Source organism: Candidatus Rickettsia kotlanii (genome assembly GCA_030295365.1).
Taxonomy (GTDB): Bacteria; Pseudomonadota; Alphaproteobacteria; order Rickettsiales; family Rickettsiaceae; genus Rickettsia; species Rickettsia kotlanii.
Genome location: AP027062.1, coordinates 249973 through 480658, shown reverse-complemented (window position 1 = coordinate 480658; position 230686 = coordinate 249973). Strand labels below are relative to the sequence as shown.

The following is a 230686-nucleotide window of genomic DNA, read 5'->3' as shown; positions in this document are numbered from 1 at the left end:
AACTATAGCTTTAATTCTAGCAATTAATTCCTCTCTTACAAACGGCTTGGTTAGATAATCATCGGCTCCAGAAGAGAAACCAGTAATCTTTTGATACGTATCAGTTAAGCTAGATAAAATTAAGATTGGGGTTTTTATTTTTGCAGCACGCAATCTTAGTAATATCTCAAAACCATTAATATCCGGTAACATAAGGTCTAAGATTACTAGATCATAACCACCAACTTTACCAAGTCTTAAACCTTCTACACCAACTGAAGCTTTATCGCAAACTATCCCTTCTGAAGCTAAAGTCAGCTCAATTAAGTTAGCCATTTCCGGCTCGCCTTCAATTAACAAAACTCTCATTATTTTTCTCCATAAAATTCAATTTTTATATTGCGCTATAATTTACAGTTAATTATTGTTAACTAAACTATAATTTTTTATCTAATGCCTTATACGTTCATTAATAACATAAGTAAAGAATATTTAATCAAATTGATAAAACTTTTACTATTAAGCTTTATCTTAAGCTTTATCTGTGATTTAAAAACCATGGTACTTAAAACAAGATTTATTATAATTTTCTTAGTTTTGGTGCTCCGACATTTTCTTATGATATAAGGCGCCAAAATCTATAGGATCAATCATTAAAGGCTGGAATCCTGCATCTTGAGTACAGCTAGCTATAATTTTTCTGGCAAATGGAAATATCATTGCCGGACAATGAACAGATAATAAAACCGGATGTTGTTCAGAATCAATATTAATTAAATTAAATACTCCAGCATATTTTAATTCTATTTGAAATAATTTATATTTCTCATTTCTTGCAATTGCCTCGATATTTAACTCTACTTCATAGAAATTTTCTTCCGATAAATTAGTAATATTTATATCTAGAGATAGATCAATTTGAGGGCGTTGATCCAAAGCCGCAAGAGAAGACGGGGCAGAAGGATTCTCAAGAGATAAATCTTTTATATATTGTGCATTAACAGAAATATGCGGCATTGTCTCATTAGTATTGGTGTTTATTGTACTCATAAAAATCCTTATTAAAAATTTAATATAATTTCTACATAAAAAAGTTATGTTAGCGGTAAAGTTATGCCTACTTGTTTCATATATTTTCCTTGGCGATCGGCATATGAAGTATCACAAATTTGATCACTCTTTAAAAATAAAAACTGACAAGCTCCTTCATTTGCATATATTTTAGCAGGTAATGGAGTAGTATTAGAAAACTCTAAAGTTACATGTCCTTCCCACTCCGGTTCTAAAGGAGTTACATTTACTATTATACCGCATCTTGCATAAGTGGACTTGCCGACACAAATAACTAATATATCACGCGGTATTTTAAAATATTCTATAGTTCTGCCAAGGGCAAAGCTATTAGGTGGGATAATACACACATCTACTTCTCTATCAACTAAATTATATTCACTGAAATTTTTTGGATCAACCGTAGTAGAATTTATATTGGTGAATATTTTAAATTCATTAGATACTCTAGCATCATAGCCGTAAGAGGATAAGCCGTAAGAAATAATCTTTTCGTTATTATGCACTCTTACCTGCTTTTCTGCAAAAGGCCTTACCATACTTTGATTTATAACAGCTTCTTTTATCCACTTATCTGACATTATAGCCATAATCAAAACTTGATTTAATTAATATAAACTAATGATTATAACTCATAATTATTTACAATACAAAATTTTTCTTTAAAACTATAAGTCTGAGACTACTTGAATAATGATAGTGATAATAATACAACATTATATACTTGAAAATTAAATTATTATAAATTAAAATAGTTTTTTATTGTCAACCCTGAAAAATATTATTATATTGTAGTGTAGTTGATTTATATTTATTAATACTAAAAATTTATTTAAGTTGATAGGAGTTTTATTAAAGTGAAAAAATTATTATTAGCTACAAGTATTATTTGCCTTGCATCGGCTGGTCTTGCCAAAGAAAATCTAACACCTGTTATTTCTAATTCTGATACTGAAATAAAATTACAAGGATTCTATTTATTTGAAAGCGGTTATATTAAACAGGATCATTTAATTTTATTTGATAAAAATGTAACTGATAACAGGAAAAAGCTAGGGTTTTACACAGAAGCAGCATTTGCGGCCACTATTGCTAAAACTATCAATGATGTAATAGCAGGTGCTAAAATAGTGCTTCAGCCTACTACAAAAGCAAAAACCTCTGCAAGTTATAATGGATCACATATCTTTATTAAAACTAATTACGGTAAAGTAGAACTTGGCTCTCCTGCTGATGCAAGCTCTAAGTTGCGTATTACCGGTAATCAAGTAACTGCAGGCACCGGAGGATGGTCTAGATATGCTCTACTTGACGGTCAATATATGCGATATAACGGTTTAAAATTGGATTTTGATACTAACGCTAGCTTTTATCTTGCGTCATACTCTAATTCTTTTAATCAAATCAATGATAAAGCTGAGAGAGCTAGAAGATTGAATTTTTTCACGCCTAAAATGAAAGGCTTCCAAGCCGGAGTTTCTTATACTCCCGATACTGCTAATACAGGTGGTAATGGAGATATAAATAATTTAACGCTTGAAAAAAGCTCATGCAGAAACGGAGTTAGTGTTTCTAAAACCGGGATAAAGACGGTTAAATTAGAGAATAACGAAACCATGACTATTAATCAGAATGTTAGGGATGCTTTTTCTGCCGGCCTAACTTATGAACATGAAATTAGCGAAGATGCAGACTTAAGATTATCTGTCACCGGAGAATACGGTAAACCTGCTCGTCGTCTTATTCATGCTAAAATGGATGGAAATACAATTCAAGTGCTTAATACCCATAAGCTTTCTAATTTAAAAGCATATAATCTTGGGGCTGTATTTACTTACGGTAATTTCTCTTGTGGCGCTTCTTACGGTAATTTAGGTAAAAGCTTAACCGCTAAGGAATATTATAAAGTCGGTCGTGATACCTATTATTACAATGGAGCAGTTGCTTATGGACAAGGACCTATAAAAACAAGTCTTGAATATCTTAAAACTTCAAGATATAAAAACACCGTTGATGCTGTAAGCCTCGCTACTGAATATAAGGTCATGCCTGGTTTATTACCATATGCTGAAATTTCCCATTTCCAAGCTAAAGGTAAACCTATATATTACCCTGAAGCACCTAGTAAAACAACACGAGGTACTGTTGGTCTTATAGGTACAAAACTTAAATTTTAATTATTTACAAATTAATTGTCATTACTATTATAGTCAAGGCTTAGAGCAATCTTATGCCATGATTATTCCATTTTTTTAATTGAACTATGCTTAGCTTTTGTACTTCAAGTACAGGCGAACCTTGAAAAATTTATGCTATACTGCCTTTTAATTAAATAAAATTATACATTTTACTTTGTTTTTAGATATTGATTTTCTCTGATTACCGTATATTGTGACGCAATCATAATATATGATTTTTACTTTGTAAATGGATTAAAAGCATTTACAAGATATGCAACTGCCCCTAAACAAAAGACAGGGATTTTGAGGCAGAATTGAAGTTTTTTAATATGCAACAGGATAATTCTCTAAAGATATGTAACTCAGAACATCGAAAAACCAGCATCAGATGACAATGAAAATCTTTTCTCTATAAAATATGCTATTTTATACTCAATCTTTATTATAATTATGATGAAAATCTATTATTTTTTGGGAAGCCCATGGGAGGTAATTTACCGATACTACCTCTTTTGCCTAAAAATGCAACAATGTTTTTCTCAAGTTTTACTTTTCCATTGTTATTCCAACCTAAGCCATCTTCTTTATTGAATATTTTAATATCGAGAAGCTTAGCATTCTTAAATTTTTGCAGCGTTACACCTTGCCCTTTTTTCATTTCAGGTATTTCACCTATATTAAATACCAGTAATTTACGACTTTCACCGATACAAGCAACACTATCCCCGTTTACAGGTAAACAAGCTATACATACATGACCACTCGGTACATTCATAATTTGCTTTCCTGTTTTTGTTTGAGCCATTACTTCATTTGAATTAACTAAAAACCCCTTACCTACACTACTTGCAAGTAATAAAAGCTGATCAGGTTTATAGACTAAAATATTCGTAATATCGTTATTACCTATATCCACAAGTAGCTTTATAGATTCCCCTGTTCCTTTACCTTTGGAAATATTATCGGCAAGCAAAGTAAAAAATCTGCCTTCTGAACTAACTATTAATATTTTATCAGTCGTGTAAGCTTCTAAAATAAATTTTTCTGCATCACCTTCTTTATATTTGATAGTCGATAAATCGGTGTTATGACCTTTTAACGAACGCACCCACCCCATTTTTGAGCAGATAATAGTAATCGGCTCTCTAGTAATGAAAGCTGTTATATCAACTACTTGATTCGTAAGTGTTACTTCCTCAAAGCTTGTACGCCTTACTCCTATTACCGTATTTAATCCAAATTTCGTTTGTACTGTTTTGATTTCCTTTTTAACTATTTTCCATAGTTCTTTAGGATTATTTAGAATTTCTTCTAATATAGCTTGTTGCTTGTGCAAATTACTATGCTCATTAATAATTTCCTGTTCTTCAAGCTTGCGAAGCGAGCGAAGACGGGTATTTAATATCGCTTCGACTTGTATTTCGGTTAGTTTAAACCGCTCCATCATTATCGCTTTTGGCTCATCTTCTTCACGAATAATTTTAATTATCTCATCAAGATTTAGATAAGCTATCCTAAGGCCTTTTAGAATTTCTAAACGATGCTTGATTTTGTTTAAAAGATAAGTTGATCTGCGAGTAACAATATTTTGTCTATGATCTAGAAACTCTTGTAAAATCTCTAAAATATTCATTACTCTCGGCACGTTATTACTGCCGATCACATTCATATTTAACTGAATGCGGCTTTCTAAATTCGTTAGCTTGAATAGAGATTCCATAACTATTTGCGGATCACATCCCCGATCTCTCGGCTCTATAACCAACCTTATAATGTCTGTTGATTCATCTCTAATATTGCTAACAAGGGGAATTTTTTTACCCTTTAGTAATATTGCTATTTGTTCTATAAGTTTTGATTTCTGAACCTGATAAGGTATCTCGGTTACAACTATCTGATATGTACCGTAACTTAGCTCCTCTTTTTCCCATCTGCTTCTCACTCTAAGACTACCGCGTCCAGTAATATATGCAGCATTAATAACTTCAGCTTTATCAATAATTATGCCGCCGGTTGGGAAATCAGGACCTTTGATAAAATTCATTATATCGTTAATTTCAGCTTTCGGATGGTCGATTAAATGTATTAGAGCATCACAAAGCTCATGTAAATTATGCGGCGGTATATTGGTTGCCATACCGACTGCTATCCCTTCAGAACCATTAGCTAGTAAATTCGGAAAACTTGCCGGCATTATTACCGGTTCTAAATCGGAATCATCATAAGTAGGGCGAAAATCTACCGTATCTTTATCGATGTCCTCCATTAATAACATACATATGTCTGTCATACGTGATTCGGTATAACGCATAGCTGCTGCATTATCACCGTCGATAGAACCGAAATTACCCTGCCCATCGATTAAAGGATAACGCAACGAAAAATGCTGAGCAAGGCGTACTAAGGTATCATACACTGCCACATCACCGTGCGGGTGGTATTTACCTATTACATCACCGACCACCCTTGCACATTTCTTATAGCCAGCATTCGGCTCGAGCCTTAACTGTAGCATTGCGTATAATAACCTACGATGTACAGGCTTGAGTCCGTCACGTACGTCAGGAAGTGAACGTGACATAATTGTTGATAACGCATAAGCAAGATAACGCTCTGATAATGCATTACCAAAGTCAATATTTTCTATTTTAGCTTCTTTCATAAGTTATTTAGTTTTTATTTATCATCATTGCAAGCAGTCGTTGTTGCTTGGTTCTCTATGTCATTCCTGCGAAAACAGGAATCCAGAAAAAAAGTATAAGCACAGCAAATTCTTAAAATTAAAAGCTCGATTTATCTCATTTTATGATGAATTTCTGCTTTCACAGGAATGACATAAGAGTATACAAATATCACTTCAACACACAACTCTGCTTATTATAAGCTAATTTCTTACAAACCGCTTTAGCTTGACTAAGACTACCATAATCACCGGCTAAGATTAAATAGAAAAATTTGCCGTCATCACATTTAACTTTTTTGGTTGTGATAACAACATTTTTAAGAATTTTTGGGAATTGCTTTTTTATTCTTTCCCCTTCTTTCGTTGCTTCTGCTTCAGATTTTACCGAACCTAGTTGTACTTTATAACTTTCATTATTTTTACAATTTTTAGCATTACTAACCTTATCTTTACTTCCTTTTTCAAGCTTTATTATATTTAAATCCGTTTTATTTTCGGAGTTATTATTTGACTCTATTAATGCAACAAGGTTAGATATTTCATCAAAAGATTCATCGCTTTGACTTTGGTTACGAGAATCTATACTCATAGGTTTCTCAGGGTCAGGAAGTAATTTTACGGTTTTAATATTTGTATCTTTAGCAATAAGATTTTCATATATCGTACTATGTACTGCTGCTATTTGGTTATTTTCTATTATAGACGGTTTTATTTTTGTAGGCAGCTCATTAGGATAAATAGTAATTACCGGCTTGCTATCCTGATAATATTGATAACCAAAATAAATAGTGGATATACATACTAAAAATACTAGAAATATTTTAATAAAAATATTATTGATCATATTTAGTAATTTGATAATAGAAAAACGTCATTACGAGGGAAAATTGTAAGTTTTGACGAAGCACTCTCAGGAGTATTATTTCATGAGATTGCTACGCAGCCTACGGCTGCTCGCAATGCCGACTCGGCATCCACATAAGCAATACCTCCTTGCAATGACGATGAAAACCTAACTACATTTTGTTCATTGGTGCTACACCTATCACTTCGAGACCGCTAGCTATAACTTTCTGTATGGCACTTGCAAGAGCAAGGCGCGCTAGAGTTAATTCTTTATTGCTCTCAATTACAAATCTATAATCGCTATTTTCTTTACCGAAATTCCACATAGAATGAAATTTTGAGGCTAAATTTATTAAATAAAATGCGATGCGATGCGGTTCAAAATATTTTGCAGATGCTTCTAATGTTTTTGTCCAGCTAGCCAAAAGTTTTATAATCTCAATTTCTTCTTCAGAGGATAATAAAGATAAATCATACTTACCTGCTTCAAAGTTATCATAAGATTCAGGCATTAATTCTCTAGCTTTTGATAAAATAGATATCGTTCTCACATGTGCATATTGTACATAAAAGATAGGATTTTCTCTTGATTGTTCTTTCACTTTTACCAAATCAAAATCAAGTGGCTTATCATTTTGTCTAGTCAACATCATAAATCTTATGATATCTTTCCCCACCTCATGATTTACGTCTTGTACACTAGCAAAGCTCCCAAGACGTTTTGACATTTTAACCGGCACACCGTTTTCAACGAAATTGACCAATTGACAGATTTTAACGTCCACTTTAACCTGCTCCTTACCTAAAGCTTTAACTATTGCCTCAATTCTTTTAACATATCCACTATGATCGGCACCAAGTACATAAATTAAGTGATTCGCTCCCCGCTCTATTTTATCCTTAGCATATGCAAGATCAGAAGCAAAATAAGACCAACTTCCATCAGTTTTTTTTATAGGACGATCTTGACTATCACCGTACTGAGTAGATTTAAATAATTTTTGAACTCTATTATCCCACTCTTCATGAATTTTACCTTTAGGGGCAGGTAACGTACCTTCATAAATTAGCCCCATATGCTCCAGTAGTTTAACTGTTTCCTCTATCTTACCTTTATCATGCAATGATTGCTCAGAGAAAAATATATCATGCTTAATCCCTAAATCTGCTAAATCTTTTCTATTTAAATCAAGCATTTTTTCTACGGCAAAACTTTTGATTATTTTGAACCTTTCAGCACCGTTCATTTTTAATAATTTATTGCCGTATTCTTTCGCTAAAATTTGCCCAAGTGGAATTAAATACTCTCCCGGATATAACCCGGCAGGGATAGTAATTTGCTCACCTAAAATCTCTTTATAACGTAATAATACCGTACTAACTAAATCATTTATTTGTGAGCCTGCATCATTAACATAATATTCTTTTGTAACGGAATAACCTACCTTTTGCAAAATCCTTGCTAACACATCACCATATACCGCACCCCTAGCATGCCCTATATGCATTGGACCGGTGGGATTTGCCGAAACATATTCGATGTTAATATTTCTGCTTTTATCTATATCAATTTCAAAAAACTTTTCTTTATACTGTAAAATATCCTTTATTGATGCCTGCCAACTATCAGCTTTTATAGTAAAATTAATAAAACCCGGTCCTGCTATTTCTATACTTGCAATATAAGGTAATGTTATAAGGACTTCTTTAAATTTTAAAGCTACTTCCCGAGGAGCAATACTTTCTTTAGCTGCAATAATCATTGCAATATTACTTGATAAATCACCATTAAAACTATCTTTCGGTGTTTCAATAGTAGCAGTATTTGCTATTTCTTGATTATTATATAATTGCCTGCTTGCCACAATTATGTCTTGTTTCAATTGATTAAATATATTCATAATTATTAAATGTTATTAAAATTCAGCGAATAGAATTCTTACAAATGCTCGCTAATAAGGAGAAATTTGTAGGAGACACAGAACGCAGCACCGCAGCATACACTTTAGTACGTGAGGATGCGAGTACCAGAGCGACGCACAAATTACCCTGAGAAGCAAGTTATGTAGGAAGTCGAACAGAGCTGATTATATTCCTGAATGGCAAAACGGTCAGTCATCCCTGCTATATAATCAGCAACAACTCTAGCTTTACTATATGTTTCACTAGAGTCTATTAGCATTTTCCAATTAACCGGCAATAAATTAATATCATCCATATAAACCTTAAATAGACCTTGTACGATTTTAGTACATTTAAGGCTGATGGCCGTAATTTTATTACTTTTATAAACTCGCTCATGAAGAAACTTCTTAGTTTCCTTAATATTTTCATTAGTTTTTTCTGTAAAATCCACTATCTGATAATCCAAGTTACGTATCTCATCTATGTTAGTAATTTTTTCTTTATTTAAATTTTCTTTTGTTTGCCATAATAAATCGGTAATTAACTCATGTATTAGCTTACGTACTACCTCATAAATCAGACATGAGGAACTAATACCTTTAAATTTTGACTTGAGTTCAAAAACATGTTGATCAATATATTTAAGTTCAGCAAGACTATTAAAATCGATAATTTTAGCACCGATACTATCTTCCAAATCATGCGAAATATAGCTAATATCATCGGCAAGAGTTGCTATTTGAGCCTCTGCTGATGCATAGGTACTAAGTTCTAAATCATTTTGCTTATTATACTCTGCTATATATTCATTTATTTCGCCTAGTATAGGACCGTTATGTTTTACTATTCCTTCTAAAACTTCCCATGTTAAATTTACTCCATTATAAGCCGCATATCTTTTTTCAAGTAATGTTAGTATCTTTAAAGATTGAGCATTATGAGAAAAGCCGTTATACTCTCTCATACATTCATTTAAAGCCCGCTCTCCCGCATGACCGAAAGGCGTATGCCCAAGATCATGAGCAAGTGCTATTGTCTCAGCTAAATCATTTGATAAATTTAAAGTATTAGCGACCGAACGTGCAACAGTTGAAACCTCCAGAGAATGAGTTAGCCTATTTCTGTAATGATCTCCCTCGTGATTAATAAAAACTTGAGTTTTATATTGCAAACGCCTAAATGCATTAGTATGTATAATGCGATCACGATCACATTCAAACTCGTTTCTATAAGAGGTCGGGATTTCCTTATATAATCTTCCCCTACTTTTAAGAGGATTAGAAGCGTATGAAGCAAGCATCGTTATCCTTTATTTTGAAAGACATTGTTGTGTGATTCTAACTTTAGCGTCATTGTGAGGAAATTGCATAGCAATTGATGAAGCAATTTCAGGAGTTTGTTATTATTCCATGAGATTGCCACGCAGTAGCCTATAGCTGCTCGCAATGCCGATTGAGTATCCACATAACAAAGCCCACTTGAAAAATATCAAGATATACTATATAACTTATGAGACTTTTACAAGGTAATTTTAAGTGATGATAACAATTACGGATAGAGCTTTTGAACGGGTTTGCGAGTTAGTAAAGCTAGAAAAAGATAAGAATTTAGTACTGCGAGTTTCGGTTGATAGCGGCGGTTGCTCAGGACTTATGTATAATTACGAACTAGTCTCACAAGATAATATAGAGCAAGATGATTATGTCATTACTAAACATAATACTACAATTATTATTGACCCTATCTCTCAAAAATTTATGCTAGATTGCACTCTTGATTTTATAGAAGAGTTAGGCAGTTCATATTTCAACGTTAGTAATCCGCAAGCTAAAACAAAATGCGGCTGCGGCCATTCTTTCTCGGTGTAAATGCAAGTATTGCGAGTGGGCATTGTTATTACATCGCAACGTCAAACTTTTAATGTTAATCATTAGATTGCATAGTTGCTCCACCTACCTCAATTTCGTCCTTATTATCATAAGGAGGACGTTCTACTTCATTATTATTAACGTTATTATCTTTGTATTCTTCGTTATCTGAAGAATTACTATCTATGTTAATATAAACATGTTGTTCTTGGGCTTGTTGAGAGCTATTAAATTTTGTTTTAATGTTTCAGCTTGAGATTTTCTTAAATTTAGTTCTTGTCCTTTACATTGCTCCGTAGAGAGAATTTTAAGGCCTTGAGATTGTCTTATTAAATCATCACATACCAAAACTCCGCAGTCCGAAGTATTTCCTTATCTTTACTAATCACACCATACTTACCCAATGCCCATGTCCTGTATTAATCGGCATTTGTTTACTTCTTGTTGATCATTAGTCAATTGCTCATTTTTATTTTGTTGTACTTCTGGCCATTCCTTGGCTTGTGGCTCCGGCAATGAAACAAAATCATTTATTATAGTCTGTGTATCACTTAAAAATTTTGTTCTGTCAGCCTCTTTAGTAACTATACTCAGATCTTCCATCTTACCTTTATCAAGTATTGAGTGTATAAAAGCAGTATTGTCCTCCATCTCCGTACTATATGAACTTTTAACAATAATTTTTGTTCTTCTTGAGGGCTAGCTATACTTGCAGCCTTTAAATATTCAAAAGCCGCTAGAGGTAAAATTTGAAGTTATTTTTCTTTTGTAATTTTATCATATTTTTTTAGTTTGATAAGAATGGACTCTAGATTATCCAACTTTATCATACATGGACCGTCGCTTGGAGCGTTATCGGGGTCTTGATGTACTTCCATATACATACCGGCGATACCTACAGAAGTTGCTGCCTTTGCAAGTAACTCTACATATTTTCTTTCTCCGCCGGTACTGCTTCCTAGCCCACCCGGTTGCTGAACGGAATGTGTGGCATCAAAAACTACAGGTACATTTAACTCTGCCATTATTGCAAGACTACGCATATCAGACACCAAGTTATTATAGCCAAAACATGCTCCTCGCTCTGTAAATAATATATCCTTTACTCCAAAAGCTTCTAGTTTTGTTTGTACATTTTTCATATCCCACGGAGCTAGAAACTGTCCTTTTTTTACTTTTACTATTTTACCTGTTTTTGCTGCAGCTTGAAGTAAGTCGGTTTGTCTACATAAAAATGCCGGAATTTGTAAAATATCTGCTACTTCGGCTGTTTCAGTACATTGACTCTTTGAATGAACATCAGTAACAATAGGGCAATTGAATTCAGATTTTACTTTTGATAAAATTTCTAAACCTTTCTCAATACCAAGTCCTCTAATCCCATGTACGGAAGTTCTATTAGCTTTATCAAAAGAAGATTTATAAATAAATGGAATCTCAAGCTTGCTAGTTAATTTAACAAGTTTTTCTGCCATAAACAACGCATGATCTTTTCCTTCAATCTGACAAGGCCCTGTAATTAGAACAAACGGTAAATCATTTCCTATTTTGATATTGTTAAGTTTTACTACTTTTTGCATAATTCTTAGATTTAATTAATTGAATGAGGTACGGATTAGTGTTTCTCTGTTATATCAGGTACTGGTTCATTTTCTATTAATTATTAGTGTATAATATTTTTCTTTTATTGTCGTTAAATCATAACTACCATGATAACAACCTTCTAGGTTAATAATTTTTTTTAAATAAAAATTTATCTGCTCTGTTTCTAACGGTTCATCTATATTTTTTACAATAGACGACTTAATATTAATTAAATACGCTTTTATTTTTTTTAATTCTTTAATAATTATAAAAATATCATGCGGTTTTGTTACCAATATTCCTACAAACAAAATTAATAATATTTGCGTTAAAGACATATTTATATTAATTTCTTATGTTTATATTTTGGATTTAAAATACTTTCCCTGTTAGTACTTAGCATATATTCATGATAATCTTGATAATTTCCTTCAAACCATGTAGCATTATTTTCTTTATCATATGATATAATATGAGTGGTTATTCTATCTAAAAACCACCTATCATGACTAATCACTAATACACAACCTGCAAAATCTAAAATAGCATCTTCAAGTGCTCTTAACGTATCAATATCTAAATCATTAGACGGCTCATCTAATAATATAACATTTGTTCCTTCTTTTAGTAATTTTGCCAAATGTACTCTGTTACGTTCTCCACCTGAAAGTTGTCCAACTTTTTTTTGTTGATTACCACCTCTAAAATTAAAAGCTGCACAATAAGCTCTACTTTTAATTATTCTATTACCAATTTGTAATTCATCTAGACCTTCTGAAATTTCTTCCCATACAGTCTTATTATCATCTAAATGATCCCGTGATTGATCGACATAACCCAATTTTACCGTTTGACCAATTTTAATAGAACCACTATCTGGAATTATTTTACCTGTAATCATATTAAACAAAGTAGACTTACCTGCTCCATTCGGTCCAATAATTCCTACAATAGCTCCACGTGGAACTTTAAAACTAAAATCTGATAATAATATTTTATTATTAAATTTTTTAGCTATATGTTCTGCTTCAATAATAAAATCACCTAAACGAGGTCCGTTAGGTATAATTATTTGAGTAGGATCAGTTTTTTGTTCTTGTTGTTTATTTAATAACTCTTGATATGCTGTAATACGTGCTTTATTTTTTGATTGTCTAGCTTTTGGAGTTTGACGAATCCATTCAAGTTCACGATTCAATTGTTTTTTTCTATCATCGTCTTCTTTACTTTCTAAAGCTAATTTTTTTTGCTTCTGCTCAAGCCAAGAACTATAATTTGATTCCCACGGTATACAATTTCCACGATCCATTTCTAATATCCATTCTGTAACATTATCTAAAAAATAACGATCATGGGTAATTACTATTACAGTACCTTCATAATGCTTTAAATAATCCTCAAGCCACGAAACTGATTCTGCATCTAAATGATTTGTAGGTTCATCAAGTAACAACATATCAGGTTTCTCTAAAAGCAATTTACATAAAGCTACTCTTCTTTTTTCTCCACCGGAAATTTTTGTAATATCTGCTTCTTTTGGTGGGCAACGTAAAGCAAGCATTGCGATCTCTATTTCACGTTCTAGATTCCATCCATCACAATTGTCTATTTTTTCTTGCAATTCTGCTTGTTTATCAAAAAGCTTTTGCATTTCTTCATCAGTGATTTCAGCAGCAAATTTGTTACTTATATAATTAAATTCATCAATAAGTTTTTTCTTTTCATGAAGACCTTTTATGATATTATCAAAAACATTTTTACTAGCATCAAGATACGGTTCTTGAGGTAAATATCCTATTTTTATACCCATTTTAGCCGTTGCTTTACCTTCAAACTCTTTATCAATACCTGCCATTATTTTTAATAAAGTCGATTTGCCTGCTCCATTTGGACCTATTATACCGATTTTAGCTTTTGGTAAAAATGATAAATTTGTTTCTTTTAAAATTTGTTTACCATTTATAATTTTGCTTAAACCAACCATTTCATAAACATATTGATATGACATAAATTACTTATTTCCTTATATTATTATTTTACACCGATATATATTTACTACTGTATTGTATGAATTTATTGCTCTATGATCATATAATTCAAAATCAGACATTGTAATTTGTAATTTCTATCATTGTTTTTCTCGCTTAGATATTTATCTTAAGAAATAAAATACTGTATATATACTTTAATTTTAGCAGCTTAAGGATTGTGTATACTTTTATACTTATAATTTTTCCATATACATTTTAATTTAATTTTAATAATATCAAGTCTAATTCTTCCAAATCTTTATAATGAAATATTAATTTTCCACCTAGTGGATAATTTTCTATTGTTATTTTTATACCAAATTTTTCTGATAAAACTTTTACTAATAATTCTAGATCATTATCCGTAGCGTTGTCCTTTAAAAAACGCTTTCCTATTTTGTTATTATTTTTAGGGGATTTTGTATACTTATACCATTGTCTTACTAGTTCTTCTGTTTGACGTACATTTAAATCATTATTTATAATATGGTCGGCTATTACTTCTGCATGTTCATGATTTATTAAACACCGAGCTTGCCCCATACTTAGTATATTTTTATTTACTTTATCTTGAATAGACTGCGGCAAATTATTAAGCCTTAATAAATTAGCTATATGACTACGACTTTTACCAAGCCTTTCAGCTAATTTTTCTGCCGTGTAATTAAAATTTTCTATTAAATATTTAAAGCCACGAGCTTCTTCCATCACTGTTAAATCAGTTCTTTGTATGTTCTCAATTAATGCTATTTCTATACTCTCTCTAGCATCTAAATTTTTTATAATTACCGGTATCTCTAAAACTTGTGCTAATTTACATGCACGCCAACGTCGCTCTCCTGCTATAATTTGGAAATTATTATCAACAATAATAGGCTGTAATAAACCATTATTCAATATAGAATCTGCTAATTCTTTTATTTTATCATATTCAAAGTTTTTTCTAGGCTGATTCTCGTTTGGTCTTATTTTATCAATATTTATTATTTGTACTATTTCTGATTCTATAGAAATCACTTCTTCTCCAAGTAATGAAGATAATCCTCTTCCTAGTCCTTTATTTTTCGCCATATCTTTCTAAGATTTCTTTTGTAAGTTCTATATATGCAACTGCTCCCGAACATTTATAATCATATACAATAGCCGGCTTCCCATATGAAGGAGCTTCAGATAGTTTAATATTTCTTGGAATAACGGTTTTAAATACTAATTCTCCTAAGCATTTTCTAACATCATCTTCTACTTGTTCAGTTAAACGATTACGCTTATCATACATTGTAAATAATATACCTGCAATCTTTATCTTAGGATTTAATTTTTTCTCTACAATTTCAATTGTTTTTAGCAAATGACTTAATCCTTCTAAAGAATAAAAATCACATTGCATTGGAATCAGTACTTCATCGCTTGCAACTAAAGCGTTTACCGTTAATAAATTTAATGAAGGAGGGCAATCAATAATTATATAATCATATAATATTTTTATTTCTGCCAATAGCTTCATTAAAATATATTCTCGGTCTTTTAATTTTGTTAAGTCTAATTCAGCTGCAGATAGATTAGTGTTTGAAGTAATTATTTCTAAATTTGGTATATCTGTAGAAATTATTGCATCTTGTAATTCTATTAAATTTATTAATACTTGATATATAGTATTTTTGCGTTGTTGCTGACTAATTCCAAAACCGGTACTACTATTCCCTTGAGGATCAAGATCTATAACTAAAATTTTTTTATTTACAGCAGCAAAGGCTGTAGCTAAATTTACAGTAGTTGTAGTTTTAGCTACCCCTCCTTTTTGATTAACAATAGCAATTACTTTCATATCATTTTTGCTAAATTACTAACTTCTAGAATTTTCCCTTCTTCACAAGTAATACTTTGATGTATTAAATAATCAAATAACCATCTCTCTTTAGCTTCTACTATTTCATTTAAATAATTTTTTCCTTTTAATAACAAAAATTTTTCTCGTACTGAAATATTTTTTATGCAATTAAATATTGTATTGAAGTTAGAGAAAGCCCTACAAGTTAATATACTACAATCTATTTCTACTTTTTCTATTCTTTGATTGATTATTTGTATGTTATTATTTGATATCTTTGATGCTTTTTCTAAAAATATACATTTACGTAAATCAGCTTCTATTAAACTTACTTGCGCTACCCCCGCTATAGATAATACTATACCAGGCAAACCGGAACCGCTTCCTATATCAACCAAATGTATTTCTTTATTATCAATATATTGTATTAATTGTAATGAGTCTAATATATGACGTTGCCAAAAATTATGTATAGTATTATCCGATACAAGATTGATTGATTTATTCCATTTTTTAACTAACTTTTGAAAAATTTCTAACTTTTCAATTATTTCACGTGGAACTTCCATCACTATATTTAGTTTTTAAATAAATTATAATAGCCGTAATTGCTGCAGGTGTAATCCCTGAAATTCGACGTGCTACACCAATAGTAGTAGGTTTATGGGAAGAAAGTTTTTCCTGTATCTCTAATGATATACTTGGTATTTTAAAATAGTCAATATCTCTAGGTATGAACTGCGCCTCTTCACTTTGAAATAAATTAATATCTGCGTGTTGTCTAGTTAAATATGAAGCATATTTTGCTTCAATATAGAGTAATTGCAAAATGTTATTATTTTGTATTTCTTTAAGCATAGGAAAAATTTTAATAGCTTGTTCAACATTAAAATTAGGTATTTTAAATAAGTCTAATACTGTTTTATATGTACCATCCTGTGCAACCTGTATACCCATTTTAGCAAGTTTACTAGTAGTTAAAGACAAGGTATTTAATAATGATTTTATTTTTTCTATATCTTCACATTTTTTTGTGAATATTTTTTTACGTTTTTCTGATACGACTCCAATTTTCATCCCTAATTCCGTTAAACGTAAATCAGAGTTATCTACCCTTAAAGATAATCTATATTCTGAGCGAGAAGTAAACATACGATAAGGTTCTATAGTACCAAATGTTGTTAAATCGTCAATCATTACTCCAATATAACTATTTGCTCTTGTTAATATAAACGGCGCTTGATCTTTTACTGCTAAAGCAGCATTTATACCGGCTACTATACCTTGCCCTGCGGCTTCCTCATACCCTGTAGTACCGTTAATTTGCCCGGCCAAATACAATCCAGCTATTTTTTTTGTCTCTAGCGTAACACTTATTTCACGTGGATCAACATAATCATATTCTATAGCATAACCTGGACGTAAAACTTTTACATTTTCTAATCCTGGTATTGTTTTCATTAATTTATGTTGTACATCTTCAGGTAAAGAAGTAGAAATACCGTTTGGATAAATCGTATAATCATCTAACCCTTCAGGTTCTAAAAATATACGATGTTCTGATTTTGTACTAAATTTGACTATTTTATCTTCAATAGAAGGACAATATCGCGGTCCTATTCCTTCTATTTGCCCTGAATACATTGCAGATTTATCAAGATTCTCACGTATAATATCATGAGTTTCTGAGGTTGTTTTTGTGATAAAACAATTTATCTGAGAAACATTAACAATATTTGTTAATTCAGAAAAAGGACGAGGAATTTTATCGCCGGGTTGTACAATTGTTTTACTATAATCAATAGTACGTCCATCAATTCGAGGCGGTGTACCTGTTTTTAAACGAGCCAGTTTAAAACCTATTTGTTTTAATGTATTTGATAATCCATACGAAGGCTCTTCATCTACTCTACCGGCAGGGATTTTTTTTTGTCCAATATGAATAAGACCTGATAGGAAAGTACCTGTAGTTAATATAATTTTTTGACAAAGAATTTTGCTACCATTATTTAAAATAACCGCTTCAATTTTAGAAGATTTAATTTCTATACCTTCCACTTTTCCATATAATATATCTAGATTAGGATAATTTGTTAATATTTGATACATCGCTTTTTTATAAAGCTTTCGATCAGCTTGAGCTCTAGGTCCCCAAACTGCGGGTCCTCTAGTCTCATTCAGTATTTTATAATGTATACCGGCTTGGTCTATAACATAACCCATTAACCCATCAAGTGCATCGATTTCTTTAACTAATGTGCCTTTCGCAATGCCACCAATTGCTGGATTGCAAGACATCTCGCCTAAATTTTCCGGTTTTAACGTAATTAAGAGAGTAGGAACTCCAAGACGTGCAGAAGCGGCAGCTGCTTCTACGCCTGCATGTCCACCGCCTATAACTATTACGTCATATTTTAGCATTAATTATTCTATAATTTCAGATTTATTAAAGAAAAATTCGATTTCTCTTTTCGCACTATTTTCACTATCTGAGCCATGAATACTATTAGCCTCAATTGATTCGCCTAAATCTTTTCTAATAGTGCCTGCTTCAGCTTCAGCAGGATTAGTTGCACCCATAACGGTGCGGTTTAAAGTTATAGCATCCTCCCCCTTAAGCACTTGAAGTACTACCGCTCCTGAAGTAATATATTCAACTAAGCTATTAAAAAACGGTCTTGCTCTATGCTCATCATAAAAACATGCAGCTTCATATTTAGTTAAAAATTTCATTTTCTGAGCTACTATTTTTAAACCGGCATTTTCTAAGTAAGTATTAACTTGCCCTATTTTATTCCTTTTGATAGCATCAGGCTTAATCATTGAAAAAGTATATTGTATTGTCATTTTGTAACCTATTATTATAATTATTAAATTTATTTTTTAGCTGAACGATTCCATATTAAAGTAAATAATCCTCCTCCTAAAAGAGCAGAAATACTGAAAAATATAAATACCCCATTCCAACCATAATTATCACTAATCCATCCTACGCCAACTCCCGCAATAGCCGCTCCTAAATAACCAAATAACCCTGATAATCCATTAGCCGTACCGACAGCCTGACGGGTACTAAAATCAGCAGCTGCTATACCTACAAGGAGCTGAGGTCCTGAAACAAAAAAGCCTATTAAAGAAAGAATTACTATACTTAATAATTCACTATGAATAGGAAGTTTCCAAAACAAGACTAACAATAAGCTAAGCAATACCATACATATGGATGCAACAGGACCTCGACGACCTTGAAATAGTTTATCAGATAAAACACCTGCTATTAATGCCCCTGGGATACCTATCATTTCATATAAACCGATTTGTAAGCCTGCATTTGCAAGACTTATATTACGTAAATCTTTTAAAAATGTTGGAGCCCAATAAATTACTCCGGAACGTATTATATAAACAAACATGTTTGCTAAACAAACATACCATATTAGCTTATTACAAAAGACCATTTTAAATAATTGTGGAGTTAATAGCTTCTCATAATCTCCTATAGCTTCAGGCGGATATTCTTTATATTCCTCTACGGTAGATAAACCTACTTCTCTTGGAGAATTACGAAGCCTATTATATAAAAAAAGCGATACTACACAAGCAACTACGCCTGGAATAAAAAAGGCAGCTCTCCAATCAAATTTATCGATTAAATAACCGCAGCTTATCATAGCAAGGGCCCCACCTATTTGATTAGAAGTTGCACCCATAGCCCATTTAGTTCCAAGTTCTTTTGAAACGAACCAGTGAGTAAGCATCTTTGTTGCAGGAGGCCAGCCCATAGATTGAAACCAGTTACTGGCTATCCATAAAATTCCTATAAGCCATAAAGAATCTGAAAAACCTATTAGCATAGTAATGATCCCAACAAATAAAAGACCCAAAACCATAAATATCCGAGCATTAACTTTATCGCTAATAAACCCGTTACACGCTTTACCAACTCCATACATAATAGATGAAGCAGTTAATATCCAGCCAATTTGTGTTTTAGTAACCCCAAAATATCCTCTTATAGCAGGAGTTGCTATATTAAAATTCTGACGACAAAAATAAAAAGTTGCGTAACCTATAATAATAGAATACAAAATCCTTACTCGCCAACTATTATATTTTTTTATATATGGCGATCTTGGAGTTTTAATTTTGGATCTTGTATTTGTCATATTATAAACTCTCCGACTATAAAAAAAGCAAGTTTCTAAGTCTAGCAGTAAATAAATTTTCATTAATAATTAAAGAGCTTTTTTGCTACAAATTATAAGATTTTTGAAGGAATATTATTCATATTTCACAAAAATCTTATAATTTGTAGCAAAAAAGCTCTTTAATTATTAATGAAAATTTATTTACTGCTAGACTTAGAAACTTATTTTTTTTACAATATTAAATTTTAACAAGTTCTATTTTTCAGTTTTATTTACCAAAACTTTATACTCTTTATTTAAACCTTTAACGGCATATATCCATAATATTACTATTACAAAGAATATAGAAGCAAAATAAGGAGTTGCCTCTACAAAACCAAATGCAGGGAATAAAATAAAGAATGTAGATTGAATAATAGCACCGCCTGATTTACCAAATCTTCCTCCGATAACTTCAACAGCCGCTTGCCCTTTTACTCGTAAATCCTTATCAAGCGGAATATACGCCATGTTTTTAGTGGCATCAAATAAAGAATATTTTACACCTTTACTTAAAACATTTTGAACCATACCGATCATAACAGCAAGTACTAAAGGACCTGAAGCAAGAATACCTGTTAAATGCATAGCAATAACACTATCAAAAAAGATAAATGCAAAAAATGCTGTACCGGTAACTAACATCATTAATGGGGTTATCATAGCTGCAGTTAGCCATGATACTTTCCTTAAAATATTACTACCTATAAGCATGAAAGCAATTGCAACCCAACCCTGATAAAATTGGAACTGACCCATATATATAGTATAAGCCTCTTTCGTCGGATATAATTCTTTTACTTTAGATTTCCAAACACCTTCAACTAAATTTACTGAAACACCGTAAGCAATAAGCAACAATGCAATATAACCTATATACTTAGAAGTAAAGATCATTTTAAAACTGTCTATTAATGACATTTTAGCTTTAGCTTTCTTTTCTTTTACTAATGCCGGGTCATAAAGTCTAGGATCGGTTAGAACGTTTTTATTCATCCATCTATATGTTAATATTACCAAAAAGCTACTTGTTATCATTATAACAAATAAAGGCACAAATTTTAGATGTTCTGCAACTATTTGAGTTTTTTCATGCAAGCAATATCCAATAATTACGGATGTTACAGGCAATGCTAAATTAGCAAGTAAACCAAACATTGAGTAAAAACGTTTAGCTTCATCGGTTTTAGTAATTTGGTTAGCAAATTGCCAAAATAATAAACTAAGCATCATTGTTCCCCAAAGTTCTGCCATAGTATAAAAAGATGCAAAACTCCATTTCCCAACTATTCTTATAAACCATTTAAAATTAGGATAAGCTAAACTCCAAGATTCTATGGTTTCAGGATCAGGATGAACTAAATCAGGGTAGGGATAAAGAACAAACGCAAATAATGCAAAATACCCTAAGAAAAATGAAGTAATAACATAAAACACGTTTTCTTGCTTTAAAATATCGCAGAGCTTAACATAAATTACCATAGCGATTACGGCAGAAGGTAGTACTATATATGTTTTTAAGAAACTTATTGCTTCTGCCCCTATATCCGTTACTACAAACCCATCTTTAATTGAACGAAGCGTTGAGTAGTTCAATAAAATACAGAACATCATAAACGCCATAGGAAGAAACTTCTTATTTTCATATCTTTCTATAGGCCAAATTACCTTGCTTAGTTCCGAGAGATAATTTTCACTTTTGGGAGTACTCATAAATTAAATTTTCCATTTATTTTGAAGATAAATATTATACTAGAATATGCTAGAAAAGTCAAACCTATTGATTTTTTCTCAAAAGAAATTAAATAAAATTTATTAACTCATAGGATGCGTAAAAGAAATATAACAATTTATTTATTTGATTTTAGTTTCTATCTATAATTTTCTATTTATAAATTATTATAATAAAATATATGTCCAAATTAAAAACAGCTCTATTATTAACTGCTATAATTTCTACAATAGGTTGTAAAAGTAATATGAAAAATGAAAACAATATTTCATTACCGCAATATGTAACTTTGAACATTCAAACCTTAAATAGTTCAGAGGATAAAACTATTAGAATAAAGGCAAAAACTTTAAATTTTCTGTTATCTTCAGAAGATTTACGTGATATATCTATATTAGAAAAGAAATATGATCAAGAAGAAAATTGTGCAGGACTTGCTGCACCGCAAATAGGCATATCAAAATGTATAATGTATAATAATATTTGCAGTACATGAAGATGCAGAGTTAAAAAAATGGCGTCCTGACCTTAAGGATACAATGCCTAAAACTATTTGGATTAATCCCTCATATAAACCGATAGGTATTGATAAACATGAAGATTACTAGGGATGCTTTTCTGTTGAAAATGCTACAGGACCTGTAGCAAGATTCAAGAAAATTCATTATCACACATATGATATAAATGGAAATCAAATTCAAGGTATCGCAGAAGGATTTTTAGCAAGAGTTATCCAGCATGAAATCAATTATCTAAACGGAAAAGTATTTTTTAGATTATATAGCTCCAAAAAAAATAATGACTAAAGGAGAATATTTAGAAATACGTAAAAAAGCAACTGAGCAGGAAAATGTAAAATCTTAGGGTTTTCTCAATCTTAAATATCACTCTAGCTAAAATTTGAGTATGTCATTCCCGCGGAAGCGGGAATCTAGAAAAAAGCGACATTATCCAAACTTTTAATATGAAAAATTAAATTACGGGACGCACGAGATGTTCGCCTAAAGCTTCATCTTCATTACCTGTTACATTATTTATAATTTTTCCGCCCATGAATAATGTAGAAGAACCGCCACCGTCTAAATTGATTGCCGATTCATATCCAAGGCTTAACATATAATCTGCAAGTTCTGTTTTAGTTAATCCTATCACAGTATCATTAACAAGGTGTTTTTCTAAAATTTTAAAAGCTTCAGGGATTGTTAATTTATCAACATTTCTCTTTCCGTAATATTGATCTTACTTGCACAAGCTTAAGGTCTTTTACATGTTGCTTATAAATATGCTCGACTACAACTAGTAGTACCGTCATTACACACTCCTAAGGCAGTACAAACATGAGCCGGATCATCTTGCTTTTGGATTACCTACAACATTTTTACCGTTTTAAAGCAGTGTTACTTAAATTTATAAGCTTACTGTCTTTATCGATAACTTCCAAATTTAACTTTACAGAATCATTTATATTTACTACCAGCCAACTTGTTTCTTGTGAAAAGGACAATATAAAGCCTTTCTGTGGAATTTGATTATCACCATGCTTACTTATTGCCGTAACAATAAAATTAGACCTATTCTGATCAATCAAAATTTCTTTGTTATAGTATACAGCGTTAATGTGGTAGACACCCAAACATCATTATAGAAAGTAATTCTTTTAGGTTTGAAAAATAATTAACTTGATTTGGAATAACAGATTTATTGCCTATTTCTACTAAAATTTTTGCACTAGCCTTGGTAATTTGAATATTGCCCTGATTCTATAATTAACAAATTTTGTAGTTATTTTCTAAGACTAAATAGCTTACCGTCAATCATTAAAGTAAGGCTTGGTCTGCCGTCATCACTACCGGCAATTTCAAAGAATCCAGCATTAATAGCAGCAGCTGCATTAGTGCGGTGTGCCATAACGTTTATTGTTTCTCTAGCCTATAACCTGATTATGAGTTTTAACTAGTTTTAACCCAAAATTCTTAGGATCAATAGTTAACACATGAATCACATGCTTATCTTTTTCATAACGATTATATGTTAAGCCTTTATATTCCTTTGCGTATATTTTAAAACTGATATTAAAGCAAGAAATAAGTAAACTAATCTAATCATATTGTTTTACTTTTTTTAACAATAAAATTTAACCATAATGCCTCTTTACTTGGAGAGAATTTCTTACTCTTTTCCGTCCATATTTTAACTATTTCAAAAATAAAATAAGGTTTTATTATATTTTTATGCATATTGTAAAAATCACAATCATCACGTTGTATAATAGAACTGTATCCGTAAGAAGCATAAAAAATGCCTTCTAGCTTTAATGCAGCATGAATTTTTTTACACATTGATTGTTTCATTATAGGGCACATGAAGGAGAGTTGCTTGAGCCCAAACACCATCAAACGACTCCTTAAAATCGATATCTTAAAAAGTGAAGTGCAGTACATCTATTCCGGTTACTTTTGTAGCTAATTTAACCATCTCGGTTGAACCGTCAAAAGCAGTAACTTGATATCTTTGACTTAAAAAATATTTTATATCACAACCAACTCTGCAACCTGCATCTAAAATATGAGCTTGTTCAGGTAAATAGCTAATAAATGCTTTATAGTTATCAGACAAATCTGCATTGATTGTTCTGTTATAAAACTCTTGAACGTTATTATTATAATATTGTATATTTTGCATAATTTTATATTTTTCCTAACTATTAGTGTATTTATACTCACCAAACAATAAAATACAAACAGCAAATACATATAATTTCTATTATATTATTAGACTTCTTTTCGAACTCGCTTATAGGGAGAAATTTCAAGGAAACACGGAACACAGCACCGCAGCGTATAAAAAAGTACGTGAGGATGCGAGTACTGGATTAACGTACCCCTAGAAGTAGAGTTCCAAAAGAAGTCTATTGACTATTAGACTTAAAAATGGTCTACTTATCCAGAATAAGACTTAAGGTTTTAATATGATAAAAAAAATAATATTTGGAATAGCGATTTTACTTAGTACAAGCTGCTTTGCCAATAGTACAACTTCTGACGACTCAAAAAAAGATACAGCAAAAACTAACGATGTTACAACACAAAAAATTATAGATGATTTTTCTGCTTACGCCGGTACTATAAAACCGGAAGTACGGGAGGAAATACAAAAATATAGAGTAGCAATAGTCAAGATTAATAAGAAGAAACGTGAACTATATAACAGCCTTTCCAAAGAGGCTCAAAATTTTTTAGCAGAGCAACAAAAATATAAACAAAAACTATCTATCTCTAAACTACCGGCAGAAAACGACCAAAAGAATAATACTACTGATTCTAATGATAATGAGAGCAAAGATATAAAATAAATTACTTTTCTTAGTCGTTATTGTACGGGTCAAAAATCGTCATTGCGAACAGCCGTAGGCTATGCAGCAATCTCATGAAATAATAACAAACTCCTGAGATTGCTACGCAATTTCCTCGCAATGATGGATAAACCTATCCATAAAACAACTCTGCTTTTAGTTAGGCATTTCATAAATCTGCTCTACTACACCATCAAGGCCCATTAAAAAAGTATAAACTTTTAATTGGGGGAATTTTTCTTTTATTATATCACGGGCCTTGTTTAAAATTGCTGCGTGTGCTGCCGTTTCTTTTTCCTTGGTATTTAGCTGTTCCTGACCTATAAGTGTTTTATAAGCTCCACATTCTCTATGATCAAGAAAAACAATTTGTTTTATGTTATGTAATTCTTGCAAAAGCTCAATAGTATCTTCTATTGTTTTTCCCCAATAAGTATATTTGTCGTTAACAAGAGCAAGCGATGCACCGGGCAGTGATACTTTATCAAAATTATCTTCTAATCCTAATTCCTTCATTAATTTATCTGTTTCGTCTATTAATCTAAAATCTACACAACTAATTAAAAGAGTAGAAGCTTCATTTAATGTTTTGAAATGTTCATTACTTACTTCTACCTTTACAACTTTCTTATTGGCAATTATATCATTGTTAGCAGCGTAAAGATTTAAACTAGACACCATAATAAACCCTAAAATTATATATTTTACATGTATCATAAAATTCTCCTATTTAAAAATATTTCTTACAGGCTTTAAAATAAGAATAACCTGTAATGATTGTTAAAAAAGCAGCAATCCATAAAATTATTTCCCCTACTATATTTAAATAAATAATTCCTGAACCTTTGGAGCCTAGTATCAATATCGATAAAGCAAACATTTGTAAAAACGTTTTTACCTTAGCGAGTCTCGATACAGGTACACTAACCTTTACTAGAGCTAAAAATTCCCGAAGACCGCTAACTAAAAATTCTCGTGCTAAAATTAATAAGCAAGGTATCTCATCTATATTATCTTTTTTTAGTAGCATGATAATAACGCAACCTACAAGTAGCTTATCTGCTATAGGGTCAAACATCTTGCCAAAACTTGTAACTAAATTATATTTTCTTGCAATATAACCGTCAAAAAAATCCGTAATACTAGCTAAAACAAATAATAATGCCCCAAGTTTACGTGCAAGTGAATTATTTATATAAAATACCAGTATAATAACTGGAATTACCATTATTCGAGCAATAGTTAGATAATTAGGTAAATTTTTATCTATTCTCATTAATTAAATTTATTAATATAATATTGTTGAATGATGGATAGAATATTATTCCAAGACCAATATATTAAAAGTCCCACAGGAAAACTACTAAACATAAATAAAAAAACTAGCGGCATAAATTTCATTACTTGAGCTTGCATCGGATCCGCAGGTTCAGGACTCATTTTTTGCTGTAAGAACATAGTAATAGCCATTAAAATAGGCCATGCTCCAATCATTAAAAATGATGGCGGCGAGAACGGTAATAAGCCGAATAAATTAAAAATAGTAGTAGGGTCAGGTGCAGATAAGTCTTTAATCCAACCGTAAAACGGTGCTTGCCGCATTTCAATAGTTACATACAATACTTTATAGATGGAGAAAAATACTGGAATTTGAACAAGTATAGGTAAACAACCAGCTACCGGATTTACTTTTTCTTTTTTATATAAAGCCATAATTTCTTGATTTAAACGTGCTTTATCATTACTGCATAAAATTTTTATCCTATCGATTTCCGGCTGTAAATTTTTCATTTTTTTCATCGAACGATAAGACTTATTGGCTAAAGTAAACATTAATAGCTTAATTATAACCGTAACAATTAATATACTAACACCGAAATTACCGACATAGCCATAGAAAAAATTCATGGCGTAGAAAACCGGCTTGGTAATTATATAGAACCAGCCAAAATCAATAGCTCTATCAAATAATTTAATATCATATTGCTTTTCATATTTATCAAGCAAGTCTACTTTTTTTGCTCCAGCAAAAATTCTGCTTTTAATTGAAAAATTTTCGCCGGGCTTTATTATTTGTATCGGTGAAATAAAATCTACCTGATATCTTTCAGCCCCTTGCGTAAGAGCATAATTAAAATTCGAGCTGTAATTACTTGATTTATCCGGAATCAAGGAAGATAACCAATATTTATCGGTAATTCCTATCCAGTCAACCTTACTTGCTGCAAATTTTTCACTTTTCTTATCTTTAATATCATCATAAGAATATTCTTTAAGATTCCCGTCTATACACCCGATAGGTCCTTGATGTAATATATTCACCGCTTTCTCTACAGCAATATATTTACGATTTATTAAACCGTAAGATCGCACAGGCAGTTCTTTATCACTATAATTAACGATAGTTTGCTCTATAGTAAACAAATAGTTTTCATCGATAGTAATAGTAACTAAAAATTTAACTCCGTCTTCATTAACCCAAAATAAATGAACAGGTTTTTCAGGGCTTAATATTTCACTATCACTATTCCATATAGTATCATTGTTAGGGAGTTTTACACTAGATAAATTACTAACTAAACCAACTTCAGCAAAATATGCATTTTCTGTATTAGCCGGTGAAAACAATCTCACTTCAGGACTATTTTTAGATAAATCTTGTTTATATTTCTTTAATATTAAATCATCAAACCTCAGTCCTTTTAATGAAATAGAACCGGTAAGTGATTCAGATTCTATTTTAATACGCTGTACTTGACTTTCTTCTTGAACAACAATACCAGTTGCAGGTGCGACTAAAGCTTTTAACTGTTGTTTCTTTAAATTTGCTGCTTTCTGCACTGCTATTTGTATTTGCTGTTGCTGTTTTTTTTGTTCAGGTTTTACAACAAAATACTGCCAACCAAAAATTATACTTAAAGACAGTATAATAGCGGCTATTAAATTAACTATATTATTATTCATTCCTAGGTCTTAAATTTTAATATTTTTAAAGCTTTAAGTTTTAAAGTATTTAGAGAAAATAATCAAGTAGTATATATACTTCTTTGCTTTCAAAAGTAGTGAATATCCAAGATGAAAAACAACTTTCATCTTGGATACAAATTTAATTTATTTTTACTACTTTTCATTTTACTTCAGATATATTATACCATTCCTACATTCTGAAATATTTTTAATTTAAATTCAGGAAGTATAGAAATGAAATGTTCAGAAATACTGTCCTGTATATTTTCATAACCTACTAAATTTACTTCTTTAACAAAGATATATATTTCTATAGGCAACCCAGTAATCGTAGGTTCAAGCTGTCTTACTAGAAAAGTAAACCCTTCGGTATAAACTGCCGGATTATTTTTTAGATATTCCTGAATATATAATTTGAATAGTTTAATGTTAGTTAAATCTTTCTCTTCTTTATCAAGAGTAATTTTATCTATTACATCCTTTGATATATAAGGAGATTTTTTTAGTGCTTTTAAAATAGTAGCATCACAGAAATTAATAGTTGCCATATTAATATTAAATACTCTCTTTACCCTTCTTGCTCCTGATTCACTAATACCTCTATAATTAGTTACGTTAGAATTTAAAATGCTGTAGGTAGGAACTGTGGAAATAGATTGGTCAAAATTCCTAATTGTTACTATGGAAATAGTAATTTTTTCAACTGTTCCTTCAATTTCGCCTATACGTACCCAGTCTCCAATATTAATAATTTCTTGAGTAGTTAGTTGCAAGCTTGCAAGTAATCCTAAAACGGTATCTTTGAAAACCAATGTTAAAAGAGCTGCGGCTGCACCTAAGCTTGTTAAGAATGTACTAAGCGAAATATTTAATATATATGAAATAGTTACCATTGCTGCAATAACTATGACAATAATTTTTAATATTTGAAAATATAAGCTAAGCGGTGCATTTTTTGTAACGGCTTTGATTCTATTGTGATACAGATCTGCAAAAGCATCTATAAGCGTTAATAATAACATCGTCACAGATATACCAGTATATAAGATTACTATAGTATCTTTGATTCCCAGTAATATATGTGCTTTAAAAGAAGTAGAATGAAAAATCTTTCCCCAACATACAAAGTAAAGTGCTAATAAAGTATGTAATAAATAACGAAATATAGGATATTTTTTTATCCTTTCATAATCATCATAATGATGTCTAGTTAAATAATTTTTTACAGGAATAAAAATTAATCTTTTAATTAGAAATATCACCGGTATAAGAAATACTAACATAACAAACAATAATACTAACTCAGTACTTGAGGTGTGATATAGATCCATTAAATATTGCATATTTTACCTATCATTATTATTATAAATATAAGTCTTTTTTATTCTTACTAAGAATTTTATTTTTATCAATAATTTTAACTCAAAAGAATTTGGTATTGCTAAGCAAATATAGATACTGTCATTGCGAAGCCACGAAGCAACTGCAGCAACCCATAAAAATAATAAAAAACTGAATTGCCTAGTCAATTACTTACGTAATTTTACTCAGACGTTAAATGAATTAAATAACTTATTTATCTATGACATTTCCTAATATTAATCCAATTATTTTCTCTATAGGTCCACTTGCTATCTCTTGGTATTCTCTTTCATATGTAATAGGAATTTTGCTAGGCTGGTTCTATGCAAATAAAATTATAGAAAAATTTAAGCCTCAAATTACCAAAAAAAATCTAGAAGATTTCATTACTTATGCCGTTATAGGCATAATAGTCGGAGGCAGACTAGGATTTGTTTTATTATATAACCCTTCTAGATATTTTTCAAATCCAATAGATATCTTAAAAACTTATGAAGGCGGGATGTCTTTCCATGGCGGAGCTTTAGGGGTGATTATTGCTGCTTATTTGTTTTGCCGAAAATATAAAATTAATTTTTTAAGTCTCACGGATATAATAGCCCCTGTAGTACCTATCGGATTATTTTTAGGTAGAATCGCTAATTTTATTAACGGCGAACTATACGGACGTATTACAAATTCTTCTTTTGGTATGATTTTTCCGAATAGCGATTTGATGCCAAGACATCCTAGTCAATTATATGAAGCTTTTTTTGAAGGTTTAGTATTATTTAGTATCTTAGCATATGTAACATTTAAGCACAAAACTTTTAAAAAGTGCGGTTTAAACTTAGGAATATTTTTAACATTTTACGGTCTGTTCCGAATCACTATTGAAATATTTAGAGAACCCGACATACAAATCGGGTTTATTTTAGATAGCTTGACTATGGGACAAATTTTATCTGTACCTATGTTACTTTTAGGAAGTTATTTAATATGTCAATCGAATCCAAAATAAGACAATTAATTGATCAAAACGGTTATATTACTTGCGATGTCCTCATGCAGGAGGTATTAAACTTAAATCCTACTTCCTATTATAAGCAAGTAAAATCATTGGCTAGCGAAGGTGACTTTGTTACAGCTCCTGAAATTTCACAGCTATTCGGTGAAATTATCGGCTTATGGTGTATCAGAGAGTGGCAAAGAATTGGCTGCCCAAAAAGTCTTAGTTTAGTAGAGCTTGGTCCTGGTCGAGGTCTATTAATGCGTGATTTACTACGTACTGCAAAACTAGTACCAGAATTTTATAAAGCTTTATCAATTGAACTAATAGAAATTAATAAAAATTTTATTGCTCATCAAAAGGCTAATTTACAAGATATTAATTTACCGATTAATCATCAATCATTTGTAGAAGATATACCAAAAAAGCCTACTATAATAATAGCTAACGAATTCTTTGATGCTATACCAATAAAGCAATATATTAAAGTCAAGGAATTATGGTATGAAAGAATATTTGTAGTGCAGCCGGTAGACAAAAGAATTAAATACGATAAAATAAGCGTTAATAAGCAATTACAAGAATATCTGCTGCATACTCATATTGAAGCAAAAGACGGGGCAGTACTTGAAGAATCTTATAAATCGATAGAAATTATAAAATTTATAGCGCAGCATCTAAAAAGACTAAGCGGCAGTAGTTTAATAATAGATTACGGCTATGATATAGCTCCGAATGGTAGAACTAGATATCAATATAATCAAACATTACAAGCGGTTAAAAACCATAAATATTGTCCCATCCTTGAAAATCTTGGAGAAGCTGATTTATCGGCACATGTGGATTTTTATGCATTAAAGACGGTAGCTAAAAACAGCAAAATAAACGTAATAGATACAATATCGCAACGAGATTTTTTAATAGAAAATGGAATCTTATTACGCAAACAAACATTGCAAGACAAGCTTAATGATAGACATCTTTCCAAATTCACTTATAGAGAGGAATTTAAAGGAGACACGAAACGCAGCACTGCAGCTTACACTTTAGTACATAAGGACGCGAATATCGGATCGACGTATAAATTACCTCTAGAAGTAGAGTTTAGAAATATGTCTGAGCAGGCACAAATAATAGAAAGACAGGTAGAAAGACTAATATCACCGAAAAAGATGGGAGAATTATTTAAAGTATTACAAATTATGAATTAATTTAGGTTTTGTGGATACTTCTAAAAAGATTTAATTTTGGCTATTTTTTGCTGCAAATTATAAGATTTTTTTGAAATATGAATAACTATTCCGGCAAAAATCTTATTAATTTTCGCTATAAAATACCTCAAAATAGCAAATCAATTAGAAATGTCCACAAAACCTAGGTTCTGAGTCTTGATTATAAATGGACAACTTAAGTCTCCTTCTTCACATTTCAGCATGGCTGCAAATTCTTTTATACGCTCTTCGGTTTTTCCTGTAAGACACATAAGCAGTATCATTGGATATACGGAATCGCCATAAACCCCAAAACTTTGAAATTCACAATCAGCATCTCGGTACTTAATCCATAAATTTTGGGATTTTTTAAGTAAATTAACTTGTTCTTGTTTGTCTGAAATATGTTCTAATATTTCTTGGTATATTTGATTTAGTTTCTTATCAACTTTCTTATATTTTCTACAGCGACACAATAATTCATGTCACCTTGCGTCATGGTATTATTACAATCAACAGAAAATAATTGCTTTTTTCATTATTTTATCATTTTTAAAAATTAATTAAGAATCACACACCGTGACGTTCTGCAATTAAACTTTTTATTTTACCGATAGCTTTAGCAGGATTTAAGCCTTTCGGGCAGGTCTTAGTACAGTTCATAATCGTATGACAACGGTAAAGCTTAAATGGGTCTTCTAAAGCTTCAAGACGTTCACCGGCACTATCATCCCTTGAATCGGCAATCCATCTATATGCTTGTAGTAAAATTGCAGGACCCAAATATTTATCACCATTCCACCAATAGCTAGGACAAGCAGTAGAACAGCAAGCACATAATATACACTCATATAAACCGTCAAGCTTTTCTCGGTCTTTAATCGACTGTAACCTTTCAAAGTTTGAAGGGGTAGGGCTATCAGTTTTGAGCCAAGGTTCTATAGATTCGTATTGTGCATAAAAATGCGACATATCAGGTACTAAATCTTTCACTACTTTCATATGAGGAAGCGGATAGATTTTGATATCGCCTGATATATCTTCTATTGGTTTTATGCATGCTAAAGTATTTGTACCATCAATATTCATTGCACAACTACCGCAAATTCCTTCCCGACAAGAACGCCTAAAAGTTAAAGTAGAATCGATTTCGTTTTTGATTTTAATTAAAGCATCTAAAACCATCGGTCCGGTTTTGCTTAAATCTATCTCAAAACTATCGATAGTAGGATTCTCATCAAGATCAGGGTCATACCTATAAATTTTTATCTTTCTAGGTTTAAGCATTTTCTCTTGTTCTTTATGCTCTCTACCTTTTTTTACTACTGAACTTGGCGGTAACCTTAACTCTGCCATTTAAGTACTCTCTTAAAATTTGTTTTTAGAACTATACAAAATAATTAGCTAATTAACAATCTTGCATACCTGTTACGTGGATGACATTAATGTCTCTAGGTTGCCATGCTACTTACAGTTACTTATAAGATATTGCCAGCGTGGATACCGATGTCATTCCCATAGAAGCAGAAATCCAGAAAAAATAGTCTTAGTATTAACAAAATAAACCTAAAAAACAAGTTTTTTGTAGGTTTTACTGCTTCCGCGGGAATGACATCAAGAGTATTTACTGGTCCACGCAACAATGCCTACTCACAATGACGATATTTATAGTTAGTAATCCATTATACGAAGATCAACTTCAAAAAGAGCTAAGAGTTCACAAGACGAGGAACATAGCGTATACTTCAATACGTGAGTACCGCAATACTTGTAGAACGACGTAGCCAATTTTTGAAGTTGATCGAGTATATTCCATTAAACATTAATATATACGTTTTTATCAACATCCTGTTAAAATATCATTAAGCAAAATCCTTTCATAAGACTCTTCTGGTTTTACATATTTGAGTGTATATTCACTGCTAAAATCTTTTCATACACAAACAAAAAATAAACCCTTTTTCTTCGTTTGCAGTACTCCAAACAATGAAACATTTAACACATTTCTATATACTTTATAGCCAACCTCATTTAATTTTTGGTCTATAGTTTCAATTACGCTGCCATTATTAATATTCAGAATATTTTTAACATTCTTAAGCAATAATACATATAGGGTTTATGATATTGTGCTATTCTGATCATTTCATACAAGAGTCTACATCTCCTATACCAAGCCTCTTATCTGAAATACTAAAAGATTGGCAAGGAAAACCGGCACATAAAATATCATGTTTAGAGATTTTGGTTTCTGATATTTCTGTAATATCACCGTATGGCTTATCACCGAAATGTCTTTTATATGCTTCTTGTACGTCTTTGTCTATATCAGAAAAAAAAAACACATTCAAGACCCTTTAAAGGGTTTTCTAAAACCACCAATACCACAAAATAAATCTATAAATTATACTACTAAACTTAGGAAGCGGAATTTTCTTTTTTAGCTTTAGTTGTTTTTGTTTTCTCAGGTGATTTTTCTTTATCTATTTTTATAGTAGATGAATCATTAAAAGGAAATTTATTCTCCTCTTCTGAATCTAAAGCTCTACCACTAAGTAAATTTTTAATTTGCTGACCGGACAATGTCTCATATTCAATTAAAGCATTTGCTAAGGTATGAAGTTGATCTATATGTTTTGTTAAAATATCTTTTGCAAATTCATATCCTTGCGTAATAATTCTTTTAACTTCAGCATCAATTAACTCTGCAGTAGCTTCCGAGGTTTCATTATTAGGTTGTCTACCATACATATCGTCACCACTTGAACCGTGAAATATCGGGCCTATTAAATCACTTAAACCTGCTTTTGTAACCATCGCTCTTGCAATATTAGTTGCACCTTTTATATCCGACGAAGCTCCTGAGGTAACTTTATTTCTACCAAAAATAATTTCCTCCGCTACTCTTCCTGCCATATAAACTGCTATAGATGATTCCATCTGTTCACGATTTTGAGAATATTCATCAGTTTCAGGAAGTCTTTGCACCATCCCAAGAGCATTACCACGCGGTATAATCGTAGCCTTATGAATAGGTGATGCTGCAGGACAATACAGTCCTACTAATGCATGTCCGCCTTCATGATATGCAGTCAACCTTTTTTCTTTCTCCGACATTGCAATAGAGCGACGTGCAACTCCCATCAGCACCTTATCTTTTGCCTCTTCCATGTCGTGCATATCTACTTCTTTCTTACCAAGCCTTGCAGCAATAAGAGCAGCTTCATTAACTAAGTTAGCAAGTTCAGCACCGGAAAAGCCCGGGGTACCGCGAGCAATAATTCGTGCTAGTACCGTACTATTATATTTAATTTTCTTTAAATGTACTTTTAGAATTTGCTCACGACCGTTTATATCAGGGTTTGCAACGGCAATTTGACGATCAAACCTACCGGGACGCAGTAATGCACGATCAAGAACATCAGGACGGTTTGTAGCTGCAATGATCACAACTCCCTCGTTTGCTTCAAATCCATCCATTTCGACTAACATTTGGTTTAAGGTTTGCTCACGTTCATCATTGCCGCCACCCATACCGATACCTCTATGACGACCTACCGCATCAATTTCATCGATAAAGATAATACAAGGAGCATTACGTTTACCCTGTTCAAACATATCACGCACACGGCTTGCACCGACACCTACAAACATTTCAACAAAATCAGAGCCGGATATGCTAAAAAACGGAACATTAGCCTCACCTGCAATTGCTTTAGCAAGAAGTGTCTTACCGGTTCCGGGAGGGCCTATAAGTAAGCAGCCTTTCGGTATTTTACCACCAAGCTTTTGGAACTTGCTTGGATCTCTTAAAAAATCTACTATTTCAGTTAATTCTTCTTTTGCTTCATCGATACCGGCTACATCTTTAAAGGTAATTTTTGGTCCTTTATCTGATAGCAACCTAGCTTTAGATTTTCCAAACCCCATGGCTTTCCCACCTCCATGCATTTGACGCATAAAAAAAACCCAAACACCTATCAATAAAAGCATAGGAAACCAAGAAATTAAAAAGCCTAAAAAGGTATTCATTCTTGTTTCAAGAGGCACTACTTCAATATTAATGTCATTGCTAGTAAGACGATTTACTAAATCAGGATAATCAGGAGCATAAGTGTGAAAAGTAGAGCCGTCATTTGAAGTACCTTCAATTACTCTACCCTGAATTTTTACCGAATTAACGGTCTTTTCATCAACTCGTGTTAAAAAATCCGAGAAAGTTATATTATTTCTTCCGCCAAGTAAACCGTCAGATTGGAACACATTAAAAAGTAATATTACAAAAATAAAAAGTGCTGCCCAAGCTAAAATACTTCTACCTTGATTATTCATCGATATAAAACCTAATAAAAATTTTTATTGGTATAAGAGAGGTCTGTAAATAAATTTTAATTAGTAGTTAAAATTTATTTACAGATAACCTCTTAAATACCGGTGTTAGCAAAAATGGGTGAAACGAGATACAAAATTTGGAGAAAAAGATACTTCAAAGTTCCACATGTCATTATCATAATATGATATATGTGGTATTGCTATAACTTTTTCAAGTATTTTAATGATAGGTAAGGTCAATAAAACTGCATTGTGGTTTTTGCAGGATAGATTTTTCAAAGGTTCTAAATCTAATTGTTTCTTTATTATTTTATAATCTTCTAACGATAGATGAGTTACAAAACAATTTGGAGTTTCTTGATTTTTTGTGATACAAAATCTATTATCCCAAATAACAGATTTATCTAGTAATATTTTACTCTCAGGTAATTTTTTGCCGAATTCCCTGTATATAAGTAACTCGTTTTGTATACGCTTAATTATACAGCCATGAAGTGTATTCTTAAAGTTTACGTCTTGAGTAATTAATTTCAAAATAGGTTCTACCGAATAAAAACGAGCTGCTCTAGATTGTCCACTAATTATTATCAGTAAAAAATTAATTATTTGTACTTTCACCTCATTTGAAAACTTATCAAATTTAACTAAATCAAGAAAAGCAAAGCCATATTCAAAAATCTTGACCGCTTCAGCTATCGCCGATATTAATTCAGGCTTAAACTCGTTTTCTATAAGTTTGTTGATTTTAAGTTGTTGTGAGATTATTGCGGCTTTAGACATCTTTCCAAACTTCACTGTTAGAGGTAATTTAGACACCGTTCCGGTACTTGCATCCTCACATGGCATTGTTGCGTGGATCAATTTTACCTCTGTCAAGCCACGGCGGGGTGACACAGTGAGTTTTACCAGTCCACGCAACAATGCCTCCTCACCTACGCTTATGTACGCTGCGGTGCTGTGTTCCGTGTCTCCTTTAAATTCCTCTCTATAAGCTGGTTTGGAAAGATGTCTAATATAATCTGTACCTTTAGCTAATTTTTGCCTAATAACATTTCGTCTATATTTATCAGATGAATTTGACTCATCTTCAAACCATTTTATATTATGACTGACTAAATATTCTACTAATTCACTTTTTGGAATATTATATAGCGGTCTAATTATTTGTATATTATTATACCAATTGATATTACTGCTACTAAGTCCAAATATACCGCTATTACGTTCTAATCTTAAACAAAAATTTTCTACGTAATCATCTTCATGGTGAGCAGTTAAAAGTACTAATATATCGAGTTCTAGACATAGATTTGTCATCAAATCATAGCGTCCTTCTCTTGCTCTTTCTTGTAAATTGGAAAAATTATTTTGATGGTCAAAAGATAAACTATAATGCTTGCGATTTAGACTATTACTGATACTTTGGATATAATGGGTCTCTTGCTTCGACTGTTCCCGTAAGTTATGATCAACCGATATAACAAATAATTCTATATTATTTTTTTCTGCCCAAATATTAGCAAGATAAAGAAGTGCTACCGAATCGCTCCCACCAGATACTGCAATCGATATTTTAGATAAGCCAAAATTACCTATTAGATTATTGATATTATACTCAAATTTTTCATATAGCATGGTTGAAAAATGTTAGTATTGTAAAGTGTTTGGATATTGTGGTCAAACGTAGTAGTATGTCATTTCCCCACGTAGGTGGGACGTTGTTGCATGGCTCCTATGTCATTCCTGCGAAAGCAGGGATTTAGAAGAAAGTATAAATACAGCAAATTTTTAAAATTAAAAGTTCGCTTTATGCTGGATACCCGCCTACGCGGGAATAACATCGAGCAAATTTCTCAATCCATACAATAATGCCCTGCTTTTGCAATGGTAACAAAAAACCATACAATTAGATGAGAAAGAAAATTTATGCTGACTCAGCTAAATCCTCTGAAGTTTCAGTCTTTTGTTCACGTAAATAATCTTGGGCTTCTGATTCTGATCTTGCAACAACAACTGTAACTACAGCATTAAGCTCTGCATGGAGTCTTATTTCAACTGTATAAACTCCGGTAGATTTAATTTGTTTATCAAGAATAATATTTGAATGAGAAATACTATAAGATACATTTTCAGATAATTTATCGGCTATTTCTTTATTAGTAACCGAACCGAAAAGTTTACCGTCATCTAATGTTTGACGGATAAAAACTAATTTTTGATCCTTAATAAGAGCATTAATTTTTTCTACTTTTTCTCTTATTTGCTTATCTTTTGCTTCAAATTCGTGTTTTTGTTTAACTATTAGCTCTTTATTAGGCTCAGTAGCTCTAATAGCTAATCTTTGCGGTAAAAGATAATTACGACCAAACCCGTCTGCTACTTTGAGTATGTCGCCAATTTTACCTAATTTTCTTACGGGCTTTATTAATATAATTTCCATGTATTATGCCTTTATTTAGCTTGAAATACAAAAGGTAACAACGCTAAAATTCTTGCAATTTTAATAGCATTATTTAGCTTTCTTTGTTTCTTTGCACAAACATTTGTGATCCTGCTTGGTAACATTCTACCACCTTCAGAGACAAATTTTATTAAAAGCTCAGGATTTTTATAATCAATAACAGGTGCATTAGGCACAGAAAGAGGGCATCCTTTACGTCTTCTAAAAAATACTTTTTTAGCAGTTTTATCTCCCACCTTACGAGCAGCTGTTTCACCAGCATTATTACTTTTTAACATTCTTTAACCTTAATGCTTACAAATTTAATTATTAATCGTTACGTCAATTACCGGAGTATCCTCTCTACCTTGATTTCTTAATATCGGTGAAGGTTCACTACTAATTGAAGCTGCTTGAATTGTAAGAAATCTAATAACATTTTCGTTAAGCTTCATTTTTCTTTCTAGCTCTTCTTTTACATTACCAGTAATATCTAGACCTAAAAAATAATAATGTCCTTTTTTGTTATTACCGATTTTGTAAGCTAAAGTTCTTAACCCCCAATATTCTTTTTTTACGATAGTGCCATTATTATCTTTAATAATTTTAGCAAAATCATCAACAATTTTATCTATATCGTTTAATGATACGTCTTGGCGTAGAATAAAAACTGATTCATAAAAGCTCATGATATATAAGAATCTCCAACAAACAAACTTTAAAATAAAGCTATTTATAGCAACTAAAACTATTAAATTCAAGTATTATCTTTAAAAAATTATTATTTCTTTGTTTCTTTTTATAAAAAGTTTGCTATAAACCCTAATAAATTAGAAATTATTACAAAAATTTTTAATTATTTACTAAAAATTAATGAAGATTAATTCAGTATTTGATAAGCTATTACCTGAAGTTTTAATTATAGAAGCAAAAAATAAAAAAGTGTTAATATTTCTTTAAGGAATGATATAGAGCAGGATTTAATATAATGAGGGCTGCAACTCTAGAAAAAGCATTAACTTATTTTTTTAGTCAGCCGCTTGCTATCATGATTATTAGTGCAGAATTACAAAAAAATCCTTTAATAACAATAAATAAAATAACGTTTAATAGAACATAGACGATAACGTGCTTTTATAAGCCCTTCTTATCTGAGCAAACAGTAGGTACTTTAAAGAGCTTATTGAGACGTTCTAAGTCAGTTATATAAGATAATATTATTAAATTTAAGAATCTAAATATTGATTTAAATACTGAAGTATACAAAGACGGACTGAATATTCGTCTAGGTCCTACTGAGTTTAAAATTGTACGACTTTTTTTCAGGTTCCAAATGAAGTATTTTCGTGTCAAGAAATAATAAAATGTTTATGGGAAAGCGAAGAGATCTTTAATGAATGTCTCATAGATGTTCATATCAAATAGGATTAGAGAGACCTTAGGAAAAGACAATTTAATTATTACAACCGTTCATTTTATCGATTATTGTCTAAATAAGGATAACTAGAATTTTATTGTCAAAATTTTCTTTGTATTTATGCATTAAGTATGTTAATATATTAATGTATAATATGATTAAGATTTTATTCGTTGCTAATTATATATATTTATATTTTATAACTAAAAACTGTAAATTTTATGTTAAGTAAACTAAATAAGCCCGCTTTATTTGCTTTAATATTTTATCCTATTTTTATTATATCTCTTGTAGTTAAATATTCGTTTGATTATGGAATAGGGCTAACTGAAGTTATTTTTATAATTGCTAGTTATTATGTTAATAATATTACCGTTGGGATCGGTTTACATAGGTTATGGTCTCATAATGCCTATAAAATAAATAAATATGCCGAGTTTGTCTTAATTATGCTGTCTGCAGGAACATTACAAGGACCAGCTTTATCTTGGGCATCGAATCATTATAAACATCATAGATATACGGATCAAGACCAAGATCCACATACTCCTTTAAAATTTGATAATAAATTTTTAGGCTTTATTTGGTCTCATATAGGATGGATGCTGGTCGGGAGCGGTAGCTATAAGTCTATTGATCGCATTACTTGGGCTAAGCACGGGAAAAACAATTTATTAAAATGGCAGCTAAGATATTATTGGCAAATAGCAGCTTTTATGAATATTGTCGTGCCTTTATTTATCGGTTACTTAGTCGGCGGTACTATACAATCGGCATATGCAGGGTTTTTATTTATGGGGCTCGGTAGATTCCTACAACAGCAAGCAACCTTCTGCGTTAATTCTTTATGCCACTTTGCCGGTAGTAAAAAATATTATAAAGGCACTGCCGGAGACATTTGGTGGATGGCATTATTCTTACTCGGTGAAAATTGGCATAATTACCATCATGCTTTTCCTTCAGATTATCGTAACGGTACAAAATGGTATCATTTTGATGTTCACAAATGGATAATATTTCTAATGAGTAAAATCGGTTTAGCTTCAGAACTTGAACGTACTACAAAAATACGTATACAGGCAAAAATGCAAGAAACTTTAAGCTATCTTAGTGAACAAGAAAAGCAAAAATTGACTTTAATGCAAACTAAAATAGATCATTTATTAGAAAATCTATGCTTAAAAATTAAAGAGCTTGAAGAATCATCTATTACTATTAAAGAACAATTTAAAAAATCTTTTGTAGAAATACAAGAATCACTTAAAAAGTTAGCGGAGCAAGTAAGTTCTGCAACGCAAATAACAGAAAAACCTTCGGAAAAACTATTAAAAATAGTTAATAAAAAAATTATTGATGCCGAACAATCTATTTATAAGCTGTATAATCAATTAAATACCTTAAAGGTATCTCATTAGACTTTATTAAATAAAGATAGGTATCGTAATTGCAGTCAGGTTTTGGTGTTGCTCACAATGACGCAAACTATCATTTTTTACTTAACAACACCTCTAATTAGTTTCAATTTGAATGATAAAAATTTTAGGTATAGAATCAAGCTGTGATGATACAGCTGTTTCTATAATCACCGAAAATCGAGAAATCTTATCTAATATAATCATTTCACAACATACAGAACATGCAGCTTTTGGAGGGGTAGTACCTGAAATTGCTGCACGTTCTCACTTATCCCATCTAGATAAAGCATTAAAAAATGTTTTAAAAGAAAGCAACACTAAATTAACGGACATTAGTACAATTGCTGCAACTTCTGGTCCAGGTTTAATTGGTGGTGTTATAGTTGGCTCAATGTTTGCAAGATCACTAAGCAGTGCTTTTAAAAAACCCTTTATTGCAATTAATCATTTAGAAGGTCATGCTTTAACTGCAAGACTAACCGATAATATTCCTTATCCTTATTTACTCTTGTTAGCTTCGGGCGGACATTGCCAATTTGTAGCAGTTTTAGGTCTTGGAAAATATAAAATACTAGGATCTACTATAGATGATGCCGTAGGCGAAGCCTTTGACAAGATAGCCACAATGCTAAACTTAGCTTTTCCCGGAGGACCCGAAATTGAGAAAAGAGCAAAACTTGGTGATCCTCATAAATATAAATTTCCAAAACCTATAATTAACAGTGGTAATTGCAATATGTCCTTTTCAGGGCTTAAAACTGCCGTGCGTACTTTAATAATGAATTTAAAGGAAATTAATGATACTATAATCAATGATATAGCGGCAAGTTTTCAATTTACTATAGGAGAAATTCTAAGTAGTAAGGTACAAGATGCTATTAGAGCATATGAACAAATAACAAATAATTTTGATAAGAAGAATATAGTTATTGCCGGCGGTGTCGCTGCTAATAAATATTTACAAGAAATATTAAGTAGTTGTGCTAAAACATATGGTTATCGGCTTATTTATCCACCTATCCACTTATGCACCGATAATGCTGCAATGATTGCATATGCAGGACTTGAGCGTTACAATAATAAGTTATTTACTCCTTTGAATTTCTGTCCAAAAGCTAGGTGGAGTTTAGAGGATATTAGTAATTAAAATTTATTTACTGATATCCTCTAAGAAGAAATATAATTTTTTAATATTGACACTTCTTAATTTAGTAGTATGATATGTAGTTACCATAAAATATGGCAATCACATATATAAAAAAGAGGTAAGTTTATGAGGAATAGCAATTATGGAAACATATACAAAGCATTTAATTGTTTTTCAGAAGCAACCAATTCTGCCTATTCAGCCGTAAATACTTTTTTAGCACTACCTAATGTATTTAATAAGTATTCTACTGTTATTTCTTTAATTTTTTCTAAAACAGCAAAATTAGACTCTAATATAACCAATATAATTAAAAACGGTGTTATTATATATGAGATATCAACAACTTTAATAGGGGCCGTAAATACTTTTTATAAAGATAAAAAACTAGTCGATAAAATATTAAAAGATGGACAGAATGCCATTGATAAGCTTATTGAAACAACAACCTATTTATCACCAATAGTTACAGATATTACAAATTCTTACTTAGTTGATCCGTATAAAGAAGAAAAAATACTATTATTTGACTTACAAGTTCCTAACTCTACTAGTACTGATGATTATAAATTATCAGGTGCTGAAAGTATAACATTAGCTGAAATTGAATGTTATTAATACTAATTAATAGAATTTTTTTATTACTTTTTCTAGATGACCATACTCCTTTTAGTTGTGGTCTTGTTGCATTGCTCGTTTTATGTCATGCCCACTTCTGCAGGAATGACATCAAACGCATTTTTTGAGCCATGCAACAAATCTTTTAATAGCCCGCAATGATAAAATCAATAATTATTAGACAGTGTCTTTAACAAGAATAGTGGATTATGCGATAATTCGTTATTCAGAAAAAATTAATTAACTCATTGTTATCTTCAACTCTTTATCCTTTGCATTTATTTTAACCGTTTTACCGCTACTTATTTCGCCTGCTAAAATCATTTTGGCTAAATTATTTTGTATTTCCCGCTGGATAAGACGTTTTAAGGGTCTTGCTCCAAAGCTTGGATCATAACCTTTTGCGGCTAAATAATTTAAGGCAGATTCGTCAAATTCAAGAATAATATTTTGTACTAGTAAAATTTTCTTTAAGCTTTCAAGCTGTATCTTAACTATATCATGAATATTATTACGATTTAGGCGATGGAATAATATAATCTCGTCTAGTCTGTTTAAAAACTCAGGTTTAAATACTGCTTTTACATATTCCATAACCTCATCCTTTACTTTATATGTATCTTCATCCTCTTTCTGATTAACGAGTATCTCAGCACCTAAATTAGACGTTAAAACTATTATAGTATTCTTAAAATCAACCGTTATACCTTGACTATCTGTTAATCTTCCCTCATCAAGTATTTGCAGCATAATATTAAATATGTCGGGATGGGCTTTTTCAACCTCATCAAATAATATTACCTGATAAGGACGGCGTCTTACTGCCTCCGTCAACACCCCGCCTTGATCATATCCAATATAGCCGGGAGGAGCTCCTATCAGGCGAGAAATAGCGTGCTTTTCCATATATTCCGACATATCTATACGAAGTATTGCATTACGGTCATCAAAAAGAAAACCAGCTAAGGCTTTGGTAAGCTCGGTTTTACCGACTCCAGTCGGTCCTAAGAATAAGAACGAACCAAGTGGGCGGTTAATATCTTGAATCCCTGCACGTGATCTTCTTACCGCATCACTAACACCTTTAATTGCCTTATCCTGCCCTATTACCGATTCTCGTAATTTCTGCTCCATCACAAGGAGACGCTCACGTTCACTTGATAGCATCGTATCAATTGGAATACCAGTAATACGAGAGATAATACTTGCTATATCGCTTTCCGATACAACTTCTTTTAACAGCCCTTTATTATCCTTACTTTCGGCTTCCTGAATCTTTTTCATAATCTCAGGTATAATTCCGTATTTTAGCTCACTAGCTTTAGCGAGATTAGCATCACGTTCGGCACGTTCAAGCTCGTTTCGGCTACGGTCTAGTTCTTCTTTGAGCTTTTGTGTTTGCTGTAGTTTAGACTTTTCAGCTTGCCATTTAGCTCCCACATCATAGGATTTAGACTCTAATTTTTCTAATTCTGTAGTTAAATGCTCTATTTTCTTTTTAGAATGCTCGTCATTTTCTTTTTTAAGTGCTGCAAGCTCTATTTTTATCTGAATAATACGACGGTCCAGCTCATCAAGCTCTTCTGGTTTACTTGATAGCTCTATTTTCATACGGCTACAAGCTTCATCAATTAAATCAATAGCTTTATCAGGTAAATAACGATCGGTAACATAACGGTTTGATAACGTCGCTGCTGCAACTATTGCACTATCGGAAATTCGCACTGCATGATGCAGCTCATATTTTTCTTTAATTCCTCTAAGTATTGATATAGTATCCTCAATCGTCGGCTCACTCACGTAAACAGGCTGAAAACGACGAGCAAGTGCCGCATCTTTCTCGATATATTTACGATATTCATCTAGAGTAGTAGCACCAATACAATGCAGCTCACCACGAGCAAGCATCGGCTTTAGTAAATTCGAGGCATCCATAGCACCGTCAGTTTTTCCCGTACCGACTAATAGATGCAATTCATCGATAAATAAAATAATTTCACCGCTTGATTCTTTGATTTCGCTAAGCACTGCTTTAAGACGCTCTTCAAATTCACCTCGATATTTAGCTCCCGCTATTAAAGCTCCCATATCAAGCTCAATAATACGGCAATTAATAAGCGATTCAGGTACATCCTTACTAAATATTCGTTGTGCAAGCCCCTCTATTATAGCAGTTTTACCGACTCCAGGTTCACCGATCAATACAGGATTATTTTTCATACGTCGTGATAGTACCTGCACCGTTCTTCTTATTTCTTCATCACGCCCGATTATCGGGTCAAGCTTACCGCTTTCGGCAAGCTCTGTTACGTCTCTGCCATATTTCTTTAAAGCATCGTAACTATTTTCTGCTGATTCGGTATCTGCTTTTCTGCCTTTACGAAGCTGTAAAATAGCTGTTGCTATTTTTTTATTATTAATTCCATTATTCGTTAAAATTTTACCGGCTATAGTATTATCATAAGTTAATGCTTCAAACATACGCTCTATGGTTACAAAGCTATCCCCACTGTTTTTAGCAATGCTACTAGCTTTTTCTAAAACTTTAAGGGCTTCAGCAGAAGAATAAACTTGTCCCCCTCCCTCAACCTGAACTTTTGGGATTTTATTTAGTTCTAGCTGAACTTGATTTTTTAATAAGTTTATATTACCACCGGTATTATTAATAAGGGTTTGAATTATACCTGTTTCTTCACTTAAAAAACTAGATAATAAATGCAAAGGTAATATTTGCTGATGATCATTTTTAGCAGCAAGTGATTGGCTACTAGCTATCACTGATTTAGCATGTGCAGTAAATTTATCAATATTCATATAAATAACATATTTTAATTAATAAAGTTAAATATTTTTAACTAGATTATTTTTATATAATAATTTTTAATTAAAATAACAAGAGATGCACAACTATCATATATTATAATGCTTTCATCATTAAAAAAACAATTTGATAATGATAAAGAGCTTTTATTAAATTATACAAAAGAATTTTTAACCACACCCCAGAGTAGGCGTTCCTTTAGAAACAAATAGAGCTAAAATTGAAGGGAAAAACGGTGAAACTCTAATATTAATACGTAACGGTCGTAACAATCCCAATGAAAAAATTGTTTTAGGCACTAAAGCTTTTGAAATGCAATATTTTGCTATCAGAGGAGTGATAGACACAGCAAAGGGCGAAAATAAACCTGAGCTTGTGCTGAAATTAAATAAAGAAGCAGTAAAATCTATAGTTTTACATCTCAAAAAATATGCAAGCTGAAATTGACAGTGTTGCCGAATTGCTAGGAAAAAATGGTATTAAAAATGCTCATAAAAAATAAATGTTGCTAAAGATTTTCAAAATTTCAATGATGAGCATTGTAATATAGTAACTTTGTCAAAAGTCATCAATGATGAGGGGAAAAAGCATATTGTAGTCAAAACGGAAGTAGCTTTTAAAGGTCTGATAGAAGAACAAAAGCAAGAATATCAAAATAGAGATGGTAAAAACTGGTATAATGTAATGCCTGAATGGGAGAGGAAGCTTGTTGATCAATTATACTGATACAATTTAAAACGGTAGACATGTTATCCCAACCCAGTTACGACAAATTGTTGGCATGAAAAACGCCTTTGAAAAAATTGGGGCAATAACCGACAAAGACGGTAAAAATTTTGAAATATTGCTTACATCTAAACATGCAGGTACATTAGCCTCGATTTCAAATGATAATGTTTTAATATATGACTTTACACAATGTATGTATTGCTGCTAGTGCTGTAAGTAGCGGCCTAGTAGTTCCTGATGCAAGGTATTTAACATGTGAGTACCTCTTCTCTTATAAAATGGGTTTGTTATCTTGGCAACATAACAGCGTCCGGTTTTTAAATTCTATTGCCACTGCTCTAATAGCAGTTCTGCATGATGCCAGTGATAATATGTTTAACTCTAAGGAAGAAAAAAAGCTAGTAGATGTACTTACTAAATTTTGTAAAATGATTAATAAACAATCTGATATAACCGTACCTGTAGGACAATATCTACAGAGATTAGCTTTACTTTTTGCTAATTTCAGGAGTGTAGAAATCAAAAAAAATAATGAGAAAGATTTCAGTAATTTCTTTACGACTAAATTGCCAATGCAAAATAAATTTTTTGTTATGATACCAATAATACCAAAGAAATGAATAGTAAATCCTATGGAAAAATTAGCGTTTCAAGATGCTATTTCTTTGATTAGTTATATGTATCATCATGCAGATATTAAAGAGTTCTAAATCGTTGTTAAATCAAATTTTAACTACTACAAAAAAAGGATTAAGCACATCATGGGATGATATAAAGAAAATTACTCCCGGCAATGTAGAGTACGATTTATGGCAAATGGAAAAGCAAGTATCTGAACCTGAAATAATAACTGAGAAAGCAAAAAGCAGACAGCTGCGAAGTATAAAGATATCTTGTGCTTTTCAGTTGATTGCTCAAAACCATTTTTGAAAAAAATAGCGATTTCTTCAACCGACATCAGAAGAGGAGTTGAAAATTTACTTAATCAAAAATATTTTGCTGATAAATTTACTGAAGAAGAACAAGGTTGTTTTGTCTTATTCTTAGCATATAAAATATTTAGATATGGTAATAAGGTATGTCTCGAATATTTTAGCGAGCAACAGCCGGGGCTAATTACAAAAATTTTCGATGATTATCCTCATTTATTTTTTAGGAGAGAGGCAATTAACATATGTATTAAAAATAAAGATGGTAGAAAAAAAGCATTAGATGCAATAAAGTTAAAATCGTCAGATAACTTTTTTAAAGATTGCTTTGATAGAGTATTCCCTAAGGTAGATGTTGTTGTAAACCTCATATTTGAAGAAAAACTTAAACCGAAGCACGTACCTAATGAACCTGAGCTTGTATTTAACTGAGAGCTCATGCCTTTAAATATAGACGAAAATGATGATGTACTACCCAACAGGTAATGTAGAAAATAACCACTAAATTTTTAAAATGACTAGCATATATCACATTCTTGACCATGTTCCTGCTATTTATAAGCAGGACATGGAAATAGAGTATGAGCATTTGGCTATGCAATTGATTAAGTCCGGTAAATTACGGATAGATGCCGATGGTTGCTGCAATTTTGCAAGGTTTACCGAACCTGCTCTTAATATAAGCTTAATGGTTAGTCAAGAAGAGCTAACAAGCCCGCATTTAATCCCTAAAACTACCAAGCTTTTTCAAAATTTATACAGAAATTCCGCTTCAGATCAAAAAATAAAATCAATTTTCGATAATTTAAAAAAGCAAATACAAAAGCTACAGCCAGTTAAGAAAGAAGTAACCGAAATGCTAACACGTATTTTTGTTCAGTCGGCTCATCCAATCGTAATAAGGTGGCTTCTTCTTAATAAGACAGAAGTATTTCTTACCTACTCACATAATATCGGCGATATGATGGATATGGTTAGCTGGCAACGAGTAGGCGGTAATAGCGGTATGCAAAGCACTAACGGCAAGGACGTAGCTATTTTTGTTTCATGCGGCGGTAATCCTTTTGCTGAAAACAATAAAGACCATCCGACTTATGGCAACGGCTTTGCTGCGGCAGCAAGACTTCAGATTATCGCAGCCCAAGAGCTTGGGCATTTTGCCGATATAAAAAGAGATGATAAAGGTAGGCCAATAACTCGCCATTCGGCTAATTTTTCTGGTACTAAAGCTAACGATAAAGTACGAATTGCTAGAAAAAATGACATAATACATTGTCATAATTTGCTGAGTAAGCTCCTTAAAGCAGGTATGAAAAAGCAATTAGATTATGAAACGAAACTTAAATTTTATAATGCAAATAAAGTTAGCGGCTTAAAAGTTTATGCTATAAAATTCATGATTTTTATATATAAATTTCGGCTTTTAAATTATAGCAGTAGGAATAATCTAATATTTGTAAGAAAATTTAAAACCGATGAATATATGGCATTAATGATTGATGCTATGTTTAAAGATATGCAAGCTAATTTATCACCGGCAGCTGACGTGTATAAAAATAAAAACCCTGAAATTAAAGAAGCAATAGCTTGCATTGAAGCCTTAGCAAGAGTACCACAACAAGCCATAAAATGGGGATATTTAACTACCAAAGAAACTATGCATGACCTTTATAAAATATATTATAACGAGGTTATACCTTCTTTAATTACTAGCTATAATGCTGTCACCGGTGAAAATTATCAACGTGATTTTAAAAAGCCAAAAAGTAATTTCTTTTCTAAAATCAATATCTTTAGTAACAAAAAGTTAGTACTAAAACCGGTTAGGGAATTATGAGTATACTGATGTGAAATGAAGAATAGTAGACGAAGATTAACTTCAAAAAGAGTAAGGAATTCGCAAGGCGATGAGGCATTGCTGCGTAGATATTGTTTTTCCCTCATTGCGAGGAAAAGTACAAAGTAATTTGATGAAGCAATCTCAGGAATTTGTTATTATTTCATGAGATTGCCACGCAGCCTACGGCTGCTCGCAATGACGATTTGATATCCCGCACAGAGATGATATTTTTAGAATAATATCTTTAACTTTAATGAACCTCTTGGTGGCTAGTATATTTGCTGCGTAAATTACAGTTATATGTTACAAATAGCTCAATATTCTTATGAGCAGTAAGTAAACTTGCACCTACATTATAGCCGACTTTCGGTGTGCTGCTACTTGTAGTGTTCTCAAAGTAATTATCTGCCCAAATAAATCTACACCTTAGGTCGCTTATCGCTAAAGCTATTTTTTACGGAAGCATGTAGTCCTGGTACTATTTGAGTATCGTTTGATAATCTCTTAGGAGCGGTTAATTTTATGCCTGCAATCTCTGTAGTTACGTTACCGGACTTACCAGAGACATACATATTATTCACACCTGTAGCACCGGTTTGGGTATAAGCATTATCTTTATATGTATTATATCTAATACCGATATTAGGCATTAAATTTATACCGTCCATGGCAGAGAATTGATAACCAACATTACCCTCAAAACCATAAGCTTTGCTTGTATATTTACCGCTAGCCGTTTTATAGCTATGAAGTCCGACCGGGCTTAAGTCCTTTTTGTTGATTTTACTGTTACTTGCTGAAAATATTTCTTGTAATATAAAGCCATTACTAAATTATTGTTGACCGTATAGAGAAATAATATCGCTTTCTGCTGATAATTTATCACCAGTGCTTGAACTTTTAAACTTAAAGTCAGAGTTCATACGGCTATATACAATACCGACAAGGCTATTTTCCCCGATGTAAAGCTCACCGCCAATCGTACCCTGGATACCGTGCCTTTTTATAGCTAGGATTACCTTTACATGCATCTTGATTACTTGAACCGAAAGTACCGGCAACCCATAATCCTTTTTTAGTAATTATAGGGTTTGCTTCATCACCTGCTGCAACGACTATCATAGTACCACCTGATAAGTAATTATTAATACTAGTAGTTACTGCTTTAGCTGTAACTACACTAACCGATCTTGTTTTTTGCTCGGTTAAATGCTCTACTACTTTTTTGCATTATCAGGTGCAACTTGAGCTAAGTTTGCTACGAATAATAAGGATTGTTCTTGTTTTACTCACTACAACAGTATCATCATTAGCTACTTTAGCTACTTCTTTAAGCTCAGCTTGATTATTTACTCATTCCTTAGCAAGCTCTACAGCATGTTTTTCAGGATTTTGCATAACAAGTGCAGATTTTTCTCTAATCACTTCTTTTTGTGCTTCCACTACAAAAGTATTTTCCGTATGAACAACGATAGTATTATTGATTGCCTCAGCTAATTTTTGTGACTCAGGTTTTTTAACATATTCCTCTGCTACTCTTATTTCGTTAGCTTTTGACGTTGCTGATACTCCACTTGCAGTCTTTGCTGTTCAGCTCTTTCGTTCACGCTGAGCTTGTGCTTGTACATCTTGCCGGTACTACTAAACCGGCTAGGTTAGCTTGTGTCTCTGCATCAGCTTGATCTTGTCTAGCTTGAACCAGTTCTAGAGCTACATTATCAATTGGTTATTGTATCTCTCTTTGTCTAGCTTGTCCATCTGGCTGCAGTACTGCAATTTGTGCCAGTACTTCTCTTTGTGCATTTGTTAAGTCCAACTGTGCTACAAACGGAACATTACGAATATCAAATAAAGCTTGCTGTGCTCGATTTTGTTCCCCTATATCGGCTCCTGCATGTGCAGCATTTAATCATTGCTGTGCATCTGCTAATTGTTGCGGATTCTCGGCTTGTATTCATGCTAGTGCATTCTGTGCTTGCCTTAACCTTAAGTTTTCTCTGTCTACTTGTCGCTGTCCCCTTACCAGAATCGCTACCATATCTTGTTATAGTCGTGCTTGTCTCTGTCCTAACATATCTAATGTTTCTTTTGCTACTGTTACGTTTCCTACTATCGCTGCTTCCGCTCTTGCTTGAGCATGTGCCAGTTGTGCCACTTGCTTGCACTCCTACTTGTTGTACTTGTAATCCTTGCGGTAAAGCAACGGTTCCGGTAACTGCAGTATAAGTATATTCATTAGGAACAAATGCATCTCCATTACTCATCCTCAAAATTGATAGGATAGCTACATCATTCACCGTATGAGCCCTATTAATATTAATCACAATATTTGTACCGAATGCCGTAGGGAGATTTTGAAACACTATACCGCTTTCTCCTAAGGCATTTAATTTATAGTAATATTGCCTTCAAGTACTACATCACTGGTAAGAATTACGTTATGTCTAAGATCGAATGCCGAGCCGTTAATGTTAGCATTACCGCTAACATTACCGCTAATTGTAATGTCCTGCGTGCGAATATTATAAGTCCCCGAATCAAAATTAGTTTGTCTAGAATGAATATCATTATGCAATTTGTATTCATGATTACCTTCAAACATCACTTTAGAAACTTGTTTGGTTTGTGAGCCGATTTCATAATATCAGGAATCTTTACGAAAGTTACCTCTCCTCTCATAGTTTTAGTAGTAGTAATATTACCGGTAATGGTTAGCTCAGAACCTGTTCCATTACCGCTTGTTAGCTTTAGCTTTGCTTTTGCATTATTATTGGCTCCATATGCAAGAGGTGCTCCTAAAGCATTTTGAACTGCCCTTTGAGGTTGCAGGTAGGGGTTATGGTGTTTGTTTGGTAGGTAATCGTCATTGCAAGCAGGCATTGCCCACGTGGATCAGTGTTCCGTTGTCATCCTGTGGTCAAGCCACGGGATGACACTGAGTACGTTTTTCGATCCGCACAACAATGTCGTAATTTCCTCGCAATGACGTCAAAATAACATCCTATTCATCATCTATATTAGAAAGCTCATCTTGTAATTCTCGAGAAAATACATCCTCATCATCGTTAGAATCATTCGATTTCTTAAGAGAATTTTTGAAATTATTTAGGTCTTTATTTTCAAATATTTCAATAGATTTTAAAGTCTCGTTTGGAATTATAACTATAATATTTTTACTTAATTCATCTAAATAATCAGTAGTAACGGAAACTTTCAGTACTCCTCCATATTTGCCCTGTTTGCTACTTACTACAAAATCTTTTAAAGATTTACTTTTAAAATAGTTTTCAGAAGTAAAGATCATTGTTATAAAAAATAGTACTAACGAGATAGTAATACCTACGGCCAATCCTGCTAATAGCCCTAAGAATCTTTCAATAAAACCGTTTCTCATAAATGAAATTATAGCAAGAAATTTATAAACTATAAAAACACATAAAATTAAAGCAATAACATAAGATATAACACCGGCAATAATTATTCTTATAACCTCATTATCCATATATTTCCCGATTAGGTCAGAAATATATGGATATAAAAAATATCCTAACATTATAGAAGTAATAAAACCGAGTATTCTAGTTACAAACCCGATTATGCCTTGATATAAGCCGAAAAAGGAGAAAAGAGTAATAATAGCAAAAATAGTAATATCAAAAAATGTGATCATTATTGTTAACTTCTATTGAATAATTAGACTTAAATCTTATATATTAATTTATGGGTGATAAAATTTTTCATAACTTATCCGGTAAAACACTAGTTGCTACACCGTATGTAATTACAAAAGGCATTTACCATAAATCCTTAATTTATATGTTATCACACACGGAAGAAGGAGCAATAGGATTAATATTTAACCGCTTAGTAAATCATATAGATTTAAAATCGTTTTTTAAAATAAAAAATGATGAAATAACAACCCCGATTATGGTTCCTATATATCTTGGCGGACCCATAGAACATGAAAAAGGATTTTTTCTTCATTCTAGCGATTATAATAAAAATTTGTTATTGGATTTCCATAATGATTTAGCAGTAAGCTCTAATTTAGAAATTTCAGAAGATATAGCTTCCGGTAAAGGACCTAAAAATAGCTTATTTATTGTCGGTTATACAGCATGGAAACCAGGGCAGCTTGAAGAAGAATTAGAGAAAAATCTATGGCTGGTTATGGATTGTAATAAAGAATTTATTTTTGCCGATAATCCTGAAAGTAAATGGCATAATGCATTAAAACACTTAGGCATTGATGAAATACATTTCTCATCACAAATAGGAAATGCTTAGAGATTATCTGTTAACCATTTTTCGGTAAGCCTAAGCAATAATGCTTTAAAAATTTTAATAATATATTAGGTGTAACTATAAATAATAGCATTAGTAATTTAGAAAAACTAATAGGCTCAGTCAGCAAGCAAGAAGCTAAATCTCTTAAGTATATTACCGTCTCTAAATCTATTACAGAAATATCTCAAAATCTTGATAAAGTAATATATGATAAGCTTTTATCAGCCTGTGTGTTACCTGATCAAGCGCTACCTATTTATAATTTATTAGAAAAATTACTAAAAGAAACTCATAAATCTATTAATGATTGTTATAAAAACGAAAACTTATATAAACATCAATTAGCAGAAATTTATTGTCAACAAGCACAAATCTGTACACCTAATAATGGCTCAACAAAACTATCTAAAGACTCAATAGGATTGTATGAAAACGCTGCTAACCTTGGTTCTGAAGAAGTAAATATAAAACTTGGGAGAATTGATTTAAGAGCAGAAATTATGTAAAAGCTTTAGAATATTTTAAAAATACTACTCATACATCTTATGCAAAAGAAGCTTTTAATAAATTATTATATCTCAAAGAATCAGCACTAAAAAAGAAAATACAGCAAAAGAATCCGCAAAATATAGCTAAATTAGCATCAGAAATAATTGAATTATATTCAAGCCAAGGTGATTTTTATAACCAATATAATCTAGATATATCAGAAGTCTGCAAACTTCACTAAAAGTATTTTGTCTTAATACGAAAGCTCTCATAGAAGAACAAGGCAGACCTAAACTTTATGGAATATTATTTGTCTAAAGAGTTAACATCAATAATTTCTTCACCGTGTAGTCAACTCAAATTTATACAAAAAACTGAAAAATATAAAAATTTAGCAGAAAAATTTAAAGAAGAAAAACTAGAAACTGATTATATGAATATTACAACAAGCCGGTCACATGATTCATACTTTAAAGAACCTTTACTTAAGTTCGATGATTTAAACCTTAATTCTTCATTTAGACCATATTATGATAATAATGAAGATTCTAGCAATATGTTAGGTGCCTGTTATAATTCCTCAGAGTATCCTCAATGAGAAAAATCTAACATCTCTTAATACAATTTTTATAGACAAGCAGAAATGTGGTGCTAGTATAAAAATAGCTATATTTAACGATGAATTAGATTATGACAAATAATCAATTTTCCGAAGATACCAAAAAAATTGCTGATCAAATAAAAGATGCATTAATGGGTATTAGTGACGATCTTGTACTTGAAAGTAAAGAGGTAGAGGAAATTTTTGAAGAATTAAGCCAAAATGAAGAATTTGAGTATGAGATGGAACGAATGCTTGCTATCTTAAATGAACAAACTATGGATTTAACTCAACTGCAAAGTCGGATTATCTTATTAATCCGTAAGTATTTAGGTAAAACTAAAAACTTAAAGCTTAAAATGCTTACAATAGATGAGAAGCTCATTAACAAGAATGTTGCCGAAGTCAGTAATTATTTAATGCATCAGCATTCTAAAATAGTTAGAGATGCTAATAAAAACCTTGCAAACCCAAAAGACAAATTACAAGGTTTAACTCAACAAGCTAGGATAGACTTAAAACGTTTATTAAAAAGCTTTGCCGTTTACCAAATTTATATGTTTATGAACCCAAAAAGAATAGCAGGCGAAACGAAGTTAATGAACTTCGCCTATAATATGATCAAAGGGGGCATGAAACTCGCTAAAAAATATGAAGGTGGCAAGGAAAAAAACATTAAATCATATTCACCTAGACTTATTAAAAAACTTGAAAGAGCTCATGCCGACTTTAAAAAACGTGGCGGCATATCAATTTAACTATTGTACCTTTTTATAAAGAGCTTATACTAAACTAACATTAATATTATGATAGGTATCAAACTTTCAACTTTCATGTAAACTTAATATTTCGGAACTAATAATTTGGGTACACCTTGGCTACAGTACTCAAGAAAAACACCACGCTCAACCTGTAAAAATTAACATAAAACTTTTTCTCTCAACTCCTCCCCTTGCTACTGTAACGGATAATATAAACGATACTGTTTGTTATGCAGAAATCGTACGGCTAGTACAAAAACTTTCTCAAGAAAATCACTTTAATCTTATCGAGTATACTTAGCTGCACAAATATATGATATTCTTTATCAAAATTTTATCGAATCTAAATTAGAAAAGATTTTTCTAAACGTAACCGTTACTAAATTAAAATCACCGATTTCAGGAGTGCATGGCAGAGTTTCTTTTTATTCAAGAAAGGAGACACTATGATTTATATTTCTATAGACAGTAATTTAGGTAATAGACTTTTAAATATTAAAAAAGATCTAAATATTTACTAAAAAGTTGTGATTTTATATTGCTTAAGCAAGCTATTCTACCACCTAATGCAGATAAAGCTTGGGATAAATCATATTTAAATATGGTGGTACAGGGCAAAAGTACTTTAACGCCTAGTACACTTCTAATTGAGCTTAAAAAGATTGAAAAACAACTAGGTCGAGCAAACTCTTACGATAAATGGTCTCCAAGAGTTATTGACTTAGATATCCTACTTTGGAATAATTGCCATATAGATTTACCTGATTTAAAGATACCGCATCCTGAATTATTAAACAGACCGTTTCTTATTCATCTAATTGCAGGTTTAAGCTTGGAATGTCGTGATTCATGTCCGATCAATAATTTTTACAACAATAAAATCTTTGCAGAAATAGCACATTTAATTGAAAATCAAGGAGTTATACACTCTCTTGTTTTAAATCCTCAATTTGTCGGTATTTTAAACATTACTCCTGATTCTTTTTCTGATGGAGGATTGAGTTTTTATAAAGAAGATGCCGTTAGAAATTTTGTATGCTTGATAAATGAAGGGACTACAATAATTAAGTTTGAATCACAATCAACACGTCCTTCTGCTTTAATTATTAATGAAGATGAAGAATATGCAAGACTTAATAATGTTCTTGAAGAGCTTAAGGAAGTTATAGTCAGTATTGATAGTTTTACTCCTGAAGTAATTAAACGTATTTAAAAAAATACCCTATTTCCTGTATCAACTTGGTTAAAAATAATCTAGATGGTTATACATTACAATTAATTGCCGATTATAATTGTAAAATTATTACTATGCATTCATTAACCGTTCCACTGCAAAAACAAAAATGTCTTGATTTCGATAAATCTCCGCTTGCTAGCTTAAATATATGGACAGAGCAAGAAATAACAAAATTAGAAAAATGTGGATTTGATAGACAAAATATCATGCTTGATCCTGAAATTGGTTTTGGAAAATCCATTTATCAAAATTTATATATATTACAACATATTAAAGAATTTAAAAATCTAGGAGGTGAGATATTGATAGGACACTCACGAAAATCTTATATTTCTGCTTTTTATAATTCCAAAGCATCGGAAATAGACTTAGAAACAATAGCAATATCAAAATATTTAATGGAAAACGTAGTTGATTATTTACAAGTGCATAATGTTACATCAAAGACTTTTTGTAGCAGACCATATGATTAAATATGTATAGTTAAATGCATTAAATTATGTGAGATGCCTTGGTCTTATACTAAGGAGTTTAAATATTTTTATCAGACGGTAAAAATAATATTATAGTCATGGGACAAAAAACCTTTTACTGATAACCTCTAAAAGGAGGTAAGATAAAATTTTTATAACAGCTTAATATAAAAAGAGCAATATAACCTCTTAAATCATCCATTTTATCAATTATGGAATATGGGAAAACTTGCTCATTCTACTTTACAAATTTACACAAAAGAATATTATTATCACGTTACAGCTTTCCCACGTTATAGAAGTGCAATACATTCCAAGTGTAGTGATATACAAGCTAAACAAATATTACTTGGTAATCTTATAGAAGAAGAACAAGGTAAAGAAAATCACCCGGAACTATGGAAACGTTTTGCTGAAGGACTTGGATGTTAAGAAACCAACTCACTTCAGAACCTAAATTAAACTTAACTCAAAAACTTGTTCAAGGTTATTTTAAATTAACAGAGAAATCTTTTTCTATAGGTCTTGGAGCACCTTATGCTCATGAGCGTCAGACTCCTAAAGGATCTGACTTTAAAATTCAAGGATTACAAAAATTTTATGGAATTTCAGATTACAGAACTTTACAATTTTTCATTGTTCAGAGTAAAGTTGATCAATGGCATACACAAGAATATGCAAGTTTGATTAATAATTTAAGTTCAAAAGAACAAAAATGAGCATATCAAGGAGCAAAACTACTATGGCAATTTCTAGACGGTATAAATGCAACGTATTAATAATTTAACTATTATTCTTTCATAAGATGAAAAATATCTTCCTACATTCCTTAAGTCTTGAAAATTATCGTAATTTTAAAAATCTTGAACTAAAAACAGATAATACACCAATAATTTTAATAGGTGAAAACGGTAGCGGTAAAACTAATATTTTAGAAGCTATATCGCTATTTTATCCAGGAAGAGGGCTGAGATCAGCAAAACTTGCCGATATATGCAAAACTTCAGAAGATCATTGTCTAGTTAAAGCTCTATTGCAAAGTAAGCTAGGACTTGCAGAATTTACCACCCAATTTAAACGTAGTTCTAATAGAAGGATAACTGAGTATAACGAAAGTAAAATAGCCAATAATGAGTTAAGTAAATTCACTAGCATGGTATGGCTGACTCCGCACATGGAAGGAATCTTTACAAGCGGTAGCAGTGCTAGAAGAAAATTTCTTGATAGAATAGTTTATAATTTTGATCCAAAGCATGCAGAACTAGTTAGTAAATACGAATATTACATGCATGAGAGAAATAAAATTCTAGTAGAAGATATAAGAGATGATAATTGGCTTAAAATTATTGAAGAAAAGATGGCTGATATTTCTAACCATATTGCTAATAATCGCTTAAAAACCTTAGAATTTATGCAGCAAGCAATAGATAACCTTGAAAATGAATTTCCAAAAGCCGATTTATCGATTGATGGCATTGTTGAACAAAAAATATTAAACGGCAAAGAAAATATTGTTAGTTTTATTACTGCAGAACTTTATCAAACAAGAAGCAAAGATAAACTACTTGGTCGCACTAGTTTTGGAGTTCATAAAAGTGACTTTTTAGTAAAGCATCAAAAGAAAAATATCTTAGCCAAATTCTGTTCTACCGGTGAACAAAAAGCTATATTAATTGCAATAATCCTTGCTGAAATGAATTATGCTATAAAGCTAACTAAAATAGCACCGATTTTACTTTTAGATGAGGTCTTTGTACATTTAGACGACAAAAGACGTCAATATTTAATCGAATTTTTTATCGGCTTAACCATACAACTATGGGTTACCACTACCAATCTAGAGGGAATAGAAAATTTTGCAACTAAAGCACAATTGATTAAGTTATAGTTTGTGTAATAATGTCATTCCTGCTTTCGCAGAAATGACATCAAGAGTATTTTCTGATCCATACAATAAAGCACTATCCCAATCAGATTCACAAGAAAAATTTATAACATCCTTCTTGATTTTTATTGCACCTCTTAAAAAACCAAAATAACTATTATTATTTTTCATAAAATTACACTTCACTTACATATTATATGAGCATTAGTTAAAAATTTTTTGTATATAAATATATTGCTTAATCTTTTGAAACTGCTTAAAATTAATTTTTAATTTATGTAAATACTATGACAAAACAAGCTAATAAAATATCCTATGATGAAGTACCTTATTCTCCATTTACTTTCAGTTATACCTCCCCACCTTATTTAAGAACTATCGGCAAACTATTCGGACTAAACCCTCCCCCTCTTGAAACTGCTAAAATACTTGAACTCGGTTGTGGAATCGGCGTTAATCTGCTTAACTTTGCTGAAACATATCCTAAATCACAATCTCTAGGTGTTGACTTATCTAAAACACAAATAGAATTAGGTAAAAAAATTATCAGTGATTTGAAAATAAAAAATACCGAACTAAAGGCATTATCTATATTGGACATTGATGAGTCATACGGTAAGTTTGATTATATAGTTTGTCACGGCGTATATTCATGGGTACCTGAAGAAGTACAAAATAAAATACTCGAAGTCTGTAATAAACTGCTAAATCCGAACGGCATAGCTTTTGTAAGCTATAATACGCTCCCGGGCTGGAATATGCAGGGAACAATACGTGAAATGATTATGTTCCATTCAGAGCTATTTAATACTAGCCATGATAAATTACAGCAAGCTAAATTACTTTTAAAGTTCATCAATGACTCATTAGAAAACTCCACAACGCCTTATTCTAATTTCTTACGAGATGAAACAAAATTATTATCTACATATACGGACTCATATGTATTACATGAATATTTAGGCGAAATTAATACAGGTACATACTTTCACCAATTCATAGAAAAAGCTCAAAAAAATCATCTAAATTACTTAGGTGATACGTCGCTTACTGCAATGTTTATCGGTAATTTACCTACTCAGGCAGCAGAAAAGCTACAAGCCATTAATGATATTGTTCGTACTGAGCAATATATGGATTTTATCACTAATAGAAAGTTCCGCTCAACATTATTATGTCATCAAAACATACCTATAAACAGAAAAATTGAATTTAATAATTTAAAAGAGTTTTTTACTAGCCTTAATATTAAACCGGTAATTCTAGAAAAAGCTGTTGATTTAACTAACGAACAGGAAAATGTTAGCTTCTATTACGAAAATTTACCTGAGCCTTTTATTTCAACCACTTCGCCAATCATGAAAGCTATTTTATATGTATATGCCGAAAATATTAGCAATCCGATAAGCTTAGAACAAGTAGCAAAAGAAGCTTTTAAAAAGCTTGGTAAATATCAATTACAAGATTTCTTAGCAGCATTAGAACAGCATTTTATCATATTCATTTTTCAAGGTTATCTCAAAATATTTGAGACCAAACCTCATGCTATAGCAACTATCACCGAAAAACCTAAAACTAGCGAATTTGCAAGACATCAAGCAAAACAAGCACATTTTAATAATGTAACTAGCGTGTTTAGCGTCACTAATAGACTTAACGATATGGTAGGTATACCAATACATGAAAAATATATTTTAGAAATGTTAGACGGTACGCACAATATTGATGATATTAAGAAAGGCATTCTTGAAAAAATTAATTCAAAACTTTTAACTGCTCGTGACGATAAAGGACAGGAAGTAACAGATCCAAAATTATTAAAAGAATTTGTTGACTATGTAGTTAATACATCCCTTGAGAAATTCCGGATAAATTATCTGTTAGTAGAGTAATTAAAATGTTCGTGGTCAAGTCTGCTTTGTTATATAGATCAGCTTTTCCGTTATTGCGGGTAGTCATAGACTACAGCCAATCCATAAAAATGTAATCCGAGTAAATGAAGAGTAGCTATACGAAGTTCAACTTGGAAAAGAGCAAGGAGCCTGTAAGCCGAGGACCGGAGTATACACTTAATACGTGAGCACCCGAGGACTTACAAAAACGACACAGCCAGTTTTTCAAGTTAAACGAATATAACTATGCTACTAATTTTTCACGCAATACTTCAACTAACTTATTAATTGCTTCGGTTGGGTGGATGTTTTCAAGGATAGCAAGCTCGCCTGCAAGTCTATTTAAAGCTGATTCGTAGAGTGTTCTTTCACTGTAAGAACGATCGTTATCAACATTTTTATGTAAGTCCCGTAATACTTCGGCTATGGATACAATATTACCTGAGTTAATTTTACCTTCATATTCTTGGGCTCTTCTACTCCACATTCTATTTCCTGGTTTTGGTTTACCTTGAAGAGTTGAATATATGACATCTAAATCTTTTCTGCTTACAACCGCTCTAAGACCAACAACCGCAGCTCTACTAACAGGCACTTTTAATGTCATTTTATCCTGCGAAAAGGAAATTACATATACTTTAATTTCAGTACCTGCAATAGTATGATATTCTATATTTGTTATTTCACCAACCCCATGTGCAGGATAGACAATTCTCTGCCCTATTTTAAACTCGGATTTTTGTTCGGATTGTGTTGTATTTGCCATTATTAATTCCTCCGTAGTGTTTTAATGCCTTAAGAACTTAATGTTTAGACTATTATTTTCTACAGCATAGCACATTTTGCTTTTATTATAAAGTAGAGATTTTTATTGAAATAAAATTGATACGATCTTATTGTAGATAATATTAATATAATAAGTTATAAGGAATAAACATGCGAAGTATTTTTATTGTACTAATATTTTTATTATTTTTGAGTAGCTGTTCAGAAGAAAAAGCACAGGATAAGAACCATGAGGAAAAACAAATAATAGAGCACGGAACTCTACAAAATAACGAAACTTCTAAAGAAACAAATCAGGAAGCCGTAAATTCTAAAAATACGGCTGAATCAATAGTTCCTGCCAATGATAATAATCAGACTGATGAAGTATCAATGCCGGCTTCACAAGAACAAAAAAATCCTACAATAAAACCTGTTAAAGTCACTTTTAAAGTTGATGATAATGATATAGTTCTCGGTAACAAAAAATCAAATGTTATAGTAGTCGAGTATTTTTCTCCTACCTGTCCGCATTGTGCTTATTATCATCAAACAATTTTTCCGGAACTTAAGAAAAAATATATTGATACTAACAAAATTGCATATGTGGTTCGTGAATTTATTGCTACTAAACAAGATTTAGATGCTGCAATTTTAGCCCGCTGCAAGGGGGATACAAATAGCTTTACACAACTTCATAATATCATGTTAAGACAACAAGATAAGTGGGCATATAACAATAAATACAGAGAATTATTAACTGATATAGGACAACTTGGCGGTATTTCTCCGGAAGAATATAAACAATGTTTAAATAATGATAAAATTACTGCAATACTAATTGCTAATACCAATTTTGTAGCAAAAGCACCCCAATTTATAGGTACTCCTTCTTTCTTCGTTAACGGAGTACAAACAGGAAGTTATAGCATAGATACTATTTCCACAGCAGTTGATAAAGCTTTAGAGGAGCAGAAAGAAAAAGCAAAAAATGAAATGAGCTTGTAATTTAGATTGTCATTGCGAGCAGTCGTAGACTGTGCGGCAATCTCATTAAATATCCTGAGATTGCTTCGTCGACGCCTATGGCGTCTTCTTACAATGACGGAGATAAACTAATGAATACGGAAAAACTAAAAGATATCAAAGCAAGAATTAAAGACTTAAAAACTCCTAAGTTTTCTAATCCTAAAATTCGACAAGAAATTAGTCCGTTCACTATCGCTGTAGATTTAGTTTCAGGTACAATGGTAGGTATCGTAATTGGAATATTTACGGATAAATTTTTTAATTCTAAACCTTTATTTCTTATTATATTTACAATAATAGGAATGATTGCCGGCTTTAATATTATAAGGCAAAAAGTAAATAATAAAAAGTAAGGAAATGACTCATAGCCCTTTAGCACAATTTGATATCAAAAAATTAATAGACATCAAAATGTTCGGTTTTGACGTCAGCTTTACTAATTCGAGTATCTATATGTTACTTGCTAGCATCTTAGCTCTAACTTATTTTTACTTAGCTTTTTATAACCGGAAATTAGTACCTTCTAGATTACAAGTGAGTGCTGAAATAGTTTATAATCTTGTAGCTGATATGTTAAATCAGAATATAGGAGTAAAAGGACGTAAATTGATTCCGTTAGTTTTTAGTTTATTTATTTTCATTTTATTCTGTAATTTACTTGGTATGACACCTTATAGCTTTACTACTACTAGTCATATTATCGTTACTTTTACCTTGGCAATTCTAGTATTTTTAATGGTAACTATAGTCGGTTTTGTAAAACACGGCTTACATTTTTTAACCCTTTTTTTACCACACGGTACTCCTTTATGGTTAGCACCGTTGATGATAGTAATTGAATTATTTACATATTTAGCAAGACCGGTTAGTTTATCATTGCGACTTGCCGCTAATATGATGGCGGGACATGTTTTATTAAAAGTAATAGCCGGTTTTACCGTTTCATTAATGATTTACTTGAAATTTCTGCCAATACCTCTTATGGTGATACTCATTGGGTTTGAAATTTTTGTTGCAATACTTCAAGCTTATATTTTTACTATTTTATCTTGTATTTATCTTAATGATGCTATCAATTTACACTAGGCTTTTTGCACAACTTGCTTCTAAAGGTAATTTGTACGTCAATCCGATGCTCGAATCCTCAAGTACTTTTTTGTACGCTGCAGTTCTGTGCTTTGTGTTTCCTGCAAATTCCTCTTTATTAGCTTCGTTGTGCAAAAAGCCTATTATACAGATAATTAGATAAAATTTTTTGATTAATTAAAAGTGAGGTTTTTTATGGACATGGTTTCTTTAAAATTTATTGGTACAGGACTTATGGCTATCGGCATATACGGTGCAGCTTTAGGCGTTAGTAATATATTTAGCTCTCTACTTAGTTCAATAGCACGAAACCCTTCGGCTACAGAAAACTTACAAAGAATGGCTCTGATCGGTGCAGGTCTTGCTGAAGCAATGGGACTTTTTTCCTTTGTAATTGCTATGTTACTTATTTTTTCTTAAAATTCATTTTTAAATAAGATGCCTCAATTTGATATTGCTACCTATTATTCACAAATTTTTTGGCTTATCGTTACTTTCGGCTTGTTGTATATCTTTGTTTATAAATTTATAACTCCAAAAGCTGAAGAAATTTTTAATAATAGACAGACAAATATTCAAGATAATATTACGCAAGCTAATACATTGACCATAGAAGTAGAAAAGCTAAATAAATATTATAACGAAGAAATAGACAAAACAAAGGCTGAAATAGATAGGCTAAAAAAAGAAAAAATGGACTCTTTAGAATCAGAATTTTTAATTAAAAAAAAGAATCTAGAGCAAGATTTAAAAAACGCTATAAATCAAAACATTGAAGATATAAATTTAGCTGCTAAGCAATTTAGAACTAATAAAAATGCAGCAATCATAAAGCTTGCAGTTAATATTATTGAAAAAATAGCTGGTACTAAAGCAGATATGAATTTACTACAAAATATAAAAGTAAAATAATGAATTTCCTAGATGAGAGCTTCTGGCTTGCCATTAGTTTTGTAATTTTTGTATATTTAGTTTATAGACCAGTAAAAAAAGTCATTTTAAATTCTTTAGATGCTAAGATTTTAGAAGTCCAAGAAAAAGTTCTAAAAGCTGAAAAGTTAAAAGAAGATGCTACTTTGCTCTTTAAACACACCAACGCACAAATAAAGAAATTAGAAACTTTATGCTCTCAAATGATAGAAGAAAGTAATGAAGTTACAACAAAAATCATTCAAAAAAAAACTAAAGAGATTGAAGAATTTTTAGAGCATAAAAAATCTGATGCTATACAGTTAATGCAAAACCAAAAATTAACCGTAAGTAAAGAGCTACAAGATGAATTTTGTGATGAAGTGATAAAACTTGTATCCGAATATTTTCAATCAGTTAAACTTTCAGAAAGCAACATTGCTAAAAATTTAATGGATAAATCTGACTTTCCTCAGGATGAGGGTAAAGCTACATAGCTACACTAACCACTAGCTAGCAATTTATTTAAAATTGCTTTGTTATAAATTGCATTAATCTATGTAATTGTAAGCCAGCTTATCTATTTTGGTATGTTAGATTCATTATCGATAATGCTTCTAACGTTTTTATAGGTTCTTGTAGCTTTTCTTCATCTATTAAAAATAATTCTTTGAAAATCTCTATACTGATAAAATCATGGTCTAAATCTGCAGAATATTGTAACATCTGCCAAGCTAAAGGTGACTTTTCTAATAATTGTAGTAATAAAATGATTTCTATATGATCATCTTTGCTATTTTTAAAATAATTAATGTAATCATTTACTTTAAGTAATTTATTTGCTTTTAAATATGCTACTGCTTTAGATAGCCTATAAGGATGCAGCATCGTTACTACCAAAGTCTTCTACCAATTTATCAATATCTTTCTTGTTTAATCTATTTTTTAGAGATTTTTTTAAATATAATGTCGCTTCTTTTTTACTAAAAAACTCTAATATAATATTTTCTATATCATCACTTAAATTATTATTTTTAGTAGTAATTATCGTTTGTGCCTTATCATTAAATATATTAATTATACTGTTAAGATAAGGCTCTATATCTTTATGATCTTCAACATTATCAAAAATAAATAATATAGCTGAATTTAAATTAGCAATCCTCTCATGGACTAATCTTATTATGTTTTTATTACGTAAATAGTAAAAATTCTTTAGCAAGTTGTCTATATGCTTCAAGGACTTTGTCTGCAGAATCTGCGTTAATAAAACATACTATTTTCTTTTTCGCTTGTGTTTGTCTATCTCCATATTTTATAGCTAGAGCGGTTTTACCGGCTCCAGCGAGAACACTAACTGTTACAAATCGTTTTTCGTTTAAAGTTTCTTCTATTTGTTGTATAATTTCATTATGGACAATCAGATTATAAGTTGATAAAGGAAGTAAATTGCTAATTATATTTTCTGTAACTTTAATTGTATTCACTAAGAGTATAAATAAGCATTACATCTTCTAATACTTCCTTTGCTTCCCTACTTACTTCAATTAACCTTAAAATTTGCTCTCTTAAGTCATCTACTTTAACTTTAGGTAAGTTTGTAAATATATAATATGCCATATTGGGGTTTTATTTCATATAGTTCTTTTATTACTTTTAACTGTTGTTTTATTAAATTTGGTATTTCTTTTTTATCTATACTCAATTTGCTCAACTGTGCTAGATACCAATTGCTACTGCCCTTATTATTTATATTTGCTATATCTACAGACAAATTTACTTCTTTTATACGATAAGGACCTTTGTAAGAAAGTTCAAATGTTCCATCAGGGGTTATGATCTCTTTTAATGGGCAACCTTGTGCGGCATTATTTTCTAAATGCTTATAAACCTCTAAAAATTGTCCGGTTGCAATATTACCACTTATAAGCTGATCGATTACCTCTAAGAAGCTTCCAAATGTCGTTGCAGTAGCATTTTTATATATTAGATTGCTTGCTAAAGGTAAAAATATCAAGTGACTTATTTATTAGCGTATTATCTTTAGGATTATATTCTATGCGAGGCCAATCTAGTACTTCCTCATACTTTATAGGTTTAACGCTTTTTGGATCAAAAGCATCTAGCATTGGATCAAATAAATAACCGGATAATGATAATACGCCTTCTAACAAGGGAACATAGTTTTTAATTAGCGGTGTTTTATTTAATATATTTATTATCTTGCCTATAAACTTTGGAGTAATTTTAGGAAATAATCTATATGCTTTATTAATATGCGGATTACAGACATTAACAAAATTCAGAGCTGATAAATTAAGTTGTTATATTTAAATTTTTTACGTCAAAGGTAGTTTCATGGCTATATATCTGCGGCTGAAGATTTTCTGTAGCTAAACCCAGGCTATCGAATGTGATTGCCTTTGCTTTTGGATAATGAAAATCTCTATGAGCAAAATATAAACTAAGCTCTGCGAACCATACACCTAAAGAATAACCTGTGAAAGATAAATTATAATTATTCTCTTTAGCATATTTGGTAATCTCCTTTGTAGCGTCGGCCACTTGCTGTGCCACACTATCTGTCCACCTAAAATACTTTTAAAATAAGCTTTAAACGGTGAATTAGTTTTAAACAAATCTAATTTTTCAAATGTAGTACCTCGGATAGGTAAGCACCATTTGTTTTACTTTTTCATTTACATATGCTACTGCGTAATATCTACCTATTTCAGGCTTGTTAAATATTTTCCAGTCTTCTAATTGTTCATTTCAGGTTTTGACCTTTTCATTATTTTCTTTTTCTACAGCAAACTCTACAATATCATTTTCCGTAGAATCCATATAAGCATGTAAACTAAATAAACCATAGACAAAGTTGGTAGGGTGGTGCTTATAGTTTTGATTATTTAAGATAATTTTACTTTCAATCTTTTATACAAACTCACTAGAAGCATTAGGCATCTTGCCCTAGCTTACATTACCGATAAAATTATTATTTTGGATTTTAGCAGCTATTTCCTCTAGCTGCGGAAGCGTTAAATGTAGATTGCTAAAATCTAAATGAACAAATGAAGGGGCATGTTTTCTAGATACACTATAATTGTTTGATAGTCACTTATAGTTTAAGAATAGTTAACTAGATTTTTTGAAGAAAATACATCTGCTTTCATAAATATAGTTCATAAAATTTTATTAGTTGCATTGTATAATATTAATTGAACTAAACTTCGCATCTTCAACTATTATTTTTATTCTGAATTTAAAATTAGATTATTTAAGATCTTATATTATAGGAAAACATAGAATGGTGACCCCTACGGGACTTGAACCCGTGTTCCCACCGTGAAAGGGTGGTGTCCTAACCGCTAGACGAAGGGGCCTTAATTTTAAAGTAGGCAATATAGATATATTAGTCATGGCTATGACCACGGTATGACAGTAAGTTAGAAGCCTTATACAACACCTTTGCAAATATTGCAAGTATAAAAATTATAGGTTTACCTTAAGCTTAACACTACCTTGATGACTTCTATAATGTTTATTTAGATAATAATTATAATCCAACGAAACAGTAGTATTTTTGATACTGCCTATAATACCCGTTCCTAAATTATAGGATGTTTTCGGTTGCTTCGGTATTAGATAATCATGTTTGAATGTATTATCAAATATTTTAACAACTCTATTTATTCTTTGGGTTTTCTCTTTAAAATTATGTTCTACCGCTCCTTGGAATGTTAGACCTAAATCATTAAATTTTAGAGCATCTTTTAAAGGTACTGTGACTTTAGTACCGACAATTCCAGACAATATATTATTCTCTTTCATTGTAAGAGCTATTTCTTGTACGTTAACACCGATTTCATTATATACCCCGTCTCGTGACTTCCCGTATCTTAAACCGATATTTGGGGTAATAACGAGCTTGCTCCGCAAAAGATAATTATAATTCAGTAATGCTTCCGCATTATAACTATGATTACGATGTTTTATATTACTTCTAATTTTAGTATCACCATATGAATAAGTTGTTTTATCTTTAATAAAGTTTTTAGAAGCAGATACTAAAGCTTGTAGTGCAAAATTCTTCGGTAATTCCTTTTGTCCGTAAATAGAAACCACATGACTATTAATAAGTTCTTTATCATTATTTTTACTATTTTTAAATTTAAATACTGAATGAATATTACTATAAGCTATACCTACTATATTATTGTCGATTTCAACATCGAACCCGATAGTGGCACCTTTGTTAGTACCTCTATAGCCGGTCATATTCTCAACGCGTCCATGATTATTAGTGCCGTACATACCACGCATCCACAAACCTCTTTTTACATGAGACTCTTCTTCATCACCGGCTCCCACTGCTACCGTATTATTAGACATATTCATAGATGCATCTAATCTGTTACGAATCATATTATTTACAATAGTATTAACAACTTTCGCTTGATTTAAAGTAGGTGGGTTTTCTAAAATTTGCATTTGCATTTCTTTTTTTGCTTCCTGTTCAAGAGGGATAGCTGTATCAACTTCCGTTATTTTAAGATTACCCCCATCGGAATCAGATACTTGCCCTATTGTTTCTTCTTCCTCTTCAACCCCTGAATCATAACTTTCTTCATCTTCGCTACCATTGCCTAATGCTAAACGTTCCTTTTCTCTATCGTCACTTAATGCTAATGCACACTCATTACTTGATGCAAGTGCAGGTAATGAAGATAATTGTCTACTTACTTCTGTGTCTTCTTGTTCTTCATCTCCTGCAGGTAAGGTAGATTCTGATTTACCATCCGACACTAACATTTCTTGTAACAATGACTGAGCAAGAATATCTGTAGCTTCTTCGCCTGTATACTTCTCTAGAAGTAATGAAGAAATTTTTTCATCATGTTCTTGTAATCTTGCATTTATTGCTAAAAGCATTTTTTCATCTAATTCCTCTACATCCTGTATACGATTACTTATATAAGCTATTGCTTCTTTAATATGATTAAGTTCCTCACTTCTAGAACTTGAGTCAGGCAATTCTTCTATTTTTTGTATTTTATTGCTTAATACTCTTATATAGGTATCAATTTCTATAGCTAGAGTATCTACATCACGACTACTCAAATCATCACCATTAGAGAAGCTGTTTATGCTACCAACTGAAGATGAACATAAAAATACCGGCTTACTCTCAGTTACCTTAGGTTTAGATTCAGTATCTAGATGCTTTATCTCCCCTTCTAACCAAATCTTTTCTTTCGATATCTCAAATACTTCAAGCTTTAACTTCTTAAATTTTGGATCATCGTGACTTAAAGTATCTAACTCCAATTCCTTAGCTTTACAATCATTGGCTATTTTTTCATGTTTAGATTTTAATTCCCCTAATTTCATAACATTAGAATTGTTTAAATCCTCTAAGTCACTAACCGAAGGTGAACGAGATAGATTTGATTCTGCATCACTAAGTACACTGCTTATATCATCAATTAAATAGGAACGTGATATTGATACATCTGTGCTTGAATCTTCATTTAAAGAAAATGCTGCTTCTATGACTTGCCTTTTTTCTTTTAATTGTGATTCTTTTGAAGATAAGTCTCGTGCTTCTATAGCTAACTGCTTAAATTCTAGGTTTTCTGGATCTTGATATTGATTCAATTTGGCAATAGCTTGCGTTTCCTTAATTATTCTAGCTTCCTCTACTTTTAATAGTTTATCTTCTAAATCCAAATACTCTAATTTCTTGTCAAGCTCGGCACTTCTGAATAATGGTATAGGTAATTTTCGTTTACTAGTATTCTCGTAACTTATAGATGGCTTAGGTTGCTCTGTCTTATATATTGCTTCTGATGCTAAATTCTCATAACTAACCGACTCATGTATAGTAGATAATGGCTGTGTACCTTTTTTAATAGTACTATCAACCAAATTTAGTCTACTTTGTGATCTATCAAGTAAAGCTTCAGCTTCTTTTAGTACCTCAGGGGGAGCAGTATTATATATTGAAGCATCTACGTCTGTAAGTTCTCTTACTTCTGATACTCCTAGTTGTTTAAGTTTATTTAATAAATAACCGCGTGTATTTATATCACGAACTTTATTAACCCTTAATACTACTTCTTGATATTGATCATTATCTAAATAAGGTAAAGATTTGGTTATTGTTGGATCTATTGATTCCTTAGGTACTCCTGAAGAGCTTATGGAATTTATAGCATTTATTATAATATTTTTATGATCTTCTCGAAATTGTTGAGCTTGCGGAGAGTTATATAGTGACCCTACATTTATAGGTGGGGTTACAGCTAAATTTTTTAGTAAGCTATTCATATTAGCAGTCGGCAGAGGATGGCTATTTCCCCCATTTGGATTAAATCCAACATCTGTATCTGTTTCTTTACCTAAAGTGCCGCTTGATAAGCTCTCCAAGCCTGAATCCATACTTTTAGAGTCCTCTATTTCTTGACTCGGCAACATTTGCTGCTGAAGTTTTATTGGCACTAAGTACCCTTCTTCATCCTCTGGTTGTTCACCTAAAATTCTCTGAACCCCATGACTTAATGGTATGGTTGGCTTTGCTTTTTGCGGCTGCTTATAAGTAGAACCGGTAACAACAGGAGTTAATAACTCTAGACTTTCCTCTATCTTATTTAATTCATTCATTTCATCTTGCATGGCTCGTAATGCCGTTCTACTTGTTTCTTTTTTCGCACTAGCAGCTACTTCTTTAGCTTTATCTGCTGCCGTTTTTATAGCTTTTTCTTGTTTCTTTATTTCTGATAACTGTTTTTGTGCTTCTTGTTTTTTCTTTTCTCTTTCTATTCCAGCACGACTTTTTCTTACTTTATCTCCGCTTGATTTATTTTTATTAAATATACCTTGCCGAGCCTCATTAATTCTTGCTTGCTGTGCTTGAAACGCACTAACTTTGGTTGACGCCATTATAACCGGAACTGTTTCCTGTGATTTTATCGAAACTTTATTTGCTGGGATATCTATTTTTTCTATTTTCTGAAATAATCTATCTGCTTCATTGTTTTTATTTGTTAACTCTTTTTCAAGCTTCTTTATTTTATTTTTATTTTCACTTATTTTGATTTTTGTTTCTATCGCTTCAGCTCTTGACTTGAGTGCTTCTGTTGTTTTTTGTGCTGAAGTTAGCTGCGTATACAACTTCTCCAATGGTTTTTTATTTTTTTTACCTGTGGTATCTTTAATAGCCTGTGTTACTTCAGCTAACTTGATTCCTATCATCTCATTAATTCGTGATATATTACTTACCATTCCTACTGCAATTTCAGTACTGCTTTTTTTTATAGGCAACGGTACAAACGTCGGCTTCGTTGAAACTTCTGGTTTAACCTGTGAGCTAGATTGCGCTGCCTGTTGTTGCGGGTCGCTACTGCTAAACGATAATCTTCGTGCTACCTTTGAGTGTGTGTTTATGTTTGGTGGTGTATTAGCTCCTAAACTATCATTTGGTTTAGAATCTGGAGTAGGCTGATACGGGGTCGCCAGTATTGATGATGGAGTACTACCAGGTGCCGTAGTATAATGTTCAGGTGATGTCAGGGTAGTATTTGATGTATTAGGTGCAGTGACAAAACTATTTGAAGTTGGGCTAACAGTAGGCGAAGACGCTGTTATTATAATCTCTGATTTTTGAGGCACTTGTTCTGTCGATTCAGGAGTATAAGTATTTTGACTTTGTTCCGTTTTTTCAGTGCCTACAAATGTTTTGCGTTTAGTAATTGGTCGTACTTTTCTTGCTTTCCCGACATTAGACTTACTACGCGCTACCACTTTATAATGATCCTCTACAGGAACATCTTTTAATAGATTAGATGCCTTAGGTTTGTTAGATATTTTTATTTCTCTTATTTCAGATGGAGTATATGTGTTTATTTCTGGTTCCGGTACAATTACTGTTCCTATCTGCTGCGGGGTATTTGTCGTATCTTTGTTTCCGTTTAATTGTGACGAGTTATTTAACAATTTATTACTGAGGTCGATACAAAATGCTTCTTTACTCATCGCTATACCCTCAAAAGGTATTGCTATTATTGCTCCTACTGAAATAGAGGCAAACAGAGAATATTTTAAAAATCTTGATCTTTTTAGTAAATGTTGTTCTGTTAACTTATTCATTACAAATATCTCAAATTAAATTTTGTATACATAAACTAAACGTTGTAACAAATAAGTTAATAAAAAGCAATATATAAGTTAATTTAACTTATAATTACAATTACAAGAGAATTTTATTCTAATTATTGAAAATATAACAGATATGATGTTAATGAAAACATTACAATATTTTAAAATAACTTTGGAAACAGAGTATAATAATTTAAATATTTGGTATTTTGTTAGTTTTATTTACGGTATTATAGTTTTTGCTTGATTTTGAGCTTTCATTTATAACAATTTTTCATTTTTTGTGTTTGTTTAATATTAACCTTTACTAGAAATTCTAATATATTTTTACAGTTTACTTACTGAATGATTATTGCTTTTATTTTTGGCATATTCATCTCTAAATATCGTGTAACAAATTTACATAGCGAAATGCTTTATAAAGCTATCATTACTAAAATTAGCGGTAAAATAGAATCGATAAAACCAACTATTATAGGAGGATAAGTAGTATTAAGTCGCATAAAGATAGAAAAAATTAATCGTAACTTACAAAAAGTTAAAATTAGTATACCGAAAAAATATACAAGAAATTAGGGTAAATAACCGAATTACTTTGTTTGCTAAGCTCTATAAGCCGCAAAATAGTATACTACCCGGAGGTTATGATCTTGGTTTTTACGCTTATCTATCGGATATTGGAGCAAACGGCTATGCGATGTCTGAGCCGCAAATTATAGAACGTAATGACATAAATTTTAATAGTTTTATTTATAGAGTGCGTTCCTATATTTATAATAATTTAATAGAAAAGCTAGGAAAAGATAAAGGGAATTTTGCAGCTGCAATATTACTTGGCAAGACGAAAGGTTTAAACAGGCAAATAATGCAGGATATGAGGCAAAGCAGTATATATCACACGTGCTTTGTGTTTCAGGATTGCATCTATCTTTAGTCGTGATGATTACTTTCCTTACTACAAGGTTTTTATTAAATTTTTCAAATTATTTTGCATATAATTTCAATATAAAATTAATCTCTGCTTATTGTTTGCTAATAGGAAGCTTTGGTTATTTATAGAACTAAGTGGTATGCAAAATAGCAGTGACTAGAGCTTTTATTACTGCTGCAATTTTTACTTACGGTATTATTGGATGCTCTTGCTTTCCCCTTCGTTCACTTGCAATTGCGGCTTTTATACTTTTATATTTTATAATATTATCGTTAGATCCCGAATATATTTTTCATCCAAGTTTCCAATTATCTTTTATCGCCGTATTATCGCTTGTTGCCGGTTATGAATTTTACTTAAAGAATTCATGGTTACTTGAAGAAAAGAAAGGCATTTTTGGAGCAGTAAAATTTTATACAGCCTCAAATATTTATTCAAGCTTCTTAGCAAGCATCATAACGGCACCTGTAGTAATTAATCAATTCTTTATATTTGCTACTTACTCAGTACCAGCTAACCTCATTGTCATTCCGATAACGTCATTTTTTCTTATACTGCTTGCTTTGTTATCTCTGCCTTTTACCATGATCGAGTTTGATAACTATATCCTAAAGCTTATGGGATTCTTTATTGATATAATAATAAAATCAGCCACCTATTTTAATAGTGTACCGGCTGCTGTATGGTATTTCGGTTTATTACCAATTTCAACATATTACTCTTTTTATTCGGCTTTTTTGGATTTGTATATGGAAAACTGCTTGGCGTTTGCTTGGTCTCGCAATCATGGCAATATCTTTTATATTTATGTTCTACTCCCCAAAGCCGGAATTAATATTTGATGCAAATCATATGGCGGTAGGCGTTAAAGATAGAGAAAATAAACTAGTAATACATGCTAATAAAATACCTGCTTTCAATAGAACTTACTGAGCTAATTGGTTTGGACAAAAAGATAGTATGGTATTACCTTTAGAGAATAATATTTTTTAACCAACTACGGACAAAAAATTGTCATTAATAAGATAATCATTGTGAGAAAGCTGAAATTCATATTAATCTCAATTATAAATCTAAATGCCGCGGGAGCTTAATAACAATTAATAAAGATTTTGTTAAAAAAGCCCTGTTATACTTATCTTTTGCAATAAAAAGGAATATACGGTAAAATCTTAGTACCGGATTGTTTTTGTTCTATATCATTCCCGCTTGGCATTGTTGCGTGGATAGGTTTATCCGTCATTGCGGGGAAAAACTATAAGTTTTGACGAAGCAATCCAGTAAAAAATGCTAGTTTTTAACATTGATGACATCAAAGTCTTTTTAAAAACTATCCGATACTTTAGGTAAAATCGAGTAATGCAAGTTACACACAAAATACTAAAAATCCCCTCAAAAGGATATAGAAAAATCTTACGTCTCTTAAATGAAAAAGGACAAGCAAGACTTATAGGCGGCTGCGTACGTGATGCGTTACTAGATCTCTTGCATAACAAAGCTAATAAAGAGGAATTTGAAGGAAACACGGAACATAGAATCGCAATGTACATAAACGTACGTGAGGATTCGAGTACCGGATCGATGTACAAATTACCTTTAGAAGCAAGTTATCCAAGAGATCGACTTGGGAAAGGTAGCTACGATATAGATATAGCTACTAATTTGACACCTAGTGAAGTAACAAATATTTTATCTGAAGCTAAAATAAAAACTATTCCGACCGGTTTAAAATTCGGCATGATTACGGCTATTTTAAATAATGAAAAATTTGAGATTACAACTCTTAGGAAAGATATTGAATGTAACGGCAGACATGCCAAAGTAATATTCACAAACGATTTTGCTGAAGATGCCGTAAGACGAGATTTTACTATTAATGCTTTAAGCTATTGTCCCTTTAAGAACGAGATATATGATTATTTTGAAGGGTTTAAGGATTTGCAGCAGGAAAAGGTTGTATTTATAGGGAAAACTCTAGATAGAATTAAAGAAGATTATTTGCGAATTCTACGCTTTTTTCGGTTTTCTAGCTATTATGCGAATCAGCTTGATGATAGCAGTTTTAAAGCATGTAAAGCTTTAAAAGACGGCTTAAAAACTTTATCACGAGAGCGAATTAAAAGCGAAATGGATAAAATTATTGTTTCAAAAAGAGCAGCACAAATTTTAAAAGCTATGTTTGAAATAGGAATATTAGAACTAATATTCTCTATCCAAAATTATGAAATAAAAATTTTTAAGCAGGCAAATGATTTTAAATTAGAATTAGTTACTCGATATGCACTCTTATTATATTGTCAAAAAGATTTAAATTTAAAGGTCTTTCTAGATTGGAAATTCTCAAAACATGAAGCAATGCAAATATTATCAATAACGAACTTTCTGAATGACGCTAAATTTAACATGAAAAAAATTTGGTTTGAAAAAAAGAATTATAAGGAATATTTATTAGCAGCTAGCATAATTGGTAAATTAAATCATTCACAAGTAAAAGAATTTATCCTTAAATATGATGTGTTATTACGTCCTAAATTCCAAGTAAACGGTAATGACTTGTTAAATATGAATATAGAAAAAAAAGAGATAGGAGCAAAACTAGAATATCTAAAAAATTTTTGGATAGAGCAGGATTTTAAACCTAGTAAATTAGAGTTGTTGGCGAAATTATGAGAGCTAGTATGTCAAACCCTCATTGCGAGGAAAAATTGAAAATTTTGACGAAGCAATCTCGTGCCAAAATCCTGAGATTGCCACGCTCCTTTCAGTCGCTTGCAATGATGATCTGGTATCAACACAAGCAAGCCTTCGCAGAGATGACATACCTAGCATTACTATTCCTTACATTCCTCAGCCTTACTAGCTATGCTAAGCCTAAAATAGTTGTAAGTATTACGCCAATCGGCAGTATTGTTTCGATGCTTGTTAAGGATAAAGCGGATATCGAGAGCTTAGCTATTAGTAGTGACTGCCCACATCATTATAATTTAAAACCTAGTGATTTAGTAAAAGTCAAAAATTCTGATATAGCAATTTATATTAATGAACAATTTGATGGTTTTGCCGAGAAATTAATTGATAATCATAGCAAAAACATTATAAAAATCAGTGATATTAAATCTTTAACCACTATAAAAGATAATTGGCATATTTGGCTTGATCTTAATAATGCTGTGATTTTACTACAGGAATTTGCACGAATATTTAGTGAAAACTTTCCTGAACTACAAGAAGATATTAATAATAACCTTTCAACAGCACTTAAAGAATTAAATAAACTACAAGAGATTAAAAATAATGAGCTTGCAACGATAAAAGACGTAATTTTATTAAGTGACAGTAGCGAGTATTTTTTTCTTAATACTAATAAAACTGCAAAATTATATAGCGAAAGTCAAAAAAGCCTCCGATATATAAGCAAGCTAGAAGATTTAATTAAAGAATCTAATAACAAATGTCTTGTTTTAAGTAATGAACAAAATTCACGGTTATACGACAAATTAAACGCTAAAATAATAATATTAAATAGCGAAAACTGGAATGTGCAGAATATAGGTTCCAACACTTTTCAGAATCAATATTTACAAATGATTTATCAGGTTAAAAAATGCATACACTAAATAGCGAAGAAGAGACAAAGAAGCTTGCAAAGCTTTTAGCACAAAGCTTAAAACCAAATGATATAGTTTTACTTAACAGTGACCTTGGAGCAGGTAAAACATTTTTTTGTCGTGAAATTATTAAATATTTTTGCGGTGAAAATACAAGCATTATAAGCCCGACTTTTAACTTACTGCAAACGTATAAAGCATCTAACTTCACTATATATCACTATGACCTGTATCGTCTTAAATCACCTGAAGAAATTTATGAACTTGGATTTGAAGAGGCATTAAACGGCAATTTAATTTTAATAGAATGGTCTGAAATTATTAAGCATTTACTTACTCCGCCTTTAATCGAAATAAATCTAGAAGTATTAGATAATAATAAACGTTTATGTAGTATAATACATAAAGAAAATTCACAAGAATCTTCCCTTATTGATTTTTTACAAGATTCTCCGCTATTCGATACAAAACTTGATATTCAAAGAGATAAAAGCCCTACTAGAAAAGTTAAGTTATAATTATGAACTATTTAATTTTTCTTTTAAATAATTTATAAACTTCTCCATCATTCCTTTTTCCTATAAGAAAGATATTTAATATCTTATTTAAAAAATCCTTACTCTCTTCCTTTGATAAAAAACCACTTTTACTCGCCTTTTTTGCTTGCATTGCCTAATACATATCTTCAAGCTGATTAAATTTCTCATATTCTTCATGTGATATAAGAACAACTATGGGTTACCGTATTATTAATATCTAACTAATCAATTGTCATGTAATAAAAACACCTTTTCAATAGGAAGTAATTTTAATTCCGGTAACATCTGCATAATTAAATCTATTCCGGCTTTTTCGTTACTATTTTACCGTGTACCAATATAAAAGAACCATTTTGAACTTTTTCACCTTTAGCAAGCCATGCATTACTCCCAAGCAGAATAAATCCCAAATCTTTTAGTTCTTCTATTAATGTTTGATCAGAAACTAATCCAGAAAAACGAAAGAAAGGTGACAGAGCAATATTATAACTTACTAATATTTTCCCTGTTTCTAATATGCTTCTAATACTTCATTTTCAAAATCATCTTTATTGGAAAGAAGGAAATTATCTTCAAGAGGTTTATCTTTAAAATAAGGATGACTAAATGAATGACTAACCCATGTTATTTGTAAATAACTGTTTTCTTGTTGTTTTAATAACCACAAGAATTCTTCTGTATACTTATTAATCCATAATCCTGAAACACATATAATAGGTTTATTTAGTTTGATCGATAATTCTACGAGCTTTTTAAAAAAATCTTCTTCAAAGCTTTTGGAAGAGGTAAAATTACCAGCTATTGTAGAGCTATTTCAGTTTTAAAAGAATTCGGATCTACTAAAATGAAATATGATTTTTCATTATTTAAATAAGAACGAACAGCAATTCTTATTTTTTTATTTTCAGCAATTAAAGACAAAAACACCGGTTTATAATCAGTTATAATTACTGCTTTTTCACTTGCATAGCTTAAACTAAAAAACAATATTACAAAAATAAAACTTAAAATTCTTTTAATTTATTCGTCTCCATAACGCTCGTATAAAATTCCGCAATTTTCTCTTTTACAGCTAGAGGATTGTTCATTAAATTAACAGTACCTCTAAACTCTGCTGAATTCGGTAAACCGCTACTATACCAGCCAATATGCTTACGTGCAATAGGTATGCCCACAGATTCACCATAATAATCAAGTATTGCCTCATAATGCTCGGTTACAATATCTAGCTGCTCTGCTATAGAGGGAGCAGATTTTTCTTCACCTGTTTTAAGATAATGATCAATTTGCGAAATAAGCCAAGGTTTGCCATATGCTCCTCTACCGACCATAATACCGTCTGCACCGGATTTTTGTAGGGCTTCTTTTGCCTTAGCAAAATTAGTAATATCACCGTTAGCAATAACCGGAATCTTTACCGATTCTTTAACTGATCGTATAAAATCCCAATCGGCATTACCGGAATAAAACTGACATCTAGTTCTACCGTGAACGGTAACCATCTGAACACCTGAGCTTTCAGCAATTTTGGCTAAAGTTGGAGCGTTTTTCGTATTATCATCCCAACCCATACGCATTTTAACGGTTACCGGCAGCTTAACCGCTTCAACGGTAGCTTCAAAAATTTTAGCTGCCAGCTGCTCATCCCTCATTAAAGCTGAGCCTGAATAACCGCCTACTACTTTTTTCGCCGGACAGCCAAAATTAAGATCGATAATTTTTACCCCCATACCCTCATTCATTTTAGCAGCTTCTGCTATCACATTCGGCTCACAACCTGCTAACTGTACGCAAGCACTTGTTGCATCATCACCACGCATAATGGCACTTTTTTTTAGTGACTGCCTAGATTCCACAATCATTGCTCTACTTGCTACCATTTCAGAAACTACAAGCCCTGCACCAAATCTTTTCACCAATCTTCTAAATTCTAAATCCGTAACACCCGACATTGGAGCTAGTATAATATTTGAAGAAAGCTCAATATTGCCGATTTTGATCATAAAAACCGTTATAAAATAAACACTCATAATATCATAATTAAGTATTTTTGTCTAATATTACTAATTAAGAATAGACAAAAACCGATTAATCTATTATAAATTATAAGCTTAAGTTATATTTCTTCATCCTAATAAATAAAATAATAGTATAGACGAATATCAACTTAGAAAAGAGCAAGGAGTCTATAAGCCGAGGAGCAGAGCACTAATACATGAGTATCTGAGGACTTACAAAGACAACGAAGCCAATTTTTCAAGTTCATCGAGTATATACGGCCACGTAGCTCAGTCGGTAGAGCAAAGGACTGAAAATCCTTGTGTCGTTGGTTCAATTCCAACCGTGGCCACCACCACTCCTTACTTTAAACCCCGTTGTTTTATATCTTCAATTAAATTTCTATTTCATCTGTAAACTTATTTTTGTAATTTTAATTAACTTTAGGTTAATAAGGATAAATTACGTTTACACGTATAAAAAACTTTTGGAATACATAAAGAATCAACACCTGAAGAATTATTATATAATCAACTAATATCTTTACTAGAAAAATTAACACATATATACACGCAAAAGATGAAGATAAAAAAGAAGTTGAAAAATTAATTGATAAAATAAAAAATACTAATTTAATCAATCCGATGAGAATGGTAGTAATACAGACTTAATTTTAGCTGCTGATACAAGTTTAGAAGAAGCTTGTTTAAAACTTATTCCTAAGATGTCGAGGCTATTAATACGATCGAGAATATATGTGGTAAGCCTGCATTAACAAAGGCTACGTGGCGTGATTTAGATAATGTTCGTATAGAGCTTATTCCAAGAATATTTGAGGAAAATATTAACGCTATTGATAAATTCAGAAGGACATTGTTAATGCTTGCAGCCAAAAAAGGCATGATAGCAGTTTCTCTAGAGTTTACTAAGCTGCTGTTACCTGAGATGATTATTCGTGCTGATAATAATGGGAATACGGCTGCAAAAGCATTTGCTGAGGTAAGGGAATTATTGCAAGAAAAACAACAAAACTTATTAAAAAATTTAGCTTCATTTCTAAATAAAACTTTTTTAAATAACAATGGCTTAGATAATTTTTTTAAAATTGCATATGCTACAAAATTCTATAAAAAAGTGAAAGTAAATAAGGAACTATATCATTCTCATCATAGATAAAAATTTTAACTAAGTTTAGATACAATACAGCGCCAAGAATAATTAAACGAAATAAACCAAGCAATGCTTTTAAAAGTTGTTTATCAATTATAAGTATAATTTTCGGTATGATAAATTGAATAAATTTCTAATTAATTAATAGCTATTTCTACTGTTCTAGTGTTCATAACGGCTTAGTTCTTCTTAGTTAAACTTAAATGATTCAAGTTTGATCACCAAGAAGCTAAGTTAAAGCCCGATTGGTGATCAGGGAGTTAGAAACACCGTCAACAAGAACAGCTAAGTAGTTTTTAGGCTTAAAGTTAATACTCTAAGCCCTGAACATGACTACTACCTCCCCGACCGTAAAATATCGAGGAATAAATCAATTTAACAGTGATTTTACCGCCTGTTGATGGAGGTTTCTATACCCCAGAACAACCTTAGCTGTTCCAAGGTGATCCTAAGCAAAATTTTAAATAAGTCAATATGATTATTGATTTCAAAAATTGGTATTGCTCACATGACTCGTTCTATGTCATTCCCGCTTTCGCGGAAATGATATCGAGCAGGTTTTCCGAGCCATGCAATAAAGCTTATAGTCGTTTGTAATGACGATACCAATCTTTATTTGCAATACCTTTTATGCTATCTGTAAAACAAGATTAAAGCGAATAGCGGGTTATCCACTCGCGTTGTTATAATACAAGGCTATCATTAGAATCATTTACTCCTAGTCCTGCAAGCATTATATTCTCCATTCTCGTCACATAGTCACAAATTGCAGAATAATCTGAATTTATTAATGCTTCTTTTTGTTCAGCTGTGATATCAAAACTTAAAGCTGACATATTATGATCATCAATAAAAACTGTTCTATCATGATTCTGAAAACAACTTATCAAGTCAGAGCTTGTGAGAACTTCAGCTAATGTATATAGTTGATCCACAACAGTAGTATTATCCACAAACGGTTTAGATTCTGTACCATTCTGATAAGCTTCTAATATTTCTTTATTGATTGGTTTAAACACAAGAGTTTTATAATTTTTATTATCTGTTTGAGGGAGACTTCGTGCTACAGTTTCATCATCAAACGCCTCAACCGGATAATTATTCGTAACTCCACCATCCACATATTGAAACTACTTCTTGAACAGTTTTTGTACGGGCTAAAAATATATAAGAAAAGCCCCCGAAGCGTATACACGAATTTTACGACTTTCTCATCAGGAGCATTTTCATAAGATAGAATTTCCGGAAATTGAGTACTGAGATTAGTACACACTACGTATAAATCTATATTTGTTTTTTGACTGTCATGTAGCTTTAAAAGTAATATCGGGGTCAAATCCCTTGTCTTTTAATATTGCCCTAAAAATTCTTCCAGATATTTCTCAGAATTTAACCCTCAATTTTCTTAAGTATATCCTCAATTTCTTCCGGTTGATATCCTAGCGTTATGGAGAAAGCAGCTATTGCACCACCGGAAGCTCCAACTACTTTCTGGATATTTTTTTAAACAATCTTTGTCTTTTAATGCCTTTAGGGCCCCTGCATACGCGATGACTTTTACTCCACCACCTGCAAAGGCTAAGTTGTTTATTTCTAACATTTTCAATACCTTGATTTAGTTAATAATAATTTAGGCTTTATTAAAAGAAATTAGATTATTAATATTTAAAAATTGATAATATTTGTACTAAAACAGCTACTTTTATTTCAAAAAAACTTTATAATTCAGTAACAAAAAATAGCTACAATATATTCTACTTAATTCTTCTTAATAAAACGTAAATTAATATTTGTGACTTTTTATCTATTTTTTTCCTAAATCTTACAATCAAGTAGACGTTGTTGCGTGGATCAGTTTTTCCGTCATTGCGAGGAAATTGCATAGCAATTGACGAAGCAATCTCAGGAGTTTGTTATTATTTCATGAGACTGCCACGCAGCCTACGGCTGCTCGCAATGACGATATCATTCTTTACTTAGCAATACCTTTTATGCCACCTATAAATTTTGTTGCATAATAAAACTATCACTTATATACTATCGCTAATGATTAATTTGCTTAAAGTTATATGGTAAGTAGTAATTTTTATAAAAATCTAGGGCCACGAAAACTAACGGCAATTATAGATTTTTTACACGATATTATAGAACCTCCTAAGATTCATGAAGATATAGCTATTTATGATATTAAAATTCTGCAGGAAGCATCACCAAATGATATTAGCTTTTTAAGCAATCCTAAATACTCCGAATTTTTAAAAACTACCAAAGCTGCTGCTTGTATAGTGCCGAAAAATTTTACGGGAGAAGCAAATCCAAATACTGTTTTATTACACGCCCAGAACTCATATTTTGCTTATGGCAAATTAATAGATTTTTTTTATGCTCCTATTAAATCACACCCTGCTAAAATAATGAAATCCGCTATTGTTGCAGATTCGGCGACTATCGGAAAAAATTGTTATATAGGTCACAATGTAGTTATTGAAGACGATGTTATTATAGGTGATAATAGTATTATAGAAGCTGGAAGTTTTATAGGTAGAGGCGTAAATATCGGCAGAAACGCTAGAATAGAACAACATGTTTCAATAAATTATGCAATTATAGGCGACGACGTCGTAATACTTGCAGGTGCAAAAATTGGACAAGACGGGTTTGGATTTTCTACCGAAAAAGGCATACATCACAAAATATTTCATACAGGGATAGTTAAAATTGGCAATAATGTTGAAATCGGTGCAAACACTACTATTGATAGAGGATCACTTCAAGATACAATTATAAAAGATTTATGCCGCATAGATAATTTAGTACAAATAGGACATGGCGTCAAAATAGGTAAAGGTTCTATTATCGTAGCACAGACAGGTATAGCAGGAAGTAGCACGATCGGTAAATATTGTGCTCTTGGAGGGCAAGTAGGAATCGCCGGACATCTAAATATAGGCGACGGGGCACAGGTAGCGGCACAAGGCGGTGTAGCACAAAATATAGAAGCAGGTAAAATTGTCGGCGGCAGCCCTGCAATTCCTATCATGGATTGGCATAGACAATCTATTATTATGAAACAATTACTAAAGACCTCTAATAGCAAATTGAAAAAGTAGCTTGCTATTAAAAAGAGCTGTGTTGTTTCATGAATACCTGAGTCGTCATTATGAGCAACCATAGGCTATATGGCAATCCAAAAAAATTAGCAAAAAGTGCTGATTTTAGTACTTTATTTCATAATTTTCTCACAATGACGGAAATTTTACATTAAAGAAGAGACCTAAATAAATGATCATAGATATTACCGAAATCATGGATTGGATACCTCATCGCTATCCATTTTTATTAGTAGATAGAGTACTTAAAATCGACCCTAACAAATCAATAACAGGTATTAAAAACGTTACTGCTAACGAACCGCAATTTACAGGACATTTTCCAACAAGGCCTGTTATGCCCGGTGTTCTAATAGTTGAGGCTATGGCACAATTAGCTGCTATATTAGTTGCTAAATCTTTAGGTTCTACTAAGAATAAAGAAGTGTTTTTAATGGCTATCGAAAATGCAAAATTTCGTAGAATTGTTCAGCCGGGGGATACTATGCATATCCACGCTGTTATTGATCAGCAAAGAGCTAACGTATGGAAATTTTCAAGTACGGTTACGGTCGAAAGTGAAATAGCTGCAGAAAGTAAGTTTACCGCAATGATTAAAGATAAAACATAGGGACATATAGTGTCAAATTCTAATATCCATACTACAGCTGTAATTGCAGAAGGTGCAAAGTTTGGTAAAAACATAAAAATCGGACCGTATTGTATTATAGGTCCTGAAGTTGTGCTTCATGATAATGTCGAGCTAAAATCCCATGTAGTAATTGAAGGGATTACCGAAATCGGCGAAAATACCGTAATCTATCCTTTTGCATCAATAGGTCAACCTCCACAAATCTTAAAATATGCTAATGAGCGATCCAGCACGATAATCGGCTCTAATAATACTATTAGAGAATATGTTACGGTACAAGCAGGAAGCCAAGACGGCGGAATGGTGACAAGGATAGGAAATAATAATTTATTTATGGTCGGCGTCCATATAGGTCATGATTGTAAAATCGGCAATAATGTAGTATTTGCTAATTATGTAAGCCTAGCAGGTCATATTGGGGTAGGTGATTATGCAATAATCGGCGGACTGTCTGCCATACATCAATATGCTAGAATTGGTGAATATTCGATGATCGGTGGGCTATCGCCGGTCGGAGCAGATGTAATACCATTTGGGCTTGTAAGTAGCAAACGTGCGGTGCTTGAGGGCTTAAATCTAATCGGTATGAATAGAAAAGGGTTTGATAAAGTAAAGTCTTTAAGTGCTTTAAAAGCTATTGAAGAAATCTTCTCAGGTGAAAGTAATTTTGCTGAGCGTATAAAACAAGTTGCCGAGAAATATAACAATAATTCTATAGTAATACAAATTATTGATTTTCTTAATCAAGATAGTAGTAGAGCATTTTGTCGTTTTGAGAAGTAAATTTATTTAACTAGCGATATGTAACATTTTGTGTTACAATTAAATATTATAGTATATATTTTAAACAACTAGAAAATTCAGACCTAACCAAAGAAGCTAAACGTCAATGCTTATTAGCTAGTAAAGAAAACAATCCTGATGCCGACTTATGGTTAAAACACAATGAAGAAATTTGGTTAGATGAATGGAAATAATAGAAATAAAAAAATATTGTTGCTTGGTGTAATATCTAGAGATTATGGTAAACCTCACCCCGCTGTTGTTGTTCAATCTAGTTTATATAAAAATCATCCTAGTATAACAGTTTGCCCTCTAACAACGGATTTAATAGATGCCCAAACTTTTCGCCTGTTATTGACTCCTACAGAGTTAAATGATCTTAATTTAGAATCTCATATTATGGTTGATAAAATTCAAAAAAAATTGGTGAATTATCACCTGAACAACTAGAAGAGTTAATTGAAGCTATTAAATCATGGATGAATTAGCCACTAATTTTTTTTCTTGCAAAGAGTTTTGGCGTAAACGAGTTTTCAAGCTCTTAAAATCAACTATTTCTGCATTTTGATTTTGCTGGCTACATGCAAAAATATATTTCTGCTCTCCTTTAACTTTTTGAATACATTGTCCGCAAATTCCTTTCATCATACATTGCATCGATGAATTAACACTAACTATTATTTTTGTATTTTCACTGAATATTTCATTTTTTAGACTTTGCAATTCTTCTATTATTTCAGGAGAAGCATTAATTATTACTATATCCACTGAAACTAATTTACGGATTTTTATATCAGGATAGGTAACAAATATAACTTCATTATTATTTTCTTTTAGAACTTTTAATAAGCCTATATTACCGGCTTCAAAATCAACAATAACTATTTTTTTATTTTGAGGTATTTCTAGCGGCGAACCTGTCGGTCCCATTAAAACTACTTTCTCATTTTCAGATAATGTTTTACATAAGCTAGTAGATTTACCGACTTCAAAAACTATAAAGCTAATTAAGCCTTTTTCTACATCAATATCGATAGGGCTTAAGGCTACAGGCTCTATTAACTTAGCAGCATCTTCAGAATAATTTTGTAAGCGAAAAAACTGTCCGAACTTAAAATTTTTAGCAGCAAGCGGCGAATGAATTATCAACTCAAAAGTTTTATCATCTAAAATATTTATTTTATTAACCCTAGAAGTCAGCAAATAATCAAGCTGCGTACAAAAATCTTTATAACTACCTTTAAAGCTAGGATTATTATTTATAAGCCTTTTGTTAATAGCGTCGTACCCTTCTTTGGTACTAGCAAGAGCCTTCACTACACTACCCGAATATTTAGGATTACAATCACCAAAATAACTATATTTATCCTCATCAAATTGAGTGTTATTTTCTATACCGATTGCCATAATCACGGTTTTGGTTTTGATGTCATTACGAGGAAATGCGTAGCATTGACGCGGCAATTTTGTTAAGCCAAACTCCTGAGATTGCCACGCAGTCTTTGACTGCTCGCAATGATGGTTTCGATTCTCAAACTCCACAGATTCCACATGACCGTACTTATCAACATTAATCCTTAAAGGTTGCATATTTTCCTTAAAATCAACACCAAGTGCTAATGCATATATTAGCTCCTCGTGATTTAATTTATATGCCGGCGAATCTTGCAATCTTCCACGATAGTAGACAGTAGCACCCCCAAGCTTATTAAAAACCTTTCTTAATTCTTCATTATTTTTAGCTTCTTTAAACAATTTTGCATGAGCAATAAATTCTTCAGCTATTTCTTTATCTTCCTCCGTTAAATCTTTTGCCATATAATCTTCAGCAAATTCCTCTACTTGTTTTTTATAGTAATATAAACTTTCCGTTGCTGCATCTAAGGAAGTAAGACCGCCGCCTATTACCGCAATCGGCATCCTAATTACCATATTAGTATTAGAATTTTTCAAAAATGCCCCTCCGCTTTGCAAAGTCATTAAGAAATCAGAAGCCGTTTTTACGCCCTTAGCTTCAAAATTTTCTATATCTAAAACTTTCGGCTGGCCTGCTCCAATGCAAAAAGCTATATAGTCAAAACCCAAATCGAAAGCTTGTTCTTTCGTTATATTAAAATCTAAAGCTACTCCATCATAATATTTGAAATTATTATTTCTCTCTAATATTAGCTGCAATATATCGAGATTATTTTTATCCCACCGAACGGTAATCCCATATTCTGCTACCCCTCCAAATCCTCTTGGCATTCTTTCCGATAACAAATTTTTATATTCATGCCAAAATTTTATAGGCTTATGAACATCAAAAGGCATTAGAGTAATTTTTAAACCGTCAATAGCCACAACATTATGACCTGACCGTAATAAATAATAGCTAAGACTAAAACCTGCAGGACCAAGACCGGTAACTAAAATATTATAATTAGTAGGTTCTTTCGGAAGCGGTGCATAAATATTAAGCGGATTCCAACGAGTAAGCAGTAAATATATCTCTAAGCCGTAAGGTAATTTAAGCGTTTCTTCTAAAATATTTGATTCTATTAATGGGATATTTACCGGATCTTGTTTTTGGTAAATACAAGCTTTTGAGCAATCATTACAAATCCTATGACCTGTTGCTGCAACCATCGGATTATCAATAACGATAATAGCAAGAGCACCTAGGTTAAAACCTTGTGCCTTAACATAGTTCATTTCAGAAATTTTTTGTTTTAACGGGCAGCCTTGTTTTAAATCTGTCATTGCGAACGACTGTAAGGAGCGTGGCAATCTCGTTAAATCTCCTGAGATTGCCACGTCGCTTCGCTCCTCACAATGATGATTCTGAGGTTGCAGCAATCCCTTAGAACAGCTATCCTTATCCTGCTTATGGCAATAAATACAATAATGAGAATGGTTCAAAGCTTCATCTAAATTTAAAAAAGAATCTGTATATTCAAAATCTACTCTCTCATTTTTTTGGGATTTTAATATTTTTTTATCGTCTGTTAGATTTTCTTTATCTAGTTTTTGTGGGAGGTTGAATAGGATATCATCCTGTAGCTTGATACCCTCACACGAATAAACCCTATACGCAGCATACCTAGCTGCTATGTCTAATTCTTCTGCAAAACTTTCTTCTGCCTGTTGCCATATAATTATTTGTTTGGCAAATTCTCTAGAAGTAAAATTCACACCTATAAAATCAGTTAGTTTTAAATACACATCTTCAAAATCAATATCTTTTATTTTTTCCGGTGGATATTTTTTTACGGCAACACGTTGAACAAATTTTCTTTTACATTCATAAATAATATCAAAATCTTTATGTTTTAACCTTGATATCGTTATTTCTTTTGAAATACAAAATAACTCTGCTAAAAAATCGTCTAAATGAGGGGAAATTTTTAGCAAAAACTCGGAATAATCTTTTGGAATAATGGAGAGAGGAGTCGATCTAAATAACATTAAATCTTTATGCAAAGATCTATCGGCTTTAAAGAGATAATCTAAAAATATTTGATCTAATTTTTTAAGTCCGGCTAAATCTAATTCATTAAAATCTAGATTAAAACCAAGTTTCATAAATAATAAATAACTCTTTTAGAAAATTGTCTATAAATTAAATAACTGATACAAACAGTAATAAATGCAACTATAATAGACTTAACTATTAGCATCATATCCGGTAATGTTCCATCAATCACCAACGCTTGTACGGGTCTTATAACTAAAAAGAACGGATTAAATTCAAAATATATCTTTTTAGACTCCGGAATTAGCGAATATGGATAAACTATTGGTATACTCCAATAAATAACTCCAAGAATAACACTCAACATTTGCGGAATATCTCGAATATACGGCGTTAAAAATGCTACTGCGATAGAACCGCTAATCACACATATTATTAAGGGCAAAATTAATATCGGCATAAATATTATTTGCCAAGAAAATTTTTCTGGAAATAACAAAATAAAAGCAAAATACATTGCTGAAAATGAGCAAATTAAAGTATATAATTGCCCTAAACTATCCGCAACGGGAAAAAAAGTCTTAGAAATTCTAACTTTTTTTATTATTTGATCACGTATAACTAAAGAACTTGAACAAATCGTTAAGCTGCTTACTATAAAACTCCACAAAGGAATACCGCCGACTAAGTTCATTACCATAAATTCTCTCGGCTGTCTTAATAAAAAACCGAAAAAATATGAAATTACCATTATGTGAATAAAAGGCTGAATTAAACTCCATAAAGAACCTAAAAAAGAATCTTTATTTTGTCTAATTATAGAAGCTTTAACTAGTAATGCTATTGCCCGCCAGTATTTTTTAGAAAAAAAATACTTTATCATTTATGAATTTCCTTGTTGTTGGTTATAGATTTTAAACATTTCCGATGGTGTACCATCACCTATAATATTGCCGTCTTTTAATAAAATACATCTATCGCAGTTATCTTTTATAATTTCTTCTTGATGGCTTACTATTATTGAAATAGGAGTATTTTTAAATTTATTCTTCATTAAACTAAGAGATTTTTCTATAAAATAACTATCGCCTGCCGCAAAAACTTCATCAAGTAATAGAATCTGCGGATTTTGAAATATCGATACAGAAAAAGCAAGACGTGATAACATACCGGAGCTATAAATTTTTATCGGTAAATCAATTTTACTACCAAGTTCTGAAAAATTTATAATTTCTTTTTCAATTTCTTTGCTATATTTATCCAGTATATTATTATATAGCATTAACATTTTTATATTTTCACGACCAGTTTGCTCAGGCTCAAAACCAACTCCCATATCTATAATTGCTGCAATATCTCCATGAACTTTGACTGTACCGGATTTTAACGGATATATTCCAGCGATTAGCTTTAGAAGAGAACTTTTTCCCGAACCGTTACTCCCTATAAAAGCTATTTTTTCTCCCTCATAACAAGAAAAATTAATATTGTTTAATATAGGTACATTTGGAGAAAGAGAGACTCCTTTTTTCAAGAAGAAATGCTTTAAACCTTGAGCTCTTTTATGAGTATCAATACCTTCAACATAACCATTAGTTACCTCTATAAATACTTTTGGATGGCTAAGTGACATAAAATAAATATTAAATAGATTTGTTAATCCAATCTAAAAGAGAATTTTTTTGTTGCAAACCTACTTGAGTATCTTTTTGTTCACCGTTTTTAAATAACATTATCGTTGGAATACTACGAATACCGTATTCTGAAGGAGTGTTAGGATTTTCATCAATATTCATTTTAAGTACTTTTACTTTGCCTTGTAATTCTTTACTGATTTCATCTATTATCGGTGTTAACATTTTACACGGTCCGCACCATTCTGCCCAAAAATCAACCAGTACAGGTAAATCCGATTCTAATACTTCCTTTTTAAAAGAGCTATCCGTTACGTCATTTGCCATAAATCCCTCTATGTTTTTGTAGCATTGTCCATATGACTTTTATGTTATTCCTGCTTTTAACAACCTTATTGCATAACTCGTTATGTCATCCCCGCGCGTAGGCGGGGATCCAGAAAAATAACTTCAAATATTTATATAGAAGTTACACATTTAATAAAATAAGCCTAAAAAACAAATTTTTATAGGTTTTACTAGATTCCTAACGAGTTATGCAATAAGGTTGTTAAAAGCAGGAATAACATAGTGTTGTTTTCAGATTCATATGGACAACATCTATATTTATAAATAAAATTATAAAGTACAGGCTTCTACTTGTAAATAATGAAAATCTTTTTATTTATTATATTTATTTTTTCTATTATAATATATTCGCATTATTAAAGCTGCTGTTTCCTCTATTGATCTAGTCGACACATCAATTACCGGCCAATTTCTTTGATCACAAATTTTTCTGACTTCTAGGCACTCTTTTTGTACTATATTAAAATCCGTATAACTTTTATTTTCGCTAATTTGTAATAGATTTAATCTAGCTTCCCTTATCTCAATTAACCTATTTGGATTAATAACGAGTCCTACTACCAATTGATCTATATCTTTTTCTATAAAATCAAGAAAGGGGCAATTATAAACATAAGGAATATTGGCAGCTTTTAAACCGTTATACGCTAGAAATACGGAAGTTGGTGTCTTAGAAGTTCTAGAAGGACCTATTAATATTATATCAGCCTCTGATAATTCATTAAGCATTTGTCCGTCATCATGTCTTATAGCATAATCTATGGCATTAAGTGTATCAAAATAAGTTTTATCAAATTTATAGTCGTAATTCTGTTCTTTTTCTATTTCAATACCTGAAAAAACGGACATTTCTTTAATAATTTTACCTATTACAGAAATACATGGAATTTTTAATTCATAGCAAAATTTCGTTAAAGCTTTTCGGAGTTCTTGATCGGCAATCGTGTATAATACTATCCCATGTTTATATTCTATTTTACTTAATACTTCATTTAGCAATTCCAAATTTCTAATCATTGGCCAATGATATAATTTTGGTTTTACGGAAGTAAATTGTGCAAGGGCAGAACTTGCTGCATATTTTGCAGTTTGCACGGAAGAGTCTGAAACTAAGTGAATAATTAGCTTTGTCATACTTTACACATGTAATTGTGGATAAATTTTTTAATAACTTATTATTTTTCCTATTAAAATCTATTAAAAATTTCCTCAAATCCTTATTAAATCAAGTAAATCTAGTGTATTTTCTTTTAAATGAATAGTTTGTGGATAAAATTGTGAATAAATATCATTTTTCTTTGAAAAAATAGTCTTTTCTAAACTATAAATGAATTTTACACTTAATTATCCACTTGTATAAATTCATTACAAACTTATGTGAATAATAATTAAAAATACCGATATTTTTAAGAAAATTTTAATGAAAATTTTGTTGATAACTCTGTTTAAAACATTTAATCTACATAATTCTATTTATATAAACAACAAATAATAAATATACTTATTATTTTAGTATTTTTAGTAATAGTATGAAACAAATTGTAAATCCGTTAAAAGGAAATAGTAATAAAATACCTATTTGGTTTATGCGTCAAGCAGGTAGATATTTGCTGGAATATAAAAAAGTAAGAGAAACAACAAAAAACTTTCTAGATTTTTGTTATGATGTTAACAAAGCAACGGAAGTAACCTTACAACCGATAAAACGTTATGGATTTGATGCAGCTATTATTTTTTCCGATATATTAGTTTTACCTCATGCTCTTGGATGGGAAGTGGATTTTAAAGAAAATATAGGGCCTATATTAAAGCAATTCAAATCACAAGAGGATTTTAAATATCTGCAAATCAATCCGAATGATAAATTAGAAAGGGTTTATGAAATAATAAAAAAAGTAAAAAAAGAATTACCATCCCCCACTTCTTTAATAGGATTTGTAGGTAGTCCTTGGACAGTGATGAGTTATATGCTAGAAGGAAAAGGAAAACAGGATTTTAAAACGAGCAAAAAATTCATATATGAAAATAAAATACTTGCTGAAGAATTATTAAATTTTATTACAGAAAAAACAGCTGATCATCTTATAAATCAAGCAAAATCTGGAGCAGATGTTTTAAAGCTTTTTGATTCATGGTCAGGAGTACTTGCAGAAGAGGAATTTACTAAATTTGTAATAGAGCCAACAAAAAAGATTGTACTAAAAGTAAAAGAAGTTTTTCCAAAAACTCCTATAATTGCTTTTCCTAAAGGAGCGGGATTATTGTACGAAAAATTTATAAAAGAAGTACCAATAGATATTTTAGCTGTAGATCAAATGGTCCCTCTTGAAAAAATGAAAGAGTGGAGTGATAAAGTAATAGTACAAGGTAATTTAGATCCGGTTGTATTATTAACTAATAAGGAAATTATTAAAGAAAAAACTTATAAAATTCTTCAGGTAATGAAAGGAAAGAATTTTATCTTTAATTTAGGACATGGTATTTTGCCTGAAACACCTACGGAAAATGTAAAATTTTTGACAGAATATGTTAGGTTATATGAAGAAAAGGATAGCAATAGTACTTTTTAATTTAGGCGGTCCAAAAGACCTTAAATCAGTGAAGCCTTTTCTATTTAATCTATTCTATGACAAAGCTATAATTAATCTATCAAATCCTTTGCGTTATATTATTGCTAAAATAATTTCTATTACTAGAGAGAAAAAATCTCAAAAAATTTATTCTTTAATCGGTGGTAAATCTTCTTTACTTCAGGAAACAGAGGAGCAGAAATTAGCACTAACCGAGAAGCTAAAGCGACTTATAAAAGAAGATTTCGCTATTTTTATAAATATGAGATATTCAGCACCGTTTGCTAAAGAAGTAATAGGTCAAATAAAAAAATATAATCCAAGCGAAATAATATTATTGCCTCTGTATTCTCAATTTTCAAGTACTACGACAGGATCATCGGTTAAAAATTTTTTACAAAACCTTGATATTGATATTCCAACTAAAACAATTTGCTGTTATCCTCTAGAAAAAGATTTTATAAAAGCCCATGTTTCATTAATTAAAGAAAAACTATACGATAAAAATTTTCGTATATTATTTTCTGCTCACGGGTTACCCGAAAAAATAATAAAAGCAGGCGATCCTTATAGTTTTCAGATAAAAGAAACAGTACAAGCAATAGTTAAAGAATTAAATATAAAAGATCTAGATTATAAGATAACTTATCAAAGTAGAGTAGGACCTATAGAGTGGTTAAAACCTAATACGGAAGACGAAATAGAGCTAGCAGGAAAGTTAAAAAAAGACATAATTATCGTACCTATATCCTTTGTATCCGAGCATGTTGAAACACTAGTAGAGCTTGATATTGAATATAAATTAATCGCAGATAAATATGAAATTCAATATACCCGAATTCCGACACTTGGAACAAATAAAATTTTTATTAATGGTTTGACAAATATATTGCTACGATTTATTAATAAGGTTGATACTAATTTAGTTATGAGTAGCTCTAGTACAAGAATATGTCCAAACGAATTTACTAAATGTTTGTGTAAATTAACAAATTAATAAAAAAAAGAATGGCAAGTTACTATCTATGGTTTAAGTCAATTCATCTGATATCTGCTATATGTTGGATGGCAGGACTTCTTTATTTACCTAGAATATATGCTTATCATATCAAAGCTAAAATAGGTAGTGAGCTAGATAGTACTTTACAAGTAATGGAGCTAAAATTACTCAGATTCATTATGAATCCGGCAATGATTAGCACATTTATTTTTGGTTTAATAAGTGCTCATATTTACGGGTTTGTTGCTCTTGATACTTGGTTTCACGTTAAAATGTTTGCAGTATTAATTTTAGTGATATTTCACGGTTTACTTGCAAGATGGCGAAAAGATTTTGCAGATGGTAAGAATGTCCATTCAGAAAAATTTTATCGCATAGTTAATGAGATTCCGGCTATTTGCATGATTGTTGCAGTGATTATGGTTATAGTAAAACCATTTGACTAGTATACTCTTTTTGTTTGAAAAGGGATTGTTAAAGATATATTATCATTGTGAGCAGGAAATAATAACAAACTCCTAGGATTGTGCTCTTCGTCAATTACTTATGTAATTTTCTCGCAATGATGTTAAAACTGGATCCATGCGGGCAATGTTTTTCCGTGAAAGGAAAGCAGGAATGACATAAATAAAGCAATGTCTGCTCATCTATACTTTAGCAATACCCCAAATATTACTTCTAATTCTGCTAAGCGTTTTCTCTATTGCATTGATATCTCTCTTTTTCAAAGGTCTTTCTAGCAACTCTGCTACGAATTTAGGTAGGCTCTTGTTAGTTTGGTTGGATATGTAATTATTCCGATTAATTAAACTTAAATTGCTTAAGTTTCAACCACCGAAGAGAAATAAATCCTTAGTGATCAGGGAGTTAGCAAAACTGCTAAAAGTCAGCTATAATAGGTTTTGCTTAAAGCATTGCTTTAAGCTCTGGATATGTTGTCTATTATCTCCCCGACCATAAGGTCGAGGATCAACATCAGTTATGTGAGAGGTGTTCTCACTTTTGGTAGAGGTTGCTATATCCCGAAATATTGTTTTACTATTTCAGTTAAAGCTTATACCTAACTTACTTTAAACTAATAGTTTATTTATCTAAAAGATTTTATATTTCTAATTTAAGTTATAAAATTTATTTAGAATATCTATTATTCATTAAAAATGGGCTAGTATAACTTAAAGAACACAAAAATATAAAGAGCTTAACAAATCAAAATTTACGTGATCACATGAATGAAGCAGAATTAATTTTTACTGCTCTTGCTAAATTATCTACTCGTTAGGTAGCAGAAACTAATAATGCAACAGGAATGGAAGAAAATAAGGTTATAGGTAAAATAGGAGGAAGTGTAGCTAAAAACACTAAAACGGCCTTGGAAAATAAAACAATAAAACTGGTAAAAAAAGTAATCTCAACAGAACATTATTTATCGCCTAAACTTACAAAGTAAAAAATTTTGTTATAGTGAAATGCTAATTCAATGCATTTCACCATAAACCAAGGATTGCATCGGTTTTGTAAAAAATACTCTCACTTTTGACAGAAGTTTCAACACACCGAAATAACATTTTGCCATTCCGGTTATGATTTTAAAAAAGTCAATTAAACTTTACTTCAGGTGGCAATGACATTAATATTGCTTCGACATTTCCATCGGTCATTAAGCCGAATTTAGTACCGCGGTCATATAGTAAATTAAATTCTACATATCTACCTCGCCTTATAAGCTGGTATTCTTTCTGCTCAGCTGTCCAAGGTAAAAATAACTTACTTCTAACGATTTCAGGATATACCGACAACAAAGCCTTACCTACGTCCTGTGTAAAGGCAAAATCCTGTTCAAAATTACTGTTATTTAAGTAATCATAGAATATTCCGCCTACTCCTCTCGGTTCTTTTCGATGCTTTAGATAAAAATATTCATCACATTGTTTTTTGAATTTAGGATAATAGCTAGAATCATACTTATCGCACGCTTCTTTAAAAGCTGCATGAAACTTTGCAGTTTCGTTTTCTTCTGGATAAAAAGGTGTTAAATCGCAACCGCCGCCAAACCAACTTTTAGAAGTTTCTACATAACGAGTATTAAAATGCATAGCGGGAATTAGTGGCGATTTAAGATGTGCGACTAATGAAATGCCTGTTGCAAAGAATTTCCCGTCTAGCTCTGCTCCTGGAATTTCGCTGCGGAATTCGGGAGAAAATTCACCGAATACAGTAGATATATTAACCCCGACTTTTTCAAATACTTCTCCTTTCATGAGAGACATGACACCGCCACCGCCGCCATTACGTTGCCAGCTTGAGTATACAAATTTAGTCGGTTTTAAACCTTTGGTTTGTACATATTCTTCTTCGATTTTTTCAAATTCTTTGCACAATAAATCACGTAAATTAGTAAACCAACTAATTATTATTTCTTTATTTTCTATGTTCATAATTATTAAGCAACGATTTAATTACTTTCCTCATCATATACATAATCACTAAAAATACGGCAGCAATGATCATAATATAAAAAGCCGGAGCATAAAATAAGCCTGTGCGCTCTACAAGCCAACGAGAAATAATGGGTGAAGTTCCGCCAAATATCGCTATTGCAAAATTGTAACTGAAAGCAACACCGGTAAATCTTTGTTCTGCCGTAAACAAGGATATAACAAGTATATAAGCTGTACCTGCTATGCTTCCTGCAAGCATACCAAGTATTGTAAGAGCTATAATTTGTTGCCACATCTCTTCTGTCGACATAAGTAACATGGTCGGTAAAATCAATATCAAGATAGCAACACCAACAAGCATTGCCATTTTAAATTTCCCGATAATATCGGCAATACCGCCGATAAGCGGCATCGCTATCATCGCAATAAACGAACTATACGCTAAATATGATAAAGCAATAGTATTACTAAGATGCATTACATTATAATAGAAAACATTTATATATGTTTTTACTAAATACATAACGCTGCTAGCGATAGCACCTATACACATAGTTAAAAACATCGATCTCCAAGCAGTTCTAATTACATTGGGAAAAGGTGCTTTAAGAACTTGTTTCTTTTTCTCAAGCATTTTAAAAATCGGTGTTTCCGATACACGCAATCGCAAGTAAAATCCTGCAAGACCCATAAATCCACCAAGCAAAAAAGCAAAACGCCAAGCAAAATCTATATGAGAGAAATAACGTTCTATTATAATACCGATAAATGTTGCAATTAAGGTACCGGCGATATTTGAACCATGTACTAAACCTGCCGTAAAACCCGGTCTTAAATTTTGACGATGTTCAAGGATAAAAATAGCCGCTCCCGTTCCTTCACCGCTAATACATAAACCTTGAATAAGCCGCATTATAACTAGAATTATAGGGGCATAAATCCCAATACTTACATATGAGGGTATGAGACCCATAATAAAGGTCGGAATAGTCATACCTAGCATTGAGATTATTAAAGCGATACGTCTACCGTATCTATCACCAATATAACCGAATAATATGCCTCCTATCGGTCTTGTCAGAAAGCCAACCGCAAATACTCCAAGGCTTAGAAGAATTCTAATGAATTCCGATTCGCCTGGAAAAAAAACTTGTCCAATAATCAGCGAGAAAACTGAATATACCGTAAAATCATAATATTCGAGTACATTACCTGAAATAGCAGATAAAAAAATGAACTTAGACCTATTCATCGAGCTTTAAATAACTTAATTACTAATTAGTTATTATAGACAAGTTACATCATTTATAAAGTGTAATTTATAATATTTTAATATTCGAGTACATTACCTGAAATAGCAGATAAAAAAATGAACTTAGACCTATTCATCGAGCTTTAAATAACTTAATTACTAATTAGTTATTATAGACAAGTTACATCATTTATAAAGTGTAATTTATAATATTTAATTTTTTTTATATATTATTAATTAACATATATAATATTAATATTTAATTGTCGGCATTTTAATTCTTGTGGTGATAGTAATATGTTTTTGTAGTTATAAGTTCTTGTTTAATAAACAACTTGAATCAGTTGCAAATGATTTTGAAAAAGAATTAGCAGAATAAAGCTATAAAACAAAATCCGAATGATGCAAATGCATATATTAGATATGGATTTAGACTAAGAATACTGGGACTTAGGTTTCCTGAAAAATATGAGTTGGTCCTTAAAGCTTATAACAAAGCAATTGCACTAAACCCTAATCATTTTCAGGCTTATCTTAATAAAGGAGCGGCATTAATTCAGTTGGGAAAATACGATTTATCTCTTGAATCATACAACAAAGCATTAGAATTAGAGTCAAATGACTTTAAGACACAAGCTCAAATACAAGCTATATTAGACATGCAAAAGGCTAAATAATAGTCATAATTTATTATGACTATTATAACGTACATATTAACTTGTTCATAACTATTATAATATACACGTTATAATGGTCAAGCACTTATAACCTAGTTATCCTCTGGTGGAACTACTGGAATTCTTACTTTTGTAAGTTTAGCTTCTTTTGGCTTTTTAATTCCTGCAAATTTCTGTTCTTCTTGTTTTCGTAGTTTTTCTCCTATTTTTGCAGCTTCTCTGCTACCTTTAAGAGCACTTTTTACGAGCTTTGTGTTAAGATTCGTAACACCTTTTGAAGTCTTAATACTTCAATCTTTATCAAAATATTTTATGTCTGTAGCAATACTTAAATGGTAAACTCCGCTACCTTTTTTTATAAACTGGTTCTGATTTTGTAAAGCTTTACCTTTTAAATCTAAGAATTTTCCATTTTTTTGAAGAATAGTTTCATCAAGCTTAATATTCTCATCTAATACTACTTTTCCAAAATCACCTACTTCTCCAACTTTTGTTCATGGAAGTCTAAGTTGTTTAAAAAGTTCTCTATAGAATTCTTATCATTAGTGAAATTGCCTAATTCATAGGTGCCTATAATTTTCTCTTCTTTGCTTACTATTTTTTTCGTATTTTTAATAATTCCAAGATAGGCTAGAGCTTTTTTAAACTTACCCAAATTACGCTTTACCTTAACTTCTACGGGTCTAGAAAATTCTTTTACTTCTTCAACTTCTCCTATAACTAATTGCCTATCTATGGGGCTGCCCAGTTCATCTTTAAAATGAATTAATTTAGCATTTTTACTCTATTTAATTCAGTTTCTTCAGTTTGAAAATGTAGATGTTTTTTTCTGGCATAAATTCCTCCTTGAATAAATTGTGGTTTATTTCAAGTGTAAAGGAGTAAATTAAATTTTTGTAGGAAGTTTTTATTGTTAATTATTTCTCAATAACTAACAAATATTACGAATTAAAAACTACTGTGCCGTCCAGCCTCTATCTATCAAGAGTCCACTACCTATTATTGATGATGCTTTTTTGTCACATAAACATAAGAATATTACTAAGTTTGCTATTTCATCAGCTTCTACAAATTTTTTCGTAGCTTGAGATTTAAGGATTACATTCCTTAACGCTGATTCTTCACTGATATGTCTAGCTTTAGCAGTATCTGCTATTTGATTCCTTACTAATGGTGTGTTAACGTAACTGGGACAGATAGCATTAACTGTATAATATTATTCTCAGCCACTTCTAAAGCAACAGTTTTGGTAAGCCCAAGGATACCGTGCTTTGCTGCTACATATGACGACTTGAAAGGTGATGCAACATATGCATGAGCGGAAGCGATATTAATAATTCGCCCGAAGCTGTTTTTTTCATAATCTGTATTGCGTATTTTGTAGTATAGAAAGATGATATTAAATCTATACGCAAAATTTGCTCCCATTATATCTTCAGGAAATTCATCGATAGGAGCAACATGCTGAATACCTGCATTATTTACTAATATGTCTATTTTACCGAATTCTTTTATTATCCTCTCAAACATAGAATGAATTTCATCAGGTTTTTCCAAATTTATTCCTTGATAAAATACAGCTCTTGCCCCAAGTTCTTTCAATTCTACTGAAATTTTAGCTACTTCATCTTCTTTTGTAAGACCGTTAATAACTATTTTAGACTCAAGTTTTGCAAAATGTTTTGCTATCTCAAGCCCGATACCGCTAGTAGAACTGGTAATAACTGCTACTTTGTCTTTTATTTTTATCTCCTTATAAAATATGCACTGTCATACCGTGGCTTGTACCAGCCAGCTGAATCGTTATTGCGAGCAGTCATAGACTGCGTGGCAATCTCAGAACTTTGGCACTAGATTGCTTCGTCAATTACTTACGTAATTTCCTCGCAATGACAAGAAAATTAGAACCATGCAACACAGCTGATCAAGTCACGGGATGACATATTTAATCAAGTAATATTTGTCTTTTATTTAAAAGTAACTTATATTAGATTACACTTTAAAGAAATAATGTATAAATCTATGGAAATTGTTAATAGCGTTGATGCATCTGTATCTTGTCAGGGCAAAGAATTTCCATATGACCATCCGAAAGTTTATTTAGAGATAGATAAAGAAAAAAAGGAAGTTATTTGCCCATATTGTAGTAAGAAATTTAAATTAGTAACAAAATGACTATAAAATTTCTGTCAGAAAGTACTATCAACCGAATTGCTGCTGGTGAGGTTATAGAAAGGCCCGCATCGGTAGTAAAGGAATTAGTTGAAAATGCTGTTGATGCAAGTAGTACTAAAATAGATATTATTTTAGAACGTGCTGGTAAAAATCTAATCATTATTTCCGATGACGGTATCGGTATGACTGATAAGGAATTAGAAATTGCCGTTGAACGTCATACAACTTCTAAGTTTGATGAAAGTAATTTTCTAAATATTCATACTTTCGGTTTTAGGGGTGAAGCACTGCCGTCTATTGCTGCTATTAGCAAAATGCTAATTACTTCTAAAAAACGAGATGCTGACAAAGCATTTCAGATTAAGTTAATCGGCGGCAATGAAAAACAAGTTACCATTTCTGTTCATAATGAAGGTACTAAAATAGAGGTACGTGATTTATTTTTTGCAACACCTGCACGTTTAAAATTTCTTAGAGCCGATAAAACAGAGCTTGCAGCAACTGTAGATGTGGTTAAGAAAATCGCTCTAGCACATCCTGAAATTTCTTTTAGTTTAACACATGACGGCAAGAATTTATTAAAACTAAAGGGACAAAATAAAGATGCTGAAACTAACCTAAAACAGCGTATAATTGATGTAATAGGTTATGATTTTATAAAAAACACCGCTTATGTAAACTTCAAAACACCTAATTTCTCTATTTTCGGCTATACTAGTAGCCCGACATATAATAGAGCTTCAAGTGAAGATCAATTTTTATTTATTAATAATAGACCGGTAAAAGATAAATTATTACAGGTAGCTTTAAGGGTAGCATATCAAGATTATTTAGCTCGTGATCGTTATCCGCTATGTGCTATATTCTTACAAATCGATCCGCAACTTGTTGACGTTAACGTACATCCGGCAAAAGCAGAGGTTAGGTTTCATGACCCGAATTATGTGCGGAACTTATTAATAGAAGCAATTAAAAATGCTTTAACAAATAAAAATCATGTTACTTCTACTACTATCGCCTCTGATGCTCTTGAGTTATTTAAAAATCCTTTAGTTAACAAACAATCGCCAGTAAGTAAAGTTATAAATGTTAATAGTAAATTGGCAGATTATAGACCTACTACTCATTCTACACTTAATACAGTTCCTCAAAATCATGTTTATCAAAAATTAATCGATACATTATCACATGCTAAAATAGAACAAGAATTAGAAAACCATATAGAACATGAACAGCAAATCTGTAAACAATATAAACTTGGGGCAGCTAAAGCACAACTTCATACGACTTATATTATTTCACAAACCGAAAATAGTATAGTGATTACCGACCAGCATGCAGCACACGAACGTTTAGGGTATGAAAAAATAAAAGATTACCTTAAAATGGAAGAGTTAATTAAACAGCGCTTGCTTATCCCTGAGATAGTAGAACTGCTAAATGAAAAACAAGCAAATTGTTTATATGACCATAGAGAAAAACTATATAAACTTGGTTTAACTCTAGAAAAATTCGGTGAAAAATCTATTATAGTAACTGAAATTCCAAATATTCTTGGAGATGTAAACGTACAAAAGTTAATTCAGGATCTCGCCGATCATTTATCGGATTTTGGCAAGAATATAGCTTTGACAGAGTTAATTGAGCATGTAACAGAAACTTATGCCTGTCATTACTCCATTAGAGTAGGACGAAAATTATCGGCAGATGAAATGAATGCCTTACTGCGTCAAATAGAAAATATGCCGCTTTCAGGTCAATGTAATCACGGCAGACCTACTTATATTGAGTTGAAGATTAAGGATATTGAACGCTTATTTGGACGGTAAACTCATTTAATGTGAAAAATTGGCGTCATTGCAAGCGACTGCAAGGAGTGCGGCAATCTCGGAAAATTAAAACTAGATTGCCATGCTCCTTTAGTCGCTCGCAATGACGTATCTCTCTTTATTTTGCAATGCCTAGTTTTTACTTGACTATTTTTCAATTTCGTTTTATTCTGCTTTTCTTAGAAAAATAAAATAATATCTTGATTTAAGGTGTCAGCTAATGGCAAAGAAAAATAAAAATGTTTTGGTAAGGCTAGTAAGTACTGCTGGCACAGGTGTTTTTTGGGTAAAGAAACGTAATCCGAAGACTCAAACCGAGAAGCTTTCTTTTCGTAAGTATGATAAAGTAGTTAGAAAACATGTTCTTTTTAAAGAAGAAAAAATAAAATAATTGTAAGTAATATATGGCAGTAAAAATTCGTTTAGCTAGAGGCGGTGCTAAAAAGCGTCCTTTTTATCGTGTAGTAGTAGCTAACGCAACAGCACCTCGTGACGGTGACTTTTTAGAAAAAGTCGGAACTTATGATCCAATGCTTGCTTCAGATAATAGTGAGCGTGTTGTTTTAAAAAAAGATCGTATAGAATATTGGCTTGGCACCGGTGCTAAACCAACTGAGCGAGTCGCAAAATTTATTGAGCAAGCGGGTGTTACTCTTCCTGAAAAAGTTAAAAAGGAAATGGAAGTGAAAGCAAAAAACTGCAAAGCTAGACTAAGTAAAAAGGAAGTTAAAGAAGCTTAGTTTATGGTGTATTTTCGTTATTGCAAGCAGGCATTGACTGTGTGGGTCAATTCAGGCCTTGTTGTCCCGCTATTTGATTGCGGGATTTAGTAAATTTGACTATTATAAGTTGTTTTTCTAGATATTGTCGTCAAGTTACGGTACGATAGCACATGTCTCTTCTCTATAATCATATTAATATGCCGGATTAGCTCAGTGGTAGAGCAACCGCCTTGTAAGCGGTAGGTCATCAGTTCAAGTCCGATATCCGGCACCATCAAAATTTTTCTTGTCATACAGGGACTATCTTTATATTAGATACCAAATCGTCATTGCGAGCAGCCAGCCGTAGGTTGCGTGGCAATCTCATGAAATAAAACTCCTGAGAATGCTTCGTCGAATTACTGCGTAATTCTTCTCGCAATGACGATTTACCGATCCATACAAGCAAGCTTTCACAAGAATTATATAGAAAAAACATATAATAGTGACATCCTTTAAAATTTTTATATATGATAGTAATCGATAAAACATCTTATAGAACTGTGGGATTTGATAAACGTATTAAATTCCTAGTGCTACATTATACACAGTGTGATTTTAAGCAGTCTTTAGATTTTCTAACCGGTGAAAAGTTAAGTAGCCATTATTTAATCAATAATGAAAACCCTGAACATATATTTCAATTAGTAGAAGAGCATGATAGAGCATGGCATGCTGGAGTAAGTTACTGGCAAGGTCATGAACGTATTAATGATACATCAATCGGTATTGAAATCGTAAATCCTGCTTTTGAAGTAAATGCAAAAAACAATAATATAGTTTGGCTACCCTATTCGGAAAGGCAAATTAATAGTGTTATAAGTTTGTGTAAACAGATTATTGCTAGATATGATATTAAACCTACTAGAGTGGTTGGGCACTCTGATATTGCTCCAGGTAGAAAACAGGACCCTGGTCCGCTATTTCCTTGGAAACTATTATATGATAACGATATTGGAGCTTGGTATGATGAACAGGTGTTTAACGATCTATTGCCGCAAGTCGACATAACCGATATTGCAGCAATTCAGCAGAAATTTATTACATATGGTTATAAACTTGAAGTTACTGAAATTTTAGACTCTAAAATGAAAGATATTATAATTGCGTTTCAAATGCATTTTCGTCCTAGTAATTTTTCCGGTGATTTGGATGCTGAAACCATAGCAATTTTAGATGCATTAATATTGAAATATAAATCTGAATTAATATGATAAGATTTATAACTATACCGGATCTTGCGGATTATCAAGTTACTTTGAAATTAATGGAAGATTACGTTAACAAAGTAATTAGTGATCATGAGCCGGAAATTATTTATTTAGTTGAACATTCGGAAGTATATACAGCCGGTACTAATTATAAACAAGAAGAATTATTAAATTACGGTGATATTCCGGTAATTTACACAGGACGTGGCGGTAAATTTACTTTTCATGGGCCGGGTCAGCGTGTTATTTATCCAATTCTTAATTTAGCTTCACCAAATCGACATAAAGATTTAAAGCTATATATAAAAATGCTTGAAGAATGGATTATAAATAGCTTAAATTATTTTGGAATTAAAGCATATATTATTAAAGATAAAGTAGGAATTTGGGTAAAAGTAAGGAAAGATGAATTTGCTAAAATTGCTGCAATAGGTGTTAGAGTAAAAAAATGGGTTACATATCACGGTGTAGCTATAAATATTTCACCAGATTTAAGTAAGTTTAATGGGATTATTCCTTGTGGACTTGAAAATTCTTTAGTAACATCTTTAAATCAGTTAGGGATTCATGTTGAAATGTCTGAATTTGATAAAATTATTCAAACTGAATTTAATAAAATATTTAAATGATCAGAAAATTTTTACTCACAATTTTTGCTCTTTGGGTCGGTGGTTTTGGTTATTATTTATATTTAATAAATTCTTATAAACTTAATAGTAATACTACTAATGCAATAATAGTATTTGCAGGAGGAGGACATAAAATTGAAACCGGTATTGCTTGGCTTAAGGCAGGCTATGCACCTATATTATTTATTACTGGTATAGAATCTACAGAGCAATTAAAAAATTTGTTAAAGGAACGTGATGTTATAGAACAGCAGGTAATACTTGCTCCGAATAAAGTAATGTCTGAAGAAGATAATATTAAGAAAGTGGTTGATTTTATTGTAACTTACAATCTTACTTCAATAATTTTAGTAGAGTATAATTATAATATGCCTTTTATGCTAAATAAGCTTGAAAAAGCGATTCCTTCTTCTAATAATATCTATATAGTACCATATCCTGTTTTTTCCAAACAAAAATATAATGTGTTATTAAAATCCTATCATCGTTATTTAATTAGTATACTCGTTTAATTTGCTCCTTTACTCTTTTCCAGTACAATATTTTAGAACGGCTACGCCAAATAATGCAGAAATTAAAGAGCCTATTATTACTGCAGTTCTCATAGGGTTTGAAGGGCAGCTGCTCTCAAACGTAATACTACTAAAACAAGTATTAGTTGGAACAAGTGCCTTTAAATGCAAAATTTTCTAAAAGGATACTGGAATTCATAAATACAAAAAGTGGTAAAATAAAGTAATTTACAAAAGGACGAGTTAAGTTTTCAAGTTTTTTAAAGAAGTGTTAAATTCTCCTTTTATATTAACAGGTATAAAAAGTGCTATTAATGGCTCTGCATAAAGTATTGTGAATACCTGACTCCACCATACTAATCCATAATAATAAACCTACAATTATATAATAAAATAATTGTTTAACTTTTCGATAATTCAATATAAACAAGATGAATATAATTATAGAGGAAATTAATAATGCCGGAGTATTGTTTTAGTATAAAACAAAGCTAGTATAATTAACGCAAAAGCATCGTCAATTAATGAGAAACCTATAATAAAAGCTCGTAATTCTAAAGATATATGTCGGTTGAAAAAAGATAAAATACCAAGGACAAAAGTAGTATCAGTTGCGATAGGAATAGCCCATCCTTTTATTAATCCCGGTTTATCGTAATTAAAAAACATGTATATTAAGACAGGAATTACCACACCTTCAAGGGCTGTCGCCGCAGGTAATATTAGTTTTTTTATTTTTATGTTTACCTTCTACTAGGTGAAATTTCATCTCTAAACTTAATAAAAAGAAGAAGGTCATGAGACCGTCATTAACTAACTCTATAAAAGTTGTTTGTAAACTTACATTTCCTATTGTAAAATTTACTGTAAATAAAAGAATAATAATATAAGGTAAAAGCAATAATTAATAATATACCGGCAAAAGTACCTGATTTAATTAATTCTCTTAACTGGTTATTTATACTCATAATTTTAATATTAGTTATAACAAGCTCATAATAATATAAGTTATTTAAATTCATTAAGAAAGTCAAAAATCTATTAAATTATTTTTTAGTGAGATAAAAAGTTGTTTTTTGTACTTTTATAAGCTTGTATAATAAGTGTAAGAAGATATAATTATTAATTACAAAAAAATATCTAAGCAATTCTTATGTTAGCAAAACAGCAAACCGAATGGATTATTAGCAATAACCTTGTAAATAAGGGATGGCATATAGATTATGATAATAAAGAGAATTGTTTATTTCCAAAAACCAAAATCCAAAACAGAACAGATAAGATTAAATGGAAAAAGACCGGATTATATCTTATATGAAAGTAATAATGATAAACCTATTGCAATAATAGAAGCAAAAAAACAGGAGTGGATTTAAGACAAGCTTTAGATCAAGCAACGGAATATGCAAAATTGCTTGATGTACCTATAGTGTTTGTAATGAATGAAGCTTACTGCGAAGCTCGTTTTGTTGCTAATAATAAAGAGCTTATATTAAACGGTGATGAAGTAAGGGAATTACTACATGAAAAAGAATTATTAGCTTTTTTAGAAGCAAGCAGTAATGAAGCTTGGACTATACCGAAAGAAATTAAAGTATCACGTGAAGAATTAATATCGATATTTAAAAAAGCGAATTTGCAAATATATTATTCTTAAAATTATTAAGTGAAAACAACGAAAAATTTTGGTGAAATAATATTAAAGCACAATCCAACGATGATATTATCGGTTATATTAATAGCTATGTTATAGAACAAATTAAGAATAAATATGGTGGCGATGTTTTTACGCCTATTTCTCTAGGCAATTCCATTACTCTCCGCCACATTATCGATGCAATTGATCCTCTTATTTTATCTACGATAGATACAAATATAAAAGGCGATGCATTTGAGTATTTCTTAGAAAAAACTACATCAATGGAAAAATGATTTAGGCGAATATTTTACACCGAGAAATAAAGAAAATAATATAATTAATACCGGTAGAAGATTTAGAAAAATTAAGATTTAATACATTATATGGGCGAGAGTTAACCAAAACTGCTAGAATCGCTAAGATGAATATGATTTTGCATGGTGACGGACATAGCGGAATTCAGCAAATAAATAGTCTTGAGAACTCTAATGATGTTAAACCCTTAACTAGCAGTTAAAGTTTGATGTAATTGTTACTAATTGCCATTTTCTCAAACTATCACTAAAAAAACTAGCAAAAACGGCAAAACTATAACAGAAAGTCATATAACTCCTCTTTTTATAACGGCATTGCAAAAGATAACGATGATGTTGCTTGTGTTTTGCATTGCCTGCAAAATTTAAAAGAGGGTGGTAGAATGGCATTGGTAGTACCTGAAGGGTTCTTATTCAGAAAAGACACCGCTGCTGTTCGTCAATTTTTACTATCAAAAGCAAAGCTGTAACTTGTTATCTCTCTACTGCAAGGTACTTTTTTACCTTATACAGGAGTAAAAATGTCAATACTTTATTTTATCGATACACATAAACCGAATAATCAAAAAGAATATTGGTTTTATGAGGTTAAGAATATCGGCGTTATTCTAGACAATAAAAAAAGAAAAATTGTTGGTATAAATGATTTAAACAGGCGAGGATGAATTTATCTAAAATTCCTTTTATAGATCTCGATTTTTATCAAATAGCTAAGAATTGGTGAAAAACAATGATATTTTAATGTGTAAAGACTGAGCATTAACGGGTAAAGTGTGTTTTGTGGATGATAAAATTTTACCGCAAATAGAAGTAATGGTTAATGAACATGTTTATATTTTTAAAGGGAAACCAAATATTATACATCAATTTTATTTATTTTATTATTTAAATAGCGATATAATTTTAAATCAAATTAAAGAACTTAGCTTATAATAAAAGTGCTCAGCTTTAAATAGAGAACATATGAACTCAATTTATATTCCTCTTCCGTTTCTAGAAAAACAACAGGAAATTATTGAAGAATTGAATAGCTATCAAAAGATAATAGAGGGGGCAAAAAAGATAGTTGGCATCCTTATTTTGAAATAAATAAACAATGGGAAATTGTTAAATTTGGCGATATCGTTATCAATAAATTGAAAGGTAATATTTTATCTCTTGAACATAAGGAGTATACAACTTAATAGTAGGTAAAAAAGTAAAATGATTAACATTAATACTGCAATTAAGGGAGGTATTCCAGTAATAGCAGCTGGTTGGGTTAGTCCTTTAATGAAAAACTATTGTTAACTAAATATCTATATTATTTTTAATCTCAGCAAAATATAATATACCAAAAGCAAGCTGGATCAGGTCAACCTCACGTTTATTTGAAAGATTTAGAGGATGTACAAATTCCTATCCTGCCTCTTGAAGAATAGCAAAAAATAGTAACAGAGCTTGATAATAATCAAAGTAAGATTGACAACAATTTGAAAATAAACTAAAAACCACATTAAATTCTCTTTGGCAATAATTGATGTACATTAACTACTTAAAAGATTTGATTAGTTTTAAGTCTGTAACTCCTAAGAGCGATGGAGCTATTGAGTATATTGATGATTTGCTTAAACAGCACGGCTTTAAGACCGAAATAAAAATATTCGGTGATTCTAAAAACGAGCAAGTCACTAATCTTTATGCTGTTTTCGGTAGCAATGAGCCTAATATTTGCTTTGTTGGTCATGTAGATGTAGTGCTGGCAGGCAATCATGAGCTTTGGTATAATGCGAGTCCATTTAAAGCTAGCCAGCAAGACGGTAAGATATATGGCAGAGGTACGGTGGATATGAAAGGGGCTATAGCGTGCTTTCTAGCTGCCAGTTTAGATTTTATAAAAAATAATACCAATTTTAAAGGTTCCATTAGTTTCTTACTTACTAGTGATGAAGAGGGAAAAGCAAAGCATGGTACTCAAGAAATGCTGCAATATGTTTATGATCAAGGATATAAGATAAATTTTGCTATTGTCGGTGAACCTACTTGTGAAACAGAAATAGGCGATGCAATTAAAATTGGTAGAAGAGGAAGTGTTAACTTTAAATTAAATATAGAAGGCTTAAGCGGGCATGTAGCTTATCCTCATAAAGCAAATAACCCATTGCCTTGCTTAATAATAATATTGAATGAGTTAACAAATATAAAACTTGATGAAGGTACTGAATTTTTTCAACGTTCAAATCTTGAAGTAACGAATATCGAGGTCAGTAATAATACTTCAAACGTAATTCCGGCAAGTACGGAAGCATCTTTCAATATACGTTTTAATAATTTACATAGTGCAGAAACTTTAGCAAAACAGGTAGAAGAAATTATTAAACAGCATTGTAAAGAATATAAAGTAGATTATAAGTTAGAATATAGTAGTTCTGCTGAAAGTTTTATTCAGAACCCTAGCGATAAAATAAAAGAATTTGCTAAAGTAGTAGAGCATACGCTTAAAATAAAGCCTGAATTCTCTACAAGTGGCGGTACGTCGGATGCAAGATTCGTCAAAAATTATTGTCCGTTAGTAGAGTTTGGTTTATTATCTGAAACGGCACATAAAATAAACGAATACACAAAAATTAGCGATTTACAAAAATTATATGATGTGTATTATAACTTTTTGATGGAAATACTTTGATGTTATTCCTGCAGAGGCAGGAATGACATAGAATCCATGCAACAAGGGCACCCTTTTACAGGAATGGCATTACCATACGCGGATGTGATGGAACTGGTAGACATACAAGATTTAGGTTCTTGTGCCGTGAGGCGTGGGGGTTCAAGTCCCTTCATCCGTACCACTTAAATTTTCTCATAAAAAATAACATAAAATTTTTATGCAGCAATTTAGTATTTATCAAACAAGCGATGAATTACTTCTAAAATCGATATTGCTTCTGATAGAAAAATGCTATCACTCTAATCTTAAAAGCGTGATATTAACTGCAGATGCAGATCAACAAGAAATGCTCAATAAAAATCTTTGGACTTATTCAAATAAGCAATTTATACCTCACGGTAGTAAACTTGATCCACAGCCTGAAAAACAGCCGATTTATATTACCGATGAGTTACAAAATCCTAATAATGCTAGTGTACTTGTTATTATTTCGCCTACAGATATAAGAAAAATTTTACAAGCAAAAGAGTATATAAGAGTTTTCAAAAGGATAATTATAATAACCGATTTACCGGAAGATTTAAAAGAATTAACAGTTAAAATAAATAAATTTACCGGACAGGAAAACAAAATAGATTGTTTTACTAAAAATTCTCGTGGAGCTTGGAATAAAGTAGTCTAATAAATTTATATTCTTTTAACAAATAAATATAATCCGATCGTTAAAGCAATAACCAAATTGAAATAACAAGCAAAAATAAAATCTAGCTTTTTTGAAGCAAAATTTTGTAATATAAAATGAATTGAAGTAACTAGCAATACTGTTAAGGCAGAAAATAATACCGGCATAAAAGTTGTTTTTTTGCTATAAGGATATCTTAAAAAAACTGCAAGTGCTACAAAAGGTAATACAAAATTGTATAAAGGCCAAATTATTCTTTGATGTGCTTCAGCAATTAATTTAATTTTTTTAGTAATAGCTAAATCATGAGGAGGGGCAAGTAATTCGCTTATATAATATTCGTTTGCTTCTTTACTATGTTTAGTTCTTTGCGATACTAAAGGATTATTATCATTTTGCAGTTTTATCATTAAAGAATTGAAAGTTAACTGAGTTAAATTACCGTTTACGTCATATTCTTGTCTTATGCCTTTATTAAGTTCAAAAATCGGGCTATTATCATATATATTAAGAGTACCTGAGCCCGCAAATACTACTGATGGGTTATCAGCGTTGCGATTATCAAATATTATTACGCCGTTCATAATATTTCCTGCTGATTTTTTATCTATAAAAACAGTGATATCTTTCGTTACTTTATTAAAAGTTTTCTCTTCAATCATACTTGAGATATAATTATTCTTTATAAAGTTTAAACGTGATTTTAAGTTTATATGAGATAACGGCAGGATGGTAGAAGATATATAATAAGCAAGTAACATAACTATTAATGCAACATATAAAGCAGGCAGTGCTAGCTGTACATTATTAACTCCTGAAGCTTGTAATATAATTAATTGTCGCTCGACTTTTAAATTATTATAGATATAGATCATGGTAATAACCGTTATTACCGGTAACAGAATAAATAATAAAGCAGGAAGTACTAAAACTATTAAACTGAAGAAGTCCATAACTTTTATACCTTTATCAAATAAATATAAAAGTTTTAATATTTGCGTTATCCATACTATACTAGTCACTGAAAAAGTAACGACTATAAGCAGCGGTAAGATGTTTTTTATAAAGTATTTTCGGTATAGTAGCATAATGTTTGTTTGGTTTTTTGATGTCATTCTTGTTTTTAGTTAGGCGCGACATCAAACGCTTTTCAAAAACTATCCAGTACTATGGATTGTTAGATAGGTTTTGTGGGAACTCGTTCCCGGTTCATTTCAAAATAATTAAAAACTAAGTAGAGCACTGTGTGAACCTAATCGTATTAACTCCAATGTGTCAGTATCGGGTTTTCTATAAATTAATACTAAATCCGGTTTAATATGACAATCTCTACAATCTTTGCCAATTAACCTATAAGGGCATGATCTCTCATATGTATAGGACATGTTATATCAGCAACCAAGTACCTAACTGCTTTCAGTAAAATATCATCCAAATTTATTCCATGTTTTCCAAGTTTAAACTGTGCAGTACGTTTAATCGTTCTCATTTAAATCAGATAACAAATTATTGATATTATCAACATGAACTAATTTGCCGCTTCTTGCAGCTTTCATAGCTTTAATTGTTTCATCATTTGGGATAAGTGCTCAAACGGTAATGCTTTTTCACGAGCAACACGAAATAACAGCATACGAACAGCATCAGATAAAGCAAGTCCCATAGCAGCAAACACTAAAGCTGCTTCTTCTTTCACGTCTTCATTAATACGGGCTCGCGCAATAGAATCAGCAGACATAAAAATCTTCTTTCAATAATGTAGTTAGTTACATTGTAGCGCGCATATTAAAAACTTATTTTTTCTTAAAATTACTGCCTCATTAATAGAAAATCCCCGATCTTTCTTATTATATGATTTGCAAAGCTGCGATAAATTAACTTACCTATCAGTATTGTTATAAATGCAATAATAATGCTGTAGATTATATCACTTGGGTAATGCATAGCAAGGCTTATGCGAGATAAAGACACGAGCATAATAACACAAATCATTAAGATTTTTAATGGTAATTTTATATAATTCCAAGCAAAATACGTTACTAACATGCTAAGAGCTGCGTGGCTGCTTGGAAAGCTTGAAAAGCATCTTTCGTTTGCAGTATTTATTATGGTCATGAAACTATCTACAGGAAGACTGCAATAAGGGCGAGGGAAATTAACTGAAAATTTAAGAGCGGTAAAAATTAAACCGAATGTCCCGTATATTATACCGATTTCAACTAACTTATTATAATTGTGCCAGAATTTATTTTGCTGCTTCTTATCATTTTTGGTTTTCTTTAATTGAATATAAAAATATATACAGTATAAAATATATATTAAGGCAAAATTAGAGATATTAAAACAAAACGAAATTATTTTAAAAAAATAAGATATAAAGCCGATATTAGTAATTTTATTCAAAAATAAGAATATTTTTTGATTTAAGCCGAAAAAATTATAAAAAACTTCAAACATTATTTTAAATATTTATGTTACAAGTAACAATACTTGGGTGTGGAGCATCTGTAGGCGTACCGATGATCGGGTGCGATTGTAGTACTTGCACATCTCCTTCAAAATACAATAAAAGGACTAGATCAACAATATATATTAACGATGAAAATAGTCAAATATTAGTTGATTTCGGTTTTGATATTAGAAATCAACTATTACGAGAAAAGCTAAATAAGCTCGATTGTGCTATATTAACACATTATCATTCCGATCACGTTAACGGTATCGATGATTTACGAGTATTTACTTTTATGCAAGGCAAGCCATTTGAAATCTATACAGATTACGATAGTACGGCAAAGCTCCATACAAAATTTGATTATCTATTTAACAATAAGTTATTTAAGCTTGGGCGACTGTTCACAACTCAATCTGTTAGTTTTTTTGATAAAATTAAGATTAATACTATCGAAATACAATTTTTTAGACAGCATCACGGTCCTATAGATAGTTTGGGCTTACGTATAGGTGATTTTGTTTATTCGCCCGATGTAATCGATTTTCCTCCTGAATCAGATAAATTTTTAAAAGATATAAAAATATGGATATTAGATTGTATGGATTATAAATCAAATCCGAATCATGCAGGGCTTGATAAAGTTCTAGAATGGCGTGAAAAATATAAACCTGAGCAGATATTATTAACCAATATGAGACACACGATAGATTATCATGAGATTACGAAAATGCTTCCAAATAACGTTAAGCCGCTTTATGACGGTTATAAATTTACGGTCTAGTTTATGATTATTTTAGAAAAAGTTTGTAAGCGTTATGGCAAGAATTATGCAATTAAGAATATTGATTTAAGTTTTACTACTAAGGAAACTACTGTAATAATCGGTCCTTCGGGAAGCGGTAAAACTACTCTGCTTAGAATTTTAAATAATTTAGAAGAACCAAGTAGCGGTACTTTTTTGGTAGACGGGAAGAAGCTATTGCTTAAAGATAGAAGAAAGCTTCGTTTAAAAGTTGGTATGGTTTTTCAAAATTTTAATTTATTCCCGCATTTAACGGTAGGAAAAAACCTAATCTATACGCCGGTAAATGTTTTAAATTTGCCAAAAGAACAAGCAATTTCTATGGCAAAGGAATTGCTTGCAAAATTTAAGCTAACGCAAAAATTTGACTCATATCCGGCAAGCCTATCAGGAGGGCAGAAGCAACGCACCGCAATAGCAAGGGCTTTAATGATGAAGCCGAAAGTTTTGTTATTCGATGAACCGACTTCGGCACTCGATCCTGAAAATATTAAAGATGTTATAGAGAATATAAATTTATTAAAAGATCAAATGAGCATGGTAGTGGTCACGCACCATTTGAAGTTTGCAAAATTAATAGCGGATCGTGTTATTTTTATGGATCAAGGACAGATTTTAGCAAATCAGCCTGCCGAGGATTTTTTTAATAAACCGGCATCGCATCGAGCTAAGTTGTTTTTAGAGAATATCGGCGATTTAATGTGATTTTCTTGATAAAGATAAAATTATAGCCTATAATTAGTATTTAATTTAGTATTAATTATATGTATCCTCAATGAACTTAAAATTGGCTACGTGTCGTCTAAATAAGTTTGCAGGTAGCCACGTATTAAGGATACGCTCTGCTCCTAGTCTTGCAGACTCCTTGCTCTTTTCCAAGTTGATCTTCGTATAACTTTCTTCGTTTACTTGGAATCAATAATGGAACATATTTATGCAAATCTAGCAGTTAGTATATCAGAATTTAAAAAAAGCCCTACTGCATTATTGGATAAGGCAAGTGGTGCGCCTGTTGCCTTATTAAATCATAATAAACCGACTGCTTATCTAATTCCGGCTGAATTTATATGAGCAAATTATTGAAGCTTTAGATGACAAATATTTATTAGAGCTTGCTACTATTAGATTAAAAGATAAAGAAAAGGCAATAGTGGTTAAAAGTAGCTTTTGTCATTCCCGTGAAAGCGGGAATCTAGTAAAAAATGGTAAAAATAAAAAAATCATATGAAAATTTAGTATATAATTTGTTTAGAAAGCTGGATTCCTGCTTTCGTAAGAATGACATAGAATCAATAAATAATATCGCCATATGAGTAAACAGTTTATCCTATTTTTTAGTATAATGTTACTATTATCACATTGTACAGTTTTGGCACAGATACGAGTAGAATTACCGCAAAAACTAAAAAGCTTGAATTGCAAAAAGAAGAATTACAAGGAGAAGCAATTGCAATTTTATACAAAGGTGAAGTTATTTATAAAACAACGTTTAGAAATCAGAAAGGTAATAGAAACTTTATTTCCTTTAGCATCAGTTTCAAAAGCTGTTTCAGCAACGGCAATTGCATTAATGGTAGATCAAGAAAGTTGAGATTAAATTCAAATTATTATACCTAAAAAATGCTATTAGTCTTAATAATATTTTAAGCCATACAACAGGTTATCAAATTCTCAGGAAATATTGAAATTGAGCAAGGAATGAATCGCTCAAAGCTTTTAGTGTTGCTAAAAAAACAACAAGCTAGTTGTAAACCCGGGCAATGCTATAAGTAAAGTATAGTAACATAGTTTTTAGTTTACTTGAAGAAGCTTTAAAACGGTACCTACATCTGCCGGTATTTTTGCATCGATAGATGGAATGATTGAAATATTCACACTTAGTTTTGGTTATAAACCGAATATTATTGCTAAAAGTACTTTAGATCGTATGTATAAAAGAGTAAAATCAAACAAAGATGTTTTTGGATTTAAATGGCAACTGATTTGGCCTATTGATCAAAAAATGATTGAGTCATATTATGCTCTTGGATGGTGTATTCTTAAAGTAAAAGGACGCTCAAATAAGGATTTAATTTTTCACTCAGGCTATAAATTAATGGTATTAATTCTTTTATTGGCTTCATACCGTCAGAAGAACTTAGAATTATTATTCTAGTGAACCAGGAAGGTAGTTTTCCACTTAAAAATGGGCTGGGACTTTGGTTTGATTATATAGATTAAAATTGTATACTCAGATAGAACTTCGTATATCTATTCTTTATTTACTTGTAGTATATTATATGAATAAAAAACTTATAAAACTTATTTTTATCATTTGCAGCACTGTAATTGTAACAGGTTTATTATACAAATATATCAATCAACATTATCCAAAATTTTTTAAAGCACCACAAAATATAGGGAGTTTTTGTGCGTCATTATTAATATTATTTAGTATAATTTACTACAGTACTATTAGCCAGAATGAAATACGCAGATTTTGTTTGCAATTAGCAATATGGGCAGTAATTTTCTTAGTTATAATAACTGGTTATGCTTTTAGGTTTGAGCTGAACTACGCTTATCATAGAGTAATGTCTGCTTTAATTCCATCATATAAATGGTCTACTGAAGTCGGAGAAATTATTATAGCCCGTAGCAGAGATGGGCATTTTTATATCAATGCTTTTGTAAATAACGTTAAAATAAAATTTATGGTAGATACAGGGGCAAGTGATATAGCTTTAACTAAAGAAGATGCTCAAAAATTAGGCTTTGACTTAACTAAATTAAAATATACTAGAACTTATCTAACAGCTAACGGTGAAAATAAAGCCGCCCCTATAACCTTAAATAGTGTAGTAATCGGTACGGAATTTAAGAACATCAAAGGACATGTAGGTCTTGGTGACCTTGATATTTCGCTTCTTGGTATGTCGCTACTTGAGCGTTTCAAAGGTTTCAGGGTTGATAAGGATTTATTGATCTTGAGTTATTAGACTTCCTGCATAACTTGCTTCTAAAGGCAATTTGTATGTCGATCATCATCCCTAATCTTCACGTATTTCTATATATGCTGCAGCGGCAAATGCTTCTGTGTATCCTTTAAATTCCTTTCTATACACCGCTTTGGAAATATTTTTTACAAATTTCCTTTTTAATAAATAGTTAAATTGTTAATTATTTTTTGATTTTTATATCAAAAAGTGCTAACATGCCTGTTTTAAATAAAAGAGGTTTTATGTATAAATCTAAATATGACGAAATCAATTTGTTTAATGCTATTTACAATGAAGACAAGATCAAAGAACTTGTCAATAATAAGATAGCTGTTTCTAATGAGTTTGCAGCAGTACCACTAAATGAACACGATGATACACCTCTACATATAGCTTCTATTCTAAGTAAAGAAAATATAATTTAAATACTACTTAAGACAGAGACTAATCCTGATGACGTAAATTGTGAAGATGATTTTCATAAATTGGCAGAAGAATGTAGAAATGGAAGGTTTAGTAGAAATTTTCATTTGAAAAATTAATAGAATTTATAGCTTGGAAATAAAACTTTTGGATACTAATTATAATATTGATGTTGTTAAACTTTATCTACAAGATGCTCGTAATTTGAAAAGTTTTTTAGAAACCGGTAAAAAAGAGCTAACAGAAAAAGAAAAATTAGATAAACTAAACGATATGATTATCCCTTCTCTTAGGGATAAAACGCTATTGAAATATAAAGAAATATATAATGATGACAACTTTTGCCTGAGATAGCACAAACAGAGCTTAACGATACATCCTATTGTGATGATATTTTGTGAATAAATATGGATACCAAATCGTCATGAGCTAAGTGACTAAAGACGTTGTTGCGTGGAGCAGTTTTTCCGTCATTGTGAGGAAATTTACAATCTTGGGAAGAATTCCTGAGATTGCCACGCTCACTAATGTTCGCGTGCAATAACGACTTGTATCCACTCAACACGATCTTTGTAAGAATGACATAAGAGCCGTGTTAAAACGGCATTTTAAAGCCTGGTGGTAAGCTCATACCGTTTAAAGCTCCTGATAAAGAATTTTGAGAATCTTCATCACATTTTTGTTGAGCATCATTAAAGGCAACTTTAATTAAATCCTCAAGCATTTCTTTTTCTTCTGCTTTTAATAAAGATTCATCAATTGAAATCTTGTCAACTTCGCCTTTACCGGTTGCAATAACCTCAACAAGTCCGCCGCCGGCTTTACCGGTATATCTTGCATTTGCCATTTGCTCTTGAGCTTCTTGCATTTTCTTTTGCATTGATTGGGCTTGCTTTAAAAACTGATTAAAATTTACCATAATTCTATCCTATATATTTTTAGCTTTTAAGTAAAATATCCGAAATTGTTATATTTGGGAAATGTTTTTTAATTAAACCAAAATCGTTACTTGCTTCAATCTTACCAATTAACTGATTCTTTAAGGTTTGCTTGTTCTGTTCTTTTATTATTACTATCTCAAACTTTTCATTAGTAAAAGCAGCTAACAAATCTTCTATTTGTCTTTTTATTTTGCTTGTAACTTCAAGACTTACGAACTCTAATCTATTATTACTGAGATTTTTAAGTTCCGTATGATTGAGCAGGAAATAATATATATCTATCTCATTATTTTTATATAAATATTCAAGAAAATCTACAATTTCAAATTTTTTTTTTATTTCCGGATTAATTGATTGATTTAAATTTTGATTATTACCGTCAAAATCTGTAAACAAGGGTAGCGACGTTGAATATATAGATTTTATAACTAACATTTCTGTTTCTGTTAGTTGGTTATAGGAAATTTTTATTTCCCCTACTCCCTTATTATATATTTGCCATAAGATTGATAAGTGTGGCAAGCTGGTTTTATCTAATATACTTTTAGTTCTATCATTAAATGATTCATATATAGGCAAACTATAATTAGGTAACATTTTTACTTTATTAAGATAAGCAATAAAATCTGATGCCGATTCTATAAAAATTTCAAGATTAACCGAAGAACCGTAAAGTTTATTTATTAAATTTATAGCTTTTTCCGTCTCTCTGTGGATAATACATTCGACAAATTCTATTATAACCGAACTATCGACAAGCCCAAGCATTTGATTAATTACTTGAGGACTAATTATATTGTCAGATTTCGCCGACATACTAGCTGCTTGATCTAAAATAGAGACTGCATCACGTGCCGACCCTTCCGATTTGTAAGCTATAATTCTTAGTGCTTCTATATCGGTTTTTAAATTTTCTTGCTTAGTTATATATTCAAGTAGCTTAAAAATCTCTTCAAAACTTAACCGTCTTAAATCATAACGTTGACATCTTGAGATAATAGTTGCAGGTATCTTTTGTACTTCCGTCGTTGCAAAGATAAACATTATATGAGGTGGCGGTTCTTCCAGTGTCTTAAGAAGTGCATTAAATGCCCCTTTAGAGAGCATATGTACCTCATCAATAATGAAGATTTTATGCTTACCTTGTAGGGGCTTATACTCGGCGGATTCTATAATTCTACGTATATCATCTACGCTAGTTTTACTTGCCGCATCAATTTCGATTATATCAGGGTGATTATGATTATTAAAGCTGATGCAATTCGTACATTCTTCACATGTTTTAATAGTCATATTTTCGGTAATTAAAGCAGAACAGTTTACGGCTTTAGCAATAATTCGGGCGGAAGTAGTTTTACCGACTCCTCTAATACCTGTTAAAAGATAGCTTCCGGCAAGCCTATCGTTTAAAATAGTATAGCTTAAAACTTTGACTAATACCTCTTGCCCATGAAGTTCGGCAAAGTTACTAGGACGATATTTCCTTGCAAAAGGAATATATTGATTTGATGAATTTATATCTAGCACTATAGTTATAAGACTTTTTATGTTATTTTAGCAGAAAACTGGCTTTATTGCATGGTTCCATGTCATTCCCGCGAGAAAGCGGGAATCTAGAGAAAATAACCTTAAATTGCTACAAAATACGTATTTTGTAAAATAAACATATAAAAATTTATTTTTTATATGTTTTACTGAATTCCTGCTTTCGCGGGAATGACATAAAACGAGCCGTCTTGCTATAGAAATGACATTAAAATTAGAATAATGCTAGTAATGACCCATTGCATCCCATTCTGGCTGCTTCCTTTCAGACCTGACCGACTAAACAGGTACAATGCCCACTACTAGCATAATTAACATAACCTGTTTATTTTCAAGAAACAATATATTTTTTTTCTATTTCCGATTTTGTTAATCTTGCAGGAGGACCGAATATTTCAGGGTTTTTTAATTTAAACAAATCATCGGAAAATTTTTGTACTTGAGCTATTTTATCAAAAGTAATAGTGACTATATTATTATCTTCAAATATTTTTAATGCTTCAATTTGTTGAGTAGTTTTATTAAAAGTAATTTCGCTACGTTTTTCCGTTAGAGTATGATAGATAGTAATTTTAGAAATATTTCTTTCGTTAATTACTGATTCAAAAACAAAATCCTTGTCGAAATGCCCATTATCTTCTAATAAAAAATTAAATGTATTTTCGCTTCTATTAATACGACTTACTTGCTCCATATCGTAATCATACATCGATACGAAATTTTTAGTACCTATTATAACTAAAGGGAAAGGAGGATAATAATTACATCTAAAATTATAAGGTTTATGGATCAGTAATTTTCCTTTAACTATTTTACCGTACGAATCTTTTTGAGTAAAATCTATCGCAACCGATTTTATCGTATGTAGATAAGTTTTTAGCTCCGAAATAGCTGTTTTATCATCTGCCCCAAATGCGAAGCTTGAATTCACAAAAAGATAAATAATGATTAGAAAAAATATTTTTTTCATTTTCGTTGTTTTATATTTTAAATTATGTTTAAAATACCTTATGTATTCAGTTAATGCAAAATATAATTAGTATTTATGAAAATCGTTGCTTTAAAAGAAAAAGCCAAGCATGAAACACGAGCCGTTATAACGCCTGAAGTAGCAGGATTGCTAGTCAAAAAAGGCTATGCGGTTATGGTAGAAAAAGATATAGGGCTTCATGCCGGTTTTCTTGATGAAGAATATGTTGCTCTAGGTGCTAAAATATCTTCGGTACCACTCGAAATTATTTCTGATGCTGATATTATATTAAAGGTGCAACCTTCGTCCGTTACGGATAAATATAGTGAGCTTGAACTTGCAAAAAAAGGAGCAATTATTGTAGGATTATTATCGCCTTATTTAAATCATGAATATATAAAAGTGGCAGCTAAAAAAAACCTTACGACTTTTGCTATGGAGTTTGTGCCGAGAATTACTAAAGCTCAAAATATGGACGCTTTATCTTCTCAAAGTAACTTAGTAGGCTATAGAGCGGTAATTGAAGCAAGTTATCATTACACAAGGGTTTTTCCTATGATGATAACTGCAGCAGGGACGATTTCACCGTGTAAAACTTTAGTGCTTGGTATCGGTGTTGCCGGTCTTCAAGCTATTGCAACGGCAAAAAGGCTTGGTAGCATTGTTGCAGGATATGATGTAAGAGTTGCTACCAAAGAGCAAGTAGAAAGCTTAGGAGCTAAGTTTGTTTCACTGGCATTACAGGAGGATTTACAAGATAAATCAGGCTATGCTCACGAGAGTTCGGAAGATTATAAAGCTAAACAAGAAGAGTTTTTAGCAAAAATTATTAAAGGATATGACATAGTTATTACTACTGCACAAATTCCAGGAAAAAAAGCACCTCTGCTTGTTACGGAAAAAATGCTAGAATCTATGAAGCGTGGCTCAGTGATTGTTGATATAGCGACTAGTACAGGTGGGAACGTGGAAGGTTCAGAACCGAATAAGATTGTTACTAAGCATGGAGTTACCATAATAGGTTTATCAAACCTTGTTACTAAAGTTGCTACCGACAGTTCAAAATTATATGCTAAGAATTTGTATAATTTTCTAACCTATGCATTGCAAGACGGTAAGTTTAACATGGATGATGCGTTAGTACGTGAGATGTTGATTACTAAAGACGGAAAAATTGTGAGTGAGAAATTAAATATATGAATCAAATACCGACGATGGCTAAACAGGCTGCTGAAATTGCCCATAATACCCAAGAATTATCAGATAAATTAAAAGATTTGGTAATAGATACTGGTTGGCAAACAAACACAAGTACTATAGATCCGCTAATATTTGCTATAACTATTTTTGTATTAGCTTCTTTTGTAGGCTATTATATTGTGTGGAAAGTAACGCCTGCACTCCATACTCCGCTTATGTCTATTACTAACGCTATTTCAGGTATTATAGTTCTTAGTTCTATGATTGCTGCAAGTAGCTCTGCCTTTGGGTTTCCCGGTCTACTAGGGTATTTTGCAACGCTGCTTGCTTCTATAAATATCTTCGGTGGATTTATAGTAACAAAAAGAATGCTCGAGATGTTTAAGAAGAAGTAATTAATAATGTCATATCTGCGTTGTTGATACCCAAATCATTATTGCGAGGAGTAAGGATTGTTGCATAGATCGAAGAACCTATTCGATGTCGTTCCCGCGTAGGTGGGGATGACATGACAAGTCATACGGTTAACGTTTATAGTGACAAAAAAATCAAATTAAAGTTCTAGTTCTTTATATTCAACGGTAACTACTTCGTATGATTTAGATCCTTTCGGTGTTGTAACTTCTACAAAATCACCTACCGATTTTCTAATTAAAGCTTTTGCTATAGGAGAAGCGATTGAAACTCTTTTTCTAGTTATATCGGCTTCATATTCTCCTACAATAATATATGTTACTTCTTCTTCAGTATCGTTGTCGATCAAAGTAACCGTAGCCCCGAATTTTATGTTATCTCCCGATAATTTACCAATATCAATAATCTCCGCTCTTGCCGTCATATCTTCAAGCTCTTTAATACGCCCTTCTATAAATGCTTGTTTCTCACGTGCCGCTTCATATTCTGCATTCTCGGATAAATCGCCGTGTTCTCGTGCTTCGGCTATATCTTCACTAATTTTTTTACGTTCTACATGTTTTAAATGTTTAAGCTCGTGTTCTAATTTTTCAAAACCTTTAGCGGTGATAGGAAATTTTGTATTCATAATTATATTGTATAGATTTAGTAATTTTAGTATACTATTTTCAATAATATAGATTTTAGCAAGTATATTTGTAATAGTGAAATTTGTCAAATAAGCCTTTTTAATTATTGGGCATTGCCTAAATATCTGCAAGTGGTCCTTGTCTAAACAGATTCTGTTATGTCATTCCTGCGAAACGAAAGCAAGAATGACATTGAATACTGCTCGCAATGATGTTGGCATTATTCCTCATATAACAATAGCGACAAATTAGTAATCTTATGGAAATTAAAGATTTTGACTTTGAGAAAAAGCGTAAAATTTTCCACCTATCGGCTATAATATTTCCGCTGCTTTATTTATTTACTCCAAGAACCGCTATTACGTTATTATTATTTATAATAACAGCTATTACATTATATTTAGATGTATCACGTCATAATAATGCAAAAATTAGCGGATTTGTAACTAGATTTTTTTCAACAGTTATAAGGCTTGAAGAAAATAACGGTTCTTTTGCTTTAAGCGGCGTTAGCTTTATGATGCTCGGTTTTTTCTTAACTGCTCTTCTTTTTCCTAAAAATTTAGTGATTTGTTCGTGGTTAATTTTAATTATTTCAGATTGTGTAGCGGCTCTTGTCGGCGTTAAAATAGGAAATAGTTTAGGTAACGGTAAATCTATAGCCGGTTCTATTACCTTTTTAGTTTCTGCAATTTTTATAAGTATATTAGTGTATTTCTATTTAGGATATAATACAAGTTTTTTTATTATTATTATAAGTTGCATAGGGGCTACAGTAGCTGAATTTTATTCAAAAAATTTAAGAATTAACGATAATTTGTCTATACCACTTTCTTATTGTCTTTCTACAGCTATTCTTTCCTACATATTGTAATATAATGAGAGTTGCACTGGAATTTTATGAGTTCTTAAGAAACCGTATTAACATATCGGATGTAGTGCGGCAAAAAGTAGCTTTAACTAGAAAATCCGGTAACTATGTAGGTTTATGTCCCTTCCATCAAGAAAAGACCCCATCTTTTACGGTTAGTGATAGTAAGAGATTTTTCTATTGTTTTGGTTGTAAAGCAGCCGGTGACGTTATAAAATTTACTTCTAATATTAGCAGTTTATCTTATAATGAGTCTGCTATAAAGCTTGCAACCGATTACGGTATAGAGATACCGAAATTAACTGCGAAACAGAAAGAATTTTATGAAGAATCCGATGAAATTCTCAATATTTTAGAACTCGCCAATAAGTTTTTTAGGACACAATTAACACCTGAAATATTACATTATCTACACGAAAGGGGTATTACCGAAGAAACAGTAAAAGAGTTTTCAATAGGCTTTGCCCCAAAGAATAATAAATTTGAAAAATTTTTTCACGATAAAAATATAGATATTATAAAGCTTGGTAAAGCAGGGCTAATCGGCAAGCGAGAAAACGGTAAAATATATAATTTATTTTCTAACCGTATTACTATTCCAATTAGAAATATTTACAATAAAATTGTAGGCTTTGGCGGTAGAGTACTAGGGGAGGGGCTGCCTAAATACTTAAATTCACCTGAAACTACAGTATTTCAAAAAAGTGAAACTCTATACGGTGAGCATAAAGCGATAAGCAGTAGCTATAAAAAAAATCATTCGATTTTAGTAGAAGGTTATTTTGATGTTATAGCACTACATCAAGCAGGTTTTAGTGAAACGGTTGCGAGTCTCGGTACTAGCGTTACCGAGAATCACTTGCATAAATTATGGCGTGCTGGCGATGAAATTATATTATGTCTTGACGGAGATAATGCAGGCATAAAAGCTAGCATAAGAACTATTAACTTAGCATTACCGCTTATTAATAGTGAAAAGAAAATTTCTTTTATTAGGTTACCAAGCGGACTTGATCCCGACGATGCAGTAAATAAAAACGGTGCTGATTTTTTTACAAAGCTTATAGATAAAAGAATAAGCTTATCAGAAATGATTTGGCATATTGAGTATAGCGGCAAGAGTTTTAAAACTGCGGAAGCAAAAGCTAATTTAGAAAAAAATTTAAAAAATTATTGCAGTAAAATATCGGATAGTAATTTAAAAGCAAGTTATTATAGGTTTTTTAAAGATCAAATATGGCAAAATTTAGTCACAACGCAGAAGAAAGCTACAACTAAAAACTCAAATTTGGCTCCTATAATTTTAAGTCACGGCTATTCGGAGCTCGAAATACTAGAACATGCTTTTTGTGCTTTGTTGGTTAAATTTCCTGTAATACTTGAAGAAAAAGATATTAGAGATTTCATCTTAAATTTAAATTTTAATAATAAATCGCTTGAAGAATTCCGTAATTGGTATTTAAACGAGATTATAGATAATAACGTAGAAGCAAGTGAAATTACTGCAATTGTGGAAAAAACTAGCTTTTTTGATATTTTTTTATTATTATCAAAAACGGATAATTTGTTTTTAGATATCTCATTTAATAAAAATAATATCAGACTGAATTTATTATGGCAGTGGCTACATAAGAAATATTATCTAATAAATTTACAACAAGAATACGCTATTACCATAAACAGCACTGACAATCATGACTTTGAAAAAGTTTTACTATATAAAAAAGAAATTCTGAAGATTGCAAATGAACTTCAAGTTTTAAACGAATCTTTTATTAATCACACGATAACTTAATTATTTCAAACTTCTTTTAAAAGAAAAAAGCATATAGGTATTTAATGAGCAATAGCAATATAGATAATGATCTAGATAAAATAGATAGTTTACTTAAAAAAGCTAAATCTAAAAAGATACCGGTCACTTATGATGATATAAACAACGCTCTTCCTCTTAATAAAAATCCTTCAATAAGACAATTAGAGGAAGCTATATTAAAATTTTCCGATGCGGGGGTAGATATTTTAGAATCTAATGAAGATGATGAAATTAAGCTTGATATCGGAATGGATGAAGAATTTAAGCTATCTACCAATGTTGATAATGAATCTGAGGATGAGGTAGAAGAAGAAAATATAGGTACTACCGATGATCCTGTAAGATTATATCTTAAGGATATGGGGGGAGTCGATCTTTTAACTCGTGAAAATGAAGTAGAAATAGCAAAAAGGATTGAGGAAGGACATAAAACAATGACTGCTTCCTTATGCAGAAGCCCTATTGCTATGCGTTGTTTTATAGTATGGTATGAAGATTTAGTTAATGAAAAAATGTTACTACGTGATCTGATAGATTTAGAAGCTAACATGTTACATGACGAAACACCTGAAAATGATGAAGAACATAGTAGTGAGACCGAAGGAGAAGAGCATGAGGATAATCACTTATCTATGTCTAGAGTAGAAACGCAGATATTACCTAATATTATAGAGCGTATGAAAAAGATTTCTTTTATCTGTGAAGAGCTACTCATTGAAGCTAAAAAATGTTATGAGAAATCTTTTGAGCCGAAGGTTTTACAAAATAGCAAAAAATATAATAATTTGGAATTATTAATAAATGAAGTTTCGGAAATACATTTTAATTCTAAAAGAACAGAAGAAATTTTAGGTAAGATGTATGGAATAAATCGTGATTTAATTAATAAAGAAACAGCTTTTTTAAAACTTGCTGAAAAATATGGAGTAACTCGCCAAAATTTCCTTGATGAATATATAGGATCAGTTATCAATGCAGCATGGAAAGAAAAAATGCTGAAAAATAAAAAAGTCGCTTGGAAAGAGTTAATAACTAAAGAATCGGATTATATAGATCAAATGATTACTGAATTATCGGTTATAGAATCTAAAACCGGTCTTTTAGTTAATGATTTTAAAAAACTAGTGAATACTATACAAAAAAGTGAGAGACAAACGCTACAAGCAAAAAAAGATATGATAGAAGCGAATTTACGTTTAGTTATATCTATCGCTAAAAAATACGCTAATAGAGGATTGCAGTTTTTAGATTTAATTCAAGAAGGTAATATAGGACTTATGAAAGCGGTGGATAAATTTGAATATCGCCGTGGTTATAAATTCTCTACCTATGCTACGTGGTGGATTAGACAAGCTATAACAAGAGCTATTGCCGATCAAGCAAGGACTATACGTATTCCTGTGCATATGATTGAAACAATTAATAAGATACTACGTACTTCAAGACAAATGCTTAATGAACTCGGATACGAACCAACAGCAACGGAAATCGCTAACCGTCTTTCAATGCCGCTTGATAAAGTGCGTAAAGTTATGAAAATAGCTAAAGAACCTATAAGTCTTGAAAATCCCGTAGGTGATGATAGTGATGGCGGTCAATTAGGCGATTTTATCGAAGATAAGAATGCAGTAGCACCGATTGATGCGGCAATTCAGTCAAATTTACGAGAAGTTACCACTAGAGTACTTGCAACCCTTACGCCTCGTGAAGAAAGAGTGCTTAGAATGCGTTTCGGTATAGGTATGAATACTGACCATACATTAGAAGAAGTAGGGCAGCAATTTAAAGTAACTAGAGAACGTATAAGACAAATCGAGTCAAAAGCTTTAAGAAAGTTACAACATCCTATTAGATCCAAAAAACTTAATAGCTTTAGAAGCGGAGGAAAGCGTGGTGATGGTAACCCATCGGATTTACTAGAAGCATGATAATACTTATACTGTCATCTCGTGATTCAGGATCTCAGGACGCGGCTGTGATACAAGATCCTGTGGTCAAGCTACGGGATGACATTGGGCTATTATGTATCGATATAAAATTACCATTGAATATTTAGGCACGGATCTTGCAGGTTGGCAAAGACAAGCAGGAGTAATGTCGGTACAGCAGATATTAGAAGAAGCGATTTATAAATTTTCCGGTGAACAGGTGATATTGTTTGGGTCAGGAAGGACAGATGCCGGTGTTCATGCTATAGGTCAAGTAGCACATTTTGATCTTTCAAAATATTTAGAACCTCACAAAATTATTACGGCTATCAACTATTTTGTAAGACCGTATGCCGTAGGAGTATGGAATTGTGAATTAGCCCCCAATAATTTTCATGCTAGGTTTTCAGCTACCTCTCGTTATTATATATATAGAATTATTAATAGACCTTATCCATCGGTAATTGATTTAAATAGAGCATGGTGGATTAGTTCACCTTTAGATGTTCTGGCTATGCAACAAGCTGCCACTTATCTATTAGGCAAACATGATTTTACTTCATTTAGGGCTAGCTCATGTCAATCAAAATCACCGATTAAAACTCTAACTGAACTTAATATTATTAAAGAAGCCGAAGAAATAAAATTATATCTTTCAGCCCCGTCATTTTTGCATCATATGGTACGTAATATTGTCGGTAGTTTAGTACTTGTTGGTAAAAATATTTGGCAGGCAGAACAAATTCAAGATGTTCTAGAAGCCAAAGATAGAACAGCCGCCGGTCCTACTGCTCCCGCTTCCGGTCTTTATTTTGTGAAAGCAGCGTATTAACAACCATAAATTTTGTCATTACAATGCCTCACTGCATAGGCATTGTTACGTGGATACCACCTTGTCATTGCGAAGAAATTACGAAATAATTGACGAAACAATCTCAGGATATTTGACGAGATTGCCATGCAAGTACTACGGTTGCTCACAATGACAACCGGGTATCCATCTACAAAGTACACTCGTAATGACGTCCTAAATTAGTACACTATGACACTGTCAATAAACTGTATAATTTTTCATGGATGTTAGTTAGCTTACCTATATCATTTCCACCGGCTTGAGCAAGGCTTGCTTGTCCACCTCCGCCGCTGCCACCTAAGAATAAAGAAAGTTTTTTTGCAATTATATCTGCATTGTATTTGTCTGTTATAGCTTTACTCACTGCAACCGTAATAGATAATTTACCAATTCCCTCGGCAATGTATACCATTATCAAATCTTCTACTTTTTTTGTTAAATTTTCGGCAGCTTGACGTAATATTTTATTGTCTATATTTCCTACTTTTTTGTATAATAGTTTTATCCCTGTTATTTGTGCAGCTTGCTTTTCAATTTGCTCTATACTTAAATCTAAACTAGCTAAATGAGTTTTTTCTAATTCTTTCTCAACTTCCTTGTTACGCTCTAAGATATTATTAACCTTAGTAATAAGTTCATTTTTATTAGTTTTTAAACTATTTTCTATCGATTTAAGTAAACTATCCTTTTCTCTCATTAATTTAATTACGAATTCACCGCAAACTGCTTCAATTCTACGAACACCTGCTGCTATAGCACTTTCACTTGTAATTTTAAAGCAACCAATGTCACCGGTACGTCTGACATGCGTCCCGCCGCATAATTCTAAAGAAGTCTCACCTATCTTAACTACTCTTACTTCAGAGTCGTATTTCTCGCCAAACAGTGCCATAGCTCCTTGTTTAACTGCATCTTCAGTTGCCATTAATGTAGTAGTTACTTCATGATTATCTCTAATAATCTCATTTACCTTATCTTCGATTAAAGTAATTTCTTCATTAGTCACAGCTTTAGAATGGCTAATATCAAAGCGTAAATAAGTTGGAGTGACTAACGAACCTTTTTGAGTAACATGTTTACCAAGTACCTCATGCAGTACTGCATGTAATATATGCGTTGCCGAGTGATGAATTCTTAAATTTTGTCTATATCTTATGTCTATACTAAAATTAGCATTCTCGCCTACGTTAATCTGCCCCTTTTTCAAAATACATTTGTGGACTATAATAGAGCCTAAATATTTTAAAGTATCTATTACTTCTACTTCAGCTACTTCAGAATCTTTTGCAAATATCGTTCCGATGTCACCTATTTGACCGCCTGATTCACCGTAAAAAGGAGTTTGGTTGCTGATTAGCAGGAATTGTGTATCTATCTCTTTTATATCATTAACTAAATTATTATTTTTGATTAATGCAATTATTTTACATTTTGCTTCATTCAGTGTATATCCTAAAAACTCCGTGCTACCATGTTGCTCTTTGATATCGAACCACAACTGATCGGTTTTTGATTCACCGGAGCCAAGCCAAGATTTTCTAGCACGTTCTTTTTGCATAAGCATTTGCTCTTCAAACCCTTTGTGATCAACGGAAATATCACGGTTTTTTAGAATATCTTCGGTTAAATCAAGCGGAAATCCGTAAGTATCGTATAGTTTAAATGCTACTTCTCCTGATAATTCATTACCTTTTGTTAGCGTTTCTGTTTCTTCGGTAAGAAGTTTGAGACCACGTTCTAATGTGGCTTTAAATCTAATTTCTTCTTGTTCTAAGATACTGCTTATAAAGCTTTCTGCTCTTTTAAGTTCAGGATAAACATTCCCCATTAAATCAACAAGTTTTGGCAGTAATTTATACATTAACGGCTCTTTTGCCCCAAGCATATGAGCATGCCTCATGGATCTTCGCATAATGCGGCGAAGTACGTAACCACGCCCCTCATTTGAAGGAATAACACCGTCAGCTATTAAAAAGCTACTTGCTCGTAAGTGGTCGGCAATAACTCGGTAAGAAAATTTAGCTTCTCCATCTACTTTCACTTTTACTATATTTTCGGTAAAATTAATTATTTCCTGAAATAAATCTATATCATAATTGTTGTTAACATGCTGTAATACTGCCGTCATACGCTCAAGACCCATACCGGTATCGATAGATTTTTGCGATAATTCTATGCTAGTATCTTTATCGATTTGTTCATATTGCATAAATACCATATTCCAAATCTCGATAAATCTATCACCGTCTTCACCTTTAGTACCGGGAAGTCCGCCATATATTTGTTCACCGTGGTCGTAAAAAATTTCGGAACAAGGACCGCAAGGGCCAGTATCACCCATTGACCAAAAATTATCGTTTGTTTTGATCTTTATGATACGATCATCCCCAAAACCTGCTATTTTTTTCCAATAAGAAGCTGCTTCGTCATCAGTATGATAAATTGTTGCATAAAGCTTGTCTTTTGGGAGTTCAAATTCTTTAGTCAATAAATTCCAAGCGTAATATATGGCTTGTTCTTTAAAATAGTCACCGAATGAAAAATTACCTAACATTTCAAAAAAGGTATGATGTCTTGCTGTATAACCGACATTCTCAAGGTCGTTATGTTTGCCGCCGGCTCTAAGAGATTTTTGACTAGTTACCGCGTTGTTATAAGGTCTTTTTCCTTGCCCGGTAAAAACATTTTTAAATTGTACCATTCCGGAATTAACAAACATTAAACTAGGGTCATTGTGTGGAATTAACGAGCTGGTCGGTACATGTGTATGATTATTTGCTTTAAAGTAAGTTATAAATTTACTTCTAACTTCTTCAGTGGTAAATTTAGTCATGGTAAAATATATATTATTTAATGTTATGTCATGCCGGAGAGGATCATTTTTTGTCATTGCGAGGAAAATTACGTAGTAATTGTACGTCCCCACGCATAAATGACGTCCAGTATAGTAAAATACATTGAATTATGACTAAAATAAATTTATTTATGAAAAATATTTTTGAGTCGATCAAATTACATTTTGTTCAATTTGCTACAAAATTAAAAATATTTTCTTTCAAAAGAAAAAAGATTGTGGTGTTACTAGGTAATAAAGGTGTATTTCTTAGTACTTTTCTCGATAATAAATTATTAGATAAATTATTTATCCCTACTCGGGAACAGATAGACTTAAATCCTTATAAAAACTTTTTTAGTAAATTTCCAAAAAGCGATATTTATTTTTTACTTGACGGCAGTGAATGTAAAACACGGCACGATCAAATACCTATATTACAGTCAATAGTTAAACTTGATCCTATTGAACAATTTATTGAAGGTTATTTTAATAAAGAAGACATTATAGCACATTGTGTTTACGAAATTACTACTACCCCAAGTGAAATTTGGTCGACTTTAATTATGTCATGTCCATTTGAAGCACCCTTAAGTGATATAATTTCATGCATTATAGATAAAAGATCTCTTGATTTAAAAGGCGTTTACTTTTTAACGTTAGAGCTAAAAGTTATTATAAATAAAATAATGCAGAATATAGAAAATGATAAATATAACGATTATTTTCAAATTTGTGTATATGCATCACAAGCTAGCGGTATAAAATTTATTATCAAACATAAAAATAATATAATAACAATTAGAAATCTTGAGTATCCATTTGATAAAACAACCGGTTATGTTCAAGGTATTATAGAACAAGAAATTAATGATTGTTTGATATTATTTAAAAACTATATAAGTAATCTTGACCAAAGAGCCTGTATAATTCTTATAGTAGATGAAGAGTTAAAATTTTTATTAGAATCAACAAATTTTGAAGAACGCCCTGTAATCTTTATACCGGTTGATAATATACTAAATAAGCAAACTCTAGAAAAAGAAAGATTTATAGATACGAATATTAGTAGACTATTTCTAGAATATAAGAGTTTTCCCGCTTATAATAATAATTTAAAATCAATAAAAAAACTAGTTACTATAAAGGATCTGACATTTAAATTGTATAGTGCATTACTTATAATATTAATATTAGTGGTCGGTATTATCAAATATAATACAAAACAAAATTACAAAGACATAAACTCTATTAATGAAAAATATTATGCAACAAATCAAGAATACAAATATAAATATCCTTATATTAAAAATACTACTAGCCTAGCTGATTTATATGTAATAGAAAAATTACTAGAAGTACCGGTCCCACTGCCGTTTGATTTACTTAACAAGCTAATAACTACTTTAAATCCGGCTTTTAAATTAGAAGAAATTAAATGGGAATTAACAAATATAGATAATATTTTGTTAGTTTCTAAGAGACAATTAATAATCAAATTAATACTTAAATATCATACTAATAATCTATCGGTAGATGAATCTCTAAAGATGCTAGATGATCATATGACAAACGTAAAAAATAAATTATCTAATTTGCAGATAGATTATGTTATATATAAGGATAAAATACTTGATATATTCGGTAAGGTAGTAATCCCTTTATCGGTTAATATAGTTGATAATAAAACATAATATTCCATGTCATTCCTGCGTAGGCGGGAATCCAGAGTAAAGCGAGATAAATCAAGTTTTTAAAAAACTTTAAACCTATGCGGGAATGACATAAACCATGCAACGGCACTAATAACTCAAGGTAAAAATAATGTTTGAAAAATATATTATGTATTTAAAGAATCTTATATTTTTTCAATTTATTATATATTTCTTCTTTATTTCCTTAACTATTTGGATAATAAAAATTGTCCAGCAAGAATACAGTAAATCTATTCTTGATAAACAAGTTTTACAAGAAAATCTAACAGAGGAAGTTTTAAAACTTTATTCTGTCATTAACTCTAAAGAAGGAATATTAGAATCGCACAACAAATATGTAGATTTAAGTGTGCCAAGTAGTGTGAGTTGCTTAAATTATCAAGAACTAATTCCTAAAATAAAAAGCTTAAGCAATAAATATGATTTAGTAGAACCTATAGATGTATTTATAAATTCAGTATTTTTTAAAAATAATATTCAGGTGATTGAAGAAGAAGGTGAATCGATTCATGTAAATAATTATAGCATAAATATAAAATATGCGTGTGCAGATTTTTTGACTTTTCTAAAAATATTCTCTGAAATTTATTCTTATATGCCTCCTAATACTCTTATATCTTTTGTACGAGTACGTAATGAAGAAGTGTTAACACCTAAGAATATATATAAACTTTCAGTAAATCATGCTCCTAATCTTATTTATGCTAAATTGATATTGTATGTTAGAGAATTAGCCTCAAAATAGATTACCAAAATGAATAATGCAATAATACTTAATAACGTAAATACTAATTTATTTAAAAAAGATATTGTTAATAATTTTGTCAATAATCTTATGAAATCTACTTGCTTTACTATTGCAAATATGCTTGCTATAGATTATACGCTAAGGCTTAATTCTAAACCAGACGCTGAAAAATATATTAATAAATGTATTTCTAGACTCAAAAATTATTTAGGTATGCGGGTTATTAACGATGATAATTTTTCCGTAGCATTAGAGTTATTTGCAATAATGATTACTTCTGAAGACGAAAATGAGCAAAATAAGAATAATATTTTAGAGCAATCACAAGATATAATAGCAGAAAATCTTGTAGAAGTTTATTTTGGAGATGAAATAAATAGTACCGAAAAAGAAAAAATTAAAAATATATTTAAAACTCTTTTAAAAGAGAAGGATTTTGATAAAATAATAAATTACGCGGAGTCTCACAAAAAATTATTTAAGGCTTCTGTAATGTATGCCATGAAGAAATATAATAATATTGATGAAGCAACCATCTATATAAAGAAAGAATTTAATAAAATATTAGAGATGTCTTTAGTATTTACACAAAAAAGTAATATATTTAAACAAGCAACCGGAAAAATCGCCGGTGCTGTTTGTGCTTTATTAGTTGGAGCAATCAGTGTTGCGACTGCGGGAGCGGCTTTTTCTATCATAGTTGTACCGGCATCAATTTTTGCCATCAGATATGCACCTGAACTTGGTGAAAAAATTGGAGAATTAATTTTGAATAATGATAATGCAATAAAACTAGAACAAAGCAATATAGATAAGTTTATGAAAACATTACAAAATGATAAAGAAAGTCTTCTCTCTCAAGAAAAAATAAAAAACATCAAACAAAATATTAAAGTTTCTCCTTTTCGAATCAATGCTAAATTAACTAAGAAAGTGGTTAATGAAAAACATAGATAGGATATAGTCATTGCGAAAAGAATTACGCAGTAATTCGACGAAGCAATCCAGTAAAAATTCTGTAAAATCAGAATTTTTTTAATTATTTTTCTAGCTTGCCACATCGCTACGCTCCTCGCAATGACGACTACGGTATCAACGCAAGCAAAGCTATTCGCATGAAATAAAGCTATTTTTACTTGAGAATATAAAATATTACTCTTATTATCTTTTTTTAAATCAATAAAATAACTTAATGAGAAAAGTAGTAATATCCGGCATGATCGGCAACGCTTTAGAATGGTATGATTATGCATTATATGCGCAAATTGCTTATATTATAGGTCAGCATTTTTTTTCCGGATCCAGGAATGCGAGAGACGTTAACTTTTGCGGTATTTGCTGCAGGCTTTGTAGTACGACCGCTCGGCGGTATTATTTTCGGTAATATAGGTGATAGATTCGGTAGACGTACCTGCTTTTGTGATGGGTATTATAGCTATGGCAATACCGACTGCCGGGATAGGGCTCTTACCAAGTTATAAAACTGTTGGAATTGCCGCGCCTATTATTTTAACTATTATCAGACTCATACAAGGTTTTGCTTTAGGAGGGGAATTTAGCGGTTGTATTTCGTATATTGTAGAACATGCTTCGTTCGAGCAGCGAGGACTTGTGGGGAGTAGCTCATTTGTTAGTATGTGTGGCGGTATGCTGCTTGGACTTGGTACAGCGGTCGGTTTTTCTTATTTTATGCCTGCCGATACGCTATTTGAATGGGGTTGGAGGATACCTTTTATTGCCGGTTTATTTATTAGCTCCATAGGTTTATATATTAGAAACAACCTAGCAGAAAGTCCTATTTATAAAAAAGCTAAGGTAACAGGGCGTTTAGCACGTTTTCCTTTACGAGAAACATTAACAAAATACCCAAAAGAACTAATTATCGCACTTGGTCTGTATATTACCGTAACTGCTCCTTTTTATACTTCTACGGTTTTTATTAGTAATTTTATGCAAACACTCGGTTATACTAATCAGCAAAGCACAATTGTTAGTAGTATAATATTAATCGTAATGATGATAGTATTTCCTATATCTGTGTATGTTTCGGATAAGGTGGGGTGAGATCCTGTACTAATATGGGGGATTATCTTGTTAATTTTATCAGTCTATCCTATTTTTGTAGCCTTAGGGTCGATGAATTTTACTTTAGCTATAATATCTCAAGTAATATTTGCTGGAGTTATTAGCATTTATATGGGGCCTATTCCAACGGTTTTAGTAGAGATATTTCCGATTAGCATAAGATTTACCGGTGTTGCACTTTCATACAACCTTGCAGCTGCTATATTTGGCGGTACTGCTCCAATGTTAGTAATGATATTAACGAAAGTTACCGGAGACAATTATGCTATTGCATATTATTTAATTGTACTTGCCTTGTTATCTTCTATAATTCTAAAATTCTATAAAGAAACCTATAAAAAGAATCTAGTAAATATAATATGAGCGAAGTTTTTGAAATACCAAACGGTGAAAGCAAGGTTTTACTCCATTGTTGTTGTGCTCCTTGTGTTGGCCCTTTAATGGAAAAAATGATTGATACCGGCATTAAGTTTATGCTTTTTTTCTATAATCCTAATATTCATCCTAAAAAAGAATATGAGCTTCGTAAAAACGAAAATATTAAATTTGCCGAGAAACATAATATAGAATTTATCGATGCAGATTATGATCCGCAAAATTGGTTTAGACGTGCTAAAGGGATGGAGTTTGAGCCTGAGAGAGGTATACGCTGTACAATGTGTTTTGATATGCGTTTCGAGCGTACGGCTTTATATGCTTATGAGAACGGCTTTAAAGTTATAACTAGCTCGCTTGGTATTTCTAGATGGAAAGATATGAACCAAATTAATGAATCAGGAACTAGGGCGGCATCTCATTATGAAGGAGTGACCTATTGGACTTATAATTGGCGTAAAGACGGTGGTGCTAGCAGAATGTACGAAATTGCCAAAGAAGAGAACTTTTATAAACAAGAATTTTGTGGTTGTGTTTATTCTTTCCGTGATACTAACGATTGGCGAGTAGCAAACAATCGCCCTAAAATCGAGATCGGCAAGGAGTATTATTAAGACCTCAAATTAATAAAAAATATTTTATTTTTAAATCTTCATATTATAATAGTCTAGACAATCTAGCTATACGAGGATTTTTTATGAATAAATAGCAGTTACACGAAGCAAAGAATAAGTTAAGTAATATTATTGATATTGCAATGCATGGTACCCCTCAATGTATTACAAAAAGGGGTGAAGAAGCAGTTGTAATTACTAGTATAAAAGACTATAAACAACTTACTAAACAAAAACCTGATTTCAAAGAATATTTATTGAGCATGCCTAAGACAGATAATTTGGATATTCAGAGAGTAAAAGGGTATGCTAGAGATTTTGAATTATGAAATATTTATTAGATACTAATGTTGTATCTGAAATTCAAAAGAAAAATCCACTTCTCAAGTAGCAGCATGGTTTTTAATTGTTCATTCTAGCCAGTTATACTTAAGTTGTATTACTATCAGCGAAATAAGAAAGGGAATATCAAAATTAGTAAAGAAAGCTAAAATAGCAAGTTTAAAATTAGAAAAATGGTTAGAAAGAATAATAATAGATTATAATGAAAAAATTCTTAATATTGACAAAGAAATATGTGAGGAGTGGGGTGAATTAATGAGTATTAATAGTACGAATGCAATCGATGCTTTAATAGCTGCACAGGCAAAACAAAGCAATATGATACTAGTTACTAGAAATATCAAACATTATAATAATAATATGTTTAATATAAAAATATTCGATCCTTTTAACTGATCAAAATTTTCTTTCCCAATAATAATACCCTATGAAAAAACTATCATTTCAGCAAATTATTCTGACATTACAAAATTATTGGCAGGATTATGGCTGTGCAATATTGCAGCCTTACGATGCTCATGTTGGAGCCGGTACGTTTCACCCTGCAACTGTGCTTCGCTGCCTTGGTACTAAATCTTGGTCTGTTGCATATGTTCAGCCATCAAGAAGACCAGGGGATAGCAGGTATGGCATGCATCCTAATAGAATGCAGCATTATTATCAGTTTCAAGTTATCTTAAAGCCGTCGCCGGATAATATTCAAGAGTTATATCTTAAAAGCTTAGAATGTTTAGGTATAGATTTAAAAATTCATGATATTAGATTTGTTGAAGATGATTGGGAGTCGCCAACCTTAGGTGCTGCCGGGCTTGGCTGGGAAGTATGGTGTAATGGTATGGAAGTATCACAATTTACTTATATGCAGCAAATTGGCGGTATTGAATGCCGTCCCGTTGCCGGTGAAATCACTTATGGACTCGAGAGGCTTGCTTTATATATTCAAGGTGTTGATGAAGTAAGAGAGCTTGATTGGAACGGGCAAGTAGGCGAAAAAGCTTTAAAATACGGTGAAGTGGATTTCGAAGCTGAACGGCAATTTTCAAAATATAATTTAGAGCTTGCCGATAGTGAAATGTTACTGCGACATTTCAAGGATAGCGAAGACCAGTGTGAGAGATTAATCAAAGCTAATTTACCTATGCCGGCTTATGATGAATGTCTTAAGGCAAGTCATGCATTTAATCAACTAAATGCGCTTGGAGTAATTAGCGTCACTGAGCGTGCTTCTTATGTTTTAAGGGTGCGTCATTTAGCTAGAGTTTGTTGTACAAAATGGTTGGAGATGAATAAGTGAGCGAGTTATTATTAGAGCTATTTAGCGAAGAAATTCCGGTTTTTATGCAAAAAAATGCTAAAGAGGGTTATTTAAATATATTCACGAAAATTTTTAAAGAAAACGAAATATTTGCAAAAGTACAAGTATTCGTGGGACCTCGTAGGATAACGCTGCATGCTACCCATTTGCCAAAGATAACTTTGCCAAAAGAGGAAGAAATTAAAGGACCAAGCATAGAAGCTCCGGAAGCCGCTATTAACGGCTTTTGTAAAGCTCATAATGTTAGTAAATTAGAGCTGTCTACTAAATTAATTAGTAATCAGTTATATTATTTCTTTGTCAAAAAAACAGAAGAAAGAGAGATAAAAGAGATTTTGCCGGGGATTATTATAGAGGCTATTAATAAATATAGCTGGGCAAAATCGATGTTTTGGGGTGATTACAAAATAAAATGGATTAGACCTCTGCGAAATATTTTATGCATATTTGACGGCGAAATATTACCGATGCAATTTGGGCATTTAACCGCTAATAATATTACGTATGGGCATCGTCTTACTGATAATAAAAAATTAGAAGTAACAGGTTTTGAAGATTATAGAAATAAGCTTTTAGAAAATCATGTTATTTTAGAAAGAACAAAGAGAGAGGCAATAATTAAAACCGGTTTACTGGAACTAGCAAATTCTCATGATTTAATTATAAAAGAAGATAATCGTTTAGTAGAAGAAGTAGCAGGGCTTAGCGAATTTCCTGTTGTACTGCTTGGACAAATCCCGCAAAAATTTTTAGAGTTACCTGAAGAAGTACTTATTTCTTCGATGCGTACGCATCAGAAATATTTTTGTTTATTTGATAAAACAGGAAATTTTACACCGTATTTTCTCTTTGTTAGTAATGGCAGATTTACAAATGCTGAACTAGTTATTCAAGGTAACGAGAAAGTTCTATCGGCACGTCTTTCAGATGCTTTATATTTTTGTAAGCAGGATATAGCTAAAACTTTAGAATCAAGATTAGGCCAATTAGAAGCTGTAACATTTCATGCAAAGCTTGGTAATTTAAGAGAAAAAATTGAACGCATAACCGATATTTGTAATTATATAGCTCCAAATAATAAGGATTTGATTACAGCAGCTAGACTTTGCAAAAGTGATCTTGTTTCTGAGATGGTCAGGGAATTTCCTGATTTACAGGGGATTATGGGTTATTATTATGCAAAACATGAAGGGCTAAATGCAGAAATAGCCGCTGCAATTAGAGACCATTATAAACCGCAAGGTTTGAGCGACAATGTACCAAGCGGAAATGCGGCTTTACTTGCTTTAGCCGATAAGCTAGATAGTTTAGTAGGTTTGATGATAGCAGGGGAAACACCAACCGGCTCAGGTGATCCATATGCCTTAAGACGTCAAGCTCTTGGTATAATAAGAATAATACTTGAAAATAAATTAGAGCTAAATTTTAATGATTTAATTAATTTTTCTATAAACTTATATAAAGATTCATCTGACGAAAATAAGAATTTAATAATGTCTTTTTTTGAAGAAAGAGCAAAATTTTTTTTAAAAAATGACTATGATATTGCGTTAATTAATGCAGTTCTTGACTTAAATTTAGTAGATACAAACTTTAAGCTTGATGCATTAAAAGAATTTTTAATAGAAGACGCAGGCAAGCAATTATTAAATGCTTACAAACGAGCTAGCAATATAATTGGTGATCAGAAAATTACCGGCTTAGTTGATGCGAGTCTCTTTAGTACACAACCTGAAAAAGAATTATTTGAAGTAATCCAAAAAATTTCTCTGCAAATTATAGATAGTATAGCTGATAAAGATTATAAGAAAGCCTTAAATTTATTATCGTCTCTATTAATTCCCATTACTAGCTTTTTTGATAATGTACTCGTGAATGACTCTGATCCAAAGATCGCTCAAAATCGTTTGTCGTTACTACAGAATATGTGCGAATTATTTGATAAAGTAGCTAAGTTTAATCGCTTATGATAAACAAAGCAGTTCAATTTATAAAATCAGGTAAAGTGGTTGTTTTCCCGACTGAAACAGTCTATGGGATTGGTGCGGATGCCACAAATAATGAGGCGTGTTTAAAGATTTTTCAGTTCAAAGAGCGTCCTGCTGTCAATCCGCTTATCGTACATGTCTCCTCCATAGAGCAAGCAAAGGAAATAGGGGAGTTTGACGATTTAGCTACAAAAATAGCAGAAAATTTTTGGTCTGGACCATTATCTATGGTTGTCCCTTTAAAAAAGAATGCAAATATTGCCCCTAGCGTAACAGCAGGACTAAATACCATAGCACTTCGGATACCGTCTTATCCTGTAGCGTTAGAGCTTATCAGACAATCAGGTATACCTATAGCTGCCCCAAGTGCTAATCCTTCAAACTATATTAGTCCGACTAACGCTGAGCATGTCACAAAACATTTTAAGGATAATCAGGAAATTTTTATTTTAGCACCTGAAATCTATCAATCTAAATATGGGCTAGAGTCAATGATAATCGATACAACAACTGTTATTCCTACTATTCTTAGAGAAGGGGTTATAACTGCTGAAATTTTAGGAGAAAGACTAGGGATAGAAGTTTTAAAAGCATCAGAAACAAGTACTATAAAAGCTCCGGGAATGCTTGTAAAACACTATTCACCAAAAGTACCGGTTAGGCTAAATGCTATAAATTTAGAGGATAAAGAAATCGGATTAAATTTTGGCAATAGCAATCTTACAGGAAGATTTTCATTAAACTTAAGTGTAAAAGGTGACTTTATAGAAGCCGCTGCAAATCTTTATGCTTATTTAAGAATACTTGACGATTATGCTGCATCTCATGATGTAAGAGGTATAGCAGTTAGCCCTATACCTCAAGTGAATGTAGGGGCTGCAATTAATGATCGCCTAAAACGTGCCGCAAAATCATAAATTTCGGCGTTCTATTTGCCTTAATAGCTTTTTGATGATGTTTGGTAATTACATAATTATCGTGCGGTTTTAAATAATCATTTTTATTTATAATTTCAAAATTACCGTTCTGCTGTATTAACTCTATTGCTGCATAAAAATAATTTTCGATATCAGAAGCAAATACTAAATTACCATTGTCTTTTAGCTTATCTTGTAAAATCTTAAGTCGTTCTTTATTGAAAATACGTTTCTTTTTTTGCTTATTTTTTATCCATGGATCGGGAAATAAAATATAAATTCCATCAAGGCTATTACTTGGTATCTCATGTAATATTAAATCCAAATTATTAGGGAATAATAAAAAATTCATGATATTTTGTTCGCCTGCAAGCTTTAAAACATTTGCAACTCCATTTAAATATACCTCTACCCCAAAAAAAGTGTATTAGGATTCATTTTAGCTTGATTAATGAAATGCTCACCCATACCAAAGCCTATTTCAAGAAATACTTTACGTTTTTCATTTACAAGCTTTTCTTTAGAAAATAAATATTTTGGTAGTTCGTTATCTAATAAATTCTATTGCACTCCTGATAAGCTTTTACCGATACGTCTTGCATATGACCGATTTAGATTAATAGGAGAAAATAATATTACCCTACTGTGACCTTGTAGATCTTTATAAACACTTTCAATATTATAACCATGATCTAAGAAAATTTGGGTTACCGCTTCTTCCTGTTTAAACCCTATTTCTAATATAATCTTACCATTTGGTTTTAAGAATTGTTTGGCATTTTCAGCGATGCGAAAGTAAGCTTGCAGTCCGTCTTTTTCAGCAAATAAAGCAATAGACGGTTCATAATTGATTGTTTCAATTGCCATCTCTGATTTTTCGCTGTGAGCTATATATGGCGGGTTGCTAACAATAAAATCAAATTTCTGAGTTTCAATGTTCTCAAACCAATTACTGTGAATAATCTGAATGCGATCCGTTACCTCATATTTTGCCGCATTACTTTTGATAATTTCTATAGCATCAAGACTTATATCAGTCGCAATTACATTAGCATTCGGTAACTCACATAATAGACTGATAGCAATGCAGCCGCTACCTGTGCCAAGTTCTAGGATATTTAAGCATTTGTCATTGCAGTTTTCGCTTATGTCCTCCCCGCGAAAGCGGGGATTTGGTTGCTTTTTTTCTGGATTCCCGCTTCCGCGGGAATGACATTGAAATACAACATCCACTAAAACTTCAGTATCGCTTCTTGGAATTAATACATGTTTATTAACAATAAATTCACGTGAGTAAAATTCTTTAACACCTGTAATATATACTATCGGTTCATGCTTTAATCTTCTCTCTAACAGTTTTTCAAAAGCTTCTATCTCAGCTTCATTTAACTGCTTATCAAGATTAATAAGTAAATACTCAATAGGTTTATTTATAGCATGCTGTAGTAAAATCCGTGCTTCTAATTGCGGAGAACTAATACCTATTTTATTTAATTTATCTGTAGCGTCACTAAGAATTTGTTTTATAGAACATTGCATGGAAAGTTTTATTTTCTGCCAAAATTTTTCATTTCTAAAATCTCATCTACACTACCTAGTAGTGCTCGTTTTTTAAGTTCAGTAAATTCATGAAATATATTATTACCAAATTTATTCTTATAATATTCGGGTTCTAGAGTTACTATTTTAAGATAATTTTTGGTTTTAGGTATTTTAATTATTTTCATAAACCGTTTTATGTTATTATATCACCAATTATTTCTGAATAATATTCATGTTCTATATAGCTATTTTTAAAGCTAAGATTTGCTAATGTTTCTAAATCACAAGTGATTAAAGGTTCTTGTTCGTGTTGATTTTTTAATAAATAAGGACTAGTACAAAACCAAGCGAACTCTCCTTTTATCTGGTCAGCAGTTAGTTTATTTAGTACTTCACCATTTTTCCCATACAAAATCAAGTCAGAAAAAGTACCATATCCTGCTTCGGTAAATTTTATGGGAACTTTCTTCTCACCTAAAATTTCTTGTTGATTTTTTAAAATATATTCTAAATAAGCTTTAAAATAATGATTATACTCTTGTTCCTCATATCGTGTCCTGTACACTTAGTATAATAATTTTGTCTGTGGCTGTACTGAAATCTTGCAGAAAAGTAAAAGTCTCTTCTAAGCTCGCTTTTTGTTTTCTAAGATTTAAAACACCCTCTTCCATAGAAGATAAGGTTTCTTCTAATTTAGCATTAGCTTTTTTCATTTTATAAATCTTTTAAAGATTCATTCTTAATTTTATATTTAAAAATTAATATTTTGTCAGTTATAAACTAATTATCTCTTCCATATCCCTTGGTAACTTACAAGAAAATTCCATAATCGCATTACTAGTCGGATGAGTAAAACTTAAATACCAAGAATGCAGGGCTTGACGTTTAAAATCAATTAATTTTGCTTTTAGTTCAGGGGGAGAATGAGCAATTTTTCGGTCGTTATTGCCGTAAGTTTGGTCGCCGACTACCGAATACTTTAAATGGCTTAGCTGTACTCTAATTTGGTGAGTTCTACCCGTACTAAGCTTGCACTCCACCATACTAATACTACCTTTATAAAATAATTCTAGAGTTTTATAATGTGTAACGGCTTCTTTGCCGCCATATTTTAATATGGTCATTTTTTGGCGATCGCTTCGGCTGCGACCTATATTATTCTTAATGACTCCTTCTAGCGGATTTATTACTCCCCACACTAACACTTTATATTTCCGTATTACCTGCCTTTGTTCTATCTGATTTGCAAGTAGCATATGTGCTTTATTATTTTTAGCAACTACCATCAAGCCCGTAGTGTCTTTATCTAAACGATGTACTATTCCGGGTCTTTCTGATGAGCCGATATCTGATAAGTTTTTTGTATGATGTAATAAAGCATTAACAAGCGTATCGTCATGATGCCCTGCTCCCGGGTGTACCGTCATACCTGCAGCTTTGTTAATTACTATCAAATCATCGTCTTCATATATTATATCAAGTGCTACATTTGCTGCTGCAATTTTTAGCTCTTCAGGTTCTTTAAAAGAAAATAATATAATATCATTCTCCTTGACCAAAACATCAGGATCAGAAATAATTACATCATTAACTAGTACTTGCGAATCTTTAATAGCTTTTTGGATTTGATTCCTTGAAACCTTTTCAAGGAGCGATGATAGAGCTTTATCAAGCCTTATGCCATTTAGTTCGTGTGGTACGGAATATTTTAACATATTTTATTTTAAGATAATGAATAATACGCTTAAATGGTTAAGTGCAATCGGTGTTGAATATTATTGCCATGAACATCCACCGCAATTAAAGGTACGTAATAATACTGAACTAACTGCAAAGCCACAAGTAAAACTTATGTCGACAAAAGAAACTGTATTCAATATGGATGATAAAGTTCAGGATAATATAACCCTAGCAAGATCTCTTGCCGATAAAGCTAATAATATCGAAGAACTAAAAGAATCTCTACTAAATTTTAATGGTTGTGAACTTAAGAAATTTGCTACTAATATGGTTTTCGGTGACGGTAATTTGGAAGCTAAAATTATGTTAATAGGCGAAGCCCCGGGAAGTACCGAAGATTTGAAAGGAATACCTTTTTGCGGCGAAAGTGGCAATTTACTTGATAATATGCTACACGCTATCGGAATTTCACGAAAAAATAACGCTTATATTACTAATACGGTATTTTGGCGTCCTCCTGCTAATAGACAGCCGACGTTCGAAGAAGTCGATATTTGTAGACCTTTTGTCGAGAAGCATATTGCGCTTATTAACCCACAGCTAATTATTCTAGTCGGTAGCACGGCTGCAACTAGCTTACTTGGAAAAAATTCGGGTATTACTAAAATTAGACAAGAATATTATTTTTATACCAATAAATATCTATCCGCTCCTATTCAAACTACGGCAATCTTCCATCCTGCCTATTTACTCCGCCAACCTATGCAAAAACGCGCCTCTTGGTATGATTTACTCAAGATTAAGGAGTATTTAGTCAATAATAGACTTCTTGTATAACTTGTACATTAATCTAGTACTCATAGCTTCATGTACTTTTCAAAATAATTTGCTACTGGACAATTAGTCGTATATATGCGACAGTGTAATCATCTCTAGTTAAGTTTAATATGCAAAACACTAAACAAATACAATTTTTATAACAGATATTCTGCTATTAAATGCAGGTAATAAAGATACTCAAGGCAAAGATATTAAAAAAGCCTTAGAAATAATAGAAGAAGTTTATAAATGAAATTGAGGGTGTTATATGTAAAGTTTACAGATTATGTAAAAGCAAAATTACAAAATGAGGAAACATTAGTAGGGTATATTAATGAAGCATTAGAGCAATATTTCATGGATCATAATAATGAGCTATAATAGCTACTTTCAAAGAAGCCATTATAGCAAGAGGAGGTATAGCAAAAATCTCTAAAGAAGCTCATATAAATAGACAACATATATATAGAATGTTATCTAGCAAAGGTAATCCAAGTGTCGACAATATAGGATCTTTGTTAAACGCTTTAGGCTTGCAGTTGAAAGTAGCAGCATGTGCGTTTAAATTTTCATTAACCTTGCAAGTTGAGTAAGATATTAAAGAAAATAATAAATCATAATTCATTTCTAATTTCATTAAATTAGGGTTATACTTACTGATATATAAAAATAAGGTATATCCATATGACCAATGAAAATAATAATGATTCAGAATTTGCTGAATTAAAAATCAGAGGAAAAATATTTAAATTACCTATACTTAAAGCAAGTATCGGTGAGGATGTAATCGATATAAGTAGGATATCTGCGGAAGCCGATTGCTTTACTTACGACCCGGGTTTTATGTCTACTGCTTCTTGTCAGTCTACTATCACCTATATAGACGGTGATGAAGGAATCTTGCGGCATCGAGGATATGATATTAAAGACTTAGCTGAGAAAAGTGATTTTTTAGAAGTGGCATATTTATTGATTTATGGGGAACTACCAAGTGGCGAGCAGTATAATAATTTCACTAAACAGGTTGCTCATCATTCATTAGTGAATGAAAGATTACACTATTTATTTCAAACCTTTTGTAGCTCTTCTCATCCTATGGCTATTATGCTTGCGGCTGTCGGTTCTCTTGCGGCATTTTATCCTGATTTATTGAATTTTAAGGAAGCAGATTACGAACTTACCGCTATTAGAATGATTGCTAAAATACCTACCATCGCCGCAATGTCTTATAAATATTCTATAGGACAACCGTTTATTTATCCTGATAATTCGTTAGATTTTACCGAAAATTTTCTGCATATGATGTTTGCAACGCCTTGTACGAAATATAAAGTAAATCCAATAATAAAAAATGCTCTTAATAAGATATTTATCCTACATGCCGATCATGAGCAGAATGCTTCTACTTCAACAGTCCGAATTGCCGGCTCATCTGGAGCTAACCCTTTTGCTTGTATTAGCACGGGTATTGCCGCACTTTGGGGACCTGCTCACGGCGGGGCTAATGAAGCGGTAATAAATATGCTTAAAGAAATCGGTAGTTCGGAGTATATTCCTAAATATATAGCTAAAGCTAAGGATAAAAATGATCCATTTAGGTTAATGGGTTTTGGTCATCGTGTGTATAAAAACTATGATCCGCGTGCTGCAGTACTTAAAGAAACGTGCAAAGAAGTATTAAAGGAACTCGGGCAGCTAGACAATAATCCACTCTTACAAATAGCAATAGAACTTGAAGCTATCGCTCTTAAAGATGAATATTTTATTGAGAGAAAATTATATCCAAATGTTGATTTTTATTCGGGTATTATCTATAAAGCTATGGGTATACCGTCGCAAATGTTCACGGTACTTTTTGCAATAGCAAGAACCGTAGGCTGGATGGCACAATGGAAAGAAATGCATGAAGACCCTGAACAAAAAATCAGCAGACCTAGACAGCTTTACACCGGTTATGTACATAGAGAGTATAAGGGTATTTGGAAGCGGTAAACATTGTCGTCATTGCAAGCGACTGCAAGGAACGTAGCAATCTCAAGAGATTTTGATGAGATTGCCCATGTCGCTTCGCTCCTCGCAATGACGTTGAAAATATAAATCATATGCATTTTATTGATGAAGTTAAAATATATATAAAAGGTGGAAACGGTGGCAATGGTTGTGTTAGTTTCCATCGTGAGAAATTTATTGACAGAGGCGGACCGGACGGTGGTGATGGTGGATGTGGCGGTAGTGTTATTTTCAGGAGTAATCATCATCTTAATACGCTAGTAAATTATCGATATAAACAGCATTTTACCGCAGAAAACGGCGGAAACGGTAAAGATTCAAATAGAAGCGGTAAATCAGGAAAATCATTAGTTCTTGATGTTCCGATCGGTACTCAAATCTTTTCCGAGGACGGCAATATATTATTGCATGATTTCACTGTGGATGATCAAAGCTTTGAAATAATTAAAGGAGGAAGTGGCGGTCTTGGTAACAGCCATTTCAAATCGTCGGTTAATCAAGCTCCAAGAAAGCGTACGGAAGGAGAAATTGCCGAAGAAATGTGGATTTATTTAAGTTTAAAACTTCTTTCTGATATTGGGCTTGTGGGGCTTCCAAATGCTGGTAAATCTACTTTTTTATCCGTTGTAACGGCAGCCAAGCCTAAAATTGCCGATTATCCTTTTACTACTTTAGTGCCGAATCTTGGAGTGGTATATGTTGATGACGAAGAGTTTGTCATAGCCGATATTCCTGGCTTAATTGAGGGGGCTCATCAAGGTCACGGACTTGGCGATAAATTCTTAAAGCATATAGAAAGATGTAATGTATTAATACATTTAATAGACGGCTCTAGTAATGATGTAGTTGCAGATTATAATACGGTACGTCTTGAGCTTGAATCATATTCCGATTATCTAAAAAATAAAATCGAAATCATATGTCTTAATAAATGCGATGTTCTCACGGATGAGGAAATACAGGAAAAAATAAATAAGTTGCAGAAAGTTACTAATAAAGAAGTTTTTCCTATCTCTACCTACAATAATGCTGGAGTGAATAAAATAGTTAAACTTGCTTTAGAGACTATAAAAAATCATTAGTAATACTACTAGGTATTGCCTGCGTGGATATTGAGGATTGTCATTGTGAGGACTCCTGAGATTGCCACGCTCACTAACGTTCGCTCGCAATGATGACTTAATATCCACACAATAACATCCCCTCGCAACGACAATTAATAAACTTTAAATTAAAGTAATACGTTGCTCTTCTGCTTCTAGATATTTCTCTAGCTCTTCCTTAGTATATTTCTTTTCTTTAAGCTTTATTTCATGATTAAATATATATTGTACAGCTTTATCTTCTAAGGCAGGACCTTTAAGTTTTTCAATTGCGCTAGGATTATTTTTATAAAAATCAAATATCATATTTTCCTGCCCAGGAAAATTACGTGCTTGTTGCATAATAACTTTTCTTAAATCATCAGGCTCTAATTGCAAATTTTTAGATTTTGCATATTCAGCAAGTAATAGGCCTATTCGCACACGGCGTAGGGCTAATTTATTATAATATGCTGTTATTTCTTTAGAGGATTTGTTTTTCAATAATGGTTCATCTTGTTCATTTTTATCGGTTCCGGACTTTAGAATATTTTTTTCTTGCTCTAATAAAGATTCTGGTACATCAAAATCTAACAATTTTTCTAACTTATCAAATAAGTTCATTTTCATTATAGTATTAATAGCTTCTTCCGACTCATTTTCTATTTGTTTAGTAAAATGTGTACGCAATTCTTCAAGGCTATTACTTTGGAATTTTTTAGCAAATTCGTCATCGATGACGGTAGGTTTTGCAGTATGTACTGCTTTAATTTGTACTACAAAACGAGCATCCTTACCTGCTAAACCTTTAGCATGGTAATTTTCAGGAAAAGTAACATTAACATCTACTTCACTACCTGTTTTAGAACCTATTAATTGTTTCTCAAAACCGGGAATAAGTGTATTACTACCTATTATTACCTTAAAATCATTTAATTTACCGTCCTCAAAAGCTTTCTCCTTGATGTACCCGATTGCATCAATAGTAACCTGATCTCCGTCTTTTATTTTTGCTTTACTTTCTTTAGTATAATTTTTTGTTAATGCGGCAAGTTTTTCTAGTTGTTCTTCAACATCTTTAGAGTTTACTTCTAATTTTGGACGATCTAGTGAGATTTTTTTTAAATCTGGAATAGTAATTTTAGGTAACAGCTCTATTTTTACGGTAAATTCTAAAGCTTTATCGGATTCGTTTTGTAATTCTTCAATTTTGGGTCTACCGATTATATTTAGATTATGCTCTTTAATAATGTGATTTACTGAATGGTTAATTTTTCTTTCTATTATATCATTCCTGACAGAAGTACCGTATTTTTTCTTAACAATTGAAACCGGTACTTTACCGACTCTAAAACCTGCTATTTTAACTTTTTTGGTTAAGTCAAGTAATTCTTTTTGAATATCGTCATCTATCTCACTTAAAGGAATAGAAACTCTTGCATTAAAATCCAATCCTTCGTTTTTTAATATGGTAACTCCCATTTTAATAATCCATTGATTCTGTATATAGTTTGCTAATCAAAATAAACTAAAGAGCTGAAATATGCAATAGTTTTTGTAAAATCCCATTAGGATTAGGCATTGCTAACTGTGAGTTTCGCAGAACTCCCCTTTGGTGGTATATAGTCGTCTATTTTTACAATCACTAACTATTTCGTGTTAGCACTTAACAGCAATTGAGCCATTTCCATAGCAGTAAGCTCCTGCTTTTTATAATTTTCAAGGACTTTAATAATTTGGGATATATCAAATATCTTATCGGTATTATTAATATAACAATATTTAGCCCGATTTCCCTTTTTTATTATATTTTTTATATAGTATTCAATAGCTTGTTCAATTCATTGCTATAAATCATGATAATAATTTTCCTCACAATGGGTTTAAGCAATAAGATTTAAGCGTATTTCTTCGTTAAATTCTTTAGCAGAAGATAATTCTATATCAAGTTCGGTAAATATCTGCACTAAAGCTACAGATAAATCATTGATCATTTTGTCGGTATGGGCAGGGGTTGGGATGATTCGGAGGCGTTCTGTACCTCTCGGTACGGTTGGAAAATTGATATGTTGAACGTAAATACCATGTTCATTAAGGAGCATATTTGAGGCTTTCGCCGTTTTAATCGGATCACCAATAATTATCGGCACTATATGACTTTCATTTTTCAAATAAGGTATATTAAAACGTTCAAAAGAATTTTTAAGTTTTGTAACTACTTCTTGATGTTTTATTCGTTCTTCATTCGATTCTTTAAGATGTCTAATACTATGCGTTGCAGCGGTAGAAATTACTGGCGGCAATGAAGTAGTGAAAATAAACCCTGGAGCGGTTAGTCTTATAGCGTCGACTAAATTATGGTTGCTAGTGATATAACCGCCGATAGTACCATATGCTTTGGCAAGCGTCCCTTGAATAATATCGATTTGATCACTACAATTAAGAAGCTCGGCAATACCACCACCCTGTTTACCGTATAAACCGACCGTATGCACTTCATCAATAAAGGTTAAAGCATTATATTTTTTGGCTAAGTTGATTATATCTTTGATAGGTGAGAAAAAACCGTCCATAGAGTAAGCTGATTCAAAAACAATAATTTTCGATCTATTAATATCGACTGATTGTAAAAGCTCTTCTAGATGCTTAACATCTAAATGTCCATATATATATTTCTCGGCTCTTGAATTTGTAATCCCTGCAATTATTGATGCATGATTTAGCTCATCAGAGAAAAATACTATATCTGGCATGATTTTAGCAAGACTTGCAAGCGTTGTATCATTTGCAACAAAACCAGATGTAAAAACTAAAGCTGCTTGCTTTTTGTGTAAATTTGCAAGTTCTTTTTCAAGCTCAAGAATGGCGATATTATTACCGCCGATGTTGCGAGTTCCACCTGATCCAACACCATATTTTAGCAAGGCATCTATAGAAGCGTGCATTATTTTTGCATGTTTACTCATACCCAAATAGTCATTAATGCACCACATAACTATTTGTTTATTAGCGTGTTCTGCAAAAGGAAAATTATCGGCTTGTCTTTTTAAGGCCTTAAATTCTCGATATCTTCCTTCGCTTTTGATCTTATCTATATGTTTGCTAAATATAATATCGTAATAAGACATTTCCTCGATGTCATTCCCGCGTAGGCGGGAATCCATTTTATTAATTATAAAATTCTATAATCAGATATTTTGAATGTTCCTTCTAGATTCCCGCCTACGCGGGAATAACATCGAACAGAACAATACTTCTAAACCCAAGTTTGCAACTATTCTACATTAAAATTAAAAAAGTTTAAAGTTATAATATGGCTTTTTGTACAATATCGTTTAATCTCTTTGAAAATGCACCTGTATCAGCAACCGGTTCACCCTCTAAAATACAGGCTTGATCAAATATTAGATTAACCAATTCTTCATTATTTTTATTATTTGCTTTTAAGTCGTTAAAGATTTTCTCTATGATTTTATTTTTAGGGTTTAACTCTAGGTTTTTAGCCGAGGCATTAGCTATTTGTTTCTGCTCAATCAAAAATCTTTCCATACGAATATCCATGGCAGCATCGCTAACGGCAAGACAAGCAGGACTTGAAGTAAGTTTTTTAGAGATCTTAACTTCTTTTACCAACTCCCCTAGTGTCTCTTTAAAATAATCTGTTAGCAATTTATATTCATCATCGGATTTTTTACTATCTGTATTTTTCTCCTTAGATTGTGAAGTAGTTTGCTCTACATCGATATCGCTTCTTGTCGCTGATTTAATAGCATGTTCTTTATATTTGCTATTAACATTTACCCAAAAATCATCCACTGTATCGGTAAAAAGTAATACATCGATTTTTTTACTTAACAATCCTTCGATTTGTGGGCTTGAAAGTAATTTATCGGGGTTATCACCGCTTAAATAATATATAGTACTCTGCCCTTCTTTAAAATTCGCTATATATTCGTCAAGGCTGATCATTTTATTATGCAAGGCACTTCTGAATATGCATACCTCTAATAATTTTTCATGATCGGTAGTAGCCTCACATAAGCCCTCTTTTAAAACACCGCCGAAATTAGCCCAAAACTTATTATATTCTTCAGATGATTCCTCTTTCTTTTTTCTAAGCTTGCCAAGCACTCTTTTTGTAATAGCATTTTTGATTTTCTCAAGCACGTTATTGTGCTGCAGTGATTCACGACTAATATTTAGTGGTAAATCTTCTGAATCAACCACGCCTCGTAAAAATCTTAAATATGACGGGATTAAATCTATATTCTCATCAGATATAAATACTCTTTTTATATATAGTTTTACTCGCCTTTTGCGATCAGGGTGGAATAAATCAAATGTTTTGCTTGATGGAATGAAAAGTAGGTTAGTAAATTCTATAGCTCCCTCATTTTTATTATGCATAGTTATCCAAGGGTCATCAACGGCATAAGATAGGCTTTTGTAGAATTCTTTATATTGTTCTTCTGTAATTTCCGATTTCGGTCTTGTCCATAATGCAGAAGCTGAATTAAGCTGGATTTCATTATTATTAGCTTCATCAAAGAAATATATCGGTACTGCTATGTGATCGGAATAGCTTTTAACGATGTGTTTTAATCTAAAATGATCAAGGAATGTATCTTCTTCCTTTTTGATATGTAAAACGATTTCCGTGCCTCTTGTGAATTCTTTATCTGAATCTGAGACAGTATATTCACCAAGCCCGTCTGATTCCCAAATATGGACTTTATCTTCCCCAGCTTTTCTTGAGGTTACAGTCACTTTATCGGCTACCATAAAGCTTGAATAAAATCCAACACCAAATTGACCGATTAGCATATTGTCTTTTTTAGAATCACCGGATAGGCTTTTAAGAAAATTTGCTGTACCCGATCTTGCAATAGTACCGAGATTTTCAATTAAATCGTTTTTATTCATGCCGATGCCGTTATCACGGATAATGATTTGTTCGTTATCTTTATCGACTTTAACCGTAATTTTAAAATTGCTATCGCCAGCTACTAATTCACTATTACTTTGAGATAAATAACGTAATTTATCACAAGCATCCGAAGCATTGGAAATTAACTCCCTCATAAAAATCTCTTTATTACTATAAAGAGAGTGAATCATTAAATTTAAAATCTTGCCAACCTCGGCATCAAATTTCTTTTTTTCTTGTGTCATAATTATTCCAGTTAATAAATTATTTTTTCGTCATATGACTGCTTATGTCATTCCTGCAGGAGCAGGAATCTAGAAAATAATAAATATAAACTGGATTCCCACTTTCGCGGGAATGACATTGGAAGTCTAACAACAACTGCACCTTATTTAATATAGGAATTAATAATCAAATTTAAATAGTCTTCATTAATATTTTTTATCAATATCGTTTTTAAGCTATGAGTATGACCTTTGATAATTTCGATATTACTACGTGATAATTTCCATTCTTTTGCTAAATAATTTATGATTTCTTCATTTGCTTTACTTTGTTCCGGTATTGCTTTTATAGATAATTTTAGATATGGGATATTATTAATAATTACAAAATTGCTAATTAGATTTTGTTTAGCATTAGGCTTTACTTTAAAACTAAGTAAAGCCTGATGTGAAGAAGAATTGTAATTGTAGAATTTATCCATGAATCATATTTACTTATTATTTTTAATAAAAAAAGAATCCTTGAAAAACTTTGCTTAAACTGATATAATCCTTACCATAAATGTTTAGCACCCTTAGCTCAGCTGGATAGAGCAACAGATTTCTAATCTGTGGGTCAGAGGTTCGAATCCTTTAGGGTGCGCCATTCTTCATTTTTCGGTATTTCTATAAACGTATCAAACCGCAGATACAGCATAAAATCAAGCTTTTGACTGTTTAACTGAATATTAATTGTCTTCCACCAAGTCTCTAAACTAAGCAGCTTTTCTCTTTCTTCTAAGTAGTAAATTTATTACCTTCAAAGAGCTATCATCAGACTATTCTGGTGTAATGCTTAATTTAAAATCGAGTAATAACGAAAAAGAGTTTAAAGAAAAATTAGAAAAAAGTATTAATAATCTTTAATCTAATACTTGTTGGAATCATAATAATTAATACTCCCCAGTTTCCAAAGGTTTTTTATTAAATGAGGAAAACCAAAAGAGCTAACAACATACATACAAGCAGCTGATACAGCATATGTGTAAAGCGTTTAAAGATTGGGAAATGTCTAAAACAATTTGGTACAGCCGGCATAACATTAAGGGCAAAAGCCATGATAAGTGCTTGAATATAAATTAATAATATTTCCTAATGCTTAATTACAAATCAGAGGAATATCTAATATTTTAGACCAAACTTTATCCCAACCTTTGGCATGAGAAATATTAGGAAAAGTTTGCTTTTTTACACACGGTGAGTTACTTGTTTTTACGTAAAGTGCTGCTATGAAAGGCGGGACTCTTTTGTCATCCATGCCGGCGAGATGTAATTGAGGGATATTATTAACCTGTTTTGCATAATTTATCGGGTTTAAAGATTTAACTAAGTAACCACGATAATTATGATATTTATCAAACTTTTTAGTATCTAAATTACCGGCAATCGTTATAATATCTTTAACATTACTATTTTGAGCGGCAATTAATATTGTAAGCCCGCCGCCACCGGAGAAGCCGACTAAGCTAAATTTTTGTCCGTTATTGATAATATTTATGACATTGTTAATTGAATCTACGACTTCCTGCCCCATTCTTTTATCTAACCAATAATCGCTAATGCATTTTGAGTTTATTTCTAAAGGAGTATATTGGCAAGGTCTTGCTATATAAACAATATTCGGTCTTTTATCCATTGTAGCAAGCTTTAAGAGCACCGGATTAACGGGAGTAGGGTTGTCGGAATTAGCAGATCCATCTGCAAGATGTCCATCTCCCTCAATATAGAATACAAAAGGTAGGTTACGGTCGGTAATACGCTGATAAGTTGTAAGAGTAAAATCACCACCGTTTACTAGTCTCATCTGAAAGTTATTTTGAGTTGCTATATCTTGCGAATGCTTTACCCTGCTAGCTACATCATGAGTAATAGAGCACCCTGAAAGAAATAATATTATTGCCCAAATAAAATTGTTCATAACAATTTTATTTAAAACGGTATTTCGTCATCTAAGTCGCTATGGTCGAAGGAATAATTTTTAGTTTCAGAATATTTATATTCGCTATGCCCTGAATCTTGAGTATGATTATTAGAGTTTTTACTATCTAATAATATTAATTGTGAATTAAAGTTTTGTAACACAACTTCCGTGGTATATTTTTCTTGACCTGAATTATCATTCCACTTACGGGTTTGCAATGAACCTTCAATATATAATTTACTACCTTTTGTGACATAGCGTTCCACAACAGATACTAACCCTTCACTAAATATCACTACTCTATGCCATTCAGTTCGTTCTTTTCGTTCGCTGGTAATGCGATCTTTCCAAGTTTCAGTTGTTGCTAAAGAAAGATTAATAATTTTTTTCCCTTCGCCTGTAGTTCTCATTTCCGGATCACGCCCTACATTACCTATTAACATTACTTTATTTAAACTACCTGCCATAGATTACTACCTACTTTAAAATATTATTATTGCAATAATAAAATAAAAGCGCCTATAATACTACAGGTTTTTTAAAAAATATCTCAAAAATTTTGTAGTGAAGTGATTATGAACCAAGAATATATTAAGGTACGCGGTGCTAAAGAGCATAATCTAAAAAATATAAATGTTAATATTCCAAGAAATAAATTTGTTGTTATCACCGGTCTTAGCGGTTCAGGCAAGTCTTCTTTAGCATTTGATACTATTTATGCAGAAGGTCAAAGGCGATATGTTGAAAGTTTATCTTCATATGCAAGGCAATTCTTACATTTACAAAATAAACCTAATGTAGAATCTATTTCCGGATTATCGCCTGCTATTGCAATTGACCAAAAAACTACTTCCAAAAATCCACGTTCTACGGTTGGAACTATAACGGAAATTTACGATTATCTTAGGTTATTATATGCAAGGGTGGGTATTCCTTACTCTCCGGCAACCGGTCTTCCGATACATAGCCAAACAGTTTCCGAGATGGTAGATATAATTAACGAACTACCTAAGGGGACGAAAATATATTTACTTGCTCCTATTGTTAGAGGACATAAGGGTGAGTTCAAGCGTGAAATTATGAATCTGAAAAAGCAAGGCTTTCAGAAATTAATAGTTAACGGGGAAGTTTGTGAGATTGATGATTTACCGAAACTTGATAAAAATAAGAAGCATAATATAGAAGTGATCGTTGATAGAATAGTTCTAGATGAAAGTTTAGGTAATAGACTTGCAGATAGCTTAGAGAGTTCGTTAAATCTTGCTGAGGGTATTACTTATTTAGAAATTGTAGAATTACCGCCGGCAGTTAAGAGCAAGTTTGAAAAAAATCAGCGTATTACTTTTTCCGAGCAATATTCTTGTCCGGTATCGGGTTTTCAGCTTACTGAAATAGAGCCTCGAATCTTTTCTTTTAATAGCCCTTTTGGAGCATGTCCTAAATGTGAAGGGATAGGTAAGGAGTTTTTCTTTGATAGAGATTTAATAGTTCCGGATCAAAGAATTTCTATTAAAGATGGTGCAATAGTGCCTTGGGGTAGTACAACTTCTAAATTTATCCTAGAGACATTAAAGGCTCTTGCCGATCATTATAAATTTTCTATTGAAGTACCTTTTGTAAGTTTATCACAAAAAGTTAAGGATATTTTATTTGAAGGTTCAGGAGAAGAGGCAATAAAGTTTGAATTTCATGATGGTTCTAAAACGCAAATAATAAAACAACCTTTTGCCGGTATAATACCAAGTTTGCAAGAAAAGGACCGTACTATAGAATCGGTTTTAATTAAAGAAGAACTAGCTAAATTTAAGTCAGAGCATAAATGTACTGCTTGTTCAGGGTTTAGATTAAAAGACGAAGCATTATGTGTTAAAATAGCAAATTTTCATATAGGCGAAGTAGCAGGTATGAGTATTGCAGCCTTGCAAAAATGGTTTAATCACTTAGAAGAAAAATTAAATAAAAAGCAATTATTTATTGCTGAGCGTATACTCAAAGAAATTACCGAGAGATTAAAATTTCTTATGAATGTCGGGCTTGATTATCTAACGTTGTCACGAGAAGCAGGTACTTTATCGGGGGGGGAAAGTCAGCGTATTCGTCTTGCATCTCAAATAGGTTCAGGACTGAGCGGTGTTTTATATGTACTTGATGAGCCGTCTATTGGTCTTCATCAACGAGATAATACAAGATTAATTGAGACACTAAAAAGGCTTAGAGATTTGGGTAATACCGTTTTGGTAGTCGAGCATGATGAAGAAACAATATATGAAGCAGACCATATTATTGATATAGGACCGGGAGCCGGTATTCACGGCGGTCGTGTTATTGCAGAAGGAAATGCTGAAGAAATAAAGAATTTTGAAGAAAGTATCACAGGTAGGTATCTAAGCGGTCGTCAAACAATCAAAGTGCCGTCTGAAACAAGAGTTGGGCATGATAATAGGGCAATTGAATTACTTGGGGCGGTTTCTAACAATTTAGATAATGTTGATATCAAAATTCCGCTTGGTACTTTTACCGCTATAACGGGAGTATCGGGAAGCGGTAAATCAAGCTTGATGATTCATACTCTATATAAAGCGGCTCTAAAGCATTTAGAGCCAACTAGCAAAGTATTCCCCGGCAAATATAGAGAGTTAAAAGGACTTGAATATATTGATAAAATTATCGATATTAATCAATCTCCGATAGGTAGAACTCCTCGTTCAAACCCTGCGACTTATACAGGTGCCTTTACCCATATTAGGGATTGGTTTATGGAATTACCTGAATCAAAAGCTAGAGGGTATAAAGTAGGCAGATTTTCGTTTAACGTTAAAGGCGGTAGATGTGAAGCATGCCAAGGTGATGGGCTAATAAAAATAGAGATGCATTTCCTACCTGACGTATATGTAAAGTGTGATATTTGTAACGGTCACAGATATAATAGAGAAACGCTTGAAATAAAATATAAAGGTAAATCTATTGCCGATATTTTGATGATGACTGTAGAAGATGCGATGCAGTTTTTTAAAAAAATACCGTTAATCTATGAAAAGTTAATTACCTTAAATGAAGTGGGTCTAGGCTATATTAAAATCGGTCAGTCTGCTACTACTCTTTCAGGTGGTGAAGCACAACGCGTTAAGCTTGCTAAAGAATTATCAAGACGTTCAACCGGTAAAACGCTTTATATACTTGATGAACCGACTACGGGATTACATATCGACGATATTAATAAATTGTTAAAAGTGTTACATAAACTTGTTGATATGGGCAATACTGTTTTAGTTATCGAGCATAATTTAGATGTTATAAAAACTGCAGATTATATTATTGACGTCGGTCCTGAAGGTGGCGATAAAGGCGGTAAGATAGTTGTATGTGGCACCCCTGCCGACATCGCTGCCTGCGAGGAAAGCCATACCGGTAGATATTTAAAGCAATGTTTGGTGTGATCTAATATAAATAGTAAGTTACTCTATATAATTTGCTATTTGATGTATTTCTAAATATTACCTGCCGATGATATGAAAGGTTTTATGCTTGGTAAATTTAATAATTCTTGCCAATTTATAGGATATGATTCCGAAAGATGTGTTTTAGACAGTGTGAGTGAAGCAAATGCTAGTTTTTATATAATTACGGATGATAAAGGAAATATAAGAGCTTAGTCATATGCTTGGCTTGCTGGAGAGGGAAAAGAGAATGAAAAAGCCACTGCTATACTGCTATGGTACTAGATTCATTTGAGCATTTAGGGAAGGAAGATAAATTATTATTTGTACCTATAATAAATAAATTGAGAGAAGTATTACAAGAACAAGCATTAAATTTATATGTAGGATGTGGCGGACAAACTTCTAAACTTGATATAAACACTATACTTCATCCAAAACCAATGGAGCAAGATTTATATATGACGATGCAACAAATGTTTATCCTATTACAAGAGAAGTACCAACAATAGAATTAAACTTAGGAAAAAATACTAATAGCCAGGTTAATCAATATTCTACTATTAAAGAGCTAAAAACTGATAGTAAATTACTACAGCAAATTAACCGAGATTTAACAGAAGAGGAAATATCGTTGCTTAACATAGGTTTTACTTTTGCACAAATTGCGAATATAGAAAACGATAAACAAGAATTCTTTGTTGAAAACGACTATAATATAAAATATAAAAAATTTGACTGACGCCGGTGTTAGTATAAAAAAATTATTTGCTATGGCAGTAGGTCAGCAGAAACTCTTTATTGAAAATAGTTATAAGGTAAAAAGCTTATCTAAGGCCAGGCTCACTACGAAAGAATTGTCTAATGTGATAACAGGCCAACAAGAATCAGGTAATACCAATGAAAATGATTTAACTCAGTTTGATAATATGGATCACAATGCATTAAAAGTAGAGGTGATAGGTGATGCTATAGAACAAGCTTAGGTGAGCGTGGAATACAATTCAAGTATAATAGAATTCTTGCATAACATAGCTAATAAGGAGAGATCCTTTTGGAGACAAATAAGTTATGCAAGAATTCTAATGCTTATGGTCATGGTGGTGGGTATAGAAGCCTAGAGCAGAAAGTGCATTTGAGAATTCAGAGTTAGGAGTTATTTCATTTGGTATTCCGCTGCAACATATGTGACCGTTTAAGTATATCACTTGATCAGAGTTTTTTATTATGGTAAATAAATCATGAGAAATCATAAAAACCGTAATATTTAGTTTTTTACGAATCAAATTAATAAGCTGATAAAATTCTTGTTGGCTTGTTACGTCTAAAGACTGTAACGGTTCATCTAAAATAATTAAGTCGGGATTATTAACTATTGAACATGCAAGAACTACTTTTTGAAACTGCCCTCCTGAGAGCTTAGAAATTTCTTGATCTTTTATATGTTCCAAATCAATAAATGAGTTAATCTCTTTAATATTGTTATTAAAATTACTTAGTGCTAACAACTCTAAAAATTTTTTTACTGTAATAGGTAAATCAGGGGGTAATCCGAATTTTTGCGGTACATATCCAATTTTTAGTTTGGGATCAATTATAATCTCGCCGCTTGTAGGTTTTTCAAGTCTAAGCATTAATCGTACTATGGTAGTTTTACCTGCACCGTTAGGTCCGATTAAAGTAGTGATATTATTTTTTTTGACAGTGAAACTAACGTTATTTATCGGCAATTTATTACCGAATTTTTTAGATACGTTACGAAACTCGATTATAGGTTTTTGCATGTGTCAGTTCACTTCTGTCATCCTGTGGCTCGACCACAGGATCCAGTAATAAATACTAAAGTTATTAATGTATTAATGTTTTAAGTTATTTTTCTAGACCCCGTGGTCAAGCTACGGGATGACACAGTGGGCAATAAATAGCATTCATAAAATAGAATAAATGCCAATTAGTTCTGCCTCGGCAAGTAAATGTTTTTGCAGGGCTAATACTAAATCTTGCTTGCTAGCATTCTCATCAAGCTCAAGATAATCATTTAGAGCATATAGTTTAAAAAAATAATGATGAGGTTTGCCGGCATTTTTCTTGCCAGCTATTATTTTAATTTAATACTACTATCTATTTGTCCTTCTGAAAACTTAGTAATAGAAGCGGAAACATTATCCAATGATCCCATATACCGTGTGGTAGTGTGATTTCTATCGGTGCATCCGGATTATCCATTATTAAGTGCAAAAGATTTAGTATCTGAAGGAGCATTACTCCATTCTAGATGCGGTGAAACATTTTGTCCTTTACAATTAAATCTATCAGGAATGCGATCATTATGTTTAAATGCCGTACTTGTTATCATGAAAATCATAGGTTGTATAACGTCATTGCGAAAGCCATACGCTGCGTGGCAATCTCATGAAATAATAAAACTCCTGAGATTGCTTCGTAAATTTTCTCGCAATGATGTTTTGTCTATCAATTTACAACTTGCCATTGTCCGTCAGGTTGGCGGCATGCATTACCGTATGCTTTTTGTTGTTTTCCGCCTATTACAACTGTTTGAGTGTACTCACGGCAATATTGACCAGTGCTATTTCTATAAGTTTTATTAGGTGTTACGTAACCGTAATTGCCGTTATCCGGATTACGCCATTCTACGTTACTACCGCTAGGAGCTGTTTCTAAAGCTTTTTGTGAGGTAAGCTCTACAAGTCTTCTATCCTGCTCATCCATACCTGCACCGATTTGTCCACCAAGAACTGCTCCAAGTAATGCACCTACACCTACTCCAACAAGCTGTCCTTTGCCCTTACCGAATTGAGAACCAAGTAATGCGCCACCAGCACTGCCAAGAAGTGTTCCTGTACCTTGTTTATTCATACCGCCCGGACCGTTACAGGCTTGTAACATAGAAGCTGCAAGAGCTATAATCATAATTTTAGATAATAGTTTCATATAATTCTCTCTAAATTAATATATAATTAATAAGTATATGGTTTTTAGAATTTTGTAAAGCTAAAACTAGATTCTGTAAACATAATTTAAATTATTTGTATTTTTAATTTTGTTCACGGAACCTCATTATAATTGAATTTTATATTTTCTTTGTTAAACTACAAAAAATAAATTGGAAGGATTTGTCATGGATACTAATAGCCGTAATCGGTTAATAAAATCGGTATCTTATTTATCGGTTACTACGGCATTAATTATTTTAAGTATAAAATTATATGCTTGGGTTGTTACCGATTCGCAATCAATCCTTGCTTCTTTAATTGATTCAATGCTTGATATAACTTCCTCCTTTATTAATCTAATAGCTTTAAGATTTGCCCTGCAACCACCGGATCATCATCATCGATTCGGGTATGAAAAAATGCAGGATTTAACAATTTTTTCTCAATCGATATTTTTCTTTGCTTCAGCTTTTTTTGTAGGCTTTTCTTCGGTTAAATCTTTATTTGAAAAAACAAAACCGGAGAATATTAGCGGTGGTACTACTGTAATGTATATATGTATATTCTTAACAATTATTTTAGTGCTTTACCAAACTTATGTAATTAAAAAAACAGGGTCGGAAATAGTAAAAGCCGATAAGCTTCATTATTTCACGGACTTACTAACTAATATTATAGTAATTATCTCTATAAATTTAAGTGATTATTTTTGGTTTGTTGACCCATTATTTGGTGTAGTTATTTCGTTATATGTATTTCACTATTCTTATTCTTTATTTAACAAGGCATTTAAAAATTTAGTAGATCATGAATTACCCGAACAAGATAGACAAAAAATTATCTCGATAGTTAATAACCATTTAGGGGCAAAAGGTATGCACGAAATGAAAACTAGATATGCTGGTCAAAAAGCTTTTATCCAGTGCCATCTGGAAATGGATGGCAATATGTCGCTTTATAATGCTCATAAAATTAGCGATGAGATTGCTTTTGAAATATTGCAGGAGTTTCCGGAGGCTGAAATAATTATCCACCAAGATCCTTTTGGAATTGAAGAATACGTAAATTACCGTGAATATATTGTTAGATAAAGAAGCTAATTTTAATAATTTTTTCATGCAGCAAGCTTTAAAACAAGCCAAGATTGCTTTTGATAAAAATGAAGTCCCAGTCGGAGCGGTAATTGTAGATAGGTTAAATCAGAAAATTATTGCTAGTACCCATAACAATACGGAAGAAAAAAATAACGCTCTTTATCATGCTGAAATTATTGCTATTAATGAAGCATGTAATCTTATATCTTCTAAAAATTTAAATGATTATGATATTTATGTTACTTTAGAACCTTGTGCTATGTGTGCGGCAGCTATAGCTCATAGCAGGTTAAAACGTTTATTTTACGGGGCTTCTGATTCCAAGCACGGAGCAGTCGAAAGTAATTTGCGATATTTTAACAGTAGTGCTTGTTTTCATAGACCGGAAATATATAGCGAAATTCTCGCCAAAGATTCGGGGCTATTAATGAAAGAGTTTTTTAAGAGGATAAGAACTGTTATTTCTAGTCACAGGATGACATAGAGGATTGCAAGAATAACATAAAGAAGTAAGAAAACATGCTAAAACTATTAACCCCATATTATTTTAATAAATTATCAAAGGTTATAATACCTATATTAGCTATATCTACTTGCGTAATGATGATTATAGGTCTTTATTTAGCCCTCATAGTTTCGCCGCTAGATTATCAGCAAGGTGATTTTGTACGCATTATGTATGTTCATGTCCCTGCCTCTTGGATGGCTCTTGGTGTTTATGTTTTCATGGCAGCATGCAGCTTTAGCTATTTAGTATGGAAAACTACTATTAGCTATTTGTTAGCTGTAGCTTCTAGTTATGTTGGGGCTACTTTTACTTTGATTAGTTTAGTAACAGGTTCTTTATGGGGAAAACCTATATGGGGGACATGGTGGGTTTGGGATGCAAGGCTTACCTCCATGCTCATATTATTTTTATTATATTTAAGCTATATTATTATAGTGAATAGTGCGGATAATATAAGAAAGGCACAAAATCCTTCTTCTATTATTGCTCTTATCGGACTGATTAACATACCGATAGTAAAATTCTCGGTAAATATTTGGTATAGCCTGCATCAGCCTGCTAGTGTTTTAAGGCTAGGGAGTCCAACTATTCACTTTTCAATGCTAAAGCCTTTAATTATCATGTTTATTAGTTTTATATTATATTTTCTATTAGTATTACTTTTAAGAACTTCTATATTAATCGACAAAATCAAAAACAGATAATAAAATGACTTATGTTGTAACCGATGAATGCGTAAAATGTAAATATACCGATTGTGTTGAAGTATGTCCTGTGGATTGTTTTTATGAAGGTGAAAGGGAAGATGATTTTATGTTAGTCATTAACCCTGATGAATGTATAGATTGCGGCGTTTGTGTTCCTGATTGTCCTGTAGGTGCTATTAAACCTGAATCACCGGAGTTAATACAATGGGTAGAACGTGCAAAAGATTTTATAGAAAATAAAGGATGGAAAAATATTACCAAAAAAAAACCTGCTTTGCCTGATGCCGATAAATTTAAAGATGAGAAAGATAAGTTTAATAAATACATAGGTTCTATGAAGATTTCTAATTGATTGGTTATTGTGAGATATTTTGAAGTGAAAATTATAAGTTTTTTGAAGTAAGCCTATTTCAAAAAAAAAACTTATAATTTGTAGCAAAAAATAGCCAAAATTAAATCTTTTAGGAATCTTCATGGAACCTAAAATAACATTATATGTCTATATGTGTTTATTTTGTCACAAAGCTTAATAAAAGCTTTATTATATGAATCTAATTACCGATTAAATATAGAACTAAAAAATATAATATGTTATATATGCCATTAAGATAATGTTTAATTATTTAATTTGAGGTGCTAATCATGAAAAAATTACTTTTAATAGCTGCTACAAGTGCAACAATTTTATCTTCTAGCGTATCATTTGCCGAGGGCATGGATAATGAGTGGTATTTAAGAATAGATACCGGTGCAGCAATATTTAATGAAGAAAAAGATAAGGCAACCGGTGTTAAATTAAAATCTAATACAACTGTTCCAGTTGATTTAGGTATCGGTTATTATATTTCTGAAAACTTTAGAGCCGATTTAACTTTAGGTACTATAATCCGTGGAAAGTTAAAGAAATCCGGAGCTGCGACTAATGCACCTTTTACCGGTACTAATGTTTCAGCAAGCCATAAACCTACTATTACACGTTTACTTATTAACGGTTATGTAGATTTAACTAATTTTGATATGTTCGATGTTTTTGCTGGTGCCGGTGTCGGTCCTGTATTAGTGAAAGAAAAAATTACATATAATGGGATAACTGGTCTTTCGTCTAACACTAAAAACAGAACTAATATTTCTTACAAGCTAACTTTAGGTACTTCTGCACAAATTGCCGACGGTGTTAAAGTAGAACTAGATTATAGCTGGATAGATGATGGTAGAACAAAAAGTAAGAATATAATTCACCAAGGAACAAGTATACCAACCGGTGGTATACATTATCAAAGCCACAACTTAACAGCTGGTATAAGATTTGATATATAATGAACAAGATTAATAGTTTTAGGTAATAACCTAATATCATACCGTGGCTTAACCATGGGATCTAGTTTCTAGATATCGTGGTTAAGCCACAGAGTGACATTAGATGACAACTCAGAAATGTTATTTAAAACTATTTTTTATCGAATTTAGGTAAAAATTGTAAAATTATTATCTAATATCGTCTTTACTAACAACTAATAAAATTTAAAGGAAAAATTTAACAATATGAAAAAATTACTTTTAATAGCAGCTGCAAGCACAGTACTTTTAACTTCCAGTCTTTCGTTTGCTGATTGCGATATGAATTCTTCTGTAGATTCATCTACTAATTCATCGATGTCATCATCTGTGGAAAATCAATGGTATTTAAAACTTAATGCCGGCAGTATGATTTTTAACAAAACAAAACCTAAAGGAGCAGAGTTTAAGTTAAAGTCTAATACAGGATTTTCAGGTGAGATCGGTATGGGTTACTATATCATGGATAATCTAAGAACTGATTTAACAATTGGAACGGTAGCAAGTAGTCATTTAAAGAAATCAAAAACTTATCCATACGGTGGTTCTTTCTCAGTAAAAAATAAGCCTACTATTGTAAGTTTATTACTTAACGGTTATGTTGATTTCGTCGATTTAAGCATGTTTAAAGTATTTGCAGGTGCAGGTGTTGGTGCTGCTTTTGTAAAGGAAAAAATTAACACTAAAGATATTAAAGGTGGTGTAACTAACACTTTCAACGGTACTACTAAAAACAAAACTAACTTTGCTTATCAATTATCTTTAGGAAATTCATTTGAAGTTGCGCAAGGTGTAAAAGCTGAACTAGTTTATAGCTGGAGAGATTACGGTAAAACAAAAAATACCACCAAAACTATTAACGGGAATAAAGTTAAATTTGGCGGAACTCGTTATAAAGGTCATAACTTAATGGCAGGATTAAGATTTGATATGTAATTAGTCTCTTTTTACAAGTTATTAATACGAAAAAGGAGTCTTTATTAAAAGACTCCTTTTTTTGTTTGTGTGCCTTGATATTGTCTACGTGGATACTGAGACGTCATGAGCTAAGCGACTGCAAGGTATTATCGCATGATTCAGCTTTTTCGTCATTGCGAGGAAAATTACGAAGTAATTGACGAAGCAATCCAGTAAAACATAAAAAAACAAGTTTTTTATACGTTTAGTTTACCAAATATGTAACTTCTATATCAATATTGAAGTTATTTTTCTGGATTCCCGCTTCCGCGGGAATGACATAAACTGAGCCAGGCAACAACACTTACAAGTTTGCAGAGTTATAGTAGAGATGGCATTGATATTCATGCAAACAAACTTTTAATCTAAAGACTCTTTTTCCCTTTATAAAACGTTACGTTCATTTTATGTATTGCTGCAAAGCCTAAATAAATTTTAATACGTTCTAGAATAATATCTTGATAATAAGGTAATTTTGCTGCAGTAGCATTATCTTCAGCTTGTATAAACAGCGTATTAATCTTTTGTTTTTTATAAGTATAGGTGGTGATTTTTAAAGGTAATGCTTTAGTGCTGAAGTTAAACCCGACTATTTTATTCCAGTTAATCATGATTTCAGGCAGCAATGGATGTTGTTTTGCAAATATACGTCTAACTATTTTATCGATATCCTCTTTAATTAGCTTCATTTTAATAAACTCTGCACTGTTAAAGTTATGACTGCTAAAGCAAGCATTATAGATATTACGGGAAAATGTAAAGATGTAACCGATATGATCATTAAAAATATATTACAAACTGCTATAATCGATACTACTTGTTTATGAGATTTACCTTTTTGTACTGCTTTTTGAAAAAAATGCTTTAAATGAGGCTGCCAAATTTTTTCTTTATTGAGTAGCCGAATTAATATGGTTAGCACTGCATCAGTGACATAATATAAGCTAGCAATAGCACAAGCTATAAATAAATTAGTGCTTGTAAGAGCAAGCAGAAGCAAACAAAGACCCGTTAAGAATCCAAGACTAATACTTCCCACGTCTCCTAAAAATATTTTTGCCGGATGCCAATTAAATATTAAGAAACCACAAGAGCAACCAAGAATAATAACATTTACACTAGCTATAAAATATGGATTATTAATAGCCGGAAATTGTAAAAAACATAATATAAGCATAGTGCTAGATAGATGGATAGATTCTACACAGCTCATACCGTCTATACCGTCCATAAAATTATATATATTAATAAAACCGCTTAAAGCTATAACTAAAATAGAATATATTAGTATATGTACAGAGTTTAGCTGCGAAAAAAGAAAAATAGCAAAAGCTGCACAAATTAAGTGGACTATTAAACGAATTAGAATAGGTACGGCTTTTAAGTCATCTAAAAAGGAAATCGAAGCAATTGCCAATAATAACGGTAGTATTTTTATTGAATTAACAAAGTTATTGCTCGTTATATATTCAAACCCGCTCAAAGTAATCATTACAACAACTACAATAGCAAGACCGCCGCCGCGCGGTGTTATCTTATCATGAGAACGACGGTTACTTGGTATATCAACTAAACCGATAGTAGGAAGATATTTAGTTAATATATATGTTAATATAGCGGTGGATATAAAAGAAAAAATAAATAATGTGCTGTAGCTATTTATATTCATAGGAACATATTAGATTTAAAACTATAATATTTGTTATTACTTATAATGACGTGATCATGTACTATAATATTTACGGTTTGGCATGTCTCTACTATCTTATTTGTCATATGAATGTCAGCTTTTAAAGGTTCAGGGCTACCGCTTGGATGATGATGCACAAAAGTATAAGGCTACTTGCTTCGTTAAATAAAGCACGTTTAATTATCTCACGTGGATATACCGCAGCTTGGTCTATAGTTCCTTGACTTAAAACCTCATCAGCAATTAAAATATTTTTCTTATTCAAAAATAATATACGAAATTGCTCGAGTCGCATATTAACTTTTAAATAATCAATCCAAGAACTCCAAGGAGCACTAATATTTTTATTTATTATTTTTTGTTTCAATACTCTAATTTATCAGCTTACGTATTAGAGCAAAATTGATATATAAATTTTCATTGGTGCCTTTAATACTAAGTAGCCTTTCCTTATCAAGGTTAATTAAATCCGTAATATCAAAATGATCAAGTAATTTTTTAGCAAGTTTTAGCAAGAGGTTTTATGTCTTTATGAGGGATAGCCGAAAATAACATTACTTCAAGTAATTCGTAATCAGAAAAATATTCTGCTCCAACGGTAACGAAGCGTTCTTTTACTCTTTTACGGTGACCTATATAATGAGGCATATCTATTTCATCATTACTAAATTCTAACAAATTATTTTCTAACATTCTTTATGTTTATTCAAATTATAAATAAGTAAAATGTTGCTGATGTCATTCCTAGCTAAAAGCGGGAATCCAGTAATTTTTAATGTCATCCTAACTAACTTGATCGTGGGATCTAGTCTTTTTAAATGCTTTTTGGATCCCATGGTCAAGCCATGGGATGACACCAAGTGCGTTTTTCGATCCACGCAACAATGTTCCGCGGGAATGACATACATAACCATACAACAAAATCAATTTTTACCCTACAGTTTAGTATGGAGGGTAATCAAGTTTTTTAGGTGATAACGTAAATATTTCAAAACCGTCTTTAGTCACGCCTATAGTATGCTCAAATTGAGCCGATAATGATTTATCACGTGTAGTAACTGTCCATCCATCTAGTTTACTTAATATAGTGTCATAATTACCAGCATTTATCATAGGTTCAACGGTGAAAAACATCCCTTCTTCTAACGTTAGACCCGTGCCGCTGCGACCGTAATTTAATATTGACGGTTCGTCATGAAAAACTCTTCCGATACCGTGACCCGTATAATTTCTAACCACAGAATAATTATGTTTCTCGGCATAGCTTTGAATAGCATGTCCGATATCACCGAGTTTAGCACCGGGTCTAACTACTTCAATCCCTTTCATCATTGCATCATAAGTTACTTGAATAAGACGCTTTGGCTTAATTGCTATGTCACCGACATAATACATACGGCTAGTATCACCGTACCAACCGTCTAAAATTACCGTAACATCAATATTTACTATATCACCGTTTTTTAACGGTTTATCGTTTGGAATGCCATGACAAACTACATGATTTATAGAAGTACAAATCGATTTCGGAAAACCTTTGTAATTTAACGGTGCAGGAACGGCATTATGAGAAGTAATAAAATTATGACAAAGGCCATTTAAACTATTAGTAGTGACGTTCGGTTTTACATGATCAGTAATAAAATCAAGTGTCTCTGCAGCTAATTTTCCTGCTGCCCGCATCTTTATGAAATCTTTTTCCGTGTGGATTTTTATGGTCATGAATTTTGGTTACCTTCCCCTCAAGTAAAAAAATATATTTTTCATAATACAAAATGGTTCTTTTAATGTAAATAACTTATCCTATTATTGAGAAGTGCTGCTATGTTAATTGATTTAGGTTTTGGATTATATAATTGCTAATATAATTATATATTTAACATGATGGGTATAGTTAGGTTATTATTTGTTCTTTCTGTTGTAGCTGCACATTCAACTTCTCATCTTTTTCTTAAATTTATAGGTGCAACAATTGTAGTACAATCTTTTTTCATGATTTCTGGCTTTTATATGGCTATGATTCAGAGCAATTATACAAGCAAAATAAAAAGTAGATATTTAAGGCTTTATTCTAATTATATCTTTTGTATTTTAGTTACTTTCTTCTTGCAGCAAAAATTTTCTTTTTTAAGGCAATTGTGTAATCTTCCATTTCCGACTGTTTTTTTAATTTTTACAAATCTAACAATGTTGTTGCAAGATGTAACAATGTTTATTGGAATTAATAATAATACAGTACATTTTACAAAATACTTTATTGACTCCATGCCTCCTCTTTATCAATTTTTGTTGATACCTCCTGGTTGATCAATTAGGTTAGAAATTTCTTTTTAAAGAAAAATATCTATATTTTATCCATAATTTTTTAATTACTAGAATTATTCTTCAGTTTAATGATTTATAGGAGATTCTTGGTTTTATAGATTCTTTCCTTCTGTACTTGCAGTTTTCTTAATTGGTAGTCAAGCATTTTATATTTATACTAATCAAGAAATAAACGAAAAAAAGTCTTAGCTTAGTCAATTACTCTATTTATATGTTATATTCATAATTATTACTTTTCTGTTTATCCCAATAGAGCCTCGACTAAAAAAATTACTTTTTTATTGTTTATTTGCTCTATCTTTAGGAAAAATATTTGACTTAACCACAGATAATAAGTTAGACAAATTAATTGCTTTACTCTCTTACCCAATATATTGTTGTCATTTAATTGTCTTGTATAATATATTACCTGCTATTTCATATTGGGCTGATAATGGGACATTTCTTAATACGTTAGTTACTTTATATAACAGTAATAATTATTTCTTTATTGAAAAGCCTATAGAGTATTATAGAAAAAGATATAAAACTCATAATTTAGCTTAATATTTAAAACTATGCTATATTACATAAATAAAATTCTTTCAAACAATAAGGTACAAGCGGTTATCTTAGGGATAATCGGGCTTGGGATTGTTACTGTTCTCACGTCATATAATATAGACGATCCGTCTTTTAACTCGGTCACAACAGAGTACCATAGTAATTTAGTCGGAATTTTTGGCTCTTATTTATCGGATTGTTTATATCAATTTTTTGGGTTAGCTGCTTTTATCATACCGCTTGCTTGCTTTGTTTGGGGGAGAAATTGTTGGTATGGAAGATATCGCAGCTCATTTATCCGTATGTTTGTAATGTTGGTTGCTCTCATTAGCAGTAGCACATTATTATCTAAGATTAAGCTAGAATTCATACCAGCAAATGCAGGTGGAGCTATTGGAATAATAGTTTCTAATTTTTTTGAGCGATTTACAAATCAACTACACTTATTATTAATATTTTTTACCTTTATTATATTAGTTGTTTTATTTGAAATTCAATTTACTTCTTTAAGTAATGTTATTATTAAGCTAGGTAAATTTTTAATCTATTGGATACAATCTTTTTTACATAATGTATTTTCACGATTGTCGTCGATAAGATTATTTCCTACTAAAAACAATGATAAGATAAATATAACTTCTTCTTATCAAAAGCCTGTAAGTGAAAAAGTAAAATTTCCTGAAGAAGTGAGATCTGTACCTGCAAATCCTATAAAATTCTTTAGCAAACCTGTTAGCCCTAAAATATCTCAGAGCGAAATAGCAGAATTGCCGCCTATTTCGTTATTACGTGATCCTGAAAACCATCATGTAAAAGGAGCTTCTTCCTCAGAGCTTAAACAAAAGGCTGAAGAGTTATTAACCGTGCTGAATGATTTTGGAGTTAAAGGGCAGATAATTAATATCAATCAAGGACCGGTGGTAACTCAATATGAATTTGAGCCGGCAGCAGGCACGAAAACATCAAGGGTAGTAGGATTATCTGACGATATAGCACGCTCACTATCTGCTTTATCAACAAGGATAGCAGTCATACCCGGCAAAAACGTACTTGGTATTGAGCTTCCTAATAAGCAGCGTGAGTTCTTTTGTTTAAAAGAACTTATAGAGACCCCAGAATACCAAGACAAATCAACTTTATTGCCGTTAGTCTTGGGTAAAGATTTAGCAGGTAAGCCGCTGATTGCCGATCTTGCTAAAATGCCTCATTTATTAGTAGCAGGAACCACCGGCTCAGGTAAATCCGTCGGTATTAATGCGATGATTGTGTCGCTCTTATACCGCTATGCTCCCGAAGAATGTCGCTTTATCATGATTGATCCGAAAATGCTTGAATTATCGGCTTATGATGGAATACCGCATTTGCTAACTCCCGTGGTAACCGAGCCTTCTAAAGCGGTAGTTGCTCTTAAATGGGCAGTTAAGGAAATGGAAAATCGTTATAGAATGATGAGCAATATCGGTGTTAAGAATATCGCAGGTTATAATGCAAAAATCTTAGAAGCGGTTAAAGAGCATAGGGTAATTGAACGTTTGATTCAAACTGGGTTTGACCCTGAAACAGGTAAGCCTATTTACGAAACCGTTACAATGAACATGGAAAAACTACCTTACATAGTGGTTATCGTTGATGAGATGGCTGATTTAATGCTAGTTGCTGGTAAGGATATTGAAATGCTGATTCAAAGGCTTGCTCAGATGGCAAGAGCGGCAGGCATCCATATTATTATGGCAACGCAAAGACCTTCTGTAGACGTTATTACTGGTGTCATTAAAGCCAATTTCCCAAGTCGTATTAGTTTTAAAGTTACCTCTAAAATCGATAGCCGAACGATTTTAGGAGAGCAAGGCTCTGAGCAGTTACTCGGTATGGGTGATATGCTATTTATGGGGAGTACTTCCAAGATAAGTAGGGTACACGGACCGTTTGTTAATGAAGCCGAAATTGAGCAAATTACGGAATATTTGAAAGAGAGCGGTACGCCTGAATATATCTCTGCCGTTACCGAGCAACCTGAAGAAGACGATAGTAGCATTGATATCGGTGACGGCACCTCTGATGAAGTGCTTTACAAAAAAGCTGTGCAGATAGTGCGTGACGAACGCAAATCTTCCATTAGCTATATCCAAAGGTCGCTTAGAATTGGCTATAACAAAGCTGCCAACTTAGTTGAGAAGATGGAGAAAGAGAGAATAGTCTCACCACCGAATCATACAGGTAAAAGAGAGATATTATTGCCTGAGAGGTAGGGTGTTGTTCATGGCTCTTATGTCATTCCTGCGAAAGCAAAAATCCAGCATAAAGCGAGCTTTGAATTTCAAAAATTTGCTGTATCTATACTTTTTTCTTGGATTCCTGCTTTCGCAGGAATGACATAAATATATTTATCATTAAAATTCGAATTTGATAAAGCTTTAGGACAAAAGCTTTTACAAAAAGCAATATATGCTAGTGATTTAGAGTTAGTAGGAACCTTATATAGTAAAGGTGTTGACGCCCAGTACAAAGACCAATTAGGACGTATAGCTCCATGCTATAAAAGCTAATTGCGGTGAAGAATTAATACAGTTTTTAATTGAACACACTGCGGATATTAATTATCTTGATAAATCAGGTCTAACACCGCTGGCCATGGCGAAGAGTAATCATTGTGTTCCGGCTACAGAATTATTGCTCAAAGCTAATGCTTCTGAATATATATATGATGATGTTATTAAGGTGTTAGGAGAATATGAATATTAAATAGTCATTGCGAGCGGGCATTGCCCGCGTGGAGCGATTCCCTCCCTATCATCCCATGGTTTGTCCACGGGATGACACACCCAGCAGATTTCTTGAGCCATGCAATAAGGCCAATGCCGCTACGGAATGACATATAATCTATACTATGTCTATTATAATTAATAATATTGTAAAAATATCATCTATATTATTAATAAATAATAGACATATTAAAAAAGTTGCGTTATAACGCTTTTTAAGTGATTTAATTTTTTTAAGGTTTACATATGGCGAATATTTCTCCAAAATTATTTCAAAAAGCAATACAACGAGGTCTTAAAGCCGCTTTATTCACCACCTCAACCGCAGCGATAATGCTGAATAGTAGCGGGGCACTCGGTGTTGCTACAGGTGTTATTACTACTAATAATGCAGCATTTAGTGAGCGTGCTGATGCCAATACTTGGAATCAGATAACGGCTGAGGGGGCAGCTAATGGTGTTGCTGCTGACGGTCCTCAAGACAATTGGGCATTTACTTACGGGGGTAATCATCTTGTCACTGCAGATGCAGCCAATCGTATTATTAAAGCTATAAATGTTGCGGGTACTACTCCTACAGGTTTACAGATTGCTCAAAATACTGTCGTTGGTTCGATTATGACGGGAGGTAACTTGTTACCTATTACTATTACTGCCGGCAAAAGTTTAACTTTAACCGGTACTAATGCTGTTGCTGCAAATCATGGTTTTGATGCTCCTGCCGATAATTATACAGGTTTAGGAAATATAACTTTAGAGGGAGCGAATGCTACACTAATTATACAATCTGCAGCCCAGGCAAAGGCAACGCTTGCAGGAAATATAGATGGAGGAGGTATAATAACTGTCAATACAGATACTGCTGTTAACGGAACAGTAGGTAATACAAATGCATTAACCACGATAAATGTAGGAGCAGGTACAGCCACGTTAGACGGAGCAGTTATTAAAGCTACTACGACTAAATTAACAAATGCTGAGTCGGTATTAACCCTTACAAATGCAAATGCAGTATTAACAGGTGCGATTGATAACACCACAGGCGGTGATAATGTAGGTGTCTTAAATTTAAATGGTGCATTGAGTCAAGTAACCGGGAATATAGGTAATACACATTCATTAGCCACGATAAATATAGGAGCAGGTACAGCCACGTTAGACGGAGCGGTTATTAAAGCTACTACGACTAAATTAACAAATGCTGAGTCAGCAGTGAAATTTACGAATCCTGTAGTGGTGACCGGAGCGATAGATAATACTACCGGTAATGCAAATAATGGTGTAGCAAAGTTTGCCGGTGATAGTACAGTAACTGGGGATATAGGTAATACAAATTCATTAGCCACGATAAGTATAGGAGCAGGTTTGCTACAAGTACAAGGCGGAGTGGTAAAAGTGAATGCAATAAACTTAACGGATAATGCGTCAGCAGTGAAATTTACGAATCCTGTAGTGGTGACCGGAGCGATAGATAATACCGGTAATGCAAATAATGGTATAGCAACGTTTACCGGTAATAGTACAGTAACTGGGAATATAGGTAATACAAATTCATTAGCCACGATAAGTATAGGAGCAGGTTTGCTACAAGTACAAGGCGGAGTGGTAAAAGCGAATGCAGTAAACTTAACGGATAATGCGTCAGCAGTGAAATTTACGAATCCTGTAGTGGTGACCGGAGCGATAGATAATACCGGTAATGCAAATAATGGTATAGCAACGTTTGCCGGTGATGGTACAGTAACCGGGAATATAGGTAATGCAAATTCATTAGCCACGATAAGTATAGGAGCAGGTACAGCCACGTTAGATGGAGCGGTTATTAAAGCTACTACGACTAAATTAACAAATGCTGCGTCGGTATTAACCCTTACAAATGCAAATGTAGTATTAACAGGTGCGATTGATAACACCACAGGCGGTGATGATGTAGGTGTCTTAAATTTAAATGGTGCATTAAGTCAAGTAACTGGGGATATAGGTAATACAAATTCATTAGCCACGATAAGTGTAGGAGCAGGTACAGCCAAGTTAGATGGAGCGGTTATTAAAGCTACTACGACTAAATTAACAAATGCTGAGTCGGTATTAACCCTTACAAATGCAAATGCAGTATTAACAGGTGCGATTGATAACACCACAGGCGGTGATGATGTAGGTGTCTTAAATTTAAATGGTGCATTGAGTCAAGTAACCGGGAATATAGGTAATACAAATTCATTAGCCACGATAAATGTAGGAGCAGGTACAGCCACGTTAGACGGAGCAGTTATTAAAGCTACTACGACTAAATTAACAAATGCTGCGTCGGTATTAACCCTTACAAATGCAAATGCAGTATTAACAGGTGCGATTGATAACACCGTAGGCCGTGATAATGTAGGTGTCTTAAATTTAAATGGTGCATTGAGTCAAGTAACTGGGGATATAGGTAATACAAATTCATTAGCCACGATAAGTGTAGGAGCAGGTACAGCCACGTTAGACGGAGCAGTTATTAAAGCTACTACGACTAAATTAGCAAATGCTGCGTCGGTATTAACCCTTACAAATGCAAATGCAGTATTAACAGGTGCGATTGATAACACCACAGGTGGTGATGATGTAGGTGTCTTAAATTTAAATGGTGCATTGAGTCAAGTAACCGGGAATATAGGTAATACACATTCATTAGCCACGATAAATATAGGAGCAGGTACAGCCACGTTAGACGGAGCGGTTATTAAAGCTACTACGACTAAATTAACAAATGCTGCATCGGTATTAACCCTTACAAATGCAAATGTAGTATTAACAGGTGCGATTGATAACACCACAGGTGGTGATAATGTAGGTGTCTTAAATTTAAATGGTGCATTGAGTCAAGTAACCGGGAATATAGGTAATACAAATTCATTAGCCACGATAAATATAGGAGCAGGTTTGCTACAAGTACAAGGCGGAGTGGTAAAAGTGAATGCAATAAACTTAACGGATAATGCGTCAGCAGTGAAATTTACGAATCCTGTAGTGGTGACCGGAGCGATAGATAATACCGGTAATGCAAATAATGGTATAGCAACGTTTACCGGTAATAGTACAGTAACTGGGAATATAGGTAATACAAATTCATTAGCCACGATAAGTGTAGGAGCAGGTTTGCTGCAAGTACAAGGCGGAGTGGTAAAAGCGAATGCAATAAACTTAACGGATAATGCGTCAGCAGTGAAATTTACGAATCCTGTAGTGGTGACCGGAGCGATAGATAATACTACCGGTAATGCAAATAATGGTATAGCAACGTTTGCCGGTGGTGGTACAGTAACCGGGAATATAGGTAATACAAATTCATTAGCCACGATAAATGTAGGAGCAGGTACAGCCACATTAGGAGGAGCAGTTATTAAAGCTACTACGACTAAATTAACAAATGCTGAGTCGGTATTAACCCTTACAAATGCAAATGCAGTATTAACAGGTGCGATTGATAACACCACAGGCGGTGATAATGTAGGTGTCTTAAATTTAAATGGTACATTGAGTCAAGTAACCGGGAATATAGGTAATACAAATTCATTAGCCACGATAAATGTAGGAGCAGGTTTGCTACAAGTACAAGGCGGAGTGGTAAAAGCGAATGCAATAAACTTAACAGATAATGCGTCAGCAGTGGCATTTACGAATCCTGTAGTGGTGACCGGAGCGATAGATAATACCGGTAATGCAAATAATGGTATAGCAACGTTTGCCGGTGATAGTACAGTAACCGGGAATATAGGTAATACAAATTCATTAGCAGCAGTGAATATAGGAGCAGGAATAACATTACAAGCTGGAGGAAGCCTAGCTGCGAATAATATAGATTTTGGAGTCGGGAGTATTTTAGAGTTTAACGGACCTCTTGATGGTGGCGGTAACATAATCCCTTATTATTTTAAAGGAGCTGTAGCAAATGGCAATAACGCTATATTGAATGTTAATACAAAGTCACTTACGGCATATCATTCAACTATAGGAACAGTTGCAGAAATCAATATTGGAGCCGGTAATCTTTTTACAATTGATGCAAGTGCTGGTGATGTTACTATATTAAATGCTCAAAATATTAATTTTGGAGCTCTAGATTCTACTTTAGCACTTTCTAACTTAACCGGAGTCGGAGTAAAAAATATATTATTAGCAGCTGATTTAGTAGCTCCTGGTGTTAATGCAGGTAATGTAGTCTTTGATGGTGGGGTTAATGGCCTGAATATCGGGAGTAATGTAGCAGGTACCGCTAGAAATATCGGTGATGAAGGCGGTAATGAATTTAACGCTTTACTTATTTATAATACCGTTACAGTAACCGACGATGTAAATTTAGAAGGTATACAGAACGTGTTTATTAACAATAATGCAGATTTTACTAGTAGTACAGCATTTAATGCCGGTGCTATACAAATAAACGATGCTACTTATACGATTGATGCAAATAATGGTAATTTAAATGTACCGGCAGGAAATATTCAATTTGCACATGCGAATGCTAAATTAATATTACAAAATAGTTCAGGAAACGACCGTACGATCACACTAGGTGCGGATATAGATCCTGAGAATGACGGTAAGGGTATAGTAACATTAAATTCTGTAACTGCAGGAACAAAATTAACGATAGCCGGAGGCAAGGCGTTTGGTGGAGCTCATAAGTTACAAGCTGTAATTTTCAAAGGAGCAGGAGATTGCGGCACGGCAGGTACCACTTTTAATACAACAAATATAGTGCTTGATATTACAGGTCAATTAGAACTTGGAGCTAATACGGCAAATATAGTTTTACTTAATGATGCTGTTCAATTAACTCAAACCGGTAATATTGGTGGTGTCTTAGATTTTAATGCAAAAAATGGTACGGTAACATTAAATAACAATGTAAATGTTGCGGGAGCAGTCCAGAATACCGGCGGTACTAATAACGGTACGTTAATAGTGTTAGGTACAAGTAATCTTAATAGCGTAAACGGGATTGCTATGTTAAAAGTAGGTGCAGGAAATGTAACTATTGCCAAAGGCGGTGACGTTAAAATTGACAAAGTCCAAGGTGTAGGCACAAATACTTTAACATTACCTGCAAACTTTAACTTAATAGGCAGCATAAATAAAACCGGTGGTCAGGCTCTGAAGCTAAACTTCACGAATGGCGGTAGTGTTAGCGGTGTTGTAGGGACTGCGGCTAATTCGGTTGGTGATATCACAACAGCAGGTACTACAAGTTTTGCAAGCAGTGTTAACGCAAAAGGTACGGCGACACTTAGCGGTATTACAAGTTTTGCCGATACATTCACTAATACAGGTGTGGTTACTTTAGCCAAAGGTTCTATCACTAATTTTGCTAAAAATGTAACGGCTACCAGCTTTGTAGCTAACAATGCTATTATTAATTTTGGCAATAGCTTAGCCTTTAATAGTAATATAACAGGTAGCGGTACTACACTTACTTTAGGTGCAAATCAAGTAACATATACTGGCACCGGTAGTCTTACTGATACGCTAACCTTAAATACTACTTTTGACGGAGCAGCTAAGTTAGGTGGTAATATCTTAATTAAATCAGGTAGTACTCTTGATTTATCGGGGGTTTCAACTTTAGCACTTGTTGTTACTGCTACTAATTTCGACATTAATAATATAAGTCCAGATACAAAATATACGGTAATATCTGCAGAAACAGCAGGTAGTTTAAAGCCTACTCCTGAAGAGAATGTTAAAATAACTATTAATAATGACAGCCGTTTTGTTGATTTTACTTTTGATACATCGACTTTAACGTTATTCGCAGAGGATATAGCTGCAGATATTATAGATGAAGATTTTAAACCAGGGGGACTGCTTGCAAATGTCTCAAATGCTGCAAATATAAAGAAATCGCTTGAGTTAATGGAGAATGCTCCCAATGGTTCAGATGCACGTCAAGCTTTCAATAACTTTGGTCTAATGACGCCGCTACAGGAAGCAGATGCTACAACTCACCTCATGCAAGATGTTGTAAAACCTAGTGATACTATAGCTGCCGTTAATAATCAAGTTGTAGCGAGTAATATATCAAGTAATATAACTGCTCTAAATGCTAGAATGGATAAAGTACAAGCAGCGAATAAAGGTCCTGTTTCTTCCGGTGATGAAGATATGGATGCTAAGTTTGGTGCATGGATAAGTCCGTTTGTCGGTAATGCAACGCAGAAGATGTGTAACAATATAAGTGGTTATAAGTCTGATACAACTGGTGGCAGTATAGGTTTTGACGGCTTCGTTAGCGATGATCTAGCACTCGGACTTGCATATACAAGAGCCGATACTGACATTAAGCTAAAAAATAATAAAACGGGCGATAAGAATAAGGTAGAGAGTAACATCTATTCTTTATACGGTTTATATGATGTACCTTATGAAAATCTCTTCGTTGAAGCTATAGTATCTTACTCAGATAATAAGATAAGAAGCAAATCAAGACGTGTTATTGCAACGGCACTAGAGACTGTCGGTTATCAGACTGCAAACGGTAAATATAAATCCGAAAGCTATACAGGTCAGTTAATGGCTGGTTATACCTATATGATGTCTGAGAACATTAACTTAACACCGTTAGCTGGGCTTAGATATTCGACTATCAAAGATAAGGGTTATAAGGAAACCGGTACTACTTACCAAAATCTTACCGTTAAAGGCAAGAACTATAATACTTTCGACGGTTTACTCGGTGCTAAAGTATCAAGTAATATCAATGTCAATGAAATAGTGCTAATACCTGAGCTTTACGCAATGGTCGATTATGTATTCGAGAATAAAGTTCCGGTGATTGATGCGAGATTACAAGGTATGACTGTTTCTCTCCCAACCAACAGCTTTAAGCAAAGAAAAACAAGTTTTGATGTTGGTGTTGGTGTTACTGTTAAGCATAAAATGATGGAATACGGGCTTAACTACGATACCAATATCGGAAGTAAGTACTTCGCTCAGCAAGGTAGTATAAAAGTTCGTGTTAATTTTTAATTAACCGTTCTATAATCATAAAAAAAGCCTATATAGTTTGACTATATAGGCTTTTTTGCTTTATAATGTAGTCTTGAGAAGCGTCATTGCGAGAAGCAAAGCGACGTGGCAATCTCGTCAAATATCCTAAGATTGCTTCGTCAATTACTTCGTAATTTCCTCGCAATGACGGTAAAAACTTAAATAAAAATTATGTTAGATAATATTAGAAAAACTGCTGATAGTTTTATAATGCGGATTTTATTCGCAATGATAGTTTTTGCTTTTGTCGGCTTTGGTATTAAAGATGTATTAAACGGAAGAAGAAGCGGTGATATTGTTACTTTTTCTCATGTGAAGAATATCTCCCAGGAAGATTTTTTAAGAGCAAAATCTTTAGAAATTAATGCGATAAGTAAGCAAACGGGGACAAGTTTAACGGATGAAGAAATAGCACAGTTAAATATTGATAACCGAATCCTAAAAAGGCTTATTTACGATAATGTCTTAGATTATTTAGTGAGTTATTATGACTTAGATCTAAGTGATGATACAGTTAAAATTTTAGTTAAAGAATCACCAGTTTTTAAAAATGAGCAAGGTGTTTTCAATATAGAAATTTTTAAAACTTATTTTAGAAATTCTTATATGGATGAAGAAAAATATTTATTAAACTTCAAAGAAAAAACTCTAAAAAATATTTTTGTCGGTACTTTTGTAAAAAATTTCTATGTTCCTAAAGCTATGACTGACAATATAGTAGATTATATGGCTGAAAAAAGAGAAGTAGAATTAATACAAATAGATTTACAAAATAAACCGAAAGATTTACAAATTCCTACTCCTACCGGTCAGCAATTGAAGGATTTTTACCAAGATAATAAAACCGCGTTTGAAGTACCTGAGAAACGCAGCTTTTCTTATATTAAAGCTAATATTAAGGATTTAAAAGTTTCAGTTACTCAAGATGAGTTGTTAGAATTTTATAATGAAAATAAAGATGAATTCGGTGATCAAAGTTTTGAAGCAGTACAAAAACAATTATATGATTTATTAAAGGCTCAAAAAATCGACATACTTAATATGGAGTTTGCTAAAAAGCTGGAAGATGAGACGGCAGCCGGTTCTAGCTTAGTTGAAATTGCCGAAAAATATAAGCTACCGATACAAAACGTTAATTATATCAGTTATGCAGAGCTTATTGAAGATAAAATAATTGCTGAAAATGCTGATAGTATTTTTGAGCTTTCGGAAGGTGAATTATCTTATCCTATAGAAACAGAGGATAAAAGCTATCTTATATTGGTAGAATTAAAATCTATTCAGCCGGCAAAAATACCTGAATTTGATGCTATTAAAGAGCAGGTAAATAAAGCTTGGATAAAGCAGAATATTGCAGATGTAAACTTAAAGATTATCAAGGATTTAGCAAAGGAATATAATTCAGATCAAGAGAACATAAAAGAGCTTAAAGCTACCGGAATAAAAATAAGCCAAAAAAGCTATATTAGATCCGAAATGGAAAATGATCTAACACTAACTCCTGAAATATTATTATCAATTTTTAATACTAAAATAGGAAGTAATACGCCTGTATTTCAAGTGGGCGATGAAGTATATTTTGCACATATTAAATCTAGAAGTATCGATGAATTAACAGCTAAAAATATTCGTGTCAATTCAGAAAAAAATATAATATATAATATTAAAAATTCTGTAATTGACGAGCTAATTAACTACATAATTATTCAGAATGATATGCAGGTAAAAGCTAATTTTAGTAAGTAGCGAAATCCATCAGGTTATACCGTATCATCATTGCGAGGAAATCACGAAGTAATTGACGAAGCAATCTCAGGATATTTAATGAGATTGTCATGCAGCCTATGGCTGCTCGCAATGACGATAAAATAAGCCACACATTATAAACAAAAAAATAAAACTATGAGCTTTAAAGATTTACCGGAGTTTTTAAAATTTTTAGAAAAAAACGGTGAGTTAAGGCGTATTGCTCTTGAGGTTAAAACTAACTTAGAAATTACTGAAATTAGTAGAAGAGTATTAGCACAAGGCGGACCTGCATTACTTTTTGAAAATGTTATAAAAGCCGATGGCATTAAGTCCGACATACCTGTTCTAACTAATCTTTATGCTAGTATAAATCGTATTTGTATGGGTCTTAAACTTAAGTCACCCAAGGAATTAAGAGAGCTTGGCGTTCTACTAGCATTCCTTAAACAGCCACAACCTCCCGCATCTTTTAAAGAAACATTGTCAATGTTACCGCTTGCTAAGTGTATATTTGCTATGTCTCCTAAAACCGTATCAAAAGCAGCTTGTCATGAAATCGTCATTGACAAACCGAGTATCAATATATTGCCGATCCAAAGATGTTGGCCTGATGATATTTCGTCTTTAATTACTTGGGGTATAGTAGTTACTAAAGGTCCAACAAAAGATAAAATCGATAATTACAACCTTGGCATATATAGAATGCAGGTTATTTCAGAAAATAAGCTATTGATGCGTTGGTTAAAGTTACGGGGCGGAGCAGAGCATCATAAACGTTGGAAAGAAGCAAAAAAAGAACCTTTTCCTGCTGCTATCGTTATCGGGGCAAACCCAGCGGTCACTTTGGCAGCAGTTACGCCGATACCTGAGAATATCTCGGAGTATAATTTTGCTGGTTTGCTCGGTAATGAAAAAGTAGAGTTGGTACAATGCAAAACTATTGATTTCAAAGTACCTGCACATAGTGAAATAGTGTTGGAAGGTTATGTAAGTTTAGAGGAGTATTTGCCTGAAGGTCCTTTTGGGGATCATACCGGATATTATAATGATGTTGAGGAATTTCCTGTATTTACGGTTACCGCAATAACGATGAAGAAAAATCCAGTATATTTGAGCACCTATACAGGAAAACCGCCTGATGAGCCATCAATCTTAGGTGAAGCATTAAATGAAATTTTTATTCCTATATTGCAGCAACAATTCCCGGAAATAGTCGATTTTTGGCTTCCACCTGAAGGTTGTTCATATAGAGTTGCGGTAGTATCGATTAAAAAATCCTATCCCGGTCATGCTAAAAGAATAATGCTTGGGATTTGGTCTTACTTACGGCACTTTATGTATAGTAAGTTTATTATAGTTGTAGATGACGATATTGATGTTCGTAATTGGCAAGAAGTAATTTGGGCAATAGCAACAAGAAGCGATCCAAGGCGTGATACGAGTTTTCTAGATAATTCCCCGATAGATTATTTGGATTTTGCATCTCCTGAGTCAGGCCTTGGTAGTAAAATGGGAATAGATGCAACCGATAAAATATACCCTGAGACAAATAGAAAATGGGGTAAAAAAATAGAAATGAGTCAGGAAGTTATCGACAAGGTTAATAGTATGTGGAATAGTTTAAAGATATAAGGTATACTCGTTTAATTTGAAAAATTGGCGTTGTTGTTTCATATTTTTTGATCCTCACGTACTAGTCTGCGGTCCAAAAATATGAGATGCCTTGTTCTTTTCTAAATTACATCTACTGTTTATATTAATTGTTAATTTTTTGAAATATCTTGGAACTAAACATGTATAACATTCCGCACGAGACGATAATTAATAATTTCAAAGAAATTGCCGATAAACATCAAGAGCTTATTTCGCATTTCATGTAAGGTAGGGGGAGTATGATCCCTAGGAGCCTAATTGATAGTGATAAAAACAGAATTATAGCCTCTTTAATGGTAGAACAATTTTGGGCAAATCCTGAAAATTTTGTCAGCTTAATATTGAATATATTGATAAGTTAAGGGAGCTTACAGCGAATAGCTTTGCAAAATTTATCAGTAGTCCGGCAAAAGCTGTATTTTCTCCAGATAATCGAGATAAAAGATTTAAAGATTCTTCATGGGAGGATAATGCTTATTTTGACTTTGTGAAACAATATTATTTACTATCTAGCGAGTGGCTTAAGAAGAATATAGAACAGTATAAGCTGTCAAATGATCTCAAGCAATATTTAGAGTTTGCAACTAAACATTTTATCGATGCGTTTTCACCTTCAAATTTTGCTTTTTGTAATCCAAAAGTTTTGCGTGAGACATTAGAAAGCAGCAGGCAAAATTTAGTACAAGGGCTAGAAATTTCTTAAGAGATATAAAAAGAAAGATTAAAACTACCGATAAATCTGCTTTTAAACTCGGTAAAAATATTGCGGTGACAAAAGGAAAAGTTATATTCCAAAATGATTTAATGCAATTAATATGTTATGAGCCGAAAGAGAAAGTTCATAAGATTCCGATATTTATTATTCTACCATGTATAAATAAATATTATATACTCGATTTATCTCTGCATAATTCTTTAGTATCTTTCTTAGTAGAAAATAATTTTCAAGTTTTTCTTATTTCATGGGTTAATCCTGATATCTCTCTATCGGAAAAGGCTTCGAGGATTATTTAAAAGACGGTATTTTAGCACCTTTTGAGTATGTTAAAATCTTGGTTTTGAGAAAGTTGATTTTGTTGGATATTGCATGGGAGGTACATTCCTTGCTATAATTATTGCCTACTTCAAAGCAAAAAAATAGATTATGTTCATAGTGCTACTTTCTTTACTATTTTGCTTGATTATACTCATCCCGGCGAGCTTGGAATATTTTTTAATGAAGCTACGATTAACTACATTAAGGAAGATATAAAACTAAAAAGCTATTTTGATGGGTAATATTTATCAAATAGCTTTAGTTTACTAAGAGCTAATGATTTAATTTAGACATTTTTTGTCAATAATTACTTACTCGGTAAAAAACTGATGCCTTTTGATTTGCTATATTGGAATGCGGATTCTACTAACTTGCTGGCAGAAATGTATGAGGAATATTTACAAAATACATATTGCAATAACTGAGTCTAATAATTTAGAAGTGCTCGGAACAAAAATAGATCTTGGAAAAGTTGATTGTAATTCTTTTTTCGTAGCCGCAAAAGAAGATCATATAGCTCCATGGCGTTCAATATATGATGGAGTAAAATTATTAAACGGACATAAGATTTTTTGTCTTACGGATTCAGGGCATGTAGCAGGTGTAGTTAACCCTCCCGCTAGTGCTAAATATAATTATCGGCTTAATGACGACTTAAGTTTAAGTAGTCATGAGTGGTTTATGAAAGCTACGGAATATAAAGGCTCATGGTGGATTTATTGGCTTAATTGGCTTATAAAAAAAATAATAATAAGCTAGTATATTTTTTAGATTATCAGAAGCTAGAGGTTATTGAAGAAGCTCCAGGAAGTTACGTAAGGAAGTAGGTGTTGTTTGTGGGGATACTAAATCGTCATTGCGAGCAGCCATAGGCTGCGTGGCAATCTCATAAGATTGATTCGTCAATTACTTTGTAATTTTCCTCGCCATGACGGAAAAGCCGATCTATGCAACGCCTAAAATATAAATAAGTTATGAAGAGAAAAAATAATAAATTTATAGAAATATCTATTGCCTTTATCTTGGGAATTGCTTTAGGTATTTATGGACAGAATCTGGATTATTTTACTAATCTAATAAGTCAAAAATCATTAGCTTTATCTGCTCTGCAAATAAAGCATTACAATATTTCAGAGCTTTCAAGCAGTAAAGTTAGTACATGTTTTACTCCGCCTGCCGGTTGTACTACGTTTATAGCCAATCAGATAGATAAAGCTGAAGAATCTATTTATATGCAGGCATACGGTATGAGCGATGCGTTAATTACTACTGCACTTATTAATGCACAGGCGCGAGGAGTAAAGGTTAGAATATTGCTTGATCGTAGTAATTTAAAGCAAAAATTTTCTAAATTACATGAATTAAAACGAGCAAAAATTGATGTAGGTATAGATAAAGTACCGGGAATCGCTCATAATAAAGTTATAATTATTGATAAAAAGAAAGTAATAACCGGTTCGTTTAATTTCACGGCTGCTGCCGATAAACGTAATGCTGAAAATGTAATTATTATAGAAGATCAGGAGCTAGCAGAATCTTATTTACAAAATTGGTTAAACAGAAAGGCGAGCAACTGAGAGGAGATTTCCACTATGTCATTCCTGCGAAAGCAGGAATCCATTAGCTAAAAGATATAAATAGATTTTAAACATTTTTGATGACACTCACTAGCTTGTTTGAAATCTTTAGAAGTTGTTGCTTCTTTAGTAGTATTCAAAATAGTATTAACATTATTGTGTATAATTTCGGAATTTTTCTTAAGCAAAGATTGCATGCTTTCTATAGCAATTTGGTTAGTTATAAAAAAATATTCATAGCTCTTTGCATTGTATTTGTGATAGATGTAAGATCTACACTAGGGATATTTTTCATAGAACTCATATAAAATTCTGGATTAATATAGGATTTCATTAAATCTAAAAATTGTGTATTATTTCACATTATTTATTCTCATAAAATAAATTAAATTTTTTACTTAAAAAATTTTTTGTGTTTTATAGGTTACGTATATGTAAACATAAACCCTCAATTCATGCTAACATTTATAAAATTATGAGTCAATAATTGTTAGTATTAAGAATAATATTAAAAATAGTTAAGTTTTTATAAATGTTAGATACATCAATTCAAGCATTAATAAATAAGTGGCAACAATACCTCGTTTTGCAAAGAAATTACTCTAATCATACAGTAATTTCTTATAATAATGATCTTAAGCATTTCCTTGAGTTTATGAATTATTATAATTCAGAGCTTGTAACGATAAATCATATTAAAACCGCAGATATAAGATTCATCCGAAGTTGGCTTGCAAAACGTAATTGTGATAATTTTACCACTTCTTCAATTTCACGTGGTTTATCTGCAGTAAAAAATTTTTATAGGTTTTTAGAGAAAACAACACAATTAAATAGTCATATAATTTTTTCTATAAAATCTCCTAAAAAGACTAAATTGTTACCAAAAGCTTTATCGGAAGATGATGTAGTAATATCACTTGAACATATTGAAGAATATGGGAATGTTAAGTGGGTAGAACTTAGAAATAAAGCCCTACTTGTTCTTATATATGCTTCAGGTCTACGTATATCGGAAGCATTATCAATTACGAAACTTCATCTACAAAATCTAGAATTTATAAGAATAATAGGTAAAGGTAGTAAAGAAAGAATAATTCCGTGGTTACCGATTGCTAAAAATTTAATTACCCAATATTTAGAAATATTGCCGTATAAGTTAGGTGATAATGAACCCATATTTAGAGGAAAGCAGGGTAAGAAATTGCAGCCACCGGTATTTAATCGTGAATTAATTAAATTAAAGCATTTTTATGGTTTACCACAGCATTTAACTGCTCATTCATTTAGACATAGTTTTGCTTCACATTTGCTTGAGCATGGTGCAGATTTACGCTCTATTCAAGAGTTATTAGGTCATAAAAGTCTATCTACTACACAAAACTATACTAAAACAAGTATAAAGCATTTAGAAGCTGTATATACTACCGTATATCCAATTAAAAAATAAAATATATTATTAATATTCATAATCTTCTTGCGTTAATTTTAAGTTATACATTATTTTAAACACTTTATAAACATAATATATTAAAGCTAATATTGAGATATTAATATGCTAGAAACACCTAAGTTACCTATGGGATATAAACCTTCTCAAGATGAAGAATATATGTGTCCTAATCACCTAGAGTATTTTAGACAAAAACTTTTAAGATGGAAAGAGGATTTATTAAATGAATCTCAAGAGACTTTAAATCATTTAAAGGAGGAAAATTTAAAAAAACCTGATCTTAACGATTGTGCTACTCATGAAACAGAAAGAGCTTTTGAGCTTCGTAGTAGAAATAGATATTGTAAATTAATGAGTAAAATAGAAGAAGCATTATCACGTATTAAGAATGGGGAATACGGTTACTGTGAAGAAACAGGCGAGCCAATAGGTATAAAAAGATTAGAAGCACGACCTATTGCTGCATTATGTATTGAAGCTCAAGAGCGTCATGAAAATTATGAGAGAAGTCATTTGGATAAGCCTGGGAATTAAGTAGCTAGGTAATTTATATGCGTGGATCGCAGGAATCCAAAAACATTTAATGTAACCCTGTGGCTTGACCACGGGGCCTAGAAAAACAAATTATTATATTAATAATTTTAGCATTTTTAACTAGATTCCGCGATCAAGTCGTGGAATGACAATAATTCATTTTTGCAGGCATGGAATATCTAAAACCTAAAGAAGTTAGAGTATTTACTGTTTCAAATAAAGGTAATCCCATAACATTTGAATATGAGCCGGAAATAAATGAGATAAAAGCTTCTGTATAACCGGCAATTTTACATCCGCCGGCTTTATCTATTCCCTCATCCAAAGAACAATAAAAATTAATCTCTTCATCACTTAATTTTTTGAACTTAACAATAGTCTGAACTATTTTTTGTCTAACTGTAAGCTGATCATTCTCTTTTTTGATAATACATAAACCGGTATAGACACGATGACGACGCCCGGATAACATCTTAATACAATTCTTGACTTCTTCATAAGTAGTAGCTTTCGGCAATATTCTTCTACCTATTGCCGCTACGGTATCGGCAGCTATAATTATAGCTGATTCCTCTATTTGAGATGCAATTTTTATAGCTTTTTCGTAAGCAAGTCTTATGGCTAAGGGGGCAGGTAATTCACGCAAATTAGGTGTTTCGTCTATATCTGCCGGAATAATTTGTGAAGGGATAATTTTGATTCTGTTTAGTAACTCAATCCTTGCAGGAGAGCTTGATGCTAATATAATCGGTAGGTTTTTTCTGTTCTGCTTCATACTTATAAAGACTAGTGACGATGAATCACACGCCCTTTAGTTAAATCATAAGGAGTCATTTCTACCATAACTTTATCTCCTAGTAATATTCTGATACGATTTTTACGCATCCTACCGGAAGTATGAGCAATAATTACATGACCATTCTCAAGCTTTACTCTGAAAGTAGCATTAGGTAAAAGTTCAAGCACTGTGCCTGTAAACTGAATGAGATCGTCTTTTGACATTATAATTTATGTTTTTATGGTCGGGGCGGAGAGATTCGAACTCCCGACCCTCTGGTCCCAAACCAGATGCGCTACCAGGCTGCGCTACGCCCCGATAATTAATTATGTCTGTACTATATACTCTATTATTCGTAGCAAATCAATTTGTTTATGTAAAAATTTATAGATTTTACCTAGAAAAAGTGGTTTTGTTAGGTTCTAAGCGTCATTGTATCAGTCCTGCGGCTTTATTGTATGGTCCTTATGTTCATACCCGTGGAAGCAGGAATCCAGTCTTTTTTGCTGTCATACTGTGACTTGACCCCGATCTTGTATAACAGACTGTGTCCTGAGATCCCGCAATCAATTTGCAGTATGACATTAAAGATTATTGGATTCCTGCTTTCGCAGGAATGACATAATAGGAAAATTAATAAAGTGTTGCAGTTTTCACTAAGAAGTTAAAATAGATAGGTTTTATCCTTGTATTTCTTAAGTTTTATATACGATTTGCCGAATTTCTATAAAAAGTACATAAAGTTTAATTTATTTTAAACAAAAAAGTAATCATAAGTTACTTTTTCTATATAAAAAATACTTATTATAATTGAGTCCAAATTTAGGAGATATTATGTCAAGTCAACGATAAAAAATTTAATAAAAAAGGCATGTTTGCACTAACTGTGGCATTGATGCTTACTAGTACTAGTGCCCTTGGTACTGCTAACTGAATCGTAACAGTAGGGGATGACTCAATAGTTGATGGGAGTGCTTTTGGTGGAGGAGCATATGTACCAGGTTCATTTGTAACTCTTGGCGAAGTAAATAATTTTACTGCAGATGTGCCAGCAATTCCTGCTATATTGCTATATATTTAGATACCTTTAATAATGCAACAATGACTGTGCCAAATAACATAACTCTTGGGCCGGTTATGCCTGTTAATCTTACTAAAGAAAATGTCGGGCTCGTTATAGATGTCCATAACGCTATAAACATCACTTTAACAGGTACGCCAGTTACAAATGCATAAGCACTTGCAGCGGTTCCTCCTTTTGCTCCAGGACCAGGAGCAGCACCAGGGAATACTTACTATTTTAACAGCTTTAATTTTAACGATTTAGCTAGTACTTTGATTTTTCTAGGTTACATCACTTTTTCCTCCTACTGGTGATAATAGAATCGCCTTTATCTCAGGTCCAAGTAGTATAGTAACTCCTGTTCAAGGTCAGGCAGATCTTACATTACAGATTGACACTGACTTTCAATTTAAACATCCAAGTTGGATTAAGGCAAAAACTTTTAATATTACAAATAATCAGCTACTTAATTTTTGCTACTGGTACTTCACCAGCCGCAGGTCTTTACGTTAATGAAGTTATGGATATACAACTATAGCAAATAGTATCAAGTTCGGCAGTCATAATGCTACTTATGACGTAAGTAATGAATCGCCAAATGCCGCAGAATTCGTGGCTAGCTTCAACCTAGTCCCAGCAAATGATGTAGATGGTCAATTAAGAGTACAAGTGACTTCCGGTAGCCGAGAAATTGCACTTAATGCAGGTAGTGGTAATGGAACAGGAGGGAGAATAAGGCTTAACAAATTTTTTACCGATGGGATATAGGGGAGTTCCTCTAAATCACAAGCCAGCTACAATTATAGGAACTATCTTTGCCCAAACTATTCAGATAGGGAACCAGTATCAGCCTATTAATATATGAGTAGACACGCCGTATGGTGTGGATTGAGTAACAGCAATTGGATACCGGTGCGGGAGGATTAGTACAATTTATGCAGAACTCGTTAGTACAATTTCAGCAAGATGTAATTTCTGATATAGATTTTAACGGTACGGCCGCACAAGTAACAATCACTGATGGTAAGAATGTTGGTGGGGCTACCGGTGGTAATATAAATAATAAATTAGGAGGAGATGCGAATATATTAAATTTTGTCGGTAATAGTACGGTTATCGGTAATGTAGGAGCTACAAATCCGGTTAATATATTAAATGTTCAAGGCAATAATGCTGGTACAATAAACCTTGCTGCGGGCGGTAGTTTAGCGGCAGTAACAAGTAGCGGAGGTGTTAACGGTATTGTTAATGCTTTAGGAGTAGGTACGCTTGGATCTGTAACAGGTATTGCGGCTTTGAATCTTAACGGAACAGGGGAGGTTGTGATAGTCGGAGCATCTAGTTCAACTACTCTTACCATAAATAATACAGGTGTGGTAGCTACAGCTGTGGGGGGTTTTACCAGTAATGCTGCAGTCGGAGCAGGCCAACTTACAATAAATACTACGGGTAATGTTATTGTTGGAACAGGAACATATACAGGAAATATTACCGGTAATGCAACTTTTGGCGGGGCCAGAACTATTAACATAACAGTTATTACAGGACAGACTGATTTTAAAGGGTCTGCAGGTACGTTTAACGTTAATTATACCGGTGCTTTTAGTAGCAGTTACAAGTAGTACAATAACTAACAGTAATTTAGTATTTTTAGGAGGCGGTAATGTTACCGGAGTCATAAATAATATTGGAGCAATTACTGTTAATGCAGCAGGTAATAAAACGGTTATCTTTCAAAAAAGTGTATCTGCTACTTCTTTAACACTTGGTAACAATGCTGTGGCGAATTTACAAGGCTTGCTTACAACAAGCGGTAACGTGGATTTTACCAATGGCGGTGTTTTGGAGTTTTCGGGAGCAAATCCTGCAGGTTATTTACTTAACAGCCAAATCAAAAACGGGAACACAGGAACATTAAACGTTTATACTACCGGCACTACTTTAACGGCTACTGATTCAAGTATAGGTACGGTAAACATAATTAATATCGGGCAGGGAAATGCAGCCGCAGCATTTACGATAGATATATCTAACAAGGCTTTAACGCTAGGAATTGGTATTAATTTGAATAATACTAAATCCGTATTTGGTTTAACTACTAGCAATCAGCAACAAGTTACCTTTATGAATAGTGTCGATGGTTTTGCCGGTAGAGGCGGTAGCATCAATTTAAGTAGTACTTCTAGTACTATACCTAAAAACAATATGTTAACTTTGCAGGGTAATTTGGGTAATGAAACTCTTGGTACAAAGGCAAATCCCCTTGCTGTTATAAATGTTAGTGGTAAGGTCGGCATTGTTGGTACTAATGCTACGTTAGGTACAAATGGACTTGATATGAGTAATACTGTAGTGCTTAATATTGCTGCTGGCGGGGTTTTTGCCGATGCATCACTTAACCTCGGCTCAGATTGCAAAAATTAATATTGGTAAGGTTAATGCTGGACCAGCATTTTATGTCTTTGATGCCATTAAACGGTGATTTTCCATTAGATGCATCAGGTGTTACATTCGTGAATCCCGCATCTGTTTTAAAATTAATGACTACTATAGCTAGCGGTAAGAACAGTACTATAGAGCCAGTTGTTCCAAATACTGGTGTAGTTGAGATAAATGCAAGAAATGCTAATACCAAGTTAACAATAGATGGTATGGCTAATAAGTATGCTATCGGAACAAAAGCAAATCTGGTGAGTAAAGTACAACTTACAGGGCACGGAACACTGGTAATAACTGCTCTTAATACCCCAAATATCGACGTATCCGTTGCAAAAGTTGCTATATGAAAGTTGGATCAAATGTTTTTTTCTCTACTCCTTCCGGTTCTATTAATAGCGAGTTTGGGGCTGTAAAGATTGATGGTAAATGGTAATATGAATTTCTAAATAATGCCGGTACCGCAATATTTGCTAGTGATATAGCAAATAATATAACATTAGCTATTATCGGTAATATAACAAGTACCGGAGGTACTAACGGTACTGTAGAGTTTATGGATAATGGTACTATAGGTACAGTTGACGGTAATGGAAATTCAACAAATACAATTATGAACCTTGCAATGTTAAAAGCGGGTGCTGACAACAGCACCGTTACGATTAACGCCGGCGGTAATATGTCAATTGCTGAAATCCAAGGAACCGGCACGGGTAATATAGTATTTACTCAAGCAACTAATTTAATCGGTGATATTAACATCACAGGCGGTAAAGCTGTGGATTTAATGTTTACTGGTCCAAGCAGCGTTATGTTAGTGGAGCTATAGGTAGCAGTACTTCAAAAGTGGGTGATATAACTATTAGCAGTGATGTATTAAATTGTACCGGAGGTATTAATGTAGGATATGTAATATTAATAAATGGTGGCAACATAAAATTTAGGAGAACAACGAATAGTTTAGATATTTCTGAAGGATCAAGCTTTTCTCCTTTTGCTTTAGCTATAAATCCTGAGGATAGCGTGGTAATTTTTGATGAATCTACTGCTATTACTTATTCCAGTAGTATAGGTACTAAAGGAATGGTCGATATAGTTCAAATAGACGGGGGTGATGTTACAATTCAAGGTACCGCGAAAATAGGCTCGATTTCATTTACTACTGCTCAGTCTGCAACTTTAAGCCTTAATAATACAAGTATAATAAATGCATCAATTATGACCACAGGTAATAAAATCCATACTCTTGCAATATCAAATGATTTAACAACTGGAGCTAGCGGTAGTGGTTTGGTAGGTTCAGACTCAAATCACCTTAAAACCGTTTAGTTCAACGGTGTAGACAGTAAAATCATAATCGATGGCGAAGATTTTTACTCGAGTATAACAACTAAGTAATAATCAAGGTACGGCAATATTTAACACTAGTAATGGTTTTACCGATGATTTAGGCGGTGAGAATTTAAACCTTAAACTAGTTTAATAGTAATAAAGGCGCGGTAAAAGGGGATACCTATGCTAAAGATATTACTATTGATGCCAGTAAATCAACGGTATTTACTGGTTATAACAGTAGAAGTTTAGACATTCCGTCAGCCACGGTCGGCGGGTTACAAAAAGCGGTAACAGGCACTAATGCTATTACTTTTGCACCGAAGAAAACCGCTTTTATTGCATCGGATTTAGGAGCAAATACTATAAACAATGATGTTTACCTGTGATAATACTAGCGTAAATGTCGGGGGGCAATATCTCAGGAAGTAATATAACTTTCGATCTTGGTAATAATCAAGTTACTTATACAGGCTCTGCTACTCCTACCGGTGAGCTTATTATTAATGTTTTCTATGATACTATAAATGCAGGGCAAACAGGCAACGCTAATAGCAGTAATATAGTACTCGCAAGCGAGTACCTTTGATTTATCAAATGTTTCTTCAATTAAAGTATTTTAAACTGCACAAAATCATCCGTTTGCTATTGTATTGGGCAGGGTAGTGCTTATCCTATCATCACCACGGCAGGAGGTAATATCATAGTCGGTAATGCTGCAAGCTTACCGTTTAATGTAACCGCTATAATAAAGGTGGTTTTATCAGATGGCAAATTACAGGTAATTCCTTTGTACTTTTACCGATAGAGTCAACAGGAGATATAACAATAGATAATATCATCAAAATTTTAATAAATACTTTTGTCAGTAATGTTATAGTAACCTTGTAGGGCAAAGACGAGAAGTAGTTGAACATCTCTTACCTATAATTCAAAGGCCTTCAAATGCAATATAGAATAACTACTCTGCTTATTACCCCAATGGTCATTTCATTGGTCCGAGTGTTGGAGGTTTTAACCCTCTACAGCCGCCACCAATTAGCGGTAGTGTAGTTAACAATATATATGTTCCGCCTACTATACTCCGGGCGGCTACGACGTAACACCTAGCAATCCGGCAAGATATAATACTCCGACTACTCCGGTTCAGGCCACAGGCGGATTTGGTCCTAACGGTCCTGCTAATGTTGGAGGCAATCCTTACGGTCCGAATACTTCGGTCGTAACGACTCCAACCTCAAACGTAGGCGCTAACCAGTTATCAACTGGAGGAAGCGATAGCTTTGGAGGTACTACGGGTTATAACAGTCCGTCAACAGGTAGCTCAAGCTACAATAGTTCCGTTTTTCCGGTGCGGATGTATACAGTCCATCAAACGGCTTCTAGTGGTTAGAGTGGTGCCGGTGGCCCAAGTTATAATAGTCCTGCTGCAACCGGTATTGTTCCTGCTAATAGTGGTAATTCTTCAGCACAAGGGAGCAGTTCTAATTTGGGAGGGACAACTAAAGGCGGTGCAACCAACAGCAGAAGTAGTCCATGCGGTAATAGCGGTAATCCTAAAGCAACAGGTGTTTCTCCCGCTAATAATAGTAACGGCATGGGTAAGTAGTTCCGGTAGCGATATGTCTGCTATAGGTAGTAGCCGAGATAATTTTGCAGGTACAAGTAGCGGTGGAAGCTCAGGTAGCAGAATAAGTCATGCTAAAGCGAACGACGGCTTTAATGCTGCACAAGATAATACTAGGTATCGGTAATCAAAAAGTAAGGGAGAGAATTAAGGCTCTTGAAGATGAAAATAACAATGCTACCAATCCTGCAGTAAAAGATGCCACATCACGTAAGAGAGATGCAGCTGTCGGAGGCGGTGATTGTGAACTTGATGAAATAAAGCTAATAATTCCATTTACATGGTATGGGCTAGCCTATATTACGGTAAGGCAGCACAAAAAGCCTTTAACGGACTTAGCGGTTATAAAGCTAAATCTACTGGTGGCTCAATCGGGGTTGATACCGTTATAAACGATAATATAGTTCTGGGTGCTGCTTATACTAGAGTCGATACGAAGTTACGTTACCAAAATGCTAAAGCTGGCAATGCTACTAAGGTCAGAACTAATATGGACTCTATATACGGTTTATATAACTTTATCAATAACCTATTTATAGAAGGCGTAACCTTCTTATAGCGGTCAAGTAGTTGGGGGTTATAATTATCTATGGAAAGAAACTTCATTGGCACCGATGGCAGGAATCAGGCTTACTAAGATTAAAGATTTCGGTTATCAGGAATACGGTACTTTTTTCCAAAACCTAACTATTCAGAAATGTCAATAAAATTAAGACAACCTACTATAAGGATGAATGTATAATTAGACTGCAAATTCATGCCTTTATTAATTACGACTTCAAAGGTAAAACACCGGCAATCGTTGTAGATCTTAACGGTCTTCATGAGCCTCTACCGGTACCTAAACCTACTAAAATGCTATATGATTTAGGGGCAGGTGCAGTAATTAAGAAGGGTAGAATGTGGAGTACGGAGTGCATTACAGTCTGAACTTAGCTAAAAAATACCATGCCCAGTCCGGTACGCTAAGACTTAAAGTAAACTTCTAAAAACCGAATAGCAGATTACTATATAATCAGCTGTTTGCATAAAATTAAATAATAAGTTAAATTTGTATAAGGATTATTATATTAATATTTGTAATTATTTTTCGGGAACTGCGATAGTTTTTATGGTAATTGCATGTAGTTTTTTATTTAATATTTCAGATAGGAGGGCGTTTTTTACTAATTTATGTTGATTAATTAAAGAAAGTCCATTAAATTGAACGTCTGATATTTCTAAGGCATAATGGTCTTGATCTCCTACTAAATCAGTAATTTTGATTGTACTGTTCGGAAATGATTCTTTAAGTATTTTTTCTAACTCTTCTACAGATATTGCCATTATTTTATCAATATTAATTTAAGTATTAATTAAAGTTTTTTTGCTTAAAGTAAAGCTTTATATGAATTTTTATTGTAGAATTTTAAACACTCATTGATAAAATCGACTCTTATGCATATAATCATTAATATTATTATGTCATTTATTAATTATTATGAAAAAAGAAACTGAAGAATTAAAATTATTTATCTTAGAATGTTTAAGTGAGAAAAAAGCAGAAGATATTGAGGTAATTGATTTAACAGGAAAACATAAATTAGCCGATTATATTATATTTGCTAGCGGTCGTTCGACTAAAAATGTTGGAGCAATTGCTGAATATGTAGCTTTAGAATTAAAAAATAATGCTGGTATAAATAGTAATATTGAGGGGCTTGGTAAATCAGAATGGGTACTAATAGATGCAGGTACTATTTTGATTAATATTTTTTATCCTGAAGTACGGGAGCATTTTAAGTTAGAAGAAATTTGGAAAAGATGAACGATCATATTCTTATTAATGTTATAATTTTACTCGGTACTGCGGTTTTTATCGTGGCTATACTTAAGCGTCTTAGATTAAGTCCGGTACTTGGTTACTTAATTGCCGGAGCTGCAATAGGTGATCACGGTTTAAAAATCGTAACATATGACCAAACTAAGTTACTAGGTGAACTTGGTGTAGTATTTCTATTATTTGCGATAGGACTTGAGTTATCCTTTGAGCGATTAAAAGCTATGAGACGATATGTATTTGGTCTCGGTAGTTTGCAAGTTTTAACAACCACTATAGTAATTGCCGGTGCAATGGTGCTTATAGACGGCAATAGTAGTGCGGCTATTATTACCGGTGGTGGTCTGGCCCTTTCATCTACAGCACTTGTTATGCAGGTTATTGAGGAAAGTCGTAGTCAATCAGCGCAAATAGGGAGAGTTTCTTTAGCTATTCTGTTACTGCAAGATTTGGCCGTAGTGCCATTGCTTGTGATAGTTCCGTTACTTACCGGTAACAATAAAGCCTCGCTTGCAGCGGCTCTTGGTATTGCACTCTTAAAAGCCGTAACGGCCTTACTTACAATATTTATTGTCGGCCGTGTTTTTCTTCGCCCTGTATTTTCATTCATTTCATCAGAAAGTAATAATGCAAGCGAGTTACCTATTGCGATGACTTTATTAATAGTACTTTCTGCTGCTTGGGCTACCGAAACATTTGGTTTATCTTTAGCTCTAGGAGCATTTGTTGCCGGAGTATTAGTTGCGGAAACTGAATTTAGATTGCAGGCAGAGGAAAGTATTTATCCTTTCAAAAGTTTATTTTTAGGATTGTTTTTCATGACCGTGGGTATGAATATCGATGCCCTAGAAATGTATGAAAAAATATCTCATATTCTTACTTTATCTATTGCTTTAATAGGTATAAAAACCTTAATCATAACGGCTTTTTGTATTTTATTCGGTTTTAATAAAGGAGTTGCTTTTTATTCAGGCTTATTATTATCGCAAGGCGGAGAGTTTGGTTTTATATTATTCAGTTTAGGTAAAGATAGTGGAGTATTAGAAGAAAGTACTGCCGATATATTATTACTCGTAGTTACTTTTACTATGGCACTTACTCCATTACTCGCAGCTTTAGGGCAAAAGATTGCTGAGAAAGTGGATAAAGGACTTGATAAAACTCCGACTCAAATGATTGAGCTTGGGGCAAGAGATTTAACAAACCATATTATTATTGCCGGACTCGGTAATACCGGTAAAATGGTAGCAAGAGTTTTGGAAGCGGAAGGTATAAGTTACGTAATACTTGATTTAGATGATGATAGAGTAAAAGAAGAGCTATCAAATGGTTTGCCGGTTTTTAAAGGTGATGTATCGCAAGCCGATACTCTCAAGGCATTAGGTACGGAAAGAGCATTCGCTATAATACTTACTATGAATAATCAAGTAACTATCAAGAAATCGCTTAAAACAATTAGTAGTAATTATCAGGATATACCGGTTGTCGTTAAGTTAAAAAATTTAAAAAATGCTAGAGAGTTTTATGATTTAGGTGCCACAACTATTATTCCGGAAAGTTATGAGACTGGATTACAAATAGGTGGAACAGTCCTAAAAAATATAGGTATTAGTGAGCAGGAAATTAATAGAATAAAAGTACAATTTAGGCTTGGTAATTATATAATAGCAAAAAAAGAGGATGCTTTATCTGAAGCGGAAGATAATGATTAAAATTCTTATTACTTTAATTATTGTAATATTATCAACAACAATTAATGCCGATAATAAAACATTGCCTATTCCGAGATTTGTTTCAATAAAATCTAATGAAGTAAATGCAAGGAGCGGACCAACTACTAAATCTGCCGTAGAATGGGTTTTTGTTAAAAAAGGCGAACCGGTAGAAATAACTGCAGAGTATAAGCAATGGCGACAAGTACGTGACATTAACGGCGAAGGTGGTTGGATACATTCAAGCGTTTTATCAGGTAAAAGATCAGTAGTTATTACTTCTGATAAGGAAATAGAACTTACCAAATCTGTAGACCCTAAAAGTCGAGTTATAGCAAAATTAATGCCAAAAGTTCGTTGTAGTTTAAAAAAATGTAAAGAACAATTCTGCCAAATTACATGTAAGGATTACACAGGTTGGATTTCCAAGAAAGTAATTTGGGGAGTGTATGATGATAATGATAGGTATTAAATAGACTTCTTGCATAACCTCCTTTTAAAGGTAATTTGTACGTCAATCCAGTATTCGTATCCTTACGTACTTTTGTGTACGCTGCATTGCTGTGTCCCGTGTTTCCTTCAAGTTCCTCTTTATAAGATAGGTTATGCAAGAAGCCTAGTACTGATAATAAATTGTAAAAGTAATTTACTGCCTGAAGTTAATTTGCTATATATAAAAATTTACCAAAGATATTTAGACGGTACAAATGATAGCGCATAAATTTATTGAACTCTCTTCTTAGGTTATCGAAAGGAGATACATAGATTTAAGCTATATAACTACTGAACAGTTACCTTTATTTCTTGAAGGGCAAAGAAGTTTGTTCGATCTAAAAGTTAAAGATGAAACCGGTGGATGGTATATAATTGAGGTGCAGCGTAAAATGAAGAAAGATTATTTTAATAGAATGCAGCTTTACAGTTGTTACACCTCCGTTAGTCAAATTAAGCAGGGTATGTAACATAAGGATTTATTGCCGGTAGTAATAATTTCTATCATAGGAGCAAAAGCTTTGCCTGATGAATTGCCGTATATTAGCTATCATCATATAAAAGAAAGCAATCCCCATAAACAATATTTGTTTTCATTAACTTATGTATTTATTGAACTAGGGAAGTTTAAAAAAAATGATCTTAAAGATGATACCAATGAATGGTTGCATTTATTAAAATATGCTTCGCAAGAACAAGAACCGCCAAAAGAGGTTAAAGATAAAATTGTGTTATCGGTATGTGCAAGTTTAGAGCAATATAAATGGACAGAACAGGAGCATGATGATTATTTTAGAACTGAAATGGTTATACAACAAGAAATAGACAAGTTTAAAGAAATTTAATGCCGGGATGGAGAAGGGCATAGAGAAAGAGGAAATTGAAACTGGAAATGCTAATAGGGAACAAGCCTATAGAGAAAATAGCACGATATACTAAGCTTACAATAGAAGAAATAAAAAAGCTAAAAGCAGAAAAATATAAAATATAGATATGTAAATGAAAACCACCTTACCCGAACGGAAATTAGAGCAAGGCTTAATTTTATAGTGCAGCAGATTTTAGATATTGCACAGGAAAAATCGCTATGATTGTTCTTATACAGTTCTTTTGCTAAAGGCGATTGGGTACGTGATCTGTCTCACGGCTATCATAGTGATACTGATATTTTGATAATTCTAAAAAAGGGTAAATATAAAGGATACACTGCTTTAAGATTAAAAGATAATATATATAAGATTAGAAAACACAGGAATAATAAACCCTAAGCAAATTATTCCGTATGATTCAAGAATATCGATAATTCTAGAGTCAATAGAGGAAATAAGTAGGTAGTTAGAAAAAGGATGTTATTTTTATACCGATATAAAAAAGAAGGTATTCTTTTATATAATAGCGGTGAATTTATACTTAGCGAGGCTAAAGATTTACCTTGGAGCGAGATGAAAGACATCGCTAAAGATTATTATGCATATTGGTTTGGTAGAGGTAAAGGTTTTTAAAGGGGCAACTACTTATTTAAACGATTTGGAGTATGCTTTATCGGCCTTTGCCATTTATCAAGCTATGGAAAGTCTTTACAGTACTATTTTATTAGTTTTCTCAAACTACAAACCTTTGAAAGAATAGAAAAATTAAAAGAAATCACCGCAAGAATTAATCAGTAAGGGTTGAGTGTCATTCCTAACTCAGCATTACCTGCGTGGATACTGAGTCGCCATTGCGAGCGACTGCAAGGAGCATGGTAATCTAGCAAAAATAATAAAAATCTAAATATTAGTATTTTTAACGGGATTGCTTCATCAAAACTTGCAGTTTTTTCTTGCAATGATGGAGGCTTTTAAAGATATCTATAGTTATTGAGCAATGCCCATCAAGGTTTTAGTTTAAAGATTGATATAAATATAGTATAATGTAAAACTTTTTATAGTATATTCGATGAACTGCAAAAATTGGCTGAGTCGTTCTACAAGAGCTTCGGTTCTCGCGCATTACGTTATACGCAGCTCATCTTGCCTTGTGAAACTCCTCGCTCTTTTTGAAGTTGATCTTCGTATATTAGGCGTTTAGTTTAAAGATATATATAAAAAATTATGAGTAAGAAGCTTTATATTAAGACCTACGGATGTCAGATGAATGTTTATGACTCCGTTAAGATGCAGGATTTGCTTTATCCCTTTGGCTATGAACCTACTGAAAATATTGAAGAAGCAGATGTTATTATTCTAAATACTTGTCATATCAGGGAGAAAGCAGTCGAGAAAACTTATTCTGAACTCGGTCGTATTAAGAAACTACAAGATACCAGAACAAAACAAGGTTTAAGTTCTGCAATAATAGTTGTAGCCGGTTGTGTTGCACAGGCGGAAGGGGAGGAGATTTTTACAAGAACTCCTTATGTTGATATTATTGTCGGTCCGCAATCTTATTATAACCTACCGGAATTAATCTCAAAAGTCGTTAGACACGAAAAGCACTTAATCGATCTTGATTTTGTTGAAGAAGCAAAATTTGATCAGCTACCTGAGCAATTATATCCGCAAGGAACAAGTGCCTTTATATCGGTACAGGAAGGGTGCAATAAATTTTGTACTTTCTGCGTAGTACCTTATACTAGAGGTGCTGAATTTTCAAGAAATGTAGAACAGGTTTACAGAGAAGCACTAAAAGTAGTTAGTAGCGGTGCTAAAGAAATTATGTTACTTGGACAAAATGTCAATGCATATCATGGTAAGGGTTCTGCAGATAAAATATTTAGTCTAGCCAATTTACTCAAACATCTAGCACAAATTCCCAATTTAAAGAGATTACGTTATACCACCTCACACCCGATAGATATGAATGATGATCTAATAAAACTGCACGGCACCGAACCTAAATTAATGCCGTTTCTACATCTACCGGTGCAGTCAGGTTCAAATAAAATATTAAAAGCCATGAACCGCAAACATGATCGGGAATATTATTTTGATATAATTAATCGTTTAAGAGAAGCAAGGCCCGATATAGTTTTATCCTCTGATTTTATTGTCGGGTTTCCCGGTGAAACAGATGAAGATTTTGAGGATACGTTAGATTTGATCCGCAGAGTAAAATACGGTCAGTGTTATTCGTTTAAATATAGCCTACGTCCCGGCACACCTGGTGCAACTAGAACTGACCAAATACCTGAACATGTAAAATCAGAGAGATTAACTATATTACAACAAGAACTCATGGCTCAGCAACTAGCTTTTAATGTAAGTTGTGTTGGTAGTACTATGGAAGTTCTATTTGATCGCAATGGTAAATTCGATGACCAGATAATAGGTAAAACTCCATACATGCAGTCCGTATATATCCAAAACCCTCATAAATCTTTACTTGGTAAAATCATTGATGTAAAAATTACTAAGGCTTCACTTAATAGTTTAACCGGCGAAATATTATAAGTCATGTATAAATCTCTTCTTTTTTGTTTAAAAATTTTTGCCTTCCTTATTTTAGTAGGTTGCGGGATTACTGCTTATATAATATACCACTATTCACGTGATTTGCCTGATTATTCACAGCTTGCACGTTATTATCCACCGTCGGTAACGCGTATTTATTCCCGTGACGGCAAATTAATGGAGGAGTACGCTTTTGAACGTCGTGTATTTGTACCGATTAATAGCGTACCGAGTTCGCTAGTAGAAAGTTTTATTGCAGCTGAGGATAAGAATTTCTATAACCATCCCGGCGTTGATTTGCTTGGAATAGTTAGAGCAGCATTTTTAAACATATCTAATTATTTACATCATAGGCGTATGGAAGGAGCGTCTACCATTACTCAGCAAGTGGTTAAAAATTTTCTGCTAACTAACGAAGTTTCTCTTAAACGTAAGATTAAAGAAGCGATTCTTTCTTATATGATTTCAAGAGTATTTACTAAGGATCAAATTTTAGAATTATATCTTAATCAAACATTTTTTGGTCGTGGTGCATACGGTGTTGCGGCAGCTGCACAAAATTATTTTAATAAATCCATAGAGGAACTTACTATTGCAGAATCAGCTTTTATTGCGGCATTGCCTAAAGCTCCTTCCGAACTTAATCCTGAGAGAAACTATGCTAGAGTAAAAGCTCGTCGTGATTACGTAATAGCACGTATGTTTGAAGATGGTTATATAACAAGAGACGCTGCAAAAGAAGCTATGGATAGCCCGATAGTTTTACGTAAACGAGCTAAAGAAGAAACTGTTACGGCAGATTATTATGCTGCACAGGTCAGAGAAGAAGTAATTAGGATGTTAAATAGTAAGGAAGAATTTTATACCGGAGGTCTTACTATCATTACTTCTTTAGATGCAAAGATGCAGCAATTAGCTGAAAACTCTCTAAGAAAAGGTCTAAGGGAGTTTGATAGAAGGCGTGGTTTTAGAAAGCCTATAGCTAATATTTCTCTTGATAATTGGCAAGGAGAGCTAAAAAAACTACCGACTCCTCCATCGCTTTTAGAGTATAAATTAGCTGTAGTTCTAGATGTAGCAGATAATCATGTAGAGATTGGTCTTATAGACGGCAGCAAATCTAAGATGCCTATTGCTGAAATGAAATGGGCAAGAAGTAATCTTATATCAGTTAAGACCTTGCTTAAAAAAGGTGATGTGATAGTGGTTGAGGCTATAAAAGAGGGGTATGCTCTTCGTCAGATTCCTGAAGTAAACGGTGCTATTATGGTTATGAACCCAAATACCGGACAGGTACTTGCAAGCGTCGGCGGTTATGATTTTTCCACAAGTAAATTTGATAGAGTAACTCAAGCACTTCGTCAACCCGGTTCTTTGAGTAAAACCTTTGTTTATTTAGCAGCTCTTGAAAACGGTGTTAAGCCGAATCAGATTTTTAATGATGGACCTATTGAGATTTCGCAAGGTCCAGGGATGCCTAGTTGGCATCCTAAAAATTATGAGGGTAAGTTTTTAGGTGAAATCACTATGCGTACTGGTCTTGAAAAATCTCGTAATCTTATAACCGTAAGAGTTGCAACTGCCGTAGGACTTACAAAAATCGTTGATATAATTAAGCGTTTCGGTATTAATAATGAACCAAAAAAAGTTTACTCTATGGTACTTGGTTCAATTGAAACCACACTTAGCAGAATGACTAATGCTTATGCAATTATTGCTAATGGTGGTAAAAAAGTTGAACCTCATTTTGTAGAATTAATTAAAGATCGTAATGGTAAAATTATTTATAGGCGGGATGATAGAGAATGTCTTGCTTGTAATGTTTCGGATAGTAATTTAGATACCGCAATATTAGAAATACCGAAAGAATATATCTATAGAGTTACGGATGAAGCTAGTGATTATCAAATTATTTCGTTTTTAACCGGAGCAATAGATAGAGGTACCGGTTATGCTGCGAAGAAGTTAGGGAAAATTATCGGCGGAAAAACCGGTACTAGTAACGATAGTAAAGATACATGGTTTGTAGGTTTTACACCCAAAATAGTAGTTGGCAGTTATGTAGGCTATGATATACCGAAAGAGCTTGGAAAAAGAGCAACAGGTTCAAACGTAGTATTACCGATTTTTATTGATTTTATGAGTAATGCTTATAAGGATGAGCCATCGCTGTCTTTCAAAGTTCCAGATTCAATTAAGCTAATCGCTGTAGATAAAGCAACTGGTAAAATTACACCAAGCGGTACTATTATAGAAGCATTTAAAGTAAATAATGTTCAGATGCTTGAGAATGAAGATATGATTGATAATCAAGATAATAATGATGTTTTTGATTATGTACCGAGTAAGGAAGATCAATCACAGGAAATTTACTAAACTGTATAATTAGTTTAAGCCGATGTCATTCCCTGGTCTCTATATCATGCAACAAAACCCCTTATTTTTATTTTAACCTATAAAATATTTTATATCTCACTGCCCTAATATCACTTACTATACCTTTTATAACTCGAGTGGATTGTTTTTTAGTTAATGAAAATTATAAACCAAGAAGGTAATTGTGCGTCTCGTTATGCTCCATGCTCAACATTTAAAATTGCTATAAGTTTAATGGGTTATGCTGATGGGTTTTTAATTGATGAAACTCATCCAAAATTACCTTTTAAAGAAAGATATGCTGACTATCTTGAAGTTTGGAAACAATCCCAAACACCTAAAGATTGGATGAAGAATAGCTGTGTTTGGTATTCTTAGATTATTACGAAAGAATTAGGTATTGAAAAATTTCGTGATTATGTAACAAAATTTGATTATGGTAATCGTGATATTTCAGGAGATAAAGGAAAGAATAACGGTTTAACTAATGCATGGCTTTCTAGTTCTTTAGAAATTTCACCGTAAGAACAATTAACTTTTCTTCAGAAACTAGCAGAGAATAAATTGCTTGTAAGTGTTAAAGCCCAAGAAATGACTAAAAATATTTTGTTTATTGAAGATTTTGTAGATTGTTGGAAGCGTTACGGAAAACAGGCAGCGGTAATAAATTTAGCCAAGATAGAACTGTAAAATTAAAGGATCGTAAAATCGGATGGTTTATAGGTTGGCTACAAAAAAATGACAGAACAGTTTTTTTTGTACATTTCATTAAAGAATTGGAATAAATCTCAATTTTTATTTCCAAGGAACAACCAACAGTAAATTTATTGGTTGTTGATTAAAAAGCAATACTCTAGGTTGTCTATACTTATAAGTACCTTCTTCTTCATAGGAGACTCCGGTCATATTTACCACAGCATGATTGTTATCAAGTAGAGTGTTATTTTTAGTAGTAACATCTTTATTAATTTCAGCAGCAAGTTTTTCAGCTTCAATTTCATCAATATATTGTTTTAATTTAGCTTTTGTCGTGTTTTTATTTCTAACATACCAAGTTTACCCCTACACCTATTATAACAGCTATGGAGGCAACTACAGCTGTGCCAATGCTTATATATTGAGCAACCAAGGAATTATCGTTATCACTCTCATCAAACATATTGTCTTGAGAGTTGTAAGTTGTATTGAAAGCAGTATTAGTAAGGTTTGCTACGGTGTTATCAATTAAATTTATTCCCGTTTCAGTCCAACTTTCAGTGTTATCGGGAAAGATTAATTCAGAAATTTTGGCAGTAATATTGTGTTATTAATCGGATTTATTTCAGATAAGTCTTTTGTTATGAGTTCTAATAAGTTTTCTATTGTGCTAGTACCTTGAGTAGTGCTAGATATCGGGTTAGATATTAAATCCTTTATTTCTGAAGAAATTCCATTCAAATTATTTCCTTTAAGTACCTCAAGTATTTCGCATCCTTTACTATAACCTATAGTAGTAATAGGGTTATTAGTTGCTGCAGTATTAAGAGTATATACTCAATAGTAGGGTTTTAAATTTTAGTATAATTTTGTGGATCAAAATAATAACGAAAATTTTCTTGACATATTTTCATCAATGCTTCCTCATACATAAAAGTATTATCACCTTGTTTTTTCAATATATAATCTCGTATATCGTCCCCATCATCATTAACTGCAGTAATAATAACCTCCTCTATAGTTAACACTTTCTTTATTTTAAAAAACCCTCTAAATATTAGGTTCATGATATCACTATTTAATAATTTAATTCCTTTGCTACACTCCATCGCTGTCATATTGTTTTTAGGACAATTTAATACAATTAAATTTTTTGTAGTAGGATCTATATAATAATTTTCTCCGTTATATCCATCCTATTTGAAGCATATTATATTCTCGATCTCCAATTGTTGCTCTTGCTGTAGTAATTCTTGCCACAGTAGTTAAAAATGAATTGATGTATCATTTTGCTATCCTTTGGATTTTGAAAATTGAAGGGCATAATCAGCAGTACTTATTTGATAGTCAAGAAATTATTAACAAAAATTAATAATTAATATATAATCATTCATTGCAATTAGGTGAAATTATATAAATTTCAATATCGCTTGAAGTATCTAAAGAAATGTTATAAACTCAAAAAGTGCATAGAAATTTAAGGGTATTATGCAAGTAATAAAAGCTTTAGAACAAATTTTAGCAAATAGCTATGCTTTATTTTAAAACGCAAGATTATCATTGGAATGTAGAAGGAGTAGAGTTTAGAAGTCTACATTTATTATTTTTTGAGGGGCAGTATGAAGCTTTGAAAGCTTAGATGAGCTTGCTGAAAGAATAAGAAGTTTAAATGCTAAAGTCCCAGCATTATCAGGTTTAATAAAACTTGCATCTATAGATGAGGCAAATCTAAACGCAACAGCAAATGAAATGCTTAAAAGTCTAACAAAGGATCAAGATATTATTAGAGATACATTATATAAGGGACTCAAAGTAGCACACGCAGAGGGCGATGAGGGTACAGCCGATATGATTATTAGATGAATTAAGGTGCATGAAAAGAATAGATGGATGCTGAAGAGTAGTATACTCTAGTGTCATTTCCATTTCCGTCATTGCAAGCGACTGAAAGGAGCTTGGCAATCTCAGGAGATAGTGTATGATTCCTGAGGTCGCTGCATCGGTGCTGTGCATCTCCTCGCAATGACGTTAATGCTCATAACAAACAAACTAACAAAGTAAAAATAAAATGGAACAATATGATGTAGTCGTTATAGGCGGTGGTCCAGGTGGATATGTTGCAGCAATTAGAGCAGCACAATTAAAGAAAAAAGTTGTATTAATAGAAAAAGAGCATTTGGGTGGGGTATGTCTTAATTGGGGGTGTATACCAACTAAATCCTTGCTTAAATCTGCTGAGGTTTTTGAATATATAAAACATGCTAAAGATTATGGAATTGATGCTAAAGGTGCTGAAATCAACATTAAGAATATAGTCGAACGCTCAAGAGATATTTCAAATAAGCTTGCAGGTGGTGTTAAGTTGCTACTGAAAAAAAACAAAGTGACCGTGATAGACGGAGTAGCAAGTCTTGCAGGAAATAAGGTAATAAATATAAATGATAAACCTACAGTAAAAGCAGGAAATATTATTATAGCTACTGGCGCAAGATCTAGAGTTTTAAAAGGCTTTGAGCCTGACGGTAAACAAATTTGGACTTCTAAAGAAGCTATGATACCGCAGCATGTGCCGAAATCTATGATTATTGTCGGCTCAGGTGCCATCGGTATAGAATTCGCTTCGTTTTATAATAGTATTGGTGTGGATGTTACCATAATTGAGGCACATAATAGAATATTGCCTGCTGAAGATACGGAAATTACCGGAATCGCTCATAAGAATTTTGAGAAGAAAGGTATAAAAATTATTACAAATGCTAAGTTAATTAAGCAAACAAAATCAAAAGATAAGATAGAAGTTGAGTTAGAGTTAGCAGATAAAATACAAAAATTACAAGCTGAAATTTTACTTATGGCAGTAGGTATTATAGCTAATACGGAGAATTTAGGTCTTGAGAAAACAAAAATTAAAGTAGAAAACGGCTATATAACTACTAACGGGTTAATGCAAACTGCGGCATCAGGAATTTATGCTATAGGCGATGTAGTAGGAGGGCCTTGTTTAGCTCATAAAGCAAGTCATGAAGGTATTATTGCAGCGGAAAGCATAGCGGGTTTAAAACCGCATGCTATTAATAAACATAATATTCCTAGTTGCACTTATTCTTCGCCGCAAATAGCAAGAGTCGGTTTGACTGAAGAAGCAGCAAAAACCTTAGGTTATGAGCTTAAAATAGGCAGATTTCCTTTTATAGCTAACGGTAAGGCTTTAGTCAGCGGTGATAGCGATGGCTTAATTAAAACTATATTTGATGCTAAGACGGGCGAGTTGCTTGGAGCTCATATGATAGGCTCGGAAGTTACGGAATTAATACAAGGATATGTAGTTTCAAAAACTTTAGAAGGAACGGAGTTGGATTTAATTAACACTATCTTCCCGCATCCGACTTTGTCGGAAATGATGCATGAATCAGTATTCTCTGCTTATGATAGGGCAATACATATATAATACCCGATGAACTTCAAAAATTGGCTACGTCGTCTTATGAGAGCTTTGGTGCCCACGTATTAAGTATTATACTCCGCTCCTCGCCTTATAGACTCCTTGCTCTTGTTGAAGTTGATCTTCGTACATATAGATTAAGAAAATGAACAAAGGTAATTTAATCGAGAATTATGCCATAGCGTTATTTAATAACGCTATGGCTGGTAATATACAAGATAAGATCTTTGAAGAAATTACTTCTATAAACCATATAATTACCGATAATTTTGATATTAGAGAGTTCCTATTTTCTCCTATAGTAAATAAGAACGACAAAATTAACGCAGTCAATTCGTTAGCAAAAAATATCAAAATTAGCACAATAGTACAAAATTTTTTATTGTTATTGGTAAAAAATTCTCGTACTGCTATTTTATCTAATATAGTAGATGCTTATAATACTTTACTATATGAAAGTAAAAATATAAAGATAGTTCAGGTTATTGCTGCAAATAAGTTACAACCTAAAGAGCAGGAGTGGATTAAATCTCGTATAGAAAAAGAATTAAATCAAAAAACAGAAATATTATTTGATATAGATAATACTATTATTGGCGGTATTATAATTAAATATGATAGTATGTTGCAAGATTACTCAATAAAAGGTAGTTTAGAGAAAATAATGAAAGCTTTAAAGACAGTTAATATTGCTGCATAGATATTTATATAGTCATTGCAAGGAAATTACGAAGTAATTGACAAAGCAATCTCAGGATATTTTATGAGGTTGCCACGAAGCCTACGGCTGCTCGCAATGACAAGAAAATTAGGAGACATAAACCACATGAAACTAACGCCTATTGAAGTAGCTGAAATATTACAAAAGGAAATAGCTAATATTAATTGCTTAAGTGAGCTTGAGGAAGTAGGGCAGGTAATAACCGTCGGTGACGGTGTAGCCCAAATTTACGGTCTTGCTAATGTAAAATCCGGTGAAGTAGTAGAATTTAAATCCGGTGTTAAGGGCCTTGTTTTAAACTTGGAAAACGATAGTGTTTGTGCTGTAATTATGGGGGATGATAACCAAGTACAGCAAGGTGATAATGTCAAAAGAACTAAAAAAGTTTTAGAAGTACCGGTAGGAAAAGCTTTGCTTGGTCGTGTTGTTGATGCTCTAGGTAATCCTATTGATGGCAAAGGCGATATTGCAAGTAAAGAGTACAGACATATCGAGATGAAGGCTCCGGGGATAATAGAAAGAACGAGCGTGAGCGAACCCGTACAAACCGGAATAAAGGTTATAGATTCGTTAATCCCAATAGGTAGAGGACAAAGAGAGTTAATAATCGGTGATAGGCAAACCGGAAAAACGGCTATAGCCGTTGATACTATTATTAATCAAAAACAAGCTCATTCACTTACTGATGAAAGTGATAAAATTTATTGTATTTATGTAGCTATTGGGCAGAAAAGATCAAGTGTTGCACAAATAGTAAAAAAACTAGAAGATGCTGGAGCCATGGACTATACACTCGTTGTTTCGGCTACTGCTTCGGAAGCTGCAGCTCTTCAATTCATTGCTCCTTATTCTGCCTGTAGTATGGGCGAATATTTTCGTGATAACGGCATGCACGCACTTATTATTTATGATGATTTAAGTAAGCATGCCGTTGCATATAGACAAATCTCATTATTACTTAGAAGACCTCCCGGGCGAGAAGCCTATCCCGGCGACGTGTTCTACCTGCATTCAAGGTTGCTTGAGCGTGCTGCTAAAATGTCAGAGGAAAAAGACAGCGGTTCACTTACTGCTCTTCCTATAATCGAAACGCAAGCAGGTGATGTATCCGCATATATCCCAACAAATGTTATTTCGATTAGTGATGGTCAAATTTTCTTAGAAAGTGAGCTATTTTATAAAGGCATAAGACCTGCTGTTAATGTTGGTATTTCGGTAAGCCGTGTTGGTTCTGCAGCACAAATAAAGGCTATGAAGCAGGTAGCAGGTTCGGTAAAGCTAGAGCTTGCTCAATTTAGAGAGCTTGAGTCTTTCTCGCAATTTGGATCAGATTTAGACCCTACCACTAAAGCACAAATCGATCACGGTAAAAGATTAGTTGAGATATTAAAACAAGCTCAATATCATCCTTTTCCGGTAGAAGAACAAATAGTAAGTATTTATGTCGGAACTAAGAAATATTTAAATGATATCCCGCTTCAGAAAGTAAAAGAATTTGAAGATAAAATGCTTACGGAAATAAGGTTAAATAAAAAAGATATTTTGGAATCAATAAAAAACGAGCAACGTATAACCGAAGAAACCGAGCAGAAACTGAAAGCATTTTTAGAAAACTTCGTTAAGGAATTTGTTAAATAAGATGATGTTGTTTTTGTGTGGATACTAAATCGTCATTGCGAGCGATTGACAGGAGCATGACAATCTCAGGATATTTGATGAGATTGCAACCGAGCTTCGTTCCTCGCAATGACATAAAAATACTAAATAAATATGTCAAATTTAAAGCAATTAAGAACTAGAATTAAAAGTGTTAAATCTACACAAAAGATTACTAAAGCAATGCAACTAGTATCAGCTTCTAAAATGGCAAAAATAAAGAGTCAAATAGCCAATTCAAATTTTTATATTGAGGCTATTAGTAAAATGATGTCTGCTATATTATTAATTGATATATATGAGTTATCTATAGAAGAGCAGAAATTTTTTAATATCGTGCCGAATAAAGCAAATTTATTGATAGTTATGACATCACAGCGTGGTTTATGCGGAACATTTAATTATAGTATAATTAAGCAAGTTAAGAATGATATTAAAGAGTTAGAAAATAAAGGCGAACAAATAAAACTTATCATTATTGGAAAAAAAGGTTACGAAGCACTAAAAAGACAATATGTAAATTATATTGATAGTTATTTTGAGTTACCCAAAATTCATGATGAAAATCTGATGCTACAAGTAAAACAAAAAATTATGTCGGCAGTAGAAAATCTGGAAATTAGTAATTGTGTTATATATTTTAATAAATTTAAGAACGCAATGACCCAAATTATGACTAGACAACAGATTTTACCGGTAGCAAAATATCAAGATGATTCTATGATAGGTAATCCTATAGTTAATTTAGTCGGATTCGGATACAAGGAACGAGGAGCAAAGCCTATAAATAATAGGAGAGCGACGAGTGACATAGTAGGCGAGTCCAAATCAATTGACTATAATTATGAATATGAGGGAGAGAATCTCATTTCTAATCTAATTAATTTATATGTGAATTCCCAAATAAATTATGCTTTACTACAAAGTAGAGCAAGTGAGGAGGGAGCTAGAATGACCGCTATGGAAAATGCAACAAATAATGCTAATGCTTTAATAAGCAAGTTAGTTTTAAAACTAAATAGATCAAGACAGACTATTATTACTACAGAATTAATAGAGATTATAGCTGGTTCAGAAGCGGTTTAGATATACTCGTTTAATTTGAAAAGTTGGCGTCGTCGTTGTTTTATATTTTGATCCTCACGTACTAGTATGTACGCTGTCAAAAAATATGAAATGCCTTGCTCTTTTCCACATTAAACTGCGTCTATCTGTCTTTCATTTTATTTGTAGTATATTTTTTAACAAAAGAAAAAATCATGACAAAAAATATTGGAAAAATTACTCAGATTATTTCAGCGGTGGTGGATGTAAAATTTACGAATAATGGTGAGTTGCCGGAAATTTTAAATGCTCTAGAGTGCTATAACGATAAACAAAGGATAGTACTGGAAGTGGCACAACATATAGGTGATAATACGGTGCGTTGTATTGCTATGGATTCTACGGAAGGGTTAGTGCGGGGCGCAGAAGTAATAGATACAGGCAGTCCTATTAGTATTCCTGTAGGTACTGAGACGCTTGGGCGTATTATGAATGTTGTAGGTGAGCCGATTGACGGTAAAGGAGAAATTAAAAGCTCAAATATTTCTTCTATATATAAGCCTGCTCCTGATTTTACCAATCAGTCAACCGAGTGTAATATATTAGTAACCGGTATTAAAGTTATTGATTTACTTGCTCCTTATACTAAAGGTGGTAAAATAGGACTATTCGGTGGTGCAGGAGTCGGTAAAACCGTGCTTATAATGGAGCTTATTAATAACATAGCTAAAGCACACGGCGGTTATACGGTATTTGCAGGAGTCGGTGAGAGAACTAGAGAAGGTAATGATCTTTACCATGAAATGATTGACTCGGGTGTTATTAACCTTGCAGAGCCTGAAAAGTCAAAAGTAGCTTTAGTTTATGGACAAATGAACGAGCCGCCGGGAGCAAGGGCAAGAGTTGCGTTAAGCGGTCTGACCATTGCGGAGAGTTTTAGAGATATGAATGAAGGGCAAGATGTTTTGTTTTTTGTAGATAATATTTTCCGTTTTACTCAAGCAGGTTCTGAAGTATCGGCGTTACTCGGTAGGATTCCGTCAGCGGTAGGGTATCAGCCTACTCTTGCAACCGATATGGGCGAACTACAAGAGCGTATCACCTCTACTAAGCATGGCTCAATAACTTCCGTGCAGGCTGTATATGTACCGGCGGATGATTTAACTGATCCTGCTCCTGCTACTTCTTTTGCACATTTAGATGCTACAACGGTACTTAGCCGTCAGATCGCCGAGTTTGGGATTTATCCGGCAGTTGATCCGTTAGATAGTAATTCGCAGGTACTTGATCCGATGATTGTTGGTGAAGAACATTATAGTATAGCAAGACAAGTGCAGCAGGTTTTACAAACTTATAAATCGTTGCAGGATATTATCGCTATTTTAGGTATGGATGAGCTATCCGAAGAAGATAAACTAACCGTGGCACGTGCTAGAAAAATACAGCGTTTCTTATCGCAGCCTTTCCATGTCGCTGAAGTATTTACCGGAGCTGCAGGCAAATTTGTTGATCTAGCCGATACTATCGCAGGCTTTAAAGGACTTGTAGAGGGTAAATACGATGATTTACCAGAAGCTGCCTTTTATATGGTCGGAACTATAGACGAGGCTATAGAGAAGGCGCAGACGTTGAAGTGACGTTGATGTCATTTCCGCGTAGGCGGGAATGACGTAGTAATTTTACTATATTATTCTATGAATGCAACAATTCTAGTCAAAATAATTACTCCTTTAAGTATTGCATTTGAAAAGCAAGCTAAAATGGTAACAATGCCGGGTGAGGAGGGTATGTTTGGGGTGCTGTCGGGTCACGTTCCGATGCTTGTTAGTTTAAAAGCCGGTTTAGTGCAGGTTTGTATAGATGATATGCATAAATCCGAAAACACTTATCTTATTTCCGGCGGTGTAATCGAAGTAATGGCAAATTATATTAATATAGCTACGGAAACGGCTATTAACGTTACGAATTTAAGTGAAGCGGAAATAGCAACTAAGCTTCTCGATCTTCAAAAATCTTTATCAGCTCAACATTAATTTGTTTGAAAAATCTACGTTTGGGGATAAGGTTATTTTAATGTCATTGTAAGGCTTTTTTCTGTCATTGCGAGGAGTGAAGAAGTGATGCGGCAATCTTGTCAAACTTCCTGAGATTGTCACGCAGTCTACGGCTGCTCGTAATGACGATGTTCATTCCACATAATCAAGTGAGAAACAAATGTTAAAAGTACATAATTCAGAATATATACAAGAGTTATCAGTCGATAATACTTCATACAAAATTTACGATATAAATAAAGCGGCAAGCGATATCGATCTTCCCTTAAAAAAGCTTCCATATAGTTTAAGAGTATTATTTGAGAATGTATTACGTTCTAATGGTTCAAAGCAAAGCTTACTTGTATTTAAAGAATGGCTAAAAACTAAAAAATCTGATGCGGAAATAGATTTTATGCCGGCAAGAGTTTTGATGCAGGACTTTACCGGTGTGCCTGCTATTGTAGATTTGGCAGCTATGCGTGATGCGATCAAGAAAATAGGAGGCGATCCGTTAAAAATTAACCCGCTTATTCCTGTTGATTTGGTAATAGACCATTCCGTAAGCGTTGATTCTTATGCAGCTAAGGATTCATTCGATAAAAATGTTCAAATGGAAATGAAACGTAATATAGAGCGTTATGTATTTCTTAAATGGGGGCAGCAAGCATTTAATAATTTTAAAGTAGTGCCACCGGGTACGGGTATTTGTCATCAGGTAAATTTAGAATATTTAGCAAAAGTCGTGTGGCATAAAGACGGCACCCTTTATCCTGATAGTTTAGTTGGAACAGATAGCCATACAACTATGGTGAACGGTTTATCGGTGCTTGGTTGGGGAGTCGGCGGAATAGAGGCAGAAGCTGCCATGCTAGGTCAACCTCTTACTATGATCCTGCCGGAGGTGATTGGGGTAAAACTAACAGGAACATTAACAGGCATAGCTACCGCAACCGATTTAGTTTTAACCGTTACCGAGATGTTGCGGAAAAAGAAAGTAGTAGGTAAATTTGTCGAGTTTTTCGGTGAGGGGCTTAAAAACCTAACAATTGCCGATCGTGCTACTATTTCTAATATGTCGCCTGAATACGGTGCTACTTGCGGCTTTTTCCCGATTGATCAAGCAACTATAAAATATCTAGAGCTAACAGGTAGAGAAAAAACGCAAACCAGATTAGTAGAGAAATACGCAATCAAGCAGAATCTTTGGTATGATTTTGAACATGCGGCAGAATATACTGAGGTTTTAGAGCTAGATTTATCTACGGTACATAGTTCACTTGCCGGTCCAAAACGTCCGCAAGATCGAGTAAACTTAAACGATGTAGCAAGTAATTTTAAATATGAATTACCGAATTTTGCTTTAGAAAATAAAGACATTGATAAAAAATATGCTGTAGCAAATCAGAATTACGAAATCGGTAACGGCGATGTGGTAATTGCAGCAATTACTAGCTGTACTAATACTTCTAATCCTTCGGTTATGATTGGTGCAGCACTGCTTGCTAAAAAAGCACTAGAACACGGGTTAAAGGTAAAACCTTGGGTTAAAACTTCTCTTGCTCCTGGTTCAAAAGTCGTAACGGAATATTTGAAGCTTAGCGGTCTTGATAAATTTTTAGATGAATTAGGGTTTAATCTAGTAGGTTACGGCTGCACTACTTGCATCGGTAATTCCGGATCTCTAAATCCAGAAATAGAAGAAACTATTAACAAAAACAGGCTAGTTGTTGCTTCTGTTTTATCTGGTAATAGGAATTTTGAAGGGCGAATTAATCCGCTTACTAAAGCAAGCTATCTCGGCTCGCCTATTTTAGTTGTAGCATATGCACTTAGCGGCACTCTTAATATAGATCTAACAAATATGCCTATAGGAGAAAATATTTATTTAAAAGATATTTGGCCAAGCAAAGAAGAGATAGATGAAGTTATTGCAAATTCAATTAATTCCTCTATGTTTATAGAAAAATATTCTGATATATTTAGCGGAACGAAAGAGTGGAAAGATTTACAGGTTACTAATAGTTCTACTTATAACTGGAATAAGAATAGTACCTATATTAATAATCCGCCTTATTTTGAGGATATAGGCAGCAAGAATAATATACAAGATATAAAATCTGCAAAAATTCTAGCAATTTTTGGTGATTCTATTACTACCGATCATATTTCGCCGGCAGGTAGTATTAGTAAAACCAGTCCTGCTGCTAAATATTTAATGGACCATCATATAGAGCCTCTAGATTTTAACTCTTACGGATCACGTAGAGGAAATCATGAAGTAATGATGCGTGGCGCATTTGCTAATATTCGTATAAAAAATGAGATGTGTCAAGGTGTAGAAGGCGGGTTTACCATAAACCAGTTAAGTGGCACGCAGCAAACTATCTACGATGCAGCTATGGACTACAAAGCTCATGATGTATCGGTAGTGATTTTTGCAGGTAAAGAATATGGTAGTGGCTCATCTAGAGACTGGGCAGCAAAAGGGCCTGGGTTGCTTGGTGTAAAGGCAGTGATTGCCGAGAGCTTTGAGCGAATACATCGCTCAAATTTAGTAGGTATGGGTATTTTACCACTAACTTTTACCGGCAATAATACAAGATTAGATTTAAAGTTAGACGGTTCAGAAACTATTGACATTATAGGCTTAAGCGAGAATATAAGCTCTTATAATCCTGTTAAATGCGTGATAAAAAAACAAACCGGTGAAATAAGAACAATCGATTTAATATTGCAAATATTTACGGATAATGAGATAAATTATATAAAGCACGGCAGTATTATGCATTTTGTGGTAGAGAGTTTGAAGGGGTAGTTTGCTGGTATCGTCATTGCAAAGAAATTGCGTAACAATTGTACGTACGCAATATTAGGAGTTTGTTATTATTTCATGAGATTGCCACGCAGCCTACAGCTGCTCGCAATGATAACTCAGATAGCCATGCAACAACGCTACACGGGAACGACATAAAAAGGTAAAAATATGGACAAGCATCTTAAAGAATATACCGAGAGCGGTAAGAAAAATTTAATTGTGGTATATATATTATATTTATGTGGGATCGTAGCTCCGATATTGCCGTTAATCGGGGTATTTTTTGCATATCTTAACAAAGATAAAGGCGATAACTTTGCAATTAGTCATTACGTGTTTTTATTTCGTACTTTTTGCCTTGGGGTTCTTGGGTGGATTGTATGTTTTGTATTTACGTTTATCATGATTGGAGTAGTACTATACTTTATACTCGCTGTTTGGTATATACTTCGTGTTGCCATCGGTTTTAAATATATGATAGAAGACAAAGCATACCCAAACCCTATGACTTATTGGATAAAATAAAAATGATAAAGCTGAACATAGACGGCTCTGAAATAGAAGTATCAGAAGGTAGCACTGTTTATCAAGCCTGTACACAAGCAGGAAAAGAAATCCCTCATTTTTGTTATCATGAGCATCTAAAAATCGCTGGTAATTGCCGTATGTGCTTGGTTGAAATGGAAAAATCACCAAAGCCTATAGCTTCTTGTGCTATGCCGGTAAGTAACGGTATGGTTATTCATACCGATACGCCTATGGTAAGAAAAGCACGTGAAGGAGTGATGAAGTTTTTACTGATTAACCATCCTTTAGATTGTCCTATTTGTGATCAGGGCGGAGAGTGTGATTTACAGGATCAGGCTTTCAGATACGGCAAAGGTACTAATAGGTTCCACGAAAATAAGAGATCTATTAAAGATAAATATATGGGACCGCTGATTAAAACAGCAATGACTAGATGCATACAATGCACAAGATGTATTAGATTTGCGAGCGATATAGCGGGAATAGAGGAAATGGGCGCTATTCACCGTGGAGAACAAATGGAAGTAACTTCATATTTAGAGCAAACTTTAGATTCCGAAATTTCCGGTAATATGATCGATATTTGTCCCGTCGGTGCTTTGAATTCTAAGCCTTATGCTTTTAAAGCTCGTAAATGGGAGCTAAAACATACCGCTAGCATTGGAGTGCATGATGCCGAAGGCTCTAATATTCGTATTGATAGTAGAGGCGATGAGGTAATGAGGATATTACCTCGTGTTAATGAAGAAATAAATGAAGAGTGGCTTTCGGATAAGAATCGTTTTAGTTATGATGGTTTAAAATATCAGCGCTTGGATCGTCCTTATATCAGAAAAAACGGTAAGTTAGTAGAAGCTAGTTGGAGTGAAGTTTTAAAGACAGTAGCGGATAAAATAAAATCCGTAAAATCAGCAAAAATTGCTGCTATTGCTGGTTCTCTCTCTTCTGTTGAAGCAATGTTTATGTTAAAAACATTATTGCAAAAGCTTGGCTCTAATAATTACAGTGTTAATCAGTTTGACTATAAACTAGATACCACGCAGCGAGGCAATTATTTATTTAATACTACTATTGCAGAGATAGAAAAGGCTGATTTATGTTTGCTAATCGGAGCAAATCCAAGGCAAATAGCTCCAGTATTAAATAGTAGAATAGGTATGCGAGTACGTGCCAATTCACTAAAAGTAGCAAGAATAGGTAGAGGGCATAACCAAACCTATAAAATTCAGGATTTAGGAAGTGATATTAAGATTATTGAGGAACTAGCCATTGGTACTCATGAGTTTACGCAAGCCTTAAAAGCGGCAAAATATCTGATGATTATAGTAGGTGACGGTGTATATGCAAGAGGTGACGGATATGCTATATTGTCGCTTATTCATAAGATAGTGACTGAATATAATATTATGCGTGATGATTGGAAAGGCTTTAATATATTGCATAATCACGCTTCTATAGTTGGCGGTCTTGATATTGGTTTTAATACTCCTATTAGGCTTGAAGAGTTGGAACTCGCTTATTTACTTGGAGCGGACGCCGTCCCATTTGATAAGCTGAAATCGACTTTTATAATATATCAAGGACACCACGGGGACGTAGGTGCTAGCAGTGCTGATGTAATTTTACCTGCGGCTGCTTATACCGAGCAGAGCGGAATTTACGTAAATTTAGAAGGTAGACCGCAAATAGCAGAAAAAGCAGTATCGTCTGTAGGAGTAGCTAAAGAAGATATAGAAATTATTAAAGAGCTTGCCGGTTATCTAAAAATAGATATCGGAATGGATAATTTGCAAGAAGTAAGAGTAAGACTTGCTAAAGAATATAAGGTATTTGCTAGTATTGATAGAATTATAGAAAATAAATTTAGTAAGTTTAGCTCTAAAGATAAATTATCAAAAGAGCCTATAACTGCAGAACCTATTAATTATTATATGACTGACGTGATTAGTAAAAATTCGGTCACTATGGCTAAGTGCGTTGAGGCTAAGGAAGCAAGAGACGAGGAGGCGGCATGATGAAAAATATGCTATTCTCACCCCGTATGTCATTCCCGCAAAAGCGAGAATTCAGCTCTTTTTTTGTAAATTATTTTCTGGATTCCCACTTTTGCGGGAATGACATAATAAGAGTACAATTATGCTAGAACTCTTTTTTGAATATATTTCTCCGTTAATTATCATCGCTCTAAAGGTAGTTGCAATTACTATCCCTTTAATATTGTGTGTTGCGTATTTAACATATGCAGAGCGTCGTGTTATTGGATTAATGCAGCTTCGACGAGGACCTAACGTTGTCGGTCCGTTTGGATTACTTCAGCCTATTGCCGATGCGGTTAAGCTCTTATTCAAAGAGCCGATCATTCCAACCAATTCCGATAAAATATTATTTATTTTAGCACCGATGATAACTTTTATATTAAGTTTAATTGGTTGGGCAGTTATACCATTTGCAAAGGACTTAGTTCTGGCAGATATTAATGTAGGTGTTTTATATATTCTTGCTATTTCCTCTTTAAGTGTTTACGGTATTATTATTGCTGGCTGGGCTAGTAACTCAAAATATGCTTTTTTAGGAGCTATACGTTCCTCTGCCCAAATGATTTCTTATGAAGTGTCGATGGGGCTGGTTATTATTACCGTGCTACTTACTACCGGTACTCTCAATTTAAGTGAGATCATTGAAGCACAAAGAACAATACCGTGGTGGATTGATTTAATACTACTACCTATGGGTATCGTGTTTTTTATCTCGGTGCTTGCCGAAACAAATAGATTACCTTTTGATTTACCTGAAGCAGAATCGGAGTTAGTCGCTGGCTATAATGTTGAATATTCCTCTATGGGATTTGCTTTATTTTTTCTAGGTGAATATGCTAATATGATATTAGTTAGTGCAATGACTACGACTTTCTTTTTAGGAGGTTACTTGCCGCCCTTTAATATATCGTGGTTAGATTGTATTCCAGGGTTCTTTTGGTTTGTATTTAAGGTTGGATTCTTATTGTTTTGTTTTTTATGGATTAGAGCAACCTTACCAAGATATCGCTATGATCAATTAATGCGACTTGGCTGGAAAGTATTTTTACCTCTAACTTTATTTTGGGTGGTGTTAGTATCAAGCGTGCTTATTTATACAGATAATTTACCGAGTATTTAGGTGTTATTGTCATTGTTGCTTGAGTGGTTTACCCGTTATTGCGAGGAAATTACAAAGTAATTGACAAAGCAATCTCAGGATATTTGACGAGATTGCCACGCAGCCTACAGCTGTTCGCAATGACGACTCGGTATCCATGTGGATGATGCCCCGCAGAAATACATCGATCTTTAATATATAATTTTTATGATAAACTATTTAAAATCGTTTTTTCTATATGAGATAGTAAGGGCGATGGCTTTGACTTTAAAGTATTTCTTTAAGCCCAAAGTTACCATAAATTATCCTTATGAAAAAAGCCCTGTTAGTCCAAGATTTAAGGGTGAACATGCCCTGCGTCGCTATGAAAACGGTGAAGAACGCTGCATTGCGTGCAAGCTCTGTGAGGCGATTTGTCCGGCACAAGCGATAGTAATTGAAGCGGACGAACGAGAAGACGGCAGCAGGCGTGCTACTCGTTATGATATAGATATGACAAAATGTATTTATTGCGGATTATGTCAGGAAGCTTGCCCTGTAGATGCAATAGTTGAAGGTCCTAATTTTGAGTTTGCAAGTCTAACTCGTACCGCACTTATTTACGATAAGGAAAGATTATTGCAAAATGGCGATAGATGGGAACAGGCACTCGCTAGTAAACTACACAAAGATTACGAGTATAGGTAATATACTCGTTTAGTTACTCTTCATTTATTCGGAATATATACGTATATTATGCTATTGTGGTTCTGTTACATTTAATGCATTCATTACATTATTCATACCGAATAAGAGGAACTTATAAAATATAGTACTAATGAGCAATATTTAGAGCTAAAATCATATTGATAAGGATTTATATGAACAATTAAAGGGTTGCCTCCAAAAGAGAGTTAGAAGACAAGAGAATTAGTTATAAGAATAATATAGAGAAGTTACTAAAACACATGCTGTAAGTACAATAATGGATTATTCAATTTGGATTATAGTTAGCCTTATATTTTTTATTGTACATTGGGAGATTTATAAAAATATGCAAAACAATAATAATTAATCAAGCTGTAATATCTGTGCAGATTTTATAGAGCTTTCTAGATGAGAGGATAGAAGAACAATACCACCGCTATTTGCTTTCATGACAATTAGATTATTTAGTAAATCCCTATTTTCTTTGCTTAAGTTAGTTTCAACTTCATCAAGTAGCCATAAGTCAGATTGGCAAGCAATAAGCCTTGCTATGGCTACGATTTTCTGCATTCCGCTAGATAAACTATAGCATTTTTTATCTAATAAGTCGTGTAATTTGAAGTAATGAATAGCAGCATATAGGGTTTCAGCAGAATTATAAATTTCCGACCAAAATTTTAGGTTCTCAAAAATAGTCATTTCTGATTTTAGACCTAAATTATGACCGATATAAGTGCAGTAAAGTTTAGCGATATTGTTAATATTACAGTTTCTATAGTAGATATTACCGCTACTCGGTTGCATAATTCCTGCTATCATTCGTAGCAACGAGCTTTTCCCACAACCGTTAGCTCCTTTTATATATGTAATAGAAGAAGGAAGAAAAGTAATATTTAGATCAAATAAGTTTTTAAATTGTAATTGATGAAGTGATAGCATGTCCTTGTCATACCGTGGTTTGACCACGGTATCCATAAAAGCAATTCAAAATACTAATAATTTTACTAGATATCGTGGTCAAACCACGGTATGACATCTGTTGCTTTTTAATAAATTTAATTTTCATGATGCTCTTCTGGTGTGGCCCCAGTTAATTCTGTATTATCTTGTTGATTATTATTACCAATTCCAAGTTTCTCACGAGCATCTCTTTAAGCTTCTTTATGATCTGATGCATCAGGATTTACCACATGACTTATATCTATGCCTGTTACCTTATGAGCTTCTTGACCTAGTTTTTTAGTTGTGTTGTTTAATTCATGGTTAATTTTTTAGCTTCTTTTACTATTTTTCATATAAACCTCACTTTTAAGTTCTATAATTAGAGTAACATTTATATTTTTTGTAAGCAATTAAAATTTTACCAGCAAATTTTCCACTGATAAGCTAAATACATTTAAAATAGAACTCGGCATTAGACCAAAGTAAATAATTAATAATATTAAAGGAGCTATTGAGATTATTTCGTATTTATATAAATCTCTGAAATGCATAATTTCTTTATTGGTAATTTCACCGAGCATTACTTCTTTGTATAATTTCAGCATGTAAACCGCCCCGAAGATTATGCCGAGAGCTGCTATAAAGGTTGCTACTACATTCACCTTATAAATCCCAAGCAGGCTTAAAAATTCTCCAATAAATCCACTAGTTCCGGGTAACCCGACAGAGCCGAGCATTGCAATCATAAAAAATGCGGTAAGCACCGGCATTTTTCTTGCTACACCACCATATTTAGCTATTTCTTTTGTATGTAATCTTTCGTACAAAGTACCAACTATTAAGAATAGACATGAAGAAATCACGCCGTGGCTAAGCATCTGAAATATTGCTCCGCTAACTCCGACTTTAGTAAAGCTAAAAATACCTATCGTAACATACCCCATATGCGCAATAGATGAATATGCTATCATCTTCTTCATATCTTTTTGAGCAAGAGCAACGAGTGATGCATATATTATAGCAATAACGCTAAGGTAAATTACGTGGATTGCAAATTCTTGTGATACACTTGGACATAGAGGTAGTAATACTCTTAAAAAACCGTAACCGCCAAGTTTTAGCAAAATACCGGCAAGAATAACCGAGCCGCTGGTTGGAGCTTGTACGTGTGCATCGGGTAGCCAAGTATGAAAAGGAATCATAGGGATTTTAACAGCAAAAGCAATAAAGATAGTCCACCATAAAATTTGCTGAGCAAATAATGGAATATTATCAGTAAGCTGAAAGATATAGGTTAAATCAAAGCTATGCATTTTGCTATAAATATAAATTAATGAAAGTAGGAAAAATACAGAACCAAAGAACGTATATAAGAAGAACTTAAGAGCCGCATATATTCTATTCTCGCCACCCCATACGCCGATAATAATATACATCGGCACTAATATTGCTTCAAAAAACAGATAAAACAATAGTAAATTTACCGAGGTAAATGCCCCTATACAAAAAGATTCCATTAATAAAAAACATACAAAATATTCTTTAATATATTTTTTAACAGTAAATAAGCTTCCAATTATACAAATAAGAGTAAGAAAAGAAGTTAGAACTACAAAAAATATTGATATACCGTCAACGCCTACATGGAATTCAAGCCCAATCTCATCAAGCCAAGCGTAGCGTTCAACAAATTGATAAGCAGGGTTTGAGGAGTTAAACTCTATTAAAATATAGATAGTTGAGATGAATGTTAAAACAGAACTAAGCACTGCAACATACATTACATATATCGGTTTATCTGCTTTTTTACTTTGACTAATAAACAGTAAAATATATAGCACGCTTATTAGCGGCAGAAAAATACTGATAGATATAATAGGTAATTCTAACATTCTTTAAGATTTTATGAGTTTTTTTCTGTCATGGCGCAGCAAATTATGAAGTAATTGATGAAGCAATCTTAGGAATTTGTTATTATTTCATGAGATTGCCACGCTCTCTACGTTCGCTCGCAATGACGGTTTTAGTTTTTAACGCAAATAACATCAGTACATTATGTTTTTCCAAACAAAATAACTAATTGTGACAACAATAAATGATACTATATACAAAGCATAATTAAAAACATATCCTGTTTGTATTTTGCCGGTAAGCACGCTAAAGCAATTAACGACTCGTGAAAAACCGTTTGGTCCAAAACGATCGATTATTTGTTGATCGCCAAGATAAAATAAAGAAGCTAAACAGTTAATAGGTTTCACAATTAAGCAATTATATATTTCATCGAAGTAATATTTATTGCGTAATATGTTGGGAATTAATACAAGGGGTATCATCCCGCGGTTTAACCGCAGGATCCAGGCATTTTTAATATTTTTACTGGATTTCTGCTTTTGCGGGAATGACATAATAGTACTTGATTTATATAAGTAGATCCCAGTAGCAATTCCTACTATACCGACTACCATAGGCAGTAGCTTAATATATAAAGGCGGGTGGTTAATTAGTAACTTATAAATATGTAAATTAAATAGGCTTGTATGGAAATAACCGTTTGGTTTGTCCATAGCAAGTAAATAATAACCGATCATACCGCTAAAAAAGCTCCCGGCGACAAGTAATATAAGTGGATTATTCATTACTTTAGCCGGTTCGTGAGCATGCTCAAAAACATCTTTTTCTAGCTTAGTTTTGCCATGAAATACCAACATAATAATCTTCATTGAATAAATAGCTGTAAGTATTGCTGCTGCTATTCCAAAAATAAACATAAACGAGCCGTTACTATAAGCTGCTTCTAAAATCGAGTCTTTAGAGTAAAATCCTGCCAAAGGATAAATCCCTATTAGTGCAAGTGAGCCGATTAAGAAGTTGCCATAAGTTACCGGCATTTTATTTCTTAAATCACCCATTTTAAAAATATCCTGCTCGTGAACGATATGTATTACGTTGCCGGCTGATAAGAATAATAAGGCCTTAAAAAAGGCATGAGTTACTAAGTGAAATATTCCGCTATTATAGGCAGATACTCCGCACGCCATGAACATATAACCAAGCTGACTGCAAGTTGAGTAAGCAATAATCTTCTTGATATCGCTGTGCATAATAGCAATGCTTGCAGCAAAAAGACAAGTAATACCGCCGATAATCGTAATAAATTGTAGAATTAAAGGGCTATATTCAAATAAATATGAGCAGCGTGCTACTAAGAATACTCCTGCCGTTACCATGGTTGCTGCATGAATAAGTGCAGATACCGGAGTTGGTCCTTCCATCGCATCAGGAAGCCATACATGTAAACCGATCTGTGCAGATTTACCCATACAACCGATGAATAATAATAAACAAATAATGTCTAGAATGGAAAAATGTGAAAATATTTTTATATTAGATAATAATCCTGCAGATGACAATACATCTTTGTAATTTGCCGAGTCACAATAAACAATAATCGTCATTACACCTAAGATAAAAGCAAAATCACTGGCTCTATTTATTATAAAAGCTTTAATCGCTGCTTTATTGGCTGATTCTTTTGAATACCAAAAACCTATTAGTAAATATGAGCACACGCCGACGCCCTCCCAACCAAAAAATAACTGTAAGAAATTATCGCTAGATACTAGCATTAACATAAAAAAAGTGAATAAAGAAAGAAAAGACAAGAAGCGTATAATCCCCTTATCTTTGGCCATATAGCCAAGCGAGTAGATATGCACGACGCTTGACACCCATGTTACGGCTATAAACATTATGCTAGTTAGCTGATCGATATAAATCGACCAATTTACTTTAAAATTTCCAACCTCAATCCATGGTAATAATTTAATATGAATTATATTCCCGTCTAAGCCCGTATCGCAAAATATTATTAATGAGAATAAGGCAGATAAAGATAAAAAGCCGGTTGCAATTACTTGCGCTAATTTTTTGTCTATTAACCTTACGAATAGCCCATTTATTATGCTAGATACAAGCGGTAACATAATAATCATTATAGAAATATTTTGATACATCATTATCCCCACATCTGATTAATGTCGGTAATTTCAATTGAGCCTTTATTACGGAAATATATTAGTAATATTGCAAGCCCGATTGAGGTTTCGGCAGCTGCTATGGTTAAGATTATAATACTAAAAATTTGTCCTGATAATTCTTGCATATATACGGAAAATGCAACAAAATTTATGTTAACTGCAAGCAGCATTAACTCAATAGACATTAATATATTGATAATATTTTTGCGATGCATAAATAATCCAAACATTCCAATAGTAAAAACTAAGCTGCTTAAGATTAAATAATGATTAAGCGAAATATATTCATTCATATTTAATATTCTCAACACCTTTATTTAGAATAGGTTTTGTCATTAATACAGTATTTTCTTTATTGTGACGTAGTTGTTTTGATATATCTTGACGTTTTACTCCCTCACGCTCCTTTAGTGTTAACGTAATACATGCAATCATAGCAACAAATAATATAAGACCCGCCATTTGAAACGGTAGCATAAAGTCTGTGTAGAGTACGCCTCCTATTGCTTTAGTATTTGAGATATTATTTGTTATGGCAAACGATACATTGGAGTTGAAATTAATATTTTTAGTACCAAGTAAAATAACTATTACTAAATCGGCAAACATAATCAAAGCTATAAAAATACTTAAAGCTAGATTTGTTTTTAGCTGCGTTATTGTCTTATTAAAATGCATATCTAGCATCATTATCACAAATAAGAATAATACTGATACAGCTCCAACATAAATCACTATCAGCATCATAGCTAAAAATTCTGCTCCAAGCAAAATCATAAGCCCTGCACCGTTAATAAATGCAAAAATTAACCATAATACCGAATATACGGAATTTTTGCTTAAGACAACGCATAAGCTACTAATAGTTATTAATGTTGCAAATAAATAAAAAAATATAGGCATGGTGTTTATATAGATTGTGTCTTATCTCTATTTTATCCTCGTAAAACTCGTTTTACAACATTAGGTTCTTTCTCAATAATCTTAAGAAGTAATTTTGCAGCTCCGGTAGGTAATCTTCTGCCTTGTTCCCAATTTCTTAAAGTTGCAACACTCACTCCAAATGTTGTAGCAAATTGTTGTTGTGTTAATTTTAACTTATCTCTTGCTTCATGCACGTCTATATTAGATAATTTTATATCATGTTTATTTACTTTTAATTTTCCTTTAGTGTATAAAACAGCCTCTTGCATTCCAATTAATATACTTTTGTCGGTTTGATTAGTATTTTTATTATTCATTTTTGCCTCGTCTGACATATAATTTTACCAATTCTTCAGTTAGTTTTTTTAATTCATTACAACTATTATGATTAATATTGTCCGTCTTACTTGTTATAAAACCGGTTATTAAAAATACCGACATATTTTCATTGTAGTAAAAATAAATTACTCTTATACGACCACTTTTACCTTTATTATTACTACTTAAAGTAAATCGTAACTTTCTTACACCTTCAGTGCCTTTTATTATATCACCTTGGTCAGGATTAGCAGCAATGTAATGTATTATTTCAAAGCATTCTTTTTCATTAAAATTATTCTTAGCGAATTTTTGAAACTCTGGCAGCTCAACAACTGAAATCAGTTTTTTACTCATAACAATTATACGCCATTGGCGTAGGAGAATCAATAAATAATTTTTGTTTAGTATCATGGATACCGTGGCAAGACCACGGTATGACAGAGTACAAATTGGCTATACCAACAAAGCATTAGAAGCAAATTTCTTGATCATCGGAATAAATAAGCTTTCTAGTTCTTTGCATATTTCTTCCTTATTTTCTACTTTTTGACCTTCTTTACTTAAAGTTAGCTCGCCTTTTTCTACATGACCAAGTACAGCCTCAATGATTGCTTTTTTATCATGTTTACCATCCATATATCTAAGTGCAAACTTCTCAAAGAAATTAACGCTGATCGGTTCATGTTTTAAATTTGTAACCCACATAGAAGGT

The 230686-nt window shown here is 32.5% G+C and carries 221 protein-coding genes, 6 tRNA genes, 1 other RNA gene and 33 pseudogenes (2 of these 261 running past the window's edge); 150 read left to right on the top strand and 111 right to left on the bottom strand.

Annotated elements, in window-relative coordinates:
• From ctrA to dcd, 3 genes are all read right to left on the bottom strand, one after another.
• Window positions 1-348 carry the 5' end (the start) of a response regulator transcription factor CtrA gene (ctrA, locus tag QUD19_RS02735; protein WP_498808538.1) on the bottom strand. The gene continues 366 nt to the left of window position 1, outside the view, so the window shows 348 of its 714 coding nt (coding positions 1-348); the start codon lies at window positions 346-348; the stop codon falls past the left edge of the window.
• 222 nt (window positions 349-570) lie between these two features.
• Window positions 571-1029 carry a protein-export chaperone SecB gene (secB, locus tag QUD19_RS02730; RefSeq protein ID WP_498808537.1) on the bottom strand — a complete coding sequence of 153 codons (459 nt, stop codon included), beginning with the start codon at window positions 1027-1029 and terminating at the stop codon, window positions 571-573.
• Between the two features lie 44 nt (window positions 1030-1073).
• Window positions 1074-1640, bottom strand: a complete 567-nt coding sequence (dcd, locus tag QUD19_RS02725; protein WP_498808535.1) for a dCTP deaminase — start codon at window positions 1638-1640, stop codon at window positions 1074-1076.
• Window positions 1641-1907: 267 nt separating this feature from the next.
• On the opposite strand from dcd, the gene QUD19_RS02720 reads away from it, so the two are divergent.
• On the top strand, window positions 1908-3227 hold the full coding sequence (locus tag QUD19_RS02720; protein ID WP_498808534.1) for a porin: 1320 nt from the start codon (window positions 1908-1910) through the stop codon (window positions 3225-3227).
• 451 nt (window positions 3228-3678) lie between these two features.
• Here QUD19_RS02720 and parC read toward each other — a convergent pair whose 3' ends face one another.
• The 3 genes from parC to argS all read right to left on the bottom strand — a co-directional run bounded on the left by parC (window position 3679) and on the right by argS (window position 8660).
• The gene (gene parC, locus QUD19_RS02715) at window positions 3679-5892 is read right to left on the bottom strand and encodes a DNA topoisomerase IV subunit A (RefSeq protein WP_498808532.1); all 2214 of its coding nucleotides are present in this window, start codon (window positions 5890-5892) and stop codon (window positions 3679-3681) included.
• Window positions 5893-6082: 190 nt separating this feature from the next.
• Window positions 6083-6757 (bottom strand): SPOR domain-containing protein, encoded by a 675-nt coding sequence (locus QUD19_RS02710; protein WP_498808531.1) that lies wholly within the window; start codon window positions 6755-6757, stop codon window positions 6083-6085.
• A gap of 172 nt (window positions 6758-6929) precedes the next feature.
• Window positions 6930-8660: an arginine--tRNA ligase gene (gene argS, locus QUD19_RS02705; protein ID WP_498808530.1), complete on the bottom strand. Its 1731-nt coding sequence runs from the start codon at window positions 8658-8660 to the stop codon at window positions 6930-6932.
• A gap of 44 nt (window positions 8661-8704) precedes the next feature.
• On the opposite strand from argS, the gene QUD19_RS02700 reads away from it, so the two are divergent.
• Window positions 8705-8812: a palindromic element RPE1 domain-containing protein gene (locus tag QUD19_RS02700; protein WP_498808529.1), complete on the top strand. Its 108-nt coding sequence runs from the start codon at window positions 8705-8707 to the stop codon at window positions 8810-8812.
• Here the strand turns inward: QUD19_RS02700 and QUD19_RS02695 are convergent.
• Window positions 8804-9964, bottom strand: a complete 1161-nt coding sequence (locus tag QUD19_RS02695) for a deoxyguanosinetriphosphate triphosphohydrolase (RefSeq protein ID WP_498808527.1) — start codon at window positions 9962-9964, stop codon at window positions 8804-8806. The genes QUD19_RS02700 and QUD19_RS02695 overlap by 9 nt on opposite strands.
• Before the next feature lie 235 nt (window positions 9965-10199).
• Between QUD19_RS02695 and QUD19_RS02690 the strand changes: the two genes are divergently transcribed.
• The gene (locus QUD19_RS02690) at window positions 10200-10532 is read left to right on the top strand and encodes an iron-sulfur cluster assembly accessory protein (RefSeq protein ID WP_498808526.1); all 333 of its coding nucleotides are present in this window, start codon (window positions 10200-10202) and stop codon (window positions 10530-10532) included.
• Between the two features lie 183 nt (window positions 10533-10715).
• Here QUD19_RS02690 and QUD19_RS02685 read toward each other — a convergent pair whose 3' ends face one another.
• The 12 genes and pseudogenes from QUD19_RS02685 to tlc1 form a co-directional block, all read right to left on the bottom strand.
• Window positions 10716-10880 carry a hypothetical protein gene (locus QUD19_RS02685; RefSeq protein ID WP_498808525.1) on the bottom strand — a complete coding sequence of 55 codons (165 nt, stop codon included), beginning with the start codon at window positions 10878-10880 and terminating at the stop codon, window positions 10716-10718.
• Between the two features lie 48 nt (window positions 10881-10928).
• Window positions 10929-11287, bottom strand: a pseudogene (locus QUD19_RS02680) (hypothetical protein); the annotation flags it as partial.
• Window positions 11288-12112, bottom strand: coding sequence for a 3-deoxy-8-phosphooctulonate synthase (kdsA, locus tag QUD19_RS02675; protein ID WP_498808524.1), 825 nt, complete (start codon window positions 12110-12112; stop codon window positions 11288-11290).
• A gap of 35 nt (window positions 12113-12147) precedes the next feature.
• Window positions 12148-12454: pseudogene (locus QUD19_RS02670) on the bottom strand (DUF2672 domain-containing protein).
• 2 nt (window positions 12455-12456) lie between these two features.
• Entirely contained in the window at window positions 12457-14124 is a 1668-nt protein-coding gene (ettA, locus tag QUD19_RS02665; protein WP_498808523.1) for an energy-dependent translational throttle protein EttA, read from the bottom strand.
• Window positions 14125-14362: 238 nt separating this feature from the next.
• The gene (locus QUD19_RS02660; protein WP_498808522.1) at window positions 14363-15217 is read right to left on the bottom strand and encodes a ParB/RepB/Spo0J family partition protein; all 855 of its coding nucleotides are present in this window, start codon (window positions 15215-15217) and stop codon (window positions 14363-14365) included.
• Complete coding sequence (locus QUD19_RS02655) at window positions 15204-15971, bottom strand: ParA family protein (RefSeq protein WP_498808521.1); 768 nt, start codon at window positions 15969-15971, stop codon at window positions 15204-15206. The genes QUD19_RS02660 and QUD19_RS02655 overlap by 14 nt, the downstream gene beginning before the upstream one ends.
• Window positions 15968-16546 (bottom strand): 16S rRNA (guanine(527)-N(7))-methyltransferase RsmG, encoded by a 579-nt coding sequence (rsmG, locus tag QUD19_RS02650; RefSeq protein WP_498808520.1) that lies wholly within the window; start codon window positions 16544-16546, stop codon window positions 15968-15970. Before rsmG ends, QUD19_RS02655 begins: the two co-directional genes overlap by 4 nt.
• Window positions 16527-18395, bottom strand: a complete 1869-nt coding sequence (gene mnmG / locus QUD19_RS02645; RefSeq protein WP_498808519.1) for a tRNA uridine-5-carboxymethylaminomethyl(34) synthesis enzyme MnmG — start codon at window positions 18393-18395, stop codon at window positions 16527-16529. Before mnmG ends, rsmG begins: the two co-directional genes overlap by 20 nt.
• Before the next feature lie 3 nt (window positions 18396-18398).
• Window positions 18399-18821 carry a nucleoside-diphosphate kinase gene (gene ndk / locus QUD19_RS02640; protein ID WP_010976767.1) on the bottom strand — a complete coding sequence of 141 codons (423 nt, stop codon included), beginning with the start codon at window positions 18819-18821 and terminating at the stop codon, window positions 18399-18401.
• A gap of 29 nt (window positions 18822-18850) precedes the next feature.
• Window positions 18851-20140 carry an MFS transporter gene (locus tag QUD19_RS02635; RefSeq protein ID WP_498808518.1) on the bottom strand — a complete coding sequence of 430 codons (1290 nt, stop codon included), beginning with the start codon at window positions 20138-20140 and terminating at the stop codon, window positions 18851-18853.
• A 237-nt stretch (window positions 20141-20377) separates the two neighbouring features.
• Window positions 20378-21874, bottom strand: a complete 1497-nt coding sequence (gene tlc1 / locus QUD19_RS02630) for an ATP/ADP exchange transporter Tlc1 (RefSeq protein ID WP_498808516.1) — start codon at window positions 21872-21874, stop codon at window positions 20378-20380.
• Window positions 21875-22074: 200 nt separating this feature from the next.
• Between tlc1 and QUD19_RS02625 the strand changes: the two are divergent.
• Window positions 22075-22757 (top strand): annotated as a pseudogene (locus QUD19_RS02625) (peptide deformylase).
• A 201-nt stretch (window positions 22758-22958) separates the two neighbouring features.
• Here the strand turns inward: QUD19_RS02625 and QUD19_RS02620 are convergent.
• The 5 genes and pseudogenes from QUD19_RS02620 to QUD19_RS02600 all read right to left on the bottom strand — a co-directional run.
• Window positions 22959-23009 (bottom strand): annotated as a pseudogene (locus QUD19_RS02620) (phosphodiester glycosidase family protein); the annotation flags it as partial.
• Window positions 23010-23271: 262 nt separating this feature from the next.
• Complete coding sequence (locus tag QUD19_RS02615) at window positions 23272-23481, bottom strand: hypothetical protein (protein WP_498808515.1); 210 nt, start codon at window positions 23479-23481, stop codon at window positions 23272-23274.
• A gap of 194 nt (window positions 23482-23675) precedes the next feature.
• Entirely contained in the window at window positions 23676-23801 is a 126-nt protein-coding gene (locus QUD19_RS02610) for a hypothetical protein (RefSeq protein ID WP_498808513.1), read from the bottom strand.
• A 194-nt stretch (window positions 23802-23995) separates the two neighbouring features.
• On the bottom strand, window positions 23996-24232 hold the full coding sequence (locus QUD19_RS02605) for a hypothetical protein (protein WP_498808512.1): 237 nt from the start codon (window positions 24230-24232) through the stop codon (window positions 23996-23998).
• Between the two features lie 79 nt (window positions 24233-24311).
• Window positions 24312-24575 carry a class I SAM-dependent methyltransferase gene (locus QUD19_RS02600; protein WP_498808511.1) on the bottom strand — a complete coding sequence of 88 codons (264 nt, stop codon included), beginning with the start codon at window positions 24573-24575 and terminating at the stop codon, window positions 24312-24314.
• 97 nt (window positions 24576-24672) lie between these two features.
• Here QUD19_RS02600 and QUD19_RS02595 point away from each other — a divergent pair.
• Window positions 24673-24809: pseudogene (locus QUD19_RS02595) on the top strand (palindromic element RPE1 domain-containing protein); the annotation flags it as partial.
• Window positions 24810-24861: 52 nt separating this feature from the next.
• A complete protein-coding gene (locus QUD19_RS02590) occupies window positions 24862-25245 on the top strand; it encodes a hypothetical protein (RefSeq protein ID WP_498808509.1) in 384 nt (127 codons plus the stop codon).
• Between the two features lie 156 nt (window positions 25246-25401).
• Here QUD19_RS02590 and QUD19_RS02585 read toward each other — a convergent pair whose 3' ends face one another.
• The 4 genes from QUD19_RS02585 to QUD19_RS02570 all read right to left on the bottom strand — a co-directional run bounded on the left by QUD19_RS02585 (window position 25402) and on the right by QUD19_RS02570 (window position 29555).
• A complete protein-coding gene (locus QUD19_RS02585; RefSeq protein WP_498808508.1) occupies window positions 25402-25962 on the bottom strand; it encodes a carbonic anhydrase in 561 nt (186 codons plus the stop codon).
• A gap of 13 nt (window positions 25963-25975) precedes the next feature.
• Window positions 25976-26521, bottom strand: coding sequence for a CDP-diacylglycerol--glycerol-3-phosphate 3-phosphatidyltransferase (gene pgsA / locus QUD19_RS02580; RefSeq protein WP_498808507.1), 546 nt, complete (start codon window positions 26519-26521; stop codon window positions 25976-25978).
• A complete protein-coding gene (gene yidC / locus QUD19_RS02575; protein ID WP_498808506.1) occupies window positions 26521-28209 on the bottom strand; it encodes a membrane protein insertase YidC in 1689 nt (562 codons plus the stop codon). The genes pgsA and yidC overlap by 1 nt, the downstream gene beginning before the upstream one ends.
• Before the next feature lie 182 nt (window positions 28210-28391).
• On the bottom strand, window positions 28392-29555 hold the full coding sequence (locus QUD19_RS02570; RefSeq protein ID WP_498808505.1) for a mechanosensitive ion channel domain-containing protein: 1164 nt from the start codon (window positions 29553-29555) through the stop codon (window positions 28392-28394).
• Window positions 29556-29794: 239 nt separating this feature from the next.
• Here QUD19_RS02570 and lgt point away from each other — a divergent pair, with 239 nt between their 5' ends.
• Window positions 29795-30574 (top strand): prolipoprotein diacylglyceryl transferase, encoded by a 780-nt coding sequence (gene lgt, locus QUD19_RS02565; RefSeq protein WP_498808504.1) that lies wholly within the window; start codon window positions 29795-29797, stop codon window positions 30572-30574.
• Entirely contained in the window at window positions 30553-31773 is a 1221-nt protein-coding gene (locus QUD19_RS02560; protein WP_498808503.1) for an SAM-dependent methyltransferase, read from the top strand. Before lgt ends, QUD19_RS02560 begins: the two co-directional genes overlap by 22 nt.
• Window positions 31774-31913: 140 nt before the next feature.
• On the opposite strand, the pseudogene QUD19_RS02555 reads toward QUD19_RS02560, so the two are convergent.
• The 9 genes and pseudogenes from QUD19_RS02555 to rpsF form a co-directional block, all read right to left on the bottom strand.
• Window positions 31914-32272: pseudogene (locus QUD19_RS02555) on the bottom strand (lysozyme inhibitor LprI family protein).
• A gap of 71 nt (window positions 32273-32343) precedes the next feature.
• On the bottom strand, window positions 32344-33129 hold the full coding sequence (locus QUD19_RS02550; protein ID WP_498808502.1) for a succinate dehydrogenase iron-sulfur subunit: 786 nt from the start codon (window positions 33127-33129) through the stop codon (window positions 32344-32346).
• A 577-nt stretch (window positions 33130-33706) separates the two neighbouring features.
• Window positions 33707-33877, bottom strand: coding sequence for a DNA cytosine methyltransferase (locus QUD19_RS02545; RefSeq protein WP_498808501.1), 171 nt, complete (start codon window positions 33875-33877; stop codon window positions 33707-33709).
• Window positions 33878-33914: 37 nt separating this feature from the next.
• Entirely contained in the window at window positions 33915-34118 is a 204-nt protein-coding gene (locus QUD19_RS02540; RefSeq protein ID WP_498808500.1) for a DNA cytosine methyltransferase, read from the bottom strand.
• A gap of 73 nt (window positions 34119-34191) precedes the next feature.
• The gene (gene ftsH / locus QUD19_RS02535) at window positions 34192-36105 is read right to left on the bottom strand and encodes an ATP-dependent zinc metalloprotease FtsH (RefSeq protein ID WP_498808499.1); all 1914 of its coding nucleotides are present in this window, start codon (window positions 36103-36105) and stop codon (window positions 34192-34194) included.
• Window positions 36106-36210: 105 nt separating this feature from the next.
• The gene (tilS, locus tag QUD19_RS02530) at window positions 36211-37740 is read right to left on the bottom strand and encodes a tRNA lysidine(34) synthetase TilS (protein WP_498808498.1); all 1530 of its coding nucleotides are present in this window, start codon (window positions 37738-37740) and stop codon (window positions 36211-36213) included.
• 289 nt (window positions 37741-38029) lie between these two features.
• Complete coding sequence (gene rplI, locus QUD19_RS02525) at window positions 38030-38545, bottom strand: 50S ribosomal protein L9 (protein WP_498808497.1); 516 nt, start codon at window positions 38543-38545, stop codon at window positions 38030-38032.
• An 11-nt stretch (window positions 38546-38556) separates the two neighbouring features.
• Window positions 38557-38844, bottom strand: a complete 288-nt coding sequence (gene rpsR, locus QUD19_RS02520; RefSeq protein ID WP_498808496.1) for a 30S ribosomal protein S18 — start codon at window positions 38842-38844, stop codon at window positions 38557-38559.
• 24 nt (window positions 38845-38868) lie between these two features.
• Entirely contained in the window at window positions 38869-39234 is a 366-nt protein-coding gene (gene rpsF / locus QUD19_RS02515; protein WP_498808495.1) for a 30S ribosomal protein S6, read from the bottom strand.
• A 299-nt stretch (window positions 39235-39533) separates the two neighbouring features.
• On the opposite strand from rpsF, the gene QUD19_RS02510 reads away from it, so the two are divergent.
• The 4 genes from QUD19_RS02510 to QUD19_RS02495 all read left to right on the top strand — a co-directional run bounded on the left by QUD19_RS02510 (window position 39534) and on the right by QUD19_RS02495 (window position 43142).
• A complete protein-coding gene (locus QUD19_RS02510; RefSeq protein ID WP_498808494.1) occupies window positions 39534-39665 on the top strand; it encodes a hypothetical protein in 132 nt (43 codons plus the stop codon).
• Window positions 39666-40183: 518 nt separating this feature from the next.
• Window positions 40184-41377, top strand: coding sequence for a fatty acid desaturase (locus QUD19_RS02505; protein ID WP_498808493.1), 1194 nt, complete (start codon window positions 40184-40186; stop codon window positions 41375-41377).
• Between the two features lie 112 nt (window positions 41378-41489).
• Window positions 41490-42524, top strand: coding sequence for a tRNA (adenosine(37)-N6)-threonylcarbamoyltransferase complex transferase subunit TsaD (tsaD, locus tag QUD19_RS02500; protein WP_498808492.1), 1035 nt, complete (start codon window positions 41490-41492; stop codon window positions 42522-42524).
• Between the two features lie 126 nt (window positions 42525-42650).
• A complete protein-coding gene (locus QUD19_RS02495) occupies window positions 42651-43142 on the top strand; it encodes a DUF5424 family protein (protein WP_498808491.1) in 492 nt (163 codons plus the stop codon).
• A 240-nt stretch (window positions 43143-43382) separates the two neighbouring features.
• Here the strand turns inward: QUD19_RS02495 and clpB are convergent, their stop codons facing one another.
• Window positions 43383-45956, bottom strand: coding sequence for an ATP-dependent chaperone ClpB (gene clpB / locus QUD19_RS02490; RefSeq protein WP_498808490.1), 2574 nt, complete (start codon window positions 45954-45956; stop codon window positions 43383-43385).
• 319 nt (window positions 45957-46275) lie between these two features.
• Here clpB and QUD19_RS02485 point away from each other — a divergent pair, with 319 nt between their 5' ends.
• The 5 genes and pseudogenes from QUD19_RS02485 (at window position 46276) to QUD19_RS02465 (ending at window position 49458) form a co-directional block, all read left to right on the top strand.
• Window positions 46276-46404, top strand: a complete 129-nt coding sequence (locus QUD19_RS02485) for a hypothetical protein (protein ID WP_498808489.1) — start codon at window positions 46276-46278, stop codon at window positions 46402-46404.
• 114 nt (window positions 46405-46518) lie between these two features.
• On the top strand, window positions 46519-46689 hold the full coding sequence (locus tag QUD19_RS02480; protein ID WP_498808488.1) for a hypothetical protein: 171 nt from the start codon (window positions 46519-46521) through the stop codon (window positions 46687-46689).
• A 179-nt stretch (window positions 46690-46868) separates the two neighbouring features.
• On the top strand, window positions 46869-47312 hold the full coding sequence (locus tag QUD19_RS02475; protein ID WP_498808487.1) for a hypothetical protein: 444 nt from the start codon (window positions 46869-46871) through the stop codon (window positions 47310-47312).
• Window positions 47313-47598: 286 nt separating this feature from the next.
• Window positions 47599-48126, top strand: a pseudogene (locus QUD19_RS02470) (hypothetical protein).
• A 9-nt stretch (window positions 48127-48135) separates the two neighbouring features.
• Entirely contained in the window at window positions 48136-49458 is a 1323-nt protein-coding gene (locus QUD19_RS02465; protein WP_498808486.1) for a DUF2748 family protein, read from the top strand.
• Window positions 49459-49691: 233 nt separating this feature from the next.
• On the opposite strand, the pseudogene QUD19_RS02460 reads toward QUD19_RS02465, so the two are convergent.
• From QUD19_RS02460 to QUD19_RS02445, 4 genes and pseudogenes are all read right to left on the bottom strand, one after another.
• A pseudogene (locus QUD19_RS02460) lies at window positions 49692-50243 on the bottom strand (autotransporter outer membrane beta-barrel domain-containing protein).
• 187 nt (window positions 50244-50430) lie between these two features.
• Complete coding sequence (locus tag QUD19_RS02455) at window positions 50431-50583, bottom strand: hypothetical protein (RefSeq protein WP_498808485.1); 153 nt, start codon at window positions 50581-50583, stop codon at window positions 50431-50433.
• Between the two features lie 1094 nt (window positions 50584-51677).
• Window positions 51678-52290 (bottom strand): annotated as a pseudogene (locus tag QUD19_RS02450) (hypothetical protein); the annotation flags it as partial.
• Window positions 52291-52462: 172 nt separating this feature from the next.
• Complete coding sequence (locus tag QUD19_RS02445) at window positions 52463-53131, bottom strand: CvpA family protein (protein WP_498808484.1); 669 nt, start codon at window positions 53129-53131, stop codon at window positions 52463-52465.
• A 50-nt stretch (window positions 53132-53181) separates the two neighbouring features.
• Between QUD19_RS02445 and QUD19_RS02440 the strand changes: the two genes are divergently transcribed.
• From QUD19_RS02440 to recF, 11 genes and pseudogenes are all read left to right on the top strand, one after another.
• A complete protein-coding gene (locus QUD19_RS02440; RefSeq protein WP_498808483.1) occupies window positions 53182-53751 on the top strand; it encodes a YqgE/AlgH family protein in 570 nt (189 codons plus the stop codon).
• A gap of 230 nt (window positions 53752-53981) precedes the next feature.
• Window positions 53982-54257, top strand: a complete 276-nt coding sequence (locus QUD19_RS02435; protein ID WP_498808481.1) for a hypothetical protein — start codon at window positions 53982-53984, stop codon at window positions 54255-54257.
• A 281-nt stretch (window positions 54258-54538) separates the two neighbouring features.
• Window positions 54539-54838 carry a hypothetical protein gene (locus QUD19_RS02430; protein WP_498808480.1) on the top strand — a complete coding sequence of 100 codons (300 nt, stop codon included), beginning with the start codon at window positions 54539-54541 and terminating at the stop codon, window positions 54836-54838.
• A gap of 92 nt (window positions 54839-54930) precedes the next feature.
• Window positions 54931-55599 (top strand): DUF5394 family protein, encoded by a 669-nt coding sequence (locus tag QUD19_RS02425; protein ID WP_498808478.1) that lies wholly within the window; start codon window positions 54931-54933, stop codon window positions 55597-55599.
• Window positions 55600-55687: 88 nt separating this feature from the next.
• Complete coding sequence (locus QUD19_RS02420) at window positions 55688-55903, top strand: dihydroneopterin aldolase (protein WP_498808658.1); 216 nt, start codon at window positions 55688-55690, stop codon at window positions 55901-55903.
• Window positions 55904-56140: 237 nt separating this feature from the next.
• A complete protein-coding gene (folK, locus tag QUD19_RS02415; protein ID WP_498808477.1) occupies window positions 56141-56815 on the top strand; it encodes a 2-amino-4-hydroxy-6-hydroxymethyldihydropteridine diphosphokinase in 675 nt (224 codons plus the stop codon).
• Between the two features lie 26 nt (window positions 56816-56841).
• Window positions 56842-57312 carry a dihydropteroate synthase gene (locus tag QUD19_RS02410; protein ID WP_498808476.1) on the top strand — a complete coding sequence of 157 codons (471 nt, stop codon included), beginning with the start codon at window positions 56842-56844 and terminating at the stop codon, window positions 57310-57312.
• Between the two features lie 30 nt (window positions 57313-57342).
• Window positions 57343-57428, top strand: a pseudogene (locus QUD19_RS02405) (dihydrofolate reductase); the annotation flags it as partial.
• Window positions 57429-57531: 103 nt separating this feature from the next.
• On the top strand, window positions 57532-57744 hold the full coding sequence (locus QUD19_RS02400) for a thiaminase II/PqqC family protein (RefSeq protein WP_498808474.1): 213 nt from the start codon (window positions 57532-57534) through the stop codon (window positions 57742-57744).
• Window positions 57745-57789: 45 nt separating this feature from the next.
• Window positions 57790-58028: pseudogene (locus QUD19_RS02395) on the top strand (iron-containing redox enzyme family protein); the annotation flags it as partial.
• An 89-nt stretch (window positions 58029-58117) separates the two neighbouring features.
• Entirely contained in the window at window positions 58118-59200 is a 1083-nt protein-coding gene (gene recF / locus QUD19_RS02390) for a DNA replication/repair protein RecF (protein WP_498808473.1), read from the top strand.
• Here the strand turns inward: recF and QUD19_RS02385 are convergent.
• The gene (locus QUD19_RS02385) at window positions 59195-59368 is read right to left on the bottom strand and encodes a hypothetical protein (RefSeq protein WP_498808472.1); all 174 of its coding nucleotides are present in this window, start codon (window positions 59366-59368) and stop codon (window positions 59195-59197) included. The two genes, recF and QUD19_RS02385, sit on opposite strands and share 6 nt — an antisense overlap.
• Before the next feature lie 116 nt (window positions 59369-59484).
• Here QUD19_RS02385 and QUD19_RS02380 point away from each other — a divergent pair, with 116 nt between their 5' ends.
• Window positions 59485-61089 carry a methyltransferase regulatory domain-containing protein gene (locus QUD19_RS02380; RefSeq protein ID WP_498808471.1) on the top strand — a complete coding sequence of 535 codons (1605 nt, stop codon included), beginning with the start codon at window positions 59485-59487 and terminating at the stop codon, window positions 61087-61089.
• A gap of 244 nt (window positions 61090-61333) precedes the next feature.
• Here the strand turns inward: QUD19_RS02380 and QUD19_RS02375 are convergent, their stop codons facing one another.
• A complete protein-coding gene (locus tag QUD19_RS02375) occupies window positions 61334-61855 on the bottom strand; it encodes a CarD family transcriptional regulator (RefSeq protein WP_498808470.1) in 522 nt (173 codons plus the stop codon).
• A 170-nt stretch (window positions 61856-62025) separates the two neighbouring features.
• Between QUD19_RS02375 and QUD19_RS02370 the strand changes: the two genes are divergently transcribed.
• The 6 genes from QUD19_RS02370 (at window position 62026) to QUD19_RS02345 (ending at window position 65375) form a co-directional block, all read left to right on the top strand.
• Window positions 62026-62862, top strand: a complete 837-nt coding sequence (locus tag QUD19_RS02370; protein ID WP_498808469.1) for a DsbA family protein — start codon at window positions 62026-62028, stop codon at window positions 62860-62862.
• A gap of 110 nt (window positions 62863-62972) precedes the next feature.
• Window positions 62973-63236 (top strand): AtpZ/AtpI family protein, encoded by a 264-nt coding sequence (locus QUD19_RS02365; RefSeq protein WP_498808468.1) that lies wholly within the window; start codon window positions 62973-62975, stop codon window positions 63234-63236.
• A 4-nt stretch (window positions 63237-63240) separates the two neighbouring features.
• Window positions 63241-63969 carry a F0F1 ATP synthase subunit A gene (locus QUD19_RS02360; protein WP_498808467.1) on the top strand — a complete coding sequence of 243 codons (729 nt, stop codon included), beginning with the start codon at window positions 63241-63243 and terminating at the stop codon, window positions 63967-63969.
• A 195-nt stretch (window positions 63970-64164) separates the two neighbouring features.
• The gene (locus tag QUD19_RS02355; RefSeq protein ID WP_498808466.1) at window positions 64165-64389 is read left to right on the top strand and encodes a F0F1 ATP synthase subunit C; all 225 of its coding nucleotides are present in this window, start codon (window positions 64165-64167) and stop codon (window positions 64387-64389) included.
• A gap of 18 nt (window positions 64390-64407) precedes the next feature.
• Window positions 64408-64881, top strand: coding sequence for a F0F1 ATP synthase subunit B family protein (locus QUD19_RS02350; protein WP_498808465.1), 474 nt, complete (start codon window positions 64408-64410; stop codon window positions 64879-64881).
• Complete coding sequence (locus QUD19_RS02345; RefSeq protein ID WP_498808464.1) at window positions 64881-65375, top strand: F0F1 ATP synthase subunit B; 495 nt, start codon at window positions 64881-64883, stop codon at window positions 65373-65375. Before QUD19_RS02350 ends, QUD19_RS02345 begins: the two co-directional genes overlap by 1 nt.
• Before the next feature lie 79 nt (window positions 65376-65454).
• On the opposite strand, the gene QUD19_RS02340 is transcribed toward QUD19_RS02345, so the two are convergent.
• The 9 genes from QUD19_RS02340 to QUD19_RS02300 form a co-directional block, all read right to left on the bottom strand.
• Window positions 65455-65766, bottom strand: coding sequence for a hypothetical protein (locus tag QUD19_RS02340; protein WP_498808463.1), 312 nt, complete (start codon window positions 65764-65766; stop codon window positions 65455-65457).
• Window positions 65750-66100, bottom strand: coding sequence for a hypothetical protein (locus QUD19_RS02335; protein WP_498808462.1), 351 nt, complete (start codon window positions 66098-66100; stop codon window positions 65750-65752). The genes QUD19_RS02340 and QUD19_RS02335 overlap by 17 nt, the downstream gene beginning before the upstream one ends.
• The gene (locus QUD19_RS02330; protein WP_498808461.1) at window positions 66072-66365 is read right to left on the bottom strand and encodes a hypothetical protein; all 294 of its coding nucleotides are present in this window, start codon (window positions 66363-66365) and stop codon (window positions 66072-66074) included. Before QUD19_RS02330 ends, QUD19_RS02335 begins: the two co-directional genes overlap by 29 nt.
• Window positions 66352-66498: a hypothetical protein gene (locus tag QUD19_RS02325; RefSeq protein ID WP_498808460.1), complete on the bottom strand. Its 147-nt coding sequence runs from the start codon at window positions 66496-66498 to the stop codon at window positions 66352-66354. Before QUD19_RS02325 ends, QUD19_RS02330 begins: the two co-directional genes overlap by 14 nt.
• Window positions 66467-66895, bottom strand: coding sequence for a hypothetical protein (locus QUD19_RS02320; RefSeq protein ID WP_498808459.1), 429 nt, complete (start codon window positions 66893-66895; stop codon window positions 66467-66469). Before QUD19_RS02320 ends, QUD19_RS02325 begins: the two co-directional genes overlap by 32 nt.
• The gene (locus tag QUD19_RS02315) at window positions 66858-67052 is read right to left on the bottom strand and encodes a hypothetical protein (protein ID WP_498808458.1); all 195 of its coding nucleotides are present in this window, start codon (window positions 67050-67052) and stop codon (window positions 66858-66860) included. The genes QUD19_RS02320 and QUD19_RS02315 overlap by 38 nt, the downstream gene beginning before the upstream one ends.
• A 142-nt stretch (window positions 67053-67194) precedes the next feature.
• Window positions 67195-67455 (bottom strand): lipase family protein, encoded by a 261-nt coding sequence (locus tag QUD19_RS02310; protein ID WP_498808457.1) that lies wholly within the window; start codon window positions 67453-67455, stop codon window positions 67195-67197.
• 731 nt (window positions 67456-68186) lie between these two features.
• A tRNA-Glu gene (locus tag QUD19_RS02305) sits at window positions 68187-68261 on the bottom strand.
• Between the two features lie 109 nt (window positions 68262-68370).
• Entirely contained in the window at window positions 68371-73026 is a 4656-nt protein-coding gene (locus QUD19_RS02300; protein WP_498808456.1) for an autotransporter domain-containing protein, read from the bottom strand.
• A 354-nt stretch (window positions 73027-73380) separates the two neighbouring features.
• Here QUD19_RS02300 and QUD19_RS02295 point away from each other — a divergent pair, with 354 nt between their 5' ends.
• The 6 genes and pseudogenes from QUD19_RS02295 to tsaE all read left to right on the top strand — a co-directional run bounded on the left by QUD19_RS02295 (window position 73381) and on the right by tsaE (window position 78092).
• Window positions 73381-73521: a hypothetical protein gene (locus QUD19_RS02295; RefSeq protein WP_016769795.1), complete on the top strand. Its 141-nt coding sequence runs from the start codon at window positions 73381-73383 to the stop codon at window positions 73519-73521.
• A gap of 109 nt (window positions 73522-73630) precedes the next feature.
• Window positions 73631-73969, top strand: a complete 339-nt coding sequence (locus QUD19_RS02290) for a hypothetical protein (protein ID WP_498808454.1) — start codon at window positions 73631-73633, stop codon at window positions 73967-73969.
• A 5-nt stretch (window positions 73970-73974) separates the two neighbouring features.
• Window positions 73975-74808 (top strand): annotated as a pseudogene (locus QUD19_RS02285) (ComEC/Rec2 family competence protein).
• A 517-nt stretch (window positions 74809-75325) separates the two neighbouring features.
• Window positions 75326-76636, top strand: coding sequence for a palindromic element RPE1 domain-containing protein (locus QUD19_RS02280; RefSeq protein WP_498808453.1), 1311 nt, complete (start codon window positions 75326-75328; stop codon window positions 76634-76636).
• Window positions 76633-77583: a metal ABC transporter solute-binding protein, Zn/Mn family gene (locus QUD19_RS02275; protein WP_498808451.1), complete on the top strand. Its 951-nt coding sequence runs from the start codon at window positions 76633-76635 to the stop codon at window positions 77581-77583. The genes QUD19_RS02280 and QUD19_RS02275 overlap by 4 nt, the downstream gene beginning before the upstream one ends.
• On the top strand, window positions 77571-78092 hold the full coding sequence (tsaE, locus tag QUD19_RS02270; RefSeq protein ID WP_498808450.1) for a tRNA (adenosine(37)-N6)-threonylcarbamoyltransferase complex ATPase subunit type 1 TsaE: 522 nt from the start codon (window positions 77571-77573) through the stop codon (window positions 78090-78092). Before QUD19_RS02275 ends, tsaE begins: the two co-directional genes overlap by 13 nt.
• A gap of 246 nt (window positions 78093-78338) precedes the next feature.
• On the opposite strand, the pseudogene QUD19_RS02265 reads toward tsaE, so the two are convergent.
• Together QUD19_RS02265 and dusB are read right to left on the bottom strand one after the other, a co-directional pair.
• Window positions 78339-79133, bottom strand: a pseudogene (locus QUD19_RS02265) (polysaccharide deacetylase family protein).
• On the bottom strand, window positions 79118-80116 hold the full coding sequence (gene dusB, locus QUD19_RS02260) for a tRNA dihydrouridine synthase DusB (protein ID WP_498808449.1): 999 nt from the start codon (window positions 80114-80116) through the stop codon (window positions 79118-79120). Before dusB ends, QUD19_RS02265 begins: the two are co-directional and overlap by 16 nt.
• Before the next feature lie 274 nt (window positions 80117-80390).
• Between dusB and QUD19_RS02255 the strand changes: the two genes are divergently transcribed.
• A tRNA-Phe gene (locus QUD19_RS02255) sits at window positions 80391-80466 on the top strand.
• Window positions 80467-80990: 524 nt separating this feature from the next.
• Window positions 80991-81287 carry a hypothetical protein gene (locus QUD19_RS02250; RefSeq protein WP_498808448.1) on the top strand — a complete coding sequence of 99 codons (297 nt, stop codon included), beginning with the start codon at window positions 80991-80993 and terminating at the stop codon, window positions 81285-81287.
• A gap of 677 nt (window positions 81288-81964) precedes the next feature.
• On the opposite strand, the gene QUD19_RS02245 is transcribed toward QUD19_RS02250, so the two are convergent.
• Window positions 81965-82402, bottom strand: a complete 438-nt coding sequence (locus QUD19_RS02245; protein WP_498808447.1) for an alpha/beta hydrolase — start codon at window positions 82400-82402, stop codon at window positions 81965-81967.
• Window positions 82403-83350: 948 nt separating this feature from the next.
• On the opposite strand from QUD19_RS02245, the gene lpxD reads away from it, so the two are divergent.
• From lpxD to QUD19_RS02225, 4 genes are all read left to right on the top strand, one after another.
• The gene (lpxD, locus tag QUD19_RS02240) at window positions 83351-84391 is read left to right on the top strand and encodes a UDP-3-O-(3-hydroxymyristoyl)glucosamine N-acyltransferase (protein ID WP_498808445.1); all 1041 of its coding nucleotides are present in this window, start codon (window positions 83351-83353) and stop codon (window positions 84389-84391) included.
• Window positions 84392-84563: 172 nt separating this feature from the next.
• Window positions 84564-85001, top strand: coding sequence for a 3-hydroxyacyl-ACP dehydratase FabZ (fabZ, locus tag QUD19_RS02235; RefSeq protein WP_498808444.1), 438 nt, complete (start codon window positions 84564-84566; stop codon window positions 84999-85001).
• A 9-nt stretch (window positions 85002-85010) separates the two neighbouring features.
• Window positions 85011-85805 carry an acyl-ACP--UDP-N-acetylglucosamine O-acyltransferase gene (lpxA, locus tag QUD19_RS02230; protein ID WP_498808443.1) on the top strand — a complete coding sequence of 265 codons (795 nt, stop codon included), beginning with the start codon at window positions 85011-85013 and terminating at the stop codon, window positions 85803-85805.
• A gap of 180 nt (window positions 85806-85985) precedes the next feature.
• Window positions 85986-86255 carry a type II toxin-antitoxin system PemK/MazF family toxin gene (locus QUD19_RS02225; RefSeq protein ID WP_498808441.1) on the top strand — a complete coding sequence of 90 codons (270 nt, stop codon included), beginning with the start codon at window positions 85986-85988 and terminating at the stop codon, window positions 86253-86255.
• Between the two features lie 18 nt (window positions 86256-86273).
• On the opposite strand, the gene QUD19_RS02220 is transcribed toward QUD19_RS02225, so the two are convergent.
• The 5 genes from QUD19_RS02220 to QUD19_RS02200 all read right to left on the bottom strand — a co-directional run bounded on the left by QUD19_RS02220 (window position 86274) and on the right by QUD19_RS02200 (window position 92375).
• Window positions 86274-89369: an FAD-dependent oxidoreductase gene (locus tag QUD19_RS02220; RefSeq protein WP_498808440.1), complete on the bottom strand. Its 3096-nt coding sequence runs from the start codon at window positions 89367-89369 to the stop codon at window positions 86274-86276.
• Entirely contained in the window at window positions 89366-90142 is a 777-nt protein-coding gene (locus QUD19_RS02215; RefSeq protein ID WP_062811077.1) for an ABC transporter permease, read from the bottom strand. The genes QUD19_RS02220 and QUD19_RS02215 overlap by 4 nt, the downstream gene beginning before the upstream one ends.
• Window positions 90143-90892 (bottom strand): ABC transporter ATP-binding protein, encoded by a 750-nt coding sequence (locus QUD19_RS02210; protein WP_498808438.1) that lies wholly within the window; start codon window positions 90890-90892, stop codon window positions 90143-90145.
• A 10-nt stretch (window positions 90893-90902) separates the two neighbouring features.
• A complete protein-coding gene (trxA, locus tag QUD19_RS02205; protein WP_498808437.1) occupies window positions 90903-91220 on the bottom strand; it encodes a thioredoxin in 318 nt (105 codons plus the stop codon).
• Window positions 91221-91553: 333 nt separating this feature from the next.
• Window positions 91554-92375, bottom strand: a complete 822-nt coding sequence (locus tag QUD19_RS02200) for a pyruvate, water dikinase regulatory protein (protein WP_498808436.1) — start codon at window positions 92373-92375, stop codon at window positions 91554-91556.
• Between the two features lie 395 nt (window positions 92376-92770).
• Here QUD19_RS02200 and hemE point away from each other — a divergent pair, with 395 nt between their 5' ends.
• The 4 genes from hemE to QUD19_RS02180 all read left to right on the top strand — a co-directional run bounded on the left by hemE (window position 92771) and on the right by QUD19_RS02180 (window position 96258).
• Entirely contained in the window at window positions 92771-93811 is a 1041-nt protein-coding gene (gene hemE, locus QUD19_RS02195; protein WP_498808435.1) for a uroporphyrinogen decarboxylase, read from the top strand.
• On the top strand, window positions 93768-94808 hold the full coding sequence (gene hemH / locus QUD19_RS02190; protein WP_498808434.1) for a ferrochelatase: 1041 nt from the start codon (window positions 93768-93770) through the stop codon (window positions 94806-94808). The genes hemE and hemH overlap by 44 nt, the downstream gene beginning before the upstream one ends.
• Window positions 94809-94819: 11 nt before the next feature.
• A complete protein-coding gene (gene hemJ / locus QUD19_RS02185) occupies window positions 94820-95257 on the top strand; it encodes a protoporphyrinogen oxidase HemJ (RefSeq protein WP_498808433.1) in 438 nt (145 codons plus the stop codon).
• 860 nt (window positions 95258-96117) lie between these two features.
• The gene (locus QUD19_RS02180) at window positions 96118-96258 is read left to right on the top strand and encodes a phage antirepressor protein (RefSeq protein ID WP_498808431.1); all 141 of its coding nucleotides are present in this window, start codon (window positions 96118-96120) and stop codon (window positions 96256-96258) included.
• A gap of 148 nt (window positions 96259-96406) precedes the next feature.
• Here the strand turns inward: QUD19_RS02180 and hemF are convergent, their stop codons facing one another.
• Both hemF and QUD19_RS02170 read right to left on the bottom strand, forming a co-directional pair.
• Window positions 96407-97246, bottom strand: a complete 840-nt coding sequence (gene hemF / locus QUD19_RS02175; RefSeq protein WP_498808430.1) for an oxygen-dependent coproporphyrinogen oxidase — start codon at window positions 97244-97246, stop codon at window positions 96407-96409.
• A complete protein-coding gene (locus tag QUD19_RS02170; protein ID WP_498808429.1) occupies window positions 97230-98501 on the bottom strand; it encodes an MFS transporter in 1272 nt (423 codons plus the stop codon). Before QUD19_RS02170 ends, hemF begins: the two co-directional genes overlap by 17 nt.
• A gap of 319 nt (window positions 98502-98820) precedes the next feature.
• Here QUD19_RS02170 and QUD19_RS02165 point away from each other — a divergent pair.
• Window positions 98821-99178, top strand: a pseudogene (locus QUD19_RS02165) (tetratricopeptide repeat protein).
• Window positions 99179-100133: 955 nt separating this feature from the next.
• Here the strand turns inward: QUD19_RS02165 and QUD19_RS02160 are convergent.
• Window positions 100134-100867: pseudogene (locus QUD19_RS02160) on the bottom strand (SDR family NAD(P)-dependent oxidoreductase).
• Window positions 100868-101188: 321 nt separating this feature from the next.
• On the opposite strand from QUD19_RS02160, the gene QUD19_RS02155 reads away from it, so the two are divergent.
• From QUD19_RS02155 to QUD19_RS02120, 8 genes are all read left to right on the top strand, one after another.
• A complete protein-coding gene (locus QUD19_RS02155; protein WP_498808428.1) occupies window positions 101189-101353 on the top strand; it encodes a zinc-finger domain-containing protein in 165 nt (54 codons plus the stop codon).
• On the top strand, window positions 101350-103182 hold the full coding sequence (gene mutL / locus QUD19_RS02150; RefSeq protein WP_498808427.1) for a DNA mismatch repair endonuclease MutL: 1833 nt from the start codon (window positions 101350-101352) through the stop codon (window positions 103180-103182). Before QUD19_RS02155 ends, mutL begins: the two co-directional genes overlap by 4 nt.
• Window positions 103183-103402: 220 nt before the next feature.
• Window positions 103403-103573 carry a 50S ribosomal protein L33 gene (gene rpmG / locus QUD19_RS02145; protein ID WP_004997072.1) on the top strand — a complete coding sequence of 57 codons (171 nt, stop codon included), beginning with the start codon at window positions 103403-103405 and terminating at the stop codon, window positions 103571-103573.
• Window positions 103574-103586: 13 nt separating this feature from the next.
• Entirely contained in the window at window positions 103587-103922 is a 336-nt protein-coding gene (gene rpsP, locus QUD19_RS02140) for a 30S ribosomal protein S16 (RefSeq protein ID WP_498808426.1), read from the top strand.
• A gap of 181 nt (window positions 103923-104103) precedes the next feature.
• Window positions 104104-104178 (top strand) — tRNA-Thr (locus QUD19_RS02135).
• A 235-nt stretch (window positions 104179-104413) separates the two neighbouring features.
• Window positions 104414-105157 (top strand): N-acetylmuramoyl-L-alanine amidase, encoded by a 744-nt coding sequence (locus tag QUD19_RS02130; RefSeq protein ID WP_498808425.1) that lies wholly within the window; start codon window positions 104414-104416, stop codon window positions 105155-105157.
• On the top strand, window positions 105154-105783 hold the full coding sequence (gene lipB / locus QUD19_RS02125) for a lipoyl(octanoyl) transferase LipB (RefSeq protein WP_498808424.1): 630 nt from the start codon (window positions 105154-105156) through the stop codon (window positions 105781-105783). The genes QUD19_RS02130 and lipB overlap by 4 nt, the downstream gene beginning before the upstream one ends.
• Window positions 105780-106295: a YdcF family protein gene (locus tag QUD19_RS02120; protein WP_498808423.1), complete on the top strand. Its 516-nt coding sequence runs from the start codon at window positions 105780-105782 to the stop codon at window positions 106293-106295. Before lipB ends, QUD19_RS02120 begins: the two co-directional genes overlap by 4 nt.
• Window positions 106296-106584: 289 nt before the next feature.
• Here the strand turns inward: QUD19_RS02120 and QUD19_RS02115 are convergent.
• Window positions 106585-107196, bottom strand: a pseudogene (locus tag QUD19_RS02115) (Na+/H+ antiporter NhaA).
• Between the two features lie 322 nt (window positions 107197-107518).
• Here QUD19_RS02115 and QUD19_RS02110 point away from each other — a divergent pair.
• The 9 genes from QUD19_RS02110 to QUD19_RS02070 all read left to right on the top strand — a co-directional run bounded on the left by QUD19_RS02110 (window position 107519) and on the right by QUD19_RS02070 (window position 111577).
• On the top strand, window positions 107519-107671 hold the full coding sequence (locus QUD19_RS02110; protein ID WP_498808421.1) for a hypothetical protein: 153 nt from the start codon (window positions 107519-107521) through the stop codon (window positions 107669-107671).
• Window positions 107662-107952 carry a hypothetical protein gene (locus tag QUD19_RS02105; protein ID WP_498808420.1) on the top strand — a complete coding sequence of 97 codons (291 nt, stop codon included), beginning with the start codon at window positions 107662-107664 and terminating at the stop codon, window positions 107950-107952. Before QUD19_RS02110 ends, QUD19_RS02105 begins: the two co-directional genes overlap by 10 nt.
• A gap of 643 nt (window positions 107953-108595) precedes the next feature.
• The gene (locus QUD19_RS02100) at window positions 108596-108718 is read left to right on the top strand and encodes an N-6 DNA methylase (RefSeq protein ID WP_498808419.1); all 123 of its coding nucleotides are present in this window, start codon (window positions 108596-108598) and stop codon (window positions 108716-108718) included.
• A 51-nt stretch (window positions 108719-108769) separates the two neighbouring features.
• Window positions 108770-108913, top strand: coding sequence for a hypothetical protein (locus QUD19_RS02095; RefSeq protein ID WP_498808418.1), 144 nt, complete (start codon window positions 108770-108772; stop codon window positions 108911-108913).
• A gap of 106 nt (window positions 108914-109019) precedes the next feature.
• A complete protein-coding gene (locus QUD19_RS02090) occupies window positions 109020-109181 on the top strand; it encodes a restriction endonuclease subunit S domain-containing protein (protein WP_498808417.1) in 162 nt (53 codons plus the stop codon).
• Window positions 109182-109211: 30 nt separating this feature from the next.
• Window positions 109212-109337: a hypothetical protein gene (locus QUD19_RS02085; protein WP_498808416.1), complete on the top strand. Its 126-nt coding sequence runs from the start codon at window positions 109212-109214 to the stop codon at window positions 109335-109337.
• A 430-nt stretch (window positions 109338-109767) separates the two neighbouring features.
• Entirely contained in the window at window positions 109768-110913 is a 1146-nt protein-coding gene (dapE, locus tag QUD19_RS02080) for a succinyl-diaminopimelate desuccinylase (RefSeq protein WP_498808415.1), read from the top strand.
• 78 nt (window positions 110914-110991) lie between these two features.
• Window positions 110992-111076 (top strand) — tRNA-Leu (locus QUD19_RS02075).
• Window positions 111077-111112: 36 nt separating this feature from the next.
• Complete coding sequence (locus QUD19_RS02070) at window positions 111113-111577, top strand: DNA polymerase III subunit chi (protein ID WP_498808414.1); 465 nt, start codon at window positions 111113-111115, stop codon at window positions 111575-111577.
• A gap of 5 nt (window positions 111578-111582) precedes the next feature.
• On the opposite strand, the gene QUD19_RS02065 is transcribed toward QUD19_RS02070, so the two are convergent.
• The 4 genes and pseudogenes from QUD19_RS02065 to QUD19_RS02050 all read right to left on the bottom strand — a co-directional run bounded on the left by QUD19_RS02065 (window position 111583) and on the right by QUD19_RS02050 (window position 114034).
• The gene (locus QUD19_RS02065; protein WP_498808412.1) at window positions 111583-112665 is read right to left on the bottom strand and encodes an LptF/LptG family permease; all 1083 of its coding nucleotides are present in this window, start codon (window positions 112663-112665) and stop codon (window positions 111583-111585) included.
• Between the two features lie 135 nt (window positions 112666-112800).
• Window positions 112801-112962: a type II toxin-antitoxin system mRNA interferase toxin, RelE/StbE family gene (locus QUD19_RS02060; protein WP_498808411.1), complete on the bottom strand. Its 162-nt coding sequence runs from the start codon at window positions 112960-112962 to the stop codon at window positions 112801-112803.
• 90 nt (window positions 112963-113052) lie between these two features.
• A pseudogene (locus QUD19_RS02055) lies at window positions 113053-113315 on the bottom strand (type II toxin-antitoxin system RelB/DinJ family antitoxin).
• 71 nt (window positions 113316-113386) lie between these two features.
• Entirely contained in the window at window positions 113387-114034 is a 648-nt protein-coding gene (locus QUD19_RS02050; protein WP_498808410.1) for a phosphatase PAP2 family protein, read from the bottom strand.
• A 14-nt stretch (window positions 114035-114048) separates the two neighbouring features.
• On the opposite strand from QUD19_RS02050, the gene QUD19_RS02045 reads away from it, so the two are divergent.
• From QUD19_RS02045 to QUD19_RS02010, 8 genes and pseudogenes are all read left to right on the top strand, one after another.
• Window positions 114049-114813, top strand: coding sequence for an MBL fold metallo-hydrolase (locus tag QUD19_RS02045; RefSeq protein ID WP_498808408.1), 765 nt, complete (start codon window positions 114049-114051; stop codon window positions 114811-114813).
• 3 nt (window positions 114814-114816) lie between these two features.
• Window positions 114817-115539, top strand: coding sequence for an amino acid ABC transporter ATP-binding protein (locus QUD19_RS02040; RefSeq protein ID WP_498808407.1), 723 nt, complete (start codon window positions 114817-114819; stop codon window positions 115537-115539).
• 216 nt (window positions 115540-115755) lie between these two features.
• Window positions 115756-116062, top strand: a pseudogene (locus tag QUD19_RS02035) (type II toxin-antitoxin system Phd/YefM family antitoxin).
• Between the two features lie 81 nt (window positions 116063-116143).
• Window positions 116144-116425: a serine hydrolase gene (locus QUD19_RS02030; protein WP_498808406.1), complete on the top strand. Its 282-nt coding sequence runs from the start codon at window positions 116144-116146 to the stop codon at window positions 116423-116425.
• A gap of 267 nt (window positions 116426-116692) precedes the next feature.
• Window positions 116693-116989, top strand: a complete 297-nt coding sequence (locus QUD19_RS02025; RefSeq protein ID WP_498808405.1) for a hypothetical protein — start codon at window positions 116693-116695, stop codon at window positions 116987-116989.
• A 124-nt stretch (window positions 116990-117113) separates the two neighbouring features.
• Window positions 117114-117812, top strand: coding sequence for an aspartic protease APRc (locus QUD19_RS02020; RefSeq protein WP_498808403.1), 699 nt, complete (start codon window positions 117114-117116; stop codon window positions 117810-117812).
• A 215-nt stretch (window positions 117813-118027) separates the two neighbouring features.
• Window positions 118028-118237 carry a hypothetical protein gene (locus QUD19_RS02015; RefSeq protein WP_498808402.1) on the top strand — a complete coding sequence of 70 codons (210 nt, stop codon included), beginning with the start codon at window positions 118028-118030 and terminating at the stop codon, window positions 118235-118237.
• A gap of 145 nt (window positions 118238-118382) precedes the next feature.
• Entirely contained in the window at window positions 118383-118589 is a 207-nt protein-coding gene (locus QUD19_RS02010; protein WP_498808401.1) for a hypothetical protein, read from the top strand.
• Window positions 118590-118830: 241 nt separating this feature from the next.
• Here QUD19_RS02010 and QUD19_RS02005 read toward each other — a convergent pair whose 3' ends face one another.
• From QUD19_RS02005 to QUD19_RS01990, 4 genes are all read right to left on the bottom strand, one after another.
• Window positions 118831-119154, bottom strand: coding sequence for a YbaB/EbfC family nucleoid-associated protein (locus QUD19_RS02005; RefSeq protein ID WP_498808400.1), 324 nt, complete (start codon window positions 119152-119154; stop codon window positions 118831-118833).
• Between the two features lie 19 nt (window positions 119155-119173).
• Window positions 119174-120703 carry a DNA polymerase III subunit gamma/tau gene (dnaX, locus tag QUD19_RS02000; RefSeq protein WP_498808399.1) on the bottom strand — a complete coding sequence of 510 codons (1530 nt, stop codon included), beginning with the start codon at window positions 120701-120703 and terminating at the stop codon, window positions 119174-119176.
• Window positions 120704-120938: 235 nt separating this feature from the next.
• Window positions 120939-121032, bottom strand: an RNA gene (gene ffs / locus QUD19_RS01995) — signal recognition particle sRNA small type.
• A gap of 20 nt (window positions 121033-121052) precedes the next feature.
• Window positions 121053-121691 (bottom strand): outer-membrane lipoprotein carrier protein LolA, encoded by a 639-nt coding sequence (locus tag QUD19_RS01990; RefSeq protein WP_498808398.1) that lies wholly within the window; start codon window positions 121689-121691, stop codon window positions 121053-121055.
• Between the two features lie 75 nt (window positions 121692-121766).
• Between QUD19_RS01990 and QUD19_RS01985 the strand changes: the two genes are divergently transcribed.
• Together QUD19_RS01985 and QUD19_RS01980 are read left to right on the top strand one after the other, a co-directional pair.
• A complete protein-coding gene (locus QUD19_RS01985) occupies window positions 121767-122891 on the top strand; it encodes an NAD(P) transhydrogenase subunit alpha (RefSeq protein WP_498808397.1) in 1125 nt (374 codons plus the stop codon).
• The gene (locus QUD19_RS01980; RefSeq protein WP_498808395.1) at window positions 122888-123286 is read left to right on the top strand and encodes an NAD(P) transhydrogenase subunit alpha part 2; all 399 of its coding nucleotides are present in this window, start codon (window positions 122888-122890) and stop codon (window positions 123284-123286) included. The genes QUD19_RS01985 and QUD19_RS01980 overlap by 4 nt, the downstream gene beginning before the upstream one ends.
• 158 nt (window positions 123287-123444) lie before the next feature.
• On the opposite strand, the gene greA is transcribed toward QUD19_RS01980, so the two are convergent.
• The gene (gene greA, locus QUD19_RS01975; protein WP_392506907.1) at window positions 123445-123933 is read right to left on the bottom strand and encodes a transcription elongation factor GreA; all 489 of its coding nucleotides are present in this window, start codon (window positions 123931-123933) and stop codon (window positions 123445-123447) included.
• 260 nt (window positions 123934-124193) lie between these two features.
• Between greA and QUD19_RS01970 the strand changes: the two genes are divergently transcribed.
• The 4 genes from QUD19_RS01970 (at window position 124194) to truA (ending at window position 129381) form a co-directional block, all read left to right on the top strand.
• Complete coding sequence (locus QUD19_RS01970; protein ID WP_498808394.1) at window positions 124194-124808, top strand: diacylglycerol/polyprenol kinase family protein; 615 nt, start codon at window positions 124194-124196, stop codon at window positions 124806-124808.
• A 4-nt stretch (window positions 124809-124812) separates the two neighbouring features.
• Entirely contained in the window at window positions 124813-126600 is a 1788-nt protein-coding gene (dnaG, locus tag QUD19_RS01965; protein ID WP_498808393.1) for a DNA primase, read from the top strand.
• A 44-nt stretch (window positions 126601-126644) separates the two neighbouring features.
• On the top strand, window positions 126645-128549 hold the full coding sequence (gene rpoD / locus QUD19_RS01960; RefSeq protein WP_498808392.1) for an RNA polymerase sigma factor RpoD: 1905 nt from the start codon (window positions 126645-126647) through the stop codon (window positions 128547-128549).
• 94 nt (window positions 128550-128643) lie between these two features.
• Window positions 128644-129381, top strand: coding sequence for a tRNA pseudouridine(38-40) synthase TruA (truA, locus tag QUD19_RS01955; protein ID WP_498808391.1), 738 nt, complete (start codon window positions 128644-128646; stop codon window positions 129379-129381).
• 208 nt (window positions 129382-129589) lie between these two features.
• On the opposite strand, the gene alaS is transcribed toward truA, so the two are convergent.
• Window positions 129590-132235, bottom strand: a complete 2646-nt coding sequence (alaS, locus tag QUD19_RS01950; protein ID WP_498808657.1) for an alanine--tRNA ligase — start codon at window positions 132233-132235, stop codon at window positions 129590-129592.
• Window positions 132236-132366: 131 nt separating this feature from the next.
• Here alaS and QUD19_RS01945 point away from each other — a divergent pair, with 131 nt between their 5' ends.
• From QUD19_RS01945 to QUD19_RS01900, 10 genes and pseudogenes are all read left to right on the top strand, one after another.
• Window positions 132367-133929 carry a hypothetical protein gene (locus QUD19_RS01945; protein ID WP_498808389.1) on the top strand — a complete coding sequence of 521 codons (1563 nt, stop codon included), beginning with the start codon at window positions 132367-132369 and terminating at the stop codon, window positions 133927-133929.
• Window positions 133930-134059: 130 nt separating this feature from the next.
• Entirely contained in the window at window positions 134060-134695 is a 636-nt protein-coding gene (locus tag QUD19_RS01940; protein ID WP_498808388.1) for a hypothetical protein, read from the top strand.
• 9 nt (window positions 134696-134704) lie between these two features.
• Window positions 134705-135655, top strand: coding sequence for an RP853 family protein (locus tag QUD19_RS01935; protein WP_498808387.1), 951 nt, complete (start codon window positions 134705-134707; stop codon window positions 135653-135655).
• 235 nt (window positions 135656-135890) lie between these two features.
• Window positions 135891-137146, top strand: a pseudogene (locus tag QUD19_RS01930) (MFS transporter).
• A complete protein-coding gene (locus QUD19_RS01925; protein ID WP_014409708.1) occupies window positions 137143-137772 on the top strand; it encodes an epoxyqueuosine reductase QueH in 630 nt (209 codons plus the stop codon). The pseudogene QUD19_RS01930 and the gene QUD19_RS01925 overlap by 4 nt, the downstream one beginning before the upstream one ends.
• A 95-nt stretch (window positions 137773-137867) precedes the next feature.
• Window positions 137868-138101 (top strand): annotated as a pseudogene (locus tag QUD19_RS01920) (type II toxin-antitoxin system Phd/YefM family antitoxin); the annotation flags it as partial.
• Window positions 138098-138510 (top strand): annotated as a pseudogene (locus QUD19_RS01915) (type II toxin-antitoxin system VapC family toxin). The pseudogenes QUD19_RS01920 and QUD19_RS01915, both read left to right, overlap by 4 nt.
• A gap of 31 nt (window positions 138511-138541) precedes the next feature.
• Entirely contained in the window at window positions 138542-139408 is an 867-nt protein-coding gene (locus tag QUD19_RS01910) for a glycine--tRNA ligase subunit alpha (RefSeq protein ID WP_498808386.1), read from the top strand.
• A complete protein-coding gene (gene glyS / locus QUD19_RS01905) occupies window positions 139405-141399 on the top strand; it encodes a glycine--tRNA ligase subunit beta (protein WP_498808385.1) in 1995 nt (664 codons plus the stop codon). The genes QUD19_RS01910 and glyS overlap by 4 nt, the downstream gene beginning before the upstream one ends.
• Window positions 141396-142334 carry an L-threonylcarbamoyladenylate synthase gene (locus QUD19_RS01900; protein WP_498808384.1) on the top strand — a complete coding sequence of 313 codons (939 nt, stop codon included), beginning with the start codon at window positions 141396-141398 and terminating at the stop codon, window positions 142332-142334. Before glyS ends, QUD19_RS01900 begins: the two co-directional genes overlap by 4 nt.
• Here QUD19_RS01900 and trmB read toward each other — a convergent pair.
• The 5 genes and pseudogenes from trmB to QUD19_RS01875 form a co-directional block, all read right to left on the bottom strand.
• Window positions 142300-143873: pseudogene (gene trmB, locus QUD19_RS01895) on the bottom strand (bifunctional peptide chain release factor N(5)-glutamine methyltransferase PrmC/tRNA (guanosine(46)-N7)-methyltransferase TrmB). The gene QUD19_RS01900 and the pseudogene trmB sit on opposite strands and share 35 nt — an antisense overlap.
• An 8-nt stretch (window positions 143874-143881) precedes the next feature.
• The gene (locus QUD19_RS01890) at window positions 143882-144061 is read right to left on the bottom strand and encodes a hypothetical protein (RefSeq protein WP_498808382.1); all 180 of its coding nucleotides are present in this window, start codon (window positions 144059-144061) and stop codon (window positions 143882-143884) included.
• A gap of 8 nt (window positions 144062-144069) precedes the next feature.
• Window positions 144070-144441: a hypothetical protein gene (locus QUD19_RS01885; protein WP_498808381.1), complete on the bottom strand. Its 372-nt coding sequence runs from the start codon at window positions 144439-144441 to the stop codon at window positions 144070-144072.
• Window positions 144422-144589 (bottom strand): hypothetical protein, encoded by a 168-nt coding sequence (locus QUD19_RS01880; RefSeq protein WP_498808380.1) that lies wholly within the window; start codon window positions 144587-144589, stop codon window positions 144422-144424. Before QUD19_RS01880 ends, QUD19_RS01885 begins: the two co-directional genes overlap by 20 nt.
• Window positions 144590-144649: 60 nt before the next feature.
• On the bottom strand, window positions 144650-145591 hold the full coding sequence (locus tag QUD19_RS01875; RefSeq protein ID WP_498808379.1) for an RluA family pseudouridine synthase: 942 nt from the start codon (window positions 145589-145591) through the stop codon (window positions 144650-144652).
• A 16-nt stretch (window positions 145592-145607) separates the two neighbouring features.
• Here QUD19_RS01875 and QUD19_RS01870 point away from each other — a divergent pair, with 16 nt between their 5' ends.
• The 5 genes from QUD19_RS01870 (at window position 145608) to obgE (ending at window position 149467) form a co-directional block, all read left to right on the top strand.
• Window positions 145608-146393 (top strand): uracil-DNA glycosylase family protein, encoded by a 786-nt coding sequence (locus QUD19_RS01870; protein ID WP_498808378.1) that lies wholly within the window; start codon window positions 145608-145610, stop codon window positions 146391-146393.
• A 231-nt stretch (window positions 146394-146624) separates the two neighbouring features.
• Window positions 146625-146756 (top strand): hypothetical protein, encoded by a 132-nt coding sequence (locus tag QUD19_RS01865; protein ID WP_498808377.1) that lies wholly within the window; start codon window positions 146625-146627, stop codon window positions 146754-146756.
• 89 nt (window positions 146757-146845) lie between these two features.
• A complete protein-coding gene (locus QUD19_RS01860; protein WP_498808376.1) occupies window positions 146846-146968 on the top strand; it encodes a hypothetical protein in 123 nt (40 codons plus the stop codon).
• Window positions 146969-147059: 91 nt separating this feature from the next.
• Entirely contained in the window at window positions 147060-148367 is a 1308-nt protein-coding gene (locus tag QUD19_RS01855; RefSeq protein ID WP_498808375.1) for a citrate synthase, read from the top strand.
• A 110-nt stretch (window positions 148368-148477) separates the two neighbouring features.
• Complete coding sequence (gene obgE / locus QUD19_RS01850) at window positions 148478-149467, top strand: GTPase ObgE (RefSeq protein ID WP_498808374.1); 990 nt, start codon at window positions 148478-148480, stop codon at window positions 149465-149467.
• 144 nt (window positions 149468-149611) lie between these two features.
• On the opposite strand, the gene tig is transcribed toward obgE, so the two are convergent.
• The 4 genes from tig to QUD19_RS01830 all read right to left on the bottom strand — a co-directional run bounded on the left by tig (window position 149612) and on the right by QUD19_RS01830 (window position 155100).
• Window positions 149612-150949 carry a trigger factor gene (gene tig, locus QUD19_RS01845; RefSeq protein ID WP_498808373.1) on the bottom strand — a complete coding sequence of 446 codons (1338 nt, stop codon included), beginning with the start codon at window positions 150947-150949 and terminating at the stop codon, window positions 149612-149614.
• 401 nt (window positions 150950-151350) lie between these two features.
• Entirely contained in the window at window positions 151351-152595 is a 1245-nt protein-coding gene (hemA, locus tag QUD19_RS01840) for a 5-aminolevulinate synthase (protein ID WP_498808656.1), read from the bottom strand.
• 178 nt (window positions 152596-152773) lie between these two features.
• A complete protein-coding gene (gene htpG, locus QUD19_RS01835; protein ID WP_498808372.1) occupies window positions 152774-154639 on the bottom strand; it encodes a molecular chaperone HtpG in 1866 nt (621 codons plus the stop codon).
• 143 nt (window positions 154640-154782) lie between these two features.
• Complete coding sequence (locus tag QUD19_RS01830; RefSeq protein ID WP_498808371.1) at window positions 154783-155100, bottom strand: A1G_07140 family DUF167 domain protein; 318 nt, start codon at window positions 155098-155100, stop codon at window positions 154783-154785.
• Between the two features lie 87 nt (window positions 155101-155187).
• Here QUD19_RS01830 and QUD19_RS01825 point away from each other — a divergent pair.
• Window positions 155188-155264: transfer RNA gene (locus tag QUD19_RS01825), tRNA-Arg, on the top strand.
• Window positions 155265-155509: 245 nt separating this feature from the next.
• Here the strand turns inward: QUD19_RS01825 and QUD19_RS01820 are convergent.
• The 3 genes and pseudogenes from QUD19_RS01820 to QUD19_RS01810 form a co-directional block, all read right to left on the bottom strand.
• A pseudogene (locus tag QUD19_RS01820) lies at window positions 155510-155716 on the bottom strand (hypothetical protein); the annotation flags it as partial.
• A 40-nt stretch (window positions 155717-155756) separates the two neighbouring features.
• Window positions 155757-156575 carry an alpha/beta hydrolase family protein gene (locus tag QUD19_RS01815; protein WP_498808370.1) on the bottom strand — a complete coding sequence of 273 codons (819 nt, stop codon included), beginning with the start codon at window positions 156573-156575 and terminating at the stop codon, window positions 155757-155759.
• A gap of 11 nt (window positions 156576-156586) precedes the next feature.
• Window positions 156587-157045: a single-stranded DNA-binding protein gene (locus QUD19_RS01810; RefSeq protein WP_498808369.1), complete on the bottom strand. Its 459-nt coding sequence runs from the start codon at window positions 157043-157045 to the stop codon at window positions 156587-156589.
• A gap of 108 nt (window positions 157046-157153) precedes the next feature.
• Here QUD19_RS01810 and uvrA point away from each other — a divergent pair, with 108 nt between their 5' ends.
• From uvrA to QUD19_RS01790, 4 genes and pseudogenes are all read left to right on the top strand, one after another.
• Window positions 157154-160015, top strand: coding sequence for an excinuclease ABC subunit UvrA (gene uvrA, locus QUD19_RS01805; RefSeq protein ID WP_498808368.1), 2862 nt, complete (start codon window positions 157154-157156; stop codon window positions 160013-160015).
• A 54-nt stretch (window positions 160016-160069) separates the two neighbouring features.
• Window positions 160070-160310: pseudogene (locus QUD19_RS01800) on the top strand (hypothetical protein).
• The gene (locus QUD19_RS01795; protein ID WP_498808367.1) at window positions 160291-160527 is read left to right on the top strand and encodes a hypothetical protein; all 237 of its coding nucleotides are present in this window, start codon (window positions 160291-160293) and stop codon (window positions 160525-160527) included. The pseudogene QUD19_RS01800 and the gene QUD19_RS01795 overlap by 20 nt, the downstream one beginning before the upstream one ends.
• Before the next feature lie 222 nt (window positions 160528-160749).
• Window positions 160750-161001, top strand: a complete 252-nt coding sequence (locus QUD19_RS01790) for a hypothetical protein (RefSeq protein ID WP_498808366.1) — start codon at window positions 160750-160752, stop codon at window positions 160999-161001.
• Window positions 161002-161097: 96 nt separating this feature from the next.
• Here the strand turns inward: QUD19_RS01790 and QUD19_RS01785 are convergent, their stop codons facing one another.
• From QUD19_RS01785 to QUD19_RS01775, 3 genes and pseudogenes are all read right to left on the bottom strand, one after another.
• Window positions 161098-161799: an ATP-binding cassette domain-containing protein gene (locus QUD19_RS01785; protein WP_498808365.1), complete on the bottom strand. Its 702-nt coding sequence runs from the start codon at window positions 161797-161799 to the stop codon at window positions 161098-161100.
• A gap of 144 nt (window positions 161800-161943) precedes the next feature.
• Window positions 161944-162380, bottom strand: a pseudogene (locus QUD19_RS01780) (YbhB/YbcL family Raf kinase inhibitor-like protein).
• Window positions 162381-162487: 107 nt separating this feature from the next.
• Window positions 162488-162967 (bottom strand): RT0821/Lpp0805 family surface protein, encoded by a 480-nt coding sequence (locus tag QUD19_RS01775; RefSeq protein ID WP_498808364.1) that lies wholly within the window; start codon window positions 162965-162967, stop codon window positions 162488-162490.
• A gap of 187 nt (window positions 162968-163154) precedes the next feature.
• Here QUD19_RS01775 and QUD19_RS01770 point away from each other — a divergent pair, with 187 nt between their 5' ends.
• The 6 genes from QUD19_RS01770 to QUD19_RS01745 all read left to right on the top strand — a co-directional run bounded on the left by QUD19_RS01770 (window position 163155) and on the right by QUD19_RS01745 (window position 167549).
• Window positions 163155-164060, top strand: a complete 906-nt coding sequence (locus QUD19_RS01770) for a cation diffusion facilitator family transporter (RefSeq protein ID WP_498808363.1) — start codon at window positions 163155-163157, stop codon at window positions 164058-164060.
• Entirely contained in the window at window positions 164041-164547 is a 507-nt protein-coding gene (locus QUD19_RS01765) for a nucleoside deaminase (RefSeq protein WP_498808362.1), read from the top strand. Before QUD19_RS01770 ends, QUD19_RS01765 begins: the two co-directional genes overlap by 20 nt.
• 35 nt (window positions 164548-164582) lie before the next feature.
• Window positions 164583-165275, top strand: coding sequence for a heme ABC transporter permease (locus QUD19_RS01760; protein ID WP_392505717.1), 693 nt, complete (start codon window positions 164583-164585; stop codon window positions 165273-165275).
• Window positions 165276-165279: 4 nt separating this feature from the next.
• Window positions 165280-165630 (top strand): ferredoxin family protein, encoded by a 351-nt coding sequence (locus QUD19_RS01755; protein WP_498808361.1) that lies wholly within the window; start codon window positions 165280-165282, stop codon window positions 165628-165630.
• 290 nt (window positions 165631-165920) lie between these two features.
• Window positions 165921-166595 carry an adhesin Adr gene (gene adr / locus QUD19_RS01750; RefSeq protein ID WP_498808360.1) on the top strand — a complete coding sequence of 225 codons (675 nt, stop codon included), beginning with the start codon at window positions 165921-165923 and terminating at the stop codon, window positions 166593-166595.
• Window positions 166596-166820: 225 nt separating this feature from the next.
• A complete protein-coding gene (locus QUD19_RS01745; RefSeq protein ID WP_498808359.1) occupies window positions 166821-167549 on the top strand; it encodes an outer membrane protein in 729 nt (242 codons plus the stop codon).
• A gap of 386 nt (window positions 167550-167935) precedes the next feature.
• On the opposite strand, the gene QUD19_RS01740 is transcribed toward QUD19_RS01745, so the two are convergent.
• From QUD19_RS01740 to map, 5 genes and pseudogenes are all read right to left on the bottom strand, one after another.
• The gene (locus QUD19_RS01740; protein WP_103897359.1) at window positions 167936-168259 is read right to left on the bottom strand and encodes a DciA family protein; all 324 of its coding nucleotides are present in this window, start codon (window positions 168257-168259) and stop codon (window positions 167936-167938) included.
• Window positions 168256-169239, bottom strand: coding sequence for an MraY family glycosyltransferase (locus QUD19_RS01735; protein ID WP_498808358.1), 984 nt, complete (start codon window positions 169237-169239; stop codon window positions 168256-168258). Before QUD19_RS01735 ends, QUD19_RS01740 begins: the two co-directional genes overlap by 4 nt.
• Window positions 169226-169627, bottom strand: a pseudogene (locus QUD19_RS01730) (JAB domain-containing protein). Before QUD19_RS01730 ends, QUD19_RS01735 begins: the two are co-directional and overlap by 14 nt.
• 4 nt (window positions 169628-169631) lie before the next feature.
• Window positions 169632-169953, bottom strand: a pseudogene (locus QUD19_RS01725) (UPF0758 domain-containing protein).
• A gap of 249 nt (window positions 169954-170202) precedes the next feature.
• On the bottom strand, window positions 170203-170982 hold the full coding sequence (gene map, locus QUD19_RS01720) for a type I methionyl aminopeptidase (protein ID WP_498808357.1): 780 nt from the start codon (window positions 170980-170982) through the stop codon (window positions 170203-170205).
• Window positions 170983-172142: 1160 nt separating this feature from the next.
• Between map and QUD19_RS01715 the strand changes: the two genes are divergently transcribed.
• From QUD19_RS01715 to pld, 8 genes and pseudogenes are all read left to right on the top strand, one after another.
• A complete protein-coding gene (locus tag QUD19_RS01715; protein WP_498808356.1) occupies window positions 172143-174377 on the top strand; it encodes a DNA translocase FtsK in 2235 nt (744 codons plus the stop codon).
• A gap of 286 nt (window positions 174378-174663) precedes the next feature.
• The gene (locus QUD19_RS01710; protein WP_498808655.1) at window positions 174664-174870 is read left to right on the top strand and encodes an ankyrin repeat domain-containing protein; all 207 of its coding nucleotides are present in this window, start codon (window positions 174664-174666) and stop codon (window positions 174868-174870) included.
• 266 nt (window positions 174871-175136) lie between these two features.
• Window positions 175137-181898 carry an autotransporter outer membrane beta-barrel domain-containing protein gene (locus QUD19_RS01705; protein ID WP_498808355.1) on the top strand — a complete coding sequence of 2254 codons (6762 nt, stop codon included), beginning with the start codon at window positions 175137-175139 and terminating at the stop codon, window positions 181896-181898.
• A 192-nt stretch (window positions 181899-182090) separates the two neighbouring features.
• A complete protein-coding gene (locus QUD19_RS01700; RefSeq protein ID WP_498808354.1) occupies window positions 182091-183665 on the top strand; it encodes a SurA N-terminal domain-containing protein in 1575 nt (524 codons plus the stop codon).
• A gap of 156 nt (window positions 183666-183821) precedes the next feature.
• Window positions 183822-185300 (top strand): UbiD family decarboxylase, encoded by a 1479-nt coding sequence (locus QUD19_RS01695; protein WP_498808353.1) that lies wholly within the window; start codon window positions 183822-183824, stop codon window positions 185298-185300.
• A gap of 508 nt (window positions 185301-185808) precedes the next feature.
• A pseudogene (locus QUD19_RS01690) lies at window positions 185809-186335 on the top strand (hypothetical protein).
• 409 nt (window positions 186336-186744) lie between these two features.
• Window positions 186745-187116 (top strand): hypothetical protein, encoded by a 372-nt coding sequence (locus tag QUD19_RS01685; RefSeq protein ID WP_498808718.1) that lies wholly within the window; start codon window positions 186745-186747, stop codon window positions 187114-187116.
• A gap of 215 nt (window positions 187117-187331) precedes the next feature.
• Window positions 187332-187934 (top strand): phospholipase D, encoded by a 603-nt coding sequence (gene pld / locus QUD19_RS01680; protein ID WP_498808352.1) that lies wholly within the window; start codon window positions 187332-187334, stop codon window positions 187932-187934.
• A gap of 56 nt (window positions 187935-187990) precedes the next feature.
• Here pld and QUD19_RS01675 read toward each other — a convergent pair.
• Window positions 187991-188268, bottom strand: a pseudogene (locus QUD19_RS01675) (phasin family protein); the annotation flags it as partial.
• A gap of 198 nt (window positions 188269-188466) precedes the next feature.
• Here QUD19_RS01675 and QUD19_RS01670 point away from each other — a divergent pair.
• Window positions 188467-189384 (top strand): tyrosine recombinase XerC, encoded by a 918-nt coding sequence (locus tag QUD19_RS01670; protein WP_498808351.1) that lies wholly within the window; start codon window positions 188467-188469, stop codon window positions 189382-189384.
• 105 nt (window positions 189385-189489) lie between these two features.
• Window positions 189490-189921, top strand: a complete 432-nt coding sequence (gene dksA, locus QUD19_RS01665) for an RNA polymerase-binding protein DksA (RefSeq protein ID WP_498808350.1) — start codon at window positions 189490-189492, stop codon at window positions 189919-189921.
• Between the two features lie 133 nt (window positions 189922-190054).
• Here dksA and QUD19_RS01660 read toward each other — a convergent pair whose 3' ends face one another.
• From QUD19_RS01660 to QUD19_RS01650, 3 genes are all read right to left on the bottom strand, one after another.
• Window positions 190055-190696 (bottom strand): Maf family protein, encoded by a 642-nt coding sequence (locus QUD19_RS01660; RefSeq protein ID WP_498808349.1) that lies wholly within the window; start codon window positions 190694-190696, stop codon window positions 190055-190057.
• An 11-nt stretch (window positions 190697-190707) separates the two neighbouring features.
• Window positions 190708-190923, bottom strand: a complete 216-nt coding sequence (gene infA / locus QUD19_RS01655) for a translation initiation factor IF-1 (protein ID WP_064464467.1) — start codon at window positions 190921-190923, stop codon at window positions 190708-190710.
• 17 nt (window positions 190924-190940) lie between these two features.
• Window positions 190941-191017 (bottom strand) — tRNA-Pro (locus QUD19_RS01650).
• A 789-nt stretch (window positions 191018-191806) separates the two neighbouring features.
• On the opposite strand from QUD19_RS01650, the gene QUD19_RS01645 reads away from it, so the two are divergent.
• From QUD19_RS01645 to QUD19_RS01615, 7 genes are all read left to right on the top strand, one after another.
• Window positions 191807-191935, top strand: a complete 129-nt coding sequence (locus QUD19_RS01645; protein WP_498808348.1) for a hypothetical protein — start codon at window positions 191807-191809, stop codon at window positions 191933-191935.
• A gap of 439 nt (window positions 191936-192374) precedes the next feature.
• On the top strand, window positions 192375-192530 hold the full coding sequence (locus QUD19_RS01640; protein WP_498808347.1) for a dihydrolipoamide dehydrogenase: 156 nt from the start codon (window positions 192375-192377) through the stop codon (window positions 192528-192530).
• 134 nt (window positions 192531-192664) lie between these two features.
• Window positions 192665-193384, top strand: a complete 720-nt coding sequence (locus QUD19_RS01635) for a hypothetical protein (RefSeq protein ID WP_498808346.1) — start codon at window positions 192665-192667, stop codon at window positions 193382-193384.
• Window positions 193359-194186, top strand: coding sequence for a hypothetical protein (locus QUD19_RS01630; RefSeq protein ID WP_498808345.1), 828 nt, complete (start codon window positions 193359-193361; stop codon window positions 194184-194186). The genes QUD19_RS01635 and QUD19_RS01630 overlap by 26 nt, the downstream gene beginning before the upstream one ends.
• 14 nt (window positions 194187-194200) lie before the next feature.
• On the top strand, window positions 194201-194548 hold the full coding sequence (locus QUD19_RS01625) for a hypothetical protein (protein WP_498808344.1): 348 nt from the start codon (window positions 194201-194203) through the stop codon (window positions 194546-194548).
• Window positions 194549-194754: 206 nt separating this feature from the next.
• A complete protein-coding gene (locus tag QUD19_RS01620; protein ID WP_498808343.1) occupies window positions 194755-195027 on the top strand; it encodes a hypothetical protein in 273 nt (90 codons plus the stop codon).
• Window positions 195028-195044: 17 nt separating this feature from the next.
• On the top strand, window positions 195045-195527 hold the full coding sequence (locus QUD19_RS01615) for a hypothetical protein (protein WP_498808342.1): 483 nt from the start codon (window positions 195045-195047) through the stop codon (window positions 195525-195527).
• Between the two features lie 235 nt (window positions 195528-195762).
• Here QUD19_RS01615 and QUD19_RS01610 read toward each other — a convergent pair whose 3' ends face one another.
• On the bottom strand, window positions 195763-195903 hold the full coding sequence (locus QUD19_RS01610) for a hypothetical protein (RefSeq protein WP_498808341.1): 141 nt from the start codon (window positions 195901-195903) through the stop codon (window positions 195763-195765).
• 30 nt (window positions 195904-195933) lie between these two features.
• Here QUD19_RS01610 and QUD19_RS01605 point away from each other — a divergent pair, with 30 nt between their 5' ends.
• The 3 genes from QUD19_RS01605 (at window position 195934) to QUD19_RS01595 (ending at window position 197716) form a co-directional block, all read left to right on the top strand.
• Window positions 195934-196119, top strand: a complete 186-nt coding sequence (locus QUD19_RS01605) for a hypothetical protein (RefSeq protein WP_498808340.1) — start codon at window positions 195934-195936, stop codon at window positions 196117-196119.
• A 1033-nt stretch (window positions 196120-197152) separates the two neighbouring features.
• Entirely contained in the window at window positions 197153-197284 is a 132-nt protein-coding gene (locus QUD19_RS01600) for a hypothetical protein (RefSeq protein WP_498808339.1), read from the top strand.
• Window positions 197285-197437: 153 nt separating this feature from the next.
• Window positions 197438-197716, top strand: coding sequence for an autotransporter domain-containing protein (locus QUD19_RS01595; protein WP_498808338.1), 279 nt, complete (start codon window positions 197438-197440; stop codon window positions 197714-197716).
• 524 nt (window positions 197717-198240) lie between these two features.
• On the opposite strand, the gene QUD19_RS01590 is transcribed toward QUD19_RS01595, so the two are convergent.
• The gene (locus QUD19_RS01590; protein WP_498808337.1) at window positions 198241-198483 is read right to left on the bottom strand and encodes a BolA/IbaG family iron-sulfur metabolism protein; all 243 of its coding nucleotides are present in this window, start codon (window positions 198481-198483) and stop codon (window positions 198241-198243) included.
• A gap of 154 nt (window positions 198484-198637) precedes the next feature.
• Here QUD19_RS01590 and rsfS point away from each other — a divergent pair, with 154 nt between their 5' ends.
• The 9 genes and pseudogenes from rsfS to QUD19_RS01545 all read left to right on the top strand — a co-directional run.
• Entirely contained in the window at window positions 198638-198964 is a 327-nt protein-coding gene (gene rsfS / locus QUD19_RS01585) for a ribosome silencing factor (RefSeq protein ID WP_004997291.1), read from the top strand.
• Complete coding sequence (locus tag QUD19_RS01580) at window positions 198961-200688, top strand: cation:proton antiporter domain-containing protein (protein WP_498808336.1); 1728 nt, start codon at window positions 198961-198963, stop codon at window positions 200686-200688. The genes rsfS and QUD19_RS01580 overlap by 4 nt, the downstream gene beginning before the upstream one ends.
• On the top strand, window positions 200681-201160 hold the full coding sequence (locus QUD19_RS01575; protein WP_392505684.1) for an SH3 domain-containing protein: 480 nt from the start codon (window positions 200681-200683) through the stop codon (window positions 201158-201160). The genes QUD19_RS01580 and QUD19_RS01575 overlap by 8 nt, the downstream gene beginning before the upstream one ends.
• Before the next feature lie 349 nt (window positions 201161-201509).
• Window positions 201510-202025: pseudogene (locus QUD19_RS01570) on the top strand (PD-(D/E)XK nuclease family transposase).
• Window positions 202026-202526: 501 nt separating this feature from the next.
• Window positions 202527-202682, top strand: coding sequence for a hypothetical protein (locus QUD19_RS01565; RefSeq protein ID WP_498808335.1), 156 nt, complete (start codon window positions 202527-202529; stop codon window positions 202680-202682).
• Between the two features lie 591 nt (window positions 202683-203273).
• A complete protein-coding gene (gene miaB / locus QUD19_RS01560) occupies window positions 203274-204611 on the top strand; it encodes a tRNA (N6-isopentenyl adenosine(37)-C2)-methylthiotransferase MiaB (RefSeq protein ID WP_498808334.1) in 1338 nt (445 codons plus the stop codon).
• A gap of 3 nt (window positions 204612-204614) precedes the next feature.
• Window positions 204615-206987: a penicillin-binding protein 1A gene (locus tag QUD19_RS01555; RefSeq protein WP_498808333.1), complete on the top strand. Its 2373-nt coding sequence runs from the start codon at window positions 204615-204617 to the stop codon at window positions 206985-206987.
• A 156-nt stretch (window positions 206988-207143) separates the two neighbouring features.
• A pseudogene (locus QUD19_RS01550) lies at window positions 207144-207512 on the top strand (penicillin-binding transpeptidase domain-containing protein).
• A gap of 66 nt (window positions 207513-207578) precedes the next feature.
• Window positions 207579-207763 (top strand): annotated as a pseudogene (locus QUD19_RS01545) (penicillin-binding transpeptidase domain-containing protein); the annotation flags it as partial.
• Window positions 207764-208259: 496 nt separating this feature from the next.
• Here the strand turns inward: QUD19_RS01545 and QUD19_RS01540 are convergent.
• Both QUD19_RS01540 and QUD19_RS01535 read right to left on the bottom strand, forming a co-directional pair.
• Window positions 208260-208424, bottom strand: a complete 165-nt coding sequence (locus QUD19_RS01540; RefSeq protein WP_498808332.1) for a hypothetical protein — start codon at window positions 208422-208424, stop codon at window positions 208260-208262.
• A gap of 110 nt (window positions 208425-208534) precedes the next feature.
• The gene (locus tag QUD19_RS01535; RefSeq protein WP_498808331.1) at window positions 208535-208750 is read right to left on the bottom strand and encodes a hypothetical protein; all 216 of its coding nucleotides are present in this window, start codon (window positions 208748-208750) and stop codon (window positions 208535-208537) included.
• A gap of 421 nt (window positions 208751-209171) precedes the next feature.
• Here QUD19_RS01535 and QUD19_RS01530 point away from each other — a divergent pair.
• The 12 genes and pseudogenes from QUD19_RS01530 to nuoI all read left to right on the top strand — a co-directional run bounded on the left by QUD19_RS01530 (window position 209172) and on the right by nuoI (window position 223747).
• A pseudogene (locus QUD19_RS01530) lies at window positions 209172-209546 on the top strand (Dps family protein).
• Window positions 209547-209751: 205 nt separating this feature from the next.
• On the top strand, window positions 209752-211131 hold the full coding sequence (lpdA, locus tag QUD19_RS01525; RefSeq protein WP_498808330.1) for a dihydrolipoyl dehydrogenase: 1380 nt from the start codon (window positions 209752-209754) through the stop codon (window positions 211129-211131).
• 139 nt (window positions 211132-211270) lie between these two features.
• Window positions 211271-211825, top strand: a complete 555-nt coding sequence (gene atpH / locus QUD19_RS01520; RefSeq protein WP_498808329.1) for an ATP synthase F1 subunit delta — start codon at window positions 211271-211273, stop codon at window positions 211823-211825.
• A gap of 126 nt (window positions 211826-211951) precedes the next feature.
• The gene (atpA, locus tag QUD19_RS01515) at window positions 211952-213484 is read left to right on the top strand and encodes a F0F1 ATP synthase subunit alpha (protein ID WP_498808328.1); all 1533 of its coding nucleotides are present in this window, start codon (window positions 211952-211954) and stop codon (window positions 213482-213484) included.
• Window positions 213485-213616: 132 nt separating this feature from the next.
• Window positions 213617-214588 (top strand): ATP synthase F1 subunit gamma, encoded by a 972-nt coding sequence (gene atpG / locus QUD19_RS01510; RefSeq protein ID WP_498808327.1) that lies wholly within the window; start codon window positions 213617-213619, stop codon window positions 214586-214588.
• Window positions 214589-214761: 173 nt separating this feature from the next.
• The gene (gene atpD, locus QUD19_RS01505; protein WP_498808326.1) at window positions 214762-216183 is read left to right on the top strand and encodes a F0F1 ATP synthase subunit beta; all 1422 of its coding nucleotides are present in this window, start codon (window positions 214762-214764) and stop codon (window positions 216181-216183) included.
• A gap of 57 nt (window positions 216184-216240) precedes the next feature.
• Window positions 216241-216579 carry a F0F1 ATP synthase subunit epsilon gene (locus QUD19_RS01500; RefSeq protein WP_498808325.1) on the top strand — a complete coding sequence of 113 codons (339 nt, stop codon included), beginning with the start codon at window positions 216241-216243 and terminating at the stop codon, window positions 216577-216579.
• A 181-nt stretch (window positions 216580-216760) separates the two neighbouring features.
• Window positions 216761-219397, top strand: a complete 2637-nt coding sequence (acnA, locus tag QUD19_RS01495) for an aconitate hydratase AcnA (RefSeq protein WP_498808324.1) — start codon at window positions 216761-216763, stop codon at window positions 219395-219397.
• Window positions 219398-219565: 168 nt separating this feature from the next.
• Window positions 219566-219922, top strand: a complete 357-nt coding sequence (locus tag QUD19_RS01490) for a DUF4870 family protein (RefSeq protein ID WP_498808323.1) — start codon at window positions 219566-219568, stop codon at window positions 219920-219922.
• A gap of 2 nt (window positions 219923-219924) precedes the next feature.
• Window positions 219925-221940 carry an NADH-quinone oxidoreductase subunit NuoG gene (gene nuoG, locus QUD19_RS01485; RefSeq protein WP_498808322.1) on the top strand — a complete coding sequence of 672 codons (2016 nt, stop codon included), beginning with the start codon at window positions 219925-219927 and terminating at the stop codon, window positions 221938-221940.
• A gap of 121 nt (window positions 221941-222061) precedes the next feature.
• Window positions 222062-223081, top strand: a complete 1020-nt coding sequence (gene nuoH / locus QUD19_RS01480) for an NADH-quinone oxidoreductase subunit NuoH (RefSeq protein WP_498808321.1) — start codon at window positions 222062-222064, stop codon at window positions 223079-223081.
• Between the two features lie 186 nt (window positions 223082-223267).
• Entirely contained in the window at window positions 223268-223747 is a 480-nt protein-coding gene (gene nuoI, locus QUD19_RS01475) for an NADH-quinone oxidoreductase subunit NuoI (protein ID WP_498808320.1), read from the top strand.
• 363 nt (window positions 223748-224110) lie between these two features.
• On the opposite strand, the gene ccmA is transcribed toward nuoI, so the two are convergent.
• From ccmA to QUD19_RS01435, 8 genes are all read right to left on the bottom strand, one after another.
• The gene (gene ccmA / locus QUD19_RS01470; RefSeq protein ID WP_498808654.1) at window positions 224111-224686 is read right to left on the bottom strand and encodes a heme ABC exporter ATP-binding protein CcmA; all 576 of its coding nucleotides are present in this window, start codon (window positions 224684-224686) and stop codon (window positions 224111-224113) included.
• A 413-nt stretch (window positions 224687-225099) separates the two neighbouring features.
• Window positions 225100-226581 carry an NADH-quinone oxidoreductase subunit M gene (locus QUD19_RS01465; RefSeq protein WP_498808319.1) on the bottom strand — a complete coding sequence of 494 codons (1482 nt, stop codon included), beginning with the start codon at window positions 226579-226581 and terminating at the stop codon, window positions 225100-225102.
• A gap of 153 nt (window positions 226582-226734) precedes the next feature.
• Complete coding sequence (gene nuoL / locus QUD19_RS01460; RefSeq protein ID WP_498808318.1) at window positions 226735-228708, bottom strand: NADH-quinone oxidoreductase subunit L; 1974 nt, start codon at window positions 228706-228708, stop codon at window positions 226735-226737.
• Entirely contained in the window at window positions 228708-229022 is a 315-nt protein-coding gene (gene nuoK / locus QUD19_RS01455; RefSeq protein WP_498808317.1) for an NADH-quinone oxidoreductase subunit NuoK, read from the bottom strand. The genes nuoL and nuoK overlap by 1 nt, the downstream gene beginning before the upstream one ends.
• Window positions 229015-229632 carry an NADH-quinone oxidoreductase subunit J gene (locus QUD19_RS01450; RefSeq protein ID WP_498808316.1) on the bottom strand — a complete coding sequence of 206 codons (618 nt, stop codon included), beginning with the start codon at window positions 229630-229632 and terminating at the stop codon, window positions 229015-229017. Before QUD19_RS01450 ends, nuoK begins: the two co-directional genes overlap by 8 nt.
• Before the next feature lie 32 nt (window positions 229633-229664).
• Window positions 229665-229970, bottom strand: a complete 306-nt coding sequence (locus tag QUD19_RS01445; protein ID WP_498808315.1) for a helix-turn-helix domain-containing protein — start codon at window positions 229968-229970, stop codon at window positions 229665-229667.
• Complete coding sequence (locus QUD19_RS01440) at window positions 229963-230328, bottom strand: type II toxin-antitoxin system RelE/ParE family toxin (RefSeq protein WP_498808314.1); 366 nt, start codon at window positions 230326-230328, stop codon at window positions 229963-229965. The genes QUD19_RS01445 and QUD19_RS01440 overlap by 8 nt, the downstream gene beginning before the upstream one ends.
• A gap of 99 nt (window positions 230329-230427) precedes the next feature.
• A protein-coding gene (locus QUD19_RS01435; protein WP_498808313.1) for a methyltransferase regulatory domain-containing protein crosses the window boundary here: on the bottom strand, window positions 230428-230686 show its 3' end. 1400 nt of this gene lie beyond the right edge of the window; 259 of the gene's 1659 nt are visible here — the last part of the coding sequence; its start codon lies beyond the right edge, outside the window — the gene reads right to left on this strand; the stop codon is at window positions 230428-230430.

Excerpts from the sequence above, each read along its gene's own strand:
- QUD19_RS01500 (WP_498808325.1), top strand. The coding sequence starts at position 216,241 with ATGAATGCAACAATTCTAGTCAAAATAATTACTCCTTTAAGTATTGCA.
- QUD19_RS02060 (WP_498808411.1), bottom strand. The coding sequence starts at position 112,962 with ATGTCCTATACATATGAGAGATCATGCCCTTATAGGTTAATTGGCAAA.
- QUD19_RS01590 (WP_498808337.1), bottom strand. The coding sequence starts at position 198,483 with ATGGCAATATCTGTAGAAGAGTTAGAAAAAATACTTAAAGAATCATTT.
- QUD19_RS02605 (WP_498808512.1), bottom strand. The coding sequence starts at position 24,232 with ATGTGTAAAAAAATTCATGCTGCATTAAAGCTAGAAGGCATTTTTTAT.
- atpG (WP_498808327.1), top strand. The coding sequence starts at position 213,617 with ATGTCAAATTTAAAGCAATTAAGAACTAGAATTAAAAGTGTTAAATCT.
- hemJ (WP_498808433.1), top strand. The coding sequence starts at position 94,820 with ATGGCAAGTTACTATCTATGGTTTAAGTCAATTCATCTGATATCTGCT.
- QUD19_RS01440 (WP_498808314.1), bottom strand. The coding sequence starts at position 230,328 with ATGAGTAAAAAACTGATTTCAGTTGTTGAGCTGCCAGAGTTTCAAAAA.
- QUD19_RS01830 (WP_498808371.1), bottom strand. The coding sequence starts at position 155,100 with ATGGATAAATTCTACAATTACAATTCTTCTTCACATCAGGCTTTACTT.
- QUD19_RS02110 (WP_498808421.1), top strand. The coding sequence starts at position 107,519 with ATGATAATAAAGAGAATTGTTTATTTCCAAAAACCAAAATCCAAAACA.
- hemF (WP_498808430.1), bottom strand. The coding sequence starts at position 97,246 with ATGAACATAGAAAATAAAGAAATAATAATTAGTTGGTTTACTAATTTA.
- nuoH (WP_498808321.1), top strand. The coding sequence starts at position 222,062 with ATGCTAGAACTCTTTTTTGAATATATTTCTCCGTTAATTATCATCGCT.
- rpsF (WP_498808495.1), bottom strand. The coding sequence starts at position 39,234 with ATGAGCTTTTATGAATCAGTTTTTATTCTACGCCAAGACGTATCATTA.
- QUD19_RS01910 (WP_498808386.1), top strand. The coding sequence starts at position 138,542 with ATGAAAAAACTATCATTTCAGCAAATTATTCTGACATTACAAAATTAT.
- ftsH (WP_498808499.1), bottom strand. The coding sequence starts at position 36,105 with ATGAATAATCAAGGTAGAAGTATTTTAGCTTGGGCAGCACTTTTTATT.
- QUD19_RS02385 (WP_498808472.1), bottom strand. The coding sequence starts at position 59,368 with ATGAAAAATAATAATAGTTATTTTGGTTTTTTAAGAGGTGCAATAAAA.
- dcd (WP_498808535.1), bottom strand. The coding sequence starts at position 1,640 with ATGGCTATAATGTCAGATAAGTGGATAAAAGAAGCTGTTATAAATCAA.
- QUD19_RS02200 (WP_498808436.1), bottom strand. The coding sequence starts at position 92,375 with ATGACAAAGCTAATTATTCACTTAGTTTCAGACTCTTCCGTGCAAACT.
- parC (WP_498808532.1), bottom strand. The coding sequence starts at position 5,892 with ATGAAAGAAGCTAAAATAGAAAATATTGACTTTGGTAATGCATTATCA.
- dksA (WP_498808350.1), top strand. The coding sequence starts at position 189,490 with ATGCTAGAAACACCTAAGTTACCTATGGGATATAAACCTTCTCAAGAT.
- dnaG (WP_498808393.1), top strand. The coding sequence starts at position 124,813 with ATGAGAGTTGCACTGGAATTTTATGAGTTCTTAAGAAACCGTATTAAC.
- uvrA (WP_498808368.1), top strand. The coding sequence starts at position 157,154 with ATGAACCAAGAATATATTAAGGTACGCGGTGCTAAAGAGCATAATCTA.
- QUD19_RS01860 (WP_498808376.1), top strand. The coding sequence starts at position 146,846 with ATGTTATCTAGCAAAGGTAATCCAAGTGTCGACAATATAGGATCTTTG.
- QUD19_RS02180 (WP_498808431.1), top strand. The coding sequence starts at position 96,118 with ATGGAAGAAAATAAGGTTATAGGTAAAATAGGAGGAAGTGTAGCTAAA.
- atpH (WP_498808329.1), top strand. The coding sequence starts at position 211,271 with ATGAACAAAGGTAATTTAATCGAGAATTATGCCATAGCGTTATTTAAT.
- QUD19_RS02325 (WP_498808460.1), bottom strand. The coding sequence starts at position 66,498 with ATGGCATATTATATATTTACAAACTTACCTAAAGTTAAAGTAGATGAC.
- QUD19_RS01685 (WP_498808718.1), top strand. The coding sequence starts at position 186,745 with ATGAGGAATATTTACAAAATACATATTGCAATAACTGAGTCTAATAAT.
- pgsA (WP_498808507.1), bottom strand. The coding sequence starts at position 26,521 with ATGAGAATAGATAAAAATTTACCTAATTATCTAACTATTGCTCGAATA.
- QUD19_RS02360 (WP_498808467.1), top strand. The coding sequence starts at position 63,241 with ATGACTCATAGCCCTTTAGCACAATTTGATATCAAAAAATTAATAGAC.
- QUD19_RS02655 (WP_498808521.1), bottom strand. The coding sequence starts at position 15,971 with ATGAAAGTAATTGCTATTGTTAATCAAAAAGGAGGGGTAGCTAAAACT.
- QUD19_RS02380 (WP_498808471.1), top strand. The coding sequence starts at position 59,485 with ATGACAAAACAAGCTAATAAAATATCCTATGATGAAGTACCTTATTCT.
- QUD19_RS01735 (WP_498808358.1), bottom strand. The coding sequence starts at position 169,239 with ATGAATATAAATAGCTACAGCACATTATTTATTTTTTCTTTTATATCC.
- lpdA (WP_498808330.1), top strand. The coding sequence starts at position 209,752 with ATGGAACAATATGATGTAGTCGTTATAGGCGGTGGTCCAGGTGGATAT.
- QUD19_RS01795 (WP_498808367.1), top strand. The coding sequence starts at position 160,291 with ATGGTACTAGATTCATTTGAGCATTTAGGGAAGGAAGATAAATTATTA.
- tilS (WP_498808498.1), bottom strand. The coding sequence starts at position 37,740 with ATGCTATATGAAAAATTTGAGTATAATATCAATAATCTAATAGGTAAT.
- QUD19_RS01900 (WP_498808384.1), top strand. The coding sequence starts at position 141,396 with ATGATAAACAAAGCAGTTCAATTTATAAAATCAGGTAAAGTGGTTGTT.
- QUD19_RS02025 (WP_498808405.1), top strand. The coding sequence starts at position 116,693 with ATGATTGAAATATTCACACTTAGTTTTGGTTATAAACCGAATATTATT.
- yidC (WP_498808506.1), bottom strand. The coding sequence starts at position 28,209 with ATGAATAATAATATAGTTAATTTAATAGCCGCTATTATACTGTCTTTA.
- QUD19_RS01770 (WP_498808363.1), top strand. The coding sequence starts at position 163,155 with ATGGATACTAATAGCCGTAATCGGTTAATAAAATCGGTATCTTATTTA.
- QUD19_RS01555 (WP_498808333.1), top strand. The coding sequence starts at position 204,615 with ATGTATAAATCTCTTCTTTTTTGTTTAAAAATTTTTGCCTTCCTTATT.
- QUD19_RS01935 (WP_498808387.1), top strand. The coding sequence starts at position 134,705 with ATGAATAATGCAATAATACTTAATAACGTAAATACTAATTTATTTAAA.
- ccmA (WP_498808654.1), bottom strand. The coding sequence starts at position 224,686 with ATGCTATCACTTCATCAATTACAATTTAAAAACTTATTTGATCTAAAT.
- QUD19_RS01605 (WP_498808340.1), top strand. The coding sequence starts at position 195,934 with ATGTCGGGGGGCAATATCTCAGGAAGTAATATAACTTTCGATCTTGGT.
- rpsP (WP_498808426.1), top strand. The coding sequence starts at position 103,587 with ATGGCAGTAAAAATTCGTTTAGCTAGAGGCGGTGCTAAAAAGCGTCCT.
- nuoK (WP_498808317.1), bottom strand. The coding sequence starts at position 229,022 with ATGAATGAATATATTTCGCTTAATCATTATTTAATCTTAAGCAGCTTA.
- QUD19_RS02475 (WP_498808487.1), top strand. The coding sequence starts at position 46,869 with ATGACTTTACACAATGTATGTATTGCTGCTAGTGCTGTAAGTAGCGGC.
- QUD19_RS02355 (WP_498808466.1), top strand. The coding sequence starts at position 64,165 with ATGGACATGGTTTCTTTAAAATTTATTGGTACAGGACTTATGGCTATC.
- QUD19_RS02095 (WP_498808418.1), top strand. The coding sequence starts at position 108,770 with ATGTCAATACTTTATTTTATCGATACACATAAACCGAATAATCAAAAA.
- atpA (WP_498808328.1), top strand. The coding sequence starts at position 211,952 with ATGAAACTAACGCCTATTGAAGTAGCTGAAATATTACAAAAGGAAATA.
- QUD19_RS01740 (WP_103897359.1), bottom strand. The coding sequence starts at position 168,259 with ATGAAGCTAATTAAAGAGGATATCGATAAAATAGTTAGACGTATATTT.
- QUD19_RS02440 (WP_498808483.1), top strand. The coding sequence starts at position 53,182 with ATGGGTGATAAAATTTTTCATAACTTATCCGGTAAAACACTAGTTGCT.
- tig (WP_498808373.1), bottom strand. The coding sequence starts at position 150,949 with ATGGGAGTTACCATATTAAAAAACGAAGGATTGGATTTTAATGCAAGA.
- QUD19_RS02485 (WP_498808489.1), top strand. The coding sequence starts at position 46,276 with ATGCAATATTTTGCTATCAGAGGAGTGATAGACACAGCAAAGGGCGAA.
- tsaD (WP_498808492.1), top strand. The coding sequence starts at position 41,490 with ATGATAAAAATTTTAGGTATAGAATCAAGCTGTGATGATACAGCTGTT.
- rplI (WP_498808497.1), bottom strand. The coding sequence starts at position 38,545 with ATGGAAATTATATTAATAAAGCCCGTAAGAAAATTAGGTAAAATTGGC.
- QUD19_RS01660 (WP_498808349.1), bottom strand. The coding sequence starts at position 190,696 with ATGAAGCAGAACAGAAAAAACCTACCGATTATATTAGCATCAAGCTCT.
- QUD19_RS02610 (WP_498808513.1), bottom strand. The coding sequence starts at position 23,801 with ATGGCACACCGCACTAATGCAGCTGCTGCTATTAATGCTGGATTCTTT.
- QUD19_RS02560 (WP_498808503.1), top strand. The coding sequence starts at position 30,553 with ATGTCAATCGAATCCAAAATAAGACAATTAATTGATCAAAACGGTTAT.
- QUD19_RS01775 (WP_498808364.1), bottom strand. The coding sequence starts at position 162,967 with ATGAAACTATTATCTAAAATTATGATTATAGCTCTTGCAGCTTCTATG.
- QUD19_RS02120 (WP_498808423.1), top strand. The coding sequence starts at position 105,780 with ATGATCAGAAAATTTTTACTCACAATTTTTGCTCTTTGGGTCGGTGGT.
- nuoI (WP_498808320.1), top strand. The coding sequence starts at position 223,268 with ATGATAAACTATTTAAAATCGTTTTTTCTATATGAGATAGTAAGGGCG.
- dapE (WP_498808415.1), top strand. The coding sequence starts at position 109,768 with ATGTACATTAACTACTTAAAAGATTTGATTAGTTTTAAGTCTGTAACT.
- rpmG (WP_004997072.1), top strand. The coding sequence starts at position 103,403 with ATGGCAAAGAAAAATAAAAATGTTTTGGTAAGGCTAGTAAGTACTGCT.
- ndk (WP_010976767.1), bottom strand. The coding sequence starts at position 18,821 with ATGACAATACAATATACTTTTTCAATGATTAAGCCTGATGCTATCAAA.
- QUD19_RS01870 (WP_498808378.1), top strand. The coding sequence starts at position 145,608 with ATGAATAATACGCTTAAATGGTTAAGTGCAATCGGTGTTGAATATTAT.
- QUD19_RS01595 (WP_498808338.1), top strand. The coding sequence starts at position 197,438 with ATGGTATGGGCTAGCCTATATTACGGTAAGGCAGCACAAAAAGCCTTT.
- tlc1 (WP_498808516.1), bottom strand. The coding sequence starts at position 21,874 with ATGAGTACTCCCAAAAGTGAAAATTATCTCTCGGAACTAAGCAAGGTA.
- QUD19_RS02345 (WP_498808464.1), top strand. The coding sequence starts at position 64,881 with ATGAATTTCCTAGATGAGAGCTTCTGGCTTGCCATTAGTTTTGTAATT.
- QUD19_RS02660 (WP_498808522.1), bottom strand. The coding sequence starts at position 15,217 with ATGGCGAAAAATAAAGGACTAGGAAGAGGATTATCTTCATTACTTGGA.
- ettA (WP_498808523.1), bottom strand. The coding sequence starts at position 14,124 with ATGTCATATCAATATGTTTATGAAATGGTTGGTTTAAGCAAAATTATA.
- QUD19_RS01705 (WP_498808355.1), top strand. The coding sequence starts at position 175,137 with ATGGCGAATATTTCTCCAAAATTATTTCAAAAAGCAATACAACGAGGT.
- QUD19_RS01670 (WP_498808351.1), top strand. The coding sequence starts at position 188,467 with ATGTTAGATACATCAATTCAAGCATTAATAAATAAGTGGCAACAATAC.
- acnA (WP_498808324.1), top strand. The coding sequence starts at position 216,761 with ATGTTAAAAGTACATAATTCAGAATATATACAAGAGTTATCAGTCGAT.
- recF (WP_498808473.1), top strand. The coding sequence starts at position 58,118 with ATGAAAAATATCTTCCTACATTCCTTAAGTCTTGAAAATTATCGTAAT.
- QUD19_RS01990 (WP_498808398.1), bottom strand. The coding sequence starts at position 121,691 with ATGAAAAAAATATTTTTTCTAATCATTATTTATCTTTTTGTGAATTCA.
- rpoD (WP_498808392.1), top strand. The coding sequence starts at position 126,645 with ATGAGCAATAGCAATATAGATAATGATCTAGATAAAATAGATAGTTTA.
- infA (WP_064464467.1), bottom strand. The coding sequence starts at position 190,923 with ATGTCAAAAGACGATCTCATTCAGTTTACAGGCACAGTGCTTGAACTT.
- QUD19_RS01785 (WP_498808365.1), bottom strand. The coding sequence starts at position 161,799 with ATGCAAAAACCTATAATCGAGTTTCGTAACGTATCTAAAAAATTCGGT.
- tsaE (WP_498808450.1), top strand. The coding sequence starts at position 77,571 with ATGCATACACTAAATAGCGAAGAAGAGACAAAGAAGCTTGCAAAGCTT.
- pld (WP_498808352.1), top strand. The coding sequence starts at position 187,332 with ATGAAGAGAAAAAATAATAAATTTATAGAAATATCTATTGCCTTTATC.
- QUD19_RS02085 (WP_498808416.1), top strand. The coding sequence starts at position 109,212 with ATGAACTCAATTTATATTCCTCTTCCGTTTCTAGAAAAACAACAGGAA.
- QUD19_RS02225 (WP_498808441.1), top strand. The coding sequence starts at position 85,986 with ATGAATGGAAATAATAGAAATAAAAAAATATTGTTGCTTGGTGTAATA.
- QUD19_RS02495 (WP_498808491.1), top strand. The coding sequence starts at position 42,651 with ATGAGGAATAGCAATTATGGAAACATATACAAAGCATTTAATTGTTTT.
- QUD19_RS02370 (WP_498808469.1), top strand. The coding sequence starts at position 62,026 with ATGCGAAGTATTTTTATTGTACTAATATTTTTATTATTTTTGAGTAGC.
- QUD19_RS01755 (WP_498808361.1), top strand. The coding sequence starts at position 165,280 with ATGACTTATGTTGTAACCGATGAATGCGTAAAATGTAAATATACCGAT.
- QUD19_RS02425 (WP_498808478.1), top strand. The coding sequence starts at position 54,931 with ATGACAAATAATCAATTTTCCGAAGATACCAAAAAAATTGCTGATCAA.
- rpsR (WP_498808496.1), bottom strand. The coding sequence starts at position 38,844 with ATGTTAAAAAGTAATAATGCTGGTGAAACAGCTGCTCGTAAGGTGGGA.
- nuoL (WP_498808318.1), bottom strand. The coding sequence starts at position 228,708 with ATGATGTATCAAAATATTTCTATAATGATTATTATGTTACCGCTTGTA.
- QUD19_RS01925 (WP_014409708.1), top strand. The coding sequence starts at position 137,143 with ATGAGCGAAGTTTTTGAAATACCAAACGGTGAAAGCAAGGTTTTACTC.
- hemA (WP_498808656.1), bottom strand. The coding sequence starts at position 152,595 with ATGTCTTATTACGATATTATATTTAGCAAACATATAGATAAGATCAAA.
- map (WP_498808357.1), bottom strand. The coding sequence starts at position 170,982 with ATGACCATAAAAATCCACACGGAAAAAGATTTCATAAAGATGCGGGCA.
- QUD19_RS02300 (WP_498808456.1), bottom strand. The coding sequence starts at position 73,026 with ATGAATAAGTTAACAGAACAACATTTACTAAAAAGATCAAGATTTTTA.
- QUD19_RS01580 (WP_498808336.1), top strand. The coding sequence starts at position 198,961 with ATGAACGATCATATTCTTATTAATGTTATAATTTTACTCGGTACTGCG.
- greA (WP_392506907.1), bottom strand. The coding sequence starts at position 123,933 with ATGAATACAAAATTTCCTATCACCGCTAAAGGTTTTGAAAAATTAGAA.
- QUD19_RS02045 (WP_498808408.1), top strand. The coding sequence starts at position 114,049 with ATGTTACAAGTAACAATACTTGGGTGTGGAGCATCTGTAGGCGTACCG.
- mutL (WP_498808427.1), top strand. The coding sequence starts at position 101,350 with ATGACTATAAAATTTCTGTCAGAAAGTACTATCAACCGAATTGCTGCT.
- lgt (WP_498808504.1), top strand. The coding sequence starts at position 29,795 with ATGACATTTCCTAATATTAATCCAATTATTTTCTCTATAGGTCCACTT.
- QUD19_RS02590 (WP_498808509.1), top strand. The coding sequence starts at position 24,862 with ATGATAAAAAAAATAATATTTGGAATAGCGATTTTACTTAGTACAAGC.
- QUD19_RS02280 (WP_498808453.1), top strand. The coding sequence starts at position 75,326 with ATGCAAGTTACACACAAAATACTAAAAATCCCCTCAAAAGGATATAGA.
- QUD19_RS02505 (WP_498808493.1), top strand. The coding sequence starts at position 40,184 with ATGTTAAGTAAACTAAATAAGCCCGCTTTATTTGCTTTAATATTTTAT.
- QUD19_RS02700 (WP_498808529.1), top strand. The coding sequence starts at position 8,705 with ATGCTCGCTAATAAGGAGAAATTTGTAGGAGACACAGAACGCAGCACC.
- QUD19_RS02215 (WP_062811077.1), bottom strand. The coding sequence starts at position 90,142 with ATGATAAAGTATTTTTTTTCTAAAAAATACTGGCGGGCAATAGCATTA.
- QUD19_RS02030 (WP_498808406.1), top strand. The coding sequence starts at position 116,144 with ATGAGTAAACAGTTTATCCTATTTTTTAGTATAATGTTACTATTATCA.
- QUD19_RS01535 (WP_498808331.1), bottom strand. The coding sequence starts at position 208,750 with ATGAACCTAATATTTAGAGGGTTTTTTAAAATAAAGAAAGTGTTAACT.
- QUD19_RS01875 (WP_498808379.1), bottom strand. The coding sequence starts at position 145,591 with ATGTTAAAATATTCCGTACCACACGAACTAAATGGCATAAGGCTTGAT.
- QUD19_RS01490 (WP_498808323.1), top strand. The coding sequence starts at position 219,566 with ATGGACAAGCATCTTAAAGAATATACCGAGAGCGGTAAGAAAAATTTA.
- QUD19_RS01745 (WP_498808359.1), top strand. The coding sequence starts at position 166,821 with ATGAAAAAATTACTTTTAATAGCAGCTGCAAGCACAGTACTTTTAACT.
- QUD19_RS02050 (WP_498808410.1), bottom strand. The coding sequence starts at position 114,034 with ATGTTTGAAGTTTTTTATAATTTTTTCGGCTTAAATCAAAAAATATTC.
- QUD19_RS02210 (WP_498808438.1), bottom strand. The coding sequence starts at position 90,892 with ATGTCACTTAGCCATCCAAAAGTATTTATAGAGGTAACTAATGGTTAT.
- QUD19_RS02510 (WP_498808494.1), top strand. The coding sequence starts at position 39,534 with ATGAGGGCTGCAACTCTAGAAAAAGCATTAACTTATTTTTTTAGTCAG.
- QUD19_RS02445 (WP_498808484.1), bottom strand. The coding sequence starts at position 53,131 with ATGATCACATTTTTTGATATTACTATTTTTGCTATTATTACTCTTTTC.
- hemH (WP_498808434.1), top strand. The coding sequence starts at position 93,768 with ATGTTAGGTTATATGAAGAAAAGGATAGCAATAGTACTTTTTAATTTA.
- fabZ (WP_498808444.1), top strand. The coding sequence starts at position 84,564 with ATGATCATAGATATTACCGAAATCATGGATTGGATACCTCATCGCTAT.
- QUD19_RS02340 (WP_498808463.1), bottom strand. The coding sequence starts at position 65,766 with ATGCTGCATCCTTATAGGCTATCTAAAGCAGTAGCATATTTAAAAGCA.
- QUD19_RS02005 (WP_498808400.1), bottom strand. The coding sequence starts at position 119,154 with ATGGTAAATTTTAATCAGTTTTTAAAGCAAGCCCAATCAATGCAAAAG.
- QUD19_RS01855 (WP_498808375.1), top strand. The coding sequence starts at position 147,060 with ATGACCAATGAAAATAATAATGATTCAGAATTTGCTGAATTAAAAATC.
- QUD19_RS01600 (WP_498808339.1), top strand. The coding sequence starts at position 197,153 with ATGTCTGCTATAGGTAGTAGCCGAGATAATTTTGCAGGTACAAGTAGC.
- secB (WP_498808537.1), bottom strand. The coding sequence starts at position 1,029 with ATGAGTACAATAAACACCAATACTAATGAGACAATGCCGCATATTTCT.
- QUD19_RS01945 (WP_498808389.1), top strand. The coding sequence starts at position 132,367 with ATGACTAAAATAAATTTATTTATGAAAAATATTTTTGAGTCGATCAAA.
- QUD19_RS02375 (WP_498808470.1), bottom strand. The coding sequence starts at position 61,855 with ATGGCAAATACAACACAATCCGAACAAAAATCCGAGTTTAAAATAGGG.
- QUD19_RS02550 (WP_498808502.1), bottom strand. The coding sequence starts at position 33,129 with ATGGCAGAGTTAAGGTTACCGCCAAGTTCAGTAGTAAAAAAAGGTAGA.
- QUD19_RS02430 (WP_498808480.1), top strand. The coding sequence starts at position 54,539 with ATGGAATATTATTTGTCTAAAGAGTTAACATCAATAATTTCTTCACCG.
- rsfS (WP_004997291.1), top strand. The coding sequence starts at position 198,638 with ATGAAAAAAGAAACTGAAGAATTAAAATTATTTATCTTAGAATGTTTA.
- QUD19_RS01445 (WP_498808315.1), bottom strand. The coding sequence starts at position 229,970 with ATGAATAATAAAAATACTAATCAAACCGACAAAAGTATATTAATTGGA.
- hemE (WP_498808435.1), top strand. The coding sequence starts at position 92,771 with ATGAAACAAATTGTAAATCCGTTAAAAGGAAATAGTAATAAAATACCT.
- QUD19_RS02130 (WP_498808425.1), top strand. The coding sequence starts at position 104,414 with ATGATAGTAATCGATAAAACATCTTATAGAACTGTGGGATTTGATAAA.
- lpxD (WP_498808445.1), top strand. The coding sequence starts at position 83,351 with ATGGTAAGTAGTAATTTTTATAAAAATCTAGGGCCACGAAAACTAACG.
- QUD19_RS02020 (WP_498808403.1), top strand. The coding sequence starts at position 117,114 with ATGAATAAAAAACTTATAAAACTTATTTTTATCATTTGCAGCACTGTA.
- QUD19_RS02155 (WP_498808428.1), top strand. The coding sequence starts at position 101,189 with ATGTATAAATCTATGGAAATTGTTAATAGCGTTGATGCATCTGTATCT.
- QUD19_RS02365 (WP_498808468.1), top strand. The coding sequence starts at position 62,973 with ATGAATACGGAAAAACTAAAAGATATCAAAGCAAGAATTAAAGACTTA.
- QUD19_RS01980 (WP_498808395.1), top strand. The coding sequence starts at position 122,888 with ATGAATCAAATACCGACGATGGCTAAACAGGCTGCTGAAATTGCCCAT.
- truA (WP_498808391.1), top strand. The coding sequence starts at position 128,644 with ATGTATCGATATAAAATTACCATTGAATATTTAGGCACGGATCTTGCA.
- mnmG (WP_498808519.1), bottom strand. The coding sequence starts at position 18,395 with ATGCTAAAATATGACGTAATAGTTATAGGCGGTGGACATGCAGGCGTA.
- QUD19_RS02695 (WP_498808527.1), bottom strand. The coding sequence starts at position 9,964 with ATGCTTGCTTCATACGCTTCTAATCCTCTTAAAAGTAGGGGAAGATTA.
- QUD19_RS02170 (WP_498808429.1), bottom strand. The coding sequence starts at position 98,501 with ATGAATAGGTCTAAGTTCATTTTTTTATCTGCTATTTCAGGTAATGTA.
- QUD19_RS02015 (WP_498808402.1), top strand. The coding sequence starts at position 118,028 with ATGCCTGTTTTAAATAAAAGAGGTTTTATGTATAAATCTAAATATGAC.
- QUD19_RS02465 (WP_498808486.1), top strand. The coding sequence starts at position 48,136 with ATGACTAGCATATATCACATTCTTGACCATGTTCCTGCTATTTATAAG.
- alaS (WP_498808657.1), bottom strand. The coding sequence starts at position 132,235 with ATGACTAAATTTACCACTGAAGAAGTTAGAAGTAAATTTATAACTTAC.
- kdsA (WP_498808524.1), bottom strand. The coding sequence starts at position 12,112 with ATGCAAAAAGTAGTAAAACTTAACAATATCAAAATAGGAAATGATTTA.
- QUD19_RS02400 (WP_498808474.1), top strand. The coding sequence starts at position 57,532 with ATGGGAAAACTTGCTCATTCTACTTTACAAATTTACACAAAAGAATAT.
- QUD19_RS02065 (WP_498808412.1), bottom strand. The coding sequence starts at position 112,665 with ATGCTACTATACCGAAAATACTTTATAAAAAACATCTTACCGCTGCTT.
- QUD19_RS01810 (WP_498808369.1), bottom strand. The coding sequence starts at position 157,045 with ATGGCAGGTAGTTTAAATAAAGTAATGTTAATAGGTAATGTAGGGCGT.
- QUD19_RS01760 (WP_392505717.1), top strand. The coding sequence starts at position 164,583 with ATGCTAAAACTATTAACCCCATATTATTTTAATAAATTATCAAAGGTT.
- nuoG (WP_498808322.1), top strand. The coding sequence starts at position 219,925 with ATGATAAAGCTGAACATAGACGGCTCTGAAATAGAAGTATCAGAAGGT.
- QUD19_RS01970 (WP_498808394.1), top strand. The coding sequence starts at position 124,194 with ATGGAAATTAAAGATTTTGACTTTGAGAAAAAGCGTAAAATTTTCCAC.
- argS (WP_498808530.1), bottom strand. The coding sequence starts at position 8,660 with ATGAATATATTTAATCAATTGAAACAAGACATAATTGTGGCAAGCAGG.
- lipB (WP_498808424.1), top strand. The coding sequence starts at position 105,154 with ATGATAAGATTTATAACTATACCGGATCTTGCGGATTATCAAGTTACT.
- QUD19_RS01695 (WP_498808353.1), top strand. The coding sequence starts at position 183,822 with ATGAGCTTTAAAGATTTACCGGAGTTTTTAAAATTTTTAGAAAAAAAC.
- adr (WP_498808360.1), top strand. The coding sequence starts at position 165,921 with ATGAAAAAATTACTTTTAATAGCTGCTACAAGTGCAACAATTTTATCT.
- trxA (WP_498808437.1), bottom strand. The coding sequence starts at position 91,220 with ATGGCAAATGACGTAACGGATAGCTCTTTTAAAAAGGAAGTATTAGAA.
- QUD19_RS01715 (WP_498808356.1), top strand. The coding sequence starts at position 172,143 with ATGCTATATTACATAAATAAAATTCTTTCAAACAATAAGGTACAAGCG.
- QUD19_RS02250 (WP_498808448.1), top strand. The coding sequence starts at position 80,991 with ATGCTTGCAGCCAAAAAAGGCATGATAGCAGTTTCTCTAGAGTTTACT.
- QUD19_RS01880 (WP_498808380.1), bottom strand. The coding sequence starts at position 144,589 with ATGAAAAAAGCTAATGCTAAATTAGAAGAAACCTTATCTTCTATGGAA.
- QUD19_RS02635 (WP_498808518.1), bottom strand. The coding sequence starts at position 20,140 with ATGACAAATACAAGATCCAAAATTAAAACTCCAAGATCGCCATATATA.
- QUD19_RS02600 (WP_498808511.1), bottom strand. The coding sequence starts at position 24,575 with ATGCAAAATATACAATATTATAATAATAACGTTCAAGAGTTTTATAAC.
- QUD19_RS02350 (WP_498808465.1), top strand. The coding sequence starts at position 64,408 with ATGCCTCAATTTGATATTGCTACCTATTATTCACAAATTTTTTGGCTT.
- QUD19_RS02275 (WP_498808451.1), top strand. The coding sequence starts at position 76,633 with ATGAGAGCTAGTATGTCAAACCCTCATTGCGAGGAAAAATTGAAAATT.
- dusB (WP_498808449.1), bottom strand. The coding sequence starts at position 80,116 with ATGATCAAAATCGGCAATATTGAGCTTTCTTCAAATATTATACTAGCT.
- QUD19_RS02040 (WP_498808407.1), top strand. The coding sequence starts at position 114,817 with ATGATTATTTTAGAAAAAGTTTGTAAGCGTTATGGCAAGAATTATGCA.
- QUD19_RS01565 (WP_498808335.1), top strand. The coding sequence starts at position 202,527 with ATGTTATTTTTATACCGATATAAAAAAGAAGGTATTCTTTTATATAAT.
- QUD19_RS01465 (WP_498808319.1), bottom strand. The coding sequence starts at position 226,581 with ATGTTAGAATTACCTATTATATCTATCAGTATTTTTCTGCCGCTAATA.
- QUD19_RS01890 (WP_498808382.1), bottom strand. The coding sequence starts at position 144,061 with ATGAAAATAATTAAAATACCTAAAACCAAAAATTATCTTAAAATAGTA.
- QUD19_RS01940 (WP_498808388.1), top strand. The coding sequence starts at position 134,060 with ATGTTTGAAAAATATATTATGTATTTAAAGAATCTTATATTTTTTCAA.
- QUD19_RS02220 (WP_498808440.1), bottom strand. The coding sequence starts at position 89,369 with ATGAAACTTGGTTTTAATCTAGATTTTAATGAATTAGATTTAGCCGGA.
- QUD19_RS02585 (WP_498808508.1), bottom strand. The coding sequence starts at position 25,962 with ATGATACATGTAAAATATATAATTTTAGGGTTTATTATGGTGTCTAGT.
- QUD19_RS01450 (WP_498808316.1), bottom strand. The coding sequence starts at position 229,632 with ATGCCTATATTTTTTTATTTATTTGCAACATTAATAACTATTAGTAGC.
- htpG (WP_498808372.1), bottom strand. The coding sequence starts at position 154,639 with ATGACACAAGAAAAAAAGAAATTTGATGCCGAGGTTGGCAAGATTTTA.
- QUD19_RS02455 (WP_498808485.1), bottom strand. The coding sequence starts at position 50,583 with ATGATAGTCGTTGCAGCAGGTGATGAAGCAAACCCTATAATTACTAAA.
- clpB (WP_498808490.1), bottom strand. The coding sequence starts at position 45,956 with ATGAATATTGATAAATTTACTGCACATGCTAAATCAGTGATAGCTAGT.
- miaB (WP_498808334.1), top strand. The coding sequence starts at position 203,274 with ATGAGTAAGAAGCTTTATATTAAGACCTACGGATGTCAGATGAATGTT.
- QUD19_RS01985 (WP_498808397.1), top strand. The coding sequence starts at position 121,767 with ATGAAAATCGTTGCTTTAAAAGAAAAAGCCAAGCATGAAACACGAGCC.
- QUD19_RS01620 (WP_498808343.1), top strand. The coding sequence starts at position 194,755 with ATGGATAATGGTACTATAGGTACAGTTGACGGTAATGGAAATTCAACA.
- QUD19_RS01625 (WP_498808344.1), top strand. The coding sequence starts at position 194,201 with ATGCTGGACCAGCATTTTATGTCTTTGATGCCATTAAACGGTGATTTT.
- obgE (WP_498808374.1), top strand. The coding sequence starts at position 148,478 with ATGCATTTTATTGATGAAGTTAAAATATATATAAAAGGTGGAAACGGT.
- QUD19_RS01865 (WP_498808377.1), top strand. The coding sequence starts at position 146,625 with ATGAAATTGAGGGTGTTATATGTAAAGTTTACAGATTATGTAAAAGCA.
- QUD19_RS02570 (WP_498808505.1), bottom strand. The coding sequence starts at position 29,555 with ATGCAATATTTAATGGATCTATATCACACCTCAAGTACTGAGTTAGTA.
- atpD (WP_498808326.1), top strand. The coding sequence starts at position 214,762 with ATGACAAAAAATATTGGAAAAATTACTCAGATTATTTCAGCGGTGGTG.
- QUD19_RS01575 (WP_392505684.1), top strand. The coding sequence starts at position 200,681 with ATGATTAAAATTCTTATTACTTTAATTATTGTAATATTATCAACAACA.
- QUD19_RS01700 (WP_498808354.1), top strand. The coding sequence starts at position 182,091 with ATGTTAGATAATATTAGAAAAACTGCTGATAGTTTTATAATGCGGATT.
- QUD19_RS02710 (WP_498808531.1), bottom strand. The coding sequence starts at position 6,757 with ATGATCAATAATATTTTTATTAAAATATTTCTAGTATTTTTAGTATGT.
- QUD19_RS02295 (WP_016769795.1), top strand. The coding sequence starts at position 73,381 with ATGATTATTGCTTTTATTTTTGGCATATTCATCTCTAAATATCGTGTA.
- QUD19_RS02070 (WP_498808414.1), top strand. The coding sequence starts at position 111,113 with ATGCAGCAATTTAGTATTTATCAAACAAGCGATGAATTACTTCTAAAA.
- QUD19_RS01815 (WP_498808370.1), bottom strand. The coding sequence starts at position 156,575 with ATGAACAATTTTATTTGGGCAATAATATTATTTCTTTCAGGGTGCTCT.